Source organism: Paraglaciecola sp. L1A13 (assembly GCF_009796745.1).
Classification (GTDB): Bacteria; Pseudomonadota; Gammaproteobacteria; order Enterobacterales; family Alteromonadaceae; genus Paraglaciecola.
Genome location: NZ_CP047024.1, coordinates 2,709,653 through 2,940,338, shown reverse-complemented (window position 1 = coordinate 2,940,338; position 230,686 = coordinate 2,709,653). Strand labels below are relative to the sequence as shown.

Below are 230,686 nucleotides of genomic sequence, written 5' to 3'. Positions count from 1 at the left end.
GGATATAGAAACGAGATACGGATACCCTAGTGGCTCTCGCAATAATGGGATTTCTAAAGCCATGAGTGATAGTTTTGAAACAGACTGGATATGGTCTACAGACTACCAGCGAACAAAAGTTTACCTCACCTTTGCGTCACTTACGCATACGTCTGGCGCATATGTTAATCAAGTGCCAATCGTCGCTACAAATTGTTATTTAATATATTACAGAGCGGTTAGCGTGGGTTTATCACCTACCATTGAATATACGACCTCAGGTTGTTAGAGGCGTTTTATTTTCAAGACATTGCCCAAGACCAAACTTACCGCCTTCACCGCCAAATCCGCTTTGTCTCCAACCGTTATGGAAGTCTTGGTGCTCAAGTGGGCTTACTACTACTTCTTCATCTACTGAGAAGTAGTCTACGTCTTTACCTATTTGGACTACTATCCCTCAGCGTCTGCAAGCTCAGCTAACGTTGTGGAAATATCAACCACCCCGGACAGTGCTATGTCGTTCTCGGATAATTACTTGTAAAAGACGCGCAGTTTGAAAATGAAGAATAGTCAGCAAACTGAGCAAATGTTGAATCATCTGTCGACTAAACGTTCCTTACTTAACAAAATTCATCGGTATGGTTTGCAAAAAGTGTAATAAGATAAGCGTTGCGATTCACAAGTTTAAAGATAAATAGACTCAATTAAAACACCAAGGAGGCGACTTTGGCCCAGCCTGTATTACTCGATTTTAAGCACCATAGCGATACCCGTGTTATCACTGACAGAGGTATTCAGTTCGGTGAAAACGTGCATTTCATCCCAGTTATTGCTGACGAAGTTCGGGCGCTAGCAATCGCTTATCCAATCTGTTTTTTAAAAGACAACAGTAACGGTCAATTTGGTTTAAATGTGTTAACGGGTTTTGAAGCCGCAGAGAATCTTTTTTTACAGAACAATGAATGGCGAACGCATTACGTACCCATTCACTTGAGACGCCAGCCTTTCATTGTTGGTGTAACTGAAGATGGCGCAAAGCCCAATAGTGACAATACCGTATTGACCTTAGATATGGACAGTCCAAGGGTCAATAAAGAGCAAGGGGAGCGTTTATTCGACGACCAAGGTAACGCAACAGATTACCTTAACGAAATGCTGGATTTACTAGGCCAGTTAATGTCCGGAAATAATCGAACAGAGGTCTTTATCAATGCATTGCTAGAGCATGAGTTAATTGAACAGGTTCAATTAACTATTACGCTCGCTGACGGACAACAGAAGCGTTTCGATGGGCTTTACAATATAAATGAAACTAAGCTCAAGGCTTTAACTGGACCAGTGCTCGAAGAATTTCACAGCAAGGGTTACCTGCAAGCGTGTTACTTGATAGCTACTTCGATGGGGAATATACAGAAGTTAGTGAAGTGGAAGAAAGAAGCTAAATAACCAACTAACTAAAAAACCAACGGCTGTCTAAGTGCCTTAGCGCAGCCGATTGATTACACGCTTCACTTATTCTTGAACTTCGGCCACTGAGTCAACCTCGCCAATTTAAATGGCATAGTTAAGGTGACCAATCAAGAATAGGCGCAAATGCGCAAAGCTTCAAAAATTTGTATAAAGACGGCAGGTGAGAGTTGGCATGCCTAGAATTCTCTTTAACCTTTAATTTAAGGCAAGCAGTAACCTAAATGGCATACTGACCAGTCGTTCTCTAGTCAGATTCCTGTGAATTCTTTAACCGATGCTAAATAAGCAGGTGTTATGGCTGTCATGTTAATGATAGGAAGATCAAAGATATATTAATTATGTATGCTTATCCTCAACTGACGTTATAGCTTCAATATTAATAATGTTAGAGCGATTTAAGGTAATTTTAAAGCGCTGCGTTTGTCGTTGGTGTTGCTTATCTGTGTGCATTAAAACTACGTTTATTTGGTAGCGCCGCTCAACAGCTTGTTTGGTTATTTTACTGCTATCGAGTGAATATAAACGACCTTCTCCTTTTTTTAAAAAACGGATAAAGGGAGTTAAATTAAAATAAATACGTTGTTGAATCGCATCGTAACCAGGTAAAAAACTTTTAGCATTAACTTTTGTGTCGCTGCGAAAATGCAGTAATTGTGCAGCTTGTTTATTCTGTTGTCTTCGAGTTTGAAATAATTTATCTACTCGTTGGGGCAAATCTTTATTGCGAATGTATTCAAGCCAAATTGTTTGACTCGCAACTCGACTTTTATTGACGCTATGGCGATATATGATTTTCCATTTTGGCAGACCTTTTTGAATAAGACGCCAAATGATACGTGTAATATCGTCCTTAAATATTTCCCTTAACCCGTATACGATGCCCAACATACCGACTAATGCAATAGTCACTTCTGTAAAGTTAGTCCGAGCGTTTAACACAAGCACCATAACAAAAGCCATAATAATTGCCGTGACGGTACCACGTACAATACGGTTTAAATTGCTATTGAGGTTTTTAATTTCTTTTTGAAATACCACACCATATTCGATTAAGCGTTGAAGTAATCGCATTTTATTGGTGATGCGATTCGGGTCAGACAGGGTGACTTGTGAATTATATTGGTTTTCTTCTCGATACTCATTTTCACTGCGACACAGGGCAAACAAAAAATTTCTTTCACTTGTAAAATCACTGCTTTTAGGCGCTCTCGATAGCAGCTTTAAAAATGATTGCTCCACTTGCCAACTGAGGTAATTATCAGCATTTTCAAAATATGCCCTGAGTTTTTGATCAGGGGGGGTATATCTTCTTAGCTTCTTTAACAGCCCTGAAATTTGTTCTGCTAACTCTATGGCATGGGGATAAAAATCTTTGCTTTCTTTAAGCTTAATGGTTTGTTTTATATCCGTGTCTAATGCAGTACGAATTTGATAAGAAAATAAATTAAGGTTCAAGCGATAATCACTTTGCTCGCCTTTTTGTTGGCTAATAAAACGACTTCGAACTAAAGGTACATGCAGTTGATCTGAGTAATAAGCACTATTGCTTTGGATACTATTATGAAAATAATGCTCTTCTGCTAACGTTTTGGGGCTAATGCCCATTTCGTCAGGTAGGGAGAAGTACAGATCGAGTCGCTGCTGGTCACTAGGCAACAACTGATAACTAACTTTTATGGAAAGGTTTTCGTCTTGGGTGAGCTTGATTTTATTCACTTATATCCTTTCTCCTTTTCGGTTATGTTGCTTAGGCTGAGTCTAATAATTATGCCTTACTTTAGCGCATTGCCCAAATTGATCAGTTTGCGTGCTACGTAGCCGTTAACTAGAGCCTTATTGACGAATTTTAAATTTATTTACCAAGAAAGATTTTTTCGCTGAAGATTTGTGTTTTAAATATGTATGGGCTGTTTAGAGAGTTAGGCAGTTACACCTGTTAAATGTGTTAGTCGCTAAGCATAAAAATTGAAGCATTGCTTTTAGTGTAAATCATGTAATATATCAATATCATGCATGGTGCTTTTATCCTTTAGTTATTTTGTTGCGTCTAATATTGAAACAATGGCATTTGAGTGCACCATACTTGTCTATGTTAATGTTTCCGCTTAAATTTATAAGGGAATTTTTTAAAGATAAGTCCTATGTGATGACACAGATTATAGTGTAGTTATCAGTTACGAAACGAGATTTTATGAAAAACTTATTAATAAGAATATGTTGGCCTATACTGCGGTTTTTCGAGCCTGATGAAGCACCGACAAATTATAAAAAGTCTCACCGAGTCGCCTTGAATGTTGTAGGTGCCTTATTCCTCATTCTTTCGTTCGTTTCGGCGACGGCGGCCAACTTCATTGGTGGGGTTGGTTCACTTATACCTGTGATATTTTTTTTCTGCGGAGGGGGCGTTGCACTTATTGTGGGAGGGCTTGGTTCGAACGGAGCTGTTTCAAAAATATGGGGTACCAAATAAATTGTCCAGGTGAGTATCTCTTAATATAGAAAAATTGGGCGCCTCAAGTCAATATTGGATACTTCGATATGATACGTTTGGCAGAGATGACTATATGGGGGGATTGCATCATGATAAGCGCTCTAAACGGCAAATCTATTCGTGTTTCACCAGCTAGAATTCTTAAATTAAATAAATCAGCATTGATACTGTGGATTTAACGCACCACTTTTTTATTATGGGTGTCATAATAAGCGGCATTATTATCAAGGGCTTTAAACCGATATCATGACAAGAAAAATATTATCTCTTAAGTTGAAAAAAAATAAAGATACTCAACAAGCAGATAAGGCAGTTAACGAGGTCAAGGATACTCCTTATGTTGACCCGCAAAAACGTTTTACTAATGGTGTAGCCATCAATCCTAATCAATGGATCCAGCTAGAGTTAGGGTCTGAGCAACCTAGCACGCGAGCGATGGATCTGATTACACCAATTGGAATGGGTCAACGCGGCTTGATTGTTGCTCCACCGGGCTGCGGAAAAACAACCTTGTTAAAACATATTTGCCAAGCGGTGGGCAAAGCGTATCCCGAGATAAAGCTTTATGCCTTGCTGATTGACGAACGGCCGGAAGAGGTCACTGATTTCAAACGCAGCGTGCCAGCTGAAGTGCATGCATCATCCTCGGATGAAAGCTACGATCAGCACGTGCGGATGGCCAATAACTTATTAAATAAAGCTCGTCGTGAAGCTGGCGAAGGTCATGATGTAATGATTGTCATTGACTCTCTCACAAGACTTACGCGTGTACATAATGCAGAGCGAAAAAGTAGCGGGCGCATCATGTCTGGCGGCATTGATGCTAGAGCAATGGAAATACCGCGAAAACTGTTTGGTGCCGCTAGAAAAATTGAAAATGGTGGGTCGCTTACTATTTTAGCAACCATACTATCGGATACCGGAAGCCGGATGGACCAAGTGATTTTTGAGGAGTTCAAGGGCACGGGCAATATGGAAATCGTTTTATCTCGGGAAGTCTCAGATCAGCGTATTTTCCCTGCGCTAGATATTGCCAAAAGTAGTACACGCCGTGAAGAGCTACTGCGCAGTTCGAACGATCTAGAAAAAGTTAGAGTGCTGCGAAGGGGATTGACTCATCTCAAACCTGTTGATAGCGCTAAAAAACTTGCTGAGCTACTTGAGAAATACCCAACCAATGCTGCGTTGCTAAACAACTTTGTCGCCAAAAAAATATAAACATATGTTGATGAAACGTCTTTTAACCAAGTGATTTCGAAGATGAATGCTTTAGATATCAGGTGGAATTACAAGTATTTACGTAAACTAGTAAATGAGTAAATATCTAATCGTAAGGGCTGTTAATTGAATTAGTTGAGAGAGGGACTGAGCTTAAGGTGCTATGTTTGTGGCTGACCGATTCTATATTCGCTATCAATAGCAGGTTGGAATAAAGTTACTTTTTTCTAAATATTATTATAGGTTTTTATATATCGAAATGGAAATAACAACTATTCATTTTGCTAACGAATTGGCTGAGCAACTTAAACCTTTCGCGCCATCCCTAGCGCAACGCAAGAGGCAGAAACTAAAGCTAATTATTCATGCTGGCACACCTAAAACGGGTACCACAAGTTTACAAACCTATCTTAATAAAAAACAACGCAAGCTCAGAGGCAAAGGGATCCTTTATCCACATAACCTTGAACAATCGGCTAATCCCACTGCGCCAAGGCATCAATGGTTTGAGAAGAATTTAGTGACTACTCATGTGGAAAATTTTCTGGCAAATTTTAAGAACATCATTTCGCAAGTCAAAAACGACACCCATACTATTATTCTGTCTTCTGAGGGCATATATAATTACTGGTGGGATTTTCCTAATGAGTCAAAGGATGTTTTATGTGCATTGAATGAACTTTTTAATGTCGAAGTATGGGTTTGGTTTCGTGAGCCACTGGGGTTTATCGAAAGCTTTTATAAACAATGTATTCGTAACCCTCAGGTACAGAGCAACCCATGTTACGGCAAAGATTTATCTTTTGCTGAGATGTTGAATATCCAATGGTTTTCACAACATTTAAACTATCAGGATTTTGTCAGTGAATGCCAAACCTTGTTTGGTGAAAAAAGCGTTTTAGCGTTTAAATATGATGGCGATGTAGTGCAAGAAGTCATACAGAAGTTAGGGTTATCTACACCACATGACAATCCGACACCAAGACAAAATAACAGTCTTAATAGTGCTTCAATAAAGCTACTAAGAACCATTAATCATTATAACGTTAAAGCAAAAGACAAAGAGCTTTTGATACCTCATTTAAAAGAAATGAACGGGATACTTGAGCACTATGTTAATGACACTTTGATTGACAACGAATCTAGAAAAAAGGTTTTAGAGTTGTCTAACGTGATGAATTTATACACTGCATTTCGTTAGCTTAAAAGTTTGATGGATTTAATTCGTATCCTGGCTGATTTTTAGAGCGATCATTTGTGAGAAAATTTGATGCTAGGTCACTAAGTCTGCGGGGAAATCTTGCATATATAAGACGGGATATTCTGTGCTGTATTACGTTCAATACCCATTACTTCATTGTTAAAACCTCCACGATCGTTTTATCGTCCTTTTATGGCTAACTAATTTACTAGAGAATAACTTACATTGATATTTACAGCCGTAGAACATATCTGATTATTGCTCACCAGCCATTAAATTGTCCAACCAAACGCATGTTCCATTCAAGGTATGAAAAACCGTTGTTAACTCAGAATGATCAATGCCAAAAAAGAGAACAGAAAAGAAAAGACATTTCAGCTACGCTCGCTGCAATGTCTTGTTCTTTATTATCTGGTTAATTGAGCAAACTTGCTGGATTAATTCAGATTGTGAGTGATATTGGTATTGCTAGGGGACACTCGCCAAATAATATTGCCTACGTCATCAGCAACCAATAGGTTTCCGCTATGGTCTAATGCTAAGCCGACTGGACGACCCTGGGCTTCATCATCTTTACTCAAAAAATCAGTTAGAATATCAACCGGTTTGCCCATAGGCTGATGATTTTTAAATGGTACGAAAATTACCTTATATCCTGCTTTTGGGGTGCGATTCCAAGATCCGTGCTGGCCGATAAACATACCTTCACCTAATCCATTTAATGCATTCGTTCCTTGGGTGTAAAGCAAACCCAGTGATGCCGTATGTGCGCCTAGAGCGTAGTCTGGCTTGATGGCACGCTCGACTAATTCTGGTTCACGTTGCTCAACACGGGTGTCTACATTTTGCCCATAGTAACTGTAAGGCCAGCCATAAAAACCGTTTTCAAGTACTGATGTCATATAATCAGGCACAAGATCATTTCCGAGTTCGTCACGCTCATTAACGACTGTCCAGAGAGTATCGCCTGACCAAGTCATGCCAACGGGATTACGCAACCCAGAAGCGAATGTTCTATGCTTAGCAGTTGCTATATCAATCTCCCAGATCGCAGCGCGACCTAGTTCTGCGTCAAAACCATTTTCGGCAATGTTACTGTTAGAGCCGATAGACGCATAAAGTTTGCTACCGTCTTTACTGGCAATAATATTTTTAGTCCAATGATGGTTCAGCTTTCCTGCGGGTAATTTTACTAGCTCTGTGGGCGCCTTGGTAATCTCGGTTTGCCCTTGCTGATAAGGGAAACTCACAATGGCGTCGGTATTGGCCACATAAAGTGTGTTGCCCACCAATGCCATACCAAAAGGAGAGTGTAGGTTTTCCAAAAAGGTCGTCTTGGTTTCGGCAACGCCGTCTTTATCGGCGTCCCGCAGTAACGTTATGCGATCAGCGCTTGGGGTACCTGCACCTGCTTTAGACATCACTTTTTTAGTTACCCACTGCTTTAAGCCACCGTCTTCATCATGTTTTTGTGGCTTATTACTTTCTGCCACAAGTACATCACCATTGGGTAAGGTGTATAGCCATCTTGGATGATCTAAATCTTGTGCGAAGCGATTCACCTGCATTGATGCAGAGGGCGCTGTGGGTTTTTCATCCTGTGGCCAACCAACAGCATTTGCTATATTTACATTGGGGATCAGTGAGGCATTCGGCTCAACTAATGTTGGGTCGCTACCAAATGTTATTGCCGGGTCAAGTTTTGAACTGTCAGAGCAGGCGCTAAGTCCTAGGACTGACAATATCAACATAGCACTGGAGAGGGAAGGTGTTCGAAACATGGTAATTCCTTGAATAGACGGGTAAAGCACAGCGTAAATAAAAGCACTTATCATTTACCACCGCATGGTGAATGGCGTGATAGCGCAATTATACCGTGCAAGCTTGAATTTAATTAGCATTTAAGTATCGATAGCAATTAGCAATAATTTTGCCAATTTTTAAAGGGTTTTAATTCTTGTGAGTTTAAATGGTACAAGACGCGGTTTTTATGGTTTTGGCGCTTTTTAAACGTCAAATTGCCGAATACTCTATGCGATTTAATTGCATATGGTTAGTCAATTTTACCTAGCATATTGTAAATAGCTGGTCGCGTTAAGCTAAAGGTCATTTAATTCTGCGTGTTTGTTGAATATTCGATATTTTTTAACCAGTTGTGCGTGATCTTGAGATTCTAGATAGTCTTTTAATGCGTGGTTAAACTGATTTTTAAGGTCGGATTGTAAAAAACCAACTTGGTAAGAATTGGGGGGAAATATATTATGGATAGTCACGGCTTTTCTGCTCGCTTTAGGCTCCATTGTGGCCTGCAGATCGTTGAATATATTGACATCCATCACTACGACTGACACATGGCCGTTTAGCAGCATAGCAACTTGCTTTTTTTGATCAGGTAGCTCTATATATAATGGCGCTTGCTTAGCAGCTAGAGCATATTCAGCGCCTAAATTCTTTGAAGCAGTTTGATAGGCCGCAATGGCAAAGTGATTAAGATCTTTTGGTCGTTCGATGGTCACGTTTTGAGATCGTAAGCTTATGGCAACATTTTGATATTGAATGTAATTGTCAGTCAACTGTACTTGGTCAGTAGCCAAGTTCTTCGTTAACGTGAGTGCCGCATCCACGCGGCCACGCATTAACAAACCAACCGAACGCCCATAAGGCACGTAAATAGGTTTGAACTTATAGCCCATACGGGCGAATATTTTCCGCGCTAAATCTAACTCAAAACCGCTGTCATCGGTAGAATTCACATACGGCGGTTTGCTCCAGCCAACCGCCACTTCAAGGGTTTTCTCGTCTTGGCTCGCTTGCACCTTTGAACAGACAAGAGCTGTTAGTATTATTCCCCATAAAGCGAACTGTAACGGGGTAGGTTTGATATTCATGTTGTTTTCTCAACTATGCTTAATACTGTCACTACTCCTAGTGACCGACTTTTCAGATTCATTCTTAAAAAATCAAAGTGTTAAGTCAGCTTTTAGTGTTTTTACAAACACCATAACAACACTAAATCACCTGAGTTTTTAAGATGCCTTGAGCATTTTTTTGCTGTCAGCCAGCAGATTGATGCTGTGTAAACGCGCTTTTTGATCATGTATCGGAAATGAAAATATCACTTCATCAACCTGACTATTTTGAATAAAGCGAGCCAATTGGCTATGAGCCGTTTCGGGCGAACCAACAATGGCGTACTGCAACGTATGTTCAATCATTGACAGTTCTGCCGGGCTGCACACCGCATTAATATCATCTACTGGTCTTGCGAAAGGCTTGTTCGCTCCTCGTCGTAGGTTGGCAAATTGCTGCTGAAGCGAGGTGTACAAATATTTAGCTTCATCATCTGTATCGGCAATCACTGCCATTACGCCAGCCATAGTGTAAGGCTGGGCTAATTGAGCAGAGGGTTTAAACTGACTGCGATAGATATTGAGCGCATCGAACAATGCATCAGGGGCAAAATGTGAGGCAAAAGAGTAGGGCAGTCCGAACTGCGCTGCTAATTGTGCGCTATATAAACTTGAGCCAAGTAACCAAATTGGCACGTGGCTGTCGTTACCTGGCACAGCGAGTATAGTCTGCTCAGCACTAGGCGTGCCTAAATAGCTTTGTAATGTACGCACATCATTCGGGTAATCCTCAACACCCGCTTGCATATTGCGTCTAAGCGCTCTGGCTGTAGCCATATCAGTGCCGGGAGCACGCCCTAAACCTAAGTCAACTCTGTCAGGAAAAAGGGCAGCCAAGGTACCGAATTGTTCAGCGATAATTAAAGGCGAGTGATTCGGTAACATGATGCCACCGGAGCCGATGCGTATTTTTTGGGTGGCTGCACCGATATGACCCAACACAACGGCTGTGGCTGAGCTACCTACACCGCGCATGCCATGGTGCTCTGCCAACCAAACTCGGTTATAGCCTAATTTTTCAGCATGAACAGCCAGTTGCCGGCTGTTTTCTAACGTTTGTGAGATGCTGTGTCCTTGTGCGATGGGAACCAAATCTAAAATGGAAAAAGGTGTCGAGGCTGTCATGGATAAATGTCCTTAAATACAACTGATGAAAGACATGTGGGGGTGACAGCAAAGGATTACAAGCGCCTTTCACCTGTACTGTATATTCGTATTATGTATAGTTTACGATAACGAATACCCCAAGGTTCCAAGCTTACCTTAGTTAGATATATGTTGCTTATTCTGGTGTGAGGTAGGCACTCAAATCTTGGCCGGGCACAATCGTGTTTTGGCTACCCTTTGCAAATACCACTGCTGGTAAATCTCCTTGTAAGGTTAAGGTATCCCCTTGGCGCAAAAGGGCAGTGCCTTCTCTTAAACCAATTACAGGCATAGTTGGATTGAGAACACAAAACTCTGCTATGCGCTGGGCGCGAGTTTCGCCGTTATGTCCAGGTGGTTGGTAATCACTGTAATGAGGATTGAGCTGAAAAGGCACCAGATTTAATGCATTAAATGAAGGTGGAAATACTATCGGCATATCATTGGTGGTACGGATTGAATTACCACATATGTTTGCTCCAGCACTCCAGCCTACATAAGGCTTGCCTTTACTTACTTGTTCTTGAATGCATTCAATTAAGTTATTGCTATATAACTGGTGCAATAGATTAAAGGTATTGCCGCCACCGACCATAATGGCGTCGGCTTGGGCTAAGGCCGCATGGCGATCTTCGTGTGCTTCAATGCCGCTAATACCTAATTTAGGAAGTGCTGCCTGCACTTTCGCCGTGTATCTCGGCCAGTTGATAGTCACGCCAGCATAAGAAATAAAAACGATATTTTTGCAATCCGCCAAGTGGCTTTCTATCATCTGCCTAGCATGGGCTAGATATTCTTCTTCGCCCGCTCTGGAGCTGCTTAACATCAATAAATTCACAACGCTTCCTTAAAAACTTCAAACACAGAATATGCAGCAATGATAACAAGTCGATATCTAACTTGATAACCGAAAAATAGGCAATAAAAAGCCGACCTGAGTCGGCTGTTTATTTTAGCGTCTTATTTAGAAGCGTTTTTTCAGTGTAATGCCATAGGTAGCAGGCTCAGCCATATAAGCGTTAAGTTTACCCTCTTGTAAAGGCGTGTTGAAGTTTGTACGGTTAATGTACTCTTCATCCAGCACATTACGGCCCCATAAAATAACGTCCATATCGTATTCAGTGAAATTCATAAATAAACGTAGATTCAGGATATTATAAGAGTCTTGAACCGCATATGGGTCGTTACTGCCATCGAGGATAACATCGCCTGTGTAACTAAATTCACCTTGAATGTAAGCGTAGATGCTATCACTTAATTCGAAGTCTTTCTTTACACTCAACACTGCATAGTTTTCTGGTTCTCCTCCTGGGCGATCTCCTGAACGATCACAGAAATTATCATCAGGATTGACCCTGCCTGGGTCGTCAATACCTGTGTGCCATGTATAAGCGGTCCAGCAGTTTCCGGCTTCAAAGGTTTTATATTCCGCATTAACCAAGGCATAACCCAAATGTACTTCGACCGATTCAACTGGCAACCATGTTGCTTCTAGCTCCATACCTGATATTTCATAATCACCGGCGTTTTGTAGATTAAAACCATTGCCAGTAAACGTGTTCGCCTGAAAATCATCTACAGTGGTGTAGTGTGCTGCTGCATTGACACGCAAGTTTTGCTCGCGGAAATCCTTCTTAATTCCGAGTTCAAACGATTGAGATGTTTCAGCTTCAAAAATCGGATTGAAACCAACGGCAATACGGTCGGTGTTAGTTCCACCAGATTTATAGCCATTGCCATATGATGCGTATAATAAGGTATCGCTATCAGCCTGATAACTGAGTTTTAGCGTGCCGCTAATTTGATCATCACTTAAGCTTTCTTGAATATTACTTCGTGGACTGGTGGTGGTGCCAAGTAGGGGGAAAGCCCAGCCTGCTTCACTAAACCCTTGAAAATTAACCAACGTAGCTTGACCTGCCGCAGTGGTCAAATCAATGGCACCTGCCGCTATACCGCCTGCTGTGGTTAATGCAGCTACTAAATCAACAGGGGTGTTATCTGCTAAACCGTTAATGTCCGGTCCTACCTCGGTAAATACTGTTAATAAATCTTTTTTCTCTTTGGTGAAACGCAAACCAGCTGTAAGGGTAAACTCATCGCTTAATTTATAATCGAACTGTCCAAATATTGCATAGCTCTTGTGTTCCTGTTCCGCAACATGGTTAAAGCCAGTTCCAGCAGGTGCCCCCGCTGCTCGTGGAGCAATAAGTCCCAATGAAGCCAAACCATCGATACCCCCTAATAAGCTACTAAATGAGCCCTCTACGCCTGTTAATGCATCAACATTCTGGCCTAGTACCCCAAGCGCAAAACCATCAAAAATAGTATCTGTGTATAAGCTGTATTCAAGATCTAGGTCTTGGGTAAAGTAGTAGGCACCCAGAATAAAGTTAAGATCTTCGCTGGTGTAATCTAAACGAAATTCTTGTGAAAACGAGTTTTGTTGTGAATCGTTACTGGTACCAAATAAATCTGCATCGGTGAAGTCACTATCGATATTGTCGTACGAATCGAATGAGCGATAGGCTGATATAGAAACAAAGGTATAGTTTTCATCTAAGTCCCAATCAAATTCAGCAGAGATCCCTCGGTCTTTCATCGTCGCTACAGGTAAAAACGATACCGCTACTTCTCGGTCGAAGAATGCCTCGCCACCTGGGAAGCGAGTGCCTCCTAGTTGGTCAATTGCGGCGTCAGTGCCAAATTTACCCGGTATTTCGTTGGCTTCAAAATTGCTCAATTGCACTGGTGCACCGCAGCATATTTCGTCAATTTCGGCATAATCAGCAATAATCCGTAAAGACATATCTTCATTTGGCGTATAAAGCGCTTGTAAGCGACCGCCAAAACGATCCCGGTCGTTCAAGGTATCTTCACCTAAGTTAACATCGCTGATGGTGCCATCACGATTACTCGAGAAGCCAGTGGCGCGAAATGCCAACACATCGTCAATTGCTGATACAGACATTGCCCCGGATAAATTCACCAAGCCGTAATTACCTACTGTCGCCTCAACAAAGCCGTCACCGCCGCCATGACTTGGTGCTACAGTCGATATTAAAATGGCTCCTGAGGGGGTGTTTTTACCGAATAATGTACCTTGAGGTCCGCGCAACACTTCAACCGCAGCAACGTCCACCAAGTTATTAATCATTGAGTTTTGGCGCGCTCTATAAACGCCGTCAACGTATAAGCCTACCGATGATTCTAAACCAAAGTTTTGTGAAGATGTGCCCACACCTCGAATCGAGAAACTGGAGTTGGTGGCACTTTGACTCTGAAATGCACCTAAGCCCGGCACATTGGTTTGCAGGTCATACATATCTTTTATCACCGCTTCAGCCATCGCTTCGCCATTAAAGGCGGTAACCGACACAGGCACTTCTTGAAGATTTTGCGCACGTTTTTGCGCGGTCACAGTGATAGTTTCTAATCCCTTTTCTTCAGGCGTTTTCTCTTGAGCTAAAGAAAATCCACTATTAAGGGCAAGACTCAAGGTAATTAATGAAGCTAATGGGGTACGTTTTAAACGATTGGGTAACTTGGGCATTATTATACTTCTCTTCATGTGTTAGCTGAGGCCCTTACATTTTATTATTTGAATTTTGACATCAGTAAGGGCTACGGAACCCAACACATTGCAAATAATGCAACTAGTCGGATGAGCATAAGAGTGCAAGTTTTATAATTAAAAGTAAATGCTACGTTAGTAAAATGTTAATTACTTTTCTGTGGTTATTAATAGCGCGCAACCCTCGTCACCCATACCTTTATTAGAGACATAATGTTAATCAATACAAAACCATTAAAATAATCAATTAAACTAATAGTAGCTTTGTCTCTACTATCATTTTCAGATTTAAACTGAGGTGGTTACATGTCAGAGTTTTATATTGTACGTCACGGACAAGCATCTTTCGGTGCAGATAATTACGACAAGTTGAGCCCACTAGGCCATCAGCAGTCCGACTGGTTGGGTGAGTATCTCGCTGAGCGTAATCTTGAGTTTAGCCAATTGTGGTTAGGTGAAATGGTTCGCCATAAAGAAACGGCCAGCGGTATTCTTCGTGGCTTGAATACTCATTTGGATACGGTAACCCATACCGGATTAAATGAGTTTGATTTTCAAAATATTGCTACCGCTTATTTAACAGATCATCCCAAGGACGCTGTGCAAAAAGGTGCGCCACCGGCGGAGTTTTACCGATTGCTTAAAAAAGCGATGGGAGCTTGGTCCAATGAACAGTTAGACCCCAGCATGTTGAAAGAAACGTGGGGAGAGTTTCGTCAGCGAGTCTTTGCCGTGCTCAGTGCAATGCGCAAGGAGACTCATGACAAACCCATTCTTTTGGTCAGTTCAGGAGGGGCTATTTCCATGTTAATGAGCATAGTACTTGAGCTTGATGCCAAGCATGTAATCGAACTCAACATGCAAGTTCGTAACGCCAGTTACAGTCATTTCTTCTTTAATCGCGATACTGTGCGGTTAAGTAGCTTCAATAATGTACCGCATCTCGATATACCCGAGCGTGTTGGTGCAGTCACGTTTAGTTAAATGGAATAAAATACTATGAACTTCGATTATTCAGAGAAAACACAAGATCTTATTGCTCGTTTAGAAGCCTTTATGGATGAGCACATTTACCCAAATGAAAAACAATATTTAGCCGACGTGCAAGCTGCCAGCGCTAATCCAGATATACGTTGGAAAACGTTACCATTAATAGAAGAGTTAAAAGAGAAAGCGAAGGCCGCAGGTTTGTGGAATCTATTCTTACCTGAAGAGTATCTGCCTTACGGTGCAGGTTTGAACAACCTAGAGTATGCGCCTTTATGCGAAATTATGGGTCGTGTGATGTGGAGCTCTGAAGTGTTCAACTGCAGTGCACCCGATACAGGCAATATGGAAGTATTGGCTCGATATGGATCTGAAGCGGACAAGAAAAAGTGGTTAGAGCCACTGCTTGAAGGCAAAGTACGTTCAGGTTTTGCCATGACTGAACCCGCTGTTGCATCTTCAGATGCTACCAATATTGAAACCTCTATTGTACGTGAAGGTGATGAATACGTTATAAACGGACGTAAATGGTATACCAGCGGTGCTATGAACGAAGATTGCAAGATACTGGTAGTTATGGGTAAGACAGATCCATCTGCTCCGCGACATGAACAGCAATCACAAGTGCTTGTGCCTATCGATACAAAAGGTGTGACGATTGTACGTCCTTTAAGTGCAATGGGCTTTTATGACGAACCTGTCGGACACGCAGAAGTGTTGTTTGAAAATGTTCGTGTACCTGCCTCAAGTTTATTAGTTGGTGAAGGTAAAGGTTTTGAAATTGCTCAAGGTCGCTTAGGCCCAGGACGGATTCACCACTGTATGCGTTTGATTGGTTGTGCCCAACGTGCGCTAGATTTAGCCTGCGAACGAGTTGAATCACGGGTAGCTTTTGGTCAGCCACTGAGCAAACAGCAATCTGTGCGAGAAAGCATAGCGAAAATGTACTGTGAAATTGAACAAGCGCGTCTATTAACGCTTAAAGCTGCTGACAAGATGGATCGTTACGGCAATAAAGTCGCACGAGATATCATTGCCGCAATCAAAATTGTTGCACCAACTATGGCGTGCAAGGTTATCGATGAAGCCATTCAAATGCATGGTGCAGCAGGTACTAGCCAAGACTTTATTTTGGCAGGAAGCTATGCGTATGCACGTACAATACGCTTAGCAGATGGTCCGGACCAAGTGCATATGATGCAACTTGGGCGTAACCTTATCAAAGATTACAACGCATAATTGGAGTATGAGCAATGAGTAAGCAAAGCGGTGTAGAACAGTTAGACGAAGAACGCTTAGCCACCTATTTAGCTGAACATATTGCCGGTTTTAGTGGTCCGGTAACGGCCACTAAGTTTGCGGGTGGGCAGTCAAACCCCACCTTCAAACTAGAGACTGCGAATGCAACCTATGTGCTGCGTCGCCAACCACCGGGCAAATTGTTAAAGTCAGCCCATGCTGTTGATCGTGAATACCGAGTGATCAAGGCATTGGAGAATACAGATGTTCCGGTAGCCAAGGTTTATCATCTTTGTGAAGACGTTGATGTGATTGGTAGTATGTTTTATGTCATGGAGTTTATGGACGGAAACGTATACTGGGACAGCTCTTTACCTGAAATCACTGATAATAAAACCCGTAGCATCATGTATCAAAATATGGCTAAAGTCATGGCCACGATGCACAGTGTCAATGTCGACGAAGTCGGCCTTGGGGACTACGGTAAACCAGGTAACTATTTTGAGCGGCAAATCAGTCGCTGGACCAAGCAATATCGTCTATCTGAGACCCATGAAATCCCAGAGATGGACCAGCTTATTAGTTGGCTTGAAAAAAATATCCCTGAAGAAGATGGCAAAGTCTCATTGGTCCATGGTGATTATCGCATGGATAATCTGATGTTTGCCAAAGACTCATCTGACATTATTGCCGTGCTTGATTGGGAATTATCAACGCTTGGCCATCCTTACGCGGATTTAGCTTACCAATGTATGCAGTTGCGCTTACCTGACAACGTTGGCAAAGCAACAGGTTTAGGGGATGTTGACAGGACTGCATTGGGGATCCCCAGCGAAGAAGAATATGTAGCTGAGTATTGCAAATTGGTTGGTATTGAGGGAATCGATAATTGGAACTTCTATTTAGCGTTTAGTTTTTTCAGGTTAGGTGCTATTGCGCAAGGTGTGGCAAAACGCGCCGTTGACGGTAATGCATCAAACAAGCAAGCGTTGCAAGTTGGCAAACTAGTTCAGCCCTTGGCTCAGTACGCGTTAAAGATCTTGCAATAATCACAATTTAATCGCGCCTCTGGTAATAGGGGCGCAGCGATAAATAACGGAGTGAATAATGAAAGCCATCGTTTGTAATGCTTTTGGTCCCGTAGAGAATTTAGAATACAAAGAAGTAGCCGACCCTAAGGCTGGTAAAGGGCAAGTTGTAGTCGATATTAAGGCTTGTGGGGTAAACTTTCCCGATGGCTTAATTGTGCAGGGCCTGTATCAAATGAAGCCCGAAGTGCCTTTTATACCAGGAAATGAAGTGGCTGGCGTTATCATTGAACTAGGTGAGGGCGTGAAGCACCTTAAAGTTGGCCAACGTGTTATCGCACTATGTATGCTTGGCGGTTACGCTGAAAAAGTAGCGTGCGCGGCAACGCATGTTATGCCTATACCCGATGAAATTTCTTTTGATGAAGCAGCAGGACTCGTCACGGCACACGCAACAGCTCATCATGGATTAAAGCAGCGAGCGAATATTCAACCAGGTGAGACATTATTAGTTACAGGTGCCGCTGGCGGTACTGGTTTAGCGGCAGTACAAATTGGTAAGCAAATGGGGGCAACTGTTATCGCTGTTTGTTCCACCCAAGAAAAACTAGATATGGCTAAAGCAAATGGCGCCGACATATTAATTAATTACTCTGAAGTGGACCTTAAAACGGCCATTAAAGAAGTGACCAACGGCAAAGGCGTAGACGTGGTTTATGAGTGTGTTGGTGGTGATGCATTCAATGCTTGCTCACGCAGTATGGCTTGGAACGGTCGTTTGTTAGTGGTTGGATTTGCTGGTGGTACTATTCCTGAGTTTCCAGTGAACTTGGCCTTGGTAAAAGGGTACTCAGTGATTGGCGTTTTCTGGGGCTCATTCACTCAGCACCAGCCGCAAGATTTTGCACAAAATATGCGTGAATTACTCACCTGGTACGTGCAAGGTAAAGTAAAAGTGGTGGTAGACGAAGCACTCCCATTAGCGCAAGCTAAAGACGCTTTGAATAAAGTGATGGGTCGTGAAGTCAAAGGGAAAATGTCGCTAAATCCCTAGTTTTGAGCGTGATTAATAACACAAATAAAAACGGGCCTCAATTGAGGCCCGTTTTTTATATGGTGCGTGTTAAACAACCAAATTTAGCATTGTTTTTTTACTTGCGTCAGTTCAAAAAGGCTTGATAAAAGCTGGTTGCCAACACGCGAAAGCAATATATCTATCTGTATCCGTTATATACGGTCGTTCAATACCGCAACAATCGGTGAGCTCGTTAAGCCATTTTCAGAGGCCCAAGCCACAACCGTTTTACCGTCTTGCTCTGGTGAGCTCAAGTCACTTTTAGGCATCTTTTTGACCATTAAAGTGCCGGTTTCTACTGCGTCATTTAACATGGCTGTGCGAATTAAACTGTTGCCGCCGCAGCTAATACCTGCATAATAATCTTGCAATTTAAGGCGGTAATCTGACTGAACACGTTTCATCTTTTTACGCAGCTCACTTTTATCATCGGCTTTTACGATGGTGCAAATGTTCTGTAATGCTTCGGCTACATCAGCTTGAGCAGGTGCAGCAACCACAATAGATGTAACGGCGATGGCGATAGAAGCTTTAACAACTTTCAACATGGTCAATTCCTCAGGTCTTATGGACGTTTTAATCTTGTTTCAATGACGTTAGTAGACCCTATTTTAACTGTTTAAAAAATCTACAGGCTGATACTAAGGTATAGAGCATCATACCCAAGGTGAATAAACGCATATGTAGCATGGCAACACTTTGTTGCAGTTAAAACCTCGTTTTAAAGTCGTCTGGTTGCTTTAATGTAGTCATCAGAGGGGTATTTCATTAAGGAAGTATTTTGAGATTAATATACAGGGTGTTGTTATCAATCGTTGTTATTCTTGCTGCACTGCTGTGTTACTCAGCTGGCAATATGACTGGGGTTGCTGCTTTTTTTATACTCGGGTTTTCACTTGAAGTTGCACTTTGGTTCGGCCTTGGAAATATTTTCAAGCGAAGAGTGAGCTAACAAGGTTTACTTGCTAACTCGTTCTTTACAGAAATTTATCCTTGCTCTGAAAACTCGTCGACGGCCACAAGCATGTCTGTGATCAAACGTTTTTCATCGTCGGTTAATTCGGGTCGCCAAATATCAAATAGCAATACCACACGTTCCTCTTGGCTGTTATTCCAAGCTTCGTGCTCTATGCTGTCGTCAAATATTAGGGCTTTTCCTTCTTCCCATTGACGGGTTTCGTTGCCGACCCGAAGGCCACCACAATTCTTTGGCACTATGATCGGTAAATGACATATCAAGCGCGTGTTTAACAAACCATGATGCGGCGGTATTTTTACCCCCGCTTTCAATTTTGAAAACAGTGCCACGGGTGTTTGCCCGCCAATATAGGGTAAAGGCGCTGTATCAAGCACTTGCTTGGTGTTGGGGCATTGCTCAGCGATAGCATCATTTAATACACCATAATGCCAAAGATAGGCTGCTGACCAGTTCAAACTATCTACAATATCTAAATGTTTAACAAAATTTGGTTCAGTACTATCACTGTCTAAGTAAGGCGAGAACTGCTCTTGGCCGCTTAGCATTTGCTGTAGCTCAGATTTGATTGCAGGGGTTTTACTTTCTATAGCGCTTAACCAAGGAAATTCACTGCGCTCAAAAAAAGCCTTTTGCGGTAAACCAGGAAAATAGAAACGCGTGGGCTGCTGAAGATAAATCTCTTTTTTACCGAAGCTGATATCCAATGCGTCGTCAAAGCGCTTGCTTATTTTTCCCCGCTCATAACCCTTCTTAAACAGTGCACTTAGTAGATAATCGCTGTATTGAGCATCATATTTTTCGCGTAGTGTTATCCCTCGGTGCAAGCCACGTACAATTTCATCAGGAAGGTTTTGTTGGTTGCTAGTCAACTGAATCGCTGCTTCATAAAATGACAATGCCATCCGCTCTTGCTTGTTATAAACCAGTTGGTCTGCTTTGAAAATTATTGCTTTTATGTTTTTAGGTTCATGCTCTAATACTTTATCAATAGCAGCTATCGATGCAATAAAGTCATCGAGGTTAGAGTAGGCATATGCCAACCCAAACCATGCATGGGTTAAATGAGGGTGATCGTGGCATAAAGACACAAATAGCGATTTGGCTTGGGGAATATTGCCTCGTTGAAGCGTTTGAATGGCCGTTTGTAATCTGTTTTGCGCTGTTGACTGTGCGTGCATTGGATATTCCTTATTATTATCGTGTTACGCTACTGTTTTGACTAATAAAAAACAAGTTGTGCAGGTGCGATCAATGTTCATTCTAGGCATTATGTTAATTTATTAATAAATAATGGACGATATATAGCCGTCAAAACGAGGAGACATGAGATGGACTTTCAACAGATTATCAAATTTTGGTTTACTGATATTACGCCAGCCCAATGGTGGGAAAAAAACACTGATTTTGATCAGATGTTAAGTAACCGGTTTGGCGAAATACATCAGCAAGTTGTGCAATGCGAACTGTGCCACTGGCGAGAAAGCGCTTTTGGGCGTTTGGCTGAAATTATTGTGATTGATCAATTTTCGCGCAATATATATCGCGATAAGCCCATGGCGTTTTTGCATGACCCACTTGCGGTAGCGTTAGCCCAAGAAGCAGTCGCAATTGGGGCTGATTACGATTTAAGTGAATCACAACGCAACTTTATGTATATGCCTTTTATGCACAGCGAATCGTTGATTGTGCACCATCAAGCGCAAGCGCTGTTTGCTGATAAAGCCAGTGACTCAACCTATCAGTTTGAATTGAAGCATTTGGCAATTATTGAACGTTTTGGTCGCTATCCCCATCGAAATAGCATTCTTCAAAGAAAATCAACTAATGAAGAGCTAGCATTTTTAGAGCAATCAGGCTCCAGTTTCTAAATGGAATAATTAACGATTGAACACTGGCAGATGATAGAGATATAACACGCTGAACTAAACTAACGAAAGCGCGTTCAGCGCGCAATAATCTTCGGTGAGCGAGCTTACTTGGATATGCTGCGATCACGCTCTATTAATTTATCCGTGCGATGTTTATCAAACCACCACATGATGTAACCCACTTTTGACATAAGATTACTCGGGCGTTTATAAATACTATGAGATGCACCGGGTATACGTACCATCGCTGACTCTACACCTTGCAATTTTAACGCTTGATAGTATTGCTCGGTTTCAGATATAGGTGTGCGGTGATCTGATTCACCGGTTAGCAGCATAGTGGGGGTCGTCACATTGCCTACATAACTTATAGGCGAGTGCTTCATATATAAGTCCTGTGCCTCCCACGGTTTTTTGCCAAACCAGTTCTTATAGAAAAACGGATAGAAGTCTGAGGTTAATACAAAGCTGTACCAGTTTATTACCGGCTTGGCGACCACAGCTGCAGCGAAACGCTCAGTGTGACCAACAATCCAAGCAGTCAATGTGCCGCCACCCGAGCCGCCGGTAACGAATAAATTTTTCTCGTCAATTGAGCCTTGGGCGATTACGGCATCCACGGTAGACATCAAATCGTCATAATCTTGGCTAGGGTAGTTCTTATCTATGGTCTGAGCGAACGCTTTGCCATAGCTGTCACTGCCCCGAGGATTAGCATAAACCACTACGTAACCTTGGGCGGCCATAAGCTGAATTTCTGCGGAAAAGTGTGGTCCATAATTAGCCACTGGGCCTCCGTGTATTTCAAGAATAAGCGGGTAGCGTTGGCCTTGTTTTTTACCTTCCTCAAACCCCGGTGGGTAGGCGACCCAAGCTTGAATAGGCATGTCGTCAAATGACGATGTTAGGTTTAATTCTTTTATGCTGGCAATGTCTTTATGGCCAAGAGCATCGTCATTCAATTGTGTGAGCACATTTGGTTGCTCACCTTTTTGAATAGCAATATCCGCAGGGCGTTGTGGATCGGAATAAGTAAACGCCACTGTACCGTCTTTGGCTACATCGAACTCACCACCTGAGTATGGGCGACCAAAAGAGAGGCCACCGATTTTTTCAGCAACAATTTTTCGCTTACCTTTAAGTGGTTGATAGGCCACATAGGTTTCGCCTTTGTCGTCATAGCTGACGTACAAGCCTTTACTATCATGGGCCCACTTAACATTGCCAATAGAGCGATCAAAATCATTAGTAAGGGAGCGGCTAACACCACCGTTTGCATCCATCACGTACAACTGAGTGTTTTCATAATTGGTATATTTTTCATCGTATCCCAAATAGGCAATCAATTTACCATCTGGCGAGACCACTGGACTATTGTCTGGGCCAATTCGATCAGTCAGTTGCAACATTTCACCACTTGCGATATCGACCCGATAGACATTGTCATCGGTGAGTTCTAAATCGCTATCAGGGTGGCGATTCGCCGAGAATACAACTGCTTTGCTGTCGCTACTCCAGCTGATATTACCGCCATGGTCAAACTCGCCTTGCGTGAGTTGTCTGGGTGTACCGCCATCTGCAGAGACAACAAATATCTGACTGTTACCTGCAGGAATGTAGCCAGCACCATCGGCTCGATAAAAAAGGTCATCAATGTAAATGGCTGAATCGGCCCATTTTGCGCCTTCTGGTTTTCCTTTAAGACTGACAGGTGACTTGGGTGTACCTTTAACGAATTGACTAAATGCGAGCCTTTTTCCGTCTGGCGACCAACTTAGATTAGACGGTGAGCCGCTTAAATGGGTTATTTGCCCTGTTTGTCCACCGTTTAACCATTTAATATGCACTTGCGGCGAGCCGCTTGCGGTTGAGATAAATGCTAATTTAGTTTCATCTGGCGATAGGGTAGGGCTGAAGTCTGCGTGTAATCCATTAGTAACGGGCGTCATTACTTTGTCTTTGGTGACTTTCCAAATGTTACCCAGTTTTTTATCGCTTTGTATATCCATGTAATTACGCACGAAATAAACGGCTTTGCCATCATTAGTCATATCGAGTCCAGAGGCGTATTCCAAAGTGAAAATATCCTCTAGCTTCAGCGTGTTATCTGCTGATGCAGCAAAAGCATAGGGCACGCTGAATGCGATGGGTGTTGTCAGCAGCGTTAATGCAATGGCTTTTTTAATCTTGTTCATATGAGTGTTCCCTGTCATTTCTGTTTTGTATTTATTTTATCTACGGATTCAAATTAACACAGTCTGGGCAATCAAGAATACCCAATGAGACGGGTGGCAAATCTAGCACGTTAGTTACCCACTTTTTTTCTCTGTTTCAATCGATGCCACTGCATATTGATCTTGTTCTGATGAGTTTTAAGGTGATGCCTAACGGCTAATTTGAGTTGTTCATATTTATGGGGTAAACCGTCAATGCTAGTGTTTGCTAAGAGATATTCAGGCATAACTAAAATTACAGATAATAGAACAACAGATAATATTTTATCGCATCAGTTTTTGAGCGAATAGTGTAAGATCTGCTTAATTAGCAGGGAACATTCCTGTATTGAACAGACGACATTAGGGCAGATTGTGACAATAGATGTAACCAACCTACCGACGAGTGAAGTAGTAACGTGTGCGACTTGCAGGGCGAATTGTTGTCGCCTTGAGGTCATGCTTATTACCGAAACCGGTGTGCCCGAAAAATTTATTGCCGAGGATGATTGGGGCGGACAAGTGATGCATCGTTTGGAAGATGGCTGGTGCGCAGCTGTCGATAGAGAAACCATGCTGTGTACTATTTATGAAAACCGCCCGTTAATTTGCCGCGAATTTGAGATGGGCGGTTTTGAATGCCTCGATGAGCGTACTTAAGACCCACACATTCTAAAAGTAAATCAGATGGTGTCCCTTAAGATTAATCTTATATTTTTAAATCCGGTTTAACGTAATGTAGGCGCTTTGTTCTAATTACAGACGTTCGCCATTGCTTTTTTTGCATCATAAGTTCCCAACTAAGGGGACTATAAATTAACTGACTCGCTGAGTATTTCTCATTTGAATAGCCTGTCCAAAATAACAGGTATATTGGCGTTTAGTGAAGAATGCTTATTTCGCTTCCTATTATGCAGTTTTGTCCTGTCTCACTTTGTTTTTCAGAAAATAGCTAAGTCATTAATTTAATTTTGGACAATATTTTTACATAGTTTTTAATAGGAGGAAGAAAAGTCTTATGCGTTTGAGGTTGATAGTATTAGCGCTAATAAAATTTTCTTGATTCCGTTTCCAACTTTAAATCTGAGTATCAGACCTCTATTTGAGTGTCGGCTTCTCGTTCAAATTTGTTAGTCAGATATGGGTATGCTGGCACCTGTATTATTAAAGAGTCAATGTTCCCATTCAGTCCGCTTATCAGTGCTCTGTCATGATGATGCTATTGAAATATGAAGGAAAAAAAATATATGTCTTTATAATTTTTTTTCAAAACTGGTTTGCCCAACAGTGGGAGACGCTTGTTTTAAATTCTGAATTACGTGAAAACAATTGAGTAATAGACGACAGTTAGCCGACAGGCAGCCATTATTGATATAACAGGGATGTTGGTTAACAAGGTATCAGCCAAGATGTCTTTTAATTTACCTATTCTCAGTCCACAGTTTTCTTATGAATCATAATTTTCTTTTTACGAAAAAACCTTAAATACAAGTTGTTGTTAATTTGTAAATTTTTTGTGTGTAGTATCTTCGCCGAGAAGGAATGAGGCTAAAAATTCATTTGATATAGGAGAGTAAATATTCAACTTATCAAAAAAATTGGCCCAAGGACTTACTAGGAAATCACACAACTTAATAAGGTTAATAATAGTGTATAAAAAAATTTTAATGCTAACGTTGTTGCTAATATGTAGCACTAGCCAAGCCGCACTAATAAACGTAGATATCAACAAAGATAATGGCAATGTTTATACTGCTGAATACGCGCTAACGAACAACAGCGCATCAGTAATCGATGCATTCACTTTGTATTTTGAATTTGGCCTGTTTCAAAATATTCAAGTGCTCAATACCCCTACTGATTGGGATGTATTGGCAGTAGACCCAGCAATCTTTGCAGCCCCACTTCCTGGCTTAGTTGATGGACTTGCACTGGGTGCCCCGTTAGCTGTTGGAGATGTTCTGAGTGGATTAAAGATTTCTTTTGAGTGGTTAGGTGCGCCAAATGTTGTGTCATTTAGTCAGGCATTTGAAATTTATGATCCAAATACTTTTGATATTATAGAGTCGGGCTCAAATGATGTCGCATCTTCATCTTCTGCTGTTTCTGAACCATCTATTTTGTGCATATTGTTTGCATCTTTAGGATTCATATTTTTACGCCAACGTAAAAAAGGAGTGTCTAATTATGTTGCTAACTAAAAAAGTACGTCATTCCTTATCGTCCTTTATTGGATGTACATTATTATTTTCATCACAAATGTCATATGCAGATATTTTGGTTGAGAGTCTTTCGATAACCAAACAATCAAGGGTTAGTCGTTTTGAGTATCAATATGAGATGAACGTCACTGTCACAAATGATGCCGATACAGTAGAAAATATAGCCCTTAGAGTGAGTTCTAATAACGTTAATGGAATTGTTCAAAGTAGTGATTTAACGTTGTCTTCTCTAGGTTCTGATGAATCAGCAATAATGAATGGTTCACTTGTACTTATCGTCAATCGTAGAGGGACATTTAGCAATAACGACCTAACTTGGGATATTCAGTACGATCCAGCAAAAGGCAATATTGCTGATACTTTCTCTGAAAATTCAGCTTATCACACAGGTGTTTATCCCAACTTTTTTGTTGAGCATGGCATTGCCACTGAAGAACAAGTCACCACTAAATTACAGTCTACCTACGCACAATTGTTTGAACTTATTCCTGATGAGCCAGTTGCTCCCGTTGATTCATCTGAGGCAGAATTTTACCAAGGTTTTACTGATGGTTTTACTGGTTGGATAACAAATGGTGATAATGGCACAGAAGTTACGGCTACTTTGGCTGTAGTGGATGAGGCTCTACAAGTTACTCCTACATGGAACAGTAATGGCGACAACTTATCGGTGAAATTTCAACAATTTCCTTCCATTGATATTACCTCTGGTGCAACTATTGTCTATGAAATGGAAGTGGCTGACGAGTACGTCACTGATGGCAGTATGGCGGTCCAGTTAATTATTGAAGACGCAAACTTTAACCCTGGCTTTTTTGGTTACAATGCTTTAGTCACAAATGGCAGAGTCACTATCACAGCTGAAAATGTAGGACCTGATACCGGTTTTGGCTATATTGCTGAAGGTTTTGATTTTACGCAAGTGCGAGGTTTTGGATTTCAATTCTTGGCGAACGGAAAACCTACTAGTGTTACTGGCGATATAATTATTGATGAAGTCAGTATTAGTTTACCGAATGAGTTAGAAGTGCCAGCAGAAGAAGCGTTTATTGATACATTCGACAATGATATTAATAATTGGGTTGTGGCTGTAGATAATGGTACAAACGTCAATGTTGTCTTGAGTGAAAATGCAGGCACACTTAATGTGTCCCCAAGTTGGCACAGTAGTGGTGATGTATTCACTGTTAAATACCAACAGTTTGATGCGGTTGATATTACAGGCGGGGCAAGCATTTCATTTGATGTTAAGTTACCGGCATCTTATGTTAATGATGGCAGTATGATCACGCAATTGGTGATTGAAGACACAAACTATCAACCTGGTTTTATAGGTTATGCCTCTATCGCCAGTCATCCAGCCGATGAGTTTTTTACCTTAACGTTTAATAATGTCGGTCCTAGCGCTAGTTTTGGCTATGTAAGTGGTGGTTTCGATTTTACTAAGTTAAGTGGTGTAGGTCTGCAAATTTTAGCTGGCGGTAAAGTAGTTGATATAGTGGGTGACATACAAATCGACAACGTTAAAGTCAGTGCTGCGGCGGCAAGTGATGGCCCGGTTAGAGTTGAATCTAACACTAGCTTGCTATACGGCGTAGGGGAAGATATGGCATTTATTAAAGCCATTGATTCAAATGACATTCGCTCAGAAGGTATGTCTTACGGTATGTTTATCTCGGTACTGATGGACGATCAAGCCACATTTAACAAATTATGGACGTTTACCAAAGACAAAATGCAAAACAAGTCAGGAGTTCATAAAGACTTTTTTGCTTGGCAGCTTAGTGCAGTGGCACCTTATGCTCCTATAGCAGCTAATCCTGCGCCAGATGGCGAGGAGTTTTTTGCAATGGCTCTATTTTTTGCTAACAATAGATGGGGTAGCACAGCAGGTATTTATGATTATCAGACAGAAGCGAATGCGATCTTGCATGATATGATTTATACCCAGTCAGACAATACACGTTTGATGATGAATCCAATTTATAAACAGATTGAGTTTGTAACCACGCCTAATATTGATAGTTTCACTGACCCGTCTTATCACTTACCTGCTTTCTATGAGTTATGGGCCTTATGGGCTGATGCAGATAATGATTATTGGCATGAAGCTGCGGCAATTAGTCGAGAGTTTTTAGGTAAAGCCGCTCACCCAGTTACTGGTTTATATAGTGATTATGCAAGCCATGATGGTGCGCCGCAATACACAAGTTTTAACAATAATAGTCACAAAAGTGCCTACGACTCTTACCGTGTAATGGGTAACTTAGCCTTGGATTATTATTGGATAAGCGAAAGTGCCGACCTTAAAGAGTTAGTCGATCGCCAAGTCAACTTTTTTAATAAAGAAGTAACGACTAAAGGCGATTTCATAGCTATATATGAAGTTGACGGTGTGCGTGAACCTGGTATTAATTATCGTGGACATGGCCGTACAGCTATGAATGCTTTTGGTGCCACGGCAAGTGAAAACCCGTTTGCCAAAGATATGATCGAATATTTATGGCAGCAAGATGCGCCAACTGGCAAGTATCGTTATTACGATGGTATGTTACATATGATGAGTTTATTACATGTTTCAGGTGGGTATAAGATTTACAAACCTGAGTAATTTGTAAGCAAACCTCAATTAGGAAGCCAGATGTGCAATCATCTGGCTTTTTTTGTCATTAAACTTTAAGTAAGGTCTTCGTTACAAGGCAAGATCATGAACGTTCTTTGAACAAAAATAACATTATATGACGGGCTGATATCACTGTGATTGTATACCCCCTTTTGGAGGTCAACCATGACAATCGATGTATTTGCCCAACACTTCGCTTATGTAAAAGACCCTCGCCAAACCGCGAAAATAAGTTATCCCCCTTGCGATGTATTGTTCTTACTTATTTGTATCATCTTCACCGGTTGCGAGTCCTAGGAGGTTATTGAAGATTTCGGTAAAGCCAGATTAACTTGACTACAGGGTTTGGGATTATTTAAAGATGGATTGCCTGTACACGATACGATAGCCCCCAGTGACCTTTATTCGCTGGATACAAGAGGTGGTGAAGCTGAGCGAAGGGTTGTGGTCGCGGTGGGTGGTACGTATTTACGCAGCTCGTATAATCGTCATGACTAACAATCTGCAATACACATGATCAGCGCTTTTGCCGCTGCTAATGGGGTGGTTATCCGGCAGACTAAGACCGACGCCAAGTCGAATGAAATCAAAGCCATTCCCGATTAGCTGGACATCAAAGGTTGCCTCATCACGATTGACGCCATGGTATGCCGACATAAAATATCTAAGGCCATTATAGATAATGGAGCGGATTACCTGATTGCGGTCAAGGATAACCAGAAGAGGTTTGACGATAGTATCAAACAGGCCTTGGCCTCTGCGAATAAAGCATCTACCCTCCATATGGAGAAAGGACATGGCCGCGTTGAAGCCTGTGAATATCCTTTTCTAGATGGAGGCGATATCGCCAAGACATTCCTTTCTTGGCCAGGCTTAAAGATCATTGGTATGGCGATAAACTACAGGTATAATGCCAAAAAAAGTTACCAGGATACTGCTGCTACATTAGCTCTACCCTGCTGACGCCAGAACAATTTAGTAAAGCGGCACGAAGCCACTGGAGTATAGAAAGTAAGTTGCACTGGGTTCTGGACACCGTGGTGCGATAAGATAACTGTCTGATAAACCGTGGTGATGGAGCAGATAATATCGTCCGCTTAAGGCATATCGGGATTGATCTGATAAAAGTTGATAGGAGCAGAATAACCAGTATAAGACGTAAACGACGCATGGCTGCAAATGGATACTGATTACTTTTATACTGTATTTTTAGCGGGATGCGAGTGAATTGAGTGATAATTAGGCATTCAAGCTCTTGCCGTGGTTAGGATGCGTAAGACTATTTAACAAACGCATTAGATTTGACTGTTAAAAGCAGTTCGGTTTTTTACAAACAAACGACGCAGAAAAGCGTCCAACTTGCTGCGCAATTTATGCGGGCGCTAAATTTCAATCGGCAGGAAGCATGTTCAATGAGAAAAATTGTAGAATTTAGCAAAAGAAAGTATATGGGGTTTGGATCCGTTGATCTAGATGCTCTTAACAATCAGCTTGATGATATTGCGAAAGAGGGTTGGGTGGTTGTTTCTATGAACTCCAACACTTGGTTCAGTGGTTTTGTCGTTTCATATACTCTTTTAATTGAACGTAAATAATAGTATCAACGACAAAAATATAGCAAGTCATTGTAAATCACTAGCGACCTCTGGCTATTGCCCGTGGCCAGCAATTTCAGCCATTAATTTCTAGTCTTGGAATGGGACTTTGATGTTCGCTTTACGGCCAGAGGTCAATTAAAAAAATAATACCCTCCAAGTCTGCTGGCCGCTCAAACCAATTAACTAGCTATTGGTCAGGTTGTGCCGGCGACCATGACGATGAAACGTTAGAAGCGCCGAAGGCTAAACATTTGCGGTTAATTGTTTCGGTATGCAAAGGATTATCTCATTTCTCACTATTTCGCAGTTGTCATTATTCATGCTGCTCAGTCATGTAACGTTTAGGGGATTGTCCTAGTACTCCCTTAAACATGGTAATAAAAGCGCTGACTGAGTGATAACCAAGGTATTCAGATACGCGTTGCACCGACATTTTACCGGTGAGCTTTTGCACAGCAATGATCATGTGCAACTGGTTACGCCATTTACCAAAGGTCATACCGGTTTCCTTTTTGATTAAGCGCGCTAACGTGCGCTCAGTCATAGCAAGTTGAGCTGCCCACTGGGCCAATGTTTTACGCTCACACGGATTTGAAAAAAGTTGCTCAGCTAATTTTGTCACGGTGGGGTGGGCTGACAGAGGTAAGTCGAAGGGCTGAGGCGGCATTACACTTAGTAAATCCAGCAATACCTGCGCCATTCGATGAGTGGCACTTAGTACTGAGTAATGTTGATCTAATGTGGCAAAATGACACATAAGCTCTTTGATTAACGGACTAATTGCCAAAGTACAGGCGTGATCCGGCATGCGTAGTTCACTTGGTTGAATGAATATATGACATAAGTTGGCGTGGTTGAATGCGCGATTACTGTGGGGAATGTGTGGGGGGATCCAAATGGCGCTGTGGGTGGGCACCATCCACATTTTTCCTTCAACTTCACATGTTACATAACCGTGTAGCGCCAATATCAATTGCCCTTTGGGGTGCGTGTGAACAGGCAGTTCGTGGGTGTTATGGGTCTCTTCTATTCGCGCTACAACTGACTGAGGCATCGACTCAAAATGTTGTAGCTTGTCCCACTGTAAGTAGTTCAATAAAGTCATTTGTCAGTATTTAGGTATTTATTGTCATTATTGCTCAATTATATTGTTTTACTAGCCCATATAATAGCTTTCTCGTTTCGCATACTTTCTGCACATAGGGTTATAAATGGAGTCTGTAACAAGGCTAGGTCGATTGAGTCCTCGCGTTTTGGCGTCCTCGTCGTTTGTCTTAGTGTTAGGCATATTTTTTGTCGCCGCCAATCTGCGTGCACCGATTACCGGCATTGCACCGCTGCTGGACAAAATCATCGCAGCATTTGAACTCAGTAATACGCAAGCTGGTATGTTAACCACACTTCCGCTGATTGCTTTTGCAATTGCATCGCCTATGGCAGCATCGTTGGCCAGAAAAATTGGCATAGAAGCGTCCCTCTTTATCTCCTTGTTGCTTATATGCGGCGGAATTAACCTACGACTGATGGACTCCGTGTGGGCACTGTACATCGCCACAGCGACGATTGGCGTCGGTATTGCCATAGGCAATGTATTATTGCCTAGCCTTATTAAGCGCGATTTTCCTGCCCGCGTTGCGGTGATGACGTCGTGTTATGTATTGGCCATGGGCATTTTCTCTGGCGGCTTTTCAGCGCTTGTTACGCCGTTAGCCAGTTTGCAAGTCTTAAATTGGCAAGGTGCGTTAGGGGCTTTTTCGTTAATCACTTTACTTAGTATCGTATTGTGGATCCCGCGACTGCGCACCCGCACTATGCCAGACACCATTTCGGCGGACATATCAGTACAAGTACCGGTGAACTGCGCAAAAGCGAGTAAGGTGTGGCACTTCCCACTGGCTTGGCAGGTGACTTTGTTTCTTGGGCTTAATTCTTTTATGACCTACATTTTGATTGGCTGGTTACCGAATATTCTGGTTGAATCAGGGCACACCCCTGAATATGCTGGTGTGTTGCATGGCTGGTTGCAAGTGGCGTCAGCGGTACCGGGATTTGTGTTGATCCCATTGCTGGCAAGACTCAAAGATCAACGGATACCGGCTGTGGTCATATCGATTATAGGAGCAGTCAGTACCTTAGGCTTACTATACGCTCCGCAGTTTGCCATATACTGGACCATAATGGTGGGCTTTAGCTCTGGAGGTTGTTTTATACTCGGTTTGTCTTTTATTAGCTTTCGTAGTCAAGACGCTGTACAAGCCGCGTCACTATCTGGCATGGCCCAATCCTTTGGTTATTCTCTAGCCGCTATTGGGCCTATGCTGGCAGGTTACCTTTATTCGTCTCTAGGCAATTGGTCAGGGGGGTTATGGTTATGCGCCAGTGCTAGCTTATGTTGCGCTATTGTCGGGTTAGGCTGCGGTCGTGACCATGTTTTGCCGAAATTTACCACGTCGTAATACTAAGCAATTTGTGGCCTAAAGACTTTACATCCCGACTTTGTAATATTTACTTCAATACAGGCACGGTGACTTGGTAAGTCGTGCTTGTTAATCAGCTGATTTTAACAGACATATTTTTTTACGTTTACGCCGCGCCACTAAAAGTAAGACCTGTAGCTGATTTTACGCTATCTGCGATCTAATTTTACGCGTCTTGGCGTCTCCTTTGCTCCTTATTGATTGACTCCACATTCATTTTCAATCTTTAGGAGAAAAGAGTATGACAAACACCGTGAAAACGATTAATCCCACCACTGAAGAGCAAATCAGTGAATACACCCTGTTAACGAAAGACGAAGCCAATAAGGCTGTCGATAAGGCGGATGAGGTATTCCAAACGTGGAAGATCACCCACCCCGAAGAACGGGCTAAATTACTAAATAGCATGGCTGACGTGATCGATGACAATCGTGATGCCTTAGTAACGTTAATGATTGATGAAATGGGTAAAGTCAAAGAACAAGGCTATCAAGAAGTTGATTTATGTGCCGCTATTTGCCGTTACAGTGCCGAAAAAGGCCCCGCGCTTTTAGCAGACGAAGAACGTGAGTATGAGCAGGGTAAAGCACTGGTTAGCTACCGCCCCATAGGCGTAGTACTAGGTATTCAACCTTGGAACTTCCCTCTGTATCAAGTTATTCGTTACAGCGCTTCGAACTTAATGGCGGGTAATGTGGCAGTTCTTAAACATGCGGCCAACGTGTTTGGTATGGCGCAAAAAATACAAGAAATGTACGAAACCGCTGGATTTCCCAAAGGTGCATACCAGTCAGTTCTGATTGACGGGGAAACCGCTAGCGAACTAATCAAACACCCTAAGGTCCGCGGAGTATCTTTCACTGGTAGCGATGGAGTGGGTAAAAAAGTTGGTGCATCAGCCGCTGAAAACGTTAAAAAGTCAGTGCTTGAATTAGGCAGCAACGATGCATACGTGGTGCTTGACGATGCAGACTTGAAAGTTGCCGTTGAAGCATGTGTTATGGGTCGTGTTATAAATAACGGCGAGACTTGTGTTTCAGCCAAACGTTTTATTGTGACTGAAAAGAACTACAGCGCATTCAAAGAGGCATTTGTCGATGCAATGAAAGAAATTAAAATGGGCGACCCCAACCTCGATGACACTGATCTTGGGCCGATGGCACGTGAAGACTTAAGAGATAAACTACATGATCAAGTGACTGAGTCTATAAAGGCAGGTGCAACTTGCTTAACTGGCGGTGAAGTGCCCAATCGTAAGGGGTACTTTTACCCAGCTACGGTGCTGGAAAATGTGCAACCTGGCTCGCCCGCTTACGATGATGAGTTATTCGGCCCAGTTGCGTCTTTGATTAAAGCAAAAGATGATGAAGATGCAATGCGCATTGCCAATGATTCTCGTTATGGCTTGGGCGGCGGTATTTTCAGTAAAGATGAAGACAAAGCTATAAAGCTAGCACGAGAAGTATTTGATACCGGCATGATCAACATTAACGGTTACGGCCTTGCGCATCCTGGATTGCCATTCGGTGGGGTTAAAGACAGCGGGTACGGCCGTGAACATGGTGGCTTCGGTATTCGTGAATTTGTAAACGTGAAAGCGATTATGATCACTCAATAATGGCGATATTATGCTAATGGTTATAGTTCAACACTAGCGCCACTTTAGTCGGTGCGAATATACAACTAACCGCTTAAGCATCGCTTAGATAGGTCAATAAAAAAGGCAGCTTGATCACATCTAGCTGCCTTTTTCGTTACTGTATTTATCTTTAACGAAGCCTGATTATTAACAACCTATGAAGGATCACGGCTAAAAGTGAGCGGAAGCGCCTTGGAGGTATTGATTGAATGTACCTTGGTTAGCTTCCTTTAATTGAGCACATTGTTCCGATTCATCTTGCGCTACGTCATAGCTGCGCGCCATACCATCGTACTTATCCATATGCTGTTGGTAAAAGTCTCTTGCTAACGCTATGTTGTGTGCGCTACAACTTGCTGATACATACTCTGGCATACGGGCAATATGGTACGCAGGCATTTTAGCGGTGACCTTTTCCATATTTTCATTTAACCATTGATACAATACATCTTTATCTTCTCGTGCTGCACTAGCCGTTGATAAAAATCTAAGCACATTCGCCGGACTTACGTCTTTATTAAGGCTCATATCCAGCACTTTACGCATGGTCTGTGGCTCTGAAAACAACATGCCGTAACGAATGGCATTTTGGGTATTGGCATCTGTAGTGGCGAAATACGCAGTCTGATAACGTTCAAACCAACTTTGATCGCCACTGACTGCTAAGCTGCGCATGGCATTGCCAGCGATAGCTCTACCTGTACTGGTGTCATCTTTCAAGAATTTTTCGGTGATACGTTTGCTTTGAATTGCTACTTCAGGAGTTTGTGCATAACGCCCCAACATCCCGAATACATCGTTACGAAGTCGACTAACATCATTGCTGTCGCCTTCTTTTTCAACAACGCCTAATCGTACAAACCACGGTGATAATTTAGCGCTAATGAAACGAGCGAATAGCGCTTTATTGCTATCATCAACAAGGTAAGTCAAATCATTTAACGCCGCTACCATAGAGCGAGCGACAACAGGATCATTGTCTTTGGCGAGTGCATCAAGTACCGCCATATGTTGACCCAAGCTGATTTTATCAGCGTTCAACAGCGCATCTGAATTGTAAAGTAGTGACTTTTTCTCTCTGGCGTTCAAAGAGTTTGCGTCACTTAATAAGGCGCTCATTTGTGATGCTGGGATCTGCCAGCGCATATAACCCATGGCATTATCATTTGGGTATATCCACTGGGCTTGGGCTAAGTCACTGATGTTTATTTTTGCTTTGTCTAAAAACAAAGTTGTACGTTGAATTTTACCGTTTTTCTTAAAGGTAATGGCAAGCGGCACGACCCAGGTTTGCGGGGTTACCTTTGCGCCTGTTAAATGATAGCGACTTTGCAGCACATCGCCGTTATTGGCGAAAGTGACTAACGGGTAGCCAGGTTGTTCTAAGTAGGTTTTCATCATTGCTGGTACGTCAAAGTCAGCAACAGTAGATAGCACTTCCCATAAGTCATCGGCCTGAGCATTGCCCCATGCATGTTTTTGCATATAGGTTTGTACGCCCTTTTGGAAGGCATCTTGGCCAACAAGGGCTTCAATCATTTGTAAAACCGATTCACCTTTGCTGTAATTCAAACCTAGGCCGTCCATTACGTCGGTTTGGCTGCGAACTTCTTTTTTTACCGCTTTGGTTGTAGGGCTGGCATCTGCGCCAAATGCACCTTCTTGTACTAGTTGTGCTTGGGTATTTTGCTCAGGATAGAGCGCGATGGTGATCTTGCTTTCCATCCATGAGGCAAACGCTTCGTTGAGCCATAAATCGTCCCACCAGGCCATAGTCACCAAGTTGCCGTACCACATATGCGCCAATTCGTGGGCTATGGTTTTGGTAGGGCCACTTTGCTCGGTTAGGCGGGGCTCATCATCTAACAGTAATAAACTACTGCGATAGGTCACTAACCCAGCATTTTCCATCGCTCCATGGGTAAAGTTAGGCACGGCGATGAAATCGAGTTTTTCATAAGGGTAGGGAGTGCCAAAATAATCCTCTAGGGCATTGAGGATTTTAGGCGTTTGGGCAACAGCGAACTTAGTGCGATGGGCTTGACCTTTAGGGGTATATATTCTGCCTGGCACCGATAATCCGGTGATTTTAGCGGAATCTAGCTCACCTACAGCAAAGGCAACTAAATAGCTTGGCATTGGCTTGGTTTTCTTGAATGTGACGGTTTGCCAACCATCTGCAATCGTTTTTGATAAAACGGGCGTGTTCGATATAACTGTGTGGATCTGTGGTGCGCTAATCGTTAACTGATAAGGAATTTTAAAGCTGGGTTCGTCAAACCCAGGAAAAGCTCGTCGTGCGTGCATGTCTTCAAATTGCGTAAAAATGTAATTACGCCCTTCAAAGGCAGATAAATACATACCGTCAGAGGTGGTATTTACCTTACCGTTGAATTGCATATGCAACTGATAGGTTTTAGCAGACAATAATTCAGAGGCCTTACCTTGCTGAATATCATAGTCCTGACTCATTACAGTCAGAGGAATGTGGTGCTCGCCGTCAATCAATTCTGCTTTGTATACATCTAATTCACGTTGATAAAAACGCACAATATCAGTCGCTTTTTTAATTGTAACGGTGATGGTGGTTTCACCGCTAAAGGTAGCTTGATTGGGATCGATTTTAAGTTGGATTTTTTGAAACGTTGGTACGACGTTTTCGCCTAGACGATAGGCAACGTCAGCGGCGTGGGCTTGTGCGATTATGAATAAGCTCAGAGCACTGCTTAAGCAGCGTTGTATCAATGTCATGGTTTTGTCCCTGTTAAACAGATGTTTGTTGTTGGCTGTGTGCGACATGCGAGGCGCGAATAACGGTGTCAGATGGACACTATGCTCGACATTCAGCGCTTAGAATGTGCTAACTGACGGGCAGAGTAAGGCAAAATTACAAAAATGCAACTTTCAAAGCGTTAACAGTTGTTTCGTTTGCAACAGAGGTGAAATATCGTTCTGAAAAATTGTGCTACAGATAGTAAAAAAGGCTCATCTGAGCCTTTTTATGGTGTTAATTAAATTCAAATGTTAGTCAACTTTATGAGGTGGACTCGGGAACTCGTATTCTTCGAAAGCCTTGCGCAGAGCCAATTTATTTAATTTACCCGTAGCGGTATGAGGTAGTTCATCTACAAACACTACATCATCTGGTAATGACCATTTGTGTAGTTTATCTGTTAAGAACGACAATATATCTAGCGTTGAGGCTTCCATGCTTTCCTTACGCACAGCAATAAGCAGTGGACGTTCAGTCCATTTAGGATGGTATCGGCCGATTGCCGCAGCTTCAGCAATACCTGGGTGACTAACTGCGGCATTTTCAATGTCTATTGAGCTTACCCATTCACCGCCTGACTTGATCACATCTTTAGTGCGGTCCGTGATCTGCATATAGCCTTGTGGATTGATAGTGGCCACATCGCCGGTTTCAAACCAGCCTTGATCGTCCACGGGGCAGCCTTCTTCACCGGGAATTTGCGACATACCATAATAGCCACTTACGACCCAAGGACCACGTACTTTTAGTGCTCCAAATGCCACTCCGTCCCAGGGTAGTTCATTGTTGTCTTCATCAACAATACGCATCTCGATACCAAACACGCCACGGCCTTGCATAGCTTGTAGGTCGGTTATTTGATCGTCGGTGTAGTCTTCCATACCAGGTTGTAAACCAAAAATGGTGCCAAGAGGGCTTGTTTCCGTCATGCCCCAGCCTTGATATACCATGGTGTTGTAGTCATATTTAAAGCGTTCAATAATCGTGCGTGGACAGGCTGCGCCGCCCACGGATACACGACTAAGGGAAGGAATTTTTTTGCCACTCTTATCTAAATAATCGAGCAACGCTAACCAGATAGTGGGTACGCCAGAACTAAAGGTGACCTGCTCAGTTTCAATTAGGTTTTGTAATGTTTCGCCATCACCCATTTTAGGCCCAGGCATAACTAATTTAGTGCCTGTCATTATGGTACCAAACGGTAAACCCCAAGCATTAACATGAAACATAGGCACAACAGGCAGACAAGTTTCACGACAAGAAGAATTAGTTACATCGGGTAAGGCACCCGCAAAAGCGTGCAATAACGTCGAACGGTGGCTGTATACAACGCCCTTAGGATTACCTGTAGTGCCAGATGTGTAGCACATGCCGCTGGCGCTATTTTCATCAAACTCCGGCCATTCGAAATCACTAGATTTATCAGCAATCAGCTCTTCATAGCACAATACATTTTCAAGCGCTGTTTCAGGCATATTGTCTTTGTTGGTCAGTACTATAAAAGCTTCCACGTTGCTTAAATGTGGCGCAAGTGCTTCAACAAGTGGCATAACCAATACGTCAACAAAAATGAATCGGTCTTGGGCATGATTGATAATGTAAGTCACTTGTTCAGGGAACAATTTTGGATTGATAGTGTGACACACCATACCACTGCCTGAAATGGCATAATACAGCTCTAAATGACGGTAATCGTTCCATGCAAGAGTACCTATACGATCGCCAAATTCCGCCCCTAACGATTCTAGCGCATTTGCCAATTTGCGTGTTCTATTGGCTAAATCTTTATAAGTATAACGATGACGAGGGTTATCTGCGGTAACGGAGACAATTTCACGATTGGGAAAGTTCTTCTCGGCATGTTTTAAAATGTTTGAAATCATCAATTGTGACTTCATCATAAGTGCTTGCATTTGCGGTTCCTTGTTCACGTCAAAGGGCAATCAGATTGCCCTTTTTAAATCGGTATTTAACGATAATCTATTGGGGCACTACCAAGCAGTAACACCGCCATCGAGGGCTATTGATTGACCAGTCATATAAGTATTGCCGGGGGACAGTACTAACAGCATGGCATTGACTATTTCTTGTGGTGTGGCCAAACGCTTCATTGGGCAACCCACAGCTAATTGGTTAATACCCTCTTGGGAAATCTCACCATCGATATTTAGGATGTTAGTTGGTGTGTAAAAAGGGCAAATTGAATTAGCTCTAATCCCCTTACGTGCATACTCAATGGCGGCAGTTTTGGTCAAACCGATGACGGCATGCTTAGCAGCAGCGTAAGCTGCGCCTTTAGGTGCGCCGCCAAGACCGGCAAGAGAGCTCACATTCAAAATGTGGCCGCTGCCTTGTTTTAGCATCACTTCAATTTGATGTTTCATGCCGAACATCACGCCTTTTACGTTCACGGCTATTTGCTTGTCCATGGTTGCTTCGTCAAGGGTATGCATAGGCGCCATGCTGTGGGCTATACCAGCGTTGTTAACACCGATATCAACTCGGCCGAATTTTTCCATAGCGCTATCAACCATGGCCTTGCAGTCTGCTTCTTTTGACACATCGCAGTGTTGGGCCACTATGTTGTCAGCAAATTCCTTCAGACTCTCAACTGTTTCAGCTAGTCCTTTAGGGTCAATATCACTGATCACAAGTTTACAACCACGCTCCGCTAAGCCTTTTGATAGTAAACGGCCGAAACCACTGCCTGCACCGGTAATTAATGCCACTTGTCCGCTAAAATCTAATAATGAATCCATGTTAAATACTCGCTTCTAATTCGTTGAAATGGGGTTGTCGTTAATAAATTGCAAAAGCACTTTGGCTAACTGCACAGGTTGGTCTTCTTGTAAAAAATGCCCACCCTGTGTGATCGTCGTATGAGATTGACCTTGCGTACCAGGAATAAGCTTTTGCATGATTTTGTCGCCGCCAGCGGTAACAGGATCACTATCGCTAAATGCGGTAATAAAGGGTTTCTTAAACTGTTGCAACATTTGCCATGCTTGTCGATTCGCGTCAGTTTGTGGGTCGTCAGTGCTAATAGGCACCAGCAGTGGGAACTGGCGTACGCCTGCTTTGTGTTCTTCTGTAGGGAAGGGCGCATTGTAAGCATCAAGTACGTCAGCAGATAATTCAGTTACGGTGGCGCCTTTAATAATGCCAGCTACTGGAAACTCAGGCACCTCTTGGGAAAAAACACGCCACTTCATAAAGGCTTCACCTGGAGGATGATCCCCGGTGGGTAGCATAGTGTTAGCTGCTAATACTCTGGCAAACATCTCAGGGTGTTCGGCAACTAAACGCAGGCCTAACAAACCACCCCAGTCTTGGCATACTAACGTTACTTGGCTTAATGATAGCTGGGTTAATATATTGCGGATCCAATCCAAATGGCGCTGAAATGTATAGTCGCCACGCTCGGTTGGTTTATCAGAGCGACCGAAGCCAATTAAGTCTGGTGCAATAACGCGATAACCTTGTTCCGTTAACGGCGATATCATATTTCGATACAAATAACTCCACGATGGTTCGCCATGAAGCATTAATATTACTTCACCGTCTCTGTTACCTTCGTCGAGGTAGTGCATGCGCAATTCACCCCCTTCAAAGTCATCCACGTTAATGTAGTGGGGCTTGAACGAATAACCTAACAAGCCTTTAAAACAGCTGTCTGGGGTACGTAAATGTTGCATAGGCGTTATTCCAATTGGTGCTTGAATAAACGATGTAAGCACGTTGTTAAACTTGTAAATGAGCTATTAGAAAATCATTTAGCCTTGTAAAAGTCAACTCGCCTAAATTAATGCAGAAGTATGAATTTAATGAATAATTAAATGCTAACGGGAATACCTGCGTTATCAGTTAAGATTATTAACAAATATAAAACCAATAAATTTGGATGATTAAGCTCCCTGACCTAGTATTCGTTTACTAATTTATCTGGTAAGAGGTCATTATGAGTCAAGCAGTGATAGCTGAAGTACAAGGAAATGTCGCGGTTTTGTATATGCAAAGCCCACCGGTTAATGCTTTATCCAAGTCAGTGCGCGTTGGATTAATCGAAAATATTCAACAAGCGTTAGACAACGAGCAAGTGAAAGCCATTGTTATCTCATCTAAATTGGCATTGTTTTCTGGTGGCGCCGACATCAGTGAATTTTCAGGGGGTAACCTTGAACCGCATTTACCTACAGTATTAGACGTTATAGAAAATGCAACTAAGCCAATTATAGCAGTGCTTAATGGCCCTGCGTTTGGTGGTGGGCTTGAAGTTGCTCTGTCTTGTCACTACCGCGTGACGTTTGCCAGTAATAAGGTTGGCTTGCCGGAAGTTAATTTAGGTATTTTACCAGGTGCTGGTGGTACTCAGCGTCTACCACGCCTTGCAGGCGTGCCAAAAGCCCTAGATATGATAGTGTCGGGGCGCCCAGAAAAAGCCAGCAAGCTTAATGGTGTGTTTGACCTAGTAGTTGAAGATCCAAGCAGCCTATTAACTGAAGCCATGGCATTCGTTGAGAAGGTTATTGCGGATGGTGCGAAAACACGCAAAACATCAGACATTGAAATTGATAAAGCCAGCGCGCCTGATGAACTCTTTGCTCAGTACCGTCAAGGCCTGAAGAAGCAAGCTCGCGGCTTTTTTGCCCCAGAACGTTGTATTCAAGCTGTTGAAGCATCAGTTTCATTGCCGTTTCAGCAAGGTTTGGTTCGCGAAGGTGAGTTGTTTATGGAATGTATGGGCTCAAAAGAAGCGCGTGCTCAGCAACACTTCTTCTTTGCTGAACGTGCCGCTTCACATGTAAGTGACTACGATAAATCGACGCCGGTTCGTGATATTAAAAAGGTCGGTATTATCGGTGCGGGCACTATGGGCGGTGGTATCGCCATGAACTTCGCGAATGCGGGTATCCCGGTCATCATGCTTGAGCTCAAGCAAGAGGCTCTTGATAAAGGCCTAGCGCTAATTCGTAAAAATTACGAAAACTCTGCCAAAAAAGGCAAACTTACCGCTCAAGCTGTTGAAGATAGAATGGCGCTACTACAGGGCTCTACTGAATATGCGGCCCTAAGCGACGTCGATTTAGTTATTGAAGCCGTGTTCGAAAAAATGTCGGTTAAGAAAGAAGTCTTTGGCGCACTTGATAAAGTATGTAAGCCAGGTGCTATTTTGGCCTCTAATACTTCTACATTGGATGTCAATGAAATCGCTGCTTCTACCTCACGTCCTGAAGACGTGATTGGTTTGCACTTCTTTAGCCCTGCAAACGTAATGAAATTGCTTGAAGTGGTTAAGGCTGAAAAAACCTCTGCCGAAGTGATTAAAACATCTATGCAGATGGCTAAGAAAATTAACAAGGTCGCGGTACTGGTTGGCGTATGTTTCGGCTTTGTGGGTAACCGCATGATCGAACCTTATGGCCGTGAGGCAGCGCGTTTAATGTTAGAAGGTGCAACACCCCAGCAAGTCGACAAAGTTATTTATGATTTTGGCTTACCTATGGGCCCATTCACTATGGGTGACATGGCAGGTTTAGACATTGGTTACTACGTACGTGAGTCACGTCGCGAGTTTATTGAGCATGATCCTAGTTACTGCGTGGTCTCTGACCGTTTGGTAAAACAAGGTCGCGTGGGGCTTAAGTCAGGCCGCGGTGCGTACATGTACGAACCAGGCAATAGAACGCCAGTGCCAGATCCTGAAGTAGTTGAAATGGCGAAAGAAGAAGCGGCACGTTTAGGTATTCCGCAACGTGACATCTCAGATCAAGAAATTCTAGAGCGCATCATTTTCCCATTAATCAATGAAGGTGCGTTGATATTGGAAGAGGGCATTGCTGCTAAATCAAGCGACATCGATGTTATCTACGTATACGGCTATGGTTTCCCTGTTTATCGTGGTGGCCCTATGCAATATGCCGATGAAATTGGCTTGAAAAAAGTTTACGACGCGATGTGCAAATATCGTGATGAATTAGGTGAATACGGTGGTCACTGGTTTGAACCAGCGCCGCTATTGAAAAAGCTCGCTGAGCAAGGCAAACGCTTTGCAGATTTCAAACAGTAACGCCTACTTAACCTATTACAAAACAAGAGAAAAATTATGAAAGAAGCAGTCATAGTATCCACCGCAAGAACACCCATTGGCCGTGCTTATAAAGGCGCATTCAATAACCTTGAAGCACCTAGCTTAGGTGGTCATGCCATCCGTGAAGCAGTAAAAAGAGCCGGTATTGACCCTGCATCAGTTGATGATGTGATTATGGGTAGCGCCTTAACTCAAGGCAGCGGCGGTATGAATATCGGTCGTTTAGCAGGTCTGGCTGGTGGTTTGCCCGTCACGGTTGCAGGTATGACGCTTGATCGCCAGTGTAGTTCGGGTATGTACGCTATTGCGACAGCCGCTAAGCACATTATTACTGACAACGTGCCAATAATGGTTGCGGGTGGTCTTGATTCGATAAGCTTAGTGCAAAATAAATACATGAATACCCATCGCATGGTTGATCCTGCGTTGGCTAAATTGCATAAAAATATTTATATGCCTATGTTGCAAACGGCCGAAGTCGTTGCTGCACGCTACGGTATTGACCGTGATGCAATGGACGATTACGCATTACAAAGCCAAATGCGCACCGCGGCGGGTCAAGCTGCAGGTAAATTTGACGATGAAATCGTGCCAGTGACAACCACTAAAGTTGTTGTTGACCGCGAGACCAAAGAAGAGAGCTTTCATGAAGTTACCTTGAGTAAAGATGAAGGTAACCGTGCTGAAACGACGCTTGAAGGGTTAAAAAGCCTTAAGCCTGTTATCGAAGGTGGTCTCATCACTGCGGGTAACGCAAGTCAGTTGTCTGACGGTGCATCAGCCACAGTCATTATGAGCTCGAAATTAGCTGAGCAACAGAACTTAACGCCTCTTGGTGCCTATCGAGGTATTGCGGTTGCAGGTTGTGAACCGGACGAAATGGGCATCGGTCCAGTATTCGCTATCCCTAAATTGCTTAAGCAACATGGCTTAACCATGAACGATATCGGTTTGTGGGAACTAAATGAAGCATTTGCCGTACAAGTGATGTACTGCCGAGATAAGTTGGGTATTCCTGATGAATTGCTTAACGTTAATGGCGGGGCAATTTCAATTGGTCACCCTTACGGCATGAGTGGTGCGCGTATGGTGGGTCATGCACTTATCGAAGGCAAACGCCGTGGTGCCAAATACGTGGTATGCACCATGTGTATTGGTGGCGGTATGGGCGCAGCTGGTTTATTCGAAGTCTACTAAATTTTAAGCGCCTCGCAAGAGGCGCTAAAACCCAATGAGGTTACACGATGGAAGGTTATAAAGCGCCGCAAAAAGACGCATTATTCGTTATGAACGAGTTACTGGGATTCGAAAAGCATTATGCTGATCTCGGTTTCGAAGAAGCGTCTCCGGATATGGTCGAGGCCATCTTTTCAGAAGCGGCTAAGTTTAGCGAAAACGTAATTGCGCCGATTAATGCAATTGGTGATGAAGAAGGTTGTACTTGGACAGACTCAGTGGTGACCACACCAACGGGTTTTAAAGAAGCGTATCAGCAATATGTTGAGGGCGGATGGCCTTCAATGACACACCCAGCGGAATTTGGTGGTCAAGAACTACCCTATTCACTGTCATCAGCGTTAGGTGAGTGGTTATCAGGTGCGAACCATGCTTGGGCGATGTACCCAGGGTTGAGCCAAGGTTGTATGGCAACACTTGAAGCTCATGGTACGCCAGAACAACAAAAAATGTTTTTGCATAAATTGGTTGCAGGAACGTGGACAGGCACCATGTGTTTGACCGAGTCACACTGTGGTTCAGATTTGGGGATGCTAAAAACCAAAGCTGAAAAGAACGCAGATGGCAGTTATAACCTAACCGGCACTAAGATTTTCATCTCAGCCGGCGAGCATGATATGTCAGAAAATATCGTGCATATCGTTATTGCGCGTCTTCCTGGTGCACCAGAAGGAACGAAAGGTATTTCTTTGTTCGCGGTTCCTAAGTTTAACGTGAGCGCTGAAGGTGAAAAAGAAGATCGTAACGCCGTTACCTGTGGTTCCATTGAACATAAAATGGGTATTAAAGGTTCAGCGACATGCGTAATTAACTTCGATGGCGCGAAAGGGTACTTAATCGGTACTGAGAACCGTGGTCTAAATTGCATGTTCACCTTTATGAACTCTGCCCGGATCGGCACAGGACTTGAAGGCTTGGCATCAAGCGAAACGGCATTCCAAGGTGCGCTTGCATACGCTAAAGACCGTTTGCAATTCCGTTCCATGAAAGGTGTGCAAAATCCGGCAGGCCCAGCGGATCCGATTATTGTGCATCCAGATGTGCGCCGTATGTTGTTAACTCAAAAAGCGTTTGCCGAAGGTAATCGCGCGTTAGCCATTTACGCCATGAAATTAGTTGATATCACGTTATACAGCAAAGACGAAGCTGACAAACAGTTAAGTGAAGCGAAATTGGCATTTTTGACGCCAATCGTTAAAGCATTCTTAACCGAAACTGCGCAAGAAGCGACTAGCTACGGTATGCAAGTATATGGCGGACATGGTTTTATTAAAGAATGGGGCATGGAACAACTTGCTCGTGATACGCGTATTTGTACTATGTACGAAGGTACTACAGGTATTCAGGCAATCGATTTATTGGCGCGTAAAGTTGTCGGTTCAAATGGTAAGTTGCTTGACGTATTTACCCAAGAGGTACGTGATTACTGCTTAAGTATTCGTGACAAAGGCCAGTTCAACGCATGGTCAAACGCCATCGAAGTGCATTTAGATGAGTGGAAGCAAATTACCGCTGATATCACCAAACGTGCAGCTAGTAACCCAGACGAATTAGGTGCTGCTTCAGTAGATTACTTAATGTATTCAGGTTATGTCACAGTAGGATATTTCTGGTTGAAGATGGCTGTATTGGCGCAGGAGAAGCTAGATGCAGGCACAGATAATGCTGCGTTCTACCAAGCGAAGTTACATACGGCTAAGTTTTACTTTGACCGTTTGTTAACCCGCACTCGTTCATTGGTATCTGCAATCGAAACCGGTTCAGACAGCTTAATGAGTATGCCAGTCGAGCAGTTCGACCTAAGCGCTTAATAACGCAATTATTCATAAGAATAAGTAAAGGCGAACCTTTTCTTTAGAAAAGTGTTCGCCTTTTTTATTAAAGGGATAGACCATGCCCATAAGCCATCATTACGCTGATATCAACGGCGTATCTTTGCATTACGTCGAAGCGGCGTGCCACAACCCGCAAGACAGCACGCAAACCTTAATTTTTTTGCACGGTTTTCCAGAGTATTGGGGAACTTGGCAGGCGCAAATTGATCACTTTCGCGCGCATTATCGTGTCATCGTGCCGGATTTGATGGGCTACAATTTGAGCGATAAACCTCAATCACAAGAGGCTTACAGCGTACCGAATCTTATTGCCTTGTATGCTCAGTTCGTTGCGAAAATAAGTCCGGACGCACCAGTTAACCTAATCGCTCACGATTGGGGCGGGGCAATAGCATGGCCTCTTGCGGCATTTCATCCGCAACTTTTTAATAAGTTAGTTATTTTGAATGCTGCTCATCCGAGCACGTTTACTCGTGAGATGGCCACTAACCCCCAACAGCGCCAAAAAAGTGCTTACATTCACCAACTGGTAGCTGAAAATGGAGTCGAGTTTGTGCAACACAATGACTTTGCCATGCTCAAAGATATGTTATTTTCTGGCATGCACAATACCCAGTTTACTGAGCGTCAGAAGGCTGAATATATGCGAGCTTGGAAGCAACCCGGGGCCGTTAACGGTATGCTGCAATATTATCGCGCTATGCCGCAATTACCGCCTGAAGCACAGGCGGATATTACGACGGAATATGCTTTGAAAATTCCTAATATTCGTATTGCTACGCCCACATTAGTCCTATGGGGAGAGCAAGATGAAGCCTTTGTGACAGGTATTCTAGATGGGATTGAACAGTATGTACCTGACTGTCGTATACAACGCTTTAGTGATGCCACACATTGGCTTCATCACGAAAAACCGGAAGAGGTAAACGCCAGTATTGCGCGATTTTTAGTAGAGTAAATACGTGGTGGTTACACTGATAATTATCACTTATTCGCGTTCAATATGTCGGTTTCATACGTGCCTAACTGAGTAAACATCAAGCTTGCTTGAGCGGCATTGTAGTGATTTTTATCTGGGCTTAACGTGCCGTTGTTAGCACTGTTAGCACTGTTAGCCGTTTGCGCCGTCATGGGAAATCACTTGATTGCGGCCGTTTTCTTTCGCGTAATATAAACGTTTATCTGCTTTATCAAGCAGTTTATCTAGGTCATGCCCATCTTGCCCAAAGCTCGATATACCGGCACTCAAGGTGATGTAAATATCACCCTTTGGAGTGGTAAACGGGGTCTTCATAAGCAGTTTTCTTAATGCATTGACTTGTTGATGACCTTTTTCTATATCAGTGGCCACCATTAATAAGGCGAATTCTTCTCCGCCAAATCGCGCGAGTAAATCTGACTTTCTGGTATTTTGTTGCAGAAAATTAGCTACGTGTCGTAGGGCTCCGTCACCCACAGCGTGACCGTAAACATCATTGATGGTTTTGAATAAATCCAAATCGAACAACACTACGGTTAAAGGATCATCATGGCGAGCGGCCAAGGCACTTATCCGCTGGAAACTTTCATTCAATTTCATACGATTAGCTAGACCCGTAAGCGGGTCAGTGCCTGCAAGAGACAATAATCGGTCTTCGTTTTGCTCACGGTTTTTCTCGTAAACATGGGCGAACGTCATCATTAAAAATGAACTTAATATCACGTTAACCGATATGGCCACATTGAGGGAAAAATTGTGTTCTGTGTTAATAAAACGCCAGTGGTAAGCCACAATGCCAAAAAGGATAAAGGTCAACGAAAACCAAAAACCTTGTTTTCGTCCCATCAACAGATACGAGATAACCGGAATGGTTAAAATCCATACGAAGATCGATTCAGATGATTGGGGCACTGACAAGCCGTAAATCATGATGACAAAAAATGGCACGACATAAATAGTGACCCATTTTTGGAAGTACACGGTGGTCAATATCCGCAGCCATAGCCACAAAGAGAACAATCCATACAGCAGTTCTATAAGCGCTAATGGCCATAGACCGCGTTGAAAATTGACGGCAGAAAAAATACAACCGCCAATAAAGGTGATAATAAGTAGCACCCGCATAACATCACGTCGGTACTGGAAATTCTGAACTAACTGATCCGTCATTTGTATCTCATACAACGTTGGCCTGAGGAAATAAGCGCAGAGTAAAGCTTAACTTTTTGCTTTTAGCATACGCATTAGGTGAGAGATGCTTGTTGTACTCGGATAAATTCATTATCGAGACTCAAAGTTCAAATTTTAACATAACGATAAATGGTCTTGTTATCAATATTTTGGGCTGACAATTGTCGTTAAAAGTGGATTCTATAGCAGCGTGTATTAGCGGGTTGTGCAATTAAGCATAATAATTATTTGTTGGTAAACCAAGCGTTGTCGCGCCGTCAAAAAAAAAGCCCTAAGAGAGGCCGTTTTTCTAGCCACCAAGTAGCGCTACTCGGTGGTTTTGTCTGGGAATATAACACCTGAATCATGTTGAAAATGTCGATGAGCCCACTGCGTGCATCAATAAGTAATATTGTTTGATACGGTTGTAAAACACGGTCGTTAGATACGGTCGTTTAGTACCGCAACAATCGGTGAATTGGTTAAACCATTTTCTGTTGCCCAAGCCACAACGGTTTTGCCGTCTTGTTCAGGCGTGCTTAAGTCACTTTTAGGCATTTTTTTAACCATTAAGGTACCCGTTTCAATTGCGTCGTTTAACATGGCTGTGCGGATCAAGCTATTGCCACCACAACTGATACCTGAATAATAATCTTGTAGTTTAAGGCGGTAGTCTGACTGAACGCGTTTCATTTTTTTGCGTAATTCGCCTTTATCATCAGCTTTAACAATAGTGCAGATGTTCTGCAATGCTTCAGTTACGTCTGCTTGAGCCGGCGCAGCAAAAATAATAGATGTAGCGGCGATGGCGATAGAAGTTTTAACAATTTTCAACATGGTCAATTCCTCGGTTCTTAATGTAGTTTAATCTCGTTTCGTTGAGCGCATTAAACGCTATTTTAATTGATTAAAAAATCTACAGCTCGATACTTTGGTATAATGCTCAATACCTTTATTGGCCCCCATCGTGCCTGAGCACAATTGATACGTTCATTGATAACAGGCTTCTACAAGGACATAGATAAGAAAAAGTGATAACGGAAATGCTTAGCGACGCACCATTAAAGCATGCGCCGCGAGTCTAACTCACTGATGCATAAGGACTATGTAACGTGATAGCTAAATGCTTAAATCAAGTAAGTTATAGTCTTTCAGCTTAGCAAGAGTATCTGGATGTCAGCAAAGAAGTATTTCGATTGTTAGGCATCGACATTACCGGCACTTAAGTACAATCGAGTGCGACGATTTTAAATTATCCAAAGCAAGCGCAGCTTGTTGTTTAAACGTAAGGTTTATGTCCCCTCAAAATGAATTTTTTAAATAACAGCAAACAATAAGCACTATTCGACTATGCTGAAGTGAAAGAAAGTTCTAGACGATCAGATGTATTTATTTTACACAATAAACGGGCTTAGCTAGCTAGTATGCCCAATGGGTTAACACCTGAACGTATATTACTTGATGAAAAATAGTTTGGACGAACAATAATTTAACTCAAATCCAAAGTGACGGAACAAGTCCGAACGACGATAAGAAAATGGATGTGTGTGTGAAATGAAACAATATGTACAAATTTGTGTGTTTGTTCTAATTGGCTTTTTGCCAGCGCATTCATTTGCGGATACATTTAGCGCCCATTGTCGTAATTATCCGCCTGATTTGTTCTTTGATGGAAATAAGTGTGTTGGTATAGTGCCTGATCTGGTTATCGATATTTTTAGTGATCTTGGGCATGACATTATTTGGTTAAACGCACCTTGGAGCCGTTCTTATCGAGAAGCTCAAAAAGGCAATGTAGACTTATTGATCCGTCATTCTATGATTCCAGAGCGACGATCTGTTTTGCTTCCTATTACCTATGGTTACGATATTCGATCCCTTTCTTTTTACAAGTCGCCAAACTTTAAAGACGATATAAAATCTTACGCCGATTTAGAGAAAGTGAATATCGGTGCTATTAGAGGCGCATATTACTCCCCTCATTTTTCTAATATTGGTCCCGTAACACTCACGTTAGTGGGTGAAACCAAGCAGTTATTAGCGATGCTCGAACGTGGGCGAATTGATATAGCCGTAACATCAGCGTCCCAAAGAGCCGAGTTGTTTGCTGCTCGTTTTGAGAAGGCTACTTTTGTCGATAGCTTTATCAACCATTTTTACATCAGTATTCCCAAAAAATCCAAAGCGGTACGCATTTATGATGCTGTGGCTGAACGAATGTTGGAATACCGAAAAAGTGGCAAAATAAATCAATATTTTGAACGATATGGAGCTAAGCCGCCTCAGCAAATTTATGAATGAGCTTAGCGTTTGAATATAGGTGCTTTGACTCGTAGTAGGTATTTTAATGCTAGGAACATTATATTTGCTGGCTATGAGACTAACTATTTGAAAATAAAGTTAGCATTATTAACCCAGTTTTCTGCTGTTTCTTATGCGTTATAAATATTGCAAAAAAGACTAACAGTAGAGCATTAACCCAGCTGTAGTTGCAGCGTACTGCCTTAAGTTAACTCTACTGTTTAGAGTAACTATTTCCGGTCTTTGAACTTCAGCGTAACGAAAAATAATAAGAAGTAGCAGCCAAACGCAAACCAATAGGGCAGTGAGCCATCTATCGAGTAAAGATAGGTGCCCAATAACGGGCCTACGGTGAAGCCTAACGGCGGGCATGCACCGGCGACACCAGCGACGGCACCTTGCTCGTCAGATGATACGGCAACCGAGGCACCAGCCATAAAGCCGGGTCCGGCCAATCCCATTCCTGAACCTAGAATACACATAGCTAACATGTACATGTTTTGTGTTTCGCTAATAGCCATAATGGCGAACGCGACCATCATCATAGGCATAGATATTCTAAGCAGTACGAACGGTCTAACAGAAAGCCGCGGTATGACTAATAATTGCACGAGTAGGGCAGCGGCAGCCGAGAACATCATACTAATGCCGACAATTTTTGCCGTTTGGGTGCCATCGAGCCCTAGCATGTCTTGAAAACGAAAGGCGATGGTTTGCTGCACAATAGCAAACCCCATAAAGAGCATTACACCTGCGACCACCAATGGAAAAATTCTAGGGTCGGTATACTTCAGTTTTTGTGGCTTTCGAATATGGATAGGCTTGGGTAGAACGGGTAGGGCGTAAACAGCGAGTAAACCAGCCGCCACAGTCAGCAACACTGAAAAATAAAGTGGTGTGATCAAGCTAATACTGGCAAGTAAGCCCCCTATTGCCGGCCCTAATATAGACCCAATGTTAGTTGCAGCGCCTAGTGCGCCCATGCCCTTAATGCGATCTTTTACGGTTGTAATATCCGCCATGTAAGCATTCGCAGAGGGGGAAACCGCAGCCATAACGGTGGCATTCGCCACGCGAGTGGCAATCAATAGTACGAGCGCTGTTAAGGGGATAAGATAACCCAGTAGAGCGGCTTGAAATACACCGGCAAACAGCATGGTGCCCACAGAATAACCAAATAAACCAATTAACAACACCTTTCGTCTGCCCCATGCATCGCTGGCTCGCCCCCAAAGGGGACTGATCAGAAATATGGTCAATGAAGACGAAGAAATAATGGCGCCAATTTGCACTTCTACCAAACCAATTTCGCGTCCTAAAGGGGCAAGTATGGCGAATAGTACGGTTTGGGCAAAACCCATAGCAGCCACGGCGAGTAGCAGAGTACGTTTAGCTAAGGCAATGGATGCTGGGGTCTGGTTCATAGTGCTCACTTGTGAGTTTTGTCGTTACGATTCAATCTTAAGACAGAGTCGTAAGCGCTTCGCCTGAGTATTGCTCGAGTTCTTCAAGCTTACCGTCACGAATTTTATTGGCCCAATTAGGATCTTGTATCAAGGCACGACCAACAGCTACTAAGTCAAACTCGCCTTTGTCCATCCGTTCAATCAAGTCATCGATTGAACGTGTATTAGAGCCCTTACCTGCAAAGGCACTGAAGAAGTCTTCATTTAGGCCCACTGAACCGACCGTAATTGTGGGTTTACCAGTGAGTTTTTTAGTCCATCCGGCTAGATTAAGTGCGCTATTGTCGAATTCGTTTTCCCAGTAACGGCGCGTTGAACAATGGAATATATCCACTCCAGCTTCGTTTAGTGGCGCTAAAAACTCTTCAAGTAGCTGTGGAGTTTCTGCCAATCTGGCTGTGTAATCTTGCTGTTTCCACTGTGAATAGCGAAATACAATCGGGAAATCAGGCGAGGTCGCTTCGCGGATACGCTTGATAATCTCTACAGCAAGACGACTGCGATTAGCCATGCTGCCGCCCCATTCATCAGTGCGTTGGTTCGTGCCACTCCAGAAAAACTGATCAATTAAATAACCATGGGCGCCATGAATTTCAACGCCGTCGAAACCGATACGCATGGCATCAGCCGCTGCGTTTGCAAAGCCGCTTATTACGGTTTCAATTTGCGCAGCAGTCATAGGTTCAGAAACTTGTTTACCTGGAGCAAGCAAACCTGAGGGGCCGACACTGGGCAACTCTGGATAAGGCGCTTTTTTCGGTGAACGAGCCATGCCCACGTGCCATAGCTGAGGCATTATTTTACCCCCTGCGCCATGTACTGCCTTAACGGTTTTCTCCCATCCTGCAAGGGCTTGCTCACCGTGGATTTGTGGAATGCGTTCACCCATGGTCGCAACAGGATCGTTAATGGTGGTACCTTCAGTAATAATTAGGCCCGTTCCACCTTCTGCGCGGCGGCGATAATAGTCAGCCACATCATCAGTCGGAATACCACCGGGTGAAAATTCACGGGTCATCGGTGCCATCACAATTCGATTAGGAAGTGTTAAGCTTTTAAGACTGAATGGATTAAATAGCGCGTCTACATTTTTACTCATGTTTTATCCTTATAATTTTTCAATTCAATATGGTTTGTTAATTCGGTCAGTCGCAACGAGTTCGCTCGATTCAGCGCTTACCGCGCGCAGTAAAGAGCGGATCATAACGGCGGCTAGTTCGTCAATTTCTCGTTTATTTCCCAATAAGTGGGCTAAATGTAATGAGATCAGGCCGTGTAAACCTGCCCACAGTACATAACAAATATTAATCGGATCGCCCAACATGCTGCCTGCTGCCAGGCCATTATTAACAATACGCCGCATAGGCTCGCTACTGCGCAATATCTCTGCTTCAAGTTCACCGTACTGGGACGGATCAGGCTGGGCCACGGTATACATGACGCGATAAGAATCAGGATTTTCAATGGCAAACTGAAAATAAGCACTGCACAATGTCTCTAACTGCTTGCTGGGATTAAGTTCGTGCAGCAAAGCCGCTTCAAGGGCGTCAGCGATGCGCCCAAACTCCCGTTGGCGAAGTGCAGCGAGAATGTCCGCCTTATTTTTAAAATAACGATAGGGTGTGGTACGACTGCAACTTAAATCTGCCGCCAACCCACGCAAAGAGATCCCGTCAACCCCATGCTTAGCAAAAGAAGCCAACGCGTGATCGCACATGCGGTTGCGAAAACACCGTATTTCATCATCTGATAACACTTTAGGCATGCTAGCTCTTGACTGATTGTTGATGGTACATCATGGGGCTTATTCTCTTTCTCAACAAAACCTTGCTGGCATTTCTCGGGTAAAGTTGGCTTTACTCGAAGCTGTGAACCAACATAATATATTTTATATTGACACTGTCAATTTTAAAATTTCATCACCTTAAACAATCAAATATACAAAAACTCACAAGTCGAATATGAGTGGTTTGAAGGGCGCCATTTTAGATCCGCAACCCCAAGTGTGAAATGTCGTCAACAGACATAGAACTTTTTTCAACTATCTGCGTATCAATATACAAATTAGGCTAGTGCGAATGCTCGACGCAATGCATTGACAGCTTAGTGCACGGAAATCATTTCAGTAACAACACTATGTTAGGAGCCACAATGACATCTGTATCAACAAAATTTGCCTCGGTATTTTTAGCGATTTTCATGGGTGGGTGTTCAGTGGTAGGCGAAAACGGAGTAGCGTCAGCACCTTATACGCTCTTAGAATCTGATGACAGCCAGAAAATACAGGTGCGTAATTATGCCTCAATGGTGTGGGTATCAACGAGCATGTCCGAGGACAGCGGCAATAGTGCTTTTAGAAAATTATTTGCCTACATTGGTGGTGAAAACGAAGGGGCAGCTGAAATAGCCATGACTGCGCCCGTTATTATGGATGACAATAAAATGCTGAAAAAGGGCACTGAAATCCCAATGACCGCCCCTGTGTTTATGGACGATAGTGCATCGGCCAATACCGGCAGTGGTGTAATGTCGTTTGTCATGCCTAACGATTTTACCTTACAAACGACTCCTAAGCCTACAAATGGGGACGTAAAGGTAAGTGAAGTCAAAAATTACCAAGTGGCTGTCATTGAGTTTAGTGGCACACTCAGTGACAGCAATTTACAAAAGTACACGCAACGCCTGACCAATTGGATTGATGCACATGGTTACACGGCCACAAGTCAAGCCATTAAAGCGGGCTACAATGGGCCGTTCACTATCCCTATGTTTCGCAAGAACGAAGTGTTGATAGAGGTAAAGTAGTGATGGGAATTTAACGCCTATTGCGCATTCTTCGATCGCACCCATTGCAGCGTTTTTAGGCATCTCTGTTTAGGCCGTCGGATTGTGTCCTGAGTGACGCCTACCGCCCTGTTAATCGATCTTTATTTTTCATTATGGAACGAGGGTAAGCGTAATACCCTATGTTAACTAACGCTCATTGACACACATCAGTTCATTATTGCAAATAATTGATTACACTCTATAAACAAGTGGTGTACTAGGTGGATACGAGTGGAATACTTGCACGTCTTAATGGCTGGCTTAACGGCTATCATATTGTTCATATTTGGATTAGAGAATTTTTCTAAAGAAATTGAACGTCTTGCTGGGGATCATTTTCGAAAATCGTTAAGTAATGCTACCAAGTGGCCTATTGTTGGTGTGATTATAGGTGCGCTTGTGACTATGGTGATTCAATCTAGTTCTGCGACGTCGGTCATCGCGATTGGTTTGGTTAATGCGGGTGTCTTATCCTTTAAAAACAGCGTTGGTATTATTTTTGGTAGCAATATAGGTACAACGGTCACCGCTCAACTTGTGGCCTTTAAGATGACCTATTTCGCGCCCATTTTTATTATTTTAGGTTTTTTTGTCAGTTTGCTGCGTTCGCGCTATTCAATATTTGGTAAGGCTATTTTCTACTTCGGCTTTGTCTTTTTTAGTTTGAACTTGATTTCTTCGAGTCTTGAACCACTGCAACATTCTCCTGGTGTGCTTAAATTCTTAACTGAAGCACATAATCCTTTGTATGCTATTGCGCTAGGTTGTGTGTTTACTGCATTAGTGCAATCGAGCTCTGTTACAACTGGGTTAGCCATTATTCTGACTCAGCAAGGGTTGGTGAGTTTGGAAAATGCCGTCCCATTGATTATGGGGGCAAATATAGGTACCACATCTACTGCACTTATCGCCATGTTCAACATGGATGTGTCCGCTAAAAAAGCAGCTTTAAGCCATTTTTTGTTTAATGTGGGTGGGGTCATGCTATTTACCCCGTTGTTATTTCTATTTGGCGACAGGCTAGGTCAGTTTAATCAACACCCTGCGATTGCGCTTGCCAATATTCACCTTATTTTTAATATCACAACCAGTCTTATATTTACCTTAGCAATAGGCCCATTTACGCGTATGGTCGATATGTTACTGGGGGAGGGAAAAATGGATTTTGAGCGGTTAAATCTACCGACTTACGATGAACAAGATGGTTTCGCGGAAATCGAAGGTAAGTTTACTGAGGCTCAGGTTAAGTTATTTCGGTTTCTTCAGGAAAATTACAACACAGTCACCTTAAGTATCGAAACAAATTATGATGGCGTTTATGAAGCCGCAGGTAAGCGCCTAGAATACACGCAGTTTGTAAAAAATGAATACCTGCATTACTTCTCAAAAGTGGTTAGTGCCATTAAGCAAGAAGACGAATCAAAGCAGCTGATGACCCTTATAAATCGTTTTGATTATTTGTTTCAAATACATGACTCAATTAATGATCTGTTTGATTCTAAACGCATTATGAAGGAACAATACATCGAGCTGAAAAGCGATGTTTTGCTTATTGTGAGAAGTTTATCTAGCCAGACATTAGAATTTTTTGATGATATTGGCGATGCAATGGAACACAAACAAGTGATTAATGCTAAATCGTTATCAAAAGCGTTACAGCACAATATTGATGACGCTAATCGCGCTTTGCTGTTGTTGCTTATTGATCCTAAACGGGAAGATGCGGGTGCCTTAACCAACTTTGTTACTTATTCACAACGCATGAAAGACAAGTTATATAGCTTCGCGTCACTTACTCTTAATCAAGATAGTGTCGCTACCACGTTTGAAAAATCCATCGAGTCCGCGTAGATGAAAAAAAGATGATATTGATTATTACCATAACAAACGTATAAAACTGAAACTAAAAGGCCTGAGTTCGATTGAATATCGAAATCAGGCCTTGATAGCAGCTTCTAAGTGAGTCGAACTTTATAGGCTCACTTCACGAAGCGTTTTTTGTGTTTTAGCGTTATGGCTAATCAGTCAGTCATTATCACTTAAGCAGCGTCAGATGCTTTAGGTCGACGTTTGACTTTTGTTGCTTGAGTATTAGCGATGAGTTCTTTGGGATCAAAATCATCTACATTTATGGTACGTAAGCGACCCGCTTCGGTGCGCTTAAGTAACTCCGCTTCTTGCTCAGTTATAACACCTAGCTCTATACCTTTGCTGGCAATAAAATCAAGCCCTGTGAAAGGATAGCGTTCTTTGGCGGCTTTACATACTTTGTCAAAAAGAGGCTCACTCGCGAGTACATCTTTTAACGTTTGCTCTAAATCACCCATTAAGCAATCTTTATCACCGAAGTGTTGTCCTTCACCAAGACGCGTACGCGAACTGTTGGGGCTTTGTAATATTGCGGCAATTTCATGGTCTAACTTATCTGAAGGACGACGATATGCACGGCCGAATGGCATTATCATAGCCTTAAGGACCACACCTAGCACCTTAGATGGGAAGTTTTCAAACAATTCAATTAACGCTGTTTCTAATCTGAATAATGTGTCTTGCATTGCCCAGTGAACCAAAGGTAAATCTTCCTTGAGTCGTCCTTGGTCGTCATAACGTTTTAGTACAGCAGAAGCTAGATATATATGACTTAATACATCACCTAAACGTGCAGATATGCGTTCACGGCGTTTAAGTTCACCGCCCAATACTGCCATTGAAACGTCAGACAACAAGGCTAGGTTACTACTGAAACGCTGTAAGGAACGATAGTAACCTGCGGTTTCATCATCAAATGGTGAGCCGGCCAAGCGAGCGCCTGTTAATGAAAACCAAATACTTCTAAAGGTATTGCTGATGGCAAAGCCAATATGGCCAAAGACCGCATCATCAAATTCATTCAAGCCTTGTTCTTTATCTTCGTTACTTGCTGCGTAAAGCTCTTTTAGAACAAACGGATGACTGCGCATTGCACCCTGACCGTAAATCATCATATTACGGGTCAGGATATTAGCGCCTTCAACTGTGATCGCGATAGGTGCGCCTTGGTAACCACGACCCAAATAATTATTTGGCCCAAGCATGACTCCTTTGCCGCCGTGCACATCCATAGCATCGTTGACCAACTGACGCATTTTCTCTGTTAAATGGTACTTACAAATCGCTGATACAACGGAAGGTTTTTCACCTAAATCAACTGCTTTAGTTGTTAAACTGGTGACAGCGTCCATGAGATAAGCGTTAGCACCAATGCTGGCAAGCATTTCTTCGACACCTTCCATTTTACCCACAGGCATTTTGAATTGGCGACGAATACGCGCATATGCGCCTGTAGCCAAGGCAATACTTTTCGCTCCGCCCGCAGAAGCTGAGGGTAGGGTAATACAACGCCCTACAGACAAACATTCGACCAACATGCGCCAGCCTTGACCGGCCATTTCAACGCCACCAATAATGTAATCCAGAGGCACGAAAATGTCGTTACCTCGGATTGGACCATTTTGAAACGGCACGTTTAATGGGAAGTGGCGATTGCCAATTTCCATTCCTTTGGTGTCACGAGGTAACAATGCGCAGGTGATACCCAAGTCTTTTTTGTCACCGACTAAGCCATCGGGATCGTACATTTTAAACGCTAAACCGACGACAGTCGCAACCGGCGCTAACGTAATGTAACGTTTGTCAAAGGTCAGCCGTAACCCGATCACCTCTTTACCTTCCCATTGGCCTTTGCACACAATACCAGTGTCAGGCAGTGAGCCTGCGTCGGAGCCTGCTTCAGGTCCTGTTAGGGCGAAACAAGGAATTTCTTCACCCGTAGCAAGACGTGGTAGGTAATGATCTTGCTGTTCTTTAGTTCCATAATGTTGCAGTAACTCACCTGGCCCTAATGAGTTAGGAACACCTACGGTGGTAGATAGTACTGCGCTAACCCCAGATAACTTTTGCAGAACACGAGATTGAGCAAAAGCAGAAAACTCGAGTCCACCGTATTGCTTTTTGATAATCATCGCGAAGAATTTATTGTCTTTAAGAAACTGCCAAACCTCAGGAGTAAGATCGGCGTCTTTGTGAGTTACATCCCAGTCATTCACCATTTGGCAAACTTCAGCAACAGGGCCGTCCAGAAAAGCACGCTCTTCGGCTGTTAAACGAGCTTGTGGAATGCTGTGCAGTGCTTGCCAATTAGGATTGCCGCTGAAAATTTCACCATCCCACCATACGGTACCTGCATCGATAGCATCGCGCTCAGTGCTCGACATTTCCGGCATAATCTTTTTATATGTATCTAAGATAGGCGCCGTTAGGTATTTTTTACGTATTGACTCAACATTTAATGGTATGGCAATGATCAAAAATACTAACCATGCTAACCCGCCAACGGGCCCCAATATGCTGCCCAATAACATAGCGATGGCCACAGCGATTGTGGCATTCATTAATTTCATTCTGAAGTAACTCGCAGCCCCAAGGGTGGCGATAATAATAAGTGTCCATAATAACGTTTGCATAAAGACTCCAAGATAGAGGTCAGACCAGATTTTTAGGGTAGTATTTTGTTAAAATAATATCAAGCTTTAGCTTACTAGAATTAAGTGTATAACATTAGTTTTTTAATTAATGGTTAATTATCTAGCGTACTTATTTGTCGGATATTGATTGGGTGTAAACCGTGGTATGTGCAGTGGCTTGACTAAGCCACTGCAATGAGGATAGTTTATTGCGTTAAAACAAACGTTTTAAGTTGAATATCACCTTGCTCTTTATCATCTTTAAATTGTTGTAACCGTACTAGCTGATAATTAAGTTGAGGCGAAAACCAGGCAAACGTTTCTCGAGTTGAATTGTGACGGACAATCTCAACCTTTATGCCTTCAAGCATGCCATAGGGCAAGGTGAGTTGCTCAGTACCCATTACTTTTAAGTTATAGTCACGTTCTTGGCCGCGGTAATTAATGACATTATAACTGAACTCTTTTTGTCCTTGGGCTAGTTTTTGCTGCATATCTAAACGATATAGTTGGTTATCGAATTGATCCTGCCATGCAATTCCTGGTTTATCGTCTACAAAAATTTCGGCTTTATTGGGATCAAAAACGATTTTGGTGCTTTTATTGCTGCCAGTACCGGTACGACTATAGCGATAGTTTTTAGGCACAATTTTATTATCAACAAAAGCGAAGTCGCTAATTTCAGTCCTTTTATCTGATAAGAAGAACAGAGAAACTTTCGAGTGATACTCCATGCGGTAGGTATTGTTTTCGGTGTTCTCTACACTGAGCAATGCATAACCTAGCTTTTTGCCATAACGATACGCCGTATATTCAGCATCGAATGATGGCAATGCAGACGCTTGAGCAACCGAGCCAACTATAAATAAAAGGCCCGCCAACCATCGTTTGCTAATCAGGTGCATAACCCGTGCTTGGTATTTCGTTTCCATCTAAATATGCCTTATTATTAAGCATTAGCAGTCTTTTTTGGCAGAACCATCTGACAACTAATGGATACATTTGGCGCTCTTGTTCTTGCACTCTTGATGCAAGTTGCGAGGCTGTTTCATCGCTATAAACAGGTACCTTTGACTGTAAAACAACTGGCCCGCCATCAAGCTCAGGAGTAACAAAGTGTACCGATGCGCCGTGTACTTCATCTTTGGCATCAATGGCTCGTTGATGCGTATCTAATCCTTTGTATTTTGGCAACAAAGAGGGATGAATGTTCAACATCTTACCTGTAAATTGTTCAACAAACCAAGGAGTTAATATGCGCATGAATCCAGCTAATACAACTAAATCAGGTGAATAACTAGCTATAACGCTGTTTAATTGCGTGTCGTAATCCTCACGCGTCGCATAGTCTTTATGACTGACAACGTGACTGGCAATATCAGCCTGGGCTGCTCGCTCCAACCCATAGACATCTTTTTTATTGGAAATAACAGCGACAATTTCTGCCGCTATTTTGTGCTCTGCTATATCATCAATTAAAGCTTGCAGATTTGAACCGTTGCCTGAAATCAGCACAACGATCCTGGTGTTATGTGAATTAACCGACACTACTTAATCTCAACTTGATTCGTGTCGTCGCCACTTTCAATGTGACCTATTTTCCATACGTTTTCACCTTGGCCGCGCAATATCTGAATCGCCTCTTCGGCTTTGTTTGCCTCTAATGCGATGATCATGCCCACACCACAGTTAAAGGTGCGGTACATTTCATACGTGGTTACATTTCCGTTATCTTGCAGCCAATTAAAGATACTTGGCCACTGCCAACTTTTCTCATCGATAATCGCTTTGGTACCAGCAGGCAGCACGCGAGGAATATTTTCCCAGAAGCCACCGCCAGTAATATGTGTAATTGCATTCACTTGGACGGTTTCTAATAAGTTAAGGACAGATTTTACATAAATACGGGTGGGCTCTAGTAGGTGTTCAGATAGCGGCTTTCCATCAAAAACGTCAGATGCTTGGCAACCAGAGACTTCTAATATTTTACGTACTAAAGAATACCCGTTTGAATGAGGACCCGATGAGCCCAGCGCTATTAATGTATCACCTGCTTTAACTCGGCTTCCATCTATAACATCAGCGGCTTCGACTACGCCAACGCAGAATCCAGCAACATCGTAGTCATTGCCGTGATACATGCCTGGCATTTCGGCGGTTTCGCCACCAATTAAAGCGCAGCCAGACAATTCACAACCTTTGCCAATACCGGTTACGACTTTTGCGGCCGTATCAACGTCGAGCTTACCTGTTGCATAATAATCTAAAAAGAACAGGGGCTCAGCGCCTTGCACAATTAAATCGTTCACACACATGGCGACCAAGTCGATGCCGATACCATCATGTTGCTCTAAATCCATAGCGAGGCGTAATTTGGTGCCCACGCCGTCCGTTCCAGATACGAGTAAAGGCTCGCGGTACTTGCTTGGAAGTGAACACAGTGCGCCGAAACCACCTAAACCTCCTCTAACTTCAGGGCGATGTGTTTTCTTGCTTACTGATTTGATTCTTTCAACAAGTTCATTGCCCGCATCGATGTCGACACCTGCATCTTTATAGCTTAAGGAGGGTTTATTATCGGTCACGTAATTACCTATTTGAGGGTGAGGGTCCAAAAATGAGCGCGGATTTTACCAGTTCAGAATGGCAAAAGGTACAGAAAATCTACTCAATTTCAATATGCCTTGCATAAAGTAGGGTGAAACAAATGATGAAATTTGCACGTAAATCAATGACAATAGGGCCTTTATATTTTGGAGTTAAGTTTAAAAATGATCAAAACCGTCACTATTTTACAAAGATTTCACCTGATATTGCTGCTGTCGTTATGGATACTTGGTAGTGCGCAAGCTGGGGAAGTCGACGGTTTGTACAGTGCAAAAGTTGGCGTTGCTGATCAATCCACTCGCACGCAAAGTGAGGCAATTCGTCAAGGTCTTGAAGACGTATTCGTAAAAGTCAGTGGGAATTCGACTTTGCTAAGTGATCCTCAGATAAAAATTCAACTCAAACAAGCCAAAAGCTATCTGCGTACCTATCGTTTTGAGCAAACCCCCGAACAGCTTTATTTAGCCGTTAACTTTGATCAGGATAAAGTCGACAAGCAACTGCGCGATTCCGGTTACCGCATTTGGGATAAGCGTCGTCCCGAAACCATTCTTTGGTTAGCCGTTAAAGAGCCAAAGGGGGATCGTGAGTTAGTGTCTGAAAGTAGCCATCCAGAGTTACTGGTCAGTGCTCAGGATATTGCCCAGCGCCGTGGTATCGAAATTGTGCAGCCATTATTAGATTTAGATGATATGCAAAATATCGATATTTATGACATATGGGGGGGCTTTGTGCATCAATTAGCTCAGGCAAGCAGTCGTTATGGGGTAGACAGCGTATTGTCTGCTCGGATTTATCTTGTTGATAATGTTGAACCCGAACAAAATATTGATATTCAGTGGCAAGCCGATTGGACCTTATTGGAAAACGGTAAGACGATTTCAGGAACAGTAGCAGGCATAGATCAAGAGCAAGTGGTCGTCGAACTTATTAATAGTTTAGGCGACACTCTTGCCACTAAATATGCCATCGATTTTAGCCTTTTAGACCCTAACGCTCAGCGTACTGTTATCACAATCAATAATCTTGACAGCCTCCGTCAGTATGGTGAAATTCTAACGTTTTTTAGAAGTCTAAGCGTGGTTAATTCAGCTAACCTTGTATCCCAAAGGGGGCAAGTTGCTCAATTCGAATTAAGCTTGTTAGGAAATGTCGATAACTTAATGGACGCTGTCACCCTAGACAGCCGATTGTCGCCGGTAAACCGCTTTGAGGCGGATAAGCAGAATCTGGAGTTTTTCTGGAAACGATAATGAGCAAGCAACTGTCTTTAGCTGTGCATTTACGCGACACCGAAACGTTTGATAGCTTCATCGTTGGGGAAAACTCGCACTTAGTGCATAGGCTCAAAAGTTTGCTCAAAAAAACCTTGGATACACAAAACCAACCTTGGTTAACGTTTGTCAGCGGAGAATATGGTGTCGGCAAGAGCCACTTGCTTTATTCTTTATGCCACAAAGCCCAGACAGCAAAAGTCAGTGCAGTTTATTTCAGTTTTAAAGACAAAGAGCAGTATTCACCAGAGGTACTTGATGGATTGGAACATAGCCAATTAATTTGTCTAGATGACGCTGATGCGCTTAACGATTCACAGACTTGGCAAATAGCTGTTTTTGATTTATTAAATCGCGTCAAAGAATTAGGTGCCAGTCATGTGGTGGTTTGCGCAAATGGTGGACCGACCTCGTTAAACTTACAACTTGCTGATTTGGCATCACGGTTTGCGTGGGGAGTGAGCTTTACACTAGCAAGTCTTAGCGATGAAGGTCGTTGCATAGCTTTGCTAACCAGAGCCAAACAGCGAGGTTTAGTTATGCCCGAGAAGGTTGCGGTTTATTTAGTGAATCATTGGCGTCGGGATATGCCGTCTTTAATGAATACATTAGACAAACTGGATCAAATGTCGTTACAGCAGCAAAGGAAACTCACCATTCCATTTGTAAAAGAAGCCCTTAATCTTTAGATAGTAAGTCAAAGATAATGGGGGAGTTCAGCGTATATCTGACTTGCGTTAGAACGTCGAAATCTGCGCTGTACTTCCCTATTTAGTCAAATTATTTCTGCTGTTTGTGCGATTCAAATGCTTGTTTTTCTTCTAATAATTCTTCTTTCAGTTTGCGGATCCCAGTGCCTAACTCTCTTCCTCTTAAACGCGCATAAAAACTACATCCGCTAAATAACCCGACGCATAACAAAATTTCTATGGCTGCATAAATGCGTTCACCTTCAACTGCATAGACTGCAGTCAGGCCATGCAATAAATAATACATTACGATGAAATTTGTCCAAGCGTACGTGTAAGGTTTGCCGGCAAGTAAACCGCGTATAGGTAGTAATATAGGAATGATCCAAAAAAGAACAGTAAATGTGGTTGAGGTGTTTTTATCTATGGTCAGTACAAAATGCCAAATTACTAACCACGCAATTAGTAAAAAATAACTACTCAGGGCGAGGCGTTTGTAGAACTGGGTATTTAAAGTCATGTTATTTCCTGAGTTTTAAGCTACTAAGAGGTTAGTTTTTGGGCGAGAGTGGCAAGGCGCTGGCCCTGGGCAAAGCATAACGTGCGTTCGTCTTCACTGAGTTTTTCGCTGTTACTACCATGCGCATAATGTGTGGCGCCGTAGGGGCTACCGCCAGTTGTTGTGTTGTGTAATTCAGGGTGAGTATAGGGTAACCCTGCGATCACCATGCCATGGTGTAATAGGGGTAACATCATGCTCAATAATGTGCTTTCTTGCCCACCATGCATACTACCTGTCGACGTAAAAACCGAAGCTGGTTTATCAACTAATGCACCCGATAGCCATTCACCACTGGTGCTATCAATAAAATACTTGAGTGCACATGCCATATTACCAAAGCGTGTTGGGCTGCCTAATGCCAAGCCAGCGCAGGATTTTAAATCATTTTTATGGACAAAAAGGTCCCCCGAGTCTGGCACGATAGGCTGATTGTGGGCAATGCCATCTGATACTTCAGGTACGGTGCGTAGTTTTGCCTGCATGCCTGTTGATTCAACACCTTGGGCAATGCGATTAGCCATTGCTTTTGTCGCGCCATTTCGGCTGTAATACAAAATGAGAATATGTTGGCTCATAGCAGCTTTAATACGTTTTCTGGAGGGCGGCCTATTACCGCCAAGCTGTCTACGCTGGTAAGAGGTCCTTTGATCACAATCGGCCGCTCAATTAATTTGGGCGTGACGTGCATCACTCTGAGCAGTTCATCAGGGGAAATGTTATCGCTGTCGAGATTAAGTGCTTTATATTCTGCTTCTTTTGTTCGCATTAATGAACGGGGATCCAGCATACCCAACATTAGCAGTATGGATTGCAGTTCATCTTCACTGGGCGGATTTTTAAGATACTCAATGATGTTAGGTTGTTGGCCGTTGTCTTGTAAAATTTTCAGTGTTTCTCGGCTTTTAGAGCAACGTGGGTTATGTAGTATGGTCAACTGCGACATGATAAGTTTCTACTGTGCATAATTTTGAATAACGATATTCTATCGTTTCGCTCTCATTGGTAAAAGGGAAGGCTGGACAATGTTACGTAAATTTTTATTTTCGGTGCTGATTATCACGGGATTAATGGCTGGCATTGTAGGTTATTCGCTGGTTCGAGCTGATTTTACAACGGATGACGGGGTCTCCCATCAATGGAAGAACTATAAAGGGCAGTGGGTCGTCGTTAATTATTTTGCTCAATGGTGCGCGCCATGCCTAAGGGAAATCCCACAGTTAAATCATTTCTATCAACAAAATTCGTCTGATGTACCTATGTTCGCCATTAGTTTTGACGCGGTCACACCTGAAGAATTAGCGCACTTAAAGCAAAAATTCGATATCCAGTTTCCGCTTATAGAAACGGTAGAGCGCGCTTTGCCGATGACAAGACCCAGTAGTCTACCAGCCACTTTTATTATCGGACCTGATGGACAAGTAAAAAAACAATTATTAGGTGAGCAAACTGCGACGTCTTTACGTCGCACTATTGATATTTTAAAGACTCTCTAGACGAGTTTGAAATTCACGAAACTGTTCAATGCGGGCTCGGATCCGCTGCTTTTCGATATTCTGCTCACCAGCATAATTATACGCATTGTGCAGCTCATCTATCGCTCGAGGGTAAGATGCCGCTAATGCATATACTTCAGCATTCGTTTGGTACATTTCAAGCTTTTGGCTGCTTTTACCATAAGCATCAGACAATATTTGATGCGCTAACATATTGTCGTTATCTACCAACAGGTAATCTTTTAAAATACGAATAGCGAGATCATATTCTTTATCTTCCACTAACGCATTTGCCAAATTCAAGGTAATAACACGGTTGCGAGGAGTTAATATTGCTTGGGCTGTGAGTTTTTCTATGGCGTCTTTAAGACGTCCGGTTGCTAAGGCAATATCGGTATACGTATCTAAATAAAACAAATTTCGTGAATCATCTTTAAGTAGCGTATCGATGAGTTGTTGTGCTTTTTTATATTGCTTATCTGCTAGATACGCTAGAGCTAAACCATACTCTGACGCCGCTTTAAAGGCATAGCTACCGCGTTCAAGACTCGTTTGAAAGTAGCTAATATTATATTCGGGTGTGGCATAGTAGCGAGCCAATATCCGACTTTTCGCTAAATGAAAGCTTAAGCTTTCTGGAATTCGTCCGGTTTTATAACTGGCTGCCCGGGTGCGCGCATCTGCAACACGAGACTCTGGTAGTGGGTGAGTCAATAAGAAGGCAGGGGGTTTGGACTTTAAACGATACTTTTCCACTAAAGTACCAAAGAATTCGCCTGCTGCGTCGGGATCGAATCCCGCTCGGGCGAGAGTACGTATGCCGATGCTATCTGCTTCTTTTTCGTTTTGACGGGTATAATTGATTGAAGCTTGCGCAGACGCTGCTGAACCAGCACTAATGGCGGCGATACCAGCTTCAGGATTGGCTAGGGCCAGCAGAATCCCACCTAAAGCTGACGCCAATTGTAGGGGAGATGATTTCTGTTTTGCTTCAATGCTTCGCGCTATGTGTCTTTGCGTGACGTGGCTAACTTCGTGAGCAAGAACTGACGCTAGCTCACTCTCGTTCCTAGCGTTATATATTAATCCTGTGTGCACACCAACATGACCGCCAAAAAAGGCAAAGGCATTAATTTCTGAATTATTGAGTAAGAAAAATTCGAATGGAAATTTTACATTGTCGGCTTGGGCAACCAAACGATTTCCCAAATCTTGAATATATTCATCTAATAGCGGATCATTAATAATCGGAGCCTGACCACGCAATTGACGCATCAACACATCACCAATTTGCATTTCTTTATCTAGGCTAATGGCGCTCGATGCTACAACACCAATTTCGGGCAAATCATTTTTCTGATTGGCAGCGCCAACGGTGGCGCTAGCAAACATAGCTATCGATACGCTTAGAGTGACCAACGCTGTTTTGCAAACTTGGGTTGTTTTAATCATTTCACCTATTTAATCAATTACGACTTCGGTACTAAGAAAGGCGATTGCCTGATTTAGTTCCGAAAAACTGATGATATCTCATTATATTGCGTTGATAAGGCAGAACATCAAGTATTTTATCTGTTCTATTACCATATCTATACATTCATGTTGTACCGTAAAAGGAATTTTGTTGCCACGATGCCATGGCATGATCTGTCTTTACACGTAAAAAGTACATGTAAGTTAGCTAAAATCTTATCTTTCTTTATAAGCACAATATAATATGTTGCGCTTTGTAGATTTTAAGTCATTTTTCATTACTATCCGGCTAAATTTTTTAGCTAGTTCAAACTTGAAGTTTTTTATTAGCAATATTTTTTAACCATGTGTTTTAGAGGTACAGTAGTCATATGTTAAGTGTGTTTGAAAGGTGGTATAAGCGCAAGTTCTCGGATCCAGATTCAGTAATGTTGTTGATTATGCTCATTTCTGTGTCTTTACTGCTAGCGTTGCTTGGCACCATTTTAATGCCAGTACTTGTTGCCGCAGTGCTAGCCTATTTATTGGATTGGCCCGTGAGCCAACTCGTGCGCATAGGTATGCGGCGCGGTATTGCATGCAGTTTGGTTATTTTCAGCTTTTTAACCCTGTGCATTTTGACCTTTATTGGCATTGTGCCGGTTATTTCCCAACAAAGTATTAATCTGATCCGCGAAATGCCGCAAATTTGGGGACAAGCTCAAGTATGGTTACTACATTTACCTGAGCAGTATCCTGATTTTGTTCATCTGGGTGATGTGCAAGATATGCTTGGTGGCGTTAATGAACGTATTGTCAGTCTTGGGGAACAGCTGCTTTCGGCGTCGGTTAGCTCATTAGGCAGTTTAGCTTCACTCTTGATTTATCTTGTGCTTGTGCCGTTGATGGTGTTTTTCATGTTAAAAGACAAGAATCAGCTATTAAATAACCTCGCACCACTTTTACCCTCACAACGCCGTTTAATCAAGCAAGTCGGCAGTGAAATGAACACTCAAATTGCCAACTATATTCGTGGTAAGGTAATTGAAATAGTGATTGTAGGCACAATCTCGGCAGTGACATTTGCCTTGATGGATTTACGGTACGCCTTATTGCTTGGCGTGTTGGTGGGCTTTTCAGTGCTAATTCCATATATTGGCGCAGCCGTGGTGACCATACCCGTTGCCGTTGTGGCCTTGTTTCAGTGGGGACTCACCCCTGATTTCTGGTATTTGATGTTTGCTTATAGTGTTATACAAGCACTCGATGGCAACGTATTAGTACCCGTTTTATTTTCAGAAGCGGTTAGTTTACATCCCGTCTATATCATTATTGCGGTATTGTTTTTTGGTGGTTTATGGGGGTTTTGGGGAGTGTTTTTCGCTATACCATTAGCCACGTTAGTCAAAGCCGTGATTAATGCTTGGAAGGCGCCGACCTATCAACCGGCGCTCGAAGACCAATCTAGCTAGGCTGGCTGCAGCGTTTGTATACAGTGATAATTCATCTACTGTATACAAACGGGTGTGGTGTCAGGCAGTTACCTATTGGTTAAGGTAATCAAGTACAACCTGATGATGATCCTTGGTCTTGAATTTATCGAAAACGTGTTCAACAACTCCTTTTTCATTAATCAAAAAGCTAATACGATGAATACCATCATATTCCTTTCCCATAAATTTCTTTAATCCCCAAACGCCGAATTGTTCGGCAACAGCATGGTCTTCATCTGATAGCAGACTAAAATTAAGTTGTTCCTTTTCTATAAATTTTGGTAAGCGTTTTACTGCATCTGGGCTAATACCTAATACAACCACATTCAATTTATCCAGTTCATTTTTGCTGTCGCGCAGGTTTTGGGCCTGAACTGTACAGCCCGGCGTCATCGCTTTAGGATAAAAATATACCAGTACTTTCTTACCGGAAAAATCACTTAGATTAACGGTCTCGCCGTTTTCGTTTAATAATGAAAATGCCGGTGCAGTTGCGCCTGCGGTAAGTCTATTCATGTAAATCTGTCCTTCGTTTGGATTGGAATGGATGATCGATTGGGTAAATCATCAATGATTTTGCTTAATCGCACCGTGTAAGTTTAGACCTTGGAGCAAGCTGTGAAATTGGCTTTCAAAGTCTATTAAATCTATGTCGTGGGGCATACTTACCACCATTTTGCATTTTACTTGAGCGTTTTCATCAGCCGCTGTTTGAATTGTTTTTAAGCGTAGCGCGCTGACGGTCACGCAGAATGTCGAAAAAAACTGCGTCACCTCTTTTATCACGCCTAAAGCATCCACTCCGGAAAACTCTACATCAGCTAAATGCTCGAGGTTTTGTTTTGAGTGGCGCTTAGTACGCTTCATCATTGACAGAAGATCAAGCTGCTGACAGGCGACCGGAATTGCTAATTCGACCCGCACGATGGCACTTTGAGCGCCTTCTACAATCATAGTAAGTGAAAAATCTTGGCCATAAACAGCTTGTCTGCTGTCTAATATATTGCAGCCCGCAGCACTGACAACATCCGTTAGCGTACTGAGCATGGCGACCTTATTGGCACCTAAAATTGTGATGATTAATTGATGGTTCATTAAAATATTGAGCTTAATTGGAAATTTCTGACCCTACTAACATACCTGATCTTAGCCTAGTATTTCCAGTTTCGGTGTTGGTTTCGCATTCTGCGCATTCAATGCTTGTTTTTACCCCACAGGCTCATTACCATAAGGCGCGAATTTTTTCTGGAGTAGGCATGTTTACTGGTAGTTACGTTGCATTAATCACCCCCATGTACCAATCTGGCGAGATAGATTATCCGTCCTTAAAAAGGTTGGTTGAATTTCATATTGCTAATGGCAGCCACGGCTTGATTGCTGTCGGCACCACGGGTGAGTCTGCTACTTTGCCCTTCGATGAGCATATTGAAGTGGTTAGGCGCATGGTTGAGTTTGCGGATAAGAAAATCCCAATTATCGCCGGAAGTGGTGCTAACTCAACTGCTGAAGCTATTTTTCTAAGTGAGCAAATGTCTGATACAGGCATAGATGGCTTCCTTAGCGTGGTACCTTATTACAACAAACCTCAACAAAAAGGTATGGTTGCGCATTTTAAAGCGATAGCTGATGCAACCGACCTTCCGGTCTTGTTATATAACGTGCCCGGACGGACGGTGGCTGATATGTTACCTGAGACGGTTGCCGAGCTAGCTACCCACCCAAAAATTGTTGGGCTTAAAGATGCCACGGGTGATATGACTAGGTTAAAACAAACCTTGCCTTTGGTTGATAAAGATTTTGTCTTTTTAAGCGGTGATGATTCCACTGGCTGCGAATTTTTAACTGCTGGTGGTCACGGCGTGATTTCGGTTACGGCTAACATCGTGCCTAAACAAATGGCTCAAATGTGTGAAGCGGCATTGGCCGGCGACTTTGCGAAAGCCAAAGAAATCGATCAAAAAATTGCAGGTTTGCATAGCTCGCTATTTATAGAACCAAATCCAGTCTTGCCTAAGTGGGCATTATATAAAATGGGGCTCATTCAATCTGCATTTTTGCGTTTACCGCTAATTGAATCGGAACTTGATAGCCAAATTCATATCGAACAAGTCATGCGCAATTCGGGCGTATTATCTTAAGGAGATTGCATGACAACTAAGTTTTTCATTGGCGGGGCTATTGCGATTGGCGTATTAAGTGCCTGTAGTTCTTTAGAAGAGCGACAAATCGCTAGCGGTAATTTTGAATATACCAAGCAACAACCCGGCAAGGATATTCAAGTACCCGCGGATGTTGACCGCCCTAATTTTAGTCAGGCTTATAAGCTTCCTGCACTAGATAAAGACGCCCCGCGTAATTTTATAGGTAAAAAGCTTAAGGTGGTATCACCGGCTTTAGTACTACCTTTAGTCACGGGTTCTCACGTTGACGATGGTAGCAAAGATGCCAAAGTTAATTTTGATCAAGTGGATGATAGTCAACCACTAGATACAACAATTTGGAACTCCTTGCTTAGCTACCTTGAAGAGCAGGGAATTGGCATTGAATCTTTTGATAAAGATAAACAACGCCTGGTAACCGACTGGGTTGTTGCCAAAGAAGTGTTGGATGATCATTGGTATAGTTGGACGAGTGTTGAACGTGATACTAGTCAGCGTTTCGAGTTTGATTTAGAAATGAAACCTCATGGGCGAACTGCAACGCTCAACGTTCACTTGGTTGACTATCAAGAACGTCAAGGCCAGAAAGTCATTGCTGAAAAAGGGGATGTTGATGGGCGAGCTAAAGAAGTCGACATTCTAAATAAAGTGATCGGGCACTACGAATATCAAATTCGTGTTGCCGATGCTAAGCGTATACGTGAAATTCGCCGTGGAATGCAATTAACGATTGGTATTGATGAAGAAGACGCGCCTGCGTTTATTATCGATAGCAACTACGACACGGCTTGGCCTAGAGTATTACTGGTGTTGCGTAAACTCGGTTTTGACGTAAAAGATTACGATAAATCTAATGGTTTATTGTTTGTAAAATATAATGGCACTGAAAGTGGTTGGTGGGATTCAATATGGTCTAACGATGCCAATGCTTTACCGCTGGAAAAACAGGAATATCGCTTTAGAGTTGAAGAGGTCGGTGAGAAAACATCATTAACCGTTCTCGACAATGAAAGCACGCCGTTTACGCAAGAAAAACTATCTAGCTTGTATGACGTTTTTGCCCGTGTAATGGCAGATGACAACTTAGATATTTAACCTTTATCGTATGTTTTGAAAGAGCACCGCAAGGGTGCTCTTTCATTTTGTAGACAACCCTTTTTTAAGGACAATCTTGTATGAGCTTCGCTGACCAAGTGCTTGCTGTTAATGACAACCTTCCAATTCGCACAAACTTACCCGTACACAGTGGAAAAGTCCGCTCTGTTTACTGGTTAACTGAAGAAGATAGCCGTCGCCTTATTGAGCAACATAACTACCCTGTGCCGAAAGACACACCGTTAGCGATAATGTTGATCAGTGACCGCATTTCTGCATTTGACTGTATTTGGCATGGTGAAGAGGGAATGAAAGGTGTACCGGGTAAAGGTGCGGCATTAAACGCAATCTCTAATCATTGGTTCGGCTTATTTAAAGAGCAAGGATTAGCGGATAGCCATATTTTAGATATTCCTCATCCGTTGGTGTGGATAGTACAAAAAGCGCGACCAGTGATGATTGAAGCTATCTGCCGTCAATACATTACAGGTTCAATGTGGCGCGCCTACGAAAAAGGTGAGCGGGAATTCTGCGGAATTCGCTTAGAAGATGGCTTAGGCAAAGATAGCAAGCTCACAAACGTGTTGATTACACCTTCAACCAAAGGTGTGCTAAAAGGTATTGAAGGGGTCCCTGAAGCAGATGATGTGAATGTTTCTCGTCGTGATATTGTGAAAAACTATGCAGCCTTTAATTTTAATTCAGCCACTGACATCGATTTATACGAAAAACTATTAACCGATGGTTTTGCCGTCATCAGTAAAGCATTAGAAGGATTGGGGCAGATTTTTGTGGACACCAAATTTGAATTTGGTTATGTGAAAGACGTGCATGGCGACGATAAATTGATATACATGGACGAAGTAGGAACGCCTGATTCTTCGCGTATCTGGGATGAAGCGGAGTACAAGCAAGGCAACATAGTTGAGAATTCTAAAGAAGGATTTAGGCAACTGTTGCTCAATCATTTCTCTGATCCCGATATTTTACTCAACAAAGAGCGTATGGCCGAACGTGAGGCGTTAGCAAGAGATAATGCACTTCCGGTAAATGTTTTGATGGATATCTCAAATACTTACACCCAAATAGCTGAAAAAATTACGGGTCGTAAAATTGTTTTGAGCGAGAATCCTAAAGCGGAAGTGATTGATATATTGCGCAGCCGTTACCAGTTAATTGATTAGCTAATTCATAGTGGCATGATTGGTCCTTCTCCTCTCAAAGAGCCAGCATTTCAGCTGGCTTTTTTGTGGGTAGATAAGCCCGCGAGCTTTGTATTGTTCCAGTCAATTAATAACTTTTTTCGCCACCTTACACTGCATCCAGTTAACGTGTCATTTTACAGCAAATATGCTAATTTCCCGCTCTTAAAATACATTTTCTAACATAATAATTACAATAATGAGCTTTCTTTTATGTGCGGTATTTCCGGTCTTTTTCGTTTAAACGCGTCGTCTAATCTTTCTGTCATCCTAAAAAACATGAACGCAACTCTTACCCATAGAGGACCAGACGATAATGGTGTTTGGGTAGAAGAGCCCGGTATTGGACTAGGCCATACCCGATTGGCGATACAAGATGTTAGTCATTCTGGGCATCAACCTATGTCTTCTTCCTGTGGGCGCTATGTGATGGTGTTCAATGGAGAGGTGTACAACTTTGAAGAGATACGTAAAGAATTAACACAGCAACGATTTAAAGGGTATTCAGACAGTGAAGTGGTGCTGTATGCGATCGCACAATTTGGCTTGGCAGAAGCCTTACGCAAGTTCAACGGTATGTTTGCACTCGCAGTGTGGGACAAGCAAGAGCAAACTTTATCACTAGCCCGTGACCGGGTGGGTAAAAAACCACTTTATTTCGGCCGTAATGCCGGCTATTTTTGCTTTGCATCAGAGTTGAAAGCGCTTAAAGCGATCCCCGGTTTTAAGCCTGAGTTAGATATGCAAGCTCTCGGACAATATATGCGCTTTAACTATATTCCTGCGCCTTATTCTATCTACAAGGGGATATACAAACTGGAGCCGGGGAGTTTTATTACACTAGGCGTTGATGCCTTAAATAGCGTACCTGATTTACTCGCACTATGTCATAAGTACTGGTCTGCGCTTGATGTCGCTGCGTATAATTTCAATCATCCTTTTGGCGGTACGCTGGGCGAGGCGCAATCACATTTGACTGGGTTGTTAGAAGATTCAACCAGACTACGCATGATATCTGATGTGCCTTTCGGCGTGTTATTGTCTGGGGGAGTTGACTCAAGTTTAGTGGCTGCAATGATGCAAAAGCAGTCATCTCGTCCGGTAAATAGTTTCTCGATTGGCTTTAGTAACAGTGATAAAGATGAAGCGCATATTGCAAAAGATATTGCTGGTTACTTGGGGACCTCTCATAACGAGCTCTACGTTAGCGGCCAAGATGCCCTAGATTTAGTGCCCGATATTGCTCAGCATTACGATGAGCCTTTCGCCGATTCATCGCAGATCCCAATGTTTATTGTTTCAAAACTTGCGCGAAGCAAAGTCACCGTAGCGCTAAGTGGTGATGGTGGCGATGAGTTATTTTATGGGTATAACCGTTATTTTAGAAATATTAAAAACTGGCAAACCAGTCAAAAAATACCTGATACCTTGAAACGTCTTCTATCCAATCAATTATATAAATTAGGTAGCAAACAAAAGCTCGGGCTGACTGCCAACAAATATGCCAATGAAATCGGTGCCATGACCGTTCTTGATATGTATATGAGCCGTATTTGTAAGTGGGTAGCACCGGAGAGTTTAATGCTTAACCCTCATGTGCCGGTGCAATATAAATTGCAGCAAGTTAATGCTTTGTCTTTGCCACACCCAGAACAGTATTTAATGCTTTATGATTATTTAACGTATTTGTGTGATGACATTTTGGTAAAGACTGATCGTGCGAGTATGGCCAACAGCTTAGAGTTGCGAAGTCCGCTATTGGATCACCGTATAACTGAGTTTGCGTGGTCGTTACCGATGTCTATGAAGTTTCAAGAAAATAAAGGCAAACACATACTCAGGCAAATTTTGGATGCACATATTCCTAACGCGTTAACCAATCATCCCAAGCATGGCTTTGGTTCTCCTGTACGTGATTGGTTGAATGGCCCACTGAACGATTGGGCTGAAGATTTACTTGCCAGAGATAGATTGCAGCAGCAGGGTCTATTTGATAGTGATAAAGTTGCAATTTTATGGCATGACTTCAAATATAAAAAGAAAAAGTACCATACCCAGTTGTGGAACATGTTGATGTTCCAATCTTGGTACCAAAGTCAATAATGTATAAAATCAATCCACGTTAACAAATGATTTTTAACGAAAATCTTAACAGTCACAATACGCCGCATTTGGTCAAGACGCTTGATTGAAAGATAAGTGTTGGTGTCTTGAGTTTAAACAGGCTGCTTTAACCCCATTAACAAAATCGCCTAACGGGAATGCTTGAACTACGTTGACTTGTATTTTTACTCTTTAAAAGAGCTGATGAGACCGAGACAGTCATATCTGCATCACGACGCCGTAGACAGCATTTGCTGGGTATTTTATTAAGAGTAGATACTTATTAGTGGGTGATGACTTAGGTTGTTTGAAAGGGTTAAATTTTACTTTGTGGCACTCTATTACGAAATGTAATTCAACATAGGTAGGGTAAGCTAGGCTTTGATTTTTATATTACCTAATGGTTTACAACAGCAGGCCAGAATTTCCCCATCATCTATATAAGCGAGTGGATCAAGCAAGTACTCAACATCGCCGTCTATCAGTTCTGTACGACACGCCCCACAAAAACCTTCTTTGCAGTGGTACTCTTTGGCGATGTTGTTATTTAGTAAGCAGTCGAGAAGATTGTTGTGAGCAAACGATAACGTTTGCTCACAAGGTATGTCTGAGTCGTATTTAACAACCGTGACTTTTTTGCACACTACAGCTCGAACTCGTCGAAGTCGTTACTACCTACTTCAGAGTCGATTTGACCAACAAGGTACGAGCTAATTTCAGATTCTTGTGGAGCGACCTGTACATTGTCTGAATTCAAATAGTTATTCATCCAAGGCAAGGGGTTGTGTTTAATGTCAAAAGGTTGACCGAGGCCAATAGCTGACATTCTATGATTAGCAATAAACTCTACATACTGACAAAGAATTTCTTTATTCAAACCGATCATTGAGCCATTTTTGAACAAATATCCAGCCCATTCTTTTTCCTGGGCGACGGCATCAAGGAATATATCTCTAGCTTGATCTCTGAACTCAAGAGCGATATCCGCCATTTCAGGATCATCTTTACCTTTTGCCCACAAATTTAAAATATGTTGTGTAGAGGTTAAGTGTAAATTTTCATCCCGAGAAATTAGGCGAATAATTTTGGAATTACCTTCCATTAATTCTCGTTCAGCGAAAGCAAAAGTACACGCAAATGACACATAAAAACGTATCGCTTCGAGGGCGTTTACTGAGTTCATACATAAAAATAATTTAATCTTTAGGGTACGCATGGTCACTATGTGTTTTTCACCATGTATGGTATGTGTACCTTCACCAAGTGTTTGCCAAAGCTGGGTGTAAAAAATCAAATCATCATAGTATTTAGATATATCTGCGGCGCGCTTTTTAATTTCCTCATTCTCTACTATGTCAGAGAAAATACTGCTTGGGTCGCCAAACAGATTACGCAAAATATGGGTGTACGATCGAGAGTGAATCGTTTCAAAAAATGACCATGTTTCAGTCCATGTCTCAAGCTCAGGAATCGAAATAATAGGTAAAAAAGCAATATTCGGACTACGACCTTGTATTGAATCTAACAAAGTTTGATATTTCAAGTTAGAGATGAAAATGTGCTTTTCAGAATCGCTTAGCTTTTGAAAATCAACCCGATCTTTACTCACATCAACTTCTTCTGGACGCCAAAAAAAGCTAATTTGCTTTTCGATCAATTTTTCAAAAATACTGTGCTTTTGTTGATCATAGCGAGCCACGTTGACCGGATTGCCAAAGAACATAGGCTCCAACAAAGGGTCGTTATTTTTTTGATTAAACGTCGTGTATTTCATGGGGGTAAATGGCCGTATTGAGTTGAATTTGCCCTTTTGCATTACGCAAAAGGGCTCACAAAGGATTAAATTTTACACGCACCGCCGGCGCAATCATCGTCTTCTTCGATAATGGCTTCTTGGGGAACAAACTTGGTTGATTTCAGTTCTTGCCCAGAGGTGTCTGTTGCCCCATCACGTGTGTTGTGGTAGTACAAGGTTTTAACACCGAGTTGATAGGCCGTCAGCAAGTCTTTTAACAACAGTTTCATGGGTACTTTTCCGCCGTCGTATTTATTTGGATCGTAACTGGTATTGGCAGAAATGGTTTGATCAACAAACTTTTGCATAATACCTGTTAACTGCAAATAACCATCGTTTGATGGTAGATCCCACAATAGTTCGTACTTGTCTTTCAAGCGCTCGTATTCAGGCACTACTTGTTTTAACACGCCATCTTTACTGGATTTGACGCTAATATGGCCACGTGGTGGTTCAATACCGTTGGTTGCGTTTGAAATTTGTGATGAAGTTTCAGACGGCATTAATGCTGACAGCGTACTGTTACGTAAACCGTATTGCTTGATATCTGCGCGTAAGCTATCCCAATCATAATGTAGAGGTTCGCTACAGATCTTGTCTAAATCTTTCTTATAGGTGTCAATCGGCATCAAGCCTTGAGAATAGGTGGTTTCGTTAAACTTCGGACAGGCACCTTTCTCTTTAGCCAAATTACATGATGCGCGCATCAAGTAATATTGCATTGCCTCAAACGTACGATGAATAAGTGCATTTGCACTGCCATCGGAATATTTGACATTATTTTTGGCGAGATAATAAGCAAAGTTAATAACACCAATACCAAGAGTACGACGACCCATAGTGGCGTTATAAGCAGCAGGCACTGGGTAATCTTGATAATCGAGTAAGTTATCTAATGCGCGGACCGCTAAATCAGCCATTTCTGCAAAGTCGTCAAGGCTCTCAATTGCCCCTAAATTAAAGGCGGACAAGGTACAAAGGGCAATTTCGCCGTTCTCGTCGTTAACATGTTCTAACGGTTTCGTCGGCAGGGCAATTTCAAGGCATAGATTGCTTTGACGGATAGGCGCTACTTTAGGATCAAATGGGCTGTGAGTATTACAGTGATCAACGTTCTGTAAGTAAATACGGCCTGTGCTCGCGCGTTCTTGCATAAACAGACTAAATAATTCTACGGCTTTAATTTGTGTTTTGCGGATACTCTCGTCTTGTTCATATTTAACGTAAAGTTCTTCAAATTTAGGTTGATCAGCAAAGAATGCGTCGTATAGTCCCGGTACATCAGATGGGCTGAACAAACTAATGTGCTGATCTTTAATCAAACGTTGGTACATCAACTTATTGAACTGCACACCATAATCTAAGTGACGAACACGGTTTTCTTCTACCCCACGGTTATTTTTCAATACCAGTAACGATTCGACTTCCATATGCCAAAGCGGGAAGAACAACGTAGCTGCACCACCGCGTACTCCGCCTTGCGAACAACTTTTAACAGCCGTTTGGAAATATTTATAAAAGGGTATACAACCCGTATGGAATGCTTCTCCACCACGAATCGGGCTACCAAGCGCACGAATACGTCCGGCATTCACTCCTATTCCAGCACGCTGACTCACATACTTAACGATGGCACTGGCCGTTGCATTGATTGAATCTAGGCTATCGCCCGCTTCAATTAATACACATGAACTGAACTGTCTGGTCGGGGTACGTACGCCCGCCATTATAGGTGTGGGTAACGATATTTTGAATTTCGACGTAGCATCATAGAAACGCTTGATGTAATCCATACGCGTGTCTTTTGGATAATCTGCAAACAAGCAGGCTGCTACTAATATATAAAGAAACTGTGCACTTTCGTATATTTCGCCAGTAACACGGTTTTGAACCAGATATTTCCCTTCAAGCTGTTTTACCGCAGCGTAACTGAAATCCATATCGCGCCAATGATCGATATAATCGTCCATTTCATTGAACTCTGCTTCGCTGTAGTCGCTTAATAAATGTTTGTCGTATTTTTGCGTTTCAACCATGTTCGAAACATGGCTGAAAAGAGCAGGGGGCTCAAATTGATCGTAAGCTTTTTTACGCAGATGAAATATGGCTAAGCGTGCTGCCAGATATTGATAATCTGGCGCCTCTGTAGAGATGAGGTCTGCTGCTGAACGGATTAATGTCTCATGAATATCCGCCGTCTTGATACCGTCATAGAACTGGATGTGCGCCTTAATTTCCACTTGAGAGACAGACACATTATTTAGACCGTTAGCAGCCCAAGTAATGACTTTGTGGATTTTTTCAAGGTCAATGCTTTCGCGCTCGCCAGTCCGCTTAGTAACGAAGAGATTGTTATTCATTTATACGCCGTTTTGATAATAGTTTTTACAAAATAATAGAAAGGATAAGGTTCATCAATTCTGTGGAAATTGTGCTTGACGAAAAGGGAAAGTTAAGATTCTTTATTTATTCTCACCGCCTTGCCAAGAAACACAAGATAGTGAGGTTTTGACGCCTTTGCAACCCCACATCTGGTGCTTTTGTAGCCGCTTAAAAGCACAAGAAATTTATGTTAGTGGAGACTCACCTAACAACACTATTCGCTTTGCGGGTATAGGGAATGCAAGATCATTTTTAGATATATTTTTTTATTAAACTTTTTTAATCGAAAAAGTCATTTGTTATAATTTCACGATATATAGTGTTGTTGTGTTTGCAAAACCACTACATATCGTGTTTGGCGCTATAAGTGTTGGAGGAGTATTTGTGGATGATCTATATACAGATCGGCATTCCAGCGATGTGATTGGTGTTCAGGACCGATATAGCCGTAGTTAGCCACTACGCTGGTCATATTTGCCGCTTTAGCCGCATCAATGTCACGTTTAGCGTCACCGATATACCATATATCTTGAGGGGCTACATCGATAATCTCGGCAGCGTGAGTAAGGGGCAACGGATGGGGTTTTCGTTTAGCCAATGTGTCGCCGCTAATCACGACTTTACAGGCATCAAATTCGGCAAAGTTGGGCAATAACAGTTCCGTCAACCATTGTGGTTTGTTAGTGACGATCCCCCAAGGAATATTAGCCTTATCAAGGCCATTTATTAGCGTTACTACGCCTTCGAATGACACCGTATCTACGCATATCTGCTGTTCATAGCGCGCCAGAAATTGGGCTTTTAGGGTGTCTATGTCATAATCAAGCAAACGGCTACCGAATCCAATCTCTAACAAACCTTGCGAGCCGTCTGACGCAATATTGCGATATACTTCGTACTCGCAGGTTGGTTGATTGTGATAACGCAATACCCAATTTAATGCGTTACCTAAATCCCGGGCGGTATCTAATAAGGTGCCGTCTAAATCGAATAAAATACCTTGGGGTTTTCCCAGCATCTTATGCGTTGCCCGTATGCTGACAATGCACAATATAATTCACGTCCACATTTTTATCGGACAAATAAAACTGTTGTGTCACTGGGCTTAAATGCAGTCCAGTCATATGTTTGGTCAAAAGTGGCGTCGTATCTATCCAATTCAATAACTCTGACGGTTTAATGAACTTGTCATGATGATGGGTATGCTTAGGCACGAGCTTTAAAATATGTTCAGCGCCGACAATCGCCATTAAATAAGATTTGATATTACGATTTAAGGTTGAAAAAAAGACCATTCCTCCAGGTTTAACTAATCGACTACATGCCTCGACGACGGAGGAGGGATCGGGCACATGTTCAAGCATTTCCATACACGTGACAACGTCAAATTCTCCACCAAACTTTTCAGCGTACTCTTCTGCTGTAGACTGCTGATAGTCGATAGACAATTCAGAATCTAAGGCATGCAAACGCGCAACCTCAAGTGGGGCTTCACCCATATCAATGCCTGTTACATCAGCACCGGCCCTGGCCATGCTTTCAGCTAGAATACCGCCACCACAACCCACATCTATGACTTTTTTAGCGTCAAGCCCTTGGGTGCGCTGCACAATATAGTCCGTTCTTAAAGGATTAATGGTATGTAACGGTTTAAATTCTCCTTCTAGGTCCCACCAACGAGATGCCAAATCGGCAAATTTTTGTATTTCTTGATGGTCAACGTTTTGCACTGAGTTCATATTGGGGTCCAAAAATTCGAGTTTCGCTATTATAGCCACCATGTATTAAAGCTGGCTAGCGCAATATATGCGGTTTTTTAGCGTCTTTGGCTACTATATGACCGGATCCTATCTATTTATTTTTTACGGTCAGTGATAGAATCCCAAGGCTCGATAGTACGAAATTCCAGAGTTAATCGTTGACTGTTATTTTGAGGCCTAGCTCAAATGCACTGACGCGGATTGTAAATTTTATGTCTAATTCTATTTCTAATAATAATGACTAGGGACAAGGCTGTATATGACTGAAAACGCCGGAGAAATTCTTCCTATTAATATTGAGGAAGAACTTAAAACCTCTTATCTCGATTATGCTATGAGTGTAATTGTAGGCAGAGCGCTGCCTGATGTAAGAGATGGCTTAAAGCCCGTGCATCGCCGGGTTTTGTTCGCTATGAACGAGCTGAAAAATGATTTTAATAAACCTTATAAAAAATCGGCTCGTGTGGTCGGTGATGTTATAGGTAAATATCACCCACATGGAGACTCGGCGGTATACGATACGATCGTACGTATGGCCCAGCCGTTTTCTTTGCGCTATATGTTGGTTGATGGTCAAGGTAATTTCGGTTCGGTTGATGGAGATTCAGCGGCGGCAATGCGTTACACCGAAATCCGCATGGCAAAAATCTCCCATGAGTTATTAGCGGATCTAGAAAAAGAAACTGTTAACTTTGTACCTAACTATGACGGTACTGAATTCATTCCTGAGGTATTACCGACTAAGGTACCCAATCTACTTATCAATGGCTCTTCTGGTATTGCCGTTGGTATGGCGACGAATATTCCTCCGCACAACTTAACCGAAGTAGTGAACGGCTGTATCGCATTAATCGATAAGCCTGAGCTTACAATCGAAGAGTTGATGGAGTATATCCCAGGCCCTGATTTCCCAACCGCTGCTTTTATTAGTGGTCGTAAGGGAATTGAAGAAGCCTACCGTACAGGTCGTGGCAAAATCTACATGCGCGCGCGTGCTGAAGTAGAGCGTGAAGACAATGGTAAAGAAACTATCATTGTTCATGAAATTCCTTATCAGGTTAACAAAGCGCGATTGATCGAAAAGATTGCTGAGCTGGTAAAAGAGAAAAAAATTGAAGGTATCTCTGCCCTGCGTGACGAGTCTGATAAAGACGGTATGCGTATCGTTGTCGAAGTTAAGCGCAATGAATCTGGTGAAGTACTGCTGAACCACCTGTATTCACAAACACAAATGCAAACTGTGTTTGGGATTAACATGGTGGCACTGGATAAAACCCAGCCGAAAATTTTCAACTTGCTAGAAATTTTGCAAGCATTCGTACTGCACCGCCGTGAAGTCGTAACACGCCGAACCGTTTTCGAACTGAAAAAAGCCCGTGAGCGCGCACACATTCTTGAAGGTCTGGCGATTGCTCTCGTTAACATAGATCCTATAATTGCCCTTATTAAAGCCTCGAAAAGTCCTTCAGAAGCAAAAGTTGCTTTGACGGCTCAAGGCTGGCAGTTAGGTGATGTAGCCGACATGCTTGAGCGTGCAGGTAATGACGCAGCTCGTCCAGATTGGTTAGAGCCTGAATACGGTATACGTGATGGTTTGTATTTCTTAACTGAGCAGCAAGCTCAAGCGATCCTTGATCTTCGATTGAATAAATTAACGGGCCTCGAGCACGAAAAAATTCTTTCTGAATACAAAGAGTTATTAAACGTCATTGCAGAGTTACTACATATATTAGGTAGCGCTGAACGTTTGATGGAAGTTATTAGAGAAGAGCTTGAGAAAATACGTGATGAATTTGGCGATGCTCGTCGAACTGAAATTACCGCTGCATCTCATGATATCGATATCGAAGATCTTATCGAGCGTGAAGAAGTGGTTGTTACACTTTCACGTGAAGGTTACGTTAAATACCAGAAACTAAACGATTACGAGTCTCAGCGCCGTGGTGGTAAAGGTAAATCAGCGACTAAGATGAAAGAAGAAGATTTCATCGAAAAATTATTAGTTGCTAACACGCATGATCATATTCTGTGCTTCTCAACCCGTGGCCGTTTATATTGGTTGAAGGTCTATCAGTTGCCATTGGCAAGTCGAAATGCCCGTGGTCGTCCAATTGTGAATATATTGCCGTTGGAAGCAAACGAACGTATTTACCGCCATTTTGCCGATCAAAGAGTTTGAAGAAGGCAAATACGTGTTAATGGCGACAGCAAACGGTACAGTGAAGAAAACAGCGTTTAAGCCAATATTCACGTCCACGCGCTAACGGTATTATTGCTGTTAACTTGAATGATGGAGATGAACTAATTGGTGTAGATATCACTGACGGTAGCAGCGATATCATGTTGTTCTCTGATGCGGGTAAAGTGGTACGCTTTAATGAAAAAGCACGAGATTCAGAAACTGGCGCTGTGAAGCTTGATCCAGAAACAGGCGAAGAAATATTAGCGCTTCGACCTATGGGTCGTACGGCAACTGGTGTTCGTGGTATTCGTTTGAAAGATGACCAGAAAGTCGTGTCGTTGATTGTACCTCAAGGTGATGGCGCGATATTAACCGCTACCGAAAACGGTTTCGGAAAACGTACCCCAGTTGAAGATTACCCAGCGAAGAGCCGTGCTACCCAAGGTGTGGTATCAATCAAGGTTTCTGAGCGTAACGGTAAGGTTGTTGGTGCAGTTCAGGTCAATGAAAGCGATGAAATTATGCTTATAAGTGATCAGGGCACATTAGTACGCACCCGTGTTAGTGAAGTATCTACTGTAGGTCGTAACACCCAAGGCGTACGTTTAATACGCACTGGCGAAGACGAGCACGTTGTAGGCCTTCAGCGCATCGATGAAATTGAAGAGTTAGAAGAAGATTTAGAGGCGTTAGTCGAAGGTGACGAAGCAATCGAAATCGAAGCTACAGATGTGGATAATACCACGGATGAAGATCCTCAAAACGAAGAGTAAAGCCAGTAGATGATGAAGTAAGCTACGTGTTTACTTCATCTACCTATAGTTTTTTAAAACGAGCGGCTTAGCCGCTCTTTTTGTATCGGAAAAGATAATGACCAAGGTTTATAATTTTTGCGCCGGACCGGCAATGTTACCCGAAGCTGTTATGCAGCAAGCTCAAAGCGAATTCATTAACTGGCAGAACCAAGGTTGTTCAGTGATGGAAATGAGTCACCGTAGTAAAGAATTTATTGCGCTGGCCGAAACCGCAGAGCAAGATTTACGCGACTTACTGGCTATTCCAGACAACTATAAAGTGTTGTTTACCCATGGTGGTGGCCGTGGTCAGTTTTCTGCTGTTCCTCTTAACTTATCAAGTGAACATGACAGTGCTGATTATGTTGTAAGTGGTTCGTGGTCGAAAAGTGCTGTCGATGAAGCGCAAAAATACGTCGATGTGAATGTGGCAGCTACCACGACTATCCAAGATGGTTTAGTGGTTATGCAAACACAAGCCAATTGGAAGTTAAACCCAGATGCCGCTTATGTGCATTATTGCCCGAACGAAACGGTAGACGGTGTTGAAATCAATTGGATCCCCGAGACAGGCGATATTCCTCTGGTGGCAGATATGTCATCCAATATCCTTTCTCAGCCTATTGATGTCAGTAAGTTCGGGGTCATCTACGCTGGTGCTCAAAAGAACATTGGTCCGTCAGGTTTGTCGGTCGTTATCGTGCGCGACGACTTATTAGAAAAAGCCAGAGATGTAACGCCTTCAATCTTTGATTATACAGTCATTGCTAAACATGACTCGATGTACAATACCCCACCGACCTTTGCTTGGTACCTAGCTGGATTAGTTTTTAAGTGGTTAAAAGAGCAGGGCGGTGTTGAAGCCATGGCTGAGCGTAACTTAGCTAAGTCACAACTGTTGTACTCTTGTATTGATGACTCCGGTTTCTATACTAATAATGTTGCGCCAGAATACCGTTCACGCATGAACGTGACATTCCATTTACCTGATGCTGAACTTGATAAGCAGTTTTTGGCAGATGCAGAAGTTGCAGGTTTAAAAGCGCTTAAAGGTCACCGTATTGTCGGTGGAATGCGTGCCAGCATTTATAACGCGATGCCAATTGAAGGCGTGCAAGCACTAGTTAACTTCATGCAAGATTTTGCTAAAAGGAATCGCTAATATGAGCCGTTCAGCACCGCTTTTACTCAATCCTATTTCTGCCATAGCGGGAACGGTAAATGTACCAGGCTCTAAAAGCTTGTCTAATCGTGCATTGCTTCTCGCGGCGATAGCAAAGGGTGAAACGCATCTGACTAATCTGCTTGATAGCGACGATATTCGGCACATGCTGAAAGCATTAACTCAGTTGGGAGTGAATTATCGCTTATCCGACGATAAAACCCAATGCTGGGTAAAGGGCTTAGGTCAAGCCTTTGGGGTTAGAAAACTAGAGACCTTGTTTTTAGGTAATGCAGGAACGGCCATGCGCCCCCTGTGCGCGGTACTAGCGACCTCAGAAGGGGAGTTTGATCTGACGGGCGAGCCTCGTATGGAAGAGCGGCCCATCGGTGCGTTGGTTGATTCATTGCGCCAGGCTGGCGCTGATATCACATATTTGAAAAACGAAGGCTACCCACCGTTAAAAATCAAAGGCGCAGCGCTCAACGGTGGCAAGATAAGTGTTGAAGGTACGGTATCTAGTCAGTTTTTAACCGCACTATTGATGGCTGCACCTTTATTTCAAAATGACACCGAAATCAATATTGTAGGCGAGTTAGTGTCTAAACCGTATATTGATATTACGTTAAACACCATGGCGCAATTCGGTATAAACGTTGAAAATAACAATTATCAGCGTTTCAACGTTAAAGGTAACCAACAGTATCAAGCTGCAGGCGACTTTTTAGTAGAAGGCGATGCCTCATCTGCATCGTATTTTTTAGCTGCGGGCGCTATTAAAGGCGGCACAGTACGTGTTACTGGTGTAGGTAAAAATAGTATTCAAGGTGATATCCGTTTTGCTGATGTTCTTGAAAAAATGGGCGCTAAAATCACCTGGGGTGATGATTATATTGAGGTAGAAGGCGCGTCTCTGAATGCAGTCGATATGGATATGAATCATATTCCTGATGCCGCGATGACCATTGCCACAACTGCACTATTCGCGAAAGGGACGACGTCTATCCGAAATATCTATAATTGGCGTGTCAAAGAAACTGATCGCTTAGCTGCAATGGCCTGTGAGTTACGCAAAGTCGGAGCAGAGGTTATAGAAGGACATGACTATATAACCATCACACCACCAAGCCAGTTAATTGAAGCGGCTATAGATACCTATGACGACCATCGGGTAGCAATGTGTTTCTCGTTAGTTGCGTTAAGTGATACGCCAGTTACCATTAATGACCCTGATTGTACTGCTAAAACCTTTCCAGATTATTTTGCTCGCTTAAAGCAAATCAGTGCATAAATTAATAACCGCTGTAAATATCACATTTTATTTACAGCGGTCACATAATTGTAAACTTGCTTACATTGCTTATCTAAATCCAATGGGTATAATTGCGCGCGATTTTCATTAGCTCAGGAGAGAGCATGCAAGTATTTCCCGTTATCACAGTAGACGGCCCGAGTGGAGCAGGTAAGGGAACCGTCAGTACCTTGCTGGCTAATCGTTTAGGTTGGCATTTCCTCGATAGCGGTGCGATATATCGCGTTTTGGCTATCGCTTCTATCCACCATCAAATCGATCCTAGCGACGAAGCAGGCTTGTTACCACTGGCATCCGGTCTTGACGTTAACTTTGAACCTGCGGAGTTTGGCTGTAAAGTTATTCTTGAAGGCGAAGATGTTAGCGACGATATTCGGACCGAAGAAGTGGGCGCTGTTGCTTCTAAAGTGGCGTCATTGCCAACAATTCGCGAAGCGCTACTTCGTCGTCAACGCGCTTTTAAGGCCTCGCCAGGTTTAGTGGCAGATGGACGCGATATGGGAACCATTGTGTTCCCAGAAGCTGAGGTAAAGATTTTCTTAACCGCTAGTGCCCAAGAGAGAGCCAGTCGAAGATTTAAGCAGTTGAAAGAAGCTGGGCATGATGTTAGCATATCGCGCCTTTTGGCTGACATCGAAGCCCGTGACGATCGCGATTCAAATCGTAGCGTAGCGCCGTTAGTGCCAGCAAAAGATGCTCTTATTATTGATTCTACAGAATTAAATATAGAGCAAGTGCTTGAAAAAATTAACGAATTTGCCAATTTGAAAATAGCTATTTAGTTTCCAAATTATTAAGTTCACTTTGTAGACTGCCCAACATCAGGATGAAGTTGGCAATGAATAACAACCCCACGTTAGCCGGATTGCAGTGTGGATGTCAAAATGAAACAATTAATCTAACTATGACTGAAAATTTTGCTCAACTATTTGAAGAAAGCTTAAAAGAAATCGAAACCCGTCCAGGTGCCATTGTTAAAGGTACTATCGTATCTATCGATAAAGACATCGTTTTAGTAGACGCAGGTTTGAAATCTGAAAGCGCTATCCCAGCGGAACAATTTCGCAATGCAGACGGCACATTAGAAGTTGAAATCGGAGATGTAGTTGACGTTGCACTTGATGCAATCGAAGACGGTTTCGGTGAAACAATCTTGTCGCGCGAAAAAGCTAAACGTCACGAAGCCTGGGTTGAGCTAGAAAAAGCTTACGATGACAAAGAAACGATCAAAGGTGTTATCAATGGTAAGGTCAAAGGTGGCTTTACGGTTGAAGTGAATACAGTTCGTGCATTCTTACCTGGTTCATTAGTAGACGTACGTCCAGTACGTGATACTACTCATCTTGAAGGTAAAGAACTGGAATTCAAAGTTATCAAGCTTGATGCTAAGCGCAACAACGTTGTTGTATCACGTCGTGCGGTTATTGAAGCAGAAAGCAGCGCAGAGCGCGATCAACTTCTTGCTAACCTTGAGGAAGGTCATGAAGTTAAAGGTATCGTTAAGAACCTTACAGATTACGGTGCGTTCGTTGACCTTGGTGGTGTTGATGGTCTTCTACACATTACTGATATGGCTTGGAAACGCGTTAAGCACCCAAGCGAAATCGTTAATGTTGGTGATGAAATCAACGTTAAAGTACTTAAGTTCGACAAAGAAAAATCTCGCGTTTCATTAGGTATGAAACAGATGGGCAACGATCCTTGGCAAGAAATTGCAGAACGTTACCCTGAAGGTTCTAAATTGAGCGGTGCAGTTACAAACTTAACTGACTACGGTTGTTTTGTTGAAATTGAAGATGGTGTTGAAGGTCTAGTTCACGTATCTGAAATGGATTGGACTAACAAAAACATTCACCCATCTAAAGTTGTTAACTTGGGTGACACTGTTGAAGTTATGGTTCTTGAAATTGACGAAGAACGTCGTCGTATTTCTCTTGGTCTTAAACAATGTAAACCTAACCCTTGGGAAGAGTTTGCTAAAGCACAGAGTAAAGGCGACAAAGTTAGCGGTAAGATTAAATCTATCACTGACTTCGGTATCTTCATCGGTCTTGATGGCGGCATCGACGGCTTAGTACATTTATCTGACATTTCTTGGAATAAGACTGGCGAAGACGCTGTTCGTGAATACAAGAAAGGCGATGAAATTTCAGCTGTTGTTTTACAAGTTGACCCAGAGCGCGAGCGTATCTCTCTAGGTGTTAAACAGATTGAAGAAGATCCGTTTAATCAATATCTGACAGATACTAAGAAAGGTACTATTGTTATCGGTACTGTTACTGAAGTTGACGCGAAAGGCGTAACTGTTAAACTTGCAGAAGAAGTTGAAGGTTATATCCGCGCTACTGACTTGGCTCGTGAACGTGTTGAAGATGCATCAGAAGTTGCATCTGTAGGCGACGAAATCGAAGCTAAATTCATGGGCGTTGACCGTAAGAATCGCATCGTTAACTTGTCTGTTAAAGCGAAAGATCAAGCAGATGAGAAAGAAGCACTTGACAAAGTTAACCAACAAGAAGATGTTGGGTTTGCTAACGCATTTGCAGAAGCCTTTAAAGCGGCGAAGAGCGAAGATTAATCAGCTTAGGTGCGCGTTATGCGCACCGTTAGATTTTTCACAACGTACTTAAATATTGAAGGAGAGTTTTAATGACAAAGTCAGAACTTATCGAAAGACTAGCGGATAAAGCCCGTCACGTACCTTCAAGAGACGTTGAGTTGGCTATTAAGGAAATGTTAGAGCAAATGGCGCAAACCTTACAAAAAGGCGAGCGTATCGAAATCCGTGGATTTGGAAGTTTTTCTCTACATTACCGAGCACCTCGAGTAGGTCGTAACCCTAAAACCGGTGAAACGGTGGAGTTAGATGGTAAACATGTACCTCACTTTAAACCGGGTAAAGAATTACGAGAGCGAGTCAACGAAGATTTAATTGCTTGATTTATCTATAAATCATTAAAACGGCACTCCAATTGGGGTGCCGTTTTTGTTAGAGTGTAGTAAATTATAAGTAACTGCTAGCGAAGCTCGATTAAAAATACAATTAAGCGCTTCTACCAGTCAATATTCCAATTCGAAAGCCCAATTAGGAGGCAAATAAGTATGAAGTTCAAGGGATTACTATCTCTTATTGCTGTATTAGTCTTACTGTTAATTGGTGGTTTTATTGGTTCTCAAAACACCCACAGTGTAACGGTTAACTATATAGTAGCCCAAAGCGAGCTGCGGGTTTCCGTGCTCATGTTGATCCTCTTTTTGTGTGGAGCGGTGCTCAGTACAGTGATATTCCTGTTGTACACGTTACGATTGAAGTGGCGGGTAGCAAGCTTGGAGCGTCAGCTTAAAAAATCTAATCGCGTTGATAATTCTTAATTATGCTTGAATTGCTCTTTTTACTATTGCCCGTGGCCGCCGGTTATGGATGGGTAATGGGGCGTAACAGTGTCCGTCAAGCACAGCGTAAGCAATCCAGTATTTTGTCTAAGCACTACTATAAGGGATTAAATTTTCTTCTTTCGGATGAGCCTGATAAGGCTGTTGATACGCTTATTAAAATGATCAACCTTGATAGTGATACGGTTGAAACCCATATTGCTATGGGCAAGTTTTTCCGTCATCGCGGTGAGTTAGATCGCGCCATACGTGTGCACCAAAACTTAGTAAGTAAAGAACAAATTTCTCCTACCCAGCGTGAATCCGCCCTTAAAGAACTAGGCAAAGACTATGTGTTGGCGGGGTTTTTAGAGCGCGCTGAAAATGCATTTCTGCAATTACTTAATTCGGACAAACATTTTCTTGATGCTCAGCAACAATTATTTGATATCTATCAGGCCACTAAAGAGTGGGGCCGAGGTATAGAACTCGCTGAGAACATGATGGAAAATAACGGCGATAGTGATGAATTATGTATTCGCATCTCGCATTTCTACTGTGAGCAAGCTGCTATCTATGTTCGTAAAGACGAAATTAATCTCGCAGAAAAGAACTTACAAAAAGCCATTATGGCAGACCAGAATACGGTTAGACCTTGGTTAATGCTTGGGCAGATTGCGATAAGCCAAAAGCAATACCAAACAGCGATCGAGTACCTACAGCAGATACCCCTCAGAGATATTTCTTGGCTTAGTGAAGCAGTCCCACTAATAGAGCAAAGTGCAGAAGCGCTTGGAGATATGACTCAGTTAGAAAAAATTCTAGATGAGTATTGGCAGCAATGCGCTACGTCGTATTTAGCTAAAGTTAATTTGATGGCCCGCAAGGGAATGACCAAAGAAGCGGCGGATGTATTGTTACAACAATTACGTCAGCATCCGACTATGAAAGGGTTTAAAACGCTCATGGGCTTGTATATTGAACAGCAAGCCCCCTCTGATTCTATGAATGGCTTAGTACTATTAAAAGGACTAGTAGAAGAGCAAATCAATCAGCGCCCCAAATATCGTTGTCATAGTTGTGGCTTCTCTGGAAGACAGATTCATTGGCTGTGTCCTTCCTGTAAAAAATGGGGACAGGTTAAACCGATTAAAGGCTTAGACGGAGAGTAAGAGTTAATGCAAGATCCTAAAGTGGTTATCGCCCTCGATTTTGATGTAAAAAAAGAAGCGTTAGATTTTGTAGATAAAATAGACCCGTCTCAGTGTCGCATAAAAGTAGGCAAAGAAATGTTCACCTATTTTGGTCCTGAATTTGTTCGAACCTTAGTCGCTAAAAAATTTGATGTATTCCTCGACCTTAAATTTCATGATATCCCTAATACCGTTGCTAAGGCTTGTATTGCGGCAGCTGATTTAGGTGTATGGATGGTTAACGTGCATGCATCTGGCGGTGAGAAAATGATGTCATATGCAAAAGATGCATTGCTTCAATTTGGATCTGACAAACCTCATCTTATTGCTGTAACAGTATTAACGAGTATGGACCAACACCAATTGAAACAAATTGGCATTGATTCAACTCCTATGGAACATGTGCTAAAACTTGCCTCATTGACTAAGCAGGCTGGCTTAGACGGCGTTGTATGCTCTGCTCAAGAGGCTGAAGTATTAAAACAAACCTTGGGCAAAGATTTTATGTTAGTAACGCCAGGTATTCGTCCAATAGGTTCAGATGTGGGAGATCAAAAGAGAGTGATGACACCTCAGGAAGCTATACGGGTTGGGGTGGATTATATGGTGATTGGTCGCCCGATAACTCAAGCAGCAGACCCCGTTGCAGCCTTAAAATCGATAAATGCTTCCATCATTTAGCAAGCAAACTAGTTGAACTTTTTTTAAAGACTAAAAAGGGCACTTATGAGTGCCCATTTTTATATCAGTAAGACAGAGTCTTAACTTAAGCGTTTAAGGCTGTTTTCGGGTCGGTGTAAGTCAAGCCTAAAGATTTTCCTAACGCATCAACAACCGCTTTATAAGTCACTTTGCCTTCATGTACATTCAAACCGTTTAATAGATGAGCGTCATCTAACATAGCCTGCTTCGGTCCTTTATTTGCAAGTGCAAGTCCGAAGGGTAGGGTGGCGTTGTTTAATGCCATAGTTGAAGTGCGTGCTACGCCGCCTGGCATGTTCGCCACGCAGTAGTGTACAACACCATCTACGATGTAAACGGGATCTTGATGAGTCGTTGCTTTTGATGTTTCGAAACAACCGCCTTGATCGATTGCTACATCTACTACAACCGAACCTTCTTTCATGTTCTTAACATGTTCAGCGGTTAGCAATTTAGGTGCGGTAGCGCCTGGCACCAATACAGCGCCCACCACTAAATCAGCCTTAGAGGAGTAATGCTCAATTGCATCAACAGTAGAAAATACCGTCTTAACACGACCGTCAAAAATGTCATCTAATTCACGTAAACGCGGTAAAGAACGGTCTAAAATAGTCACATCAGCGCCTAAGCCTAAAGCCATTTTAGCGGAGTTTGTACCGACCACACCACCACCGATAATAAGCACTTTACCAGGCGCAACACCAGGTACGCCACCGAGTAACGTACCGCTACCGCCTTGCGCTTTTTCTAAATAATGTGCGCCTGCTTGAACGGCCATACGTCCAGCTACTTCGCTCATCGGTGCCAATAGAGGCAATGCGTTGCGGTTATCGGTTACGGTTTCGTACGCGATACAAGTGGCACCGGATTCAATTAATAACTGAGTTTGTTTTGCATCAGGAGCAAGGTGCAAATAGGTATATAATGTTTGGCCTTTGCGTAACATTTTACATTCAATTTCTTGAGGTTCTTTAACCTTGATGATCATTTCAGCTTTTGCGAAAACGGTCGCTGCATCAGGTGCAATTTCTGCACCCGCTGCAATATATTCTTCGTTCGGAAAGCCAATTGACGTACCAGCATCATCTTGGACCAACACTTGATGGCCGTGAATAATAAATTCTTTTACTGCTGCAGGCGTTAATCCTACACGGTATTCATGATTTTTAATTTCTTTCGGTACACCAATTAGCATAAATAAACCTTCTAAACGTTAAGAGTAATATAATGGAATGCGCAAGTGCACAATGAGCAAAGTATAAAGTAAGCGCTAAAGAAAATTATTCTGAAGATTTAAGTCTTTAAGTATAAAATACCGAGAAATAGTAAAAAAGCAGAATTTTATATGCTGATAAAAACGCCAAAACATCTCGATCGAATTGATCGTAATATTTTAAGTGAACTACAAAAGAACGGAAGATTATCTAATATAGACCTAGCAACCAAAGTTGGACTTAGTGCAAGTCCTTGTTTAGAAAGGGTTAAGCGTTTAGAAAACCAAGGTTATATATTGGGCTACCACGCTAAAGTTGATCCCCATAAACTGGGTGCCGCGATGCTGGTATTTGTTGAAATTACATTAGTAAAAACATCGCCAGATATTTTTGAGCTATTTTCTGCTGCCGTGAAGCAGCACGAAGATATTCAAGAGTGTCATTTGGTGTCTGGAAATTTCGACTTTTTGCTTAAGGCTAGAGTTGCCGATATGTCGACTTATCGAAAGTTACTCGGTGATACGCTGTTACGATTACCTGGAGTTAACGAGTCGAGAACTTATGTGGTTATGGAAGAAGTAAAAGACACCACCATAGTGAAAATTAATCAACGTTGAGCTCATAGCGAGCAGATTGTTCAATTACTGCGCATAAGGGCGTCGTTGGCTAGGATTTTTCGCTAAGCACTGGTATCTTATACAGCTAATTTTACGTAGTAACCCTAAGTTGAAAGAAAACCCTATGGCAAGACTCACTGGTATCCAACGGATCATGGAAGTAGGCATGATGCTCAGTTGCGCATTTGCTTTTTTCCTGTTGCTCGCATTGGCTTCTTTTAATCCGGCAGATCCCAGCTGGAGCCAAGCTGGTTTACAAGGCGATATCCACAATTGGGTGGGTGCAATTGGCGCTTGGCTAGCTGATATTTTATTTTTTACATTCGGTTATATCGCTTATGTTTTTCCGTTCACGGCTGCTTTTGCTGGTTGGTTTATGTTCCAGCAACGTAAACGTATTTCAGAATTTGATTACCTGACCATCGGTTTACGTATTTTAGGCTTGTTACTAGCCCTTGTGGGGGCAGCAGGTATCGCAAGTCTTAACTTTAACGATTTATTTTATTTTTCAGCGGGCGGTATGCTGGGTGATGTGATCAGTTCTTCGTTTCTTCCTTATCTCAATTTCGCCGGGACTGTGCTAATTTTATTAAGTTTATTCTGTACTGGCTTTACGTTCCTGACCGGTATTTCTTGGTTGACCGTGGTGGATAAAACAGGGGCTTTGGCAATTGCGTTTGCGACGGGCGCATGGGCCTTGCCCAAGAAAATCCAAGAAGCACCTATCTTACGTCTTGGCTTCAATCGGGCTGAAAAAGCAGATGCGGACAGTACAGCGGCGGATGCCAATAGTGCAGATAGCCAACCATCGGCTTATAGTTATGGCAAAGCGCGCGTTGAGCCTAAAGTGACCGCCTTTGATGAAGACAAGCAGCAACCAAGTTTTAGTATTCCCCAAGAGGTGTTGCTAGATCCAGAACCTAAGACGGATGACGAAAGCCTTATCTCTATCAGTGAACTTCGCGATAAAATCGGTTTTGGACGCAAAAAGAAAGCGCCGGAAGAAGACGATGCAAATTCCTCTCACAACCAAGTTCAAGATACTACTGCAAAAGTGAATAACACCAGTGCTCATAATGTTGTGCAAGTGTCTGATGATGTTAAAGCCGCCGCTGAGTTACGAGCAGTTGAAAAAATCGAAGCTGATGCTACAGCCGCTGCACACGCGCCAATGCCTTCTTTTGATTTGCTGCAACGTGCAGACAAAATAAAAAATCCAATAACACCAGAAGAACTAGAGATGGTTTCTCGATTACTGGAAGAGAAACTCAAAGATTTTAATATTGATGCTCATGTAGTAGGGGTATATCCAGGTCCCGTTATCACCCGTTTTGAAATGGACTTAGCGCCGGGCGTTAAAGTTAGTAAAATAACAGGTTTATCGAAAGATCTAGCTCGAGCGATGTCTGCTATTTCAGTGCGAGTGGTAGAGGTTATTCCAGGTAAATCAGTTATCGGTTTGGAATTACCAAACAAAAAACGCGATATGGTGCGTTTAAGTGAAGTGATAAGTTGCGACGCCTTTCAAACCGCTGAATCTGATTTAACGATGGTATTAGGTGCGGATATTTCGGGCAAACCAGTTATTGTTGATTTGGCTAAGATGCCACATTTATTGGTCGCGGGTACCACAGGCTCAGGTAAGTCTGTTGGGGTTAACGTGATGATCTTAAGTTTATTATACAAATCTACGCCTGAAGACGTGCGTATGATCATGATTGACCCGAAAATGCTTGAGTTATCGGTATATGAGGGGATCCCACATTTGTTAGCTGAAGTCGTTACCGACATGAAAGAAGCGGCCAACGCGTTGCGTTGGTGCGTAGGGGAAATGGAGCGTCGCTATCGTTTGATGTCTGCATTGGGTGTTCGTAACCTTAAAGGCTATAATCATAAAGTTAAGCAAGCCATAGCAGACGGTCAACCCATAAAAGATCCACTTTGGAAGTCAGAAGAGAGCATGCTTACCGAAGCGCCTGATTTGGAAAAACTACCTGCGATAGTGGTTATCGTAGATGAGTTTGCCGATATGATGATGATTGTAGGCAAAAAAGTGGAAGAACTGATCGCTCGAATTGCGCAAAAGGCCCGAGCGGCAGGTATACATTTAATCCTCGCAACACAGCGGCCTTCAGTTGATGTAATCACTGGCTTGATTAAAGCCAATATACCCACGCGTATCGCTTTTCAAGTATCTTCTAAGATTGACTCTCGCACCATACTCGATCAACAAGGTGCTGAAGCATTATTAGGTATGGGAGACATGCTGTATTTACCACCCGGTACGGGTGTACCAACGCGTGTTCATGGCGCATTTGTTGATGATCACGAAGTGCATGCAGTTGTTGCCGATTGGAAAAACCGCGGAGCGCCGCAATATATCGATGAAATATTAAATGGGGATGCTAGCGCAGAGGTTTTACTCCCGGGTGAACAGCCTGAAGGGGTTGACCAAGAATTTGATGTATTTTACGACGAAGCCGTGTCTTTTGTGACTGAATCACGCAGAGCGTCGGTATCCAGTGTGCAGCGAAAATTCAGAATTGGTTACAATCGAGCAGCGCGTCTTGTCGAACAAATGGAACAGAGTGGTGTCGTAACACCGCCTGGCCACAACGGTAATCGAGAGGTGCTTGCGCCTCCTCCACCAAGAGATTAATTTATGATAGGTACTCAACATGCTCAGCTAGGCTCCGGGAGCTTTAAAGGCGTAATGATAAAAACGGCGTTTATATTATTCGCCGTAAGTTCGGTATTTAATGCCCAAGCGCAGCAATCTGAAGTCGATATGCTTAAAACCCGTTTGCAAACATTACATAACTTCAGTGCCTCTTTCACACAAAAAGTGACCGATGCAAATCAAGAAGTATTACAAGAAGCGACAGGGGTGATAAAGCTTAAACAACCTAATAAGTTGTATTGGGAACTGAACCCGCCCAATGAAAATATACTTATCGCAGATGGCACAACACTGTGGAATATTGATCCCTTTGTGGAGCAAGTAACGGCCATTAATCAGGATCAAGCCGTGGCCAATAATCCGCTTATATTACTGACGCAACCTAACAGCGCTGCCTGGGAAGATTTTACCGTATCCCACAGTAATAATACGTTTCGTATTGATGCCAAAAAAGCTGATTCTGCCGTTCATTCGTTGGTTCTTGTCTTTGAAAACGAGCAGTTAAGCTCAATGAGTATGCAAGACAGTCAGCAACAAATCAGCGATCTTTACTTTAACGATATTCAGCAAAATAAGACTATCAGCGACAGTATTTTCAGCTTCAGTTTGCCCCAAGGGTACGATTTGGACGATCAACGTAACTAATGTCTGACGGATTCGATTTTAGTCATGAAGATGAGCAGAATTTTGCGCCATTAGCAGCCAGAATGCGGCCGCAGAACATCGCACAATATTTTGGTCAACAGCATATTGTCGGTGAGGGGAAGCCTTTGCGCAGTGCCATTGAACGTGGGCAGTGTCATTCGATGATACTGTGGGGGCCGCCAGGCACGGGTAAAACTACTCTTGCTGAAATTGTAGCGCTGCATTGTGACGCGCATATAGAACGGATTTCTGCTGTTACTTCTGGTGTCAAAGACATTCGCAGTGCTATTGAAAAAGCCAAGCAAAATGCCCTTAGTCAGGCTAAGCGGACAATTTTATTTGTCGACGAAGTTCACCGATTTAATAAAAGCCAACAAGACGCTTTTTTGCCTTTTATTGAAGACGGTACGATTACATTTATCGGCGCGACCACTGAAAATCCTTCGTTCGAACTAAACGGCGCATTATTATCACGCGCTCGGGTGTACGTATTGAAGTCCCTAACGCCCGACGATCTCATTGATATTGCCAAGCAAGCTTTAACCGACAAGAAGCGCGGCTTGGGTAATTTAGCCCTGCAAATAGAAGACAACGGTTTAGCACTATTGAGTGAATTAGCCGGTGGTGATGCTAGGCGATTATTGAATTATATTGAATTGGCTGCTGACTTTTCCTCACATGGCCATATTACACTTGAGGCAATTAAAGAAGCTGTAGGTGAGAAGGTTGCTCAGTACGATAAAGGCGGCGATAAATTTTATGATCTTATTTCTGCCTTTCATAAATCTGTGCGAGGATCTGCCCCTGATGCGGCTTTATACTGGTATGCTCGCATGTTAAATGCGGGGTGTGACCCATTGTATATAGCGCGGCGATTACTGGCCATTTCGACTGAAGACATTGGTAATGCTGATCCAAGAGCGATGCAAGTCTGTTTAAACGCCTGGGATATATTTCAGCGCGTGGGGCCAGCAGAAGGTGAGCGTGCTATTGCCCAAGCGACTTTGTATTGTGCCAGTGCAGCAAAAAGTAATGCGGTTTATACCGCATTTAAACAGGCCATGAATGACGCTAGAACACTGCCCGATTATGAAGTGCCAAGTCACTTACGTAATGCGCCTACTAAATTAATGAAAGAAATGGGATTTGGTGAAGGATATCGTTATGCTCATGACGAACCAAACGCGTTTGCGGCGGGAGAGAGCTATCTTCCATCTGAAATGCACACAACACAATATTACCATCCCAATGAAAGAGGCCTTGAAATTAAGCTCAAAGCCAAATTAGATTATCTAGCTGATTTGAATAACCAAAGCGCTTATAAAAGGTACAAATAGATGCAGCATAGTTTTGCTATATACAGTTATATTGCGCTCGGGGGTGCAACTGGAGCTTGTTTACGCTTTTTTCTTTCTAATTTAATGTTGCAATGGTTTGGCAAAGGATTTCCTTTTGGTACACTTCTTGTCAATATAGTGGGTTCATTCAGCTTGGGGTTTCTTTATACATTGATTGAGCAGGGTCATTTAGAAATCGTTATCTGGCGCACCGCCATTGGTATCGGTTTTTTAGGTGCACTAACCACATTTTCTACCTTTTCAGTAGACACCTTAGTTTTGCTTCAAGAAGGGATGTGGTTGAAAGGGGCGTTCAATATAATTATTAATATCACCTGTTGTTTATTTGCAGCGTGGTTAGGTACACAACTAGTTAAAGGTTAATTCAAACACGATGTTAGATGCTAAGTATTTACGTAACGATATAAACACTGCAGCGCAGAAACTTGAAAAGCGCGGTTTTACGCTTGATGTTGCTCAGTTCAGCGCATTAGAAGAAAAGCGCAAAGCGCTGCAAATGCGCACTCAAGAGTTACAAAATGAACGTAATGTGCGATCCAAATCTATCGGTAAAGCGAAAGCGTCAGGTCAAGACATCGCGCCTTTGTTGGCTGAAGTTGGCCAGCTAGGTGATGAGCTTAATCAAGCGAAAGCAGAGCTCGCGACATTGTTAGACGAAATACAAACATTAGCACTACATCTTCCCAATTTGCCTGACGACTCAGTTCCGCAAGGTAAAGATGAGGAGGATAACGTTGAGGTATCACGCTGGGGTACACCTCGGGTATTCGATTTTGATGTGAAAGACCACGTTGATCTAGGTGCAAATATAGGCAACGGATTAGATTTTGAGACGGCAACCAAATTAACCGGTTCTCGTTTTGTCGTGATGCGCGGTCAAATAGCGCGTTTAAACCGTGCAATTGCCCAATTCATGCTTGATTTGCACACCGAGCAGCATGGCTACCAAGAGATGTATGTTCCGTATTTGGTGAACGAAGAAAGTATGCTAGGAACCGGGCAGTTTCCGAAATTCATTGGCGATGCGTTTCATACTAAACCGGCGACCGAAGAAGGTCAGGGATTGTCACTTATTCCTACGTCAGAAGTGCCATTAACTAACATTGCCCGTGACTGTATTTTTGCAGCCAACGAGTTACCAATTAAAATGACCGCCCATACACCGTGTTTTCGTAGCGAAGCCGGTTCATACGGTCGTGATACCCGTGGGCTTATTCGCCAGCACCAGTTCGATAAAGTTGAGATGGTCCAGCTTGTGGCCGCTGATCAATCCTTTGAAGCGCTAGAGGAGCTTACCGGTCACGCTGAGAAAGTACTTCAACTATTAGAGTTACCGTACCGAAAAATGCTGCTATGTACAGGAGATATGGGCTTTGGTGCCACTAAAACTTATGATCTAGAAGTATGGTTACCTGCACAAGATACTTATCGCGAGATATCCTCATGTTCAAATATGCTCGATTTTCAGGCGCGCAGAATGCAAGCCCGCTATCGCGATCCACAAACCAATAAAACTGAATTACTGCATACCTTGAATGGTTCAGGTTTAGCCGTAGGTCGCACCCTAGTGGCCGTGCTAGAAAACAATCAACAAGCCGATGGCAGTGTCACTGTACCAAAAGCGTTGCACCCTTATATGAACGGTGTAACTGTTATTGGTGAGGTTAAGTAAGCCCGAGTTTGCAATCCAGTTGAGTGAATACAAAAAGGCGCGAATGATTACCAGATTGATTAAATAGGGTAGTTATCGCGCCTTTTATATTTTTGAGTCAAATTGTTTTGCTAAACAAGGTTAATTTTTGACGTCTTACAAACATTTGGCTGGTTTAGGTAAACCCGCTATTTTGGTCGCTTGTTTGGCTGGGCCTTTTTTAAATAGACGGAACAAATAACGGCTATTGGCCTTTTCTGGGCCAAATTTGACCTGCATCGCTTTGACCAGAGCCCGCATGGCTGGGCTTGTGTTGTATTCTAGATAGAATTCGCGCACAAAATTAACGACTTCCCAATGACTCTCTGTCAACTCTATTCCTTCATCTGCCGCTAATAAAGGCGCTAGACCAGGACGCCAATCGTTAACATCAAGTAAATAGCCAGCTTTATCTACCAAGATCTTTTTTCCATCGAATTCTATAAAACCAGTCACGTGTTTTAATTACCCCTTAACGTATTTAGTGTGGTGTTAGATTACCAACTGATTGATGCACTGTGGGTTAGCGTCAACGTAACAAAATCTTCAACGCTTACACGCGCGATAAAGCTACTGTTGTTGATAAAGATATCTTTTGAGCTGTAACTACCTCTGGCCGTCATATCGTCTTCTAACGCGTAACAGAGAATATTCTTTGTTTTATGCACCTCATTGAGTTTTGTTAACGTAGGCAAGTGACTTAATCCATACACACCATCTTGAATCAGTATGATCCCATCATTTTGCGTGCAGCGGTTAAGCACAAGGTCAATCACATTAGCGCAATATGGGCTGCTACTGATGATATGCAATGTCATTAGAACCTCACCAAATGGTCATGCTGTGCTATGCGAACATTAAGTTCTTCATGGGGCAATGAAGTGACTCCAATACATAAGTCGTATTTTGCTAGTTGCCGGTCGATAAGGCTCTGTTCACATACGTAAATTTCATCGATATCGTAAAAGGTTAGAGCAGGAAATGTTTTACTGTAATTTTTACCCTGCTCAGGCAGAGGCTGTTGCGACTTAACGAGTTGAAAGACACCGTCGTCTACAAAGAACAAGCTAACGTCTTGACCAAAATTTGCGGCGGCTAACGCCAAGTCGAGACTTTCTTGACCGTTTGATACCCCGTAAGGAGCGGTACTATTAATAATGCCTACGCTCTTTGTTATCAAAACTGTATTACTCTGTCGCTGATTTGCATTAGTTCTACCAGATCGCCCAAGCCTACCTCGATGAAAGGGTCAGCGAGATTAAAGCCTTCTTGGTTATTATCACTGGCATCTTGCTCGTTTATTACACCGCGCCTGTTTGCAGCGGTAACACATACGTTCAATGGTATTGAATGCTGTTCGCTTAACTCAACCCAAGCTGCGTATAAGTCAAACTCATCGCTGTGACCCGATTGAAAACGGTTGGCATTTTGTACGCCGCCTTGATAAAAGAAAATGCCTTTTATGTCATGGCCTAAATTCAACGCTGCGCATACAAAACGATAAGCGCTAAACGCGTATTGCTGCTCAAAGGGAGCATGAGTTACCAATAAACTAAGGGTAGCCATTACTAAAATACCTAAGGTTAGTACAAATAAAAACACCCCGACTAAGCGGGGTGTTTTAGCAACACATTAACGATTAGTCATCGCCACCGAAAACACCTAAAAGATGCAAGATAGAAGTGAACAAGTTATATATATTCAAGTACATAGATACTGTTGCGCGAATATAGTTAGTTTCACCACCGTTGATGATACGGCTGGTATCAAACAAGATGAAGCCAGACATAATAAACACGATAGCAGCACTAACCGCTAAGCTAAGCGCTGGGATTTGGAAAAACAAGTTAGCAAGTGATGCGACAACCGCAACAATCAAACCCACAATTAAGAAGCCACCCATAAAGGAGAAGTCTTTCTTGGTGGTTAATACATAACCTGATAAACCAAAGAACACCAATGCTGTAGCACCAAAGGCCTGCATAATCATTTCAGGACCGTTCTGGAATCCGGCATAGTAGTTCAATGTATAACCTAATGAGCCACCGAGCAAACCAGTAAAGGCAAACACGAATAAAATACCCATTGAGCTTTGCGACGCTTTGTTTAAAAAGAATATCATGACCAACGCAGCTAGGTTCATACCTAAAGCAGCGCCTGGGCCGATATTCATAGCTGCAGCTACTCCAGCACAGATTGCACTAAATGTAAGAGTCATTGCCAATAGTAAGTACGTATTGCGCAAAACCTTGTTTGTTTGCAGAGCCGAAGCCTGTGCAGTGTTGCTATACGTAGAGCGATGTTCCATTTGTTACCTCCAATAGGTAAAGTGATGTTGTAAAACAGTTAATATATCTATGATGCCTTTGTATGGGGTTTTGTTCAATTATTCAAGTGCTAGCGTCGAGTATTATACGAAATATTAGTAACTTGATGTAAAATCAGCCAGTATGATTAAATTGTAGTCGGTCAGCAAGTTTAGGTTAATAAAGGCTTTACAAGCACCGGAAACGTCATTATTATTCTGCTCCTCAATTCGGAGAGGTGGCAGAGCTTGGTTTAATGCACCTGACTTGAAATCAGACGTAGGGTCAAACCTACCGTGGGTTCGAATCCCTCCCTCTCCGCCATATTGTGTTAGTGAATAGATTTACATTAGCTGAAGTAAGTCTATTTACAAAAAAGAATTGGATAGCTGGCAGAGCTCGGTTTAATGCACCTGACTTGAAATCAGACGTAGGGTCAAACCTACCGGGGGTTCGAATCCCTCGCTATCCGCCATATTAAATTAACCCGCACATGTTGCGGGTTTTTTTATGAAAAAAATAAAACAACCGTAGATAGGCGAGGGCGAGAAGCCCCGTGGTGCGAGCGAATGTCAGGAACATTCACTACCGCCATCGGCGCGCGAAGCGTCAGGCACAGGGATGTGCATGAGTACATCCCTCGCTATCCGCCATATTAAATTAACCCGCATATGTTGCGGGTTTTTTTATGAAAAAATAAAACAACCGTAAATAGGCGAGGGTGAGAAGCCCCGTGGTGCGAGCGAATGTCAGGAACATTCACTACCGCCAGCGGCGCGCGAAGCGTCAGGCACAGGGATGTGCATGAGTACATCCCTCGCTATCCGCCATATTAAATTAACCCGCTCATGTTGCGGGTTTTTTTATGAAAAAAATAAAACAACCGTAAATAGGCGAGGGTGAGAGGCCCCGTGGTGCGAGCGAATGTCAGGAACATTCACTACCGCCAGCGGCGCGCGAAGCGTCAGTCACAGGGATATGCATGAGTACGGAACTAATTTTTTTCCATGCTAATCACTAAAATTAAGGGATTTCATCTCGTTTTATTAAATAAGTGATCAGTAATGTACCAATCAACATAGTGCCTGCCGACAGATATAGCCCCACATTATAATTTCCTAACCAAGCGGCTAGTAAGCCCGTACTGGCAGGAGCAATAATCTGCGCAACACCATACGCTAAGGTCATTTTCCCCATAAACTTAGCTGGATTAGATGGATAAAAGTGACCTGCCATGGTCAAAACAAGGCTGACAATGGCGACAAAAGTACCGCCAAAAAGAATCGCGCTTATAGCAATAATAATTAGATTATTGCTAAGCGTCGGTAGCATTATGCCAACGATTTGTAGGCTGTAAGCAAAAAACAGCGTTATTAAATATCCCCATTCACGTGCAATCCTATCCGCTATTAAAACAGCCGGTGTTGCAGCTAAACCTAGAATAATAAATACCTGTTGTCCGTGGCCCGTTAGTGACGGAATACCTTCAACGATATCAACGATAAATGTTGCACTGACGACATAACCGTAACCCGCACAAAAATAAGCGGCCATGATGACCCATGCAAAGGTTTTACTCGGGGGCTGGTCTGTTACCTTAGTAGCGACTAAACTATCCATATTACGAGCTGGGTCAGGTATCCAAATCCAGGCCGGTATAGTAAACACGACGGCCATCAACGAAAGATAAAGCCACTGATATTGCCAACTTACGGATAGTCTAAGCAACACTTCAACCAAAACAGCTGCGATAAGAATACTAAGCCCAATCCCCGAAAAATGTATACCCAGCTCACCTCGTTCACCATGATGAAAAAGCCACTTAAGGATCAATCCTGACGCAATAATAAAGCCTGCCGATGTGCATATCCCGGAAATAAAGCGCAATAGCGCCCATGCATAAAAATCTGTGGTTAACGCCATTGCTGCGGTTGTTATAACAGCCAAAACTAAATAGAGCCGATAAAGGATGTATTTGTGGGTTAGGTTATTAATATTTGAAACAATCAATACACCGATTAAATACCCTAAATAATTAATGGTCGCCAACCAGCCGCCGGCCACTTCGGTTAAGCCCGCATCTGACTGCATTAATGGCAGCAACGATGTATAAGAGAAACGAGCCACGCCGGCAGTTACGATCAAACTGCAAATTCCCGCTATATATACTTTAAGTTTGCTGAGTTGAGTTGGCATAACTGCATATTTGGGGATGAGTTGTATGCAGTATAAGTTTTTTAATACATAAGAAAAATTGAATTATATTGAATAAAAATTTTAACCCTATACGCAAATGCTTTAGCTTCGAATACTATGGTGGCAGAGAATTAAAAAAGGAAAAGTGCAAATCAATCTATACCGTCTTAGCTAAGCTTCACAGATGATGAATTGACGTGCTCTAATCCATATTTGACGTTCTCTTATAATACGCTATCTCGATTTTTCTTAGCGCACTGAGGTTTGAGCGTACTGGCATTATCTAAAGGTTTGAAACCTTTGTTAATTTGGTTATTTAGCCAACCTGATAAAATATAACCGTGACTTTGTAGGGTTAGTTACTTTATGCTCTTTCGCCTAACGGTAACATCGGTCTAGTGAAATTATGAATCAGAATCATGAAGTGGGTAGTTTGGCTAAGCGCTTCGCCGATATAGCAGAAGTGCCAAGTAGATGTCGATGTGGTGGAATACCAACAGCGCCAGTTAGGGTGCCTGACTGTGAAAACCGTTGGACCATTAAGTGCTCAGCCCCAACATGTTTAGCGCGTAATACCTGCCAAGGTTTGAAAGATACGATAAGTGGTTGGAATAGGTTAAGTACACATTTTTACCGATAAGTACAAATTTCGAACAATTTTATGAAATATTCATTGATTAAGCGTAAATTTAGTTAATTGAAGGCTGAAATTACTTCGCATTTATGTGATATTTAGACATCATTACAGAGAAAAATTAAACTCCTCTAGGAGCACTTGTTTGATAAAAATATTGTTGGTTGATGATCACGAGCTGGTCAGAACCGGTATAAGACGTATTTTGGAAGATGTACAAGGTTTTGTCGTAGTTGGAGAAGCTACAACAGGTGAAGAGGCAGTCAAGTTCTGCCGTAAGAATGCACCTGATTTGGTATTAATGGATATGAGTATGCCTGGCATTGGTGGTTTGGAAGCGACCAAGCAGATCTTGCGTTTTAGTGAGAACACACGAATTATCGTGTTATCGGTTCACAAAGAAAATCCTATCCCGGCGAAGGTTATGCGCATGGGGGCATTTGGTTATTTGACTAAAGATTCAGATCCTAAAGAAATGGAACTGGCTATCCGCAAAGTTGCTGCGGGGCAAAAGTACGTGTCACCAGACATCGCTCAGCAGATAGCTATCGGCGCATTAGATTTTAGTGACGGTAATCCTTTCGAATCTTTGTCTGAACGAGAGTTAGAAATAACCTTAATGCTAACAAAAGGTTCAAAGGTGCCAGACATCGCAAAATTCTTGAATATCAGTGCCAAGACGGTTAACACCCATCGTTATCGCATGTTTGAGAAACTGAGTGTCAGTACCGATGTTGAACTTACGCATTTAGCATTACGTCATAAGTTGATAAATTCAGAAAATTTGTAATTAATGAACGACAAAACGCCCTTTGATTCTAAGGCTTTTCTTAAGGATCTGACTAACCAGCCCGGTGTTTACCGCATGTACAATCACAATCAGGATGTGATTTATGTGGGTAAAGCTAAAAACCTTAAAAACCGTGTATCGAGCTACTTTCGCAGTCAGGTCGATAGCATTAAAACCCAATCTCTGGTTAAACAAATAGCGCATATGGATGTCACTCTGGTGCACAGTGAGGCCGAGGCGTTTATTCTTGAAAACAATTTTATCAAGAAGTACAAGCCACGCTATAACGTTTTACTAAGAGACGATAAGTCCTATCCGTTTATCTTCCTGTCGGAGCATGCGCACCCACGTTTAGCCAACCATCGCGGCCCCAAAAAGCGCAAGGGTGAATATTTCGGTCCTTATCCCAGTGCATGGGCTGTACGCGAAAGTCTGCGCACCATGCAACGAATTTTCCCCATTCGCCAATGCGAAGACAGTTATTACCGCGCGCGCTCTCGCCCATGCTTACAATATCAATTGCAACGTTGTGCTGGGCCCTGCGTTGAAGGGCTTGTTAGTGATGAAGAATATCAAGCACAAGTAGACTTGGCCCGTATGTTCCTCAAAGGTAAAAATAAACAGGTTATTGATTCTCTAGTACAACGAATGGAAACCGCCAGCGAAAATCTGCGCTTTGAAGCAGCTGCGCGTTATCGCGATCAAATTAGCGCGCTAAACAAAGTTCAAGAGCAGCAGTGGGTCAGTGGCAATCAAGAAGAAATGGATGTGTTTGGTTTTGCTTATCGAAATGGTATTGCGAGTATTCAAGGCTTGTTTATCCGAGACAACAAATTGCTCGGTAGTAAAAGCTTTTATCCGAAGGTTCCTGCCAATGCCAGCGACGAAGAGGTATTTCAGTCGTTTATTCTGCAGTTTTACTTAGCAGGTAATAAAGTCATACCCAAGCAAATCATCACGCCCGTTGAACTCAGCGAGCAGAGCGCTATCGAAGAATTGTTAACAAAAGAAGCTGGGCGACGCATTCAATTTTATCGTGGCGCACGGGATGAAAAACGACGTTACTTAGAGTTAGCCAACACCAATGCTGAGAATGCACTTATTGCTCGCCAAGGCCAACAAAAGTCGGTTTTTGCTCGCTACACAGAATTAGAGAAAATCCTCGACTTTGAACAACCTATTCAGCGTATGGAATGTTTCGACATCAGCCATACATCAGGGCAGTTGACGGTGGCTTCTTGTGTGGTGTTCAATCGTGAAGGACCTTTTAAAGCTGATTATCGTCTCTATAACATAGAAGGGATTACTCCAGGCGATGATTACGCCGCCATGGCACAGGCCCTTGCGCGTCGTTATCGTGATGTAAAAGACGAAAGTAAAATCCCTGATATTTTGTTTATTGACGGGGGAAAAGGGCAATTAACTCAAGCCGAAGATTACTTTGAGAATTGGAAACACGAGAAAAAACCCTTGCTGATTGGTGTGGCGAAAGGTAGCAGCCGTAAGGCGGGTCTTGAAACCCTTATTTTAGCGGGCAACCATGCTACTATCCCGTTATCAGGCGACTCAATTGCCCTGCACCTAATCCAGCATATTCGTGACGAATCACACCGATTCGCTATAACCGGACACCGAGCGAGGCGCCAAAAAGATAAAAAGACGTCAAAACTTGAATCAATCCCAGGAGTAGGCGCTAAACGTCGTCAAAGTTTACTTAAATACATGGGCGGCCTGCATGGTATTTTGCAGGCCAGTCGCAGTGAAATTGCCAAAGTGCCAGGGATCAGCACAGAACTAGCGGATACGATTTATGATCATATCCATAATTAAAACAAACTCGTCAAGAGCACGAGACAGTAGGTCCGCCTACTCAACATAATCACGAGGACTAACCGCTAAATGTGGACTATCCCTAACATCATCACCCTGATCCGCGTTTTATTAATACCTATTTTCGTCGCGGTGTATTTTCTTGATTGGAAGTGGGCGCATCAGGCCGCTGCATTTATTTTTTGGTTTGCTGCTATCACCGATTGGTTTGACGGCTATCTAGCCCGTAAGTTAGAGCAATCTACCGCGTTTGGCGCGTTTTTAGACCCAGTTGCCGACAAACTCATAGTGGCAACGGCTTTACTTCTTATTACCGATACGTACGCCACTGCGTGGATAACAGTGCCGGCTATATTATTATTAGCTAGAGAAGTCTATATTTCGGCCCTGCGGGAATGGATGGGCCAAAAAGGCCTACAAGATACCGTTAAAGTGTCTTTTATGGGCAAAGCAAAAACCATGGCGCAAATGTTAGCTTTGATCGGTTTGCTCTCAGAAATGCAATATTTTATGGGTATTCCCATCTATTGGGTGACGCTAGGTTACATTTTATTATATTTTGCGGCGGTATTATCGCTATGGTCTATGGTGACTTATACAATTGCAGCTTGGCCGTCGCTATCAAAATCCGAAAGTAAATAGAGTTAATTAAGCAAAATTGTTTGAAAATAGCGCGCATTAGTCAAAAATCAAGCAGTCAGTCATAAAATGTTATTTTTGTTGTTGACAGTCTTGATAGTGAATGTAGAATGCAGCCCAGATTTAGAGAGCAGCACACAACTCGCTAAGTAAACAAAACATCGTTACTTAACAAGGTTGCTTTTTAAAACAGGTGCGGGAATAGCTCAGTGGTAGAGCACAACCTTGCCAAGGTTGGGGTCGCGAGTTCGAATCTCGTTTCCCGCTCCAAATTTAAATAGTAAGTAGTAATTTTTAATACTACTGGTCGCTTCCCCTAGGGTCGCAACCACTCGGTGGCCGGATACGAATCTCGTTTCCCGCTCCAAATTTAAAGAAGTAAGAGTAACAGCGTTTTTGTTATTCGGAGAGCTTCCGAAGGAAGCAATGAATGTTTCATTCATTATTAACTCCAAATGTGGCGGAATGGCAGAATGGCTATGCAGCGGATTGCAAATCCGTGGATCTCGGTTCGACTCCGGGTTCCGCCTCCATAATCGCTTCAGCAATACCAGCTTGTTATTATTAGCAAGTATCCCCCCGATGCCCGGGTGGTGAAATTGGTAGACACAAGGGATTTAAAATCCCTCGTTCGTAAGGACGTGCCGGTTCAAGTCCGGCCCCGGGCACCATTTTAAGTTATTGATTTTGAATATAACTTTATATAGCAAATTATCTTGCTACTCCTCTTAAAATATTTTCCGAATATTATTTTCTAATATCCTTGGTTATTTCTATTTTCAATCCCAAGAACGATCTGAATATTTCTGTTGTACATTGAGATCTATGATTCGCTTTATGACCACTGACGTGCAGCAATTGAGATGGGGTACCTTCGGGGTCTGACAGTGCTACTGCTTTTAAATCTTGAGACGCAGAGTCTTACGGGAGTTCAGTTGCTTGCCGTGCTCTGATCACAGCTTTGGACTATCACGGATGGATACTGGCTTAGTTAAATCAAAATCTACGATAATGCTCTGCATTGCAACTTGAAGTTTTCATTCGTTAGCGCCGCTACTTTAGCTGCGTAAACTATGCTTTGGGGACAGTGTAGGTGCTTTAGCTTTTTTATGAGTACAGTTTTCCATGTTTCTATAAAGAATAAAAAAAGTATGGCTCGGTAAAATATACTACCTTTGCAATACGTTAACGCGCGTGCTAAAAATGACCTCTGACGAAAGGCGGAAAATTCTGTTTTTAGTACGTGAATGTCGTTAATGAGTATTTCCGGAAAATACTATCGTTAGGTTTTTTAAGGAGGAAAGTATGAAGAAAATTTTAGGAATGGCGTCCATTGCCTTTTTGACGGGATGTGCATCAGCTAATTATTCGGACATCAACACTAGCCAAGCTGTTATTAGCAATCTCAAAGTGACTGAACTGGGTAAAGCTGGAACGAATAAGCATCAGTTAGATGTCAAATTTGATTATAGCATCAAGGACTATAGTGACGTTACTGGGCTGTATAAATGCTCAATTTTGTTTACGAGCTCTCAGGATAAACTGGTAACGGTCACTACAAAGCGCGAGCCGTGCAAAATTGATTCTGAAAGTGGTTCTATATCAATTAAGTGGGATACCCCTTTATCAACGAGTGCTGGTTACTCAAAGGAAAGTTTACGCAAAATGGTACTGCCCCTTGAGTATCAAGTGACTATACATCAGAAGAGGACAAAGAATTCAAATGTCGTGATAGGAATGAGCCAGCCTCTTTACATAACCTCAGATTCATAACAGACGTTTGAACACGTTTGTTTATCCTATCAGGGAAAAACACGGCGCTTCTTCGCTGTTATCGCGTCGTGCTTTTGGCCAATAAAAATATACAGACCTATAAGTTTACGTAAAATAAAGTAGATATTCTGTTCCGCAAGATTACTCAACGGAATACGCTGATTAACGGGCGCCGGGCGCCGAGCACCGGAGGCTCATCACCAAACAAGTCTAGTTCAAGCCTTAAATTTGACCGTTTTATCATGAATGTCTTTATATCCCTTTCTATATGAAAATTAAGTTTTGATAAGAGTAGTTTACATAGCCAACGGCTTTGTTGGCTAATTTGTAGGGGGGTTGGTATAAGCCTAGTTTCAATAGTTCTTTCTATTTCTTGACATATTCATCCCTTAATTCTCGCTTCTGAATTTTGCCAATCGTGCTTCTTGGTAGCGTACTTCTAAATTCTACACCTGAAATTCGTTGTGTTTTACCTAACCGGTTATTAACCCAATCTGTAATGCTTTGTTCAGTTTCAGTTGCACCTTCTTTCAATACGACTAAAGCAAGTGGCGTTTCACCCCATTTTTCGCTGGGAATACCAATAACCGCGACATCTGAAATCCCATTGTGTTGAACAAGTTCCGCTTCGATATCAGCAGCATAAATATTAAATCCTCCCGAAATGATCATGTCTTTTTTCCGATCCAGTAAAAAAAGGAATCCATCTTCATCAAACCGGCCAATATCGCCACTTTTAAAGTAGGTCTTACCTTTAGAGCAAGTCCAAAGCATGTCATTGGTTAAATCTGGGCGTTTATAATAACCGCTCATCATCGCAGCGGAGCGTCCGACAATTTCGCCAATACTTCCTTGCGGTAATTCTGCTCCCTGTTCATCGATTATCCGTAGTTCAACGCCGTCACTAGCACGGCCTACAGACGCCAATTTATCAGGAAAATCAGTTACTGATAACACTGTGCCAATCCCGCCTTCGGTCAAACCATATACTTCAATAAGCTTGCCTGGCCATTTATCAATCGTCTCTTGTTTTATTCCTTCTCGTAGCGGTGCACTTGTCGATAATTTAACCTGAAAACTACTCAAATCGTAATTATGGAAATTTTTATGATCCAAAATACGCTGGTATTGAACTGGTACCAGCATCGTATGGGTCACTTTCTCCGCTTCAGCTAGTTTTAAAAACGCTTCAGCTTCAAACTTTGGCATTAGAACAATCCGGCCGCCAAGGGCAAGAGTTGGCAACAATACAACCAGTGTCGTATTGGAATAAAGTGCTGTAGAACTCAGCGTAATCGCTTCTGATGAGATGCCTAACCCTTCAAAACCCACCACATGTTGATTACGCATGGAATGACTTTGTTCGATACCTTTGGGAACGCCTGTCGTACCAGAACTATAAATAAGGTTAAACGGATCCTCTGGAAGAATATCGACACTCATTGCAGTGTCAGGCGCACTGGATACCAATGGTTCATAAGGGGTCCATGCCCCTGCCGAAAAGTCTAGAGAGACATAACCATCTGTAGGTACTGCTTCGAGACTTCCAATAAATGGCTCAATATAATGTTGATTATTTTTGGATACAAAAACCATTTTAGAGCCACTATCCCGGATCATGACTTTTAACTGCTCGCTAGATGCCATTCCAGATAAAGGTACAATACATACACCGGCTTGCAACCCGCCCAAGAATATTTCAATATATTCGATACTACTTTTAGCAAGGATCGCGATTTTACTACCTCGCCCTAAACCGCGGCTTGCCAACATATTTGAGACTTGATTGATACGTGGCATAAAAGCCTTCCATTGACGAGTTTTGCCATCAACGGTTAAAACGTTCAATTCTGGGAAGTTATTAGCAATATTTCGAATCCGTGCGGGGAAGGAGATAAAGTTATCTTTGTAGATAATCTCTTCTAAAAAATTTGGTTTAACATTTGGCATTTCGCTCATATATTGTTCCCATTTTTACTGTTTATTGAGGAGCATTAAGTTCATTCTCAGTATTTTTTAATGCATTGTAAACATTATGTTTGTTTTTCTCGTATGGGTAAAAACCAGTGATGATTAACTATTTTTATGCGTGATATTTGATACGGTAATTAGCCGTTACCCATAACAACATGTTGTAATTTTTTGATCGGAATGTAGAAGATAATGTGTCAGGTCATTTTTTTTCAAGTCAGTTTAATTCTTCTCGTTTCTTCCAGTCAATTTTAGAAAATACCGTTTCACAAATTTCTCTAGTGCAAATAATCAAACAAACATTAGATGGTAAAAAAGTGTTCGTACTTGTACCCAAAGGAATTAATTAATCATTTTTTGATGAGGCTGCAGAAGGTTGGCATAAAAAACGAGAGGAAATGCTGGCGTCTGCATTCAGAAGTATTCTGGGCAGTGGCACTTTAGAGAAGATCTGACGTATCTAAATGCAATATACTGTTGTTAATTATATTGATATGAAAAAAGGTGTTTGAATCGCATGGCTAACCAACTCACTACTGATGTTCCTAAAAGCGTATACACACTTGAAGATTTGGCAACGTTAAGTGATTACTCCTTACTTGATAATCTAAACTGTGATCCTGATGCCACTGAAACTGGTGACGATTACGAACCAAGACAAGTTTTTTCTGGGCATTATGTGCCCGTTAAACCTACGCCTATTGCTAACCCTATATATGTCGCCCACAGTGAAATACTCTTTGCTGAACTAGGTTTCGACGACAGCCTAGTGCACACAGATGAATTTGCTCGGCTGTTCGCTGGTGACATATCTAACGTACCATCGCCCATGCGCCCAGTTGGCTGGGCCACAGGCTACGCGCTGTCTATTTACGGTACTGAATACATTCAGCAATGCCCATTTGGAACAGGCAACGGTTACGGCGATGGCCGAGCGGTTTCTGTGCTTGAAGCTGTGATTAATAAAAAGCGCTGGGAGATGCAGTTAAAAGGTGGCGGGCCAACCCCTTACTGCCGTGGCGGAGATGGCCGAGCTGTCTTGCGCTCAAGTGTTAGGGAGTTTTTAGTTCAAGAACACATGCATGGCTTGGGTGTGCCAACGTCCCGATCCTTATGTTTGTTTGTCTCGCAATCAGAACAAGTAAGACGGCCTTGGTATTCTGAAGGTTCTTATGCCACAAACCCAGATATGAACGTATCTAACCCTGTGGCGATTTCAACGCGGGTCGCACCCTCGTTTTTAAGAGTGGGTCAACTTGAACTCTTTGCTCGTCGCGCTCGCGTTAATCAACATCCCGACGCGCTAAAAGAGTTAGAGATGATTGTGTTGCATTTGATTGCGCGCGAATACTCAAATGAGATTGACCACGAGCTAGCCATCCCAGAGCAAATCGTGCAACTGGCGGTCGCATTTCGTGACCGATTGACCACGTTGATCAGCCACTGGCTGCGCGTAGGCTACTGCCAAGGCAACTTTAATAGTGATAACTGCGCTTGTGGTGGTTATACACTCGATTATGGTCCTTTTGGTTTCGTCGAGCGTTTTGACCCTTATTACCAACCATGGACGGGTGGGGGGCAACATTTCTCGTTCTTCAATCAAGGGGCGGCAGCACAAACAAATTTTGATATGTTTTGTAAAGCTTTACAACCTTTACTCTCGTCAACTCCCGAAGCGCTAGAAAAATTAAATCAGATAAATCTTGGGTTCGCTTCAGTCATGCAAGATAAAATGGACAATATGTGGGCATCTAAACTTGGCTTGGCGTCTTATGATCCTCAGCTGTTTGAGCAACTGATTACGCTAATGGTACAAACATCTGTCGACTACACCATATTTTTTCATGAACTGTCCAAGATCCCAGACGATATTTCGGACTTGAGCAAAAGCTTCTACAACACTCCAACAGACGCCTTGTCTGAACAATGGGTACAGTGGCTGCAAAATTGGAGAAGTTTGTTAAACACTGAAGAAGGCATTCAAAAAACTGCGCAAATGATGCAACAAGTTAATCCTAAATATACGTGGCGAGAATGGCTAGTTGTGCCTGCTTATCAGCAAGCGGGCAAAGGTGACTTCGAACTTGTTCATGAGTTGCAGCAGGTATTAACACAGCCTTTTAATGAGCAGTCGAGCGATATTGAAAGCAAATACTATAGCTTAAAGCCTCACGCTTTTTTTGACGCCGGTGGGGTGTCGCACTATAGTTGTTCTTCTTAAATTGAAACAAGCTCGCTTACCCTTTATCTGAAAAAAAACCACGGCGCGGCTATGTCAATATTGCGCCGCGTTTTTCACCGACTAAATAGGTACCTAGCCTATATATTTTCATATTTTTTAGTTAGTAGCTTGGCATTAAACATTGCGCTGCAAATAGATTTATTTACATCCCCTGCATACCTGCACAAATACACAGATAACCCTCTTAAAAGTGTTTTGGCAGTCTTTTATCTGAAAATAACAGCAAGTAGGTGAGGCCTATAATGCCGAATAACGCAAAGGCCGATAATAGGAACGGATCAATCACGAGGTTTTCTTTAAATTTGAACGTTCCAGCTGATATTTTTTTCCATCCCATAAAGTGTTGATTTGCGGCCACGGTTGCACCAAAAAATCCGACAACCAACCCTATGTACTTTGCTATCCAGTGCTTTCCCCCGGGGGAAATTAACATTAATCCTAGAATGCCAATGACGGTGCGTTGAGCACGGCAATAAGGGCAAATGTAAACCATCCCTGTAAGATCCGTCGACCATGCCACCAGTGAGATCAAAATCGCGACTAAACCCACGATCTTAGTGTGCGCCGTGTAGGTGTTCAGTTGTAAAACCTTCATGTGTGTTTCTTTCCTCTTGCAAAACTTTAATGGATGACGAGTGCCACTTATGCGACTAACTGAAAGCTAGCTGCACATCGGCGAATGTATATCTAACCAATGAGTAATTTACTCGCCGTTTCTCAAATTTGCTTATGTTATTTATCAATTACAGTGCATAAACATGATTTAGCGCCCAGCCTGATCAATACAAACCAAGACCAAAAATTGAGTGATTAATAACGCTATGCACCCATGCATTACCGCAAATGATCACTAAAGTGGCTGCGTAGCTTATACCTATTAGATCATGGGCAACCCACCCAATGATGTGCTCACCGCGTATCGCAGCATATGTTGCGATAGAGTGATGAATAAGTATCCCTTGGGTATGTAGGCTATCCAGAGTCCAACCATTCCCCAATTTGTGGGTGCAATGCTGAATAGTTTCATTCTTAACATGGCCCACAAATCCATCACTGTTGTTGCTCTAAAACTGAAAGTCAACTCTAGGTCAAGGGCTATTATGGATATTTATACCGGGGCTAAGCGCTCAGGAGATCCCGCTTCGACATTGCGTTATTATGAAGAGAAAGGGTTAATTCGTTCTGTGGGTAGGAACGGATTACGACGAGTTTTAATGCCAATATAATGGAGCGATTAGCCTTGATTGCTCTAGCTCTTGTGGCGGAATTTACTGTGGAAGAAATTTCGAACATTTTAGGGGAAGGTAAAACCCCAGATATCGATCGAGAAATGCTGCTAACAAAAGCGACTGAATTGTACCAAACCATTCAAAAATTGACTGCCATGGGTGATGGACTTCAACATACCGCAGCTTGTATTGCCCCGCGTCATTCAGAGTGCCATAGATTTCGTCGTTAAATGGGGCTAGCCGCCGCAGGTGCAATTAAAGGCCAAGATTTGAATAAACGCGTAAAGCAATTGTTATGACATTGAGTATTCCACCAAAGGGCCATCAATGTGTTAGAAAATAGCGCTACTGCTTCGGCTATTTTCTGTGTCGTTGAGATAAATATGCTGCAATCATCGTCCAGTTAGAATACGTGAAAGAATAGCGAATGGTTACGGATGATAAGGGTTATCCAAATGTACTTTTTAGGCAACTTGCCAGTGTCTAAGCATGAGCTTTAAGTCACAAACCCCAAACGCTCGAGCCCCAGCGATAAAAGGGCGCATTAACCGGTGGCACGCTGAGGTGGAATTCGGATTGGGTAAATGCTGTAGATTAATACATCTGCGGCTGATTCATTCCACAGTTGGCGAGTCAAGCAACTTATAACTTGGCCAAACGCTAACTAAAAATACAGTTTCTGTCGGTATTTCCACCTTGATAAAAGGCTTTATCAGCATGCTTAAAAACGACTTCGAATGTTTCATTTTGCATTGCTTTGTTGTTTAACCAGCCAGCATGATCTGTCGAAAAAACGATAATGCCCGTTGATAGTGTGAAAGTCGAAGGGCACTCGTTAAACACCCAGAGGCTAAAGTTTGCCAATAATAGAATTTGATATGGTCAATTTTTTTAACTATAACTAACGAACAGATTCAACAAATGGTCAATAAAACTAACCTGCACTTATGAAAAGACTGAATTATCAAATGGCTGAATAAGTATTGATGAATTAGACTCTTAGTGTGTGTGGTGTACTTGAATGTTGGGATTGGGATGTGCCTGTATAAAGCGTTCAATAATACTCAAAAAATATAACAGTGTATGAAAATATATACCTAATTTAGATGTTTATTAACTACATTAGTGGAACTTTGACGAATAGGTGCAAATCCCCTATAAAACAGTTTACATGCGAAAAGATATGAGAATAAGATTCGTCTGCGCCCTAATTCTCTTATCTTTCTTGCCAATAACAGCCCAAGCCGATATATCTGATCGCATTGCGTTTAGCGGTTTTGGACGAATAGTTGGCGGCTATTTAGACGAAGGTAGTGCAAAATTTGAAGGATATGACAATAGTGTTAGCTTTTCTCAACAGTCATTATTTGCCCTGCAAAGCGACATTACTATTACTGAGGAATTAAGCCTCTCTGCACAATTACTCGCCCATTCCGCTTTCGACCGAAAATCGGGCCTTGAGTGGTTATATGTAAATTATGAACCCAATCAAAATTGGCGGTTCAAATTGGGCAAATTACGTACACCGTTCTTTCGATACAGTGACGTTATAGATGTCGGGTTTGCTTATCCTTGGCTTACGCCACCACTACAAAAATTCAGTAGTCTATTGTTTTCAAATTACGAAGGTGCAACTGGCACCTACCGATTTAATCTTGATGCGACAAATGTTGAAGTTGAAGCTTTCTATGGAACGTTTGATGGTGAATTGACGCGCACCGAGCAATCAATAAAAATGGATGTTGATGAAATAAAGGGCATCATTTTTAGTCTAACTTCTGGCAATCTCAGCGCGCGTGTTTCAACGACGATGTCTTCTGATTTTGATGCAGACGTTGTCCAGTTTACCGAGCTGGCTAACCTTTTAGATTTTGCAGGTTTCCAACAAAATGCTGAATCGTTGCGTTTTGATGGCGACATTACTGTTTATCAGGGGAATATTAACTACGACACCCTCGACTACTTCGTATCAGCTGAGTGGATGAAGGTTACTTCAGACTTGCTTGTTATACCGGCATTAGATGGCTATTATTTGAGTGCCGGGTATAATTTTTCACCATTTCAAATTCACATAAGCTACTCTACATCAAATAGCAAATACGGCAATGTCGAAAATTTAGTGCCTAAAGGGTTAGATCCGCAACTTACCCAATTGTCTTTTGCATATGATCAAGTTATTGATAGTTTGCCTGATTATGAATTAGATACTGTAACCATAGGGTTACGCTGGGACTTGCGCTATAACATTTCGGCAAAGGCAGAAGTTACTTTTTTGGAAGGAGAACCAGGTAAAAGTTCATTTTTCACAGGAATCACCGACCCTAACTTTGATAGGAAAGCAAAGCTTTATCAAATAGGCATGGAGTGGGTGTTCTGATGAAATATACAGTGATGCTAGTCCTTACCCTAACAATGTGCACGTTCAGTAGCCAAGCAACCGATCTTATGGTCGTCGCGAATACTGATATAACTGATATTAACGTTAAAAAGCGTGAAGTAAGAGATATCTTTATGGGGAGCAGTTCTCAGTTTCCATTAAAGCCAGTAGCTTTAACGCCAGATAGCGAAGCTCGCTTAATTTTTAATACCAAGATAGTTGGCTTAACTGAATCCCGTATCCAATCTTATTGGGCTCAAATGCGGTTTAGCGGCAGAAAGAAACCACCAATCGAATTTGATTCAGTTGAGTCATTGCTAGCGTTTATGGTTAACAATCAGGGCACGATAGCGTATTTACCTAGTAATACTAAATTGCCTATAGGTTTTACTGTGATCTACCGCACCGAATAACGCGTATTATAAAAAAGTATAAGGCGCGAATTCAACTTCAAATTTCACTGTCCACTACCAAGTGACTCAGCCGATTACCGCCAAAATCAAATACCTTTAAGCGCTTTTTTAACGTGTTAGTTTTGCTTGGCAAGATAGACTGAATCAAAAACGAATCATTTAATTTTCATAACCCCAAGGTGCGGCTGGTGCCGACACTGGCTTCGTTAAATCAAAATCTACTCGAAACTCTCGCCCTTCACGCACTAATCGATATGAAAATGTATCTGGGTAGCTATAGATTTGCCATGTGTTGGTGATAGATTGCGCTAAACCATGCTCAGCGAATAATTCTTTCGAGTACTGGTCGATAGGGAAGGATTGTATCTGGTTAAAACCCGCGCCTAGCGTGTGCCCGCCATACATGGTCACTGGATCATCAGTGCCGTCTTTATGGCGGTGATCATGTTTTAAACTAAGACCACTGCCGGTTTTTTTAATGATCCAGGTACGTGATGCATTATCGCCAACGTAGAATGGAATTTGTAATTCTGATTGACTGCATTTGCGTACAAACATAATTAATTTTGCATCGAACGCGGGGCTAGGCTGATTATCTACTGCCACTTTCCCCTCAAAGGCCTTGCCACAATGCAAGGCAATGCTAGAGAAAAAAGCGTCGTGAGTAGGAATAGAAACCAACGGAGCCTCTTTTGAAAAGGCCGTAGAACTTGCCATGATAGAAATACCTACCAGCCAATTTTTTATATGCATTTAGTCATTCTTCTTATTAATATTTGAATGTTAATAGTATCTTTCTTGTTGATTAACAACAATGTGCTATTAATTAGCGTGCATATCAAACGCAAAAACTATCGAGCAACATTTAAAGGCTTATGGCAGATATTAAGCAACGCTATCGGAGTTTTACGTTCGATAGCTTGTTATATATCGTCTTCTTAGGGCGATTATTTATTGATAACAGTCGAGTTGGACTAACCGATAACCGTGATACCTGTGGACATATTAAAAAATGTTGCCCGTTAAGCGGGCGACATTGAGTGTGCTTTTAATTCATTTCGGACATAACTCTGCCGACATTTGTCATCACTTCATCCAGTTCCTTAGTGGGGCTAAAATCAATAAATTTAACATCTTTGTCTACAATTGCGGTATGGCCAGCATGCGCATAAAAAACGTCGCCAGCTTCAAAAGATTCTTCTTTACCATCGTCGTATATAAACCGAAAGGTTCCTTCAAATATGTAGCCCCAATGTGGGCAATGACAGCTGTCGTTACCGAGCCCTTTCAATAGGGGGGTAAAATCTGTGCCTTTAGGTAGCTCATGAAATACCACGGTCATATTTCCTAAACCGGCTAAAGAGCGCATGATCATGTCCGGGGCTTCCATTACGACGGGTATATCTTCTTTTTGCAATTTCATCTGTATCTACTCCATGTTGGATTTATAAAAATACTACTTCTGTATTCTTCTTGTTGGTGTTGATGTCTACGTAATATTCATGCGCAGTACGATCAACAAAAGTGTAGCTGAGAAATATACATGCAAAAGTTTTTAACCTGTTTGAATGACAAATACACCTGAAAGCGGCCGTCAAATTTCAGAAATCGCAGATAAGAAAGTATTAACGTGTTTATTGTGCCTAATACCTTACTCCTTTATTTTCTATGGGCGATAGCAAAACGGGTAAATGTATTTCATGCTTAACCGCTTAGTTTTTCTGGTAATCTAGTTGCTTAAGCTACATGGGGCGTTTATGAATAAATTATTGTTAGTTGTTGTCTGGGGGGTTCTGGTGGGTGGTTGTGCGGCTGTCCCTAAACAGAGTACCTTGACGCCGCTGAATTTAACCGCACATAAAGAAGCGGTAGATGATTATTGGATTACTTATCGAAAGGTCGCACCCGTGTACCCGCAACAAGCGAAAAATGATAAAATTTCTGGCTGCGTTGAGTTTTCATTGCTTATCGATGTGAACGGCAGGGCAGTGGAGCCTACAATTATCAAAGCGTTCCCCGAAGGGGTGTTTGATGAACAGGCTGCTATTGCGATAAGAAAATGGCTGTGGGTGCCTACAAAAACGAATACTGAGCGTCAGCCTATTTTAACCACTATCCAGCATGACTTCGTGGTTAGAAACTCGCAGAATGCCAAAGCGGCATATGACGCGTGTAAAATCTAATATGCGTTTACGTGCCGATCATTGTTGGCCCACATCTGTTAACTGTATGTAAAAAGAATATCAATAACCTAAGGAATATCCATCTATGTCTTTTAGCGCCTTAGGCTTGTGCGATGAGCTATTAAAAGTGGTTGCAGAGCAAGGCTACACCGTGGCATCACCGATACAGATTGAAGCGATCCCAGCTGTGTTGAGTCAGCGTGATGTTGTGGCTGTGGCGCAAACTGGTACCGGCAAAACCGCTGGTTTTACGCTACCTGTACTGCAATTATTGTCTGGTGGTTTAAGCGCAAAACCACAAAGTGTGCGAGCGTTAATTATTACGCCGACCCGTGAACTTGCTGCTCAGGTGGCTAAGAGCGTTGAAAATTATAGCCGTCTGGTAAATATTCGTTCCGGGGCCGTGTTCGGAGGTGTAAGGATTGAGCCTCAGATATCCCAACTAGAAGATGGTCTGGATGTTCTGGTTGCTACACCTGGTCGTTTAATTGATCTCTATAATCAGCAAGCAATTAACTTTGCTCAGTTAGAAATACTGGTTTTAGACGAAGCTGACCGCATGTTAGATTTGGGCTTTGTCAACGATATTCATCACATCCAAACGTTGTTACCAGCTAAACGTCAAAGTTTATTGTTTTCAGCGACATTTTCAAAAGACATCAAGTCACTTGCCAGAGGCATGTTAAATAACCCGCTTATGATTGAAGTAGCGGTGCCAAACAGTACTATCGATACGGTTAAACAGAAAATATATTCGGTCGACAAAGCGCGTAAAAATGACTTATTGATCCACCTGATTAAGACACAGAATTGGCGTCAAGCTTTAGTATTTAGTCGAACCAAGCAGGGGGCCGATAGTTTAGTCATGCAGCTAGAGAAGGCTGGTATTAGTGCAGCATCCATTCATGCTAACAGAACACAACACGCTCGCACTCATGCATTAGATGGCTTTAAAAACGGGCGTGTTAAGATATTGGTTGCCACTGACATCGCATCTAGGGGGATTGATGTTAATCAATTACCTTGCGTTGTTAACTTTGACTTTCCTTATGTGCCAGAAGACTACGTGCATAGAATTGGTCGTACAGGCCGTGCTGGCAACTCGGGTTTGGCCATTTCATTGTTTAGCGAAGATGAAGCCAAGCAATTACAGTCTATTGAACGCCTTATCGGCCGCAAGTTTGAACGTGAGATCATTCCTGCTTTTGCACCTACACACAAAGCGCCTATTACTAAAGTGGCCAATAACAAAAAACTAGTCAACATGCTCGATGATGACGAATACGGTAATTTTGAAGCTGACCCTCAGCCTAATTCTCGAGAAAAGCCTCAAGGGCGAGCAAAACGCGCGAGTAATGCTTCTAATCATAAACGGCGTAAGTAGAACCTATTATGCTTATATTCGCGTTATGCGCCCGTGAGTTAGGGGCCGTAGCGCGGGGCTCTGATAAAACGACGACTTAGTATAATGGTTAGTCAAGCGAGATCCGCAAATCTGCTAACAACGACACAAAACTCTACTGGAGTTCTTGAGCGCTAGGCGTGTATTGTCTACAATAGCGCTCTTTTTATTTAATCAGGTCATTAAGATGAACGACACTAAAGCGCTACCCGAGTTACCGGATCGCCTTTCGGGTAATCCCCGCAGCAAATTTCATGTGGAAGAAATTTTTGAGCATAACATAGGTATTCGGTTGAACGGCAAAGAGCACACTAATGTCGAAGAATATTGCATCAGTGAAGGTTGGGTTAAAATACCTTCTCCAAAAGCGTTGGACCGCCGGGGACAACCTCTGTTAATTACCCTTAAAGGAACGGTTGAAGCGTTTTATAGTTAAGATTGTGCTGGATTTTGGCCTGCTTTAATTACCGACTTACATGCCTCATAAATTGCATTTTACACTACGTTTTCACTAATGCTTAACGCAATTGGGGTAAACACTGTTAAATCTTTAATATTCCAACCAGCGATAAAGTTTTAATATGACGACCATGATTATAACCTTAATAGGGCTGCTTATATTAATTGCCGGTATGGTGCTGCTGTTAATCGAGGCGTTTGCAACAAGCATTTTTTGGGGCTTAGCGTGTTTGTTTATTAATCCAATGTGTTTACTTTTTCTCGCACGTTATTGGAAGCAAGCCAAATTGTCGTTTTATATTCAGGTGGTTGGTCTAAGTGTGCTTCTGATTGGATATCATTTGCATCAGCAATTCAATTTTTAGGGCGTTGGATTTTCAACTACTCCCACTCAATAAATACTTTTTGCCCATATAAAGAAAACCCCGACTAAAAGCCGGGGTTTATTAACATGCTAAAGCGCGCTTTTTTATGGCTGTGACCTTACTCGTCGTCTTCTTCTTCTTCAACCAACGTCATAAGTGAGGTATTACCGCCAGATGCGGTAGTATCGATACTGACGGTTTTTTCGGTTAGCAAACGTTGGATCAGGTGATCATTATACTCGGCGGTAATAACAGGCAATATTGCCCCTGTACGTTTGGCGAGCATTTTGACCATATAACTAGAACGATCACTGTTACTGTCTATTACCACACCTGTAAGTGCATCTTCCGCCAACAATGCTTGCAAGTGATGCAGCTTAGCCACTTGGAACACGCCTTCAGGCGCACCGGTAGCAATAAACTGTTCGCGAAATTCAATAGCTTCGTCGTAAAACAATTCAGACACTACGGCAATGACGACGTTCCCTGTTGCTAGTGCGGTCACAATAGACAGAGTCCAATACTCAAACGTTACGTCTTTATCAGCAAAACAAACCAGGATCCCTCTGGGTTCAAGGTACAGCACATTAGATTCGCCCGTTGGCCCAGGTAATACTTTGGGCTTTTTCAAACGTTTTTCGATACTGATCAACTGAGAGCGAGCCGCGGCTAACGTGGAGTTTAAATCTTCAGCCAATTCTTCAACTATGCCTACCTTAGCTAACTTTGCGAGCAATTGACGAACCGAAGAGATACGGGTATTTAGATCTGTCAGTCGCCATTCATGTTCGGTAGCGTGGGCATTTTTCATAAACTGAGCAGCTTGTTGCGTTGCTTTTTCATCACTTTGCAGTGCTGAATCTGTATTAGGCAACAATTCACTTACCGGCCTTGGGGTCGACTTTTCTAGCATTAGGCGTGGCAAGTAGTTAGGCCCGCCTGCTTTAGGGCCAGTGCCTGATAGACCGCGTCCACCAAAAGGTTGAACGCCGACTATAGCGCCAATCATATTACGGTTTACATAAACGTTACCGGCTCGGGAGAGTTTTACCAACTCCATAGCGCGCATATCAATTCGCGTATGAATCCCCATGGTTAAACCAAAGCCTGTGGCATTAATTTTTTCAACTGTGTTTTCTAAATCATCTGCCTTAAAGCGTACAATATGCACACAGGGGCCGAACACTTCACGCTTGAGGACTGAGATATCTGCTATTTCATAAAGCTTGGGCGCAAAGAAGGTACCCTTGTTAGCAGGAACTTTACACTCATATAATAAGGTACCATTTTTTTGCATATCGGCAGCGTGCGCTTGCAAGTTGGCCAACGCTTTTTGATCAATAACGGGGCCAATATCAGTAGCCAAATAGGCTGGATCACCCACGCTCATTTCCTGTAGTGCACCAATCAACATTTCGGTCACGGTATCGGCGATTTCTTCCTGTAAAAACAATACACGCAAGGCTGAACAACGCTGGCCAGCGCTTTGAAAGCCAGAAGCGATAACGTCATCGACCACTTGCTCGGGCAGGGCGGTTGAATCCACAATCATGCAGTTTTGTCCGCCTGTCTCGGCTATTAGAGGGACTTGCTCACCGCCTCTTTGGGCCAATGCGTTAGCGATAATATTGCCGGTAACGGTTGAACCGGTAAACATAACTGCTTTGATACGTTCATCAGGTAATAAGACTTCACCTACATCAGGGCCTTGTGCGATAACAGCCTGAACCACACCTGCGGGTAAACCTACATACTCCATTAATTGCAGAGCACGCAAAGCAATTAAGCTTGTTTGCTCAGCGGGTTTGGCAATGACGGTGTTGCCGGTTACCAGTGCCGCTGCTACTTGACCTAAAAATATGGCCAATGGGAAGTTCCACGGACTGATACACAGCACTACACCACGAGGTGCGAGTCTGTCGTCTTCTGCAAGTTTTTCCGCGCGAGCAGCGTAATAGCGACAAAAATCTACCGCTTCGCGGACTTCATCTACTCCATCAGATGTAACTTTTCCAGCTTCTTTAATACACAGAGCAATCAGCTCATCGATATTACGTTCAAGAATGTCAGCGATACGTCGCAGCAAGTCCGCGCGTTCCTTCATGGGGGTTTGCGACCAAGTCGCAAAGGTTTCGTGCGCAGTGGTTAACTTAGCGGCCATTTCGTGCTGAGTATCGAATTGGTGAAAGCCAATAATTTCATCTACATTGGCAGGATTGCGCACTGCATGGCAACCTTCAGGTACTTGATCTTCAGTCAATAGGTGGTCGTCAAGCCAGCGATCCACGGCGGCTTTAAGCGGCGTGATTTGATTAATATCGGTGACATCGATACCTTTGGAGTTGTCTCTTTCTTCGCCAAACAACGCGATGGGTTTCTGGATCTGGTCGTTATATTTAAATTTCAATCGTTGGGTTTTCTCAACAGGATCTTCGAGTAATGATTCAACAGGTCTGGATTCGTCGACGATAGCATTAACAAAAGAAGAGTTAGCACCGTTTTCAAGCAGGCGGCGTACAAGATAAGCCAATAAGTCTTCGTGTTCACCAACTGGAGCGTAAATACGGCATTGAATATTTTCTACAGTGACTATTTGATCATAAAGGCTATCACCCATACCGTGCAGGCACTGAAATTCAAACCCTTCTTTATCATCACCAGCCAATTCTATTATGACGGCGGCAGTATAGGCATTATGGGTGGCAAATTGTGGGTAAATCGTGTCGCGGAAATCCAGTAAACGGTTGGCACAAGCATGATAAGACACATCGGTAGATGACTTACGGGTAAAAACTGGAAAGTGTTCTAATCCATCTTTTTGCGCATTCTTTATTTCAGTATCCCAGTATGCGCCTTTGACCAGTCTGACCATCATTTTGCGCCCAACTTTTTCGGTCAGTTCTCGCAACCAGTCGATAACATATAACGCACGTTTTTGATAAGACTGTACAGCTAAACCAAAGCCACTCCAGCCTGCCAAGTCAGGGTCACTGAATACCTGTTCAATCACGTCTAAAGAAATATCTAGCCGTTCTGATTCTTCAGCATCAACGGTTAAGCCAATATCGTATTGTTTGGCTAATAAACATAATTGTTTTAGTTTGGGGGGGATTTCCGCCATAACCCTTTCTCTATGGGTAAATTCATAGCGCGGGTGGATGGCTGATAACTTCACTGAGATCCCTGGGCTCTTTCTCGGACCTTTCCCTTTCGCCGCTTTGCCTATTACTTCAATCGCTTGTGCATAAGCAGTATAATAATCGTCCGCATCTTTTTGGGTTCTCGCACCTTCACCAAGCATGTCATACGAGTACACATAACCTTTGCGCTCTTTTTCTTCAGCGCGCTGCACTGCATCTTCGATGGTTTCGCCCATAACAAACTGTTGGCCCATCACTTTCATCGCGATGTTCATGGCTTTACGGATAACCGGCTCGCCAACCTTTCCCAAAGTTTTTTTCAGGAAACCAAATTTGTTTTGTTGATTGGCATAATTAACCAAACCACCGGTTAATAGCAAACCCCAAGATGAGGCATTTACAAATAATGAGTCGCTGTTGCCTAAGTGTGAACTCCACTGACCTTTGGATAATTTATCGCTGATCAATTTGTCTTGAGTACCTTTGTCTGGCACTCGTAACAACGCTTCGGCCAAACACATTAATACTACGCCCTCGGCAGAAGATAGAGAGTACTCGTTAAGTAGCGCTTCAACTACGCCGGTACCTTCCTGATCATTTCGAATTTGCAGCACCATTTTACGCGCTCGTTCCCAAGCTCGGCTGCGGGCACGCATATTCACTTCTGCGTCAGGCAGAATATGTTCAACGGCAAGGTTTTCATCAATTCGATAAAAATCACGAATTTTTTGACGAATGGCTGATTCAGTGACTAAGTTACCGTCAAACAACATATAGAACTCCAATTAGGCTGGAAAATAAAACGCAAGGTGTGCTCTTTTTCAAGCCCCCACAATATCTGCGGAGTATATAGACCGCAACTACTGGCGACAATGTTTGTGGCCAGTATTGCTCCTAAAAATAAATAAACAGAGATACCCTAATTGTCGCTCAGGGTTTACAACTATTTTAAAGAGGCAATGGCGAGTTATATCATGAGCAAGGCAGAATAAGGATAGAGATGCCCCTAGAGCAAAAGGTAATGGGTATTAGGCTTGATTATCGCTTGTTAGTAGGCTTTTAATGACATAAATATGATTTACTGGTACCTGCGCGTATTTTAGTCGTTACAAGCAAAAACGACCCGTTCTTCTTGGGTCGCTTTTGTTAGTTTTGAATTTAATTGCTCGACTAAGGAGCCTGTACCAAAAGCAGGCAGCGGCTAGCGCGTAAGTAACTCGCGATTAGACTTACTCTAAACTGGGCAATTGCCCCACACGGGCAATCATTTCGGTGATAATTTGCATATCAAGTAAAAATTGCTCAACGCGTTTATATTCATTGGCGTTATGTCCGGTGTATTTTTCGTGGGGCATGGCAAGGCCAAATTGTACCCCATTGGGTAAATTATGCACCGATGTGCCGCCACTAGACGAGCCAAACTCGCGGGGCATCGACAAGTTTTCGGTGGCGACGTCGACTAACGCATTCACCCATTGGCCTTTCGGGTTACGATACATGGGTTCACGCATACCAATTTTAAACGCCACGTTTATAGCACTGTCTTTTTGCCAAGCATGTAGTTTGCTAGAAATGTCTTGTTTTAACGTATTTACATCTCGCCCCACAGGCAAACGCAAGTTGACACCCACTTGTAAATTTTTATCATCAAGGGCAATAAACGTTACTGCGGTAGTCAGTGGTCCCATGAAATCATGAGCATAATCAATGTTCAGAGTGTCGCCAAAAGAACTCAGTCCCCAGTTGGCCATTATATAATTGGCCGCGTCAGTTATATGATTAAACTTAAAAACAGCTTCTTGGTGCTGTACAAATTCAATAAACGCAAACATTCTTGAGACAGGGTTAACACCAGACTCAGGATCCGATGAATGGGCTGATACGCCTTTAACCGTAAGGGTTACAAATTGTGAATCAGACACGGCTTCAATAGAAAAGTCGCCCCCATTGGCGGCCACAAAGTTGGCAGAAAATTGATTAAGTTTTAACATTAGTGATTTATGATTGGAGCTGGTAATCGTGGCAACACTGGCTGAAGGAATTTGATTCATGGCTAAGCCACCGGTGATTGTCACAATTTCAGCACTCGCGCTGGCATTAGTTTGTCCTGGGCGTACTGGAAAGTTAGCCATAACGCCACCTGAGCCTTTTTCCGCTATCACCACTGGATAATTACCGTCTAGGGCCAGATTATATTTAGGCGTAGGATTCCGGGCAAAATAATAAGGTATGGCCTGAGATGAGGTTTCTTCGGTGGTATCAATCAATAAATGAATATTACGTAGTAACGGAATGTTTTCTTCCTGAATGACTTTCATTGCGTACATGGTAACTACTATGCCGTTTTTGTCATCTTCAGTGCCTCGGCCATACATACGATCACCAATACGGGTTAGATGGAAGGGGTCAAGTTTTGTTCCATCTTCTAGTACCCATAATGAAGGCGTAACCGGCACTACGTCGGCATGGGCATGAATACCCACCAATTCTTTTGAGCTACCTTTAAGAGAGACTTCGTAAACGCGATTGTCGATATTACGAAATTCCAAATTGAAATCTTGCGCCATTTTAGCTAACACGCTGGCCATTTTTTTAAATTGTGGATTGTTATGTTGCGCCAAACCTGCGACGTTAAAAGTGGGGATTGCCACTAATTTTGCCAAGGTGTTGATGGCATCTTGACCGTATTTCAGTCGTGAATATAGGCCTAATAAGCGCTGCATCATATGCAATTCGGATGCTGTCAGGGTTTCTTTCGCGCGATACTTTTTAACTGTCAGCGACAGGACATTTTTTTCGACAGTACTTTGTTGGGCAGTACTCAGTTGGGTAATGCTTTGGCCAGTTAGAACAGAAGACGAGAGTAACTGCTCTAAAAAATTATCAAACGTGTCTGTAGGTTGTATTTTCACGTTTTGGACTATGCGACTCGACTGCTCAGCCGATAAATTCTCAACTGGCATCCCAGCATAAACGATATTCACGAAACTCATTGTCAGCAACAACGCGAGCTTTAACAAAGTATTCAAAAGCAGATTCTCCCTTTTATTATTTTTATAAAATTCAGATGGTTATTATATCGTGCTTGAGGGCGAATCCAAAACGTCACTTATAAAATAGACATATTAGGTAACGTACTCGCTATATATTCATTCATGCAGAAAAAGCCATAAAGTCATGGGCACCCAGAGTGGGTGCGCCAATGATTTAACGATTTTGGTGACAAATAAATATCGGGTACGTGAGACGAAATAAACAAGTAAGGCTTAGAGCCGTCGACTGCGTACTTAGTTGTCTTTAACAAGAGGGTAAGCATCAAAAGCGAGATAGAATTGACTATTGTAGGCTTTGGTCTTTCTGGGGGGGGTCTGTATGGGAGCTTTTTATTAGTCATAACAACGATATGGTCTGTATTTTCAAATCTGCACTAAGCTTGTATCGTTTTACATTTTTGATTCAGTCGATAGGGTATTACTCAACCTCCAAAACGCAGATAATCAACATCATTACGACATATTCTAAACAGCCTATTTTAATTTCTGGTGTCATGCTACTTTTTGATAACACTTAAATATGTAACGTCACCGGAATATTTCAGTATGACTAAAACTAATAATATTGAGTCGATTGTCGATCTTCAGCATGACCTTGCTAATAAATACAAAGCGTTTCTATCTGACAAGAGCAGCGTTTCAGACGACCTTAAAACACAAATAGCCGACGATTTCGACGCATTACAGAAAAATGGCTACGTCATAATTACTAACTTGCTTAGCAAGCTTGAATTAGACGCTATTCGAAGTGCAACGGTTCCGTTATTAGGTGGTGCAGGTCGAAATAACTTTGAAGGGCTAAAAACACAGCGGCTTTATAGTGTGCTTGAAAAAACACGCGTAATTGATTCTCTTGCTATTCATCCTAGGATCACAGGTCTACTTGATAAACTATTTCAACCCAATTTCCTGCTCAGCCAAGCTCAAATGATAAATATTTTGCCAGGTGAGGCAGCGCAGCCATTGCATTACGATGATGGCTTTTACCCTGTACCGCGCCCACGCAAGCCATTCGGTGCAGCGACTATTTGGTCTATAGATGAATTTACCGAGGAAAATGGCGCAACGGTTTTCATTCCTGAAAGTCACATGCTTGGACAAGAGATTATCACCGATCGAAGCAGAACCATTCCATTGGTGATGCCCGCAGGCTCGGTCGTTTTTTTCTTGGGTACCACTTGGCACGGTGGCGGTGCTAATCATTCGCAACATAGTCGTCTTGCTGCAACCTGCCAGTACTGTGAACCTTGGCTTAGACCACAGGAAAATTTCTTTTTAGAGCTCAGCCAAGAAACGCTGCAAAAAATTCCTGAACAATTGCTAAGTATGGTTGGATATTCTATACATCCCCCTTTTATGGGTATGGTTAATGGTATGCATCCGAAGCGCACATTACCTGACATCAAAAGATAATGTTAATGGTATTTTAAAGGCAGAAACTCGCCGGTGATCAGTGCGTCGAGTAAGTTTTTTTCAAGTGGAATGCGCAATTAGAGTGCCCCCTTTTGCGCACGAGCTAGTGACCAGTCAGTGTCATTTTTTGCTTACTCGCCAGATACCTATTATCGCTAGCATGAGTCGCTAGTAAGCAGGTTCTGTGCCCAAGGCCCACTCAATTGGGTTTGTTACTAACCCTAAGATTTGAAACAGCATGCAACATAATCCTTGGATTGCTTTTTCGTAAACTGTGTAAAATATAATAATCACGCATGACGTTCTTAATTAATTGGTTTTCGGCGAAGTATCACGTACTTGTAATTCAAGACTGTCCGAGCCATGTGTGTATCATCGTTCTCGTCTATATGTTGGACGGGAACCGGTAAATCGGCTGCTAGGCCATGTATTAATTAGGTTTATAGAAAATAAGTATGGATTTTTTACAATCGATAATCTTAGGCATCATTGAGGGTGTTACCGAGTTTTTACCTATTTCTTCAACTGGTCATCTGATAGTGGCCAGTAGTTGGTTGGGAGTTGAGCAGACCGAGTCAAACAAGGCGTTTGAGGTGATCATTCAACTTTCTGCCATTCTTGCTGTTGTTGCCAACTATAGAGATAAATTTACCTTAAAACACCGCGATTTATGGGTGAAAGTACTATTAGCATTTATTCCAATTGGCTGCATTGGACTGCTATTTCATCAACAGATTAAAGACTTTTTTACCGTGTCAGTCGTGGGCACAATGTTCATTGTTGGCGGACTTGTCTTTTTGATTGTTGAGTATTTTTATAAAGAACATTTTGAACAAACAATGGAGATAGAAAATATCTCCTATAAGCAAGCCATGTGGATAGGCGTTGCCCAAGTGTTTGCACTTATACCTGGTACAAGTCGAGCTGGGGCTTCTATCGTTGGAGGCTTACTGGTCGGGTTGAATCGAAAAGTCAGCGCGGAATTTTCCTTTTTGCTTGCGCTTCCTGTACTTGCTGCTGCAGCTGGGTTTGATACCTTAAAACATTATAATGAATTTAGTGACGGTAATTTACGCATTTTGCTAGTGGGTTTTGTGACTTCCTTTATAGTTGCTTATTTGTCGATTAACTTATTTATGCGTTTTCTGGACAGATTTACATTCGTTGCATTCGGTATATATAGGATTGTGTTCGGTGTGATTTTGTTGTGGCTAATGTAATAACACGCGTTAGTTAATATTTAGATAACCGTTATTTATAAGGGTAATACCCCGTCAGCACTCTATTGGCGTGCTACTGTCGTACTAATGGCATATAAATGACGTATTAAAAAAGGCAAGACTTCTTCATATTAATTGCACTTATATGAAGAGGGATTGAAAAATGGATATGCAATTAAATAAAGACACGTTAAAGACTCAACGAGACACTAGAGCCTGGAGCCAAACGCAGCTAGCTGAGGTAACAGGCTTAAGCTTACGGACGATTCAACGAATTGAAAAATCTGGCGTGGCGTCCCAAGAATCAGCTAAATCGTTGGCGTCAGTTTATGAATGCTCTATTACTGAGTTATTGGTCAAAGACGTCTCTTCACCTAATGAAAATAGGTTCTCTATCAACAATATGAGTTCGACCGCTAAGATGATCCATTTAGCCGTGTTATGTCCCGTGCTTGGCATTGCGCTTTACTTATTTGTCACGGGACATAGTTCCACCGTTTGGGTAGACCTAATCAGAGACTCAGTTTTCAGCAGTGCAATATCAGAAGATAGGCTCGACAAAATAAGCTTGTTGATTTTGGTTCTGGCGGTAGGATTACCATCGTTAATCCCTGGCCTTATGTATGATTTTATAAGTAAAGAGGGCGGCCTTATAAAACGTTTTCCTTAGAAGTATTGAATTACTCGTTACCTCTTTACTGATTAATTAATTTTATTGCTACGGCTGTAAAGTGCTGATAACTTGTTGAGTTAACTAATATTACATTCAGGTTAGCTCTGATTTATCTGGACTGTTTACGCCAACTGATTAGGCTAAATAGTAATTGGTTTCGTCAGGTTGGCCTAATTTTATATGCCAGAAGGCTATTTCAAGGAGTTTAATTATGTTTAGTCACGTAATGATAGGTGTTAACGATATGGATGCATCAAAAGCGTTTTATGATGCAACAATGGCTGTTTTGGGCTACAAACCAGGTGTTATGGATGATAAAGGGCGTTGTTTCTATTTCGAAAAAAGCGGCATATTCGCGTTAACTAAACCTATCGACGGTGAGCCCGCTTGTCATGGGAATGGTTCGACTCTAGGCTTTAAGGTGGAAAGCGTCGAACAAGCGGAAGCTTGGCATGCTGCAGGTTTGGCTAATGGTGGGGTAGCTTGTGAAGATCCTCCTGGTGTGCGCGGGGCGGGTGAGAATCAAATGCACCTTGCGTATTTACGTGACCCTGCAGGGAATAAAATTTGTACTCTTATTCGAGTATAAATACCTCGTTTAATTGCTAGACAGTTACCAACGCAAAATTTACAAAAAAGTGCTCAAAATTGAGCACTTTTTTGTATCTGATATACCAGCCCAGTTTGTTCATATCAATGTCATCTTTTAGGTCGCACTGTACTGGTACACTCATATTATTTCTTGGCAATAAATACGGGTGATTGTCGTGCAACTTGGCTTTCACATTAATTGAATATTTTGAGCCTTTATGCGTCATCAATAGCGTTATGTGAACGCAGTATTTAATGTAACAACAATAAAACTAATAGGCGTTACCCATGTTTATTCCAAACAATATGCATATGCAAGACGGAGAGGATATTGCTCAGTTTATTAATGAACATAGCTTTGGCATTTTAGTATCTGATCCGTTGGAGGCGACACACATTCCATTTATTTTTGCACCTGATGAGGGCGAAAAAGGGGTGTTATATGGGCATCTCGCAAAGGCCAACCCACAGTGTAAGCAACTCGCACAAGAGAAGGCGTTAGTCATTTTTAGTGGCCCCCACGCCTATATTTCTCCAACATGGTATGAAAAAGGTCCTGGTGTGCCTACATGGAACTACTCGGCTGTGCATTGCACTGGTCGTGCATCCTTATTAAACGAAGACGATACAGTACAAATTATGGATCGTCTTGTAGCAAAATATGAACCTGAATTATTAAGCAACGAAGTTTTGATGCCACAAGCTTATCAGGACAAGCTCAGGCAAGCGGTGGTGGGTTTTAAAATAGCTATTAGCCACATTGACGCCAAAGACAAGTTAGGGCAACAGCGCAACGTTGCAGATCAGCGAGGTGTCTTTGACGCATTACAGAAAAGTACTGCCCTTAGCGACAACCAATTAGCGAATTACATGCAGCGTAAACAACTAGGCACAGGAAGGGACAGGTAAAAAGTTGAGGGTCGTTGTGTTCGTTTGAAAACGTCTGCGAATCACAGTAATCAGTGCACAGAGATGAGTAATCCCTGTGCACGAGTGGTTAATATGTCATTCGTGATATTAATTAAAGTGAAGCGCTCATTTCAAGCACTGGTACCAAGTCGTATCCTTATTGGTCAATCCATGTACGTATGGCATCACGATCTTGTTCTGTCATACCGGTCTTGTTCATCAATGGCATATCTTTAGTCACGACTGCGCGCTGATATATAAGCGGCGCTTTAGCGCTAACCTGTTGCCATGTATCAAATATTAAGCCTAACGGAGCAACAACAAACAGGTTGTCTGTTGGTTTGGCTGAATGGCAATTAGCGCAGTGGGTCTGAACTACGTCAAACGCTTTTTGTTCAATTGCAGTCAATGCCACCGGAGCAGTGTGCATTGTAACTGCGGGGGCAGACGATTCATTTGCTGTGCGCGGATAAGATACCCAACCGGCAATGATCAGCATGCCGATAGCGCCAGTAATAAGCACAGAAGGACGTGAAATACCCACATGTTTTAGGTTAAAGTAATGACGTATCCACGCTGAAACCACTCCTATTGCCATTAATACAGCCCAAGCTTGAGGGTGTTGAAACGTCATAGGGTAATGGTTGCTGATCATGATAAACAGCAATGGCAGTGTTAAGTAATTGTTGTGTACCGAGCGTAATTTAGCCGCTAAGCCCCAAGCGGGATCAATTTCTGTATTATTGGTGACAGCGTCAACCATTAGGCGCTGGGCGGGCATGATTTTGAAAAATACATTACCGGCCATAATGGTGCCGATTAATGCGCCTACATGCATAAACGCACCGCGACCGCTAAACCAATGGGTGGCTAAGTAACTCACTGCGCCAAGCAGCACGAGTAACATAATACCAAACAGAGCAGGGTAGCGACTTAGAGCGCTGCGACAGGCGCCTTCGTAAATAAACAGACCACCAAAAATAAGTCCTAAGCCACGAGTAATAGCGTCTTTAGGCGTTAAATCCATAACGGTGGGATCAATCAAGTAAATCGACGCGCCATGATAATAAATTAAGCTGAGCAGTAAAAAACCACTTAACCAAGTGGTGTAGGCTTCCCATTTAAACCAATGCAGAGTTTCGGGTATTTTCTCTGGGCCGCGCTGGTATTTAGCGACTTCGTAAAACCCGCCACCATGCACCGCCCACAAATCGCCTTTAATGCCTTTGTCTTGTTTCCATTTTGGCGGAGTGCGTAAGTTATTGTCCAACCAGATAAAGTAAAACGATGCGCCAATCCACGCCACGCCAGCAATGACGTGAAACCAACGTATAAATAAAGATGACCAATCAAACCATGCCATGCTGAAGTTCCTTGTTTATTATTATTCTGTGGGTGTTTGGTAAACCGGCTCACCGGCGATATATGTAGCGCTGATGGCTCGGTCATCTGCCAACATACTAAGAGCAAAAATAATATCTTGCACGTCGTTATGTTGCTCGAACCTGAGGGTCGTCAACTCGTCAAAATTTGGATTAAGCACGACAAAGTCCGCGTCAGTGCCGGGGTTTAAGTTGCCTATACTGTCCGCTAAACCATGGGCAATTGCTGCACCTTGAGTCATCAGGTACAAGCCATGAAGTGGTTGTAGTTGATCGCCGCGCAATTGACCTACTTTATAGGCTTCACCTAAGGTGCGCAGCATACTAAAACTTGTGCCTGCGCCAACATCCGTTGCTAATGCTACTGGTATATTATGTTTTTCCGCCGTTTTAAGGTCGAATAAACCACTGCCTAAAAATAGATTTGAGGTGGGGCAAAAAGCGATACTTGCGCCACTTTGTGCCATTCGATGCCATTCATGTTCTTGCATATGGATGCAATGCCCGAAAACTGCTTTAGGGCGCAACATATTGAATTTATCGTACACATCGAGATAACCATCGTGTTTAGGAAACAGCGAATTTACCCAGGCTATCTCATTCAGGTTTTCATTCAAATGGGTCTGGATATAAACATCTGGATATTGCTGAGCTAATTCACCTAAGGCGTGCAATTGTTCCGGACTACTGGTTGGCGCAAAACGGGGCGTAATAGCGTAATGCAATCTGTCCTTACCGTGCCAGCGTTCAATCAATTCAGCGCTGTGTTTTTGTGCTTTTTCAGGGGTGTCTTGTAACCAAGTTGGGCAATGTCTGTCCATGCACACTTTACCGGCAATCAGTAGCATATTGTGTTTTTGGGCTGCAGTGAATAGCGCATCGGCTGCGCACTGATGTACCGAAGAATAAACCATGGCACTGGTGGTACCGTGGCGGTAAAGTTGGCGTAAGAAAATATCAGCAATGTGCGCTGCATACTCGGGTTGTGCAAATTTCCTTTCCGTGGGGAAAGTGTAGTTTTCTAGCCAATCCAGTAATTGCTCACCAAAACTTGCGAGCATTTCTGTCTGCGGGAAATGCAAATGACTGTCAATAAAGCCAGGTACAATGAGTTGACCAGAAAAATCATGTATTTCAACATCATGATATTGATTTTCGATGATTTTTCTTTCACCTACAGCAATGATTTTTCCGTTACGCGTAACCAGCGAACCATCTTGGATATAGGTATAATCATCTTCAGGCTGATTACTTTTGTGTGCAAAGTGCAAAATGGATGCACGGTATAAATGTGTTGTCATTGAATAAAATATTCCATTAGCTACCGCGGTAACTGCTAAAGCCAAAAGGAGAAATAAGCAGCGGAATATGGTAGTGACCACCGTCTTGCGTTATTTCAAAATGCACATCCACGAAGGGATAAAATGCGCTGCCATGCTGGCTAGATAAATACTCACCGGTTATAAACCTAAGGTGATAGTGTCCAGCTGAAATAGCGACTTCACTCCATTGATTACAGCGGCCATCAGCATCTGTTTGTGCGTGGGCAATATCACCATTAGGCGCGGTTAATATAAGCTGCATATTTGAGGCTGGTTTACCTAAGGTGGTGTCTAAAACATGGCTGGAAAGTGACGGTGCTTTATTCATCTGATAAGCCTTTTAGTATACGTAAAATGGTAATTTTAATTTGTTCATCACTGGCATTGCTGATCTCAGTGGCCGTCGTGTTCTCAATACGTTGCTCGATTTCCTTGAGCATGGTGTGCGCATCGAGTCCACTGGCGCATATGATAAAAATAAAACCGTGTTTTTCTTTGTAAGCCAGGTTTAATTTTTGCAATGCCAGTAAGGTGACTTCATCCGCTTGACGGGCGCCATCTTGCTCGTTGCTCGCCATGGCTTTAGTGCTGGCATACTTCTCACGTAGGCTACTGATGTCGCCGATCATCGGATGAGCATCGAACGCTTGTAAAAAGTCCTCTCGTCCCATGTCTTGCCAATTGGCTTGTGCTCGCTGAAGTACATTAGGCTTATTGGCATAAGGACGCTGCTCTTGCATTTTAGTGACCCAACGTTTGGCTGCGCAGGTTTGGGCGAAAAATTCTTCCGCTGCTTCAACGGTACTGTTATTCAGTTCATCTAGGGTCATAATAGGTCTTTAAGCTCTTTTGAAGCGCGCCATGCTTTCGCTTGTTTCTGGCGCTGTGATTCACTTTTATTTATCTGATCTGCGTTTATGTGCAGACCTTGAACACGTTCATTATTGAGGCGTTGAATAAGCTGTCCTGCGATAGATATGGCTACCTCAATAGGGCGTTTACCAGGGATATCCAGTATGCCAATTGGGCTGACTAAGCGGTTTGGCTCAATAGTGTCCGGCATACGTGCTGCGATGCGGGTGGCAAAGCGCTTGGCTTTGGTGTTTGAGCCTATCATGCCGATGTAAGGTAGCTCAGGCCGCTTAAGGGCGGCTTCAACAAGCGCGTAATCTAATTGGTGGTTATGGGTCATTATTACCACCCAACTGTTGCTAGGGGCTAATGCGATATGCTCAGTTGGCTCTTCGCTAACTATCATCTTTAGGTTGGCGAAATCGAACGTCGCCTTACCCTGTGGAAAAAGCTGCTCTCTTTGATCAATCCATTGTATTTGCAATGGCAGTTGCACAAGTAGCGGTATCAGGGCGTGGGCAACATGACCGGCACCGAATATTTGCACGGTTTGGCATTGCTCTACCATGACTTCGAATAACACATTTACCGCGCCACCACAGCATTGGCCTAACTTACTTGATAGAGGGTAATGCTCAATATGCTGGGTGTGTTCATTGTTCGCCAACAAAGCACGGGCCTGTTCGGTGGCTGCAAACTCAAGATGACCGCCACCTATGGTGTCAAACGTCTCATCGCCGGTAATAACCATTTTGGTTCCGTTGCCGCGAGGTGTTGAACCCGCAGATGCCAGCACAGTCACCAACACATAGGCTTTACCTTGTTCTTGGCATTGATGCAGAGCGTCAAACCATTTATTGGTGTTCATATTAGTTGTGCTCGCTGTTTGATGTGTTACTAAGCGACTCGATGCACTTCAGTACTGCTTCAGGTGTGGCGGGCGCTGGAAGTTGTGGGTCCTGTTTATAATCCGTGAGACTCGATATGGCGTCTTTTAGAGCGCACCAGACAGAATTCGCCAGCATAAAGGGCGGCTCGCCGACCGCTTTTGAGTGATAAATACTGTCTTCATCATTATCCCGCTGATACAAATCAACGTTAAATATTTCTGGTGTATCACCAATGGCTGGGATTTTATAAGTGGCAGGGTTATTACTTATTAGTCGACCGTTTTCGTCCCATTTTAAATCTTCTGTGGTCAGCCAGCCCATACCTTGAATAAAGCCGCCTTCAATTTGGCCAACATCAATAGCAGGGTTTAAACTGCGGCCCACATCGTGAAGAATATCCACACGTTCGACCTTGTACTCGCCGGTCAAGGTGTCAATAGCCACTTCAGAAACCGATGCACCATATGCAAAGTAGAAAAATGGACGCCCGTTTCCTGTGCTGCGATCATAATGAATTTTCGGGGTTTTATAAAAGCCTGTTGAGGAAAGTGATACTCGGCCAATGTAGGCGTTTTGAATCAGCTCTACAAAGCCGATGCTATGTTCGCCTAACATAACCGTATTGTCAGCGAAAATGACATGTTCAGCGGTCAAATCAGACCTGTTTATTTCAGCGGCATAAAAATCAGCCAAGCGTTGCTTGATGGTAATGCAGGCATTTTGTGCGGCTTTACCATTTAAGTCAGTACCGCTAGATGCTGCAGTAGGGGAGGTGTTGGGCACTTTATCAGTGCGGGTAGATGTTACTTCTACATCGTGTAAGGATATACCAAATTCATTAGCTACTATCTGACCAATCTTGGTATGCAGGCCTTGGCCCATTTCTGTGCCGCCGTGATTAATCTGCATGCTGCCGTCTGTGTACACATGGAGCAGGGCACCCGCTTGATTCAAATGTTTAGCGGTGAACGAAATGCCGAATTTAACGGGCGTTAACGCCAGGCCTTTTTTGATAATGGGGTTGGTTTTATTGAATTCGTTAATCGATTTTCTACGCGGCCAATAATCTGAGGAGTCTTCTAAGCGGCTGATAATATCCGCCAATAAATTGTGTTCGACAGTCATACCGTAGGGCGTGACATTACGTTGATGTTCACCGTACAAATTTAGCTTACGTACCGTTAGCGGATCTTTGTTTACTCTACGTGCGATGGCATCCATCATGGCTTCTGCCACTATCATGCCTTGGGGCCCACCAAAACCACGGTAAGCAGTGTGCGAAACCTGATTGGTGCGACAGCGATGACCAGCGACATTAACGTTCTCTAGATAATAGCCGTTGTCGCAATGAAACATGGCCCGGTCAACAATAGCGTCTGACAAATCAGGGGAATGTCCGCAATTTCCATTTATATCGATATCAGCCGCATTAATCAGTCCTTCTTTATCAAAACCGACCTTATAACTGTTCTCGAACGGGTGACGTTTGCCGGTCGCAATCATGTCTTGCATGCGTGGTAAGCGTAGTTTTACTGCACACTGGTTTCGCTTGGCGAGTAAGGCTGCAATGCATGCCCATTGCGCGGCTTGGGTTTCTTTACCGCCAAAACCGCCACCCATTCTGCGCATGTCGACGACAACCTTATGTAATTTACAATTCAAGACTTCAGCAATGAGTTTTTGTACTTCGCTGGGATGTTGGCTTGAGGTATAAACGAGCACTCGATCTTCTTCTTCACTGATGGCCATGGAAACCTGACCTTCAAGATACATATGTTCTTGACCACCAATACTCAAATGATTTTGCAGGGTGAAGTCGCTGACTTTATATGCTGCAGCAAAATCACCTTGTTGCATGTAGTGTGGCGGGCGCACAAAGTTACTTTGTTGCTTGGCTGCTTCGACGCTTAGGCAAGACGCGCTAGGGGTTATCTCTATTTTTGCTTTGAGGGCTGCTTGCCGCGCGTGTTCTACAGTGTCGGCGAGTACAGCAAACACCGCTTGGCCGTGAAATAACACGCTGTTTTGCGCAAATATAGGGTCACCATCAAACACAGGGGCAATATCAACATGCCCAGGCACATCGTCAACGGTAATCACATCTGTCACCCCTAGGCTAGCCCATACATCAGCAAGATCTAACGACTTGATGGCCCCTGACGCCGCAGGACTCGTGCCAATAGCGGCAAATTGCAAGTTAGCGGGCTGTGGCATGTCATCAACGTAACGTGCCTGACCACTAACCTGACGAATTGCACTTTCGTGAGGATGTGATTTACCTACTTTACCCTGAGGATTGCTGGTAAAGGGCTGTTCAATCAATTTACGCATGATCGCAACCTCGCTTTAATGCCTTATTAGCGATGCACGTTTTAATGAATCGTAAAGGAATTCTGTTATTCATAAGCATGCACCCGAGTTTCAATTTTGTGGTTTTGCTGGTTGCTTTGTAACCAAAAACGCTTCCAGAGATTAACGATCATCGTTTGACGATAGCTTGCACTTGCTCGTACATCGTCGATGGGATTAAAAGCTTGGCTCAAAACACTTTTACCAGCTTCAAATGTGGCACTTTGTGACCAGTCTTTACCGATTATTGCACTGCGTAAATCTGTGGCTGACGCAGGCGTAGCAGCCACGCCACCAAAACCACTATTAACATCCTGAATAATATTTTCGTTATCAAGTGTTAGATTAAAAACAGCGCATACAGCCGATATATCGTCTTCTTGGCGTTTAGAAATTTTATAAGCACTGATTTTGCTATTTGGCTTTTTGTAAGGGATAAAAATAGCTTCGATCCATTCGTCTGGATGCAATAGTGTTTGCCGATAACCAGTGAAAAATTCGCTGATGGGAATATCCCGGCGTATTGAACCATTATCTACTCGCACGAGTGCATTTAAGGCTAATAGAGCAGGGGGCATGTCACCAATCGGTGAGGCGTTTGCTATATTGCCTCCAAGCGTTGCTTGGTTTCGTATTGGGGTCGATGCAAAACGGTCCAGTAGCTCGTGTAGTTCGGGAAAATATGACAGTAATAGCGTTTCCATCTTGCTTAATGGCACCGCTGCACCAATGTTTAGTCCTGAGTCTGTTTCTTGCATAACGCACAGTTCGGCAACGTTTGTCAGGCTAATAAGCGCTGGCAGGGTTTTGAACTGTTGGGTGACTTCTAATGCTAAATCTGTGCTGCCAGCAAATTTACGCGCATTAGGATGGTTAGAAATGGCGTGAGCTAACTCTGCTCTATTCGTTGGCATTAATAGGTTATCAAGGCCAGCGCTGGACGAATTTAATTGGGCCAATTGCGTTAAAGTAGTCATTTGACGCTCGCTGAATTTGTCATCGACTTTGCCCGTGCACGATGCCACAGCGGCATCAATAATAGGGCGGTAACCGGTACAACGGCATAAATTTCCGCCCAGAGCGATATTGATTTGTTCTCTGTTGGGTATCTCGGCTTGTTGATACAAAGCGAACATTGACATAACAAAACCTGGCGTACAAAAGCCGCACTGTGAGCCATGAGCATCAACCATGGCCGCTTGCACGGGATGAAGTGTGTCTCCGTTAGCTAGATGCTCAACGGTTAATAGTTGTTTACCATGGACAGCGGATAAGAAAGTAACGCAACTATTTAGGGCACGGTATTCAAGAGCGGAGCCATGATCATTTGCTTGTGCAATGACGACGGTACATGCGCCGCAATCGCCTGATGCGCAACCCTCTTTGGTGCCGCTGAGGCCGCAACCGTCCCGAAGGTAATTAAGCAAAGTGGTGTCTGCTTGAGTAGCGTCAATGTGCACAGCTTTGTCGTTAAGTAGAAAGCTGATCATAGTTATCTCCGAGTGACTCAGTCATTAATAGTGTGTGAATTATTTATATAATAACGTGATTTAATACAAAAACCAGACCAACTGGTCAGGTTCTTGCTATTTAGTTTATAACTCTTGGTATCATGAGTGCTTAGTGTGGTTGTATTTGTCATGCTGAGCATGACAATCATCAATGCGCAATTAATGCCTAAGTCGCTAATTTTTAATGATTAACGTGCCTATAGGCAAAGTAAGATTTTTTAGGTAACATGTTAACTAAATGTTAATGAGGATTGACCGGCTAAATATATTAGCCAATTATAAAGGGAACTAACGGATTAAATGAGTGACTCATTATCAAAAAAAGACGACAGTATCGGAGCAATAAATCGCACAAATATACTCGCAGCTGCGGAAAAAGAGTTTGCAATTCATGGGTTTAAGGGTACACGGGTGCAACGTATTGCGGATCGAGCAGAGCTGCCAAAAACCAATGTTCTATACTACTTTAAATCTAAAGACGGTCTGTATCTGGCGTTGTTGCAGGAAATCTTAAGTTTATGGAATAGCAGCTTTGATAACGCGAAAGCTCAGGACGATCCTGCTGAAGTTCTGGCTACGTATATTGCTGATAAAATGGAAATATCTCGTCTTCGCCCTGACGCGTCGAAAATTTTTGCACTGGAAATTATCAATGGTGCACCAAACTTGAGCAGCTTTTTCAAGGATCAACATTCATCTTGGATGAATTCACGCGTATCAGTACTGCGCCAATGGATAGAATTGGGAAAGTTACCTGAAATTGATCCCCATTATCTACTGTTTAATATTTGGGCCAGTAGCCAACATTATGCAGATTTTTCTGCACAAATTACTGAACTTAAAGGTCGTGCGATGGATCAAATCGAATTCTCAAACGCCACAAAGAGTTTAGTCAAACTTATATTGCAAGGCTGCGGCCTAACAGTACCACCAAGATTTCAATAACAAGAGACAGGAAATGAACCACGCATATCCACGAGATTTAATTGGTTATGGCGACAATCCGCCCAATCCAAACTGGCCAGGCAAAGCCAAAATTGCGGTGCAGTTTGTGCTCAATTATGAAGAAGGGGGAGAGAGCTGTGTGTTACACGGCGATGAGGCGTCCGAAGTATTTTTGTCGGAGATCATCGGTGCACAGGCATATCGCGATCGTCATCTAAGCATGGAGTCCATGTATGAATACGGTAGTCGCGCGGGATTTTGGCGTCTTCATCGTTTATTCGAACATCTGAATGTCCCCATCACAGTTTTTGGTGTAACGATGGCGTTGCAGCGCAACCCAGAGGCTGTTGCGGCTATGAAAGATGCTAATTGGGAGATTGCCAGCCACGCCATGCGCTGGATCCATTATCAAAATATGCCTGAAGCCCAAGAACGTAAAATGATCGACGCATCAATGCAACTGCATCAGGCTATTACCGGTTCAAAACCTAAGGGATGGTATACTGGGCGTACCAGTCCAAACACACTCAAGCTTATTTCACAACGTGACGATCTGCTTTACTGTGCGGACTCCTACGCAGATGATTTACCTTATTACGATACAAATCACGATAAACCTTTGCTGATTGTACCTTATACGCTAGATACCAATGACATGCGCTTTGCGAGTGCGCAAGGGTTTAACTGCGGCGACCAATTCTTCCAGTATCTAAAAGATGCCTTTGACGTTTTATATGCTGAAGGTGATTACGCGCCTAAAATGCTTTCAATCGGTTTACATTGCCGCATTATTGGCAGGCCCGCACGGATGGCTGCCTTGCAACGCTTTATCGAGTATGTGCAAGAGCATGACCGAGTCTGGTTATGTACCCGTCAAGAAATTGCCGAACATTGGCGGGATAATTTCCCGTACAAATAAGGTTGGTTAACTTTAGTGAAAATATGCAGATTTGCTTGGCGAAATTGCTAAGAAGTAAGATAAAAATGCTTCAAAGTGGGCATTTTTATGTAAGAATATATAGCTGAAGATACAATAAAACCGTGATAGCTGGACTGAACTATCACGGTTTTTTTATTTTAGCTGACGTTAAACTAAGGCAATGGCCTTATTTTAAATCGAGCACATAACGCATCACAAATACCACCGCCATGGCGTAGGTAATCCATGTAACCTCTTTGTATCGTCCAGTACCGAGCATGATACCTACGTAGGTGATAAAGCCCAATGCGATGCCTTCGCTAATACTAAATGTCAGCGGCATGGCCAATAACGCTACCGACGCGGTGGAAAGGGCAGTGAGGTCATCAAAGTCTAATTGCTTAAATGAATCCATCATCAATATGCCGACCATGATCAATGCTGGTGTCGTGGCCATTAGCGGGATCACTTTCATCAGCGGGGTGAAAAAGAGTGCCAGCACGAAGCACAAGGCGACAAAAACGCTTGTGAGTCCTGTGCGCCCGCCAGATGAAACACCCGCAGCGGATTCTACGTAAGAGGTGACAGGGGACGTTCCTAAAGCGGCACCTACCACACTTGCTGCTGCGTCAGCGGTCATCGCAGGGCCAATTTTGGGTAGCTTGCCTTCTTTGTCGAGCAAGTTTGCTCTGCGTGAGACGCCGATTAAGGTACCAATGGTATCGAACATATTCACAAACAACAGAGCGAAAATAAGATCCCAAGTCGTGGCGAAATTCTCAATGGGGTACATGATGTCCATAGCAAAGAATGTGTTACTTATGCTATCTGGCATACCAATAAACGAATCGGTGTGTTGAGTTAAATAACCATCACCCACAGGAATAAAGGCGCCGATTAAAGTGAGGATCAAAACCGAAATCAGTATGGCGCCAGTGACGCGTTTTATAAAGAGTACAATCGTGAGTAATATTCCCGCCACCGCAAGCATAGTTGCCGGCTCAGATAAATCGCCGATGGTGACAAATGTTGCTGGGTGATCAACCACAATACCGGCATTCTTTAAGCCAATGAACGCGATAAATAAACCGATGCCACATTGCACACCAATTTTTAGCGCCGCTGGGATGGCGTCAGCAATTTTGGTGCGCACCCCAGTAACGGATAACAGTAAAAATAAAATACCATTCCAAAATACGATACCCAGTGCGGCTTCCCATTGAATATCCCGGGTTAAACAAATGGTAAAAGCAAAGAAAGCGTTTAACCCCATCCCAGGAGCCATGGCGATAGGGTAATTGGTCATAAATGCCATGAGTAAAGTGCCAATACAAGCAGCTAACGCAGTAACGGTAATTAAGCCGACGACTGGCATACCACCAGCCGATAAAATACTCGGATTGACGACCAAAACGTAAGACATTGCAGCGAAGGTTGTTAGGCCTGCAATAAATTCGGTTTTTATGTCGGTGCCATTGGCTTGCAGTTTAAAAAGCTTTTCAAATACAGCGTTAAACATAAGGACTTCTCATTGTGGATTCTCTTTCAAGCCTGGGCGGGCCGATGATAAAATGGTTACAGTAAACCGGTGCAAGCAAAAACCTGACCATTTAGTCTAGCTTTGGTGTGATTTATGCGGAACAATAATACACAAAGTGACAGCTGTACGCTTATTGGAACGGTTAAAGACTGTTAAAATAATGGTTATAGTGGCAATAACTTCGGTTAAAATAGAGCTAACGGCGAACGTTACGTAGAAACTGCCCTTAGGTGGTGCGTATTTGCTTCCAGATAGTGCGAAATGAATAGGTGTTTGACCATTAAGATACATCGCTTTAAATCGCCCAACGATATGTACAGCACGTAACAAACTGCAACAAGCATAATAAGAGGACTTAAAAATAAAAATGCCCGTTCATAATCCATCAACCACAGACCTAATTAATTCGCTCCCTAAAGCGGAATTGCATTTACATATTGAGGGCACCCTTGAGCCTGAATTAATGATGGCGTTAGCCGCTAAGCATCAGGTGAATTTACCCTATGCAACCATTGATGATGTGCGTGTTGCTTATAACTTCGATAACTTACAGAGCTTTCTGGATTTATATTATCTTGGTGCCTCAGTGCTGCGTGATGAAGATGATTTCTATCACTTAATGTGGAATTACCTGTGTAAATGCAGAGAAGACAACGTGGTGCACGTGGAAATGATGTTCGATCCGCAAACCCATACTGAGCGTGGCATCGATTTTGCGGTATTTATGTCTGGTTTTTCGCGGGCCATGACGCAGGCTGAAAAAGAGTGGGGACAATCGAGTTTACTGATTATGTCGTTTTTGCGACATTTAAGTGAGGACAGTGCATTTGAAACATTAGCTGCGGCGGCACCTTATTTGTCGGTGATCACGGCAGTGGGGTTAGACAGTTCGGAATTGGGTAATCCACCTGAGAAATTCGCTCGGGTATTTGCAAAAGCAAAAGAGCTTGGTTTAATGCGTGTTGCTCATGCTGGAGAGGAAGGTCCACCTGAGTATATTTGGAGCGCATTACATGACCTAGATGTACATCGAATCGATCACGGTGTACGCAGCGTTGAAGATCCCACCTTAATGCAAGAACTTGTCAGCAGGCAAATGCCGCTGACAGTATGCCCACTGTCGAATATCAAATTATGCGTGTTTGACCACATGAGTGAACACAATCTGCTGACGCTTTTGGATCATGGAGTGATGGTGACCGTTAACGCTGATGACCCTAGCTATTTTGGTGGGTACTTGAACGATAACTATCATGCGTTGGCGGCGCATTTATCGATTAACGAGCAGCAGGTGAAAATCCTCGCCAGCAATAGTTTTAAAGCGAGCTTTTTAAGCGACGAGCAAAAAAATTATTGGCTACAACAAATTTTAGCCTATTAAAGACCGCTTGATTAGGTGCTTGCACTCGTAAGCACAGATCTTGTGCATCATGCACTATTTTGAACATCATTCTGGAAATTGTATTTCCATTAAGAACGATAAAAATAAAGTAACTTATTGAAAATAAATGAATTTATAAACTTGGCATCATTGATGCTAATTAAACTTTGTATGCACTTGTGTTGTTAATAACGATAAAACTAAAACACACACTTAACCATTACATAAATGTAATGTTTAAGTAAGGCAATGTAGCCCGCTACGACTTTCCGTGTCCTGGAGTCGTAGCGGGTTTTTTTTTGAGAAAAATTTTATTGGGTAATCTAAATGAGCGTTGATAAATTTAATTTACTGTCCTTTACCGGCAAAATGAAAACCCTGCATCTATCTTGGATAGCCTTTTTCATTACGTTTATGGTGTGGTTTAACATGGCACCGTTAAAAGGCGCCATTGTTGATGGTGTTGGCCTAACGCTCAGCGAATGGAAAACCCTGCTCATTATTAACGTTGCTTTAACAATACCTGCACGGGTCATTATTGGGGCGTTAACCGATAAATTTGGTCCTCGTATCGTTTATTCTGCCTTAATGGGAATTTGTTCTATTCCATGTTTTATGTTTGCACTCGCGGACAGTTTTACCCAGTTAGTCATTGCTAGATTTGCCCTAGGTTGCATCGGGGCAGGGTTTGTTGTAGGAATTAGAATGGTAAGTGAGTGGTTCCCACCAAAAGAATTGGGTACGGCAGAGGGAGTCTATGGCGGTTGGGGGAACTTCGGTTCTGCAGCTGCGGCGTTTACCTTACCGACTTTGGCGATACTCTTCGGCGGCGAAGATGGCTGGCGCTACGCGGTGGGCATAACGGGCTTGATGAGTTTACTGTTCAGTTTTGTATACTATAAAAACACTACTGATACGCCTAAAGGCTCCACTTATTTTCGACCTAAAAATCTCGGTGGCATGGAAGTCACCAGTGTGGGGGATTTCTACCTACTATTATTTATGAAAACGCCTATGTACTTGGCTCTCGCGTTACTGAATTGGAAGTTGTCCCCGCAAGGTGTATCACTGTTGAGTGAAAATGTAGCACTTATCATTTACCTCGGGTTGGTTGCTCTGTATATATATGACGCGTACGCCACCTATAACGTAAACAAAGATATCTTTGTCACCCCTGTTCCCGAAGCGCATCGTTATTCATTTAAACAAGTGGCAGTGCTGAACGTTTTATACTTCGCTACGTTTGGTTCTGAATTAGCGGTTGTGTCTATGTTGCCGGCATTTTTTGCTGAAACGTTTGAATTAAGTATGGCAACGGCGGGTTTACTCGCGGGTATGTATGCATTTATGAATTTGATGTCTAGACCCGGCGGTGGAATGATTTCTGATCGCTTTGGTCGCAGAAAAACTTTACTTATTTTGACCGCTGGTTTAGCGATCGGTTATTTTTGCTTGAGTTTAATTGATTCAAGTTGGCCTATATGGTTAGCCGTTATCGCTGTAATGGCGTGTTCGTTTTTCGTGCAATCCGGAGAAGGTGCAGTATTTGCTGTGGTACCGCTGATTAAGCGTCGATTGACTGGGCAGATAGCAGGTATGACCGGTGCTTACGGTAACGTTGGTGCCGTCGTCTATTTAACAGTTTACTCACTGGTCGATACCCCTACCTTCTTTACCGTCATTGCGTGTACCGCTGTCATCGGATTTATTGCGCTGTTCTTTATGAAAGAGCCGTCGGGTGCAATGACGGAAGTACGCGAAGATGGTAGTGTTGAATTGATCCACGTTACCTAAGTATCAATCTACCGTTATGAGTAATAAACATTGGAAAAACTTAAGTTAGCATTCGGCGGTTTTTCCAGTCCGGGGGTAAAGGCAGAGAATCAAGACGCCTTTGCCGCCTACTTACCGAAAGACACCGATTTAGTCGCCAAAGGTGCAGTAGCCGCCATTGCTGATGGTGTTAGTGTCTGTACTCGTGCCCGTGAAGCCGCTATTACGTGCGTGACAAACTTCATTCAAGATTATTATCAAACCCCGCAAACGTGGACCGTTAAACATGCGTCCAGCAAAATACTGCAAGGCCTCAATCGATGGTGTTACGGGCAGCATGATTATGAACATGGTGGTCATAGCCAGATGGTCACCACTTTCAGCGGCATGGTGTTTAAGTCGACTTCTGGCTTTATTTTGCATTCTGGTGATAGCCGTATTAGCCGGGTTCAACAAAACGAATTTGAGCAACTGACGACTGATCATGTCTCCCGCCAAGGTGGTAAAAATGTGCTCACCCGAGCGGTGGGGATTGAAGCACACCTGGACGTAGACTTTCGTACCCTCGAATTAGAGCGCGATGATATTTTTGTGTTTACCTCAGATGGTGTCCATGAGTTTTTATCGAATAAAGAACTGCTGGTATTCATCAAAGACACCAGTGTTAGCCTAGAACAACGGGCAAATAATATTGTTGCTGCGGCGCTCAACGCAGGAAGTGACGATAATGTCACGTGCTTGTTAGTGCATATCACAGAATTACCCAATGCAAGCTTAGACGAACATTATCGACAGTTGATGCGCTTAGCGATGCCACCGGCGTTAGAGGTCGGGATGAAGTTAGAAGGCTACCGGGTGGTACAAACCTTATTCAACGGCACTCGCAGTAGTTTGTATAAAGTCGTTAATGAGGTGGACGGTAAAACCTATGGGTTAAAGATCCCCTCACAAAACTTTGTTGATGATCCGGTATATTTGAGCGGATTTCTGCGCGAAGAGTGGGTAGGTCAGCATATTAAACATCACAACGTGATGCGCATATACAAACGCCCTGATAACGCGAAATTTATGTACCACGTATGCGAATTCATTGATGGGCAAACTTTGCGTCAATGGATGTTAGACAATCCTTTGCCTTCAATTGAGCAGGTACGGGGAATTATTCGGCCATTGGTTGATGCCTTACGCGTATTGCAGCGTAAAGACATGGTGCATCGTGATGTTAAACCTGAAAATGTTATGGTGGATCATAATGGCGAAGTAAAGCTTATCGATTTTGGTACTGTTCTGGTAAACGCTCTAGTCGAAACGAATTCCTTGCCTCAAGAGAACATTGCGGTAGGTTCAGTGCATTACATTGCACCGGAATATTTACTCACTCAAAACAGCGACCATAAGTGCGATCTGTTTTCTGTGGCGGCAGTGGTGTATGAAATGTTGACGGGACATTTACCGTTTAAACCTTTCCGCTATCAGGATTATATTCCCAGTGCTTATTATGAATGGGAATATCTGCCAGTCAGCAAATACAGAACTGACTTGCCTGTATGGTTAGACTTGACCTTGAAGAAAGCCTTGCAGCCGAATCCGGCACTACGCTATCAGGCATTTTCTGAGTTTTTAATGGATTTATCTCAACCTAATCAACGTTTGTTGTTAGCGATACAGAAACAACCGTTAATTCAACGCAACCCGCTATTAGTCTATCAAGGAATTTGCCTGATACAGCTAGTCATTATTCTATTCATGTTATGGAAAGCCTAAAGCAACTTATCTGCGGGCCGCAATTCATGTGGCACAAAGCAAGTGCATAATTGCACTGTATTAGTTTGATAACGTACTTAAATAAAATTGATTTAAATGTAACTCATTGATATTTAAAATAAATAAAAGATGGCACTCTAGATGCATAATTAAATTCGTAATTGACATTGTTAATGTGTGTCATCTTTGATGTGTGAATAGATGAGTTATAAAAACAACAAAAGATACGTTAACGCCTAAGTGTTTATTCATAAATAAATGTGAATTTTGCCATGTGGCATATTTACAGCGAGGCAATGTAGCCCACAACGATCCAAATTTTGGATGGTTGTGGGTTTTTTTTTGGAAAAAATTCGGAGTAGGAAATGGCTAAAAACAGATTGTTAAATTCACTTGTGCTGGCCGAGAAAACACTTCGTGTTGCGGTGATGTCGACCTTAGTGACAGCCTCTTTAATTAGCCAGAGTGTATCAGCCCAAGAACTGGGCTGGCCTGAAAAAGAGGAACTTAAATTTGGGTTTATCAAGCTTACTGATATGGCTCCATTGGCCATTGCCTACGAAAAAGGGTATTTCGAAGATGAGGGTTTGTACGTCACCTTAGAAGCACAGGCAAACTGGAAAGTCTTACTTGACCGTGTGATTGACGGACAACTTGATGGTGCCCATATGTTGGCGGGACAGCCACTTGGCGCCACGATAGGTTACGGTACCAAAGCCGATATAATTACCGCCTTTAGCATGGACTTAAATGGCAATGCGATTACGGTTTCGAATGATATTTGGCGTCAAATGAAGCCCAACATTCCCCATGAAAATGGAAAGCCCGTACATCCTATTAAAGCAGATGCGCTTAAGCCTGTGGTTGACAGTTATAAAGCACAGGGCAAGCCTTTTAAAATGGGCATGGTGTTTCCCGTTTCTACCCATAATTATGAACTGCGTTACTGGTTAGCTGCCGGCGGCATACACCCTGGTTTCTATGGGCCTAACAACGACGTAAAAGGCCTTATTAATGCCGATGCTCAATTGTCAGTGACACCGCCTCCACAAATGCCATCCACAATGGAAGCGGGTACCATTTATGGTTACTGCGTAGGCGAACCATGGAATCAACAAGCTGTGTTTAAAGGTATTGGTGTTCCTGTGGTCACCGATTATGAGATTTGGAAAGACAACCCAGAGAAAGTTTTTGGTGTCAGTAAACAATGGGCTGAAGAAAACCCAAACACCCACATTCGGGTGGTAAAAGCGATGATCAGAGCGGCAATGTGGTTAGATGAAAAAGATAATGCTAACCGCCCTGAAGCTGTAAAAATTCTGGCTAAAAGTCAATACGTGGGCGCTGACGCTGAGGTGATTGCCAATAGTATGACCGGTACTTTTGAATATGAAAAGGGTGACAAGCGAGCTGTGCCGGATTTCAACGTATTCTTCCGCCATAACGCAACTTATCCCTATTACAGTGATGCTATTTGGTACTTAACGCAAATGCGTCGTTGGGGACAAATTAGTGAGCAAAAGCCAGATGGTTGGTACCAAAATATCGCTAAGCAAGTCTATCGTCCTGACATCTATGCAGAGGCAGCTAAGGCTTTAATTAGCGAGGGCAAAGCTAGCGCAAGTGACTTCCCTGAATTTGCCAGCGAATCTGGTTTTAAGAAGCCACAAAAGCACTTTATAGACAACATTGTTTATGACGGTACTCAGCCAAATGCCTATCTTGAAAAATTTGAGATTGGTCTTAAAGGCGACACTAAAATTTAACTAAAAGCGAAGTGGCTGAGCAGTTTTTTGCTTAGCCATAGTCAAAAGCAAAAAGGAAAATATTATGTCTAGAGCACAAGCTGCGTCGCTAATATTAACGCCAGTTAAACGCATAAATCTTAGTTCGGTGTCTTCACTGCTAAAAGATGCGCTGTTGCCAATGCTCGGGATCCTCATATTTCTTGGACTGTGGGCTGTATTAGCAAAAAATATTGATACTTCATTGGGCAAGTTTCCGGGGCCCAGTGCAGTACTAACACAATCTCAGGTGTTGATTGACGAGCATTTTGCCCAACGGAATAAAGCTGACGCATTCTATGAGCGCCAAGATCAACGCAATGCCGCGCGTACCTTAAAAGACCCAAGCTATCACCCCACCATTAGGGCATTTACTGGGCCTCCGACTTTCTTTGATCAAATCTGGACCAGCTTATACACCGTTACCGTGGGCTTCTTGATGGCCTCAATTATTGCGGTGCCCGTGGGTATCATTTGTGGCTTAAGCAAAGCCTCATATGCGGCTATTAATCCGTTGATTCAATTACTAAAACCCGTTTCACCTCTTGCGTGGCTACCCTTAGTTACTATGGTGGTTAGCGCGGTTTATGTGAGCGACGATCCGATGTTTTCTAAATCATTCATCACCTCAGCCGTGACTGTTTCTTTGTGTTGCCTTTGGCCAACGCTGATCAATACCGCTGTAGGTGTGTCAAGTATTGATAGCGACTTATTAAATGTGAGTAAGGTGCTTAGATTAGGGCCATTTACCCATGTTGTGAAGATCGTTATGCCGTCTTCTATTCCGATGATTTTTACCGGATTGCGTCTGTCACTCGGCATTGGTTGGATGGTGTTAATAGCCGCTGAAATGCTCGCTCAGAACCCAGGTTTGGGCAAGTTTGTATGGGATGAATTTCAAAATGGTAGCTCTGAATCATTAGCCAGAATTATGGTAGCTGTGTTGACCATCGGGCTAATTGGTTTTGCGTTAGACCAACTGATGTTGTTGCTACAAAAGCGTGTGAGCTGGGATAAAGGTGCGGTACTGCGATAAGACGCATGCTGAACTTTAAAAGTGCACGGCAAAATGAACTTGTTTGAACTGAAACAGAATACGTAACGAAAGGTAATCGACAATGACGGCAAAACATCATTTAGAACTGACACAGGTGGGCATTGATTTTCCGACACCTAAAGGACCGTTTACCGCGTTAACGGACGTAAATTTACGGATCAATAAAGGCGAATTTATTTCTCTTATTGGCCACTCAGGATGCGGAAAGTCAACGGTATTAAACATTATTGCCGGCTTGCATAAGGCGACGAAAGGAGGCGTTATTCTAGATGGGCAAGAAGTCAACGAACCGGGCCCTGAGCGTGCCGTGGTTTTTCAAAATCACTCACTCTTACCTTGGTTAACAGCTTATAAGAACGTAGAGCTGGCTGTTAAGCAAACCAGTAAAGGGCGCAGTAAAGCTGAAATGCGCGACTGGATTGAACATAATTTAGAACTCGTTCATATGAGTCATGCGGTGGACAAACTGCCGGCTGAGATATCCGGTGGTATGAAACAAAGGGTCGGTATTGCTAGGGCACTGGCCATGGAGCCTAAAGTATTATTGATGGATGAACCTTTCGGCGCACTTGATGCGCTCACTCGGGCCCATTTACAAGATTCAATAATGGAAATTCATGCTGATTTAGGTAATACCGTAGTGATGATCACCCATGATGTGGATGAAGCAGTTTTATTATCCGACCGTATCGTCATGATGACTAATGGGCCATCGGCCACCATCGGTGAAGTTCTCAATATAGAATTACCGCGCCCCCGAGACCGCTTAGCACTAGCGGATAACCCGCAATATAACCATTACCGCCATGACGTACTGACCTTCCTGTATGAAAAACAGCGCAAAGTTGAATCGGTCGCGGCCCATCGTAAAAAATCACAAGATGGGGCAAAAGGTGTGCAAGAAAACGTAGCGTAGGGCGCGATAAGAGAGAGGCTTTGCGTCACGCCTACGGCTTTGATCGATATGTGTTTAAGCAACGCGAGATGTAAATTACCTCGCGGGAAAACCGCTGAATAAAAATAACAATTAGGCCAATGAAAAGGGCCAAAAAAACAAATTATAAACTCTGAATTAAGGAAGCAACATGATCGCACACACGAAACTTAATAATAAAAATAAATCAAAATTAGCCCTAATGATTGGTCTGTTATGTGCCGGTGCGAGTATCGGTCAAGTCCAAGCCGAACAAAGTATTACTCAAGCGCTGAAAGACGGAACTGCCGCAGTCGATTTGCGTTTGCGTTATGAGAATGTTGAGCAAGATACTAACGATGCCAATGCCTTAACGCTGCGCACGTTGCTAGGCTATACCACCGGCAGCTTTAAAGGTTTCTCAGCCAAAATTGAAGTGGAAGATACGCGTATTGTATTAGGTGAGGGAGATTACACTGTCGGGCCTAGTGGCTATAACCTAGGGCAATATTCTGTTATCGCCGATCCTGAGCATACTGAGTTAGATCAGGGCTATGTACAATATCAAAACGAGAGTTTGACAGCGAGATTTGGCCGGCAGGTGATCGCTATGGACAGCCACCGATTTGTCGGGCACGTTGGGTGGCGCCAAGATCGACAAACCTTCGATGGGGTTAGCGTTAAATACGCACCAAGTAAAGCGCTCACCTTAAATTATGCCTACCTTACACAACGTAATCGTATTTTCGGCGAAGACGCCGATCTTGATAGTAAAGATCATCTTATCAACGCATCTTACAAAACATCCGTTGGTACGTTTGTAGGATACAGTTATTTACTGGAAGTGGATAATGAAACGGATAATTCTCTTGATACCTATGGCGTAAGTTTCAATGGTAGCGGCAAACTTGCAGACACAACAATATTGTATGGTGCCGAATATGCCACCCAAAGTAGTGAAACGGATACCACTGACTTTGATGCAGATTATTTAATGCTTGAAGCAGGTGTCAAACTTTCCGCAGTGACCGTAAAACTCGGTTATGAGTCGTTGGGTTCAGATGATGGTCAGTATGGTTTTTCCACCCCTCTTGCTACCTTGCACAAATTTAACGGCTGGGCTGACATGTTCCTTAATACACCCGCTCAGGGCCTTGTGGATGTGAACGTAACCGTAGCGGGCAAATTAGCCGGCGGCGGATGGAGTGTGGTGTATCATGACTTTAGCGCCGACGAAGAAAGTGATGTGATCGATGATCTAGGCAGTGAAATAGACGTTAGCTATGTGCGAAAATTTACCGGTGGTTATGCAGCAGGTATTAAGTATGCGGCCTACTCAGGAGACAGCGGCATACAAGATACCGATAAATTTTGGTTGTGGGGCAGTGCATCTTTCTAAACAAATCGAGGGCCCGGGCAAGCGCTAAGGGCATAGCCTATGTGATGCTTGGTTATACGACCCAACTATAGCGCCTACTATTGCTCCAGTGCAAATTCAGGGCTGGGCAATAAAACGCGAAACAAAAGCAAGTCAGCACTTAGTGCTAGGCTTGCTTTTTTACGTGTGCTGCGCTGAACAAGACGTTACAAGCGTTAAAAAAGAAGCATGATTCAATAGGGTTTGATAAGCTAGTTATTGAAAGCCAAATTGCACGCTATTTTTTAATATTTTCAAGGATATATATGTCGGAATTCGAATCCATCGCCAATACTAGCTCCTATTTTGTCGGCTGGTTTACACTCGCATTGATTAACGCCGGTTTGGCACAAGGTAAGGGCCGAAATGGACTGATATGGTTTATTGTTTCTTTGTTTGTCGGTCCTATTGCCACACTATTGATTGTTGTGTTTGAAAACTTAAACAAGCAGCGTCACTTTTAGCCTAAGCATGTTTAAAAATAGAGTGAATTATGGCGACTCAAGGTAAAGGCCCAGCGTTAATTTTAGGTGCGTTTTTGTGCGCAGGGCTGGTTGCTCTTGGGTATCAAATCAGCCATTCGGTCATTGAGTATCGCCAGTTCGAGCGCAGCGTTACTGTAAAAGGATTATCTGAACAGGAATATCCTGCTGATATCGTCATTTGGCCGATTCAATATACCGTGGCTGATAACTCCCTTGAATCACTTTACGCGTCCATAGAAAGTAATACCGCGTTGATTTCTGAATTTTTAGAAGAGCGGGGTATCGCCGAGACCGACATCAGTGTATCGGCTGCCGCCATTACAGATAAATCCGCTCAGCAGTATGGTGGTAATGCGACTCCAACTTTTCGTTTTACCGCGGTGCAAACGGTCACTGTGTATTCGAGTAATATTGATCTTGTGCGTGGCGTGATGGAACAATTAACCGAATTGGGTAAAAAAGGCATTGTGCTCAATCAAAATAATTATCAGGCCAATGTTGAGTATATTTTCACGCGATTAAATGAAGTGAAACCCAAGATGATCGAAGAAGCAACCACCAAAGCCCGTGAAGTCGCCCAGAAATTTGCGAAGGATTCAAAGAGTTTATTAGGCAAGATTAAACGCGCCTCGCAAGGCCAGTTTAGTATTAGCGCTCGGGATCGTAACAACCCACATATTAAAAAATTACGAGTGGTTTCCACGGTTGAATATTATCTATCTGATTGAGGTTGTATTTATTCTTTGGGTTGCGCATTGCAGCAAGTCCTTACCAATCCGACCTTTTATGCTGACCCATTCGTCACTCTGATACAAGCCACTCTTTTCTTAAATTTGCAGCCTGACCCGATGCTAAACACGCACTTTTGGGGGGCGTGTGATACTTACTTTCTACGCTTGTTCCTATTTATGTGATTAAAGGGGCGTTTTCCGTTACATCTACGTCATTCAAGTACCACATATAACGAAGCGGTGCATATCTAACTAATGGATTTTGTCTGATTAGGCTTAAACATGCGCCGCGCACTATAGGCCTCTAATTACGCCATTTAAAACCCAATTATTGCTCATATATGATCCCGCGGCGCATTAGCCATTTTTCAATCTCGACCGCAAACAGAATAAGAGAAGAAATAAACAGGCAAGCTGCGAGATCTAGCATGGGTAGAGGCTGTGTGTGGAATATGGTGTTGAACGCCGGCGTATAGATCACCACCAACTGCAAGAATAGCGTGAGTATAAATGCCCCGAGCATCGGCAGATTACTTAGCAGACCAACTCGCCACAAGGACGCACTCTCGCTGCGTACCGCTAGAGAATGAAACAACTGAGATACCGTCAATACGGTAAAGACCATTGTTTGCCAGTATGCCACGTCGCGAGAAAGCGCCCAGGCTAGAGTCGCAAGCGATATGCCACCAATAAATAATCCGACCCATATAATATGTTGCCACATGCCATGAGAGAAAATATTCTCATGTGGTGGGCGAGGGGCCCGTTTCATTATTCCCGGCTCGGCAGGCTCGGTTGTTAATGCAAGACCCGGAAGGCCATCGGTCACTAAGTTGATCCACAAAATATGGATAGGCAGTAAAGGAATAGGCAACCCGAGAAATGGGGCGAGAAACAACGTCCATATTTCACCAGAGTTGGAACTCATGGTGTACTTAATAAACTTACGAATATTGTCGAATATGCGCCGCCCAGAACGTATCGCTCGCACGATCGATGAAAAATCATCATCCAGCAATACCATATCTGACGCTTCTCGTGCCACATCGGTTCCTTTTTGACCCATGGCCACACCAATATTCGCACGCTTCAATGCTGGGGCATCGTTCACGCCATCTCCCGTCATAGCGACAAATTCGCCCTTGGCCTGTAGCGCTTTCACGATGCGTAACTTTTGTTCAGGATCTACTCTGGCATAGACTCGTATTGTTTCAACGAGTTGAGAGAATTTTTTATCGGGTATCTTTGCTAGTTCATCACCGCTTAACATCGCTTGCTCGTCATCAGTAATGCCGAGGCGCTGTGCAATGGCCATCGCGGTTCCGGGGTGATCGCCTGTGATCATGACAGGAATAATTCCCGCGGTTAGACAATCAGTTACCGCTTGGGACGCTTCAGGTCGGGGGGGATCAATTAACGCCACCAGCCCTAAAAATATTAGCTCACGCTCCACCGTTTCTGCCTTCAGTGGCTCGGGTAATCCATTGAACTCACGTTTTGCAAATGCCAGTACGCGGTAACCTTTATTTGCCAACTGTGCCGCCTCAGCCAGCACATCCGCAATGTCAAATTTCGTGACGCTATCGTTGCCCAAACTTTGGGTACATTGTTGTAGTACCCGTTCCGGCGCTCCTTTAATAAATCCAGTTACCCCGTCAGATGTTTGATGCAAGGTTGTCATCTGTTTTCGCTCACTATCAAAGGCGATAGCGGCTAAGCGCGGCTTCTGTTGCTCTAAGACAAACTTGTCAAAACCAGCACTTTGAGCTGCTTCAAACAGGGCCAGTTCAGTAGGCTCACCAGCGGGTTTATCATCTTTAACGGTGATGTCATTGTTCAGTGCCATGGCATATCCCAGTTCTGTCCCTGGACTGTTAGCGCCTGACTCAGGCAATGACTCGAATGTTTCGCCTGCAACGAAAAATAACTCAGCGGTCATAACATTTTGTGTCAAGGTACCTGTTTTGTCGGTGCAGATGTAAGTAACTGACCCCAAGGTTTCCACCGCGGGTAAGTTACGCACCAAAGCGTTATGACGGATGAGCTTACGTGCACCCAAAGCAAGTGAAATGGTCACTACTGCTGGCAGGGCTTCAGGTATCGCTGCAACAGCCAAACTCACCGCGGTTAAAAACATCAGTAATATGGGCTGCCCTTGTAATAAACCTGCGCCAAACACCAGCATGCATATTGCCAGCACGGCTAAAGCAAGGTAACGGCCAAAGCGAGACAACCGGGTCTGCAAGGGGGTTTTAGCGCTCGCCTCGTCTTGCAGTAGTCCCGCAATTTGGCCTATCTGTGTCGCCATTCCACTGGCAACCACCACGCCCTTGCCGCGGCCACGTGTAACCATGCTGCTTTTAAACACTAAATTAAAACGGTCGCCTATAGGCAACTCAGGATCAGCTAAAGACGCTATTTGTTTTTCTATTGCATGTGACTCACCGGTCAATGCCGATTCATCGATTTGAAGCTCTTCTTCCTCCAATAACCGCAAATCAGCAGGTACTAAATTTCCTGCCTCGAGCATCACTACATCACCGGGCACCAGTTCTGCTGCGTCTATCGTAACTTCATGTGCATCACGTAATACATGCGCATCTGGTGCGGCCATTTTTCGTAGCGCTGCTACTGCTTGTTCTGCTCTAAATTCTTGTACCGTGCCGATGATCGCATTCAGTAACACGATCACCAAAATAGCCACGGTATCTTGCAGCTCACCAATAAATCCCGAAATGAGTGCCGCCACAAGCAGCACAACAATCATAAAGTCAGAGAACTGACCGAGTAAAATAAACAACAGAGAACGTCGCTTTTTTTCGACAAGCGCGTTGGGGCCATATTCGGCCAGACGTTTTTTGGCTTCCTCTGTTGATAGGCCACAGAGCGATGATCCAAGCTGCTGCAGAACATCAGCGGGTGATAAATTGTGCCACTTGAATGTTGACATGTTAATTTCCGGCCAAGAAGTAAATAAGCGAAGCGGTTATCAGTGCAACCAATAAGGTCTGGATGCCACTTCGTAACCAGGTTACACCCGATATTCGGCCGAGAAAAACCCCTAATAAAAACGTCAGTAGGAGTGCAACAAAGCTAGCAGCATAAAGGGGGGGAAAAGGAAAGTTGACGCCCGCATGTGCCAGCCACAAAGGTAACAATATTAGCAGTGAAATAATCAGCGGTGCCAAGCCATTAACGAGTCCAATTAACAGGGGGACCCAGCGTGATGCAACACCGTGAGCACTGCCATGAAGATCACTGATCATTGCCCTTTCTAGCTTTCCCAAAGCATACTTTCGTTCTGCTGACTCGCTGATATAAGCGCTACTGATACCGCTCATGCCCAAAGCGATAGCAGCGCCTAAACAGACGCTAAGAATCATGGATAAATCGACCGGCTCACTGACAATAAAGCCCATGATCAACCCAAGCATCGTCAGTGCGCCATCAAAGCCATTGACAACAAAATAACGACGCACTATTCCTTGCGAGCGGGTGATATCGAGCAAGAACAGAGCCTGCCTAAACAAACTCATAAAATATTAATTGACCATGGTTTCATTATGCACTTCAACCTCATCAATACTGTGAATCGAACCACCCATATTGGTAATAGCAGATTGGACAGCGTTAAAATTAATTGCGTTACCTTTAAGCTCAACTTGAACTGTTTCGGTATTTTCATCTACGTCAATTACCACTAATTTAACGCGATAATCGATACCAGCCTCAGTAATGGCCTGCGAAAACTCAAGGGCATTAGGCTGATGAGGTTTGAGTACATCCAGCACGATCCTTTTGACGTTAACCATAATGTGCCGCCCTAAATTTCAGTTATCTTAACCATAGCTTATAAACCCTTGCCGTTATCCCCAGAGCTATATTTTCATGGGTAAACCCATTTAATAGCACAATCAAGGTGAAGGAAAATCTTAAGGTTCACTTCTGGATATAAATCAATTTTTCACCGCGCATCACCGTTTACGTTTTAACGTGTTATCGGTTGTTTGGGCGAGACTAACGAAATACAGCGTAATAATTGATGGGCCTTATTCTATGAAATGACATTCCGCTTATGCTGGCTTATTCGCCACGTATGCATTGGGTAAATACACCTACGCATTAACGAATAGGCACAAAAAAGCCGGGGTTAATACTATTAGCCCCGGCTTTTTTCTCGGATTTTTATTTTGCTACTTTTAAGCGAACTTCTGCTCAAGAAATTTTATGATCTCAGAGGATTCATACATCCAGGTGTCTTGGCCGTCTTTTTGAATACGTAAACAAGGCACTTTTACTGCACCACCGCCGCTTAGTAAAGCCGCACGATGCTCTGAACCTTCTTTTGCATTGCGCTTTTGCATGGGTAAGTTTAAACGATGTAAAGCTCGGCGTGTTTTCACACAAAATGGACAGGCATAAAATTGGTAAAGCGCATAGTGACTTATTTCTTCTTCTACCTTTGCTTGCTCTTGGGGACTACGTTTTTGCTTACGGGGGCGGGTGATTAAATCTACTAAAATAATCAATCGACCTAACGCTTCACGGATAAACTTAACAATAAACTTCATTTCTAGCACTTAACCTCGTTGAACAATGGGGCACATTATAATCATTATCGCCTGCAAAAGAGAGGCATTAATGATAACAAAACATTTCTTAATTTATTTCCTATAGCTAGCTAGATTTTATTGAAACTGGGTAACGAGGCCATATACACCGATAACAACAAATACTAACGCCGCTAAGGCGCGTGTTAGAGCAAATGGGATCCGCTTCATTAAATAATTACCCGCAAATACCACAGGAACATTGGCCAACAACATACCCAAAGTGGTGCCCAAGGTGACCCACAACAATGATTGATATTGAGCGGCTAATAACACAGTGGCAATTTGTGTTTTATCGCCAATCTCAGCAATGAAGAACAGGACTAAAGACACAACAAACGCGCCATATTTGTCCAAAGTGGTATTGGGGGCGTCGTCTTTATCTGGGATCAATAACCACAAACCCACGGCGATAAAGCTAGCATTGATAATAATGACGCCTAATTCGCTGGTCAAAAATTGACTCAGCCATGCACCAAACCAAGCGGACATGCCGTGATTTAAAATGGTCGCGACTAAAATCCCCGCAATTATGTGCCAAGGTTTTTGTAAACGTGTCACAAGTAACAAGGAAAGCAATTGAGTTTTATCGCCCATTTCGGCGAGGGTAACGGTAAGTGTTGAGGTAAAAAAGGCGTCCATTTAGATTCTCGAGCGGGATACTTAACCAAAGGCAAATAGCCGCCTCCCGCATTTGGGGCGCTATTTACCTTAGGTCTTGCCGATACTAATCACTCACAAATGATTGCGTTAGTACGAAACTGCCATAAGCCGTGAGGGCTCAAGTATGTTGACAGTCTCACTCATAAAACATGAGCGGGCTACTCCCCTAAGACGGAGGCAATGTACCGAAACCAGATAAATTATTCAAGCATTAATGACGCAAAAACACTGTTTTTTGCTCCTAATGAAAACCCTGTTGATACAGCCAGTGCATAGCTTCTTTTGGCGCAGAATATAGGGCAATAGTATCTTTTTGAGGTTATTGGTCAAGTACTGCTGAAGGGTGAAACGCTTAATCTGCGCTTGTCCATACCACAACAAATACAAGATGGGAGCGATTATTGGCGCTTACCCATTTTTCTATTAATGTGTCGTTAATCTCAAGTACGCGCTGTCGAGTTGGCGTATCTGTCTCTTCTAGTTATTGAATACTTTTCTTGATGCCACTTTATCAATCGTACCGATGATTTCCGTAATTGAAATATTCCCATCTAGGGTCGAGCTCAAAACGCATGGAAAACGCATATTTATCCATTAGGCAATGGGCGTGGTTCTGATGGCAGAAAAAGTAACGAATAGAATAGTTGAAGGGGCACATCATCGCGTATTTACCGTTTTAAAAGCAAGGTAAAGAAAAAGTGTAAATCATTAATAGCCTATAAAAATTAAGCCAGTGGCACCCTCTTTTAAGGTGACACTGGTCATAATGTTGCTTGGGGGAGGGCGATAGGGGTAAATGTGGCTTTACGCACTCCTTGTGGCAAGCGCTGGCGGTATGCTCGCGGCTTTCTTGGCGGGGCCATACACAGCTAACTGGCCCACTAACCAAAGCGCTAACATACCAAGAGGAATATAATACCAGGCGATAGGGGTAAGACTAAACGCGTCGACCAGCACTATGTTTAAACCCACCGTTAATAGTGCTCCGAGTAACACCCCTGCGGTGCTGATTAGTAAGTTTTCAAGCATGAAGTAGCGCACAATGGCTTGTTGACTTGCCCCGAGTGCCCGGCGTGTACCAATTTGTCTTTTACGCTGATTGACACTGAAACTAACCAGCCCGACAATGCCCAAACCAGTAACAATCACTAAGATCACCATGACGGTAATAAGAATACTGATCATGGCGCTGTTGTCGCGATAGGCGCGCAGGCGGGTTTCGTCAATACTGCGCAGGTCTTTAACGATCCGCCCTGGGTTACTTTTTGCTAACGCGCTTTCGACTTGGGTCATGAGGCGGTCGCGCTCACCTGGCTCAGACCGAATGAAATAACCACTGGATTTTGCATCGCGTATCTCAGGGGTTAACATCACGTTTTCAACGTTATCCCAGCCCACCCAAGGAGCCTGGAGTTTATCGATAATGCCAGTGATAATGATGGGCTCGATATCATTGATGTATACCGTTTTCCCCACGGCCGCTAAGCCATTATTAGGAAATAACCGATTTGCCATTGCCAGCGTAATAATGATTTTATCTGGCCAATGGGTTTGGCTAGAAGCGCGCACTTGAATATCAGTTGCCGAGAAGTTTTCGCCTGCCACTAGGGCTACATCTAGCGCGTTCAAAGCGTGTTCATCCACCATATACACGGCAGTACCTGTACCATCAAACTCTGCTCCTGGTTTGGTTTTCAGTCCCATCGACCAGCCACTGCCACTCAATGGCACTGCATTGATCTGTATGGCGTCAACCACACCATTTAGGGAGCGAATGAGGTTTAAATCTTCTTGCGTGCTCACAAGACCATTATAATCATGGCTAAAGCCGACGCTGGATATGAAAAAACTGTTTGCTTCATCAATTCCGCTCGGACGTTGCATTTTTTCACTGCGCTCGACAATGATATAAATCGCGTTAACCACAATCGTCATGGTAAATGCAATTTGCAGGGCAATAAGCATGGCGCCGACCTTGTTGCGCAGTAACGTTCTAAAAATAGGACCTATTTCCCAATTTTCAGTAAAAAATGAGGGAGTGCTTGAATATGTCACAAGGTTATCCTTATTGGCTTTTAAGCTGACTGGCAGGGGCAATATTACACGCGCGCCACGTTGGGTATAAACCGGCACACACACTTGCGAGCAATGACAATAACAATGCGAGCGTAATCATGGTGGCGTCTAAACTGGCGAGATCGTTCAGCACATCGCCATACAACCGACGTATTCCTACTAATCCTAGAAACGCCAAGCCTAATCCCAGGATCCCTCCCGCAATACCGACCGCGGCGGTTTCAATCGTGTATTGGAAAAAGAGATCACCCTTGGTTGCTCCAACGGCTCTGCGCAGGCCAATTTCTGCAGATTTCGCACTAAATTTAGCCAGTTGTAGGCCAATCGTATTAAGTAAGCAAACGAGTAAAAACATGAATGACAGCCACATCATGATCTGTGCATCGTCGGCAACGACATCTTGATCGTCCATCCATTGCATAACATTTAGTATTTGATTGTTTAAGGGGCGAGGGAAGCGGCCTAACTCTTTTTGGTCGTTCACGTAGTTATTCAAAAACGCCATATACGCTTGTTTGTCTTGCAGCGTTGGCAGCTCGACCCACATTTGAAAGTTAATACATTCGGATTGTAAGAAGGCGGCAAATCCCTCACCGTCAGGGGTTTTCCAGCAATTCGTATTGCCCCAATTAGGCAGTTCCAATTCTTGTTTTAAATAAAATGGCATAAAGAGCTCTTCTGGTTCGTCAAATGCGCCATTGTTCACATCATAAAATTTGGGTAAGGGTTGCCAGCTCGCCAGTACGCCAATGACCCGAAATGATTTTCCACCTATGATAATGCTCTTGCCAACGGAGTTTTGCCCAGCAAACACTTTGTCGTTAATGTCTTTACTCAGTACGACCACCATCTGTCGATCATCGTCTGCTTTTTGATCCCAGGCGTTACCGTATTTAAATGGTACGTTAAACATGGGGAAAAAATCCTTAAACGCTAAGCGTATCGATGCTTCAAAAGGGCTGATATCGCCATTGCTTGGCTCAATAATGGCCCCAGATTTCGCCATGGCGCTCTGGCGATAGGCTTTGTTCGCGGACATCAGATTTTTGGCTTCTGTCCACGTTAGTTGATTAGGGGGTGTGTTTGGCTCATCGTTAAACCCTCTGTTTGGATCCCAACTATCCACTTGGACATGAAATAACTGCCCGCTTTTACTGGGTATGGGATCCGCTGACATCAAGTAATTGACGGTGACCGTAGTCATACTTGCGCCAATTCCTAATGCAATAGCTGCCACCATCAACCCCGTTAAAATAGGATTACGTTTAAAGCTCTTAAACGCTAATTTGAGATAATAATTAAACATGTGCTTTCCTTAACGACCCTGCGCTGAAACCGCGTTTACCGATGACAAGGGAGTAACATCGCTATTTGAGGTCGATATTATTTGCTCCCCAGTGCTTTCGCTGACTCTGCCATCACGTACGTGAATATTGCGTTTGGCTTGAGCGGCGAGCTCGGTGTCGTGAGTCACCATGATGATGGTCGTGCCCTTGGCATTGATTTCTTTGAGTAACGCCATCACACTTTGCGCCATGCTGCTGTCTAGATTGCCGGTTGGCTCATCTGCCAGTAAAAAACGTGGCTCACCCGCCAATGCACGTGCAATGGCTACGCGCTGCTGTTGACCGCCGGATAACTGCGCGGGAAGGTGCTTCATGCGTTTAGCGAGCCCGACCATTTCAAGGCTTTGTTCAATGCGCTTCTTACGTTCTTGGCGATTAAAGCCGCGATAACGTAAAGGCACGTCCACATTGTCGAATAAATTTAAGTCTGGGATCAGATTGAAGCTTTGAAAAATAAAGCCAATTTTTTGATTGCGCAAACGACTTCTGGCGGCATCGTTTTGATTGCTAATGTCTACACCGTCAAGTTCAAAGCGACCTTCTTCGAACGTTTCCAGTAGCCCAGCGATATTTAAAAAGGTGGTTTTACCCGAGCCAGACGGACCTGTTACTGCCACAAAATCGCCCTCGTCAACCTGTAAATTAAATTCACGTAATGCGTGGGTTTCAATAGCATCGGTACGATATATTTTTTTAATGTCGGTCATATTTAGCATGGTATTTCCCTAAATTAGCTGCGAAGCGTAACGTCTCATTTCATCAGCATGGAGTGTTGTCATATGGCGCATCTGCGCTGAGGCGTATTTATGCCTGTGTATTACTGGGTAATGAGCACTGTTTGGGCGCCATTGAATTGTTCAGTGCTTGATATAATCACCTGCTGATCCGCGGATAAACCAGAGACAACTTCCACGTTTGCAAGGCTGCGCGCGCCGGTAATGATATCGGTGCGCTTGGCCATGTTCCCTTCAACTACATAAGCGATACGGCCGGCGTCACTTTCTAAAAATTGCCCACGGGAGAGCATTAGCACATCAGGGCGTTTTTCCATCAAAATACGCGTGCTAAGGCGCTGATTCTGACGCAACCCTTCAGGTTGTGTTAGCAATTCTCCTCGTTCGTTCTTGTCGACGAAACGTACCCGACCTGTCACTTGGTTGTTCGCAATTTCAGGTGAAATGGTCACTAAGATAGCCTGATGTTCATTGCCATTAATACTGACAATGGCTGGCATATTGATGGCTAAATCATCTGCATAACTCTCGGGTATACCGACTTCAAGCTCAAACTCAGACAAGTCCACCACGCTCAGAATAGCTTGGTTTTTCGCCACTTGGTTTTTCTGCGCGACAGCAAGATTACCGACAATGCCGCTGACGGGGGAGCGAATATCAAGCTCGTCTACCTTGCGTGACAAATCACTGACCATCAGCGCTTGGCGTTCCACCAATAACTGTTTTGACTGTACTTCGAAGGCGAGGCTTTCTTTGCTTAAATCGGCATCCTGTTGGGCATGTCTAAATACTAATTTGGCATTTTCTAAATTATCTTGGGCTTCTTCAAAGTCGATTTGGCTGATGGACTGGGTGCTAATCGCTTTATCTGCTCGGCGTTTTTCACGTTGTGCTGCGACTAATGCCACTTGGGCGAGATCCACCGATTTTTGGTTTTCTAAGGCTTGTTTCTTCGATTGAATTCGTTGGCGGTCGAGTTCCATTTTGAATTTTTGTAAGCTCGATTCTTCTTGCTGTAATTCATTGGTGAGTTCTGGGCTATCGATACTGGCCAGCACTTGGTCTTGGCGTACAGTGTCGCCTGCATCAACCAATAGGTTTATGGTGCCTTGCGCCGGACTGTATAAGCGGGGACTAATGGCCGCAACCACGCGACCCTGAACCGACAAGTCGCGAACAAGATCGCCGCGCAAAACTTTACCTAAATGAATACGTTGAGCGGATATGCTGATATCGGATGATTGCCAACTGTTGATGGTAGGTGCCATTACCCAATACAGGGCAATTATAATGGCGGTAACGGTTGCTGCGATCCAATAAGGCTTGTGAGACTGCTTTTTCGTTATGCTTATATCTTGTGCACTGGTATCCGCGATACCGTTAGTGGTCCTTTGTCCAGTGATTGGCGTGTCCATTTTCGTTCCCGATTGAATAAGTGTTCATCAGTGAATAAGTCGAGGGGACAGAGTGAAAGGTTTAAATTAAGTGAATTTTTATTTAAATCGGACTGCGGTACAGCCGCCCAATCTATTATAAACCTAACGTCGTATATCGTTATAACGCAAGCGGTTATACGGTGTTCAATGGTTGGGTAACACGTTTGAAGTAGGTTTGATTTCTATGCCACATGGCCTCTAGAAATTGCGCTGCGGTGAGTAGCGCTATCCCAAGCGTAGGCTTAAATACTATGCTCAGCCTGTTTGGAGATTAAAGAAAAATGTTCTTTAGGGTTGATGGGGCAGTAGATAAATACGACTTAACATCAACCCGTAAAATAACGAAAAGGCCGGCTTGAGTGCCGACCTTTTCTGCGTTTACTTGGTTTACAATGGGACTTTCTGATGTTCACCCATTTTTTCAGGCTTGATTTTACCGCCAAAAGTGAGATTAACTATAGCGCTGAAATCTGGATCTGCATGCCAGACTTCGGCATCATTCAGGTCCAGGCGCATCATTTTAAGGGATGGATCATCACGACCGTCTTTGTACCAAGCTGCCACATGTTTTGACCAATATTTATCGACTACCTTAGGATCGGTTTCCTCTACCAAATTGCCTGAGATGCAGGCGAACAATTTGTGATCCTTACTGGAAAACTGTGCCATTGCTGCGCCACCGGCAGCGCAGCGATTAGTTTTAGTGGTATAAAACCAAAAAGCGCTGTTAGCGTCTTTATCAAGTTGGGCATACATTGGCTCGCTATGCTCCTTTGAGTTGTTTAACCCAAGCATGACAACTGGACTATCGGCCATGGATTTCCACATTTTTTCACGTAATTCCTGAGACATAATGTCCTCCTAGTTTACTTCGTTTTCCGCGACTTAAATTACCCCAACAAGTGAGTCAATAAGTACTCGATGTAATACATGTAAAGCAGGTGATGTGCCAAATAGGGTAAAGGCTATGAATTTAAGTTTGAGGTCATGAATGACGTGGCTTGGCACTGATTAAGTGATCACGGGAAACTAAAGACAGATGAGCAAACACATAACGATCTAGGCGCTGAATTAGAAAATATTTCATAAAAGGTATAATAGTTACCGGTTGATTGATGTGTGAGTTGGTCTTCGTTTACGGGGGACTGATTTTGCTTGTGAATGACGCTTGATAAATAAGTAGCCCCCCGAGGCGACAAAAAAAATCGGTAGCAGACTTAAAAACAGCCACAAAAATTTGACGGGTAAGGCGATAAAGTCACCTATATGAAATGCGTATTTAAAATTCCATACGCGGGTTGCCAAAGAAGTCTGACTGGCATCAAAACTGTTTATAACGTTTCCTGTATAGGGGTTTGACCAGCTGTAACTATAAGCATGACTTTCATCAGGCATGCGTAGCCTGACCTTGACCGGATCTAGTACTGATTGTGGTAAATACACGCGATAGACCCACGCGTCGGTCAGTGCTGTATTGGCTGAGGCGACTGCTTTATCCAATTTATAGTGTGCTAATAGGTCGGTTTGTGACGCCATGGGCTGCGGATCTATCGGCATTGTATTGGCTAGGATTATATTTTCAGGGCTTTGAATGGCCGAGAGAGTCAATGTTTCAACGAGGTGTTGTGTGGCATCTTTAAAATAAAAGGCCAGACCGCTCAATGCAATAAGGAAGAGCGGTATCAAACTGTATACACCCAACACATTATGCAGTTGCATAAATCTAATTTTATTCTTGGCTTTCCATTTAACCTTGAGTCGTTTGAAGCGATTTTTAGGCCTGACCCAAAGATAAAATCCTAGCAGCAGTTCTATGCATAAGATTAATGAGGCAAGGGGAGGAAGTAATGCTAAGGGGTGCGCGTCGCCGTCACTGTAAAGTAACCAGCGGTGCCATGCCATCGTGAAACCATAAAAAGTCTCATCATATTGGTAGTGCAACAGAACATCACCGCTATATTGATTAATACTTACATAGCTTTTGTCAGCAAGACGTACCTGCCATGCTCGTGACGGTGACGCACTGTGTTCGATAAAAACAATAGCAGAGGAGGATATTTGCTGAATGCGTTTGGCTATTTCGCTGACTGGCAAAGTGGCCGTCGACATATTCGCCGTCGTCACATCTGCAATGCTGCTATCAGGCACAGACCAATACTGGGGATTAAGCCAAGCTTGAATGTCTTTGCCAAACACTAAAAATGCCCCAGTAATACTCAAATTCACAATAAAAATGGCACTTACTAGGGCGAGCACGAGATGCACTCGTCTAAACCAAGTTTTCAATACAACCCTCTGTGGTGATGTTATCAACGTTTACGTACTTAGCCCATTCCAACGAGATGACTGAGTTGAATGGGCTTTTATAGGCTGTACTTAGAACTGGTAGGTTGCGCCGAAGTTAACCGTCATCCCCAAGCCTTTGTGGTTGTACCCATCATAGGTATAAACTTGCGACCGCGTTGGGTAGTAATCATTGTTCAATAAGTTTTCGATGCCCATAAATATTTGCCATTGGCTATCCAATGCATAGCTACCGTTTATATTGACTAACTGATAACTTTCTATCGGTCCCTGATCGCCGACATAAGCCCCATCGATTTGGGCAAACCGGTCACGGTCGCCAACATATAGGTAGTTAAGGGCCAAGCGCGCGCCTTCAATAGGCTGCCAATTGATATTAAAAGTGCCTTTTGGGGCGCTGATGTCTTTGCCGCCCAAGTAGATATCCAGCTCGGTATTTTTACCTTCAACCCAAGAGTAGGTGGCTGAAATATCAAGATCTGAACGTACTTGGTAATTGACGAGGGCTTCGTAGCCGTAGATTTCTTGCGGGGCGCGAACGGGAAGATAAACCCCTGTTTCTGCGTCGAAAGAATTCGTTGTGCCCAGCTCAGAGGTACTGCGATAAGCCGAAAATTCAAATCGCACCCCTTCAAACTTAGACGTAAAGCCGATTTCGTAGTTGTCGATAATTGAGGCTTCTGTGCGAATAAGCGCAATATCTGTGACCGTGGCCGTTCGTAATAAGCGACCTGTATCTGAAATGTCAGCGCCTTGGGAATAACTAATAAAGGGACTAAAGGCATCGCTGATGTTGTAGCGTACAGCTACATTGTAGGTAGTCGCTTTGTAATTTAGGGTATCGCCGACGACATCGAAGGCAACAGAACATTGATCCGCTGTGCGACATAAGCGCAAGGTACTAAAATCATCTACCTTTAAATCGATATTTTCGTGGCGAACTCCAGCTTTAAGAATAATATCGTCATGTAGAATCCATTTGGCTTGTACGAAACCTGCGATGTTTTCCATGTCCATTTCAGGCACCCACACGCGACCATCGACCATGGGCTGAGACGTGACATCATTTAGGGCGTCAATGCCATAAATCAAGGTGGTTTCTATGTCTTGCCAAGTGAACTGGCTATTAAAAGTGGCGCGTAGGCCTTTTTTTTCTGACTCAATAATAGACTGACCACCATCATAACCCTGTTCGGGATTGGCTAAATTGGTCGAAAAGAAAAATACATTTTCGATAGTTTGCGCATAAGCATCGATGGTTAGTTGGGTGTTATTGAAAATCTCGTCATCGGAGTATTTCAACATAAAGTTGTGATTTTCAGGTCCTTGGGGTTCACCCACCATCGCTGCACCGATTGATGACTCGATTGCATAGGTTTTCACGCCTGAATTCACATTGCCAACGACATTGACCAAGTCAGTGTCTTGCTTTGATTTAAAGTAGTTATAGGTGATCTGTAAGGTTTTTTCGTCGTCGAATTGGTAGCCCAATTTGCTGAAGTAATTTTGTGTATTGGTATCAGACAAGCCATAGGTAAGGCCAAGAATATCGCCTTCGGCATCGCGCTGAACGCCGTTTTCTTCATAACTTGCGTTTAGCACATAACTGAATTTATCGAGTCGACCATTGATACCTGCATCGACGCGTCCTGCTAGGGTATCGTCAAGTTTAACGGCGCTAAAACGTGACGACACCGTTACGTGCCCAGCTATTGGCTTATCGGTGGCTGCTTTCTTGGTGATGTAGTTAATGATACCGCCAGCAGCGCCATTACCGTATACAGAGGTAGCGCCTTTTATCACTTCAATTCGCTCTATGGTACTTGCATCTAAGCTACGTACACCTAGCGAACCATTCCGTAGGGGGGTAGATTGCGGTACGCCGTCAATCATTACTAAGGGGGCTCGGCCTCTTAACGTTTGCCCTGAATTACTGGAAGTACCAGTAGCAGGAGCTAAGCCCGGTACTAAGGTGGATAAAAGCGATTGTAGCTCGCTGCTAACTTTTAATTGGTCCTGGATCTGCTGCTGCGTAATGATAACGATAGAGGCAGGGACTTCATCAATGCTTTCGACAATACGACTGCCCGTAACGATCATTCTTTCTAGATCGTTATTTTCTTTAAGGGTGCTACTTTCGTTAGAGGCATTATATTGCGCGTGAACACTGGCGCTAACTAGAAGAGAAAGAACTGATAAAGACGCATACTGCATGACATATCCATTAGGTGTCGGTAAAAAGTGCAGGAATGGTAATGAAAATAATTATCATTTACAATTTAAAGTTGAACTTTATTTAATTCAGATAACATGTAAACACAGTTGATTGTGACAATAGCGACAGAGCGTTGTGCTATTTGGCGTGTCAACGGCAGTTATTTTGACTGGTTTAGCCAGAGATTGTGGTTACATCCCAGACACTAAATGTTGTATTATCAGCAACCAATTTAGCGTAGAACGATTAATAATAATGCTTAATAAATTCTCATTGGCGGCAGCAAGTATTCGACCAACACCTATCTTACGTGCCGTTTTATTCGGGCTCAGTTCATCAGTATTTTTAGCTGGTTGTGCCACTGTGCAGCCTGATGCTGGTAAAGCAATAACGCAAACTGTAGAGGCTAATAATCGTAGCCAAGCCGCTAGCGTGATTTATCCGTCCACCGATCTGCAAGATGCAGTTGATAAAGCCAACACGTTAGAACCCAAATCGACACTTGTGGTATTTGATATCGACGATACATTATTGACGGCTACTGAGTTTTTTGGCAGCGATAAGTGGTATGACTGGCAACGGGGCAGAGCGCTCGATCAGCAAGGGAATGTGGTCAACACCGCCGACAGTGAAAAAGTGAACTGTTTATTTGACGTGCTAGGTATGGTATTTGAAATTGCGGTGAATAAACCCACCCAGCCAAATATGGCGGATATCGTTGATAGCGTGAATAACGATGTAGTCATTCTTACTGCCCGTTCAGGCGCTTATAGAGCGGCAACAATGCGCGAACTTGGGCGTAATCAGTTGAATTTTAAAAATAAATCATTGACGCCAGCCGGTACAGGTTATCACTATGATTACACGTTTGGTGGACGCACCGCGCAGGTAAGTTATGTGGATGGCGTGTTTATGGTACAAGGCATGAATAAAGGCGTGATGCTGTTAGATTTGCTTGATCGCACTGAGCATGATTATACGTCTGTGGTGTTTGTGGATGACAAGCAACATAATATCGACAACATGGCCAATGCGCTTAAAGACGCCAACATTAATTTTTACGGCTATCACTATAATCGCATATCAAAGGCGGTTTCAAAAACAGATGTTGCTCATGCAAGCGCTGCTAATTCGGCTTTAACGCAGTTGCTAGAAGGGTACTTTACTGATCGCGCCGAGCTTATAAATCAGCGTCAATGTGATTATTAATAAATTTATCAGCGTTAACATCTAAATTTAGAAAGCATAATGCAGCAAGCTAAATACCAATGTTGTATTGGTCGCTTGCTGTAATCATCGTTATGCCCATACTTTTCTGGTTACCGCAACGGTTGCAACAATTTAAGCCCTAGGCTTAAATTGTTGCGGCTAGTTCTGCGCCTTGTCTTATTGCGCGCTTGGCATCAAGTTCTGCCGCCACGTCGGCTCCACCGATAATATGCACGGGTTTGGCTAAAGTAAGTAGACTGTCATGCAGTTCTCGTAGTGGCTCTTGACCTGCACAAATAATGATATTGTCGGCCTCAATAATGCGCGGTTCACCTTTGATACTGACGTGTAATCCCTGGTCGTCAATTTTCAGGTACTCCACTGAGTTAATCATTTTGACGTTATGCTGTTTAAGAGACGCGCGATGAACCCAACCGGACGTTTTGCCTAACCCTGCACCCACTTTGCTAGATTTACGTTGCAATAAATACACTTCGCGCTTAGTGACAGATATTTGCGGTTGGGTTAACCCACCAGGGTGTTTTATATCTTTATCAATACCCCAATGGCTCAACCATTTATCAAGGTGTGTGGTTAATTCTTCTTGCTCGACTAGATATTCCGCTACGTCAAAGCCAATGCCACCAGCACCAATAAGCGCAACGATATTACCGACTGGCTTATGATCTCGCAGAACATCTATGTAGCTCAATACCTTTTTATGCTCAATCCCAGGGATATCTAATTGCCTTGGCTTGATGCCTGTAGCCATCACAATTTCGTCAAAATCATGCTCGCGCAAACTATCTGCATTGGCCCTGCTGTTCAAATGTAATCTTACCCCCGCAACCTCAATCATACGGGCGTAATAACGCAGGGTTTCGTAGAACTCTTCTTTACCAGGGATTTGCTTGGCGTAATTAAACTGACCACCAATTTCACTGGCTTGCTCAAACAAATGTACTTGATGTCCGCGCTGCGCAGCATAAGTAGCAAATGCCAAACCCGCTGGGCCTGCGCCAATCACGGCGAGTTTTTTTGGGGCGACGACGGCTTTAAAAATCAACTCGGTTTCGTAACAGGCTTGGGGGTTGACCAAACAACTTGCGCGTTTTTGGGCGAAGGCGTGATCTAAGCATGCTTGATTACAGGCGATACAGGTGTTGATTTGGTCAGACTCGTTGCGCACGGCTTTTGCCACAAATTGTGAATCTGCCAAAAAAGGCCGCGCCATGGACACCATATCCGCGTGGCCATTTGCTAATACTGATTCTGCCACCTCAGGGGTATTGATCCGGTTAGTGGTAATCAGGGGAATTGATACCTCAGCTTTCATTTTTTGCGTGATCCAAGTAAAGGCGGCTCGAGGTACTGAGGTCACAATGGTGGGGATGCGTGCTTCATGCCAGCCTATACCGGTATTAATCAACGTTGCGCCTGCTTTCTCGATGGCTTTTGCAAGGTAAACGACTTCGTCCCATGGAGCGCCGCCCTCCACTAAATCAAGCATCGATAGACGGTAAATAATGATGAAGTTAGCACCGACTTTCTGCCGGGTTTGACGTACGACTTCAATGGCCAAGCGAGCGCGATTTTCCAGACTACCGCCCCATTCGTCATCTCGTTGGTTGGTGCGCTCGCAGAAAAACTGATTAATAAGGTAGCCCTCGGAGCCCATTATTTCGACACCGTCGTAACCTGCCTCTTGGGCATACCCAGCACAGGCCACATAGTCAGCAATGGTCTTTTTAACGCCTCGAATAGAAAGCGCTTTAGGCTTAAAAGGCGCGATAGGGGCTTTGGTCGCAGAAGCTGATACATTAAAGGGATGATAACCATAGCGGCCTGAGTGCAGTATTTGCATACAGATTTTGCCGCCTTCGCGGTGAACCGCTTCGGTTATAATGCGATGCTTTTTAGCGTGGCGGCTAGAGCTCATGCGTCCTGCGAAAGGCGCCACCCAACCTGCGATGTTAGGGCTAATTCCACCGGTCACAATTAACCCTACACCTCCTTTGGCCCGCTCAGCATAGAATGCAGCGAGTTTACCAAAGCCACCTTTTTCTTCTTCTAATCCTAAATGCATAGAGCCCATTAGCGTTCTATTTTTCAAGGTGGTAAACCCAAGATCAAGGGGACTTAATAGATGAGGAAAGGGAGCTGAAGCTGTCATGAAATAGGCCTTATCAATATTTTTATTCAGAGTAAGGTGCTAACGAAGTAAGCGCAAGTGAACCATCGGTTATCAGAGCAAGCCATCGCAAATCGTATTGACGGGGACTTGTCAATACTGCACATTTAAATAAGGTTTAAGGCATCAATCAGTATATTAAGAAACAGGACAGTCAATGAATAAGAAAATAATAGCCGCGTTGCAACTTGGCTCATCTGCAGACGGAACCAGCGCGACGTTAGCGCGCATTATGAGTTTTAAACAGGCTATTGAAGACAGCAAGTGCGATTTATTGGTGTTACCTGAAGCGCTCTTGGGTGGGTACCCAAAAGGCGCGGATTTTGGCACGCGGGTGGGGTATCGCACTGAGCAGGGCCGTGAAGATTACTTAGCTTATTTCCAGCAAGCTATTGAAATTGACGGACCTGAAGTTCAGGCGCTCACTGAGTTAGCAATCACGTGTAATACGTCCATCGTAATAGGGGTGATCGAACGCGGGGGGAGTACGCTTTATTGTACTGCATTGTTTATCACTCAAAATGGTGAAGTGAATAAACATAGAAAGTTGATGCCAACCGCCAGTGAACGCCTTATTTGGGGGCTGGGTGATGGCTCAACCATTCCTATTGTGGACACCTCTGCTGGGCGAGTAGGCGCAGCTATTTGCTGGGAAAATTATATGCCTTTGTTACGCAGCACTATGTACGCCAAAGGAATGGATATTTGGTGTGCGCCCACTGTAGATGACCGTGATATTTGGCAAGCGAGTATGCGTCATATCGCTTACGAGGGACGTAACTTTCTCGTCAGTGCATGTCAGTACCAAGGGCCACCGTCACAAAAGGGAACGACAGAAACAGCGCCAGATAAGGCTTGGCCAGCGGATAAACCATTGATTCGCGGGGGCAGTGTTATCGTATCGCCTATGGGGGAAGTCTTAGCTGGGCCGTTGTATAATGAAGAAGGGTTAATCAGTGCCCAAGTAGACTTAGATGACATCATTAAAGCGCGTTATGACTTAGATCCCGCTGGTCATTATTCGCGGCCTGATGTGTTTAAATTGACCGTAGATGAGCGTGCTAGGCCGCCCTATAGCGCGGAGTAGATATTTGAGCTAGTGTCGCGCCGGGTATTTGGGTATTTACAGCAAGCTATTGTAGTTTGCTGTGAGGAGCGACACAGGTCTACGGCAACACCAATTCCAACTCATTCGAGTTCGGGACAGTGTATCACCGTAGTTGACTGTCTTTACTGCCACGGCGGTTGATAGAAGATTTAACACTCGCGTGCTTCTCTATTTCCGTTTGACAGTTGATGCATAACTGAACGCCTGGCACAGCGATACGCCTCCGTTCGGAAATGGGTTCATCACACTCTTCACAGAACTCGGCACTTTCTCCTTTGAGGATCTGACTTTTTGCCCGCGCCACTGCCTCATCGATGCTTGCGTCAATTTGTTCTTGTACCGCGCCGTCTTTTGCCCAACCGCCAGCCATATTACCTCCTAGTTTCTAGTTAATATTTACCTTACTTAGAAATCGCTCACTGCACTTTTTGACGTCACCCCAAGTAAAGCAACTGAATGTGCAGTAGCTAAGTAAGAGAAACGCAAGGTACAAGAGAAGCAAAGAAAGTACCGACATTCGAATTATACGCTTAGTCACGATGGGGTAAGTGTTTGCGGTTATTGCCACAGCGCAAAGTAACGTTTATTTACGTTACTTTGCAGCACCCTTTACAAGCGATATGGAAAAATTTTCACAGAGCGTTATTAGAGGCAGATTTTGGCACCATAATCACATCTTATTGCTAATCAGTGCTTGGTATTCCTATTATGAATGGGAATTCGTTTATCACTTAGTTTTTGTTGATTGCGCTTTTATTTCACATTAATAGTAAACGATCTGAAATTTTTAATACCATGAAAAGGTCTTTTGAATTGATAGATCGGCGATACCGCTTATCCCTTTGGTACTTGTTTATCAAAATGTGGGTGTTCGTTCATTTGTTCTTAACACTCATCTATAAAACAAGAAAAATATTTTAATCAGGAGCATGTAAATGAAAAAAGTAAATTTAACTAAAGCGTTGTTAATTGGCGCATCAGCAGCAGTTTTAAGTACAGCTGCAGTGGCAGGTCCTAATAGTCAATTAAACATTGCAGATGGCGCATCACCAAAAGTACAAGAGCAACTTACCAATTGGTTAGCGGGTGATAAAGTTCGTGGCCGTAAAGATAAGTGTTACGGCATTGCACTAGCAGGTGAGAACGATTGTAAAGCAGGTGCAGGTACAAGTTGTGAAGGTACTTCAACGACTGATTTTCAAGCTAATGCGTGGACGTATTCACCTAAAGGCACATGTGAGTCAATTGTAACGCCTAATGGAACAGGCTCACTTGAAGGCTAATAAATTACATTCTCCTCAGCATCTAAATGTTGGGGAGAAACTAGGTGCGGGGTTAAGTTTAAAACCAGAACACCTTGATGAAATATTAGCGCTACCAGTTAAAAATTTATCTGCAGCTGATGATCTTTGGTTTGAAGTGCATACCGAAAACTATTTTGTTGCAGGTGGACCACGATTAAATTATCTGAGAGCTGTTCGTGAAAATCATAACGTCAGTTTTCACGGTGTAGGTGGGTCGCTGGGGTCTGACCTTCAAGCCATGTCTGCGCATACTAAACGCGTGAAAGCCCTGATCGATGAATTTCAACCCGCCCTCGTATCTGAGCATGCAGTGTGGTCAAAGTCGAATGGTAAATATTACGCAGATTTAATGCCCTTGCCTCGAACAAAAGATGCTCTTAATTCTTTAGTGGATGGCATTGACTGTTACCAGTGCGCTATCGGAAGGTCTATCTTAATTGAAAACCCAAGTAACTATTTAGATTTTATTAGTGAAATGGATGAACCTCAATTTTTGGTTGAGGCTGCTAAGCAAACGGGTTGTGGCTTACTTATCGATATTAATAATTTATATATCAGTAGTCAGAACACGGGTATCGATGCATTAAATTATTTAAGACAGATCCCCGCGGAGCTTGTAGGAGAAATCCATATCGCAGGACATGATCCCGATCCTGCTCTTGGCCGGTCATTATTGATTGATAGCCATGCTGCTGCTGTGGCGCCTCCTGTATGGACGTTATTGGAACAAGCATTAGGGTTATTTGGCCATCGACCTGTACTTGTTGAGCGAGATGCTAATATTCCGTCGTTTGAAGAACTATTGAACGAGTGGCAAATAGCGCAAAATTATTTGGCGCAATCTGAATCACAAAAGAAGGTCAATACACCTTATCTAAATACGCCTGATAAAGAAGCGATTCGCTAATGAGTACTGATCAATATATTGATGCTTTTACGGTGTATTTACGCAGCGGTGACCTAAGTGTAATGGCGCGCTTTTGCGAAAACTCCTCTCACATTAAGCGGTTAGCGGTCTATCGCAATGGGTTTTATAAAGGCTGCGTGGACGCATTAGTGGCTAATTTTCCCATGTGCGAAAAAAAAATGGGCAGTGAATATTTTAGGAAAATGGCGCGATGTTATGTTGACCGTTTTCCACCCGAACAAGGCACGTTGGTCGGATATGGACTCAACCTGCCTGACTTTATAACGGATTTTATTAAAGGTAATGAACTTGAAAGCAAAGATACCTTTGAAACTCCTGCCAATCAGCAAAATAAAACAAAGTCATACATTAACTTAGTGGATATTGCGCATTTAGATTATGCGTGGTTACTGAGTTTAATGAGTGGCGATTCAAGTGAAACATTAACCATAGGGTATGTTACGCAACTTATGGAACAAGGCTCTGAGCTGACTGAACTTCATGTAAAGCTTAACCCTAGCGTGCGTTTAGTGCGTGTGAGTGAAGAAGCCTTTGCTGAATGGATTTCGCTAAAAACAAATAGTAATAGCGACGTTAGAACTGCATCTTCTACCATGTATTTTGTGATGTTGTGGCGCTTACACGGTGCGGTGCAAGCACGTTTACTTTCTGCTGCAGAGGCTACACTGATGCAGGCTCTAAAAGGCAAAGGTTGCGCTTTGGGTGAGGCATTTGATGCCGCAATAAAGGTAAATGAAAACTTTGAAGTGAGCGATGCGTTTACCGCATGCTTACAAAATGAATTAGTGGAAATCGAAAAGATTTAGCACACGTTAAAAAAGAAAAATAAATAAGGAATAAACATGGGAATGATAAAAAATATACAACTGCTATATGTGCAGATGGGTGAGCAGTTGTCGCGGTTTTTAGAACCTTTGGCACTTTTGTCACTGCGTTTTATGGTCGCTAAAGTATTTCTCGATTCGGGATTAAGTAAATGGGATGGTTTTTTACAATTCAATATTGATAAGTACGACCTATTTAAATACGAATTCTTTTGCCCAGACCCAGTCAGAGAGGGCGCATTACTCCTGTGCGATCCACAAACATTAGATTATGTAGACGGTTCATTTATTGTAAAGATAATTGAAACACTCGCGGTAGTTGCAGGTGTTGTTGAAGTGCTACTTCCAATATTACTGATTATTGGTTTGTTTTCTCGCTTTGCAGCTTTAGGCCTTATTGGCATGACAATGTTTATTCAGCTTGCCGTTTTTCCCACATTAGATCATTGGATTAACCCAGCTTCGTGGTGGGCGGTTTCATTATTAGTGATTTTCGCTCGTGGACCAGGCTTTTTATCGGTAGATCGATTTTTAGGCTTAGATGCTAAGCGTACAACCAATCATTAACGCTTAAGCTGGTTTTAGAACTTTACACGTCAAATTAACCGGCCAAGTGCCGGTTAATTTTTGGAATTGCGCTAGATACAAACCAAGCCATTTAACTCAATAACGTGTGTTGATCTCATTTATTTGGAAACAACACCGGATTTTTAAATATACCCCCTCAGCCCAATAGGAACCTGTAATGGAAATCGGATTACTCATTCTTCTTTTTTCAGTTAGCGCTTACGCCATGTTAGCCAAAAAACTGTCTACTACTATCATCACCGCGCCAATGGTCTTTTTGGGAATGGGTTTTCTGATGAATCAGTTGGGATTGATTCATGTTGGGGATGCACATGAAACCGTGTACTTAATCGCAGAGATATCACTTGTTGTTTTACTGTTTTTAGATGCCTCACAAATAAACCTGCGCAGGCTGAAAAAACAGAATTCTTGGCCACTGAGAATGTTATTGATAGGCCTCCCATTAAGTATTTTAATTGGTACTGGCTTTGCATACCTGTTTTTCCCTGAGTGGCCTTGGGCAATGTTGGCGTTGGTTGCCGCTATTTTGGCTCCCACTGATGCGGCATTAGGTCAAGCGGTGGTATCTAATAAAAGTGTACCTGCAAACGAGCGACAAAGCTTATCGGTTGAAAGTGGATTGAATGATGGACTCGCATTACCCGTTATTCTATTTTTTGCCAGCCTAGTTGCGATGGAAACAGGCTCTCAAGAGAATGAAATATCATGGTTAATGTTTGGTTTCAGCCAAATTGTTGTAGGTATATTGGTTGGGGTAGGTATGGGCTGGTCGAGCGGGCGCTTATTTTTATACACAGAGTCAAAAAAAGTATCATCCAGTGTATTTGAAGGGATCGGTGTTTTAGCACTGACCGGCACATCATATTTGATGGCTAGTTTGCTGGGCGGGAATGGGTTTATTTCAGCGTTCGTTGCTGGTTTAGCATTTGGTAATATTGTGAAAGGGCACTGCCGATTTATCTATCAGTTTACTGAAAGTGAAGGGCAAATATTAATTTGGACTTCGTTTGTTATTATCGGCCTCGGGCTTCTTCCCTCCGCTGTAGAACATTTAACGTTGCCAGTCGCTGGTTACATCTTGGTCAGTATCTTTATTGTTCGTCCTCTTGCCATTTATTTGTCATTGATCGGTACAAAAGCAAAAAACCTTACCAAGGTATTCATGGGTTTTTTTGGCCCAAGAGGCCTTGCTACCGCTCTTTTTGCGCTAATTATTTCCAAAGATATTTTAGGTGAATACGGTCATTCAATATTAATAGTCGCAATTAATGCAGTATGGATGAGCACCTTAATACACGGCATTGCAGCTGCGCCCATGGCTAATTGGTATGGTGCTAAGATTAAGCTTTTAAAAATTAAATCAAGATAATTAGCAAAACCCAAAGACAAAAAACAATCGGAACTTATACACATTAAAATCCAAAAAAATTCGCTAGATCATGTTAAAGCATGCGATCTAAGGCTGTTAACAACAAATACTTGTGTTGTAGTTGCTAATGAAGCGGGTGGTTAATCAGCAATGTGAACTTTTTATTATGTTGGAGTGATCTTCCCCCATATTTATAGACACTTACTTTCAAAAATTCATAAAAAAATCTGCCATCGTCTAGGCTTCGAGGTTTCCACACAACCAAGGATGGTGTGTTAAGCACCAGCCTCGTAAACTTGTACGCCTAAACATCAATAATGAAAATGGCTGACCCTCAATACTGAGTTCGAACAACATTTCAGCACGGCTGTAAGCAGTGAGTATATGCTATAACAATTCAAACAACAGACAGACCATTAACATATACGAGAGATAGCGAAAGCAAGTGCTTTACTGCAACAATCCTGAATCACAAAAACATATTTTCAACATCTTTCAAAAATCATTTTATTTGATGCTACCTGCAATTTGAGTTTGGTGGCACATGTAACCGCTTAATACTTGTTAATTGCGTTTCTGATAGGTACTTTGGTAAGTTGGGTGTCTTGTTAAATGCCATATCTAACCCAATTAAAACAAGTCATAACGGCTTTAATTGCTTGTTCGGCAATTAAAAAATATTCGCCTTAATAATGGAAAACTGATTTATGATTACTTTGCACGGTTTTGCAGCTAGCAACTATTACAACCTAGTGAAACATGTACTTTTATATAAAGAACTGCCATTTAAAGAAAACCTTCTTTACGCGGGTAGTGACGCGTTACTCGCAATCAGTCCCGCGGGAAAAGTACCTGTTATCACAACAGCCGAAGGCCTTCATCTTTCAGAGTCGAGTGTCATTTGCGACTTTATCGAAGAGACTTACCCAACAACGCCACTGTATCCTGAAAATGCTGGAGAACGTGCGGTTGTGCGTCAAATTATGAAAATTGCAGAGCTTTATTTTGAACTACCAAGCAGGCGATTTATTCCTTATGTATTTTCAGGCGCTGAAATTCCTGAATCAGTTAAAGCCGAAGTACGCCAAGTATTAAACCGTGGCGTGACGGCCTTAAGTCGCTTGTGCAAGTTTTCACCTTGGATCGCAGGTGAACAATTTACCATGGCGGATATCTACGTTTATTACGTAAACACCATTGTCAGCACTTTTGGCTCGAGCCAACTTGAGTGGGATATACTTGCAGCGGTACCTGGAATGAAAGAATGGAACGACACCATGAGTCAATCTGTCATTAGCCAAAACGTAGAGGCCGATCGTCTGGCAAACAAGACCGAGTTTATGCAAAAGGTGAAAGCTCAGTTTGAAGCTGCGAATACTAAATAAAACTTAGCTATAAACAGCCCCTGTATTGGATTTTTATAAAGATAAAAGACTATCCAATACGACTGTTCAGCGGCAAAAATTGTTGGCTTAAATTGTGAACTGAGTCAAACAGCCAACTATTTTTGTTCGTTAGAATATCTTGTAATATTTCATGTGTCTGTTTTTTCAAGTCCTAACAAAAAAGTCCAAAAACCTGAATATAACCGCGTATGTACTCTAGGATATTTTTTCATGTGAGGCTCTAGTATTGAGAGGACGATATCGATCAAAACACAAACCGAAAAAAATGCAGAAAGGGCCATAACTCCAATTGGATGGTGCCGTGCCCCAAATCTTGTTTCTCCAGTGCTAAGCCCAAGATAAGCCCAGTATCCAAGGGCTATCAAGGTTGCAAGTAATATCGATTTTAAAATTATTTTCACTAAATTCTTCCCATGAATCCAGAGCCAATTGAAATATAACACTTATTACTGAGAATGCCGTGTATAAAACTTCTCGATTCGATTCGATTCGATTTTCATTTTCATCATTTTATTGAGCATGTTTCACTTTCGCGCAATGAAAACCACAATGAATTGAAAAAGCAAAGTGAGACCGGAGAAAAATATATAATAGGAAGCAAGAATAGCCTTTTTTAATGAATTTCATTAAACCTGTTTTTCATACAGGCCATTTAAATATGAAATATCTAGCGAGTCAGTTAGTTTATGAGCCACTTAGCTGGGACCTTAAGAGGCAATTACAGCCCATGACAAATGACTTGGTAGTTAAAGCCAATCCATTGAACGCCGTTAACAACAAATGCTTGTGTGGCAATCGCTGGGAGCTGATGGAAATTTAGGTGGAATACTTAATCTGCACTTTCATTATGCTGTGCGTTAATAAAGTGAAAGTGTGACAAAGCTTTTCAGATGGGAACCTTTCAATCTATGGCGGTCTTTGTAATAGATAATAAAAAACTCGTCATTTGGAATCTATGCATTTTGACCCTATTTTACCCGCTGTTGTGGGCACAACGTTTATTGGCTTATTGCTTTCGTTAATCTTTAGACATTTCAAACTACCTCTTGTACTGGCTTATATTCTGACCGGGCTTATTGTTGGCCCACAATGTTTAAGCTTGATTAATGATATTGATGTGATTGAAACCATGGGATCACTTGGTGTTATATTATTATTGTTTTTTATTGGAATGGAGGTCAGCCCTGACAAATTACGCCGTAGTTGGCGGGTGTCGATTGGCAGCACGGGATTACAGATCATTTTAAGCGTGGCCAGTATGTTTGTGGTTGGTAGTTTATTGGACTGGTCAGCGCAACGTATTGTATTGTTAGGTTTTGTTATGAGTCTTAGTAGCACTGCGGTGGTATTAAAGCTGATGCAAGATAAAAATGAATTGCATAGCGAACAAGGACAGCATGTTCTCGGTATTTTATTAGTACAAGACTTGGCAGTCATTCCCATGGTCATTATCATCGGCATAATGGACGAGTCTGGGGTTCAATCTGACGTCGTTGCTATGCAGGTAGGTGCTGGCATAGGTGTGTTATTACTGGTGCGCTGGTTACTAAATCAAGAACATATTGAATTTCGTTGGTTAAATAAGTTAAAGGTTAATCACGAACTACAGGTATTCGGGGCGTTATTGTGCTGTTTTGGTTTGGCTTTATTATCTGGATTTATGCATTTATCCACTGCACTAGGCGCGTTTGTAGGCGGTATGCTGGTGGCGAAAATGAAAGATTCAATATGGATTAGAAGCAGTTTAGAAGCATTTCATGTGGTGTTTATTGCATTGTTCTTTATGTCTATTGGCATGTTACTTAATATAGAATTTATTGTACAAAACAGTACGTTGCTGGGGACGTTACTCATGATGGTGCTAGTGGGTAATACCCTTATAGCCACGGTAACACTGCGACTACTGAAATTAAGTTGGTCTAAGAGTCTGTATACTGCGGCCATGCTTGCGCAAGTAGGGGAGTTCAGTTTTATTCTGGCTACACTGGGTCGCCAGTCAAAATTGATTACTGATTATGGTTATCATGTAACGGTAGCGGTTATTGCATTAAGTTTGTTTGCCAGCCCTTTTTGGGTGGCATTAGCCCGAAAGATTTTACCCTCTGAGTGTGTCTCTAAAGTGTCGACTGATGTTACTGGAGCATAGGTAGTAACAGGTCCTAAAAATAGGGCTGGCAATTAATTTCGTGCACCACAGGTATACAAACGATAAACTACCTTTAGTAGGCTACTGATGTAATATGTTTTTTGTTTATGCTTCAGGTCGCTTTTTAAGGTATTAAAGGCGCTTTTGTTGGGTGTTTCCAGTACCAATAATAGCGACATCAATGATACCAGCACTAATAATAGAGAACCGTAATAACATGACCTTTAGATTAACCACTTACCTATTGATAGCACTGCTTTTTGCTAGTCAATCTTTGGCGGTTAATGGCATGAGTTGCTTTGCCATGCAAGTCAGCCAAGGTGATTCTTTATCAGCACAACAATTGTCCCGTGATTCTTACGACACTAACGCTACCGAAGCGCCTTGCATGATGCAAATGGGTGATAAAATGTTATCCACAAGTGGTGATTCAAGCAGCGTTATGAATAGCGACTGCTGCGATGATAATACTGGTGAGTCGTGCCATTGCCCTATAGCTGCATATGGTGTGCTAGCATTGATGTCTGCGCCATCTGTGTTCGCAAGTAATCTCTCAGACGATAAAATTCCCAGTATTTTGTCGTCTATTCAAAGCCCGTTTCATTCCAAAGCAAAACGCCCTCCTATACACGGTTAAACCAATCTAGTTGGGTCTTTTTTTTAAGACTCAGTTGTTATGTTTAACCGAAAAAGCTTCGTTCAAGCAAAGCTCTTTTCGATTCTTACAGCACTATTTTCGTAGCGTTATCTGTGATTACGAATAAATAGCACAAAATATTTTGTCGAGAGTAAACATGAAATTGGCTAACGTAATAAGCCGCAAGCAAAGTACAGCACGTTCAACCGTGCGTACTTTGCTTACGTGTGGCGTATTGGTGATAAGTGCCCAAACTTGGGCCGGTAATTTGCAACAAGCGGTATTACAAGCACAGCAAAATGACCCATGGTTAGTAGGTAGTACGCAAAAAGAACACGCGTTAAAAGCGCAGGGGGCTGCTGCTGACACCTTGCCTAATCCAGAATTTTCACTTGGTTTGCTAAGTGTACCCAGTGATGGTTTTGCCCTTAATCAAGAGCCAATGACACAGTTAAAAGTCGGTGTTAAGCAAACGCTAACACGGGGTGACAGCAGAACAATATCCCGTCAGCGCTATAATGAACTTGCCGCGCAACAGCCCTTGTTGCGTCAAGACCGATTAGCCATAGTGAAACGCAATGTGACGAGTTTATGGATGGACTTGTACAGCGCCAAGCAAAGTATCGCACTTTCTATGCAGCAGCGGACAGTGCTCTCACAGCTTATCGATATTGCTCAAACAAATTATGCAGCCGTTTACACTAGCGGTCAAAAGCGCGGCACACAAAGTGATGTTCTGGAAGTGCAGCTCAGTATTGCGAAATTAGATGACCGTATTAGTGCTTTACGGACATTGCAGCGCACCGCCCAAGCTAATTTATGCCGGTGGTTGGCCGTAGAGCCGAATAATAACGATGACTTTCGTTCGGTTGAGGAACAGGCAGTCATTCAGACATGCGAGATAGATAAAGCCGATGGTTCCGTTTTGCCCGTGCTGGCGCCACTGCCTGAGTTACTAAAGGCTGAAAAGCTTAACCACCAAGCCATTGCTCAAATCTTAATTGCGCATCCCAGAGTGAAAGCATTTCACCAAGCAATAGTGGCTAGTAGCAGCGATGTGCGATTAGCGAAAGCGCAATACGGTCCAAAATGGGGCGTAAATGCCAGTTATGCCTATCGTCAAGATGATGATTTTAATCGTAGCCGAGCAGATTTCTGGTCTGTAGGGGTAAGTGTTGATTTCCCCATTTTTTCAACTAAGAAACAAGACAACCTATTGGCCGTGTCCCATCATCAAAAAGAATCACTGCGTACAGATTATCGTTTATTGCTACGTGAAATGTTGGCTGAACTGGATAGTTTACATGGCCAATATGCACAGATAACACAGCGTATACAGCATTACGACGAGGTTATTCTTAGTAATATTGCTGAACAAAAAGAGGTCAGTATTGCCAATTTTAGTCACGATTATAGCAGTCTTTCACAGGCTACAGAGGTGGCGGTTATTGAGCTTGATGCTCAGCTTGAGCAGCTTAAGTTGATAAACCAGCAATATAAAATTAAGGCCCAGATTGCGTATTTTTTGCCTACGCAGACTTCAACCAATCAAGCGCTTTCTTCTCGCCAAAATTCTCCGTCAAACACGTTAGGTGATGTACGTCACCTAGTGCCTCATCAGGAAAGTCACCCATGAAAACAATTATCAGTATCGTCGTCGCTTTTATCTTAGGCGGTATTATTGCCATAGGGCTATATGCGCAGTTTGCTAGTCAATTTTTAACTGACACTGAATCAAGTAGCAATGGCCAGCGCAATGGTGCCGGTCAAAATGCACCTTTGTATTGGGTTGCACCGATGGATCCAAATTTTCGCCAAGACAAGCCGGGTAAGTCGCCTATGGGCATGGACCTCATTCCGTTTTACGGCGAAAAAAGTAGTGACAGTGATATGGCTGCACAAGCTGGGGCGATTAAGGTATCGCCAGATGTGGTCAATAACTTGGGTGTGCGCATTGCACGTGCGCGCATGGCGAGACTTGAGAAGACCATTCATACCGTGGGCTATATTGGCTATAACGAAGATACCATAGTGCATATGCATCCTAGAGTGGAAGGTTGGGTCGACGCGCTTTATGTCAGTACTGCGGGAGAAGCCGTAACCAAAGGTCAAAAAATTTACGGTATCTATTCACCCCAATTAGTCAGTGCTCAAGAAGAGTATTTGCTGGCGAAAAAGCGCAATAGTACCGTGCTTGTTGATGCTGCGCGGCAGCGTTTGCGGGCACTGCATATGCCCAAACAAGCCATGGAACAACTTAATAGCGGTAATGAAGTACTGCAAAGTGTCACTTTCTATGCACCTCAGTCAGGAGTATTAGAGCATTTGAAAATTCGTCATGGCTATTATGTTAAGCCTGGCGATACGCTGATGTCGATCGCCAGTTTGGACGAAGTGTGGGTTGAAGCTGAAGTATTTCAGCAGCAAGCGGCCTTACTAAAGCCAGGTCTGCCTGTGACGATGAACGTTGGTTATTTACCAGAGCAGCAATGGGTAGGGGAACTAGATTATATTTACCCGTCACTTGATAAAACCACCCGTGCATTTAGAGTGCGCTTGCGTTTCGATAATCCGCACCGTCAATTAAAACCCAATATGTTTGCAGATATCACGATTGAAGGGGAAGCCAGCAGTAAGGTGTTACTTGTACCTCGCGAGGCTGTGATCCGAACGGGTCGCCAAGATCGGGTGGTTTTGGCCCTCGGTGATGGGTATTTTAAATCGGTCGAGGTGAAACTAGGTCGTATGGATAGCGACTTCATTGAGATTGCAGCTGGTCTCAAAGAAGATGATGACATCGTTACCTCAGCCCAATTTTTATTGGACTCGCAAAGCAGTATATCATCTGATTTTATCCGTATGGACCATAGCAGCGCGATGATATCGCAGGTGAAAACCATGACGTCCATGGAAATGCCAACGACCCCAGACGAAGAAAATACAATGCACCAGCAAGCGACGGTGCGCGGTATCGTTAACGAGATTAATGCAATTTCAAGAACGATCAATATTAGCCGTGGGCCAATAGAAAAATGGGGGCGAGAGCCTGCCACCCTGGACTTTTCCTTCAGTGACCAGCTTGATACACAGTCAATTGAGCAGCTTAAGTCAGGTAGCGAAATTACCTTTACCTTCGAGATACATGATGGGGAATTTGTTATACAGGCGTTGTCACTCACTGGTGAGGCCGCGCTATGATTGTGCATATTATTCGCTGGTCGGTGAACAATCGACTATTGGTGCTTTTACTGACGGCCATGATCGTAGGATTGGGGTTATTTAGTATTAAACATACCCCAGTGGATGCCATCCCTGATTTATCGGATGTGCAGGTGATCATTAAAACCAGCTACCCCGGGCAAACCCCACAAGTGGTTGAAGATCAGGTGACGTATCCGCTTACCAGCGCGATGTTGTCTGTTCCTGGGGCAACAACTGTTCGTGGCTTTTCTTTCTTTGGTGACTCGTACGTGTATATCATTTTTGATGACGATACCGACCCTTACTGGGCGCGATCACGGGTCTTGGAATACTTATCTCAAGTGAGCCCAAACTTGCCTGCACAGGCAAAACCACAATTAGGACCTGATGCCACAGGCGTTGGCTGGGTCTATATGTATGCACTTAAAGATGAAACCGGTGGTCATGATTTAAGTGAACTGCGCTCTTTACAGGACTGGTTTTTAAAATTTGAATTGCAATCTGTACCGGGTATTTCAGAAGTGGCCACTATAGGCGGTATGGTTAAGCAATATCAGGTGGTGGTCGACCCCAATAAATTGCGTGCTTACAACATTCCCTTGAGCCTTATTCAAACTGCGATTCAGGCCGGTAATCAAGAAGTTGGGGCATCGGTTATAGAAATGGCAGAGGCTGAATATTTGGTCTCAACCAATGGATACATACAAAACAAGGCCGATTTAGCGTTGATCCCTTTAGGCTTTAACGACAATGGTGTGCCCGTGTTATTGCGCGATGTGGCAGATATTCATCTTGGGCCACAGATGCGCCGTGGCATCGCTGAGTTAAATGGGGAAGGTGAAGTGGTAGGCGGCATTGCGGTGATGCGTTTTGGTGAAAATGCGCAAAAAACCATTGAGGCATTTAAAGAAAAGCTTGAGGTGCTAAAACAAGGTTTACCTGACGGGGTTGAGATTGTCGCGGTTTATGACCGCTCAGAACTGATTGAGAGCGCGGTTGATCATTTATGGTCGAAGCTGCTAGAAGAATTACTGATAGTCGGCGTTGTGTGTGCTGTGTTCTTATTTCATGTGCGCTCGTCTTTGGTCGCCATTGTTAGCTTACCATTGGGTATTTTAATCGCGTTTATCATTATGTATTGGCAGGGTATTAACGCCAATATTATGTCCCTTGGGGGAATAGCGATTGCCATTGGTGCCATGACTGACGGGGCTATCGTGATGATTGAAAACATGCATAAACATATGCAAGACGTTGAGTTAACCGAGCACAACCGCTGGGAAATCGTTATTAAATCGGCCTCTGAAGTGGGTCCTGCCTTGTTCTTTAGTCTGCTTATAATTACGGTCAGCTTTCTACCTGTGTTTATGCTTGAGGCTCAAGAAGGGCGAATGTTCGCGCCGCTTGCGTTCACGAAAACCTATGCCATGGCCGCTTCAGCAGGGCTGGCAATCAGTGTGGTGCCAGTACTGATGGGGTATGCCATTCGCGGTAAGGTCATAAGTGAACACAAAAACCCGATTAATCGTGCATTAATCGCTTTGTACATGCCGGCTTTAAAAATGGTGCTGAACTACCCTAAAAGTACATTATTTGTCGCTTTTGTTATTGCACTGGTTGGATTTTATCCGCTGAAGAATATTGGTAGCGAATTTATGCCACCACTGGATGAGGGTGACTTAATGTATATGCCGACGACATATGCAGGGATATCCGTCGGTAAAGCTCGGGAAATTTTGCAGCAAACCGATAAGCTCATCCGCACTGTGCCAGAGGTAAATAACGTATTTGGCAAAATCGGTCGAGCGGATACCGCGACCGATCCTGCGCCATTAACAATGATTGAAACCTTTATACAATTTAAGCCTGAAAACGAATGGCGTGTGGGTATGAGCAAAGCTGATATTCGTGATGCGTTAGAGCAAGCATTAAAGCTGCCTGGCGTGACTAACTCATGGGTCATGCCGATAAAAACGCGCATTGATATGCTGGCAACCGGTATTAAAACGCCTGTAGGTATAAAAGTCGCAGGTGAAGATTTAGCGGTTATTCAAAAAATTGGCCAAGATATTGAGCGGATCCTTACGCCTATGCAGGGCTCGGCTTCAGTTTATGCAGAGCGTGCAGTTGGCGGGCGATACATTAAGCTAGACATAAACCGAGAAGCAGCGGCTCGATATGGTCTCAGCGTTAGTGCTATCCAAAACGTCATAACGATGGCTGTTGGTGGAGTGAACATAGGGCAATCAGTAGAAGGTCTCGCTCGCTATCCGATAAATGTGCGTTACCCGCAAACGTACCGTGATTCTCCTGAGCAATTGCAGCGTTTACCCATAGTGACTAAAACTGGCCAGCACTTAACGTTGGGGGAGGTGGCCAGAGTCTATATTGATGAAGGGCCTGCAGCGATTAAAAGTGAAAACGCTCGCTTAAATGGTTGGATATTCATTGATATAGACAACATCGACGTAAGCCACTATGTACAAAAAGGCCAAGCATTGCTCAAAGATAAACTGGTATTGCCTGCGGGGTATAGTGTTACCTGGGCTGGGCAGTATGAGTACATTGAGCGAGCCAAAGAAAAGCTGAATTACGTGATCCCCCTCACGTTAGCCATTATCGTTTTACTTTTATATCTCAACTTTAAGCGTTTTGCAGAAGTGGCGATTATTCTTGGAACACTGCCCTTAGCCATGATTGGTGGCATATGGCTAGTGTACCTTGCGGACTTTAATTTGTCCGTTGCTGTTGGCGTTGGCTTTATTGCGTTAGCTGGCGTAGCCGTTGAAATTGGCGTGATCATGCTGGTGTATTTGAATCAAGCATACGAAAAACTGAGCTTAGATGAACAAAACGTTGGCGGGCGAATTTCAGAGGACAAGCTTCGCCACAGCGTGATGCAAGGGGCAGGCCTTAGAGTTCGGCCCGTTATGATGACAGTTGCTACTGTTATTATCGGCTTACTGCCTGTTATGTTTGGCAGCGGTACAGGCGCTGAAGTAATGAGCCGTATTGCGGCGCCTATGGTCGGGGGCATGGCAAGCGCGTTAATACTCAGCCTGCTGGTAGTGCCTGTGGTGTATTTTTTATGGCGCAAGCGCGGTCTTACCGTGTAAAGCGTCACCGATGGAAAGCGAGCCCCTAAGCAATATTTTATGGATTGCATAGGGGCATTAACGATTCTTTTGCGACCTTAACTTATCAGCGTTTTAAAACAATTCGGTATTTAACGTCACCGACTCGAAGCCTTTCAAGTGCTTGATTAATCTCGTCAAACGAGTAAGTTTCGATGACCGGTTTGATATTATGCAGCTTGGCGAATTCAAGCATTTTAGCGATGGTAGCTGGGCTGCCAACAGGAGAGCTAGAGATGCTTCGCTGCTGAGACATAAGCGAAAACACGCTGATTTTTAGCGGTTCGGTAATCGCGCCAACAAAATGTAAGCGACCTTTAGGGGCCAGTGTACTGATGTATGCTTCCCAATCCAGGGTAACAGCTACGGTAGATATGATCAGATCAAACTCGCCGGCGGCTTGTTTTATTTCCTCGTTATCACGAGAGTTAATCACATGATGAGCACCTAAAGATTTTGCTTCTAGTTGCTTTGCTTCACTTGAGGTAAATGCGGTAACTTCACAGCCCCAAGCATTTAGAAACTGCAGCGCTAGGTGCCCTAGGCCACCAATACCAATGACAGCGACTTTATCTGTAGGTTTGATGTCAAATTCGCTTAGGGGATTAAACACCGTGATACCACCACAAAATAATGGTCCAGCGGAAGCGAGATCAATTCCATCAGGAATAACCACAACCGCATTTTCTTGCGCGCGCACTTTATCGGCAAAGCCTCCGTGATGGCCAACTATCGTCGGGCGTGCCTTAGCGCATAAGTTGTGATCTCCGTTGTCGCACAACCGACAGTGATTGCAATAACCAGCATGCCAGCCTAACCCTGCCACTTGGCCAATTTTAAGCCCTTTTACGGTGCTACCTATTTGACGGATAGTGCCCACAACTTCATGGCCACCGACGACAGGATATTTGCTGATCCCCCATTCGTTATCAATTACGCTCAAATCACTGTGGCAAACGCCGCAATACATAACATCAAGTTCAACTTCGTTTGGCTTGAGCTCGCCAGGATCATATTCAAAGGGGGTGAGCTTGCCTTTCGGTTCATGTGCTGCGTAAGCCTTTATCATGGAGCATTCCTTATCAATGGGTCGTTACAAACTTTATCTATATTAAACATTGTGCAGGCAGGCGCACTGATCACAATCAAAATTTGTATCATAACCATTGATAGTCAAAAGGCTAATTGGCTTATATTCCATCCGTGGAATACTCGTTAGCACATTAATTTATGCGTGGGCCGTTGGGCTGGGCTTTAGGGCATGCCTGGCATATTGGCTTACCTGCGCTAAATACTGATTAATTTCACTGTCTTTTAACCATGCGACTTTAAATGCATTTTCTACCATGGTAACGATATCTTGCGTACTAAATTGTCCTTCTCTTTGCAGCTCAATAAAGTTTTCATTTAAGTAGGCACGAAAATAAGCGGGATCATCTGAATTGATGGTGACCAAAATATTTTGCTCAAGCATCTGACGTACTTCTTTTGACGTTAAGGATTGCACCACAAAGCGATTTGATACAGGACACACGGTTAAACCCATCTGCTGCTGTTGGATCTTTTTAAGTAGAGCTGGGTCTTGTAATGCGTTGACCCCGTGGTCGATTCTATCCACTTGTATATCATCTAAACATTGTTTGATATTGGTTAGGGTGTCTAATTGATTGACATCGCAATGCATGGTGAGCTTTAGATCCAAAGCGCGGGCTTTAGCAAATACTTCTGCAAACTTTGCCGGAGGATTATCCTTTTCATTGGAATCGAGCCCCACGCCCACTAACCAAGGTAAATAAGGCATGGCTAACTTAAGGTGTTCCATTGCCGATTCTGCGCTTAGTTCTCGAAGAAAACACATGATTAATTGGCTGCGTATTCCAAGTGCGTCCTCTGCATCCAGTTGGGCTTTATGAATGCCAGTAATGATTGTTTCAAAGCTAACACCGCGGCTAGTATGAGCTTGTGGGTCAAAGAATAGCTCTACATAAACGATATTTTCGCTAGCTGCCTTGGTTAAATAATCAAAAGTGAGTTGGTAAAAGTCTTCTTGATTGATGAGGACATTCATTCCTGCGTAATAAATTTTTAGGAAAGACGGTAAATCGTGAAAGTCGTAAGCGGCAATTAATTGCTCAGGGGTATCAAATTCTAGGGGGATATTATTTTTTGCTGCCAGAGCAAAACTTAATTCAGGTTCAAGGGTGCCCTCAAGATGAACATGAAGTTCGGCTTTTGGCATATTACTGATGAAACTTTGCATATCTAACGGTTGAGTTTGCAATGGATAGTCCTTTTATTATGTTCGAATATTCATAAACACAAAGGGTTGCGTTGGGCATACCGCGATGGTTTATTTACAATCAATACTGGTTTAACAGAGCAAGGTTCGTGCCCAAGGCAATAGAGGAATTAAGGGGCGATAAATGACGTTTACGTGTTAAGTACGATGGTATAGGGATGTAACTGCACCAGTTCGATACGCACTAAGTACAATTGCGCGAAACTGGTGCAATTTTTTAAAAACGAATATTAGGTAAGTGCCGAGTCCCTTTATTTATAGGTTCTGTTTATTATCGGGTAACCATAGTTTCAATTTTTGCTGGTCGCTGATCGTTAAATAAAGCGTGTCTAGTTGGGCTTCATTAATTTTAAGCGTAAGCTGTTTAAGTCGCTGATGACGAAGGATAAATAGTCTTACCTGTGCATTGTTTGCGTACTGAGCATAAATATTGAGTAAATTTCCTGTGGACACTTGCCAATCATCAAAGCTAATGAGCTGATCGCCCACTTGTAAACCCGCATGGTAGGCAGGCGTATTTTCACTGACTTGGGTAATAATTACACCAGTTTCAGATGATTTAAACGATGCGCCAAATTGATTGCCTTGCACACGATTGGCGGCTTTACCACCAAGATCGTTAGCATCACTGCGTGCACGACGCTGCATACTAATACCGAATTCGGCCAATAAACTCTGAACTGGTAACTCTTTAGTCGAATAAAGCGCATCTTGCAGAAATTGTGCGAGCGGCAGTTTGAATACCTCTAGTACGATATGATGAATTATATCGTCAGGGGTGCCTACCCCTAGCTTGCCGTGGTGCAGCCACAAATAGCGCATCACGTTATCTAAACTTAAGGTATGTTTGCTCTGTATACGAATGTGTAAATCGAGACACAGTGCGATAACGGCGCCTTTAACGTAATAACTGACAATATTATTTATGGCGCTGGCATCTTGTTGGTAAAACTTGGTCCAAGCGTCAAAACTAGAATCGGTAACGGTTTGTTTGAGACGTCCAGTGTTTCGCTCTAAGCGTGTGAGTGTTTGACCTAGCACCTCTAAATAGCTTTCGGTGGGGGTAACGTGACTGCGTGCTAAACTAAGATCATCGTAATAACTGGTAAAACCTTCGTATATCCACAATTGGGGAGTGTACGCTTCTTGCGCCAGTGCGCTCGCTTGCAGCACGGCGGGTTTAGTGCGTTTTATATGCCACGTATGTAAAAACTCATGGCTACACAAACTTAAAAAGGTCCGGTATCCATCAGGCATGTGGTCGGCTTGGGCGATACTAGGTAAATCGTCACGACTGTACAATAACGCGGTTGATGAAATATGTTCAAGACCACCAAAATCTTTACCTGTCAGCATCGTAATAAATAGATAACGCTCTACCGGGGGGGTGTCAGCAAACAAGGCAAAATGATGGGCACAAAGTTCGCGCAAATCTTGGGCCATACGCTGCGTATCACTGCGATGTCCGCCTGCTAGAATGAGTTCAAAATGGCAGGTATGTTCCTGTTGAATCTCTTTGTCCTGCGGTTCATTCAGCGGCGTTACTACGTCGAAGGAGACAATATCGTACTCACCCAACAATATAGGATGATCGATAAGGTCATTGTAATCTTTGGCTAGGTAATGACCAAAAGCATGATGCCGTGTGTCTTGCGCCAAAGGTAAAGTTGTTGCTACGCGCCAATTCGCACACGAAGCTTGCGTGGGTTTGAGTAGCGTAACGGCTAACGATTCGTTGCGGTGACCTTCAACGGCTAAAAAGGTGCTGGTGCCGTTGAAGAATGCGAAATCATCGAATACATACGCGCTACGGACTGATAGGTCGAAGGCATAAATAGTATAATGAACCGTTATCGGGCCGTTATTCGGGGGTAACATCCAGGTTTGCTTGTCAGGTTTTTCAAGAGGCAACTGGGCACCTTGTTCATCTTCAACGCGAATTTGGACGATATTTTTCGCAAAATCGCGGATCATGTAGCTGCCAGGTATCCAAGCAGGTAAAGATAATATGTGGCCCTTCAAAGATGGAATACTAATATATAAGGATACCGTGAGGGTATGACCAGCAATAGAATCGATACCAAGGGTGTAATGAATAGCGGGTGAGCTTTGGGACATGGAAAAACCTTAAATAAACACGAAGAGGAACTGGGTGAAATGTGCTCGAAAATAATCATCTTTACGATAAACCTTTGCGAAAACACTTTATATTCACGTAAATTTTACGTTAAATGGTCGGATTGCACCTAACTTTGTTTACTACTTTACAGGATATTTAACTCTTGCCACACAACACTGGGTTATCAAGTGATGATTTATTTAAACTGCGCTCAATGCGTCCTGGAATGGTCGTTGACTTGCAGATTCAGTCACCCACGTTAAAAAGGCGGGTTAAAACTGAATTCGTTGGTATAGATGGCAACCGCAATCTGATCTTTCGCTTTCCCGATGATAATAAGTGGGCAGGCCTTGATGGTGCAATTTACATGAATAACACCATGATCGTACGTTGTATTCTTGAAGATGAAACTGGGGTGATTGTGGCTTTCAAGGTTAAGATTACGATTGTTATTACCAAGCCGTCTAAGTTAATTTTTGCTGCGTTCCCAGAAAGTATACAAAGCCATGGTTTGCGAGCTGAGCAACGTGCACAAACACGTATTGCCGCTCTTTTAATTGACACCCAAGAACGTAGCGACATCATACCTTGCTTAGTCCGTGATATTTCAAATCAAGGTTGCATGATCAGTATTGGTCGTGATGCCAAAGGCATTCGGCCTGCTATTGATCAGGAGCTTGAGCTGCTAATTCCAAACTCTCAAGGTGATGACATTAGTTTGTCTGGTCACGTACGTAATAAAAAAGAAGACGATACACGTCATTATTACGGGATCCAGTTTTGTGCCGAAGAAAATGATGTGGCTAAATTATTATCTCAACTCCTAATCAACACGGATAACCCGTAATCGCACCAAAAGGCCAATAGACGTGGGCTGGCCTTTTCGGTATGCTCAGATTTATAACTGTTAATAAAATGTAAAAAGAATGGGGGTGTACATGCGCCGAATAGAATTGTTGTTAAATGAATATGGTCATAGTCATACCAACAAACTCAATATATTAATTCATGCGGTTGCTGTACCAGCAATCTATTTTGTAACCCTTGGTTTACTCTGGTCGATTCCTAGACTTGAGATAATGGAACATTTTGATGTGACTTGGGCGCATATCGCCGTTGTGCCAATGTTGTATTATTATTTCAGATTATCAGGCCCCATAGGCGCCGCAATGACGTTGTTAAGCGTATTGGCATTGTACGGCATCATGTTGCTTGAAGGGACAATTTACGAAGTGTGGGAAGTTTGTTTAGCCTTGTTTGTATTTATGTGGATTTTGCAATTTATAGGTCACAAAATAGAAGGCAAAAGCCCGTCGTTTTTTAAAGATTTACAGTTTTTATTAGTTGGGCCAGCTTGGTGGTGGGTACATTGGTTGAAACGCATGAACATTCCTTATTAGCATAATCCTCCCCGTGTTTTGCCAAGTTTCGCATTAATATGCGATAAACGGGGAAGGGCATACGCTCAACTGTAAGACCTCGGTCGACCTTTCTCGTATAATCGTTATTTCATTGAATTCTAATGGTATTTTTGTAATGAAGTGGCAAGCTTTATTTGACACCCGTGAACGTATGTTTTGGACCCTCCATACTCTTGGTTGGGGTGGGTTCGCGGTGATCTATTATATTGGCTCATTTTTGCATGATATGCGCAGTGTTTGGCTGTTCGTTATCATTTTAAATGCCTACGCTGGCTGGCTACTAACGATACCTCTTCGTTATATATATGCCCGAGCGATGAAGCTAAGTCCCCTGAAAATGCTAATGATAGTGGTGGTGAGTGTTTATATTGTTGCTTTGCTATGGGCACTGGTTAAAAACGTTAATTATTGGGAAATATACAAAAAGGGATATCGACCTGAAGAATGGTATATGTATTTTACCAACACAGTTAATTCGCTCATTATGATTGGCTGCTGGACTGGATTATATTTCGGCATTAAAAACTACCAAATGTTGCTTAAGGAAAAACAAAATAGTTTGCATGCCACAACCATGGCACATCAAGCACATATAAAAATGCTGCGTTACCAATTGAACCCGCACTTTTTGTTTAATACCTTAAACGCTATTTCAACTCTTATTCTAATGAAAGAAAATAAAACCGCAGAGGATATGGTCAGTCGATTAAGTGATTTTCTGCGGTATTCATTGGATAAAGATCCCATTAAAAAAGTTCCGCTTAGGCAAGAGATAGAAGCGCTCAAGCTCTATCTTGAAATCGAAAAAGTACGTTTTGAAGATCGGTTAACCGTTATTTGGGATATTCAGCCCAATGCTAACGAGGCGTTAGTTCCGAGCTTAATACTTCAGCCCCTCATTGAAAACGCCATTAAGTACGCTATTTCAAAATTAGAGGATGGGGGATGCATTGCTGTCTCAGCTAAAGTATTTGGACGAGATATGATGCTTGAGGTCACAGATAATGGCCCTGGAGCGGATTTAGATAACGGCCAAATGTACCGCGCTAATGGTGTCGGGTTACAAAATATTCAGGAACGTTTAGCGTCTTTATACAAAAATGATTTCTCGTTTAGTATTTCTAATAGCCAACCTTCTGGTATAAAAGTATGTATTCGTATTCCATTTGAGACTAAAGAAGCCCTGCATGAAGATTAACACTGTCATAATTGATGATGAACCCTTAGCCCGAAAGGGGCTTGCAATTCGTCTAGCTGAATTTAAAGAACTAAACGTGGTTGCCCAGTGTAAGAATGGTTTGGAGGCCGTTACGTTAATTCCTCAATTGCGACCCGATTTAATTTTCTTAGATATTCAAATGCCGGGCTTAAATGGGTTTCAGGTAATAAATAAGTTACGGGAGCTAAATCAACCAGTACCTATGGTCATATTTGTAACGGCGTACGACACCTATGCGATTAAAGCCTTTGATGCACACGCGCTGGACTATGTGCTAAAGCCTGTTGATGAGCGTCGACTGCGCATAGCGGTAGATAAAGTTATCAAACATGTAGCATTACACAGCGAGTCAGATCACAAACAAACACTCGCGAAGCTGGTTGCCGATTTTACCGGTGATGATTGTGAAGATATATTGCGCCGCTTAGCGATAGGCGAAGAGATCAGTACGACTCAGTACGATGATGTATTAGCCATTAAAGACGGTACCGAAGTAACGCGAGTGGAGTTGGCTGAAATACAATGGATAGACGCGGCTGGAGATTACATGTGTGTGCACACTTTGGCGCAAACGCATATTATGCGTCGGACAATGAAAGAGCTTGAAGAAGAATTAGACCCAAGACTATTTGTGCGTATTCACCGTTCGGCCATCGTGAACATTAAGTTTGTGCAGAAACTTGTCAGTCACATAAGTGGCGAGTATCACCTGATCCTCACCAATGGTACCGAGCTGAAAGTAAGCAGAAGCCATCGAGATAATGTGAAGGCTATGATTAATGGCTAACGATTTACACTCTTTAACTGGTTATATTTCAATTACTAGCTAAATCTGCTCAATACATCTTTATGGTAAATGTTAACGAGAATATGATGAAAAAATACCTACTCCTCTTTTGTGCTCTGAGTATATTTCTCACGGGTTGCAGCTCTAAATTTGCCTATAACAATATTGATTGGTTGATGTATTGGTACATAGACGACTATGTCGAGCTAGATAAGACGCAGAAAAAATTACTTGATGGCCACGTAGCACAGTGGATGACATGGCATCGCCAAGACGAATTAACTGAATATAAAACTCAGCTTGAGCAGATTAAGTTACAGGTATCACAGGACGATGTTAGCGCTCAACAATGGGAACAACATTTCAATAATGCAAAGCAGCACTGGGTGCGTTTTCGTGACCATATCAGTCCTGAATTAGCGCGACTTGCGCCAAGTTTAACTGATGAACAAGTTAACGCATTATTTGCTGAATTAGATAAGGAAAATCAAAAGCGAATCGAAGAGCGACTCGATGGCAATTTTGAAAAACGCTTAAAAAAGAATATTAAAAACACTCAAGAAAATGCGCGTGAATTTATAGGTAAGCTAAGTCTTGAGCAAAAAAATATCATCGAGAGTTTTGCTGATGATTTTCAGAGCAGCTTTGATTTATGGATGGCATACCGCCAGCGCATACAAAGTGCAGCACACCAAATGTTGCTTAACGAACGCAAAGATGCAAACTTCAAAGAAAAATTTTTGGCCTTGTTATCGCATCCAGAAACATATCAAGATGAAAAACTAGCGCAAATTTCGACACACAATAATCAGGTTTATGCGTCTATGCTAGCAGCCTTAACAAAGTCGGTAAGTCCTAAGCAGAAACGTAAAGCTATAGATGAATTGCAAGATATCATCGATGATATTTCGGATTTGCAAAAAGACTAAACGTGGTTACTCGCCACCGTCAAGCTTTAGTCGGGTTGTAGCCTTTCATTTATCGCGGCTATGATGGGTATCTCAATGGTTACGTCATTGGTAACACTCAATACACCGCATTATATTGAGTGCTGTCTGTATTAAATGGGCAGATTTTTCAATTACGCTTAAAAGTCCATTTCCTCTTGAGGTAACCACGCGCCCGCGTTAACGAGCTCACACATAAGTTGTACCCAAAAATCATCAAGAGATAGAGGCATGGCATTCTTATTGGTCAAGTCGTATTGCCAAGTGGGAGATTTTAGCATGCTGCAAACATTGACGATGTAATTCGTTGGAGCAAAATAGGCTTGGCCTTCAATAAAAAATTCTAACGGTTCGGTCCTATCGTCGTTGGCTAAATATATTGGTCGAATACCAGGTTGGCGTTCAAATACGGTTCCTTGCTCAAATAATTCGACAATCTCTTTTAGTGAATAGTCTGGATTATGTTGTGGGTCGTAGCCTTGATTTAATTGGGTATCGCTAAAATGACAGCTTAACCAACGCTCGAACTGCGCAGAGTCAATTACGTCATGCAGCATTGCTCTGAAGCTGTTTATTTCTGTTGGCGCTAATTCACTCGGGTTTTTTCTGGGTGTTAAGCCCTGGTCTTGATAACGTTTCTTAAATAGACCTAAATCGAGACTGTAATCTGCCAAAGATGATAGTAAGTCCTGCTGGGATGGCGCTCTAAAACCAACTGAATAATTCATACAATCTTCAAGCGCCACACCGTTATGAGGACAACCAGCGGGAATATAAATCATATCTCCGGGTTGTAATACCTCGTCTATTACAGGCTCGAAGTCGCTAATTTGGCTTAGATCAGGATGGGGAAGGTAAGGGGTAAATTCGCCTCGTTCTCCTACTTGCCAGCGCCTGCTTCCTTTGCCTTGAATGATAAACACGTCGTATTGATCAAGATGAGGACCTACGCCCGCACCCTCGTTCGAAAAACTTACCATCAAGTCATCTAAGCGCCAGTAGGGAATAAAGTTAAACATACGGATAAGCGTATCAGCTTCATTAATATGCTGGTCTACGCTTTGAACCAAAAGGCTCCATTTTCCTTGGCATACACTTTCAAAGTCTTCTATGGGGCCGTGGGTAACCTGCCAAGCGGGTGGTGTGTAGGAAACAACGCGTGAATCAATTCTCGGATCTTGTGCTAATCCAGCCAGTTCATGCTCATCTAACGGATTGATAAAGTTTGCAAAAGCATGTTTAAAAACACCAGGGCGTTTTTGCCAATGAGATGCAAGAAAAGTGTGGGGATCAAAATTATCAAATATATACATCGACGATACAGCCCTTATGCTGAAACTGGTTATTTTTGTTGGTATTGGCAAAGTGATTCTGGAAGGGGTCACAGCTTCTGGCCGATCAACCAATAGGTGCGTGTTTGACCTAATCCTTTTACAGGAATTTCTCCCCGAGGGCTGAAATGAAATTTATTTTTTGCCATCTCATAAGTAAACTGACTTACTTGAATATGTTTGCTAATACTGTGACTTTCCATACGAGCGGCAAGGGTAACAGCTTCACCCCATAAATCGTAACAGAATTTAGTTCGACCAATAACACCGGCAATGACTTCTCCTGAACCAATACCAATACGTAATCCTGTATTCAATTGGTATTTTGCTCTGAGTGAATCAAATACCTCACGGGCAGCCAATGCAAACTCACAACACTGGACTGCATGACAACGACTTTCAGTAGGGATCCCGGCTGCTGCCATGTAGCCATCTCCGATGGTTTTAATTTTTTCTAAACCATGTATTTTGGTGAGTTTATCGAATTGACTAAATATATCATCTAGCATGTCTACTAGGGCTTCTGGTGATAGAGATTTTGCGAGCTGGGTAAAATTTTCTAAATCAAGAAAGCAAATTGAAGCCTGTTCGTAATGATCGGCAATTTTACCCTGATGTTGTTTTAAGCGATGAGCGATAGCAGCCGGGAGTATATTTAATAGCAATCGCTCTGAACGTTGTTGTGCAAGAGCAAGTTTGCTTTGGGTTCGATTGACGTTCCTACCCACATGGAAACTGGTTAACGCGCAAGATAACGTGAGAAAAACAGCACTAGAAAGGCTTGCTATCTGATGATATTCAGAGAGATTCTGGGGATTAATGATGAAAATATAATAACCATCAATACCTAAAAATGCGCCAACATGGCAGTTGAGGCAGACCCACATAGTCACGCCTTGGGAGCCAAAGATGAATGGACAAACGAAGATCCCAAGAAGCAAGTAATAATGTACGTTGAGGTTCGCTTGCCATATAAAACTGGACCAAAAGATGTAACTGATAAAAATAAATATCAGGGTAAATTTAGCTAACTGTTGATATTGCGCCCAATTGAGCAAGGGCACGAATATTAAAAGAACACAGTGGCTTAGCAATAGGCTGATCTTAGCTAAGCCACCAAAATTCCAATAGTATATTGCAGTGGGCACTTGCAGCAAAAGCACGAAGATGATCATTAAGCTTAAAATATTGCTTATGCGTGTGGGATTAATGTCGTTGGTGGCTGAAGGGGAAATTCCGCACCAAATCCATATGTGCAATATACGAGTGACCATAAGGTCTTCCTGTTGACCGTAGGTTAATTAGTATAGGTCAAAAAGATGGGTATAAATTTACTCTGAAGAATGATGGAAAAACAGAAAATAAAAAACGGGAGTGGCAGCGAGGAGCAAGGTGAAATTAATGATGTTGCATATAACCGCAAAAGGATGCTTACGGTTATATGCAAGACTGACTATTTTAGTCTCGTCCGTTCATGCCTAAACGGATCAATCTTTATAGTTGGTCAACCAAACCGATTGCTTGGCCAATATAATTTGCAGGCGTTAGGGCCTTAAGTTGATCTTTAGCATTGTCTGGCAAATCGAGGCCGTCGATAAATTCAGCCATAATTTGCTGATTTACTTTTTTGCCACGGGTGAGTTCTTTTAATTTTTCATAAGGCTTTTCGATACCATAACGACGCATTACTGTTTGAATTGGTTCTGCCAGCAATTCCCAGTTATTATCCAATTCATCGAGTAGACTTTGTTCATTCACTTGTAACTTGCTGATCCCTTTTAGCGCTGCCTGATAAGCAATAATGGCATAACCTACACCTACGCCTAGGTTGCGTAGAACGGTTGAATCGGTCAAATCACGTTGCCAACGAGACACAGGCAATTTAGTGGCTAAATGGCCGAATAGTGCGTTGGCTAAACCTAAATTCCCTTCTGAGTTTTCAAAGTCGATTGGATTAACTTTATGCGGCATCGTAGATGAACCTATTTCACCGGCTATCGTTCTTTGCTTGAAATGTCCGAGTGCGATATAGCCCCAAATATCACGATTAAAATCGATCAATATGGTGTTGAAACGCGCCATTGCATCAAAAAGCTCAGCGATATAATCATGTGGTTCAATTTGCGTGGTGAATGGGTTCAATGTCACGCCTAGACTGGATACAAATTCTTGTGCGAATTGAGCCCAATCTAAATCAGGATAAGCAGATAAGTGTGCATTGTAGTTTCCTACCGCCCCGTTTACTTTTCCAAGTACTTCAACATTAGCGATTTGATCACGTTGGCGCTGCAGACGATACATCACATTCGCCATTTCTTTACCCAACGTCGTAGGAGACGCAGGTTGGCCATGAGTACGGGCCATCATAGGAATACTCTGGTATTCCTTGGCTAATCGCTTAAGTTCACTGACTAACTTATCACAGTAAGGTAAAATAACGCTTTCACGGGCTTCTAACAGCATTAATGCATGAGACATATTGTTGATGTCTTCAGATGTACAAGCAAAATGAATGAATTCATTGACTGCATTTAGTTCTTCGTTGTCGGCGACTTGTTCTTTTAGAAAGTACTCAACCGCTTTAACATCATGATTAGTGGTGCGTTCAATTTCTTTGATACGACCAGCATGACTTTCGTCGAACGAAGCCACAATGTTATCCAATAGTGCATTCGCTTCAGCGCTAAAAGCAGGGACTTGTTTAATTTGGGCCGTGGCTGATAACTTTTGCAACCAACGAACTTCAACTTGTACCCGATATTTCAGTAAACCGAATTCACTAAAGATGCTTCGTAACTCAGCGGTTTTCTCTGCGTAACGTCCATCGATGGGGGATACGGCGGTTAATGCGGATAACTGCATGGAATGTTTGCTCCTAACGTGATTGGTTGATTTGCGCTAATGCTTGTTCAGCGCATACGAGAGTGCGCTGCCTATTAAATAATATTTGTCGGCGTTTTCCGCCCAGTTGTCGCCACAGTACTGCTGAGCGAACGCCGGCTAAAAGTAAAGCGCGGACTTTATGCTGATTATCACTTTGCTTGAGAAGTTGTGGATCACCCGAAACCTGAATTTTAGCTGTTATCGGGCTCACAATATCACTGTAAATACTGGCAAGGTTAGACAACATTTGACTGGCAAATAAATCTAAGTGAAGTTGTTGGCGTTTAGTGTGATTGATTCTGTCACCTAACTCATTCATACGCTTGCTAGAGCGATTCAGTTTACGCTCAATACTTAGCAGGTTTGCAATATAACGCGTAATCTCTGTGTCTTTAGGCTTGGCGCTATTGCCAAGTTGTGCATAAAGCGTATCAAAACCGATCTTTAAGTTGCTTAACTGCCCATATACCTGTTCGGTGTTGTCGGACTCTGTGATAACAATGCTTTCAATGCTCGCTTTAAACGCCTGCTCGTCGCAGCTTCCATGTTTAGACACTTGTTTAACCAATGCGGCAGCCTGACAAACCCCGGCAAGAGCAATGCACTTTTCAAAGTCGACGGTATTCAGATCTTTTTTAGTAGAATTTTGCATTAACGAATATAGCTCTCTATTATTCCGCCACCTAAACAGACTTCACCAGCGTAAAATACCGCTGACTGCCCTGGCGTGACCGCTTTTTGCGGTTCATCAAATATGACAGTAACGCTACCATCAGCTTTGTGGGTAACTGTACAAGGGATATCATGTTGGCGATAACGGGTTTTTACGCTGCATTTTAGAGCTGATAAAGGGCCTTTTCTATCTACCCAATGTAGCTGATTCGCCACGAGTCCGTTAGAATAGAGGCGAGGGTGATTTGCCCCTTGACCTACTATCAACACATTACGCTGCATATCTTTATCAACAACGTACCATGGCTCTTCACCGAATTCCTTCAGTCCGCCAATCATTAAACCTTTTCGCTGACCTAACGTGTGGTACATCAGCCCTTGGTGTTGACCAATCTCTTGGCCTTCAGGGGTTTCGATAACGCCTGGTTGTGCGGGCAAGTACTGGGATAAGAAATCCGTGAATTTCCGTTCCCCAATAAAGCATATGCCGGTGCTGTCTTTTTTATCGTGGGTAATTAAACCTTGTTCTTGGGCAATTTCTCGCACGTGAGGTTTTTCAATATCGCCAATGGGGAATAACGTTTGTGCGATGTGTTGCTCACCTAATGTATATAAGAAGTAGCTTTGATCTTTGTTATCGTCCATGCCACGTAACATCTGCCAATGGCCTTCATCTTCACGACGGCGCACGTAATGCCCAGTAGCAATATAATCGGCCTCAAGTTCTTCTGCAGCAAACTCAAGAAAGGCTTTAAATTTAATTTCTTTATTGCACATAATATCTGGATTAGGCGTTCGACCCGATTTGTATTCGTCTAAAAAATATTCGAATACGTTATCCCAATATTCAGCAGCGAAATTAATTTGGTGTAATTCAATACCAAGTTTATCTGCTACTGCTTGTGCGTCCCTTAAATCATCTGCTGCTGCGCAATATTCGTCATTATCGTCCTCTTCCCAATTCTTCATAAACAGGCCTTCAACTTGATAGCCTTGTTGCAGCAAAATATATGCTGAAACGGAAGAATCGACACCACCAGACATACCTACAATGACCTTTTTCTGGCTATTGTTGGCTAACTCGGTGGCACTAAGAGAGTGGATATAAGGCATGATGGATAACAAAGTCTCAATAAAAATGGAGGCGAATTCTAGCAAATAACAGACATAAGGTCATCCGGATTCTGCACGTAATATGTCACAATATGTTGAGTGGCCCCAGATACTAATTTAATTCTACATAGTGTCCGTTTTGAATACCATCTAAGGTCCAGTTGCCTACTCGGTACCGTATCAATCTTAGAGTTGGAAACCCTATATGGGCGGTCATTCGCCTGACTTGCCTATTTTTGCCCTCACTTATGGTTATTGCTAACCAACAGGTTGGGATTGATTGACGAAAACGAACGGGTGGATTACGCGCCCAAACAACGGGTTCATCTATGACTTCGACTTTAGCTGGGCGTGTTATGCCGTCTTTTAGTTTCACACCATCACGTAAAGCTTGTAGCTGATTGTCAGTTGGAATCCCTTCGACTTGAACCCAGTAGGTCTTGCTGGTTTTCTTTTTAGGATCAGTCAGCTGATTTTGTAACTTGCCATCGTTGGTCAATATTAGCAATCCTTCGCTATCTTTGTCTAAACGACCAGCAGCATACACATCAGAAATCGGAATATAATCTTTTAATGTTTGACGACCCGCTTCATCAGTAAACTGAGTGAGGACATTAAATGGTTTGTTAAACAGTACGATTTTTGTACGGCCAGATGTAACTTTTGGCTTTTTATATTGATTAATGTTCATTTCTTGTAACTTATTATGAATAAAACAGCTGAGTTATTTTGCACTCTGCGATGAATTGTTTATTATCTTCCAGCGAATTTTTCATTGTAACTTTATCCTGATGTCAGGATCGGATGTGTTAATTCCTGATAAATTTACTAAATGACGGGTATTTAGCGGCACTTATTTTTCGCTTATTATCAGTCTACACTAATCCGGTAGCTCTCTACCGCAACATTTGAGGTATATAATGACAACTCAGAAGTCAAAGATTATCTATACGAAAACCGATGAAGCCCCTTTACTAGCGACCTATTCTTTGCTGCCGATAGTAAAATCATTCGCTTCATCTGCCGACATTGAAATCGAACTTAGTGACATTTCTTTGGCTGCTCGTATCTTGGCCAATTTTGCTGATTATTTGAGTGACGAGCAGAAAGTACCCGACGCCTTAGCTGAATTAGGCGAGCTCACACAAGACCCAGCAACAAATATCATTAAGTTACCCAATGTCAGTGCGTCAAAACCTCAGCTAAAAGCTGCAATCAAAGAGTTAAACGACAAAGGGTTCAAAGTTCCAGCGTATCCGGAAGATCCGTCGACCGACGAAGAAAAAGCTATTGAGGCACGTTATTCGAAAATTCTGGGCAGTGCTGTTAACCCAGTTTTACGTGAAGGAAACTCTGATCGCCGTGCACCTAAAGCGGTAAAAAGCTACGCGCGCAAGAACCCTCATTCAATGGGACCTTGGAGCCAGGCATCACAAACACACGTTGCCCATATGCGTGGTGGAGACTTCTACTCTGGTGAGAAATCAGTAACCGTTGAAAAAGCGGGACACGTTCGCATCGAATTTACTGACAAAAACGGCCAAGTGAAAGTGTTAAAGCCACGTGTCGATTTATTGGCTGGTGAAGTTATTGACGGCATGTTTATGAGTAAGAAAGCCCTTTGTGAATTCTTCGAAGAACAAATTGAAGACGCAAAAAAGACTGGGATACTTTTCTCATTGCACGTCAAAGCAACCATGATGAAGGTGTCTCACCCTATCGTTTTTGGTCACTGTGTTAAAGTTTTCTACAAAAAATTATTTGAAAAGTATGCCGATTTATTCGAAGAGCTAGGTGTTGATGCGAATAATGGTTTGGGCAGTGTTTACGATAAAATATCAACTTTGCCTGAATCACAGCGTGCCGAAATTCAATCTGATATCAATGCTTGTTATGCTGATCGTCCTCCGATTGCCATGGTTAATTCTGACAAAGGTATTTCGAACCTACACGTACCGAGCGACGTTATTGTTGATGCGTCGATGCCAGCAATGATTCGTTCTTCAGGGCAAATGTGGGGGCCGGATGGAAAATTGCATGATACAAAAGCGGTTATTCCAGAAAGTACTTATGCGACTATTTATCAAGAGATGATTAACTTCTGTAAAACTCACGGTGCGTTCGATCCTACCACCATGGGCTCTGTATCAAACGTGGGTTTGATGGCGCAAAAAGCGGAAGAGTATGGTTCACATGATAAAACATTTGAAATAGCGGGTGAGGGTATAGTACGAATTATCGACCAAGATGAAAATGTACTTATCGAACACAATGTTGAAGATGGCGATATCTGGCGTATGTGTCAGGCAAAAGACGAGCCTATTCGTGATTGGGTTAAACTGGCAGTTAATCGCGCTCGTCAATCAGGTGATCCGGCGATTTTCTGGTTAGATGATGAACGTGCTCACGACGCTCAGCTAATTATTAAAGTGAACAAGTATCTTAAAGATCACGATACAAATGGTTTACACATTGAAATTATGGCGCCTGTGCGTGCGATCCGATATTCAATGGAACGCGCAATTCGTGGTTTAGACACTATCTCGGTATCAGGTAACGTATTGCGCGATTATCTAACTGATTTATTCCCGATCCTTGAGCTAGGCACAAGTGCGAAGATGTTGTCTATCGTGCCATTGATGGCCGGTGGTGGCTTGTTTGAGACTGGCGCAGGCGGCAGTGCACCAAAACATGTTCAACAATTTGTTGAAGAAGGTCATTTACGTTGGGATTCACTAGGTGAATTTTTAGCAATTGCGGTATCTATTGAAGATTTAGCGATTAAGAATGACAATACGAAAGCAAAATTATTAGCTAAAGCGTTAGATGCAGCGACTGAAAAATTATTAAATGAAGGTAAGTCGCCACAACGTAAAGCGGGCCAGCTTGATAACCGTGGCAGCCATTTTTACTTAGCAATGTATTGGGCTGAAGCGCTAGCTAATCAGAGCGATGATGCTGCATTAGCCACTAAATTCGCGCCATTATTTGATAAGTTAAGCAAAAATGAAACGAAAATCATGTCTGAAATTGATTCGACTCAAGGAGCACCAGAAGATATTGGTGGTTACTACTACCCTGATGAGAAAATGATCACCAAAGCCATGTGTCCGAGTGAAACTTTGAACAACATCCTAAAAGAATTTAAATAATAAATTTTAATTAGGCATAAAAAAGCAGACCCTAGGGTCTGCTTTTTTTATGACCAATCGTTACTGTTCGGGCTCACCGTTGAAATCGATGTTTTCAGCATGCAGACCTTTCGGTCCTTGCTGTACATCATATTTCACTTCTTGCCCTGCTTTTAAAGAGCGATATCCTTCCATTTGAATGGTTGAGTAATGCGCAAAAATGTCATCACCACCGTCCTCTGGAACAATAAAACCAAACCCTTTCGCATTGTTAAACCATTTTACTTTGCCAACAGCCATACTTCTGCTTCCTTTTAATCCCTTGAACTGACGCATATTTATCCCCACAATGAACTATGGGGAAGGCGAAAATGTTAAAATAACAATTGTCGCACTAGAAAATGTAGATTTTTTAACCTGTTTTTGTCAAGGATAAATTGATAATTAAGTAAATGTTAATAAAACTGCAAAATTTGCACTAAGGGCACTATTCTTCTTATTATGAGCAAAGATAACACTATTAATATTGAGCGCGAAAAGCAGCTGGATACGGTTAAGCAGAAGTTAGCACCGCCACCCATGTATAAAGTTTTGCTGAATAACGATGATTACACGCCAATGGATTTCGTGATCGAAGTATTGGTTCGGTTTTTCAACTTGGACTCAGAAAAAGCCCATCAAATTATGTTGACTGTGCACTATCGTGGTCGGGCTGTTTGTGGTGTATATACCGCCGAAATAGCTGAGACTAAAGTTATGCAAGTCACCCAGTATGCCAAGAAGCATCAACATCCGTTGATGTGTACTATGGAACAGGTTTAGCGCAGTAAGAGGGTCTAAAAATGTTAAATAAAGAATTAGAACAAACGTTAAATGAAGCGTTTATCTTTGCCAGAGAGCATAGACATGAATTCATGACCGTCGAGCACCTTTTATTAGCTTTGCTCGATAATGGCTCCGCAACCGAAGCGCTTAAAGCCTGTGGCGCGAACGTCGATGTTATTAAGAAAGAATTAACCGACTTCGTTAAAGACACCACGCCTTTATTGCTTGAAGACGCAAATAATGAACGCGAAACGCAACCTACATTAGGCTTTCAACGAGTATTACAACGAGCAGTCTTTCATGTGCAGTCCTCTGGTAAAGAAGAAGTGACCGGTGCGAACGTATTGGTTGCTATTTTTAGTGAGCAAGAATCTCAGGCTGTGTATATTCTGAAAAAAGCAGACGTCACGCGCCTTGATGTGGTTAATTTCATTTCCCACGGTGTATCAAAAAGTGACGACAGCAGTACTCACTCTATTGAACAAGATGAAGAGAGCGCGACGCAAGAAGCTGGCTCTTCGATGCTTGATCAATACACCACTAATTTAAATGAGTTGGCCAAAGCAGGTAAAATAGACCCGCTTATTGGGCGAGATTTTGAAGTCGAACGCAGTATTCAAATATTGTGTCGTCGTCGTAAAAATAATCCTTTGTTAGTCGGTGAAGCAGGGGTCGGTAAAACGGCTATTGCGGAAGGCTTAGCATTTCGAATTATCCACAATGACGTGCCTGAGGTTATCGCTAACGCCATAATCTATTCTTTGGATATGGGAACCCTTCTTGCGGGGACTAAATACCGTGGTGACTTCGAGAAGCGTCTTAAAGGTATATTGAAAGAGTTGGCTAAGGACCCAGACGCAATATTATTTATCGATGAGATCCATACCATTATCGGTGCGGGAGCGGCGTCTGGTGGCGTGATGGATGCCTCTAATTTGTTAAAACCCAAATTAAGCAGTGGAGAATTGCGCTGCATGGGCTCAACGACCTATCAGGAATACCAAGGTATTTTTGAGAAAGATCGCGCATTGGCGCGTCGTTTTCAAAAAATCGATGTAATTGAACCGTCAGTATCCGATACCACTAAAATTTTAATGGGGTTGAAGTCTCGTTACGAAGAACACCATAGTGTGCGTTTTACTCACAAAGCACTGCGTGCGGCTGCCGAGCTTTCAGCTAAGTATATCAACGAACGTCATTTGCCAGATAAGGCCATAGACGTGATGGATGAAGCTGGTGCAAGCCAACGTTTGCTGCCGCCGTCGAAGCGTAAGAAAACGATTGGCGTGACCGACATTGAACACATCATTTCAAAGATTGCACGTATTCCTGAGAAATCAGTATCTTCTAGCGACAAAGAGTCGTTGAAGAATCTTGATCGAGATTTGAAACTAGTGGTGTTCGGCCAAGACCAAGCTATTGATACATTAACCGATGCTATTCGTTTATCACGAGCCGGACTAGGCGCTGAAACGAAACCTATTGGTAGTTTCTTGTTTGCGGGACCCACAGGGGTCGGTAAAACAGAAATTACCCAACAGCTGTCGAAAATTATGGGAGTAGAATTATTACGCTTTGATATGTCTGAATACATGGAACGTCATGCTGTCAGCCGACTAATTGGTGCCCCTCCAGGTTATGTGGGTTTTGATCAAGGTGGTTTGCTAACGGATGCGGTGATTAAAAACCCTCACTCAGTTGTGTTGTTGGACGAGATTGAAAAAGCTCATCCAGATGTATTTAATCTTTTGTTGCAAGTGATGGATCATGGCACACTCACCGATAATAACGGTCGCAAGGTCGATTTTCGCAATGTTGTGTTAGTTATGACAACGAATGCGGGTGTGCAGGAAACGATACGTAAATCTATTGGCTTTAAACAGCAAGATCATAGTCACGATGCGATGTCTGAAATCAACAAGGTGTTTACACCTGAGTTTAGGAATCGTTTAGACGCCATTGTTTGGTTCAATCATCTTGAACAAGATGTGATACTGCAAGTTGTCGATAAGTTTATTGTTGAGTTGCAAGTTCAACTAGATAACAAGGGTGTGTCGCTAGACGTTACAAACGATGCAAGACAGTGGTTAGCTGAACAAGGTTACGATCGCAACATGGGTGCACGGCCAATGGCGCGTATTATCCAGCAGCATGTTAAGAAAGAGCTAGCCAGTGAATTGTTATTTGGTGAGTTAAGTCAGGGCGGTAGTGTGAAGATTTCGCTGAAAAACCAAAAATTGGTATTTACGTTTAAGGCGTTAAAAGAAGCTAAGTCTGAAGCATAAATAGGTGATGATGTATTTGGCGCACAAAATGCGTCAAATACTAAATTTCAGATATAGAAAAAGGCCCAGTGTTTGATAACACTGGGCCTTTTCTTTTGCTTTAGATATTAACGAGCGCGGTAAATAATACGGCCCTTCGATAAATCATATGGCGTCATTTCACATGTTACTTTGTCGCCCGTTAAGATGCGGATATAGTTCTTACGCATCTTTCCTGAAATATGTGCAGTAACAACGTGACCGTTTTCTAATTCGACACGAAACATAGTATTTGGAAGGGTATCCAACACTGTACCTTCCATTTCAATACAATCTTCTTTCGCCATGTAGCTCTGTTACCTCTATAAAATAATAAGTGTCAAAAATGCCGCGCAGATTTTGCCCAATAATGACGGTCGTGTAAAGCTTTACCAGTCTTTTTTTGAAATTAACTGCCATTTTTGCTCGATAAAACGCTCATGGGGTAAAAAATTGCGCTTGTAATGCATTTTCTGACAGTTATCTATTTGGTAACCAAGATATAAATGTTGTTTTTTTAGGCGTTTTGCAATCGCAATTTGCTGTAATACCGCGAATGTACCGAGGGATCGTTGGGCGAGTGACGGCTTGAAAAAGGTGTAAACGGCCGATAACGCTTTTTCAAGCGGATCGGTGACTGCTATACCGACCAATTTACCTTCAAGGTGCAACTCCAAATAAAGAGGATGCAACCATTCGCCATGTGCAAAACTGGCGTATTGTTCTGGTGTGGCTGGGTACATGCTTCCGTCTTGATGACGAGAATTAATGTAATTCTCGTAAAGCGGATAGTAACTGGGCTTGTCTTCTTCGCTCAGTACCACCTTAATATCGCTGTTACGGGCTAAGATACGTTTTTGACTTCGAGAAGCTACAAAATCATCCACTGGTATCCGAATGGCCTGACAAGCGTTACAGGCTTCACAATGAGGGCGGTAAATTTGCGCTCCGCTGCGGCGAAAGCCCGCGCCCATTAGCATTTCGTAATAGCTGTTATGACCACCTTGTTCAGCATAAACCAATAATGTTTCTTGTTCATTCGGCAGATAACTGCAAGCAAAGCTTTGACTGATACCAAATTTCATTGTGGTTTAGTTAATTCCCTGGATTGCCATAGTGATGGGGAGATGGGTTGTTTGACTGCAAGTTTAAGTTGACTTAGGAAATCGTCTCTGGGAATTTCAACACAACCCAAACTGGCTAAGTGGTCATTTTGCAACTGACAATCGATAAATTTGCAGCCACTTTCTCGTAACAACGCAACTAAATAAAACATAGCAAGCTTAGAAGCATTCGTCGCGTAATGAAACATGGATTCGCCACAAAACACATTACCTGGGGTAACGCCATATAATCCGCCGACTAACTTATCGTTATCCCAGACCTCTATAGAGTGCGCGCTTCCATAATGATGTAAGTCGATATAGGCATTTATCATATCTTGCGTGATCCACGTACCTGAAACTTGGCGACTTACTTCAGAGCAGGCGCGAATAACCTCTTCGAAGCTTTGGTTCACCGTTACTCGATAGGGCGTTTTACGTATAAATTTGGCAAGACTTTTTGACACGATAAAATTGTCTAACGGTAGGATGCCTCTTGGGTTGGGCGACCACCATAATATGGGTTCATTGGTACTGAACCAAGGAAATATACCGCGTTGGTACGCATGTAATAATCGGGCTATCGACAAATCACCACCAAAAGCAAGTAAACCAGGAGGTTCATTTAAGGCGTTTGCTGGAGGTGGAAAGTGCAGGGACTTATCTAATTGAAAGAGTTCAATCATACAGACTCAGTGGATATTAAATGAAAAAGGCCTCAAAGGAGGCCTAAAGTAAGCGTTTTTAAAGTGCGTCTAAAAATTTCTCAGCATCAAGGGCGGCCATACAGCCTGTTCCTGCTGAAGTGATCGCTTGGCGATACACATGGTCACTTACATCACCCGCAGCAAATACCCCTTCAACACTTGTTTGGGTGGCATTACCAGCGGTGCCACTATTGACTTTAATGTAGCCATCTTTCATTTCGAGTTGGCCTTCGAAAATCCCCGTATTGGGCTGATGACCAATCGCAACGAAAAGCCCCATAACGTCTAACTCTTTGGTTTCTGCAGAAGTGGTCGATTTAATACGTACTCCCGTTACGCCCATTTGGTCCCCAAGAACTTCATCTAGCGTGCTGTTTAAATGCAACGTAACGTTGCCGTTTGCAGCTTTATCTAATAGACGCTGAGCTAGAATTTTTTCACTTCGGAAAGTTTCACGTCTATGAATAACATGCACTTCTGAGGCGATATTTGATAGGTAAAGCGCCTCTTCTACGGCAGTATTACCGCCGCCAATAACAGCTACCTTTTGATTACGATAGAAAAAACCATCACAGGTTGCACAGGCCGATACGCCTTTGCCCATAAATGCGGTTTCTGATTCCATTCCTAGATACTTAGCCGACGCACCTGTACAGATAATTAACGCATCACAAGTATAGGTAGCTTGGTCGCCAACTAAAGTAAATGGACGTTTGGAAAAGTCTGTTTTATTAATGTGGTCAAAGATAATTTCGGTATCAAATTTTTCAGCATGTTGTTGCATGCGTACCATCAAATCAGGACCCGTTAAACCTTCGGCGTCGCCCGGCCAGTTTTCAACTTCAGTTGTGGTCGTAAGCTGACCACCTTGTTGAATGCCTGTGAGTAGTACCGGGTTTAAGTTTGCTCGAGCTGCATAAACTGCTGCTGAATAACCCGCAGGGCCTGAGCCTAGAATAAGTAATTTTACGTGCCTTGATTCAGACATTAATGTCTCCAAAATGAATTTGTGGGCGATTTTATGCAATAGCGCCAGATAGGTAAAGAGGTTCCCTCTCATTACGTATATAAATGCGTCTAGACAGCAAACTTTCAATCTTTTTAAGATAATAAATTTGCTATATCTAAGCATTCTATCGTATTTGGCTTGAACTAATGCCATTGACTACTTTCTAAAAGAACAACTTTTAGCTAACATCGTTAGCATGCCCCTAGGGCGCGATCCCTCAAAAAGTAGGTTACTCATGGCTCAATCCGTTTTTACATTGTTCAAAGATGGTCAGCAATACATGCTAACTTGGCCACTAAAAAAAGAACTGTACCCAATGTTCCCTGAGTGCAGAGTTATTGCCGCAACAAAATTGGCCATAAAAACCATGCCACCGCTAGCGGTATTGACGGTTGCTATGGCCTATTCTGTTACAGGAGTGGAAACACTGCCTAACGCTGTGGCTATGGCTATATTCTTTTTGTCCATTCCTGTTCAGGGATTATTGTGGTTAGGGCATCGCTCTAATCAATGGTTACCCCCATCGACCTTGATTTGGTATCGTGACATTCATCAAAAGATGCAACAGCAAGGGTGCAGTGTGGCCCAAGTAAAGTCCCGTCCGAAATATAAAGAGTTGGCTGATTTACTTAAAATCGCATTTGATGAATTGGATAAGGCATTTACTCAGCGCTGGTTCTGAGCTTATGTTTTAGATAGGCTGCAAAATTTCACTGCATTGACGACAAATATATCTTTGTTGTTGTCTCAGTACTTTATTGTGACGCCTGATACTCAGTTCAATTTGGCCACATTCGCAAACATATGGAAACGTTTTACCGCTTACCTTAGTGACGTCCATTTTATGGTAGGTTTGCCCCGTTAATCCAAACAACTGACTCATCAATCTACGCCATTCTTTCCCGTGGGGTTTAACGCGACCGTACAGGTTATAGGCCAATAAATGACATACCTCATGAGGCACGACTTCTGACATAAATGCGGCGTAATTATCGACCAATAATACGGGATTAAATTTAAGTGAATTGGTTTGTAAACGGGCGCAACCGGCAATTTTTCCACGTTGATTAAAGCTGATATTTGGTTGGGCAAGATTGATTGCTAACTGCATATTAGCATGTGTTACACAGGCATTGACTCGCGCAGCTATATTTGACTGCATGTCTTCAAGTGTCGTTGGGGTGGGGTGAGGCAAAGTCATTGTTCAATACTATTAAGTCAAATTTAACCGAATTCGCCGTGCCAAAGTGCGCAGTTGCATTAGGCACGACGTAAATATTACCAGGGTTAAATATCGCAGGTTAAGCAGAATGCATAAACACCACGTGGGTCGTTTAATTTAGCGACATTGTCAAAACCAGCCGTTACTTTGCTGATTAGACTAATGAGTTTACTGTCACTTTGGGCAAATTGGGTTTTCGCTAATACAACCGATGCATTTGAAAATAACTCGTTCCAGAATAACTCGCTGCTGTTTAATGTTCTTTCCACATAGGTAACATCGTATTCTGTCAGATTCGCGCGCTGCGCGGCTGCAGATATAGCGTCATCAATATAACCAAGATGATCAACCAAGTTTAATTCTAACGCTTTCTCGCCTATCCAAACACGGCCTTGCGCAATACTATCAACATCTTCTTTACTCATATGACGTTCGTTCGCCACTAAGCTAATAAATTGATCGTAACCATGTTCAATACCGCGTTGTAACACTTGGCCCATCTTAGGGTCGATACCGCGTGTTAAGCCCATACCCGCGAAGTCTGTGGTACCCACACCATCGGTATGTACGCCTAAATAGTCTAGCGTATTCTCAAAGCTGACGAACATACCGAAAATGCCAATGGAACCTGTGATGGTACTTGGTGCAGCCCAAATTTCATCAGCGCTAGCCGATATCCAATACCCTCCAGATGCAGCGTAAGTACTCATTAGGGCTACAACCGGTTTACCGGCGGCTTTTAGGTTCTCTACTTCTTGACGAATGATCTCTGATGCAAATGCGCTACCACCGGGCGAGTCGACATACAACACAACAGATTTAATACTGTCGTCTAGTCGCGCTTTTCGTAGTAATTCGGCGGTGCTGTCGCCACCCACTGTACCAGGCTTTTGTTCACCATTTAAAATGGTGCCTTTAGCCACAACTATACCCACTTTGTCCATATTTGAACTAAGGTGTGGTAGCGGTGGATTAACAATGTGCAGGTAATTTTTAAAGGCAATGTGTTTGTATCCGCGTTTAGAGTCATCTTCTCCAACTAGCGAAGTAAGCTCTTGTAACACCTGTTCGCGGGTCTTTAAACCGTCAACCCAACCATTATCAAGTGCGTATTGTGCAAAATTACCATCGGCATTTTCAAATTTGACCATAAAGTCTTCGACTTTTTCATCAAAATTGTTTGTCGACATTCCTCTGACTTTTGCGACACCTTCTTTATATTGCGACCACATGCCATTTAACCAAGCCTTATTGGCTTCCTTTGCGGGCTGTGACATATCATCACGCAAGATAGGTTCTACTGCAGATTTATATGTGCCCACTTTAAATACATGCGTAGTGGCTTTTATTTTTTCCAATGCAGACTTGTAATACATACCGAATCGGCCGTAGCCTTCAAATAGCATCCAGCCCATAGGGTTCATATATACATGATCAGCATGGCTGGCTATATAATATTGTTCTTGGGTGTAATAATCACCAATGGCGTAAACAGGTTTGTTGCTAAGCTTAAAGTCATCTACTGCTTGAGCAATCTGCTCGAGTTTATCTAAGCCTGCGCCATTAAGTTCCTGCAAATCAAGCACTAGCGTTTTAATGCGCTGATCTTGCTTGGCGTTATCTATTGTTAACAATATATCTTGTAACAATACTTCGGGTTTTTCATTCGCTTGGCCCAGCGCTTGCTGCATAAATTCTTCGAAAGGGTCAATTGCATTTTTCTGGATAACAATATCACCCTTTAAATTCAGCACCAGTGCGGAATCTTGCTGGACACCTATCTGGCCATTATCTCTGAAGAATAAAGAGATGATCCCAATGAATATAATTAAAAAGATAATGTTAAAGAATAGCTTACGGCTAAAATTGAGTACTGACCAAATTCCGCTAAAGAATGATTTGGTCCAACTTTTATCGGTAGACATATTTATAATGGTTCACTTACTTAAAAACGATGCTGCATCCTAACCAAAATATGACTATGTTAGAATCCACAAGTGTAAATTAATGTAACTTATGCTGCATTTTACCGCGTAAAACCTAACGATAGCTGCAATTTAGTGAAATTCACTATTTCAACGTGACTACACCATACGTAACCACTATTGTTCGTTAAAATATGCGCCAAGGTTGATTAATTCACTTAAAGGTTGCGTTATGGTCGCTATCAATAGCGGAACCTGATTAATATTTGCGGACACGATAAAAGGAAAGGTATGTCACCTCACCATAAAATTAATTATATCGAAATCCCATCGAAGGATTTAACAATAACGAAAGAATTCTTTGGTCAAGTATTTGGCTGGCAATTTATCGATTACGGGCCTGAATATGTGGCGATAACCGATTCTGGGATCGATGGTGGATTTTTTTATTTACAACAGGTGGTTTCACCTGATAGCGGAAGCGTATTAGTGGTTATGTATAGTGATAACCTTAGTGCTACACAAGCAAAAATTGAAAGGCATAACGGTAAGATTGTACAGGCTATTTTTGCGTTTCCAGGGGGGCGACGTTTTCACTTTACCGATCCCAATGGCAATGAATATGCAGTATGGAGTGATAAGTAGTTATTATAAACTACTTATCACGCGATTTAGGACTGAAAACCAGTATCTGGCAACAGGTCTTTGCCTGACGCAGCATCGCGAGCAAGGACGTCACAACGCTCGTTCATAGGGTGGCCCGAGTGGCCTTTAACCCAGTGCCAATCTACCTGATGCAGCTTAACTTGATCATCGAGGCGCTTCCAAAGATCAACATTTTTAACCGGTTTTTTGTCTGACGTACGCCAGCCATTTTTACGCCAGTTTTTAATCCATTGGTTGATGCCGTTTTTTACGTATTGACTATCTGTTGTCAAATCAACTTTACAGGTTTCAGTTAAACTGGCAAGGGCTTCTATTGTGGCGAGCAGCTCCATTCGGTTATTGGTCGTATGGACAAACCCTTGGCTTAATTCTTTGCTATGTTGGCCAAATAATAATACAGCGCCATAGCCGCCAGGCCCAGGATTACCTAAACAAGAACCATCAGTATAAATTTCTAAGTGTTTCATTTCATTTATCAATCATTTAAAATTTTTCGCAGTATAATATAATAGCGACTTAACGCCACCCTGAAACAAATTGAGAGCTCATGAGACAAATCGTACTTGATACAGAAACGACGGGTATCGACCCAAGACAAGGCCACCGGATCATTGAAATAGGGTGTGTGGAATTACTTAATCGCCGTCTAACGGGAAACACGTTCCATGTGTATCTCAATCCTCAGCGTTTAATAGAACAAGAAGCGATAGAGATACACGGTATCACCAACGAATATTTGTTGGATAAACCGGTATTTGCTGATATTTCCGCTGATTTTGTGCAGTTCATCACTGGCGCTCAATTGGTTATTCACAATGCGCCGTTCGATGTGGGTTTCATGGATCACGAATTTGCACGGTTAGCGTCCATGCAGGGCAAAAAAACTGCTGACATGTGTACGGTATTAGATACCCTGAGCATGGCTCGCCAAATACATCCAGGTCAGAAGAATAATCTTGATGCATTGTGTAAACGGTATGGAATAGACAACTCTCATCGAGAAAAACACGGGGCTTTACTAGATTCCGAGATACTTGCCGATGTCTATTTAATGATGACCGGCGGACAAACTGATCTCAACTTATCAGGTAAATCGAATTCTGATGGAGGAGGGCAAGAGGAGCGTATTCGAAGACTTGATCCAAATACAAATCAGTTAAAGGTTTTACGCGCTACAGCCGATGAATTAGCAGAGCACGAAAAGCGCTTGGACCTCGTCAACAAAGAAGGCGGTTCCTGTTTATGGCGCGAATAAACGCCAATCTATCAACTATTTGAGACACTATGCTAAAACCTCTGTTATTCAGTGCGCTATTATTGTCTGTTTTTGCCAACGCGCAAACGCCTGTGACAGAACAAGATGCGCAACCTCCTCTTGAATCATTAGGTACCGAGTTTCAAAATAGTATCGAGTTGTTGCAGAATCGCTTTCGAATAGATTATGAAGTTGATGAAATTACCATGGTCTTTTTCCATGATTATGGCAGTGTACCTGTGGTATTGGTGCGTCCAGACGGTAGTAAAATCTATCAATCTCAAGCTGATGGTGAAAACGTTTTTTGGTTTGATACCGCTACATACGATATGGTCAGTATTAAAAAACCTATGCCCGGTCCATGGCAAGCAATAGGCAATGTCACACCGAATAGTCGTGTAATGGTCATCAGCGATTTAATGTTACATGCAGAACCTTTACCAAGTGTCATATTTTCTGGCGAAATTATTAAGCAGACAGCTTACTTAACCAATGGCGGCGAGCCAATAAATTATGCTGAGTTTAGGGATGTCGTCACCTTAAATATGCAGTTCTCCAGTACTAACAACCCTGATTTCAATAACTTTGGTGCTGATTCTCAAACCATTGCGACTTTTGAAGATAATGGGCAAGGGATGGATGAGACGCCCTTAGATGGAACCTTTACTGGGCAGTTTAACTTGTCAGTTGCTGCTGGCGAGTGGATCCCAACCTTCAGGGTAAGTACGCCGATGTTCTCACGAGAGCAAGTGGATGATCCTGTGATGCTTTATCCTAATCCTATTCATATCTCGGTTGAAAAAAATGCAGGTGTTGGGGGATATCATAAATTACTGATTGATGCCGACCGCGAACATATTGCTATATCTTCACTGTTGATAGATGGCAAAGTTCAATTCCCAAATGGTGATATACAAAATTTTTCGATTACCGATATGTCTGCAGATGTTCGTGAATATTTAATCGTGAATTACGAATTTGGGGTCTATCGAATAAAGATAACCGCCTTTGGCAATACCATCGACGGTCGCGAGGTCATACTGGATGTGCCTGAGTTTAGTTTTTTAACTGAAGAGCCCGTTGTTGTTGCTGCTGGTGAAAACGTCTTACCGTTAGAGCCAGGACAAGTAATAAATGAAGATGGCACTGTATCAGCTCCTATCATGGAGCATACTGTTGAACCCGAAATGGCTACTTCCACTTTAGTGTCACTGATTATTGGTATTAACGTATTCTTGCTAATCGTTGGGGGGGCACTGATTTGGTTTGTGACCAGGGAGAAACCTGCGACGGTTGAGGAAATACTTAATGATAAGTCGATGCCCGAGAATGATGGAAAAGCTAAGCTAAGTTTTATTGCGGGCTTAAAATTAAGGTTTTCACGTAATAAAACCAATGATGTCGATAGCGCTGTTAAGGAAAGCAAAGACAAAACAGCCAAAGGGAAACCCGATAAGCCTGCTAGTAAAGGCTAATACTGCGCGCATTTTGGTCAAATCGCTCAATGGATAGGCAAACAAACATAAATATTGAAATTAACCGATAAAATTCAGAAAAAGCGGTTGACTCAATTAAGGGTTAACCGTATTATCTGCGCCGCGGTTGAGGGGAAGGTCTTAGATTAACTTCTTAACCCGTTGAAAGTATTAAAGAAACTGGAGCGGTAGTTCAGTTGGTTAGAATACCGGCCTGTCACGCCGGGGGTCGCGAGTTCGAGTCTCGTCCGTTCCGCCAATTTCTTTTAGTACTTTCGGTTTTGAAACAGCGGAGCGGTAGTTCAGTTGGTTAGAATACCGGCCTGTCACGCCGGGGGTCGCGAGTTCGAGTCTCGTCCGTTCCGCCAATTTCAAAACAAAAAATTTATATGGGGAGCGGTAGTTCAGTTGGTTAGAATACCGGCCTGTCACGCCGGGGGTCGCGAGTTCGAGTCTCGTCCGTTCCGCCATTAAATTTTTCTTCTAGTGATATTCTATTCTACTTTTGTCAGTTCTTGGCAAATATTTGAAACAAAATCCTTTTTATATCTAGTCGTTCTACCATTAAAATTCATGTCATTAATTTATGCTTCAGGTAAACTGCTTGCTCTAAATTTTGCCGTGCTGTGATGCATAATCACATCGCGTAATATTGGTGAGTTAACTTGATTTTATTGTTGTTTTATATTGCCTTAGCTCTGGGTGTTTCGTTTGTATGTTCCATTGCTGAAGCTGTTATCTTAAGTGTGTCTTCTGCTTATATTTCTGTGCTGGAAAAGCGAAATCATAAAAGTGGTCCTCTATTGCGCAAGCAAGTGCAAAATATTAATAATCCGCTGGCCGCTATCCTTACTTTAAACACCGTTGCCCATACTATGGGGGCCGCCGGTGCGGGGGCGCAAGCTGCTGCCGTGTTTGGTGAAGTATATATGGGTGTTATCTCTGGTATTCTCACTTTATTTATTTTGGTTTTCTCAGAAATAATTCCAAAAACATTGGGTGCAACGTTTTGGCGTAAATTAGCTCCGCCGACAGCTTATTTTCTCAAGTATCTTATTTTAGTCCTTTATCCTTTTGTGATCTTGGCAAACAAGTTAACGGCTGGCTTTAGTGACGACTCACCTTTGAAAGGGTTAAGTAAAGCCGAGTTGTCTGTATTGACGGATGAATCTTATAAAGAGGGGCAAATTGCTAAGCAGGAAGCCAATATTCTGCAAAACCTGTTGTCATTGGACGTGTTAAAAATAAAAAATGCCATGACGCACCGAACGGTAATATTTTCGGTGCCTCAGGATATGACAGTTGAAGCCTTTTATCATAAGCACGGTACCATTGAGTTTTCGCGTATTCCTATTTACGAGCAATCAGAGCCAGAAAAAATAACCGGTTATGTATTAAAAAAAGATATTCTGCTAGCCATGATCCGCAATAATGAAAAAAATCCGTTAAGTGTGTATCGCAAGGATATGGTGACACTATTGAGCAGTATGCCGCTATCTGCTGCTTTACATCCTCTGCATACTAAGCGCGCCAATATGTTACTTGTGGTGGATGAGTATGGAGGGTTAGAAGGGATTTTGACTGACGAAGATCTTACCGAAGCCTTGCTTGGAGTAGAGATAGTAGATGAAAATGATAAAAATGTGAGTATGAAAAAACTTGCCCGATTGATGTGGAAACGCCGAGAACGAGAAGCCCTTAGAAAATCAACGCAAAAATAGACATAACGCCTCACTAGCAAACCGAATTAAGGGACAAATAGTAATATGCATGAACTGTTGAACTGTGTTCATTTATCCAAGCAATATGATGATGGTAAAAATAGCGTACACATTCTTAGTGACGTCAATTTAACAGTCAATACATCGGAACAAGTGGCCATTGTTGGCACGTCAGGGTCAGGTAAGAGTACCTTGTTACATTTACTCGGTGCCCTTGATCAGCCAACGTCAGGTCATGTGCTCTTTGAACAGCAAGATATATTTACCTTTTCTAGCGCCCAACAGGCAAAATTTCGTAATCAGTCTTTGGGGTTTGTCTATCAAGCTCATCATTTACTACCAGAATTCAGCGCACTTGAAAACGTCGCTATGCCACGCTTAATCGCAAATGAAAAACGTGAAAAAGCGTTGCATCACGCAGAAATTATGCTCAACAAAGTGGGCCTAGCGCATCGATTATCTCATCGTCCCAGTATGTTATCTGGCGGCGAGCGCCAACGCGTTGCAATCGCTCGGGCATTGGTAAATAACCCGAAACTGGTGTTAGCTGATGAGCCAACCGGTAACCTAGATGCGAAAACAGGCGAAGGTATCTATCAGTTACTCAACGAACTACGAGAGCTCAGTCAAACGAGCTTTATTGTGGTGACGCACGATATTCAGTTAGCGAGTCGTCTCGATCGCTCTCTTAGTCTGGTTAATGGTCAATTAAGCCCGCAAGATGATTAAAAGAGAGTCGATTAGATGAAGTTAATTTTTCAACTCGCTTGGCGTTTTCGCAGCAGTAAGCAGCAAAATGGCTACATTTCTTTTATTTCAGCTTCATCTACGGTAGGCATCGCGTTAGGTTGTTTTGTGCTTATATTGCTCCTATCTGTTATGAATGGCTTTGAAAAGGAGTTAAAAGACCGTCTACTTTCTATTATTCCTCATGGTGAATTGTACGCGGTAGGCAGCGAAGGCATTTCCGACTGGCAAGATGAAATAAAATCGTTGCAGGTTGACCCTCGTATCGAATCCATACAGCCCTACACCAAAGCCACCGGTATGTTGCAAAAAGGCAAAAAAATGAAGGCCATTGAATTGGTCGGTATTGATACCAAATACGCCGAGCATGACGGTATGTTGAGTAGTGTACCAGCGGCACAGTGGCAAGCATTTAGTAGGGACGCTCAAGGTGTTATGTTAGGAGCGGGTGCCATGCAAAAACTCGGTATTGAGCTGGGCGATAAAGTAAAACTACTATTGCCTCAATTAAGTAATGATCTATCTATTCGCGCACCTAAAACACTTTGGTTAAATGTGGTTGGTGTGGTGAATATTGGCGGTGAGCTCGATAATCATATCGGCTATATGCACTTGCCGCTTGCTTCGCAAACATTAGGTGTGACCTACGGTGTGCAAGGTCTGCGGTTTCGATATCACGACCCATTTCTGGCGCCTATAATCACACGAGAAATAGGCTATGGATTTGCTCAAGAAGTGTATATGTCTGATTGGACGCGCACTCAAGGCCATCTATACCAAGATATACAACTGGTAAGGGTTGTGGTGTATATCACATTGATTCTGGTTATTGGTGTTGCCTGTTTTAATATTGTATCGACGTTAGTGATGGCTGTGAATGAAAAGCAGTCAGAAATTGCGATGTTAAAAACCATGGGGGCTACTGAGCGAACAATCATTCTAATTTTCATGCTGCAAGGCTTTATCAATGGCATTATCGGTACCTTGATTGGCGTTATTTGTGGTGTGTTAATGGCGTTAAATTTATCAACTGTCGCCCGAGGGTTTGAACAATTGACCGGGGTACAGTTTCTATCTGGTGATATCTACTTTATCGACTTTTTGCCTTCTGCATTGAAATGGCATGAGGTATACATTACCGCTTTGATTGCTTTAACACTTACCTTGCTTGCCACAGTGTATCCCGCACGAAAAGCAGCCAAAGTTAACCCTGCAACTGTATTAGGCCATTAGTGCTTATTAACGGTTTCTCTCAGGCAGATAATCGTTCAGGCATTACCAGATATAAAGGATTGTTAAAAAGGATTAGCGTCTCGAGCAACCGGTTATTTCAGGATGGTACACTAGACATAAAAAGACCCCCAGTAATTGGAATGTCCAACTATTGGGGGTCACTTCAAACGCACTGCCTTTTTATTTTCCATTTTCTAAGCTGTATTAATCTGGCTTAGGTGGAGCATGTAATGTTTCTTCTTCAACGCCTGCATCAGGATCGTTGTAGCGGTCAATATCAAATTCACCTTCGCTTTTCGCTACAATACAAGCCACCATACAGTCTCCTGTGACGTTAACAGCGGTGCGCGTCATATCGAGTAAACGGTCAACCCCAATAATAAGGGCAATACCTTCTACCGGTAAATTAACTTGTTGCAGTACCATGGCTAACATTATCAAGCCGACTCCGGGTACGCCAGCGGTTCCAACTGACGCTAATGTCGCGGTAAGAATGACCATCATATAATCACCCAGCGACAAATCAATGCCGTAAACCTGCGCGATAAAAACCGTTGCAACACCTTGCATAATAGCGGTGCCGTCCATGTTTATTGTGGCCCCTAAAGGGATAGTAAATGAAGCTACTGAGGATTTAACACCAAGTTTATTGGTTGCCGTTTCAAGGGTTACAGGTAATGTTGCGCTGCTACTTGAAGTACTGAAGGCGAAAATAGCTGCGTCACGCATTTTCCTGAGTAAAATGATAGGACTTAGGCCGCTGAATAACTTCAGAATGATCGGGTACGACACAAAAGCATGGACGACCAATACAAACATCACCAGCAAGAAGTATTTCAGCAGTCCGGCAATGGTATCAAAGCCGATAGTGGCAAAGAGTTTTGCCATAAGCACAAATACGCCATAAGGGGCTAAGTTCATCAAAATAGTCACAAGCTTCATAACGACTTCGCTTAAGTCTTCGAACATGGCGGTTAAACGTTTACCAGCTGCGCCCGCCATCGACATCGCTACGCCGAATAGCACGGAAAATACAATAATTTGCAACATATTGCCCTGAGCCATGGCATTGACCGGATTAGACGGCATCATATTAATAATAACTTGACCTAAACTGGGTGCTTCTTTGGCTTGGTACGCAGCATCGGTTGTCATGCTAATTGAATCACCAGGCGAGACCAATAAAGCAAAGCCTACCGCTAAGGAAATAGCGATTGCAGTGGTACCTATATACAACAATATTGACTTACCACCCAAACGCCCAAGTTTACTTGGGTCAGACAGGCTAGCGGTACCACAGACCAGAGAAACAAAGACCAGTGGAACAACTAACATTTTTAGACTCGCGATAAATATTTGCCCAACAACGTTAAATATACCATCGACTAAAAGTCCATACGTAGAAACCTCGAACCCAAATACACTAAACGAAAAATCTCCGCTATCATCAAATAGTTGCTGGAGAAGGCCACCTATTATGATGCCAGCCAGCATGCCAAGAAATATTCTGGCAGTTAAACTAAACTTTTCGGGGGTGGAGGGGAGTGATTGGCTCATGATTTTCCTGAATTTATTATTATTTCCCATAGGTTAGCAAGTTTGCTCAATAAGCTGAACAAATAAAATGTGCGTATATGTGACATCAAGCATTTGCTAACTGACGGATAAAAAGGACTAATTATATGTTTCGACGCGCTAATTTGATATTAAGCGGCTTTGTATTATGTACATTACTTGCGTGTGGGGGAGGCGCAGAGAATAGTCTCTCTAGGGACGACAATGGTGCTGGCGTTGATGATGACCCAAATGAGACAATCACATATACCGTAACGATGGCACTCAAAGATGCCAATGAACAAACTGTGAATCAATTAAGTGCGTCCACCCCTTTAACATTAACTGCCCGAGTGACTGATAATAATGGGGCGCTAGCGACAGACAAGCTCGTGACGTTTACTTTTAATCCTGAAGGTTTAGCGGTGTTTAATAATAATTCTGGTACCGCATCAACTGGTACATCAGGTGAGGCTGAAATTACGCTGCTTGTTGGCGATAATTCAGGGGCAGGTGAGGTTATTGCAACACTCAGTAATGGTGAAACCGCCAGTACAACATTTACATCAACTGGTACTACCCAAACGAATGTGCAGCCTCAGGCACTCGATTTATTCGCGGGTGCTGTGCAATTGCCATCGAGTGGTACCGATAGTGTTGAGCTGATTGCCCTTGTTAAGAATGCGCAAAATGTTTTAATGGAAGGGATTGACGTGGTGTTTGCAGCGGACGCAGATGCTGCACTTATCATTACGCAAGGCACTACTGGCACCGACGGGCAGGCAAGAGCAACCTTAACGACCCAAAATAACCGACAGAACCGCGCTATTCAGGTAACAGCAACAACAGGGACACTGACTCAAACGTTATTGATTTCAGTTGTTGGCACAACGGTCAATATTGATGGTCCCAGCTCAGTGATATTGAATGATCCGGTTGAGTTAACCTTAAGTTTGCTCGATTCAGATGGTAATGGTATTGCCAGTCAACAGATCAGTTTGTCTGCGGCGAATGGGGTGTTGAGTAACACAACACCGACGACTGCAAGCAATGGGCAAGTTACTGTTATTTATACTGGTAACACCCCTGGTATCGACACAATTAGCGCTAGCGCTTTAAATGATCAAAGTGAATTCAGTGTTACTGTACAACCGGATAATTTTAGTTTCTCTGAAGCACCTGATGAAGAAATTGCGTTAAATACATCAGCATCATTAGGGCTAACCTGGTTGTCGGATAACCAAAGCGTCACTGGCGGCCAAGTCACGCTTACGACCTCTCGGGGCACAGTAGTCCCAACGACTAAAACAACCGACAGTGACGGGCTGGTAAGCTTTTTAATTTCATCTGATAATGCTGGTTTTGCCACTGTGTCTGCCACCGGTGTAGATAGCAACAACAATGAAGTGACAGCGAGAGTACAAATTGAATTTGTGGCAACCGTCGCTGACAATATTATTGTTGATGCTACGCCAGACTCAATTGGCCCAACGGGAGAAATAAGCACCATAAGCGCAGTCGTGCGTGATGCCCGTGGAAATTTAGTCAAAGGTAAAACCATTAACTTTTTATTGGATGATGTGAGCGGTGGGCAAATATCTCCTAACCAAGCCACCACAGATAGAAGTGGCATCGCCAAGACCGTGTATACATCAAATGCCTTGAGCACCTTTGAAGCCGTTAAAGTCTATGGCACTGTGGATGATACCCAAAGCGTATCTGCATTCACCTTGCTTACTGTTGGCGATAAACCTTTTGATATCGTGTTTGGTACCGGGAATATAATTCAGTCACCCACTGAGTCTTCGTATATTAAAGAGTTTTCAGCATTCGTGACTGATCCTGACTCAAATCCTGTTGAAAATGCTGATATAACGTTTTCTGCTCCACCAAAGGCATTTAATGTCGGAGGCACGTACCAAAAGGGCTATTGGCTATTTGATACCAACGCGAACCGTTGGGGAAAATACGTCACTGTTGTTTGTGATAATGAGGACATTAATGGCAATGGTATCTTAGATGCGGGTGAAGACATTAATGGGGATGAGCAATTAACCCCGGGCAATGTCGTGGCTGTCCAGTCTGAAGGTGTAACCGATGAAAATGGCCAAGTGGTCTTCACGTTAAGTTACCCTAAGGCTTTTGGCGAATGGACCACAGTGTCAATTACTACCAATGGCGAATCTCAAGGCAGCGACTCCTCTGAGCAACGCGATTATGATTTAGAGGTTGCAGCAAGTGATTTAACCAACTCAGTATCAGGCCCACCTGCTAACCCTTATGGTGAGTCATTCAACTGTAACGATACATTATAACTTTATCTTGTCGCGCTGGATCTTCACATTAGGGTATTTGAAACGCGGGAAAATATAGCAAGTAACAAAAAGCCCGATATCAAATATATGATTCCGGGCTTTTTTTACATCTTTCAGATCGCAAATATGTCAGTAAAACTGACTTGTGTATTGGCCGTAAAACTAATCTTTTTGGAAAGGGTAAACCGATCCTAATTTCAACAATTGCGTCAGCTCGTCAAGGGCGGTACGTGACTCATTTAACAACGCCACATCGCGTAAATCATCCACCGATAAGCGATCGCGATAATGTTTATCGACCCAATTATTAAGACGCTCGAATTGTACATCATTCATCATGGTACTTTGATTTA

General features: G+C 42.9%; 193 protein-coding genes, 8 tRNA genes, 4 pseudogenes and 1 riboswitch (2 of these 206 cut by a window edge). Of the genes and pseudogenes, 114 read left to right on the top strand and 91 right to left on the bottom strand.

Features of this window, described 5'->3' with window-relative positions:
* Positions 1-268, top strand: the 3' portion of a protein-coding gene (locus tag GQR89_RS12300; protein WP_158770321.1) for a prepilin-type N-terminal cleavage/methylation domain-containing protein. 266 nt of this gene lie to the left of the window's left edge; only the last 268 of its 534 coding nucleotides appear in the window; its start codon lies beyond the left edge, outside the window; its stop codon occupies positions 266-268.
* Positions 269-705: 437 nt separating this feature from the next.
* The gene (locus tag GQR89_RS12295; RefSeq protein ID WP_158770320.1) at positions 706-1,425 is read left to right on the top strand and encodes a SapC family protein; all 720 of its coding nucleotides are present in this window, start codon (positions 706-708) and stop codon (positions 1,423-1,425) included.
* Positions 1,426-1,785: 360 nt separating this feature from the next.
* Here GQR89_RS12295 and GQR89_RS12290 read toward each other — a convergent pair whose 3' ends face one another.
* Positions 1,786-3,165, bottom strand: coding sequence for a hypothetical protein (locus GQR89_RS12290; RefSeq protein ID WP_158770319.1), 1,380 nt, complete (start codon positions 3,163-3,165; stop codon positions 1,786-1,788).
* Between the two features lie 475 nt (positions 3,166-3,640).
* Between GQR89_RS12290 and GQR89_RS12285 the strand changes: the two genes are divergently transcribed.
* The 3 genes from GQR89_RS12285 (at position 3,641) to GQR89_RS12275 (ending at position 6,359) form a co-directional block, all read left to right on the top strand.
* A complete protein-coding gene (locus GQR89_RS12285) occupies positions 3,641-3,919 on the top strand; it encodes a hypothetical protein (protein WP_158770318.1) in 279 nt (92 codons plus the stop codon).
* A 267-nt stretch (positions 3,920-4,186) separates the two neighbouring features.
* Complete coding sequence (gene rho, locus GQR89_RS12280; RefSeq protein ID WP_158770317.1) at positions 4,187-5,158, top strand: transcription termination factor Rho; 972 nt, start codon at positions 4,187-4,189, stop codon at positions 5,156-5,158.
* Positions 5,159-5,417: 259 nt separating this feature from the next.
* Positions 5,418-6,359, top strand: a complete 942-nt coding sequence (locus GQR89_RS12275; RefSeq protein ID WP_158770316.1) for a sulfotransferase family protein — start codon at positions 5,418-5,420, stop codon at positions 6,357-6,359.
* Between the two features lie 437 nt (positions 6,360-6,796).
* Here the strand turns inward: GQR89_RS12275 and GQR89_RS12270 are convergent, their stop codons facing one another.
* From GQR89_RS12270 to GQR89_RS12250, 5 genes are all read right to left on the bottom strand, one after another.
* On the bottom strand, positions 6,797-8,140 hold the full coding sequence (locus GQR89_RS12270) for a sorbosone dehydrogenase family protein (RefSeq protein WP_158770315.1): 1,344 nt from the start codon (positions 8,138-8,140) through the stop codon (positions 6,797-6,799).
* 318 nt (positions 8,141-8,458) lie between these two features.
* Positions 8,459-9,247: an ABC transporter substrate-binding protein gene (locus GQR89_RS12265; RefSeq protein WP_158770314.1), complete on the bottom strand. Its 789-nt coding sequence runs from the start codon at positions 9,245-9,247 to the stop codon at positions 8,459-8,461.
* 138 nt (positions 9,248-9,385) lie between these two features.
* A complete protein-coding gene (locus GQR89_RS12260; protein ID WP_158770313.1) occupies positions 9,386-10,393 on the bottom strand; it encodes an LLM class flavin-dependent oxidoreductase in 1,008 nt (335 codons plus the stop codon).
* Positions 10,394-10,550: 157 nt separating this feature from the next.
* Positions 10,551-11,240, bottom strand: a complete 690-nt coding sequence (gene pepE / locus GQR89_RS12255; RefSeq protein WP_370461078.1) for a dipeptidase PepE — start codon at positions 11,238-11,240, stop codon at positions 10,551-10,553.
* A 138-nt stretch (positions 11,241-11,378) separates the two neighbouring features.
* Positions 11,379-13,967 (bottom strand): TonB-dependent receptor, encoded by a 2,589-nt coding sequence (locus GQR89_RS12250; RefSeq protein ID WP_158770311.1) that lies wholly within the window; start codon positions 13,965-13,967, stop codon positions 11,379-11,381.
* 327 nt (positions 13,968-14,294) lie between these two features.
* Between GQR89_RS12250 and GQR89_RS12245 the strand changes: the two genes are divergently transcribed.
* Genes GQR89_RS12245 through GQR89_RS12230 form a run of 4 tightly spaced genes read left to right on the top strand, consistent with a single transcriptional unit; the run spans position 14,295 to position 18,296 of the window.
* On the top strand, positions 14,295-14,972 hold the full coding sequence (locus GQR89_RS12245; protein WP_158770310.1) for a histidine phosphatase family protein: 678 nt from the start codon (positions 14,295-14,297) through the stop codon (positions 14,970-14,972).
* 15 nt (positions 14,973-14,987) lie between these two features.
* Complete coding sequence (locus tag GQR89_RS12240; protein ID WP_158770309.1) at positions 14,988-16,214, top strand: acyl-CoA dehydrogenase family protein; 1,227 nt, start codon at positions 14,988-14,990, stop codon at positions 16,212-16,214.
* A 14-nt stretch (positions 16,215-16,228) separates the two neighbouring features.
* Complete coding sequence (locus GQR89_RS12235) at positions 16,229-17,263, top strand: phosphotransferase (protein ID WP_158770308.1); 1,035 nt, start codon at positions 16,229-16,231, stop codon at positions 17,261-17,263.
* A gap of 58 nt (positions 17,264-17,321) precedes the next feature.
* A complete protein-coding gene (locus tag GQR89_RS12230; RefSeq protein ID WP_158770307.1) occupies positions 17,322-18,296 on the top strand; it encodes an NADPH:quinone oxidoreductase family protein in 975 nt (324 codons plus the stop codon).
* A gap of 173 nt (positions 18,297-18,469) precedes the next feature.
* On the opposite strand, the gene GQR89_RS12225 is transcribed toward GQR89_RS12230, so the two are convergent.
* Entirely contained in the window at positions 18,470-18,865 is a 396-nt protein-coding gene (locus GQR89_RS12225) for a DUF3718 domain-containing protein (RefSeq protein ID WP_158770306.1), read from the bottom strand.
* A gap of 439 nt (positions 18,866-19,304) precedes the next feature.
* On the bottom strand, positions 19,305-20,474 hold the full coding sequence (locus GQR89_RS12220) for an aspartyl/asparaginyl beta-hydroxylase domain-containing protein (RefSeq protein WP_158770305.1): 1,170 nt from the start codon (positions 20,472-20,474) through the stop codon (positions 19,305-19,307).
* 150 nt (positions 20,475-20,624) lie between these two features.
* Here GQR89_RS12220 and GQR89_RS12215 point away from each other — a divergent pair, with 150 nt between their 5' ends.
* On the top strand, positions 20,625-21,164 hold the full coding sequence (locus tag GQR89_RS12215) for a DUF924 family protein (RefSeq protein ID WP_158770304.1): 540 nt from the start codon (positions 20,625-20,627) through the stop codon (positions 21,162-21,164).
* 104 nt (positions 21,165-21,268) lie between these two features.
* Here GQR89_RS12215 and GQR89_RS12210 read toward each other — a convergent pair whose 3' ends face one another.
* Entirely contained in the window at positions 21,269-23,359 is a 2,091-nt protein-coding gene (locus GQR89_RS12210) for a S9 family peptidase (RefSeq protein WP_158770303.1), read from the bottom strand.
* 393 nt (positions 23,360-23,752) lie between these two features.
* On the opposite strand from GQR89_RS12210, the gene GQR89_RS12205 reads away from it, so the two are divergent.
* The 4 genes from GQR89_RS12205 to GQR89_RS12190 all read left to right on the top strand — a co-directional run bounded on the left by GQR89_RS12205 (position 23,753) and on the right by GQR89_RS12190 (position 28,519).
* Complete coding sequence (locus GQR89_RS12205; RefSeq protein ID WP_158770302.1) at positions 23,753-24,037, top strand: YkgJ family cysteine cluster protein; 285 nt, start codon at positions 23,753-23,755, stop codon at positions 24,035-24,037.
* A gap of 989 nt (positions 24,038-25,026) precedes the next feature.
* Positions 25,027-25,578 (top strand): PEP-CTERM sorting domain-containing protein, encoded by a 552-nt coding sequence (locus GQR89_RS12200; RefSeq protein ID WP_158770301.1) that lies wholly within the window; start codon positions 25,027-25,029, stop codon positions 25,576-25,578.
* Positions 25,565-28,210: a glycosyl hydrolase family 8 gene (locus GQR89_RS12195; protein ID WP_158770300.1), complete on the top strand. Its 2,646-nt coding sequence runs from the start codon at positions 25,565-25,567 to the stop codon at positions 28,208-28,210. Before GQR89_RS12200 ends, GQR89_RS12195 begins: the two co-directional genes overlap by 14 nt.
* A gap of 177 nt (positions 28,211-28,387) precedes the next feature.
* Positions 28,388-28,519: a transposase family protein gene (locus GQR89_RS12190; protein WP_158770299.1), complete on the top strand. Its 132-nt coding sequence runs from the start codon at positions 28,388-28,390 to the stop codon at positions 28,517-28,519.
* 171 nt (positions 28,520-28,690) lie between these two features.
* Here the strand turns inward: GQR89_RS12190 and GQR89_RS12185 are convergent, their stop codons facing one another.
* Complete coding sequence (locus tag GQR89_RS12185) at positions 28,691-28,879, bottom strand: hypothetical protein (protein WP_158770298.1); 189 nt, start codon at positions 28,877-28,879, stop codon at positions 28,691-28,693.
* Here GQR89_RS12185 and GQR89_RS21745 point away from each other — a divergent pair.
* Both GQR89_RS21745 and GQR89_RS12170 read left to right on the top strand, forming a co-directional pair.
* Positions 28,865-29,185 carry a hypothetical protein gene (locus GQR89_RS21745; protein WP_158770297.1) on the top strand — a complete coding sequence of 107 codons (321 nt, stop codon included), beginning with the start codon at positions 28,865-28,867 and terminating at the stop codon, positions 29,183-29,185. The two genes, GQR89_RS12185 and GQR89_RS21745, sit on opposite strands and share 15 nt — an antisense overlap.
* A gap of 449 nt (positions 29,186-29,634) precedes the next feature.
* Positions 29,635-29,817 carry a hypothetical protein gene (locus tag GQR89_RS12170; RefSeq protein ID WP_158770296.1) on the top strand — a complete coding sequence of 61 codons (183 nt, stop codon included), beginning with the start codon at positions 29,635-29,637 and terminating at the stop codon, positions 29,815-29,817.
* A gap of 316 nt (positions 29,818-30,133) precedes the next feature.
* Here the strand turns inward: GQR89_RS12170 and GQR89_RS12165 are convergent, their stop codons facing one another.
* On the bottom strand, positions 30,134-30,925 hold the full coding sequence (locus tag GQR89_RS12165) for a helix-turn-helix domain-containing protein (RefSeq protein WP_158770295.1): 792 nt from the start codon (positions 30,923-30,925) through the stop codon (positions 30,134-30,136).
* Positions 30,926-31,031: 106 nt separating this feature from the next.
* On the opposite strand from GQR89_RS12165, the gene GQR89_RS12160 reads away from it, so the two are divergent.
* Together GQR89_RS12160 and GQR89_RS12155 are read left to right on the top strand one after the other, a co-directional pair.
* Positions 31,032-32,276: a CynX/NimT family MFS transporter gene (locus tag GQR89_RS12160; protein WP_158770294.1), complete on the top strand. Its 1,245-nt coding sequence runs from the start codon at positions 31,032-31,034 to the stop codon at positions 32,274-32,276.
* 262 nt (positions 32,277-32,538) lie between these two features.
* Positions 32,539-33,915, top strand: coding sequence for an NAD-dependent succinate-semialdehyde dehydrogenase (locus GQR89_RS12155; protein ID WP_158770293.1), 1,377 nt, complete (start codon positions 32,539-32,541; stop codon positions 33,913-33,915).
* 192 nt (positions 33,916-34,107) lie between these two features.
* On the opposite strand, the gene GQR89_RS12150 is transcribed toward GQR89_RS12155, so the two are convergent.
* The 4 genes from GQR89_RS12150 to GQR89_RS12135 all read right to left on the bottom strand — a co-directional run bounded on the left by GQR89_RS12150 (position 34,108) and on the right by GQR89_RS12135 (position 40,404).
* On the bottom strand, positions 34,108-36,687 hold the full coding sequence (locus GQR89_RS12150; RefSeq protein WP_158770292.1) for a M1 family metallopeptidase: 2,580 nt from the start codon (positions 36,685-36,687) through the stop codon (positions 34,108-34,110).
* A 273-nt stretch (positions 36,688-36,960) separates the two neighbouring features.
* Complete coding sequence (locus tag GQR89_RS12145; RefSeq protein ID WP_158770291.1) at positions 36,961-38,622, bottom strand: long-chain-fatty-acid--CoA ligase; 1,662 nt, start codon at positions 38,620-38,622, stop codon at positions 36,961-36,963.
* Between the two features lie 78 nt (positions 38,623-38,700).
* Positions 38,701-39,468 (bottom strand): SDR family NAD(P)-dependent oxidoreductase, encoded by a 768-nt coding sequence (locus GQR89_RS12140; protein WP_158770290.1) that lies wholly within the window; start codon positions 39,466-39,468, stop codon positions 38,701-38,703.
* A gap of 15 nt (positions 39,469-39,483) precedes the next feature.
* Complete coding sequence (locus tag GQR89_RS12135) at positions 39,484-40,404, bottom strand: haloalkane dehalogenase (RefSeq protein ID WP_158770289.1); 921 nt, start codon at positions 40,402-40,404, stop codon at positions 39,484-39,486.
* 263 nt (positions 40,405-40,667) lie between these two features.
* Here GQR89_RS12135 and GQR89_RS12130 point away from each other — a divergent pair, with 263 nt between their 5' ends.
* From GQR89_RS12130 to GQR89_RS12115, 4 genes are all read left to right on the top strand, one after another.
* Positions 40,668-42,776: a 3-hydroxyacyl-CoA dehydrogenase NAD-binding domain-containing protein gene (locus GQR89_RS12130; RefSeq protein ID WP_158770288.1), complete on the top strand. Its 2,109-nt coding sequence runs from the start codon at positions 40,668-40,670 to the stop codon at positions 42,774-42,776.
* 36 nt (positions 42,777-42,812) lie between these two features.
* Entirely contained in the window at positions 42,813-43,994 is a 1,182-nt protein-coding gene (locus tag GQR89_RS12125; RefSeq protein WP_158770287.1) for an acetyl-CoA C-acyltransferase, read from the top strand.
* Positions 43,995-44,041: 47 nt separating this feature from the next.
* Positions 44,042-45,844, top strand: coding sequence for an acyl-CoA dehydrogenase C-terminal domain-containing protein (locus tag GQR89_RS12120; protein ID WP_158770286.1), 1,803 nt, complete (start codon positions 44,042-44,044; stop codon positions 45,842-45,844).
* An 82-nt stretch (positions 45,845-45,926) separates the two neighbouring features.
* Complete coding sequence (locus GQR89_RS12115; protein WP_158770285.1) at positions 45,927-46,826, top strand: alpha/beta fold hydrolase; 900 nt, start codon at positions 45,927-45,929, stop codon at positions 46,824-46,826.
* 26 nt (positions 46,827-46,852) lie between these two features.
* Here GQR89_RS12115 and GQR89_RS12110 read toward each other — a convergent pair whose 3' ends face one another.
* The 3 genes from GQR89_RS12110 to GQR89_RS12100 form a co-directional block, all read right to left on the bottom strand.
* A complete protein-coding gene (locus tag GQR89_RS12110) occupies positions 46,853-46,999 on the bottom strand; it encodes a hypothetical protein (protein WP_158770284.1) in 147 nt (48 codons plus the stop codon).
* Positions 46,980-48,017, bottom strand: a complete 1,038-nt coding sequence (locus GQR89_RS12105; protein ID WP_199271318.1) for a GGDEF domain-containing protein — start codon at positions 48,015-48,017, stop codon at positions 46,980-46,982. The genes GQR89_RS12110 and GQR89_RS12105 overlap by 20 nt, the downstream gene beginning before the upstream one ends.
* 441 nt (positions 48,018-48,458) lie before the next feature.
* A complete protein-coding gene (locus GQR89_RS12100; protein WP_158770283.1) occupies positions 48,459-48,854 on the bottom strand; it encodes a DUF3718 domain-containing protein in 396 nt (131 codons plus the stop codon).
* Between the two features lie 717 nt (positions 48,855-49,571).
* Between GQR89_RS12100 and GQR89_RS12095 the strand changes: the two genes are divergently transcribed.
* Entirely contained in the window at positions 49,572-50,318 is a 747-nt protein-coding gene (locus tag GQR89_RS12095; RefSeq protein WP_158770282.1) for an ABC transporter substrate-binding protein, read from the top strand.
* A 230-nt stretch (positions 50,319-50,548) separates the two neighbouring features.
* Here GQR89_RS12095 and GQR89_RS12090 read toward each other — a convergent pair whose 3' ends face one another.
* Genes GQR89_RS12090 through GQR89_RS12080 form a run of 3 tightly spaced genes read right to left on the bottom strand, consistent with a single transcriptional unit; the run spans position 50,549 to position 53,549 of the window.
* Positions 50,549-51,742, bottom strand: a complete 1,194-nt coding sequence (locus tag GQR89_RS12090; protein ID WP_158770281.1) for an MFS transporter — start codon at positions 51,740-51,742, stop codon at positions 50,549-50,551.
* Positions 51,743-51,779: 37 nt separating this feature from the next.
* Positions 51,780-52,883: an NADH:flavin oxidoreductase gene (locus tag GQR89_RS12085; RefSeq protein ID WP_158770280.1), complete on the bottom strand. Its 1,104-nt coding sequence runs from the start codon at positions 52,881-52,883 to the stop codon at positions 51,780-51,782.
* A 24-nt stretch (positions 52,884-52,907) separates the two neighbouring features.
* Positions 52,908-53,549, bottom strand: a complete 642-nt coding sequence (locus GQR89_RS12080; protein ID WP_158770279.1) for a TetR/AcrR family transcriptional regulator — start codon at positions 53,547-53,549, stop codon at positions 52,908-52,910.
* Positions 53,550-53,935: 386 nt separating this feature from the next.
* On the opposite strand from GQR89_RS12080, the gene GQR89_RS12075 reads away from it, so the two are divergent.
* From GQR89_RS12075 to GQR89_RS12065, 3 genes and pseudogenes are all read left to right on the top strand, one after another.
* The gene (locus GQR89_RS12075; protein WP_199271317.1) at positions 53,936-54,589 is read left to right on the top strand and encodes a heme-binding protein; all 654 of its coding nucleotides are present in this window, start codon (positions 53,936-53,938) and stop codon (positions 54,587-54,589) included.
* Between the two features lie 252 nt (positions 54,590-54,841).
* Complete coding sequence (locus GQR89_RS12070; protein WP_233268952.1) at positions 54,842-56,461, top strand: Na/Pi cotransporter family protein; 1,620 nt, start codon at positions 54,842-54,844, stop codon at positions 56,459-56,461.
* Between the two features lie 16 nt (positions 56,462-56,477).
* Positions 56,478-56,573, top strand: a pseudogene (locus GQR89_RS12065) (IS3 family transposase); the annotation flags it as partial.
* 76 nt (positions 56,574-56,649) lie between these two features.
* Here the strand turns inward: GQR89_RS12065 and fadE are convergent.
* The 4 genes from fadE to purM all read right to left on the bottom strand — a co-directional run bounded on the left by fadE (position 56,650) and on the right by purM (position 61,697).
* Positions 56,650-59,112, bottom strand: coding sequence for an acyl-CoA dehydrogenase FadE (gene fadE, locus GQR89_RS12060; RefSeq protein ID WP_158770278.1), 2,463 nt, complete (start codon positions 59,110-59,112; stop codon positions 56,650-56,652).
* 206 nt (positions 59,113-59,318) lie between these two features.
* Entirely contained in the window at positions 59,319-60,044 is a 726-nt protein-coding gene (locus GQR89_RS12055) for a DUF3108 domain-containing protein (RefSeq protein ID WP_158770277.1), read from the bottom strand.
* A complete protein-coding gene (gene purN / locus GQR89_RS12050) occupies positions 60,004-60,633 on the bottom strand; it encodes a phosphoribosylglycinamide formyltransferase (RefSeq protein ID WP_370461077.1) in 630 nt (209 codons plus the stop codon). Before purN ends, GQR89_RS12055 begins: the two co-directional genes overlap by 41 nt.
* A 26-nt stretch (positions 60,634-60,659) precedes the next feature.
* Positions 60,660-61,697 carry a phosphoribosylformylglycinamidine cyclo-ligase gene (gene purM, locus GQR89_RS12045; RefSeq protein WP_158770275.1) on the bottom strand — a complete coding sequence of 346 codons (1,038 nt, stop codon included), beginning with the start codon at positions 61,695-61,697 and terminating at the stop codon, positions 60,660-60,662.
* Between the two features lie 186 nt (positions 61,698-61,883).
* Between purM and GQR89_RS12040 the strand changes: the two genes are divergently transcribed.
* Both GQR89_RS12040 and hda read left to right on the top strand, forming a co-directional pair.
* Positions 61,884-62,972: a DUF2066 domain-containing protein gene (locus GQR89_RS12040; protein ID WP_158770274.1), complete on the top strand. Its 1,089-nt coding sequence runs from the start codon at positions 61,884-61,886 to the stop codon at positions 62,970-62,972.
* Positions 62,972-63,682, top strand: a complete 711-nt coding sequence (gene hda, locus GQR89_RS12035) for a DnaA regulatory inactivator Hda (RefSeq protein WP_158770273.1) — start codon at positions 62,972-62,974, stop codon at positions 63,680-63,682. The genes GQR89_RS12040 and hda overlap by 1 nt, the downstream gene beginning before the upstream one ends.
* Before the next feature lie 91 nt (positions 63,683-63,773).
* Here hda and GQR89_RS12030 read toward each other — a convergent pair whose 3' ends face one another.
* The 3 genes from GQR89_RS12030 to arsC are packed head-to-tail and all read right to left on the bottom strand — an operon-like array spanning position 63,774 to position 65,187.
* Entirely contained in the window at positions 63,774-64,202 is a 429-nt protein-coding gene (locus GQR89_RS12030; protein ID WP_158770272.1) for a DUF2069 domain-containing protein, read from the bottom strand.
* Positions 64,203-64,225: 23 nt separating this feature from the next.
* On the bottom strand, positions 64,226-64,819 hold the full coding sequence (wrbA, locus tag GQR89_RS12025; RefSeq protein WP_158770271.1) for an NAD(P)H:quinone oxidoreductase: 594 nt from the start codon (positions 64,817-64,819) through the stop codon (positions 64,226-64,228).
* The gene (gene arsC, locus GQR89_RS12020; protein ID WP_158770270.1) at positions 64,816-65,187 is read right to left on the bottom strand and encodes an arsenate reductase (glutaredoxin); all 372 of its coding nucleotides are present in this window, start codon (positions 65,185-65,187) and stop codon (positions 64,816-64,818) included. The genes wrbA and arsC overlap by 4 nt, the downstream gene beginning before the upstream one ends.
* Positions 65,188-65,266: 79 nt before the next feature.
* Between arsC and GQR89_RS12015 the strand changes: the two genes are divergently transcribed.
* Positions 65,267-65,737, top strand: coding sequence for a TlpA disulfide reductase family protein (locus tag GQR89_RS12015; protein ID WP_158770269.1), 471 nt, complete (start codon positions 65,267-65,269; stop codon positions 65,735-65,737).
* Here GQR89_RS12015 and GQR89_RS12010 read toward each other — a convergent pair.
* Entirely contained in the window at positions 65,723-67,189 is a 1,467-nt protein-coding gene (locus GQR89_RS12010; protein ID WP_158770268.1) for a M48 family metalloprotease, read from the bottom strand. The genes GQR89_RS12015 and GQR89_RS12010 overlap by 15 nt on opposite strands.
* A 392-nt stretch (positions 67,190-67,581) precedes the next feature.
* Between GQR89_RS12010 and GQR89_RS12005 the strand changes: the two genes are divergently transcribed.
* Positions 67,582-68,661: an AI-2E family transporter gene (locus GQR89_RS12005; RefSeq protein WP_158770267.1), complete on the top strand. Its 1,080-nt coding sequence runs from the start codon at positions 67,582-67,584 to the stop codon at positions 68,659-68,661.
* Positions 68,662-68,733: 72 nt separating this feature from the next.
* On the opposite strand, the gene bcp is transcribed toward GQR89_RS12005, so the two are convergent.
* Positions 68,734-69,198, bottom strand: coding sequence for a thioredoxin-dependent thiol peroxidase (gene bcp / locus GQR89_RS12000; protein WP_158770266.1), 465 nt, complete (start codon positions 69,196-69,198; stop codon positions 68,734-68,736).
* 51 nt (positions 69,199-69,249) lie between these two features.
* Positions 69,250-69,777, bottom strand: a complete 528-nt coding sequence (locus GQR89_RS11995) for a glycine cleavage system protein R (RefSeq protein WP_158770265.1) — start codon at positions 69,775-69,777, stop codon at positions 69,250-69,252.
* 161 nt (positions 69,778-69,938) lie between these two features.
* Between GQR89_RS11995 and dapA the strand changes: the two genes are divergently transcribed.
* The 4 genes from dapA to asnB all read left to right on the top strand — a co-directional run bounded on the left by dapA (position 69,939) and on the right by asnB (position 75,241).
* On the top strand, positions 69,939-70,820 hold the full coding sequence (gene dapA, locus GQR89_RS11990) for a 4-hydroxy-tetrahydrodipicolinate synthase (RefSeq protein ID WP_158772243.1): 882 nt from the start codon (positions 69,939-69,941) through the stop codon (positions 70,818-70,820).
* Between the two features lie 9 nt (positions 70,821-70,829).
* A complete protein-coding gene (gene bamC / locus GQR89_RS11985) occupies positions 70,830-71,936 on the top strand; it encodes an outer membrane protein assembly factor BamC (RefSeq protein ID WP_158770264.1) in 1,107 nt (368 codons plus the stop codon).
* Positions 71,937-72,016: 80 nt separating this feature from the next.
* A complete protein-coding gene (locus GQR89_RS11980) occupies positions 72,017-73,120 on the top strand; it encodes a phosphoribosylaminoimidazolesuccinocarboxamide synthase (protein WP_158770263.1) in 1,104 nt (367 codons plus the stop codon).
* A 231-nt stretch (positions 73,121-73,351) separates the two neighbouring features.
* A complete protein-coding gene (asnB, locus tag GQR89_RS11975; protein ID WP_158770262.1) occupies positions 73,352-75,241 on the top strand; it encodes an asparagine synthase (glutamine-hydrolyzing) in 1,890 nt (629 codons plus the stop codon).
* Between the two features lie 374 nt (positions 75,242-75,615).
* Here asnB and yfaE read toward each other — a convergent pair whose 3' ends face one another.
* From yfaE to ubiG, 5 genes are all read right to left on the bottom strand, one after another.
* On the bottom strand, positions 75,616-75,885 hold the full coding sequence (yfaE, locus tag GQR89_RS11970) for a class I ribonucleotide reductase maintenance protein YfaE (RefSeq protein ID WP_158770261.1): 270 nt from the start codon (positions 75,883-75,885) through the stop codon (positions 75,616-75,618).
* Complete coding sequence (nrdB, locus tag GQR89_RS11965; protein WP_158770260.1) at positions 75,885-77,015, bottom strand: class Ia ribonucleoside-diphosphate reductase subunit beta; 1,131 nt, start codon at positions 77,013-77,015, stop codon at positions 75,885-75,887. The genes yfaE and nrdB overlap by 1 nt, the downstream gene beginning before the upstream one ends.
* Positions 77,016-77,080: 65 nt before the next feature.
* Complete coding sequence (gene nrdA / locus GQR89_RS11960; RefSeq protein ID WP_158770259.1) at positions 77,081-79,396, bottom strand: class 1a ribonucleoside-diphosphate reductase subunit alpha; 2,316 nt, start codon at positions 79,394-79,396, stop codon at positions 77,081-77,083.
* A 383-nt stretch (positions 79,397-79,779) separates the two neighbouring features.
* Positions 79,780-80,436 (bottom strand): HAD family hydrolase, encoded by a 657-nt coding sequence (locus tag GQR89_RS11955; protein WP_158770258.1) that lies wholly within the window; start codon positions 80,434-80,436, stop codon positions 79,780-79,782.
* Between the two features lies 1 nt (position 80,437).
* On the bottom strand, positions 80,438-81,157 hold the full coding sequence (ubiG, locus tag GQR89_RS11950; protein ID WP_158770257.1) for a bifunctional 2-polyprenyl-6-hydroxyphenol methylase/3-demethylubiquinol 3-O-methyltransferase UbiG: 720 nt from the start codon (positions 81,155-81,157) through the stop codon (positions 80,438-80,440).
* A gap of 280 nt (positions 81,158-81,437) precedes the next feature.
* Between ubiG and gyrA the strand changes: the two are divergent.
* From gyrA to pyrF, 9 genes and pseudogenes are all read left to right on the top strand, one after another.
* Positions 81,438-84,133 (top strand): annotated as a pseudogene (gene gyrA / locus GQR89_RS11945) (DNA topoisomerase (ATP-hydrolyzing) subunit A).
* Positions 84,134-84,230: 97 nt separating this feature from the next.
* The gene (serC, locus tag GQR89_RS11940; RefSeq protein ID WP_158770256.1) at positions 84,231-85,316 is read left to right on the top strand and encodes a 3-phosphoserine/phosphohydroxythreonine transaminase; all 1,086 of its coding nucleotides are present in this window, start codon (positions 84,231-84,233) and stop codon (positions 85,314-85,316) included.
* 1 nt (position 85,317) lies between these two features.
* A complete protein-coding gene (gene aroA, locus GQR89_RS11935) occupies positions 85,318-86,607 on the top strand; it encodes a 3-phosphoshikimate 1-carboxyvinyltransferase (RefSeq protein ID WP_158770255.1) in 1,290 nt (429 codons plus the stop codon).
* Between the two features lie 125 nt (positions 86,608-86,732).
* Entirely contained in the window at positions 86,733-87,410 is a 678-nt protein-coding gene (gene cmk, locus GQR89_RS11930; protein ID WP_158770254.1) for a (d)CMP kinase, read from the top strand.
* Between the two features lie 122 nt (positions 87,411-87,532).
* Positions 87,533-89,206, top strand: a complete 1,674-nt coding sequence (gene rpsA / locus GQR89_RS11925) for a 30S ribosomal protein S1 (RefSeq protein ID WP_158772242.1) — start codon at positions 87,533-87,535, stop codon at positions 89,204-89,206.
* Between the two features lie 71 nt (positions 89,207-89,277).
* Entirely contained in the window at positions 89,278-89,568 is a 291-nt protein-coding gene (gene ihfB, locus GQR89_RS11920; RefSeq protein ID WP_006991151.1) for an integration host factor subunit beta, read from the top strand.
* A 162-nt stretch (positions 89,569-89,730) separates the two neighbouring features.
* The gene (locus GQR89_RS11915; RefSeq protein ID WP_158770253.1) at positions 89,731-90,000 is read left to right on the top strand and encodes a LapA family protein; all 270 of its coding nucleotides are present in this window, start codon (positions 89,731-89,733) and stop codon (positions 89,998-90,000) included.
* Positions 90,001-90,002: 2 nt separating this feature from the next.
* The gene (gene lapB / locus GQR89_RS11910; protein WP_158770252.1) at positions 90,003-91,172 is read left to right on the top strand and encodes a lipopolysaccharide assembly protein LapB; all 1,170 of its coding nucleotides are present in this window, start codon (positions 90,003-90,005) and stop codon (positions 91,170-91,172) included.
* Positions 91,173-91,178: 6 nt separating this feature from the next.
* Entirely contained in the window at positions 91,179-91,874 is a 696-nt protein-coding gene (gene pyrF / locus GQR89_RS11905) for an orotidine-5'-phosphate decarboxylase (RefSeq protein ID WP_158770251.1), read from the top strand.
* Between the two features lie 85 nt (positions 91,875-91,959).
* On the opposite strand, the gene ald is transcribed toward pyrF, so the two are convergent.
* On the bottom strand, positions 91,960-93,090 hold the full coding sequence (gene ald / locus GQR89_RS11900) for an alanine dehydrogenase (RefSeq protein ID WP_158770250.1): 1,131 nt from the start codon (positions 93,088-93,090) through the stop codon (positions 91,960-91,962).
* Positions 93,091-93,240: 150 nt separating this feature from the next.
* On the opposite strand from ald, the gene lrp reads away from it, so the two are divergent.
* The 6 genes from lrp to serS all read left to right on the top strand — a co-directional run bounded on the left by lrp (position 93,241) and on the right by serS (position 100,081).
* A complete protein-coding gene (lrp, locus tag GQR89_RS11895) occupies positions 93,241-93,726 on the top strand; it encodes a leucine-responsive transcriptional regulator Lrp (RefSeq protein WP_158770249.1) in 486 nt (161 codons plus the stop codon).
* 124 nt (positions 93,727-93,850) lie between these two features.
* Positions 93,851-96,385: a DNA translocase FtsK gene (locus GQR89_RS11890; protein WP_158770248.1), complete on the top strand. Its 2,535-nt coding sequence runs from the start codon at positions 93,851-93,853 to the stop codon at positions 96,383-96,385.
* 54 nt (positions 96,386-96,439) lie between these two features.
* A complete protein-coding gene (gene lolA, locus GQR89_RS11885) occupies positions 96,440-97,051 on the top strand; it encodes an outer membrane lipoprotein chaperone LolA (protein WP_370461076.1) in 612 nt (203 codons plus the stop codon).
* Positions 97,051-98,388, top strand: a complete 1,338-nt coding sequence (locus GQR89_RS11880; protein WP_158770246.1) for a replication-associated recombination protein A — start codon at positions 97,051-97,053, stop codon at positions 98,386-98,388. Before lolA ends, GQR89_RS11880 begins: the two co-directional genes overlap by 1 nt.
* A complete protein-coding gene (gene crcB, locus GQR89_RS11875; protein ID WP_158770245.1) occupies positions 98,389-98,772 on the top strand; it encodes a fluoride efflux transporter CrcB in 384 nt (127 codons plus the stop codon).
* Between the two features lie 10 nt (positions 98,773-98,782).
* On the top strand, positions 98,783-100,081 hold the full coding sequence (gene serS, locus GQR89_RS11870) for a serine--tRNA ligase (protein WP_158770244.1): 1,299 nt from the start codon (positions 98,783-98,785) through the stop codon (positions 100,079-100,081).
* A gap of 135 nt (positions 100,082-100,216) precedes the next feature.
* Here serS and GQR89_RS11865 read toward each other — a convergent pair whose 3' ends face one another.
* From GQR89_RS11865 to GQR89_RS11845, 5 genes are all read right to left on the bottom strand, one after another.
* Positions 100,217-100,555, bottom strand: a complete 339-nt coding sequence (locus GQR89_RS11865) for a TusE/DsrC/DsvC family sulfur relay protein (protein WP_158770243.1) — start codon at positions 100,553-100,555, stop codon at positions 100,217-100,219.
* 41 nt (positions 100,556-100,596) lie between these two features.
* On the bottom strand, positions 100,597-100,917 hold the full coding sequence (tusB, locus tag GQR89_RS11860) for a sulfurtransferase complex subunit TusB (RefSeq protein ID WP_158770242.1): 321 nt from the start codon (positions 100,915-100,917) through the stop codon (positions 100,597-100,599).
* Positions 100,917-101,279, bottom strand: a complete 363-nt coding sequence (tusC, locus tag GQR89_RS11855) for a sulfurtransferase complex subunit TusC (protein ID WP_158770241.1) — start codon at positions 101,277-101,279, stop codon at positions 100,917-100,919. The genes tusB and tusC overlap by 1 nt, the downstream gene beginning before the upstream one ends.
* Entirely contained in the window at positions 101,276-101,665 is a 390-nt protein-coding gene (tusD, locus tag GQR89_RS11850) for a sulfurtransferase complex subunit TusD (protein WP_158770240.1), read from the bottom strand. Before tusD ends, tusC begins: the two co-directional genes overlap by 4 nt.
* A 73-nt stretch (positions 101,666-101,738) precedes the next feature.
* Entirely contained in the window at positions 101,739-102,407 is a 669-nt protein-coding gene (locus GQR89_RS11845) for a Bax inhibitor-1/YccA family protein (protein ID WP_158770239.1), read from the bottom strand.
* Between the two features lie 230 nt (positions 102,408-102,637).
* On the opposite strand from GQR89_RS11845, the gene GQR89_RS11840 reads away from it, so the two are divergent.
* Both GQR89_RS11840 and GQR89_RS11835 read left to right on the top strand, forming a co-directional pair.
* A tRNA-Ser gene (locus GQR89_RS11840) sits at positions 102,638-102,729 on the top strand.
* A 59-nt stretch (positions 102,730-102,788) separates the two neighbouring features.
* Positions 102,789-102,880: transfer RNA gene (locus GQR89_RS11835), tRNA-Ser, on the top strand.
* A gap of 548 nt (positions 102,881-103,428) precedes the next feature.
* Here GQR89_RS11835 and GQR89_RS11830 read toward each other — a convergent pair.
* Complete coding sequence (locus GQR89_RS11830; RefSeq protein WP_233268951.1) at positions 103,429-104,550, bottom strand: YbfB/YjiJ family MFS transporter; 1,122 nt, start codon at positions 104,548-104,550, stop codon at positions 103,429-103,431.
* A gap of 457 nt (positions 104,551-105,007) precedes the next feature.
* Here GQR89_RS11830 and GQR89_RS11825 point away from each other — a divergent pair, with 457 nt between their 5' ends.
* The 8 genes from GQR89_RS11825 to GQR89_RS11790 all read left to right on the top strand — a co-directional run bounded on the left by GQR89_RS11825 (position 105,008) and on the right by GQR89_RS11790 (position 110,267).
* The gene (locus GQR89_RS11825; protein WP_158770237.1) at positions 105,008-105,241 is read left to right on the top strand and encodes a hypothetical protein; all 234 of its coding nucleotides are present in this window, start codon (positions 105,008-105,010) and stop codon (positions 105,239-105,241) included.
* A 139-nt stretch (positions 105,242-105,380) separates the two neighbouring features.
* Positions 105,381-106,025 carry a UvrY/SirA/GacA family response regulator transcription factor gene (uvrY, locus tag GQR89_RS11820; protein WP_158770236.1) on the top strand — a complete coding sequence of 215 codons (645 nt, stop codon included), beginning with the start codon at positions 105,381-105,383 and terminating at the stop codon, positions 106,023-106,025.
* Between the two features lie 3 nt (positions 106,026-106,028).
* Positions 106,029-107,855 (top strand): excinuclease ABC subunit UvrC, encoded by a 1,827-nt coding sequence (gene uvrC, locus GQR89_RS11815; RefSeq protein WP_158770235.1) that lies wholly within the window; start codon positions 106,029-106,031, stop codon positions 107,853-107,855.
* Between the two features lie 69 nt (positions 107,856-107,924).
* Positions 107,925-108,497, top strand: a complete 573-nt coding sequence (gene pgsA / locus GQR89_RS11810) for a CDP-diacylglycerol--glycerol-3-phosphate 3-phosphatidyltransferase (protein WP_158770234.1) — start codon at positions 107,925-107,927, stop codon at positions 108,495-108,497.
* A gap of 192 nt (positions 108,498-108,689) precedes the next feature.
* Positions 108,690-108,764, top strand: a tRNA-Gly gene (locus tag GQR89_RS11805).
* A gap of 189 nt (positions 108,765-108,953) precedes the next feature.
* A tRNA-Cys gene (locus GQR89_RS11800) sits at positions 108,954-109,027 on the top strand.
* 51 nt (positions 109,028-109,078) lie between these two features.
* Positions 109,079-109,165: transfer RNA gene (locus tag GQR89_RS11795), tRNA-Leu, on the top strand.
* 634 nt (positions 109,166-109,799) lie between these two features.
* Positions 109,800-110,267 carry a hypothetical protein gene (locus tag GQR89_RS11790; protein WP_158770233.1) on the top strand — a complete coding sequence of 156 codons (468 nt, stop codon included), beginning with the start codon at positions 109,800-109,802 and terminating at the stop codon, positions 110,265-110,267.
* A gap of 366 nt (positions 110,268-110,633) precedes the next feature.
* Here GQR89_RS11790 and GQR89_RS11785 read toward each other — a convergent pair whose 3' ends face one another.
* The gene (locus tag GQR89_RS11785; protein ID WP_158770232.1) at positions 110,634-112,226 is read right to left on the bottom strand and encodes a class I adenylate-forming enzyme family protein; all 1,593 of its coding nucleotides are present in this window, start codon (positions 112,224-112,226) and stop codon (positions 110,634-110,636) included.
* A gap of 529 nt (positions 112,227-112,755) precedes the next feature.
* On the opposite strand from GQR89_RS11785, the gene GQR89_RS11780 reads away from it, so the two are divergent.
* Complete coding sequence (locus tag GQR89_RS11780) at positions 112,756-114,459, top strand: YdiU family protein (protein WP_158770231.1); 1,704 nt, start codon at positions 112,756-112,758, stop codon at positions 114,457-114,459.
* A 205-nt stretch (positions 114,460-114,664) separates the two neighbouring features.
* Here GQR89_RS11780 and GQR89_RS11775 read toward each other — a convergent pair whose 3' ends face one another.
* Together GQR89_RS11775 and GQR89_RS11770 are read right to left on the bottom strand one after the other, a co-directional pair.
* On the bottom strand, positions 114,665-115,075 hold the full coding sequence (locus GQR89_RS11775) for a hypothetical protein (RefSeq protein WP_158770230.1): 411 nt from the start codon (positions 115,073-115,075) through the stop codon (positions 114,665-114,667).
* A 184-nt stretch (positions 115,076-115,259) separates the two neighbouring features.
* Positions 115,260-115,507: pseudogene (locus GQR89_RS11770) on the bottom strand (DUF2938 family protein).
* A gap of 73 nt (positions 115,508-115,580) precedes the next feature.
* Here GQR89_RS11770 and GQR89_RS11765 point away from each other — a divergent pair.
* The 3 genes and pseudogenes from GQR89_RS11765 (at position 115,581) to GQR89_RS11755 (ending at position 118,499) form a co-directional block, all read left to right on the top strand.
* Positions 115,581-115,939: pseudogene (locus GQR89_RS11765) on the top strand (MerR family transcriptional regulator).
* Between the two features lie 914 nt (positions 115,940-116,853).
* Complete coding sequence (locus GQR89_RS11760) at positions 116,854-118,086, top strand: hypothetical protein (RefSeq protein ID WP_158770229.1); 1,233 nt, start codon at positions 116,854-116,856, stop codon at positions 118,084-118,086.
* Positions 118,086-118,499, top strand: a complete 414-nt coding sequence (locus GQR89_RS11755) for a hypothetical protein (protein WP_158770228.1) — start codon at positions 118,086-118,088, stop codon at positions 118,497-118,499. Before GQR89_RS11760 ends, GQR89_RS11755 begins: the two co-directional genes overlap by 1 nt.
* 159 nt (positions 118,500-118,658) lie before the next feature.
* On the opposite strand, the gene GQR89_RS11750 is transcribed toward GQR89_RS11755, so the two are convergent.
* Positions 118,659-119,252 carry a hypothetical protein gene (locus GQR89_RS11750; protein WP_158770227.1) on the bottom strand — a complete coding sequence of 198 codons (594 nt, stop codon included), beginning with the start codon at positions 119,250-119,252 and terminating at the stop codon, positions 118,659-118,661.
* A gap of 295 nt (positions 119,253-119,547) precedes the next feature.
* Positions 119,548-119,922: a hypothetical protein gene (locus GQR89_RS11745; protein ID WP_158770226.1), complete on the bottom strand. Its 375-nt coding sequence runs from the start codon at positions 119,920-119,922 to the stop codon at positions 119,548-119,550.
* A 334-nt stretch (positions 119,923-120,256) separates the two neighbouring features.
* Here GQR89_RS11745 and GQR89_RS11740 point away from each other — a divergent pair, with 334 nt between their 5' ends.
* The 3 genes from GQR89_RS11740 (at position 120,257) to GQR89_RS11730 (ending at position 122,520) form a co-directional block, all read left to right on the top strand.
* Positions 120,257-120,682, top strand: a complete 426-nt coding sequence (locus GQR89_RS11740) for an energy transducer TonB (RefSeq protein WP_158770225.1) — start codon at positions 120,257-120,259, stop codon at positions 120,680-120,682.
* 85 nt (positions 120,683-120,767) lie between these two features.
* Positions 120,768-122,066: a DEAD/DEAH box helicase gene (locus GQR89_RS11735; RefSeq protein ID WP_158770224.1), complete on the top strand. Its 1,299-nt coding sequence runs from the start codon at positions 120,768-120,770 to the stop codon at positions 122,064-122,066.
* A gap of 205 nt (positions 122,067-122,271) precedes the next feature.
* Positions 122,272-122,520 (top strand): DUF3297 family protein, encoded by a 249-nt coding sequence (locus tag GQR89_RS11730; protein WP_158770223.1) that lies wholly within the window; start codon positions 122,272-122,274, stop codon positions 122,518-122,520.
* Positions 122,521-123,026: 506 nt separating this feature from the next.
* Here GQR89_RS11730 and putA read toward each other — a convergent pair.
* Positions 123,027-126,821 (bottom strand): bifunctional proline dehydrogenase/L-glutamate gamma-semialdehyde dehydrogenase PutA, encoded by a 3,795-nt coding sequence (gene putA / locus GQR89_RS11725; protein ID WP_158770222.1) that lies wholly within the window; start codon positions 126,819-126,821, stop codon positions 123,027-123,029.
* 456 nt (positions 126,822-127,277) lie between these two features.
* On the bottom strand, positions 127,278-129,077 hold the full coding sequence (locus GQR89_RS11720) for a dipeptidase (protein WP_199271316.1): 1,800 nt from the start codon (positions 129,075-129,077) through the stop codon (positions 127,278-127,280).
* Positions 129,078-129,647: 570 nt separating this feature from the next.
* Here GQR89_RS11720 and GQR89_RS11715 point away from each other — a divergent pair.
* The 5 genes from GQR89_RS11715 (at position 129,648) to GQR89_RS11695 (ending at position 133,907) form a co-directional block, all read left to right on the top strand.
* Positions 129,648-130,514 (top strand): phytanoyl-CoA dioxygenase family protein, encoded by an 867-nt coding sequence (locus GQR89_RS11715; protein WP_158770221.1) that lies wholly within the window; start codon positions 129,648-129,650, stop codon positions 130,512-130,514.
* A gap of 455 nt (positions 130,515-130,969) precedes the next feature.
* The gene (locus GQR89_RS11710; protein WP_158770220.1) at positions 130,970-131,734 is read left to right on the top strand and encodes an undecaprenyl-diphosphate phosphatase; all 765 of its coding nucleotides are present in this window, start codon (positions 130,970-130,972) and stop codon (positions 131,732-131,734) included.
* Positions 131,735-131,897: 163 nt separating this feature from the next.
* Positions 131,898-132,404, top strand: a complete 507-nt coding sequence (locus GQR89_RS11705) for a helix-turn-helix transcriptional regulator (RefSeq protein ID WP_158770219.1) — start codon at positions 131,898-131,900, stop codon at positions 132,402-132,404.
* 214 nt (positions 132,405-132,618) lie between these two features.
* Complete coding sequence (locus GQR89_RS11700) at positions 132,619-132,996, top strand: VOC family protein (RefSeq protein ID WP_158770218.1); 378 nt, start codon at positions 132,619-132,621, stop codon at positions 132,994-132,996.
* 290 nt (positions 132,997-133,286) lie between these two features.
* Positions 133,287-133,907, top strand: a complete 621-nt coding sequence (locus GQR89_RS11695) for an FMN-binding negative transcriptional regulator (RefSeq protein ID WP_158770217.1) — start codon at positions 133,287-133,289, stop codon at positions 133,905-133,907.
* 157 nt (positions 133,908-134,064) lie between these two features.
* Here the strand turns inward: GQR89_RS11695 and GQR89_RS11690 are convergent, their stop codons facing one another.
* From GQR89_RS11690 to xdhA, 7 genes are all read right to left on the bottom strand, one after another.
* Complete coding sequence (locus GQR89_RS11690) at positions 134,065-135,270, bottom strand: urate hydroxylase PuuD (protein ID WP_158770216.1); 1,206 nt, start codon at positions 135,268-135,270, stop codon at positions 134,065-134,067.
* A 21-nt stretch (positions 135,271-135,291) separates the two neighbouring features.
* Positions 135,292-136,590, bottom strand: coding sequence for a guanine deaminase (guaD, locus tag GQR89_RS11685; protein ID WP_158770215.1), 1,299 nt, complete (start codon positions 136,588-136,590; stop codon positions 135,292-135,294).
* A gap of 16 nt (positions 136,591-136,606) precedes the next feature.
* The gene (gene uraH, locus GQR89_RS11680; protein ID WP_158770214.1) at positions 136,607-136,939 is read right to left on the bottom strand and encodes a hydroxyisourate hydrolase; all 333 of its coding nucleotides are present in this window, start codon (positions 136,937-136,939) and stop codon (positions 136,607-136,609) included.
* Positions 136,932-137,441: a 2-oxo-4-hydroxy-4-carboxy-5-ureidoimidazoline decarboxylase gene (gene uraD, locus GQR89_RS11675; protein ID WP_158770213.1), complete on the bottom strand. Its 510-nt coding sequence runs from the start codon at positions 137,439-137,441 to the stop codon at positions 136,932-136,934. The genes uraH and uraD overlap by 8 nt, the downstream gene beginning before the upstream one ends.
* A complete protein-coding gene (gene xdhC / locus GQR89_RS11670; protein ID WP_158770212.1) occupies positions 137,438-138,331 on the bottom strand; it encodes a xanthine dehydrogenase accessory protein XdhC in 894 nt (297 codons plus the stop codon). The genes uraD and xdhC overlap by 4 nt, the downstream gene beginning before the upstream one ends.
* 1 nt (position 138,332) lies before the next feature.
* Positions 138,333-140,684, bottom strand: a complete 2,352-nt coding sequence (xdhB, locus tag GQR89_RS11665; protein WP_158770211.1) for a xanthine dehydrogenase molybdopterin binding subunit — start codon at positions 140,682-140,684, stop codon at positions 138,333-138,335.
* Between the two features lie 65 nt (positions 140,685-140,749).
* A complete protein-coding gene (xdhA, locus tag GQR89_RS11660) occupies positions 140,750-142,192 on the bottom strand; it encodes a xanthine dehydrogenase small subunit (RefSeq protein ID WP_158770210.1) in 1,443 nt (480 codons plus the stop codon).
* Between the two features lie 321 nt (positions 142,193-142,513).
* Here xdhA and GQR89_RS11655 point away from each other — a divergent pair, with 321 nt between their 5' ends.
* Positions 142,514-143,158: a TetR family transcriptional regulator C-terminal domain-containing protein gene (locus GQR89_RS11655; RefSeq protein ID WP_158770209.1), complete on the top strand. Its 645-nt coding sequence runs from the start codon at positions 142,514-142,516 to the stop codon at positions 143,156-143,158.
* Between the two features lie 13 nt (positions 143,159-143,171).
* Complete coding sequence (gene puuE, locus GQR89_RS11650; protein ID WP_158770208.1) at positions 143,172-144,077, top strand: allantoinase PuuE; 906 nt, start codon at positions 143,172-143,174, stop codon at positions 144,075-144,077.
* A gap of 187 nt (positions 144,078-144,264) precedes the next feature.
* Here puuE and GQR89_RS11645 read toward each other — a convergent pair whose 3' ends face one another.
* Positions 144,265-145,596 (bottom strand): NCS2 family permease, encoded by a 1,332-nt coding sequence (locus tag GQR89_RS11645; protein WP_158770207.1) that lies wholly within the window; start codon positions 145,594-145,596, stop codon positions 144,265-144,267.
* 388 nt (positions 145,597-145,984) lie between these two features.
* Between GQR89_RS11645 and GQR89_RS11640 the strand changes: the two genes are divergently transcribed.
* The 9 genes from GQR89_RS11640 to GQR89_RS11600 all read left to right on the top strand — a co-directional run bounded on the left by GQR89_RS11640 (position 145,985) and on the right by GQR89_RS11600 (position 156,919).
* Entirely contained in the window at positions 145,985-146,998 is a 1,014-nt protein-coding gene (locus tag GQR89_RS11640) for an adenosine deaminase (protein ID WP_158770206.1), read from the top strand.
* A 327-nt stretch (positions 146,999-147,325) separates the two neighbouring features.
* Entirely contained in the window at positions 147,326-148,792 is a 1,467-nt protein-coding gene (locus tag GQR89_RS11635) for a NarK family nitrate/nitrite MFS transporter (RefSeq protein WP_158770205.1), read from the top strand.
* 30 nt (positions 148,793-148,822) lie between these two features.
* Positions 148,823-150,535 carry a bifunctional protein-serine/threonine kinase/phosphatase gene (locus GQR89_RS11630; RefSeq protein WP_158770204.1) on the top strand — a complete coding sequence of 571 codons (1,713 nt, stop codon included), beginning with the start codon at positions 148,823-148,825 and terminating at the stop codon, positions 150,533-150,535.
* Between the two features lie 365 nt (positions 150,536-150,900).
* On the top strand, positions 150,901-152,301 hold the full coding sequence (locus tag GQR89_RS11625) for a CmpA/NrtA family ABC transporter substrate-binding protein (RefSeq protein ID WP_158770203.1): 1,401 nt from the start codon (positions 150,901-150,903) through the stop codon (positions 152,299-152,301).
* Positions 152,302-152,365: 64 nt separating this feature from the next.
* Entirely contained in the window at positions 152,366-153,355 is a 990-nt protein-coding gene (locus tag GQR89_RS11620) for an ABC transporter permease (RefSeq protein WP_158770202.1), read from the top strand.
* 82 nt (positions 153,356-153,437) lie between these two features.
* Entirely contained in the window at positions 153,438-154,292 is an 855-nt protein-coding gene (locus GQR89_RS11615) for an ABC transporter ATP-binding protein (protein ID WP_158770201.1), read from the top strand.
* Positions 154,293-154,461: 169 nt separating this feature from the next.
* Positions 154,462-155,688, top strand: coding sequence for an alginate export family protein (locus GQR89_RS11610; protein ID WP_158770200.1), 1,227 nt, complete (start codon positions 154,462-154,464; stop codon positions 155,686-155,688).
* Between the two features lie 284 nt (positions 155,689-155,972).
* Positions 155,973-156,170 carry an antitermination protein NusB gene (locus tag GQR89_RS11605; RefSeq protein WP_158770199.1) on the top strand — a complete coding sequence of 66 codons (198 nt, stop codon included), beginning with the start codon at positions 155,973-155,975 and terminating at the stop codon, positions 156,168-156,170.
* Positions 156,171-156,199: 29 nt separating this feature from the next.
* Positions 156,200-156,919, top strand: coding sequence for an SIMPL domain-containing protein (locus tag GQR89_RS11600; protein WP_158770198.1), 720 nt, complete (start codon positions 156,200-156,202; stop codon positions 156,917-156,919).
* A gap of 331 nt (positions 156,920-157,250) precedes the next feature.
* On the opposite strand, the gene GQR89_RS11595 is transcribed toward GQR89_RS11600, so the two are convergent.
* The 12 genes from GQR89_RS11595 to GQR89_RS11540 form a co-directional block, all read right to left on the bottom strand.
* Entirely contained in the window at positions 157,251-159,872 is a 2,622-nt protein-coding gene (locus GQR89_RS11595; RefSeq protein ID WP_158770197.1) for a cation-translocating P-type ATPase, read from the bottom strand.
* A 1-nt stretch (position 159,873) separates the two neighbouring features.
* On the bottom strand, positions 159,874-160,458 hold the full coding sequence (locus GQR89_RS11590; RefSeq protein ID WP_158770196.1) for a hypothetical protein: 585 nt from the start codon (positions 160,456-160,458) through the stop codon (positions 159,874-159,876).
* Between the two features lie 6 nt (positions 160,459-160,464).
* Complete coding sequence (locus GQR89_RS11585; protein WP_158770195.1) at positions 160,465-160,734, bottom strand: DUF211 domain-containing protein; 270 nt, start codon at positions 160,732-160,734, stop codon at positions 160,465-160,467.
* A 387-nt stretch (positions 160,735-161,121) separates the two neighbouring features.
* A complete protein-coding gene (locus tag GQR89_RS11580; RefSeq protein ID WP_158770194.1) occupies positions 161,122-161,493 on the bottom strand; it encodes a glutathione S-transferase N-terminal domain-containing protein in 372 nt (123 codons plus the stop codon).
* A 117-nt stretch (positions 161,494-161,610) separates the two neighbouring features.
* Positions 161,611-162,174: a TMEM165/GDT1 family protein gene (locus tag GQR89_RS11575; protein ID WP_158770193.1), complete on the bottom strand. Its 564-nt coding sequence runs from the start codon at positions 162,172-162,174 to the stop codon at positions 161,611-161,613.
* An 82-nt stretch (positions 162,175-162,256) separates the two neighbouring features.
* Positions 162,257-162,374: riboswitch (yybP-ykoY riboswitch) on the bottom strand.
* Positions 162,375-162,999: 625 nt separating this feature from the next.
* Complete coding sequence (locus GQR89_RS11570) at positions 163,000-164,250, bottom strand: ABC transporter permease (protein ID WP_158770192.1); 1,251 nt, start codon at positions 164,248-164,250, stop codon at positions 163,000-163,002.
* Between the two features lie 10 nt (positions 164,251-164,260).
* Positions 164,261-165,577 carry an ABC transporter permease gene (locus GQR89_RS11565; RefSeq protein WP_158770191.1) on the bottom strand — a complete coding sequence of 439 codons (1,317 nt, stop codon included), beginning with the start codon at positions 165,575-165,577 and terminating at the stop codon, positions 164,261-164,263.
* Positions 165,578-165,586: 9 nt separating this feature from the next.
* Entirely contained in the window at positions 165,587-166,333 is a 747-nt protein-coding gene (locus tag GQR89_RS11560) for an ABC transporter ATP-binding protein (protein ID WP_233268950.1), read from the bottom strand.
* A gap of 101 nt (positions 166,334-166,434) precedes the next feature.
* Positions 166,435-167,766, bottom strand: coding sequence for an efflux RND transporter periplasmic adaptor subunit (locus GQR89_RS11555; RefSeq protein WP_158770190.1), 1,332 nt, complete (start codon positions 167,764-167,766; stop codon positions 166,435-166,437).
* Positions 167,767-168,174: 408 nt separating this feature from the next.
* Complete coding sequence (locus GQR89_RS11550) at positions 168,175-168,639, bottom strand: pyridoxamine 5'-phosphate oxidase family protein (RefSeq protein WP_158770189.1); 465 nt, start codon at positions 168,637-168,639, stop codon at positions 168,175-168,177.
* Positions 168,640-168,888: 249 nt separating this feature from the next.
* Entirely contained in the window at positions 168,889-170,073 is a 1,185-nt protein-coding gene (locus GQR89_RS11545; protein WP_158770188.1) for a PepSY domain-containing protein, read from the bottom strand.
* Positions 170,074-170,163: 90 nt separating this feature from the next.
* Complete coding sequence (locus GQR89_RS11540; RefSeq protein ID WP_158770187.1) at positions 170,164-172,305, bottom strand: TonB-dependent receptor; 2,142 nt, start codon at positions 172,303-172,305, stop codon at positions 170,164-170,166.
* A gap of 256 nt (positions 172,306-172,561) precedes the next feature.
* Here GQR89_RS11540 and GQR89_RS11535 point away from each other — a divergent pair, with 256 nt between their 5' ends.
* Complete coding sequence (locus GQR89_RS11535) at positions 172,562-173,515, top strand: DUF2608 domain-containing protein (RefSeq protein ID WP_158770186.1); 954 nt, start codon at positions 172,562-172,564, stop codon at positions 173,513-173,515.
* A 145-nt stretch (positions 173,516-173,660) separates the two neighbouring features.
* Here GQR89_RS11535 and GQR89_RS11530 read toward each other — a convergent pair whose 3' ends face one another.
* Complete coding sequence (locus GQR89_RS11530; protein WP_158770185.1) at positions 173,661-175,688, bottom strand: NADPH-dependent 2,4-dienoyl-CoA reductase; 2,028 nt, start codon at positions 175,686-175,688, stop codon at positions 173,661-173,663.
* Between the two features lie 175 nt (positions 175,689-175,863).
* On the opposite strand from GQR89_RS11530, the gene GQR89_RS11525 reads away from it, so the two are divergent.
* Positions 175,864-176,793, top strand: coding sequence for a carbon-nitrogen hydrolase family protein (locus GQR89_RS11525; protein WP_158770184.1), 930 nt, complete (start codon positions 175,864-175,866; stop codon positions 176,791-176,793).
* Positions 176,794-176,917: 124 nt separating this feature from the next.
* Here the strand turns inward: GQR89_RS11525 and GQR89_RS11520 are convergent, their stop codons facing one another.
* Complete coding sequence (locus tag GQR89_RS11520; protein WP_158770183.1) at positions 176,918-177,184, bottom strand: DksA/TraR family C4-type zinc finger protein; 267 nt, start codon at positions 177,182-177,184, stop codon at positions 176,918-176,920.
* A gap of 565 nt (positions 177,185-177,749) precedes the next feature.
* Between GQR89_RS11520 and GQR89_RS11515 the strand changes: the two genes are divergently transcribed.
* From GQR89_RS11515 to GQR89_RS11465, 11 genes are all read left to right on the top strand, one after another.
* The gene (locus GQR89_RS11515) at positions 177,750-178,097 is read left to right on the top strand and encodes a DUF2282 domain-containing protein (RefSeq protein ID WP_158770182.1); all 348 of its coding nucleotides are present in this window, start codon (positions 177,750-177,752) and stop codon (positions 178,095-178,097) included.
* On the top strand, positions 178,087-179,025 hold the full coding sequence (locus GQR89_RS11510) for a DUF692 domain-containing protein (RefSeq protein ID WP_158770181.1): 939 nt from the start codon (positions 178,087-178,089) through the stop codon (positions 179,023-179,025). The genes GQR89_RS11515 and GQR89_RS11510 overlap by 11 nt, the downstream gene beginning before the upstream one ends.
* Positions 179,025-179,852, top strand: coding sequence for a DNA-binding domain-containing protein (locus GQR89_RS11505; RefSeq protein ID WP_158770180.1), 828 nt, complete (start codon positions 179,025-179,027; stop codon positions 179,850-179,852). Before GQR89_RS11510 ends, GQR89_RS11505 begins: the two co-directional genes overlap by 1 nt.
* Before the next feature lie 42 nt (positions 179,853-179,894).
* Positions 179,895-180,437 carry a DoxX family protein gene (locus GQR89_RS11500; protein WP_233268949.1) on the top strand — a complete coding sequence of 181 codons (543 nt, stop codon included), beginning with the start codon at positions 179,895-179,897 and terminating at the stop codon, positions 180,435-180,437.
* Positions 180,438-180,615: 178 nt separating this feature from the next.
* Positions 180,616-181,827, top strand: a complete 1,212-nt coding sequence (locus tag GQR89_RS11495) for a sodium:proton antiporter (protein ID WP_158770178.1) — start codon at positions 180,616-180,618, stop codon at positions 181,825-181,827.
* 707 nt (positions 181,828-182,534) lie between these two features.
* Positions 182,535-183,212, top strand: coding sequence for a glutathione S-transferase family protein (locus tag GQR89_RS11490; RefSeq protein ID WP_158770177.1), 678 nt, complete (start codon positions 182,535-182,537; stop codon positions 183,210-183,212).
* 976 nt (positions 183,213-184,188) lie between these two features.
* Positions 184,189-185,379 carry a cation:proton antiporter gene (locus GQR89_RS11485; RefSeq protein ID WP_158770176.1) on the top strand — a complete coding sequence of 397 codons (1,191 nt, stop codon included), beginning with the start codon at positions 184,189-184,191 and terminating at the stop codon, positions 185,377-185,379.
* A 217-nt stretch (positions 185,380-185,596) separates the two neighbouring features.
* Positions 185,597-186,016, top strand: coding sequence for a hypothetical protein (locus GQR89_RS11480; RefSeq protein WP_158770175.1), 420 nt, complete (start codon positions 185,597-185,599; stop codon positions 186,014-186,016).
* A 157-nt stretch (positions 186,017-186,173) separates the two neighbouring features.
* Positions 186,174-187,652, top strand: coding sequence for a TolC family protein (locus GQR89_RS11475; RefSeq protein WP_158770174.1), 1,479 nt, complete (start codon positions 186,174-186,176; stop codon positions 187,650-187,652).
* On the top strand, positions 187,649-189,214 hold the full coding sequence (locus tag GQR89_RS11470; protein WP_158770173.1) for an efflux RND transporter periplasmic adaptor subunit: 1,566 nt from the start codon (positions 187,649-187,651) through the stop codon (positions 189,212-189,214). The genes GQR89_RS11475 and GQR89_RS11470 overlap by 4 nt, the downstream gene beginning before the upstream one ends.
* The gene (locus GQR89_RS11465; RefSeq protein ID WP_158770172.1) at positions 189,211-192,333 is read left to right on the top strand and encodes an efflux RND transporter permease subunit; all 3,123 of its coding nucleotides are present in this window, start codon (positions 189,211-189,213) and stop codon (positions 192,331-192,333) included. The genes GQR89_RS11470 and GQR89_RS11465 overlap by 4 nt, the downstream gene beginning before the upstream one ends.
* An 85-nt stretch (positions 192,334-192,418) precedes the next feature.
* On the opposite strand, the gene GQR89_RS11460 is transcribed toward GQR89_RS11465, so the two are convergent.
* From GQR89_RS11460 to GQR89_RS11450, 3 genes are all read right to left on the bottom strand, one after another.
* Complete coding sequence (locus tag GQR89_RS11460) at positions 192,419-193,420, bottom strand: NAD(P)-dependent alcohol dehydrogenase (RefSeq protein WP_158770171.1); 1,002 nt, start codon at positions 193,418-193,420, stop codon at positions 192,419-192,421.
* 159 nt (positions 193,421-193,579) lie between these two features.
* Entirely contained in the window at positions 193,580-194,632 is a 1,053-nt protein-coding gene (gene add, locus GQR89_RS11455) for an adenosine deaminase (RefSeq protein WP_158770170.1), read from the bottom strand.
* Positions 194,633-194,905: 273 nt separating this feature from the next.
* On the bottom strand, positions 194,906-196,768 hold the full coding sequence (locus GQR89_RS11450; RefSeq protein WP_158770169.1) for a M61 family metallopeptidase: 1,863 nt from the start codon (positions 196,766-196,768) through the stop codon (positions 194,906-194,908).
* 227 nt (positions 196,769-196,995) lie between these two features.
* Here GQR89_RS11450 and GQR89_RS11445 point away from each other — a divergent pair, with 227 nt between their 5' ends.
* The 5 genes from GQR89_RS11445 (at position 196,996) to GQR89_RS11425 (ending at position 201,125) form a co-directional block, all read left to right on the top strand.
* Entirely contained in the window at positions 196,996-197,616 is a 621-nt protein-coding gene (locus GQR89_RS11445) for a PilZ domain-containing protein (protein WP_158772240.1), read from the top strand.
* A gap of 91 nt (positions 197,617-197,707) precedes the next feature.
* Complete coding sequence (locus GQR89_RS11440) at positions 197,708-198,169, top strand: DUF962 domain-containing protein (protein WP_158770168.1); 462 nt, start codon at positions 197,708-197,710, stop codon at positions 198,167-198,169.
* 136 nt (positions 198,170-198,305) lie between these two features.
* Positions 198,306-199,388: a sensor histidine kinase gene (locus GQR89_RS11435; RefSeq protein ID WP_199271315.1), complete on the top strand. Its 1,083-nt coding sequence runs from the start codon at positions 198,306-198,308 to the stop codon at positions 199,386-199,388.
* Positions 199,378-200,196: a LytTR family DNA-binding domain-containing protein gene (locus GQR89_RS11430; RefSeq protein WP_158770167.1), complete on the top strand. Its 819-nt coding sequence runs from the start codon at positions 199,378-199,380 to the stop codon at positions 200,194-200,196. The genes GQR89_RS11435 and GQR89_RS11430 overlap by 11 nt, the downstream gene beginning before the upstream one ends.
* An 83-nt stretch (positions 200,197-200,279) precedes the next feature.
* Entirely contained in the window at positions 200,280-201,125 is an 846-nt protein-coding gene (locus GQR89_RS11425) for a DUF6279 family lipoprotein (RefSeq protein ID WP_233268947.1), read from the top strand.
* A gap of 158 nt (positions 201,126-201,283) precedes the next feature.
* Here the strand turns inward: GQR89_RS11425 and GQR89_RS11420 are convergent, their stop codons facing one another.
* From GQR89_RS11420 to GQR89_RS11395, 6 genes are all read right to left on the bottom strand, one after another.
* The gene (locus tag GQR89_RS11420) at positions 201,284-202,456 is read right to left on the bottom strand and encodes a JmjC domain-containing protein (RefSeq protein WP_158770166.1); all 1,173 of its coding nucleotides are present in this window, start codon (positions 202,454-202,456) and stop codon (positions 201,284-201,286) included.
* 68 nt (positions 202,457-202,524) lie between these two features.
* A complete protein-coding gene (locus GQR89_RS11415; RefSeq protein WP_158770165.1) occupies positions 202,525-203,748 on the bottom strand; it encodes an adenylate/guanylate cyclase domain-containing protein in 1,224 nt (407 codons plus the stop codon).
* Positions 203,749-203,968: 220 nt separating this feature from the next.
* The gene (gene purB / locus GQR89_RS11410; protein ID WP_158770164.1) at positions 203,969-205,336 is read right to left on the bottom strand and encodes an adenylosuccinate lyase; all 1,368 of its coding nucleotides are present in this window, start codon (positions 205,334-205,336) and stop codon (positions 203,969-203,971) included.
* Positions 205,337-205,349: 13 nt separating this feature from the next.
* Positions 205,350-206,009, bottom strand: coding sequence for a high frequency lysogenization protein HflD (gene hflD, locus GQR89_RS11405; RefSeq protein ID WP_158770163.1), 660 nt, complete (start codon positions 206,007-206,009; stop codon positions 205,350-205,352).
* A complete protein-coding gene (mnmA, locus tag GQR89_RS11400; RefSeq protein ID WP_158770162.1) occupies positions 206,009-207,142 on the bottom strand; it encodes a tRNA 2-thiouridine(34) synthase MnmA in 1,134 nt (377 codons plus the stop codon). The genes hflD and mnmA overlap by 1 nt, the downstream gene beginning before the upstream one ends.
* A 112-nt stretch (positions 207,143-207,254) precedes the next feature.
* Positions 207,255-207,833 carry a pseudouridine synthase gene (locus tag GQR89_RS11395; RefSeq protein WP_158770161.1) on the bottom strand — a complete coding sequence of 193 codons (579 nt, stop codon included), beginning with the start codon at positions 207,831-207,833 and terminating at the stop codon, positions 207,255-207,257.
* 229 nt (positions 207,834-208,062) lie between these two features.
* Between GQR89_RS11395 and GQR89_RS11390 the strand changes: the two genes are divergently transcribed.
* Complete coding sequence (locus GQR89_RS11390; RefSeq protein ID WP_158770160.1) at positions 208,063-210,294, top strand: NADP-dependent isocitrate dehydrogenase; 2,232 nt, start codon at positions 208,063-208,065, stop codon at positions 210,292-210,294.
* Positions 210,295-210,354: 60 nt separating this feature from the next.
* Here GQR89_RS11390 and cspD read toward each other — a convergent pair whose 3' ends face one another.
* Complete coding sequence (cspD, locus tag GQR89_RS11385; RefSeq protein ID WP_006990872.1) at positions 210,355-210,573, bottom strand: cold shock domain-containing protein CspD; 219 nt, start codon at positions 210,571-210,573, stop codon at positions 210,355-210,357.
* 201 nt (positions 210,574-210,774) lie between these two features.
* Between cspD and clpS the strand changes: the two genes are divergently transcribed.
* Both clpS and clpA read left to right on the top strand, forming a co-directional pair.
* The gene (gene clpS, locus GQR89_RS11380) at positions 210,775-211,095 is read left to right on the top strand and encodes an ATP-dependent Clp protease adapter ClpS (protein WP_006990871.1); all 321 of its coding nucleotides are present in this window, start codon (positions 210,775-210,777) and stop codon (positions 211,093-211,095) included.
* A gap of 20 nt (positions 211,096-211,115) precedes the next feature.
* Positions 211,116-213,383 (top strand): ATP-dependent Clp protease ATP-binding subunit ClpA, encoded by a 2,268-nt coding sequence (gene clpA / locus GQR89_RS11375; RefSeq protein ID WP_158770159.1) that lies wholly within the window; start codon positions 211,116-211,118, stop codon positions 213,381-213,383.
* 107 nt (positions 213,384-213,490) lie between these two features.
* Here the strand turns inward: clpA and infA are convergent, their stop codons facing one another.
* The 4 genes from infA to trxB all read right to left on the bottom strand — a co-directional run bounded on the left by infA (position 213,491) and on the right by trxB (position 216,199).
* Complete coding sequence (gene infA, locus GQR89_RS11370) at positions 213,491-213,709, bottom strand: translation initiation factor IF-1 (protein WP_006990869.1); 219 nt, start codon at positions 213,707-213,709, stop codon at positions 213,491-213,493.
* 81 nt (positions 213,710-213,790) lie between these two features.
* Positions 213,791-214,486, bottom strand: coding sequence for an arginyltransferase (locus GQR89_RS11365; protein ID WP_158770158.1), 696 nt, complete (start codon positions 214,484-214,486; stop codon positions 213,791-213,793).
* Positions 214,483-215,190 (bottom strand): leucyl/phenylalanyl-tRNA--protein transferase, encoded by a 708-nt coding sequence (aat, locus tag GQR89_RS11360; RefSeq protein ID WP_158770157.1) that lies wholly within the window; start codon positions 215,188-215,190, stop codon positions 214,483-214,485. Before aat ends, GQR89_RS11365 begins: the two co-directional genes overlap by 4 nt.
* Positions 215,191-215,248: 58 nt before the next feature.
* The gene (gene trxB, locus GQR89_RS11355) at positions 215,249-216,199 is read right to left on the bottom strand and encodes a thioredoxin-disulfide reductase (protein WP_158770156.1); all 951 of its coding nucleotides are present in this window, start codon (positions 216,197-216,199) and stop codon (positions 215,249-215,251) included.
* A gap of 256 nt (positions 216,200-216,455) precedes the next feature.
* Here trxB and yfbV point away from each other — a divergent pair, with 256 nt between their 5' ends.
* Complete coding sequence (gene yfbV / locus GQR89_RS11350; RefSeq protein WP_158770155.1) at positions 216,456-216,902, top strand: terminus macrodomain insulation protein YfbV; 447 nt, start codon at positions 216,456-216,458, stop codon at positions 216,900-216,902.
* Between the two features lie 9 nt (positions 216,903-216,911).
* Here yfbV and GQR89_RS11345 read toward each other — a convergent pair whose 3' ends face one another.
* Positions 216,912-217,421, bottom strand: coding sequence for a SprT family zinc-dependent metalloprotease (locus GQR89_RS11345; RefSeq protein ID WP_233268946.1), 510 nt, complete (start codon positions 217,419-217,421; stop codon positions 216,912-216,914).
* 86 nt (positions 217,422-217,507) lie between these two features.
* Complete coding sequence (gene sppA / locus GQR89_RS11340) at positions 217,508-219,367, bottom strand: signal peptide peptidase SppA (RefSeq protein ID WP_158770154.1); 1,860 nt, start codon at positions 219,365-219,367, stop codon at positions 217,508-217,510.
* Positions 219,368-219,658: 291 nt separating this feature from the next.
* Between sppA and GQR89_RS11335 the strand changes: the two genes are divergently transcribed.
* Entirely contained in the window at positions 219,659-220,012 is a 354-nt protein-coding gene (locus GQR89_RS11335) for a VOC family protein (protein ID WP_158770153.1), read from the top strand.
* Positions 220,013-220,038: 26 nt separating this feature from the next.
* Here the strand turns inward: GQR89_RS11335 and rnhA are convergent, their stop codons facing one another.
* Positions 220,039-220,500 carry a ribonuclease HI gene (gene rnhA / locus GQR89_RS11330; RefSeq protein ID WP_158770152.1) on the bottom strand — a complete coding sequence of 154 codons (462 nt, stop codon included), beginning with the start codon at positions 220,498-220,500 and terminating at the stop codon, positions 220,039-220,041.
* 80 nt (positions 220,501-220,580) lie between these two features.
* Between rnhA and dnaQ the strand changes: the two genes are divergently transcribed.
* The 8 genes from dnaQ to lolE all read left to right on the top strand — a co-directional run bounded on the left by dnaQ (position 220,581) and on the right by lolE (position 226,464).
* A complete protein-coding gene (dnaQ, locus tag GQR89_RS11325) occupies positions 220,581-221,288 on the top strand; it encodes a DNA polymerase III subunit epsilon (protein WP_158770151.1) in 708 nt (235 codons plus the stop codon).
* A gap of 29 nt (positions 221,289-221,317) precedes the next feature.
* Entirely contained in the window at positions 221,318-222,763 is a 1,446-nt protein-coding gene (locus tag GQR89_RS11320) for a TIGR03503 family protein (protein WP_158770150.1), read from the top strand.
* A gap of 182 nt (positions 222,764-222,945) precedes the next feature.
* Positions 222,946-223,022 (top strand) — tRNA-Asp (locus GQR89_RS11315).
* Positions 223,023-223,054: 32 nt separating this feature from the next.
* A tRNA-Asp gene (locus GQR89_RS11310) sits at positions 223,055-223,131 on the top strand.
* Positions 223,132-223,156: 25 nt separating this feature from the next.
* A tRNA-Asp gene (locus tag GQR89_RS11305) sits at positions 223,157-223,233 on the top strand.
* Between the two features lie 195 nt (positions 223,234-223,428).
* Positions 223,429-224,484, top strand: a complete 1,056-nt coding sequence (locus tag GQR89_RS11300) for a CNNM domain-containing protein (protein ID WP_158770149.1) — start codon at positions 223,429-223,431, stop codon at positions 224,482-224,484.
* Between the two features lie 45 nt (positions 224,485-224,529).
* Complete coding sequence (gene lolD, locus GQR89_RS11295; protein WP_158770148.1) at positions 224,530-225,213, top strand: lipoprotein-releasing ABC transporter ATP-binding protein LolD; 684 nt, start codon at positions 224,530-224,532, stop codon at positions 225,211-225,213.
* A 15-nt stretch (positions 225,214-225,228) separates the two neighbouring features.
* Positions 225,229-226,464 carry a lipoprotein-releasing ABC transporter permease subunit LolE gene (lolE, locus tag GQR89_RS11290; RefSeq protein WP_158770147.1) on the top strand — a complete coding sequence of 412 codons (1,236 nt, stop codon included), beginning with the start codon at positions 225,229-225,231 and terminating at the stop codon, positions 226,462-226,464.
* 204 nt (positions 226,465-226,668) lie between these two features.
* Here the strand turns inward: lolE and GQR89_RS11285 are convergent, their stop codons facing one another.
* The gene (locus GQR89_RS11285; protein WP_158770146.1) at positions 226,669-228,021 is read right to left on the bottom strand and encodes a dicarboxylate/amino acid:cation symporter; all 1,353 of its coding nucleotides are present in this window, start codon (positions 228,019-228,021) and stop codon (positions 226,669-226,671) included.
* Between the two features lie 125 nt (positions 228,022-228,146).
* Here GQR89_RS11285 and GQR89_RS11280 point away from each other — a divergent pair, with 125 nt between their 5' ends.
* Entirely contained in the window at positions 228,147-230,333 is a 2,187-nt protein-coding gene (locus GQR89_RS11280) for an Ig-like domain-containing protein (protein WP_158770145.1), read from the top strand.
* A 162-nt stretch (positions 230,334-230,495) separates the two neighbouring features.
* Here the strand turns inward: GQR89_RS11280 and astB are convergent, their stop codons facing one another.
* Positions 230,496-230,686 carry the 3' end of an N-succinylarginine dihydrolase gene (gene astB, locus GQR89_RS11275; RefSeq protein WP_158770144.1) on the bottom strand. It continues 1,150 nt past the right edge of the window, so 191 of the gene's 1,341 nt are visible here — the last part of the coding sequence; the start codon falls outside the window, past its right edge — the gene reads right to left on this strand; it ends in the stop codon at positions 230,496-230,498.

Bases quoted from the DNA above. Each gene is read 5' to 3' on its own strand.
- GQR89_RS12285 (WP_158770318.1), top strand. From the start codon at position 3,641: ATGAAAAACTTATTAATAAGAATATGTTGGCCTATACTGCGGTTTTTC.
- rho (WP_158770317.1), top strand. From the start codon at position 4,187: ATGACAAGAAAAATATTATCTCTTAAGTTGAAAAAAAATAAAGATACT.
- GQR89_RS12275 (WP_158770316.1), top strand. From the start codon at position 5,418: ATGGAAATAACAACTATTCATTTTGCTAACGAATTGGCTGAGCAACTT.
- GQR89_RS12270 (WP_158770315.1), bottom strand. From the start codon at position 8,140: ATGTTTCGAACACCTTCCCTCTCCAGTGCTATGTTGATATTGTCAGTC.
- GQR89_RS12265 (WP_158770314.1), bottom strand. From the start codon at position 9,247: ATGAATATCAAACCTACCCCGTTACAGTTCGCTTTATGGGGAATAATA.
- GQR89_RS12260 (WP_158770313.1), bottom strand. From the start codon at position 10,393: ATGACAGCCTCGACACCTTTTTCCATTTTAGATTTGGTTCCCATCGCA.
- pepE (WP_370461078.1), bottom strand. From the start codon at position 11,240: ATGTTAAGCAGCTCCAGAGCGGGCGAAGAAGAATATCTAGCCCATGCT.
- GQR89_RS12250 (WP_158770311.1), bottom strand. From the start codon at position 13,967: ATGCCCAAGTTACCCAATCGTTTAAAACGTACCCCATTAGCTTCATTA.
- GQR89_RS12245 (WP_158770310.1), top strand. From the start codon at position 14,295: ATGTCAGAGTTTTATATTGTACGTCACGGACAAGCATCTTTCGGTGCA.
- GQR89_RS12240 (WP_158770309.1), top strand. From the start codon at position 14,988: ATGAACTTCGATTATTCAGAGAAAACACAAGATCTTATTGCTCGTTTA.
- GQR89_RS12235 (WP_158770308.1), top strand. From the start codon at position 16,229: ATGAGTAAGCAAAGCGGTGTAGAACAGTTAGACGAAGAACGCTTAGCC.
- GQR89_RS12230 (WP_158770307.1), top strand. From the start codon at position 17,322: ATGAAAGCCATCGTTTGTAATGCTTTTGGTCCCGTAGAGAATTTAGAA.
- GQR89_RS12225 (WP_158770306.1), bottom strand. From the start codon at position 18,865: ATGTTGAAAGTTGTTAAAGCTTCTATCGCCATCGCCGTTACATCTATT.
- GQR89_RS12220 (WP_158770305.1), bottom strand. From the start codon at position 20,474: ATGCACGCACAGTCAACAGCGCAAAACAGATTACAAACGGCCATTCAA.
- GQR89_RS12215 (WP_158770304.1), top strand. From the start codon at position 20,625: ATGGACTTTCAACAGATTATCAAATTTTGGTTTACTGATATTACGCCA.
- GQR89_RS12210 (WP_158770303.1), bottom strand. From the start codon at position 23,359: ATGAACAAGATTAAAAAAGCCATTGCATTAACGCTGCTGACAACACCC.
- GQR89_RS12195 (WP_158770300.1), top strand. From the start codon at position 25,565: ATGTTGCTAACTAAAAAAGTACGTCATTCCTTATCGTCCTTTATTGGA.
- GQR89_RS12190 (WP_158770299.1), top strand. From the start codon at position 28,388: ATGACAATCGATGTATTTGCCCAACACTTCGCTTATGTAAAAGACCCT.
- GQR89_RS21745 (WP_158770297.1), top strand. From the start codon at position 28,865: ATGGTATGCCGACATAAAATATCTAAGGCCATTATAGATAATGGAGCG.
- GQR89_RS12185 (WP_158770298.1), bottom strand. From the start codon at position 28,879: ATGTCGGCATACCATGGCGTCAATCGTGATGAGGCAACCTTTGATGTC.
- GQR89_RS12170 (WP_158770296.1), top strand. From the start codon at position 29,635: ATGAGAAAAATTGTAGAATTTAGCAAAAGAAAGTATATGGGGTTTGGA.
- GQR89_RS12165 (WP_158770295.1), bottom strand. From the start codon at position 30,925: ATGACTTTATTGAACTACTTACAGTGGGACAAGCTACAACATTTTGAG.
- GQR89_RS12160 (WP_158770294.1), top strand. From the start codon at position 31,032: ATGGAGTCTGTAACAAGGCTAGGTCGATTGAGTCCTCGCGTTTTGGCG.
- GQR89_RS12155 (WP_158770293.1), top strand. From the start codon at position 32,539: ATGACAAACACCGTGAAAACGATTAATCCCACCACTGAAGAGCAAATC.
- GQR89_RS12150 (WP_158770292.1), bottom strand. From the start codon at position 36,687: ATGACATTGATACAACGCTGCTTAAGCAGTGCTCTGAGCTTATTCATA.
- GQR89_RS12145 (WP_158770291.1), bottom strand. From the start codon at position 38,622: ATGCAAGCACTTATGATGAAGTCACAATTGATGATTTCAAACATTTTA.
- GQR89_RS12140 (WP_158770290.1), bottom strand. From the start codon at position 39,468: ATGGATTCATTATTAGATTTTAGCGGACAAGTGGCATTAATTACCGGT.
- GQR89_RS12135 (WP_158770289.1), bottom strand. From the start codon at position 40,404: ATGCAACATTTACGTACCCCAGACAGCTGTTTTAAAGGCTTGTTAGGT.
- GQR89_RS12130 (WP_158770288.1), top strand. From the start codon at position 40,668: ATGAGTCAAGCAGTGATAGCTGAAGTACAAGGAAATGTCGCGGTTTTG.
- GQR89_RS12125 (WP_158770287.1), top strand. From the start codon at position 42,813: ATGAAAGAAGCAGTCATAGTATCCACCGCAAGAACACCCATTGGCCGT.
- GQR89_RS12120 (WP_158770286.1), top strand. From the start codon at position 44,042: ATGGAAGGTTATAAAGCGCCGCAAAAAGACGCATTATTCGTTATGAAC.
- GQR89_RS12115 (WP_158770285.1), top strand. From the start codon at position 45,927: ATGCCCATAAGCCATCATTACGCTGATATCAACGGCGTATCTTTGCAT.
- GQR89_RS12110 (WP_158770284.1), bottom strand. From the start codon at position 46,999: ATGACGGCGCAAACGGCTAACAGTGCTAACAGTGCTAACAACGGCACG.
- GQR89_RS12105 (WP_199271318.1), bottom strand. From the start codon at position 48,017: ATGACGGATCAGTTAGTTCAGAATTTCCAGTACCGACGTGATGTTATG.
- GQR89_RS12100 (WP_158770283.1), bottom strand. From the start codon at position 48,854: ATGTTGAAAATTGTTAAAACTTCTATCGCCATCGCCGCTACATCTATT.
- GQR89_RS12095 (WP_158770282.1), top strand. From the start codon at position 49,572: ATGAAACAATATGTACAAATTTGTGTGTTTGTTCTAATTGGCTTTTTG.
- GQR89_RS12090 (WP_158770281.1), bottom strand. From the start codon at position 51,742: ATGAACCAGACCCCAGCATCCATTGCCTTAGCTAAACGTACTCTGCTA.
- GQR89_RS12085 (WP_158770280.1), bottom strand. From the start codon at position 52,883: ATGAGTAAAAATGTAGACGCGCTATTTAATCCATTCAGTCTTAAAAGC.
- GQR89_RS12080 (WP_158770279.1), bottom strand. From the start codon at position 53,549: ATGCCTAAAGTGTTATCAGATGATGAAATACGGTGTTTTCGCAACCGC.
- GQR89_RS12075 (WP_199271317.1), top strand. From the start codon at position 53,936: ATGACATCTGTATCAACAAAATTTGCCTCGGTATTTTTAGCGATTTTC.
- fadE (WP_158770278.1), bottom strand. From the start codon at position 59,112: ATGCAAACGTTATTATGGACACTTATTATTATCGCCACCCTTGGGGCT.
- GQR89_RS12055 (WP_158770277.1), bottom strand. From the start codon at position 60,044: ATGGAAACGAAATACCAAGCACGGGTTATGCACCTGATTAGCAAACGA.
- GQR89_RS12040 (WP_158770274.1), top strand. From the start codon at position 61,884: ATGATCAAAACCGTCACTATTTTACAAAGATTTCACCTGATATTGCTG.
- hda (WP_158770273.1), top strand. From the start codon at position 62,972: ATGAGCAAGCAACTGTCTTTAGCTGTGCATTTACGCGACACCGAAACG.
- GQR89_RS12030 (WP_158770272.1), bottom strand. From the start codon at position 64,202: ATGACTTTAAATACCCAGTTCTACAAACGCCTCGCCCTGAGTAGTTAT.
- wrbA (WP_158770271.1), bottom strand. From the start codon at position 64,819: ATGAGCCAACATATTCTCATTTTGTATTACAGCCGAAATGGCGCGACA.
- arsC (WP_158770270.1), bottom strand. From the start codon at position 65,187: ATGTCGCAGTTGACCATACTACATAACCCACGTTGCTCTAAAAGCCGA.
- GQR89_RS12015 (WP_158770269.1), top strand. From the start codon at position 65,267: ATGTTACGTAAATTTTTATTTTCGGTGCTGATTATCACGGGATTAATG.
- GQR89_RS12010 (WP_158770268.1), bottom strand. From the start codon at position 67,189: ATGATTAAAACAACCCAAGTTTGCAAAACAGCGTTGGTCACTCTAAGC.
- GQR89_RS12005 (WP_158770267.1), top strand. From the start codon at position 67,582: ATGTTAAGTGTGTTTGAAAGGTGGTATAAGCGCAAGTTCTCGGATCCA.
- bcp (WP_158770266.1), bottom strand. From the start codon at position 69,198: ATGAATAGACTTACCGCAGGCGCAACTGCACCGGCATTTTCATTATTA.
- GQR89_RS11995 (WP_158770265.1), bottom strand. From the start codon at position 69,777: ATGAACCATCAATTAATCATCACAATTTTAGGTGCCAATAAGGTCGCC.
- dapA (WP_158772243.1), top strand. From the start codon at position 69,939: ATGTTTACTGGTAGTTACGTTGCATTAATCACCCCCATGTACCAATCT.
- bamC (WP_158770264.1), top strand. From the start codon at position 70,830: ATGACAACTAAGTTTTTCATTGGCGGGGCTATTGCGATTGGCGTATTA.
- GQR89_RS11980 (WP_158770263.1), top strand. From the start codon at position 72,017: ATGAGCTTCGCTGACCAAGTGCTTGCTGTTAATGACAACCTTCCAATT.
- asnB (WP_158770262.1), top strand. From the start codon at position 73,352: ATGTGCGGTATTTCCGGTCTTTTTCGTTTAAACGCGTCGTCTAATCTT.
- nrdB (WP_158770260.1), bottom strand. From the start codon at position 77,015: ATGAAATACACGACGTTTAATCAAAAAAATAACGACCCTTTGTTGGAG.
- nrdA (WP_158770259.1), bottom strand. From the start codon at position 79,396: ATGAATAACAATCTCTTCGTTACTAAGCGGACTGGCGAGCGCGAAAGC.
- GQR89_RS11955 (WP_158770258.1), bottom strand. From the start codon at position 80,436: ATGCTGGGAAAACCCCAAGGTATTTTATTCGATTTAGACGGCACCTTA.
- ubiG (WP_158770257.1), bottom strand. From the start codon at position 81,157: ATGAACTCAGTGCAAAACGTTGACCATCAAGAAATACAAAAATTTGCC.
- serC (WP_158770256.1), top strand. From the start codon at position 84,231: ATGACCAAGGTTTATAATTTTTGCGCCGGACCGGCAATGTTACCCGAA.
- aroA (WP_158770255.1), top strand. From the start codon at position 85,318: ATGAGCCGTTCAGCACCGCTTTTACTCAATCCTATTTCTGCCATAGCG.
- cmk (WP_158770254.1), top strand. From the start codon at position 86,733: ATGCAAGTATTTCCCGTTATCACAGTAGACGGCCCGAGTGGAGCAGGT.
- rpsA (WP_158772242.1), top strand. From the start codon at position 87,533: ATGACTGAAAATTTTGCTCAACTATTTGAAGAAAGCTTAAAAGAAATC.
- ihfB (WP_006991151.1), top strand. From the start codon at position 89,278: ATGACAAAGTCAGAACTTATCGAAAGACTAGCGGATAAAGCCCGTCAC.
- GQR89_RS11915 (WP_158770253.1), top strand. From the start codon at position 89,731: ATGAAGTTCAAGGGATTACTATCTCTTATTGCTGTATTAGTCTTACTG.
- lapB (WP_158770252.1), top strand. From the start codon at position 90,003: ATGCTTGAATTGCTCTTTTTACTATTGCCCGTGGCCGCCGGTTATGGA.
- pyrF (WP_158770251.1), top strand. From the start codon at position 91,179: ATGCAAGATCCTAAAGTGGTTATCGCCCTCGATTTTGATGTAAAAAAA.
- ald (WP_158770250.1), bottom strand. From the start codon at position 93,090: ATGCTAATTGGTGTACCGAAAGAAATTAAAAATCATGAATACCGTGTA.
- lrp (WP_158770249.1), top strand. From the start codon at position 93,241: ATGCTGATAAAAACGCCAAAACATCTCGATCGAATTGATCGTAATATT.
- GQR89_RS11890 (WP_158770248.1), top strand. From the start codon at position 93,851: ATGGCAAGACTCACTGGTATCCAACGGATCATGGAAGTAGGCATGATG.
- lolA (WP_370461076.1), top strand. From the start codon at position 96,440: ATGATAAAAACGGCGTTTATATTATTCGCCGTAAGTTCGGTATTTAAT.
- GQR89_RS11880 (WP_158770246.1), top strand. From the start codon at position 97,051: ATGTCTGACGGATTCGATTTTAGTCATGAAGATGAGCAGAATTTTGCG.
- crcB (WP_158770245.1), top strand. From the start codon at position 98,389: ATGCAGCATAGTTTTGCTATATACAGTTATATTGCGCTCGGGGGTGCA.
- serS (WP_158770244.1), top strand. From the start codon at position 98,783: ATGTTAGATGCTAAGTATTTACGTAACGATATAAACACTGCAGCGCAG.
- tusB (WP_158770242.1), bottom strand. From the start codon at position 100,917: ATGACATTGCATATCATCAGTAGCAGCCCATATTGCGCTAATGTGATT.
- tusD (WP_158770240.1), bottom strand. From the start codon at position 101,665: ATGGCTACCCTTAGTTTATTGGTAACTCATGCTCCCTTTGAGCAGCAA.
- GQR89_RS11845 (WP_158770239.1), bottom strand. From the start codon at position 102,407: ATGGAACATCGCTCTACGTATAGCAACACTGCACAGGCTTCGGCTCTG.
- GQR89_RS11825 (WP_158770237.1), top strand. From the start codon at position 105,008: ATGAATCAGAATCATGAAGTGGGTAGTTTGGCTAAGCGCTTCGCCGAT.
- uvrC (WP_158770235.1), top strand. From the start codon at position 106,029: ATGAACGACAAAACGCCCTTTGATTCTAAGGCTTTTCTTAAGGATCTG.
- pgsA (WP_158770234.1), top strand. From the start codon at position 107,925: ATGTGGACTATCCCTAACATCATCACCCTGATCCGCGTTTTATTAATA.
- GQR89_RS11790 (WP_158770233.1), top strand. From the start codon at position 109,800: ATGAAGAAAATTTTAGGAATGGCGTCCATTGCCTTTTTGACGGGATGT.
- GQR89_RS11785 (WP_158770232.1), bottom strand. From the start codon at position 112,226: ATGAGCGAAATGCCAAATGTTAAACCAAATTTTTTAGAAGAGATTATC.
- GQR89_RS11780 (WP_158770231.1), top strand. From the start codon at position 112,756: ATGGCTAACCAACTCACTACTGATGTTCCTAAAAGCGTATACACACTT.
- GQR89_RS11775 (WP_158770230.1), bottom strand. From the start codon at position 115,075: ATGAAGGTTTTACAACTGAACACCTACACGGCGCACACTAAGATCGTG.
- GQR89_RS11755 (WP_158770228.1), top strand. From the start codon at position 118,086: ATGAAATATACAGTGATGCTAGTCCTTACCCTAACAATGTGCACGTTC.
- GQR89_RS11750 (WP_158770227.1), bottom strand. From the start codon at position 119,252: ATGCATATAAAAAATTGGCTGGTAGGTATTTCTATCATGGCAAGTTCT.
- GQR89_RS11745 (WP_158770226.1), bottom strand. From the start codon at position 119,922: ATGAAATTGCAAAAAGAAGATATACCCGTCGTAATGGAAGCCCCGGAC.
- GQR89_RS11740 (WP_158770225.1), top strand. From the start codon at position 120,257: ATGAATAAATTATTGTTAGTTGTTGTCTGGGGGGTTCTGGTGGGTGGT.
- GQR89_RS11735 (WP_158770224.1), top strand. From the start codon at position 120,768: ATGTCTTTTAGCGCCTTAGGCTTGTGCGATGAGCTATTAAAAGTGGTT.
- GQR89_RS11730 (WP_158770223.1), top strand. From the start codon at position 122,272: ATGAACGACACTAAAGCGCTACCCGAGTTACCGGATCGCCTTTCGGGT.
- putA (WP_158770222.1), bottom strand. From the start codon at position 126,821: ATGTTGTTTGACGGTAACTTAGTCACTGAATCAGCCATTCGTCAAAAA.
- GQR89_RS11715 (WP_158770221.1), top strand. From the start codon at position 129,648: ATGACTAAAACTAATAATATTGAGTCGATTGTCGATCTTCAGCATGAC.
- GQR89_RS11710 (WP_158770220.1), top strand. From the start codon at position 130,970: ATGGATTTTTTACAATCGATAATCTTAGGCATCATTGAGGGTGTTACC.
- GQR89_RS11705 (WP_158770219.1), top strand. From the start codon at position 131,898: ATGGATATGCAATTAAATAAAGACACGTTAAAGACTCAACGAGACACT.
- GQR89_RS11700 (WP_158770218.1), top strand. From the start codon at position 132,619: ATGTTTAGTCACGTAATGATAGGTGTTAACGATATGGATGCATCAAAA.
- GQR89_RS11695 (WP_158770217.1), top strand. From the start codon at position 133,287: ATGTTTATTCCAAACAATATGCATATGCAAGACGGAGAGGATATTGCT.
- GQR89_RS11690 (WP_158770216.1), bottom strand. From the start codon at position 135,270: ATGGCATGGTTTGATTGGTCATCTTTATTTATACGTTGGTTTCACGTC.
- guaD (WP_158770215.1), bottom strand. From the start codon at position 136,590: ATGACAACACATTTATACCGTGCATCCATTTTGCACTTTGCACACAAA.
- uraH (WP_158770214.1), bottom strand. From the start codon at position 136,939: ATGAATAAAGCACCGTCACTTTCCAGCCATGTTTTAGACACCACCTTA.
- uraD (WP_158770213.1), bottom strand. From the start codon at position 137,441: ATGACCCTAGATGAACTGAATAACAGTACCGTTGAAGCAGCGGAAGAA.
- xdhC (WP_158770212.1), bottom strand. From the start codon at position 138,331: ATGAACACCAATAAATGGTTTGACGCTCTGCATCAATGCCAAGAACAA.
- xdhB (WP_158770211.1), bottom strand. From the start codon at position 140,684: ATGCGTAAATTGATTGAACAGCCCTTTACCAGCAATCCTCAGGGTAAA.
- xdhA (WP_158770210.1), bottom strand. From the start codon at position 142,192: ATGATCAGCTTTCTACTTAACGACAAAGCTGTGCACATTGACGCTACT.
- GQR89_RS11655 (WP_158770209.1), top strand. From the start codon at position 142,514: ATGAGTGACTCATTATCAAAAAAAGACGACAGTATCGGAGCAATAAAT.
- puuE (WP_158770208.1), top strand. From the start codon at position 143,172: ATGAACCACGCATATCCACGAGATTTAATTGGTTATGGCGACAATCCG.
- GQR89_RS11645 (WP_158770207.1), bottom strand. From the start codon at position 145,596: ATGTTTAACGCTGTATTTGAAAAGCTTTTTAAACTGCAAGCCAATGGC.
- GQR89_RS11640 (WP_158770206.1), top strand. From the start codon at position 145,985: ATGCCCGTTCATAATCCATCAACCACAGACCTAATTAATTCGCTCCCT.
- GQR89_RS11635 (WP_158770205.1), top strand. From the start codon at position 147,326: ATGAGCGTTGATAAATTTAATTTACTGTCCTTTACCGGCAAAATGAAA.
- GQR89_RS11625 (WP_158770203.1), top strand. From the start codon at position 150,901: ATGGCTAAAAACAGATTGTTAAATTCACTTGTGCTGGCCGAGAAAACA.
- GQR89_RS11620 (WP_158770202.1), top strand. From the start codon at position 152,366: ATGTCTAGAGCACAAGCTGCGTCGCTAATATTAACGCCAGTTAAACGC.
- GQR89_RS11615 (WP_158770201.1), top strand. From the start codon at position 153,438: ATGACGGCAAAACATCATTTAGAACTGACACAGGTGGGCATTGATTTT.
- GQR89_RS11610 (WP_158770200.1), top strand. From the start codon at position 154,462: ATGATCGCACACACGAAACTTAATAATAAAAATAAATCAAAATTAGCC.
- GQR89_RS11605 (WP_158770199.1), top strand. From the start codon at position 155,973: ATGTCGGAATTCGAATCCATCGCCAATACTAGCTCCTATTTTGTCGGC.
- GQR89_RS11600 (WP_158770198.1), top strand. From the start codon at position 156,200: ATGGCGACTCAAGGTAAAGGCCCAGCGTTAATTTTAGGTGCGTTTTTG.
- GQR89_RS11595 (WP_158770197.1), bottom strand. From the start codon at position 159,872: ATGTCAACATTCAAGTGGCACAATTTATCACCCGCTGATGTTCTGCAG.
- GQR89_RS11590 (WP_158770196.1), bottom strand. From the start codon at position 160,458: ATGAGTTTGTTTAGGCAGGCTCTGTTCTTGCTCGATATCACCCGCTCG.
- GQR89_RS11585 (WP_158770195.1), bottom strand. From the start codon at position 160,734: ATGGTTAACGTCAAAAGGATCGTGCTGGATGTACTCAAACCTCATCAG.
- GQR89_RS11580 (WP_158770194.1), bottom strand. From the start codon at position 161,493: ATGAAGTTTATTGTTAAGTTTATCCGTGAAGCGTTAGGTCGATTGATT.
- GQR89_RS11575 (WP_158770193.1), bottom strand. From the start codon at position 162,174: ATGGACGCCTTTTTTACCTCAACACTTACCGTTACCCTCGCCGAAATG.
- GQR89_RS11565 (WP_158770191.1), bottom strand. From the start codon at position 165,577: ATGTTTAATTATTATCTCAAATTAGCGTTTAAGAGCTTTAAACGTAAT.
- GQR89_RS11560 (WP_233268950.1), bottom strand. From the start codon at position 166,333: ATGCTAAATATGACCGACATTAAAAAAATATATCGTACCGATGCTATT.
- GQR89_RS11555 (WP_158770190.1), bottom strand. From the start codon at position 167,766: ATGGACACGCCAATCACTGGACAAAGGACCACTAACGGTATCGCGGAT.
- GQR89_RS11550 (WP_158770189.1), bottom strand. From the start codon at position 168,639: ATGTCTCAGGAATTACGTGAAAAAATGTGGAAATCCATGGCCGATAGT.
- GQR89_RS11540 (WP_158770187.1), bottom strand. From the start codon at position 172,305: ATGCAGTATGCGTCTTTATCAGTTCTTTCTCTTCTAGTTAGCGCCAGT.
- GQR89_RS11535 (WP_158770186.1), top strand. From the start codon at position 172,562: ATGCTTAATAAATTCTCATTGGCGGCAGCAAGTATTCGACCAACACCT.
- GQR89_RS11530 (WP_158770185.1), bottom strand. From the start codon at position 175,688: ATGACAGCTTCAGCTCCCTTTCCTCATCTATTAAGTCCCCTTGATCTT.
- GQR89_RS11525 (WP_158770184.1), top strand. From the start codon at position 175,864: ATGAATAAGAAAATAATAGCCGCGTTGCAACTTGGCTCATCTGCAGAC.
- GQR89_RS11520 (WP_158770183.1), bottom strand. From the start codon at position 177,184: ATGGCTGGCGGTTGGGCAAAAGACGGCGCGGTACAAGAACAAATTGAC.
- GQR89_RS11515 (WP_158770182.1), top strand. From the start codon at position 177,750: ATGAAAAAAGTAAATTTAACTAAAGCGTTGTTAATTGGCGCATCAGCA.
- GQR89_RS11505 (WP_158770180.1), top strand. From the start codon at position 179,025: ATGAGTACTGATCAATATATTGATGCTTTTACGGTGTATTTACGCAGC.
- GQR89_RS11500 (WP_233268949.1), top strand. From the start codon at position 179,895: ATGATAAAAAATATACAACTGCTATATGTGCAGATGGGTGAGCAGTTG.
- GQR89_RS11495 (WP_158770178.1), top strand. From the start codon at position 180,616: ATGGAAATCGGATTACTCATTCTTCTTTTTTCAGTTAGCGCTTACGCC.
- GQR89_RS11490 (WP_158770177.1), top strand. From the start codon at position 182,535: ATGATTACTTTGCACGGTTTTGCAGCTAGCAACTATTACAACCTAGTG.
- GQR89_RS11485 (WP_158770176.1), top strand. From the start codon at position 184,189: ATGCATTTTGACCCTATTTTACCCGCTGTTGTGGGCACAACGTTTATT.
- GQR89_RS11480 (WP_158770175.1), top strand. From the start codon at position 185,597: ATGACCTTTAGATTAACCACTTACCTATTGATAGCACTGCTTTTTGCT.
- GQR89_RS11475 (WP_158770174.1), top strand. From the start codon at position 186,174: ATGAAATTGGCTAACGTAATAAGCCGCAAGCAAAGTACAGCACGTTCA.
- GQR89_RS11470 (WP_158770173.1), top strand. From the start codon at position 187,649: ATGAAAACAATTATCAGTATCGTCGTCGCTTTTATCTTAGGCGGTATT.
- GQR89_RS11465 (WP_158770172.1), top strand. From the start codon at position 189,211: ATGATTGTGCATATTATTCGCTGGTCGGTGAACAATCGACTATTGGTG.
- GQR89_RS11460 (WP_158770171.1), bottom strand. From the start codon at position 193,420: ATGATAAAGGCTTACGCAGCACATGAACCGAAAGGCAAGCTCACCCCC.
- GQR89_RS11450 (WP_158770169.1), bottom strand. From the start codon at position 196,768: ATGTCCCAAAGCTCACCCGCTATTCATTACACCCTTGGTATCGATTCT.
- GQR89_RS11445 (WP_158772240.1), top strand. From the start codon at position 196,996: ATGGTCGTTGACTTGCAGATTCAGTCACCCACGTTAAAAAGGCGGGTT.
- GQR89_RS11440 (WP_158770168.1), top strand. From the start codon at position 197,708: ATGCGCCGAATAGAATTGTTGTTAAATGAATATGGTCATAGTCATACC.
- GQR89_RS11435 (WP_199271315.1), top strand. From the start codon at position 198,306: ATGAAGTGGCAAGCTTTATTTGACACCCGTGAACGTATGTTTTGGACC.
- GQR89_RS11430 (WP_158770167.1), top strand. From the start codon at position 199,378: ATGAAGATTAACACTGTCATAATTGATGATGAACCCTTAGCCCGAAAG.
- GQR89_RS11425 (WP_233268947.1), top strand. From the start codon at position 200,280: ATGATGAAAAAATACCTACTCCTCTTTTGTGCTCTGAGTATATTTCTC.
- GQR89_RS11420 (WP_158770166.1), bottom strand. From the start codon at position 202,456: ATGTATATATTTGATAATTTTGATCCCCACACTTTTCTTGCATCTCAT.
- GQR89_RS11415 (WP_158770165.1), bottom strand. From the start codon at position 203,748: ATGGTCACTCGTATATTGCACATATGGATTTGGTGCGGAATTTCCCCT.
- purB (WP_158770164.1), bottom strand. From the start codon at position 205,336: ATGCAGTTATCCGCATTAACCGCCGTATCCCCCATCGATGGACGTTAC.
- hflD (WP_158770163.1), bottom strand. From the start codon at position 206,009: ATGCAAAATTCTACTAAAAAAGATCTGAATACCGTCGACTTTGAAAAG.
- mnmA (WP_158770162.1), bottom strand. From the start codon at position 207,142: ATGCCTTATATCCACTCTCTTAGTGCCACCGAGTTAGCCAACAATAGC.
- GQR89_RS11395 (WP_158770161.1), bottom strand. From the start codon at position 207,833: ATGAACATTAATCAATATAAAAAGCCAAAAGTTACATCTGGCCGTACA.
- GQR89_RS11390 (WP_158770160.1), top strand. From the start codon at position 208,063: ATGACAACTCAGAAGTCAAAGATTATCTATACGAAAACCGATGAAGCC.
- cspD (WP_006990872.1), bottom strand. From the start codon at position 210,573: ATGGCTGTTGGCAAAGTAAAATGGTTTAACAATGCGAAAGGGTTTGGT.
- clpS (WP_006990871.1), top strand. From the start codon at position 210,775: ATGAGCAAAGATAACACTATTAATATTGAGCGCGAAAAGCAGCTGGAT.
- clpA (WP_158770159.1), top strand. From the start codon at position 211,116: ATGTTAAATAAAGAATTAGAACAAACGTTAAATGAAGCGTTTATCTTT.
- infA (WP_006990869.1), bottom strand. From the start codon at position 213,709: ATGGCGAAAGAAGATTGTATTGAAATGGAAGGTACAGTGTTGGATACC.
- GQR89_RS11365 (WP_158770158.1), bottom strand. From the start codon at position 214,486: ATGAAATTTGGTATCAGTCAAAGCTTTGCTTGCAGTTATCTGCCGAAT.
- aat (WP_158770157.1), bottom strand. From the start codon at position 215,190: ATGATTGAACTCTTTCAATTAGATAAGTCCCTGCACTTTCCACCTCCA.
- trxB (WP_158770156.1), bottom strand. From the start codon at position 216,199: ATGTCTGAATCAAGGCACGTAAAATTACTTATTCTAGGCTCAGGCCCT.
- yfbV (WP_158770155.1), top strand. From the start codon at position 216,456: ATGGCTCAATCCGTTTTTACATTGTTCAAAGATGGTCAGCAATACATG.
- GQR89_RS11345 (WP_233268946.1), bottom strand. From the start codon at position 217,421: ATGACTTTGCCTCACCCCACCCCAACGACACTTGAAGACATGCAGTCA.
- sppA (WP_158770154.1), bottom strand. From the start codon at position 219,367: ATGTCTACCGATAAAAGTTGGACCAAATCATTCTTTAGCGGAATTTGG.
- GQR89_RS11335 (WP_158770153.1), top strand. From the start codon at position 219,659: ATGTCACCTCACCATAAAATTAATTATATCGAAATCCCATCGAAGGAT.
- rnhA (WP_158770152.1), bottom strand. From the start codon at position 220,500: ATGAAACACTTAGAAATTTATACTGATGGTTCTTGTTTAGGTAATCCT.
- dnaQ (WP_158770151.1), top strand. From the start codon at position 220,581: ATGAGACAAATCGTACTTGATACAGAAACGACGGGTATCGACCCAAGA.
- GQR89_RS11320 (WP_158770150.1), top strand. From the start codon at position 221,318: ATGCTAAAACCTCTGTTATTCAGTGCGCTATTATTGTCTGTTTTTGCC.
- lolD (WP_158770148.1), top strand. From the start codon at position 224,530: ATGCATGAACTGTTGAACTGTGTTCATTTATCCAAGCAATATGATGAT.
- lolE (WP_158770147.1), top strand. From the start codon at position 225,229: ATGAAGTTAATTTTTCAACTCGCTTGGCGTTTTCGCAGCAGTAAGCAG.
- GQR89_RS11285 (WP_158770146.1), bottom strand. From the start codon at position 228,021: ATGAGCCAATCACTCCCCTCCACCCCCGAAAAGTTTAGTTTAACTGCC.
- GQR89_RS11280 (WP_158770145.1), top strand. From the start codon at position 228,147: ATGTTTCGACGCGCTAATTTGATATTAAGCGGCTTTGTATTATGTACA.